The 228,415-nt window shown below is 65.0% G+C and carries 191 protein-coding genes, 2 tRNA genes and 4 riboswitches (2 of these 197 running past the window's edge); of the genes, 103 read left to right on the forward strand and 90 right to left on the reverse strand.

Going from position 1 to position 228,415, the window contains the following annotated elements; all coding sequences use genetic code 11:
• Positions 1-74, reverse strand: a tRNA-Arg gene (locus QMN23_RS05170) (it extends 3 nt beyond the left edge of the window).
• A gap of 138 nt (positions 75-212) precedes the next feature.
• On the opposite strand from QMN23_RS05170, the gene QMN23_RS05175 reads away from it, so the two are divergent.
• On the forward strand, positions 213-1,058 hold the full coding sequence (locus QMN23_RS05175; RefSeq protein ID WP_282002327.1) for an MBL fold metallo-hydrolase: 846 nt from the start codon (positions 213-215) through the stop codon (positions 1,056-1,058).
• Between the two features lie 18 nt (positions 1,059-1,076).
• Here QMN23_RS05175 and QMN23_RS05180 read toward each other — a convergent pair whose 3' ends face one another.
• Positions 1,077-1,766: a DUF1573 domain-containing protein gene (locus QMN23_RS05180; protein WP_282002329.1), complete on the reverse strand. Its 690-nt coding sequence runs from the start codon at positions 1,764-1,766 to the stop codon at positions 1,077-1,079.
• Positions 1,767-1,945: 179 nt separating this feature from the next.
• On the opposite strand from QMN23_RS05180, the gene QMN23_RS05185 reads away from it, so the two are divergent.
• Positions 1,946-3,448 (forward strand): DUF3426 domain-containing protein, encoded by a 1,503-nt coding sequence (locus QMN23_RS05185; protein WP_282002331.1) that lies wholly within the window; start codon positions 1,946-1,948, stop codon positions 3,446-3,448.
• A gap of 145 nt (positions 3,449-3,593) precedes the next feature.
• Here the strand turns inward: QMN23_RS05185 and QMN23_RS05190 are convergent, their stop codons facing one another.
• Complete coding sequence (locus tag QMN23_RS05190; RefSeq protein WP_282002332.1) at positions 3,594-3,761, reverse strand: DUF362 domain-containing protein; 168 nt, start codon at positions 3,759-3,761, stop codon at positions 3,594-3,596.
• Positions 3,762-4,024: 263 nt separating this feature from the next.
• Between QMN23_RS05190 and QMN23_RS05195 the strand changes: the two genes are divergently transcribed.
• The gene (locus QMN23_RS05195) at positions 4,025-5,290 is read left to right on the forward strand and encodes an acetate kinase (protein WP_282002333.1); all 1,266 of its coding nucleotides are present in this window, start codon (positions 4,025-4,027) and stop codon (positions 5,288-5,290) included.
• 105 nt (positions 5,291-5,395) lie between these two features.
• On the opposite strand, the gene pta is transcribed toward QMN23_RS05195, so the two are convergent.
• The 11 genes from pta to QMN23_RS05250 form a co-directional block, all read right to left on the reverse strand.
• Positions 5,396-6,397, reverse strand: a complete 1,002-nt coding sequence (gene pta / locus QMN23_RS05200; RefSeq protein ID WP_282002334.1) for a phosphate acetyltransferase — start codon at positions 6,395-6,397, stop codon at positions 5,396-5,398.
• Between the two features lie 118 nt (positions 6,398-6,515).
• Positions 6,516-7,013, reverse strand: a complete 498-nt coding sequence (gene mog / locus QMN23_RS05205) for a molybdopterin adenylyltransferase (protein ID WP_282002336.1) — start codon at positions 7,011-7,013, stop codon at positions 6,516-6,518.
• Positions 7,010-7,492 carry a cyclic pyranopterin monophosphate synthase MoaC gene (moaC, locus tag QMN23_RS05210; RefSeq protein WP_282002338.1) on the reverse strand — a complete coding sequence of 161 codons (483 nt, stop codon included), beginning with the start codon at positions 7,490-7,492 and terminating at the stop codon, positions 7,010-7,012. The genes mog and moaC overlap by 4 nt, the downstream gene beginning before the upstream one ends.
• 24 nt (positions 7,493-7,516) lie before the next feature.
• The gene (locus QMN23_RS05215; RefSeq protein WP_282002340.1) at positions 7,517-8,737 is read right to left on the reverse strand and encodes a molybdopterin molybdotransferase MoeA; all 1,221 of its coding nucleotides are present in this window, start codon (positions 8,735-8,737) and stop codon (positions 7,517-7,519) included.
• Positions 8,724-9,431 (reverse strand): energy-coupling factor ABC transporter ATP-binding protein, encoded by a 708-nt coding sequence (locus QMN23_RS05220; protein ID WP_282002342.1) that lies wholly within the window; start codon positions 9,429-9,431, stop codon positions 8,724-8,726. The genes QMN23_RS05215 and QMN23_RS05220 overlap by 14 nt, the downstream gene beginning before the upstream one ends.
• 3 nt (positions 9,432-9,434) lie before the next feature.
• Complete coding sequence (locus QMN23_RS05225) at positions 9,435-10,121, reverse strand: ABC transporter permease (protein WP_282002344.1); 687 nt, start codon at positions 10,119-10,121, stop codon at positions 9,435-9,437.
• 8 nt (positions 10,122-10,129) lie between these two features.
• On the reverse strand, positions 10,130-10,939 hold the full coding sequence (locus tag QMN23_RS05230; protein ID WP_282002345.1) for a substrate-binding domain-containing protein: 810 nt from the start codon (positions 10,937-10,939) through the stop codon (positions 10,130-10,132).
• 47 nt (positions 10,940-10,986) lie between these two features.
• On the reverse strand, positions 10,987-11,367 hold the full coding sequence (locus tag QMN23_RS05235; RefSeq protein ID WP_282002347.1) for a molybdenum cofactor biosynthesis protein MoaE: 381 nt from the start codon (positions 11,365-11,367) through the stop codon (positions 10,987-10,989).
• A gap of 139 nt (positions 11,368-11,506) precedes the next feature.
• Entirely contained in the window at positions 11,507-12,751 is a 1,245-nt protein-coding gene (locus QMN23_RS05240; RefSeq protein WP_282002349.1) for an OprO/OprP family phosphate-selective porin, read from the reverse strand.
• A gap of 123 nt (positions 12,752-12,874) precedes the next feature.
• Positions 12,875-12,993: riboswitch (molybdenum cofactor riboswitch) on the reverse strand.
• 197 nt (positions 12,994-13,190) lie between these two features.
• On the reverse strand, positions 13,191-15,200 hold the full coding sequence (locus QMN23_RS05245) for a cache domain-containing protein (RefSeq protein WP_282002351.1): 2,010 nt from the start codon (positions 15,198-15,200) through the stop codon (positions 13,191-13,193).
• Positions 15,201-16,589: a sigma-54-dependent transcriptional regulator gene (locus QMN23_RS05250; RefSeq protein ID WP_282002353.1), complete on the reverse strand. Its 1,389-nt coding sequence runs from the start codon at positions 16,587-16,589 to the stop codon at positions 15,201-15,203. It lies immediately after the preceding gene.
• Between the two features lie 282 nt (positions 16,590-16,871).
• Between QMN23_RS05250 and fdnG the strand changes: the two genes are divergently transcribed.
• The 4 genes from fdnG (at position 16,872) to fdhD (ending at position 23,586) form a co-directional block, all read left to right on the forward strand.
• Positions 16,872-19,904: a formate dehydrogenase-N subunit alpha gene (gene fdnG / locus QMN23_RS05255; protein ID WP_282002355.1), complete on the forward strand. Its 3,033-nt coding sequence runs from the start codon at positions 16,872-16,874 to the stop codon at positions 19,902-19,904.
• The gene (locus QMN23_RS05260; protein ID WP_282002357.1) at positions 19,901-20,725 is read left to right on the forward strand and encodes a 4Fe-4S dicluster domain-containing protein; all 825 of its coding nucleotides are present in this window, start codon (positions 19,901-19,903) and stop codon (positions 20,723-20,725) included. The genes fdnG and QMN23_RS05260 overlap by 4 nt, the downstream gene beginning before the upstream one ends.
• 57 nt (positions 20,726-20,782) lie before the next feature.
• Positions 20,783-21,994 carry an NrfD/PsrC family molybdoenzyme membrane anchor subunit gene (gene nrfD, locus QMN23_RS05265; protein ID WP_282002358.1) on the forward strand — a complete coding sequence of 404 codons (1,212 nt, stop codon included), beginning with the start codon at positions 20,783-20,785 and terminating at the stop codon, positions 21,992-21,994.
• Between the two features lie 131 nt (positions 21,995-22,125).
• Positions 22,126-23,586, forward strand: coding sequence for a formate dehydrogenase accessory sulfurtransferase FdhD (gene fdhD, locus QMN23_RS05270; protein WP_282002359.1), 1,461 nt, complete (start codon positions 22,126-22,128; stop codon positions 23,584-23,586).
• Here fdhD and QMN23_RS05275 read toward each other — a convergent pair.
• Positions 23,583-23,732 (reverse strand): hypothetical protein, encoded by a 150-nt coding sequence (locus QMN23_RS05275; RefSeq protein WP_282002361.1) that lies wholly within the window; start codon positions 23,730-23,732, stop codon positions 23,583-23,585. The two genes, fdhD and QMN23_RS05275, sit on opposite strands and share 4 nt — an antisense overlap.
• Before the next feature lie 599 nt (positions 23,733-24,331).
• On the opposite strand from QMN23_RS05275, the gene QMN23_RS05280 reads away from it, so the two are divergent.
• The 7 genes from QMN23_RS05280 to QMN23_RS05310 all read left to right on the forward strand — a co-directional run bounded on the left by QMN23_RS05280 (position 24,332) and on the right by QMN23_RS05310 (position 30,436).
• On the forward strand, positions 24,332-25,438 hold the full coding sequence (locus QMN23_RS05280; protein ID WP_282002363.1) for a hydrogenase small subunit: 1,107 nt from the start codon (positions 24,332-24,334) through the stop codon (positions 25,436-25,438).
• Positions 25,422-26,336, forward strand: a complete 915-nt coding sequence (gene hybA / locus QMN23_RS05285) for a hydrogenase 2 operon protein HybA (RefSeq protein WP_282002365.1) — start codon at positions 25,422-25,424, stop codon at positions 26,334-26,336. The genes QMN23_RS05280 and hybA overlap by 17 nt, the downstream gene beginning before the upstream one ends.
• A 1-nt stretch (position 26,337) precedes the next feature.
• Positions 26,338-27,663: a Ni/Fe-hydrogenase cytochrome b subunit gene (gene hybB, locus QMN23_RS05290; protein WP_282002367.1), complete on the forward strand. Its 1,326-nt coding sequence runs from the start codon at positions 26,338-26,340 to the stop codon at positions 27,661-27,663.
• 82 nt (positions 27,664-27,745) lie between these two features.
• Entirely contained in the window at positions 27,746-29,428 is a 1,683-nt protein-coding gene (locus tag QMN23_RS05295; RefSeq protein WP_282002368.1) for a nickel-dependent hydrogenase large subunit, read from the forward strand.
• A 53-nt stretch (positions 29,429-29,481) separates the two neighbouring features.
• Positions 29,482-29,979: a HyaD/HybD family hydrogenase maturation endopeptidase gene (locus QMN23_RS05300; RefSeq protein ID WP_282002369.1), complete on the forward strand. Its 498-nt coding sequence runs from the start codon at positions 29,482-29,484 to the stop codon at positions 29,977-29,979.
• Between the two features lie 45 nt (positions 29,980-30,024).
• A complete protein-coding gene (tatA, locus tag QMN23_RS05305) occupies positions 30,025-30,198 on the forward strand; it encodes a twin-arginine translocase TatA/TatE family subunit (RefSeq protein ID WP_282002371.1) in 174 nt (57 codons plus the stop codon).
• Between the two features lie 40 nt (positions 30,199-30,238).
• Positions 30,239-30,436, forward strand: coding sequence for a hypothetical protein (locus QMN23_RS05310; RefSeq protein ID WP_282002372.1), 198 nt, complete (start codon positions 30,239-30,241; stop codon positions 30,434-30,436).
• Between the two features lie 170 nt (positions 30,437-30,606).
• On the opposite strand, the gene QMN23_RS05315 is transcribed toward QMN23_RS05310, so the two are convergent.
• The 3 genes from QMN23_RS05315 to QMN23_RS05325 all read right to left on the reverse strand — a co-directional run bounded on the left by QMN23_RS05315 (position 30,607) and on the right by QMN23_RS05325 (position 32,788).
• The gene (locus QMN23_RS05315; RefSeq protein WP_282002373.1) at positions 30,607-30,990 is read right to left on the reverse strand and encodes a response regulator; all 384 of its coding nucleotides are present in this window, start codon (positions 30,988-30,990) and stop codon (positions 30,607-30,609) included.
• Positions 30,991-31,260: 270 nt separating this feature from the next.
• Positions 31,261-31,941, reverse strand: coding sequence for an OmpH family outer membrane protein (locus QMN23_RS05320; RefSeq protein ID WP_282002375.1), 681 nt, complete (start codon positions 31,939-31,941; stop codon positions 31,261-31,263).
• A 103-nt stretch (positions 31,942-32,044) separates the two neighbouring features.
• Positions 32,045-32,788, reverse strand: a complete 744-nt coding sequence (locus QMN23_RS05325) for a hypothetical protein (protein WP_282002377.1) — start codon at positions 32,786-32,788, stop codon at positions 32,045-32,047.
• 190 nt (positions 32,789-32,978) lie between these two features.
• Between QMN23_RS05325 and QMN23_RS05330 the strand changes: the two genes are divergently transcribed.
• The gene (locus tag QMN23_RS05330) at positions 32,979-33,611 is read left to right on the forward strand and encodes a TetR/AcrR family transcriptional regulator (RefSeq protein WP_282002379.1); all 633 of its coding nucleotides are present in this window, start codon (positions 32,979-32,981) and stop codon (positions 33,609-33,611) included.
• A gap of 25 nt (positions 33,612-33,636) precedes the next feature.
• Positions 33,637-33,759 (forward strand): hypothetical protein, encoded by a 123-nt coding sequence (locus tag QMN23_RS05335; protein WP_282002381.1) that lies wholly within the window; start codon positions 33,637-33,639, stop codon positions 33,757-33,759.
• Here the strand turns inward: QMN23_RS05335 and QMN23_RS05340 are convergent.
• The 4 genes from QMN23_RS05340 to QMN23_RS05355 all read right to left on the reverse strand — a co-directional run bounded on the left by QMN23_RS05340 (position 33,750) and on the right by QMN23_RS05355 (position 40,776).
• A complete protein-coding gene (locus QMN23_RS05340; protein WP_282002382.1) occupies positions 33,750-36,386 on the reverse strand; it encodes an EAL domain-containing protein in 2,637 nt (878 codons plus the stop codon). The two genes, QMN23_RS05335 and QMN23_RS05340, sit on opposite strands and share 10 nt — an antisense overlap.
• A 139-nt stretch (positions 36,387-36,525) precedes the next feature.
• Complete coding sequence (locus tag QMN23_RS05345; RefSeq protein ID WP_282002383.1) at positions 36,526-38,358, reverse strand: chloride channel protein; 1,833 nt, start codon at positions 38,356-38,358, stop codon at positions 36,526-36,528.
• A gap of 112 nt (positions 38,359-38,470) precedes the next feature.
• Positions 38,471-39,610 carry a trans-sulfuration enzyme family protein gene (locus tag QMN23_RS05350; protein WP_282002385.1) on the reverse strand — a complete coding sequence of 380 codons (1,140 nt, stop codon included), beginning with the start codon at positions 39,608-39,610 and terminating at the stop codon, positions 38,471-38,473.
• On the reverse strand, positions 39,607-40,776 hold the full coding sequence (locus tag QMN23_RS05355; RefSeq protein WP_282002386.1) for a trans-sulfuration enzyme family protein: 1,170 nt from the start codon (positions 40,774-40,776) through the stop codon (positions 39,607-39,609). The genes QMN23_RS05350 and QMN23_RS05355 overlap by 4 nt, the downstream gene beginning before the upstream one ends.
• Positions 40,777-40,844: 68 nt before the next feature.
• Positions 40,845-40,950, reverse strand: a riboswitch (SAM riboswitch).
• A 210-nt stretch (positions 40,951-41,160) separates the two neighbouring features.
• On the opposite strand from QMN23_RS05355, the gene cysK reads away from it, so the two are divergent.
• The 18 genes from cysK to QMN23_RS05445 all read left to right on the forward strand — a co-directional run bounded on the left by cysK (position 41,161) and on the right by QMN23_RS05445 (position 61,555).
• Positions 41,161-42,114 carry a cysteine synthase A gene (gene cysK, locus QMN23_RS05360; RefSeq protein ID WP_282002387.1) on the forward strand — a complete coding sequence of 318 codons (954 nt, stop codon included), beginning with the start codon at positions 41,161-41,163 and terminating at the stop codon, positions 42,112-42,114.
• 2 nt (positions 42,115-42,116) lie between these two features.
• The gene (locus QMN23_RS05365) at positions 42,117-43,472 is read left to right on the forward strand and encodes a nitrite/sulfite reductase (RefSeq protein ID WP_282002389.1); all 1,356 of its coding nucleotides are present in this window, start codon (positions 42,117-42,119) and stop codon (positions 43,470-43,472) included.
• Complete coding sequence (locus tag QMN23_RS05370) at positions 43,429-44,199, forward strand: hypothetical protein (RefSeq protein WP_282002391.1); 771 nt, start codon at positions 43,429-43,431, stop codon at positions 44,197-44,199. Before QMN23_RS05365 ends, QMN23_RS05370 begins: the two co-directional genes overlap by 44 nt.
• Entirely contained in the window at positions 44,199-45,647 is a 1,449-nt protein-coding gene (locus QMN23_RS05375; protein WP_282002392.1) for an SLC13 family permease, read from the forward strand. Before QMN23_RS05370 ends, QMN23_RS05375 begins: the two co-directional genes overlap by 1 nt.
• Before the next feature lie 61 nt (positions 45,648-45,708).
• Positions 45,709-46,446: a phosphoadenylyl-sulfate reductase gene (locus QMN23_RS05380; protein WP_282003817.1), complete on the forward strand. Its 738-nt coding sequence runs from the start codon at positions 45,709-45,711 to the stop codon at positions 46,444-46,446.
• Between the two features lie 497 nt (positions 46,447-46,943).
• Complete coding sequence (gene cysD / locus QMN23_RS05385; protein WP_282002393.1) at positions 46,944-47,747, forward strand: sulfate adenylyltransferase subunit CysD; 804 nt, start codon at positions 46,944-46,946, stop codon at positions 47,745-47,747.
• Positions 47,748-48,016: 269 nt separating this feature from the next.
• The gene (locus tag QMN23_RS05390; RefSeq protein WP_282002395.1) at positions 48,017-49,576 is read left to right on the forward strand and encodes a sulfate adenylyltransferase subunit 1; all 1,560 of its coding nucleotides are present in this window, start codon (positions 48,017-48,019) and stop codon (positions 49,574-49,576) included.
• Positions 49,577-49,799: 223 nt separating this feature from the next.
• On the forward strand, positions 49,800-50,900 hold the full coding sequence (gene mnmA / locus QMN23_RS05395; RefSeq protein WP_282002397.1) for a tRNA 2-thiouridine(34) synthase MnmA: 1,101 nt from the start codon (positions 49,800-49,802) through the stop codon (positions 50,898-50,900).
• Complete coding sequence (thiF, locus tag QMN23_RS05400) at positions 50,881-51,687, forward strand: sulfur carrier protein ThiS adenylyltransferase ThiF (RefSeq protein WP_282002398.1); 807 nt, start codon at positions 50,881-50,883, stop codon at positions 51,685-51,687. The genes mnmA and thiF overlap by 20 nt, the downstream gene beginning before the upstream one ends.
• A 235-nt stretch (positions 51,688-51,922) precedes the next feature.
• Positions 51,923-53,053, forward strand: coding sequence for a two-component system sensor histidine kinase NtrB (locus tag QMN23_RS05405; RefSeq protein WP_282002399.1), 1,131 nt, complete (start codon positions 51,923-51,925; stop codon positions 53,051-53,053).
• Positions 53,050-54,408, forward strand: a complete 1,359-nt coding sequence (locus tag QMN23_RS05410) for a sigma-54-dependent transcriptional regulator (protein WP_282002400.1) — start codon at positions 53,050-53,052, stop codon at positions 54,406-54,408. The genes QMN23_RS05405 and QMN23_RS05410 overlap by 4 nt, the downstream gene beginning before the upstream one ends.
• 289 nt (positions 54,409-54,697) lie before the next feature.
• On the forward strand, positions 54,698-55,027 hold the full coding sequence (locus QMN23_RS05415; RefSeq protein ID WP_282002401.1) for a type II toxin-antitoxin system RelE/ParE family toxin: 330 nt from the start codon (positions 54,698-54,700) through the stop codon (positions 55,025-55,027).
• A complete protein-coding gene (locus QMN23_RS05420) occupies positions 55,020-56,117 on the forward strand; it encodes a helix-turn-helix domain-containing protein (protein WP_282002403.1) in 1,098 nt (365 codons plus the stop codon). The genes QMN23_RS05415 and QMN23_RS05420 overlap by 8 nt, the downstream gene beginning before the upstream one ends.
• A 345-nt stretch (positions 56,118-56,462) precedes the next feature.
• A complete protein-coding gene (locus QMN23_RS05425) occupies positions 56,463-57,608 on the forward strand; it encodes a DNA cytosine methyltransferase (protein WP_282002405.1) in 1,146 nt (381 codons plus the stop codon).
• On the forward strand, positions 57,605-59,488 hold the full coding sequence (locus tag QMN23_RS05430) for an ATP-binding protein (RefSeq protein ID WP_282002407.1): 1,884 nt from the start codon (positions 57,605-57,607) through the stop codon (positions 59,486-59,488). The genes QMN23_RS05425 and QMN23_RS05430 overlap by 4 nt, the downstream gene beginning before the upstream one ends.
• A 26-nt stretch (positions 59,489-59,514) precedes the next feature.
• Positions 59,515-59,982 carry a very short patch repair endonuclease gene (locus QMN23_RS05435; RefSeq protein WP_282002409.1) on the forward strand — a complete coding sequence of 156 codons (468 nt, stop codon included), beginning with the start codon at positions 59,515-59,517 and terminating at the stop codon, positions 59,980-59,982.
• A 188-nt stretch (positions 59,983-60,170) separates the two neighbouring features.
• Positions 60,171-61,013, forward strand: a complete 843-nt coding sequence (locus QMN23_RS05440; protein ID WP_282002411.1) for a hypothetical protein — start codon at positions 60,171-60,173, stop codon at positions 61,011-61,013.
• A 77-nt stretch (positions 61,014-61,090) separates the two neighbouring features.
• Positions 61,091-61,555: a hypothetical protein gene (locus QMN23_RS05445; RefSeq protein ID WP_282002412.1), complete on the forward strand. Its 465-nt coding sequence runs from the start codon at positions 61,091-61,093 to the stop codon at positions 61,553-61,555.
• A gap of 134 nt (positions 61,556-61,689) precedes the next feature.
• On the opposite strand, the gene QMN23_RS05450 is transcribed toward QMN23_RS05445, so the two are convergent.
• The gene (locus QMN23_RS05450) at positions 61,690-61,968 is read right to left on the reverse strand and encodes a hypothetical protein (RefSeq protein WP_282002413.1); all 279 of its coding nucleotides are present in this window, start codon (positions 61,966-61,968) and stop codon (positions 61,690-61,692) included.
• 56 nt (positions 61,969-62,024) lie between these two features.
• Positions 62,025-62,840, reverse strand: a complete 816-nt coding sequence (locus QMN23_RS05455) for a mechanosensitive ion channel family protein (protein WP_282002414.1) — start codon at positions 62,838-62,840, stop codon at positions 62,025-62,027.
• 382 nt (positions 62,841-63,222) lie between these two features.
• Between QMN23_RS05455 and QMN23_RS05460 the strand changes: the two genes are divergently transcribed.
• The 7 genes from QMN23_RS05460 to QMN23_RS05490 all read left to right on the forward strand — a co-directional run bounded on the left by QMN23_RS05460 (position 63,223) and on the right by QMN23_RS05490 (position 71,970).
• Positions 63,223-66,153: a beta-propeller fold lactonase family protein gene (locus QMN23_RS05460; protein ID WP_282002415.1), complete on the forward strand. Its 2,931-nt coding sequence runs from the start codon at positions 63,223-63,225 to the stop codon at positions 66,151-66,153.
• 61 nt (positions 66,154-66,214) lie between these two features.
• On the forward strand, positions 66,215-67,717 hold the full coding sequence (locus QMN23_RS05465; protein ID WP_282002417.1) for a metallophosphoesterase: 1,503 nt from the start codon (positions 66,215-66,217) through the stop codon (positions 67,715-67,717).
• A gap of 158 nt (positions 67,718-67,875) precedes the next feature.
• Positions 67,876-67,952, forward strand: a riboswitch (cyclic di-GMP riboswitch).
• A gap of 117 nt (positions 67,953-68,069) precedes the next feature.
• Positions 68,070-68,146: riboswitch (cyclic di-GMP riboswitch) on the forward strand.
• An 82-nt stretch (positions 68,147-68,228) separates the two neighbouring features.
• Positions 68,229-69,542 carry a L,D-transpeptidase family protein gene (locus tag QMN23_RS05470; protein WP_282002418.1) on the forward strand — a complete coding sequence of 438 codons (1,314 nt, stop codon included), beginning with the start codon at positions 68,229-68,231 and terminating at the stop codon, positions 69,540-69,542.
• A 68-nt stretch (positions 69,543-69,610) separates the two neighbouring features.
• Positions 69,611-69,913 (forward strand): Lpp/OprI family alanine-zipper lipoprotein, encoded by a 303-nt coding sequence (locus QMN23_RS05475; protein ID WP_282002421.1) that lies wholly within the window; start codon positions 69,611-69,613, stop codon positions 69,911-69,913.
• A 135-nt stretch (positions 69,914-70,048) separates the two neighbouring features.
• The gene (locus QMN23_RS05480) at positions 70,049-70,999 is read left to right on the forward strand and encodes a L,D-transpeptidase family protein (RefSeq protein ID WP_282002422.1); all 951 of its coding nucleotides are present in this window, start codon (positions 70,049-70,051) and stop codon (positions 70,997-70,999) included.
• A 241-nt stretch (positions 71,000-71,240) separates the two neighbouring features.
• A complete protein-coding gene (locus QMN23_RS05485) occupies positions 71,241-71,387 on the forward strand; it encodes a hypothetical protein (RefSeq protein ID WP_282002423.1) in 147 nt (48 codons plus the stop codon).
• A 178-nt stretch (positions 71,388-71,565) separates the two neighbouring features.
• Positions 71,566-71,970: a PaaI family thioesterase gene (locus QMN23_RS05490; RefSeq protein ID WP_282002425.1), complete on the forward strand. Its 405-nt coding sequence runs from the start codon at positions 71,566-71,568 to the stop codon at positions 71,968-71,970.
• A 40-nt stretch (positions 71,971-72,010) separates the two neighbouring features.
• On the opposite strand, the gene QMN23_RS05495 is transcribed toward QMN23_RS05490, so the two are convergent.
• The 4 genes from QMN23_RS05495 to QMN23_RS05510 all read right to left on the reverse strand — a co-directional run bounded on the left by QMN23_RS05495 (position 72,011) and on the right by QMN23_RS05510 (position 74,662).
• On the reverse strand, positions 72,011-72,217 hold the full coding sequence (locus tag QMN23_RS05495; RefSeq protein WP_282002427.1) for a hypothetical protein: 207 nt from the start codon (positions 72,215-72,217) through the stop codon (positions 72,011-72,013).
• A gap of 48 nt (positions 72,218-72,265) precedes the next feature.
• On the reverse strand, positions 72,266-72,787 hold the full coding sequence (locus QMN23_RS05500; RefSeq protein ID WP_282002428.1) for a nitroreductase family protein: 522 nt from the start codon (positions 72,785-72,787) through the stop codon (positions 72,266-72,268).
• 320 nt (positions 72,788-73,107) lie between these two features.
• Positions 73,108-74,112, reverse strand: coding sequence for an aldo/keto reductase (locus tag QMN23_RS05505; RefSeq protein ID WP_282002429.1), 1,005 nt, complete (start codon positions 74,110-74,112; stop codon positions 73,108-73,110).
• Positions 74,113-74,152: 40 nt separating this feature from the next.
• The gene (locus QMN23_RS05510; protein WP_282002431.1) at positions 74,153-74,662 is read right to left on the reverse strand and encodes a flavodoxin; all 510 of its coding nucleotides are present in this window, start codon (positions 74,660-74,662) and stop codon (positions 74,153-74,155) included.
• A gap of 190 nt (positions 74,663-74,852) precedes the next feature.
• Between QMN23_RS05510 and QMN23_RS05515 the strand changes: the two genes are divergently transcribed.
• Positions 74,853-75,794, forward strand: coding sequence for an AraC family transcriptional regulator (locus tag QMN23_RS05515; RefSeq protein ID WP_282002433.1), 942 nt, complete (start codon positions 74,853-74,855; stop codon positions 75,792-75,794).
• 1 nt (position 75,795) lies between these two features.
• Here the strand turns inward: QMN23_RS05515 and QMN23_RS05520 are convergent, their stop codons facing one another.
• Entirely contained in the window at positions 75,796-76,818 is a 1,023-nt protein-coding gene (locus QMN23_RS05520; protein WP_282002435.1) for a metalloregulator ArsR/SmtB family transcription factor, read from the reverse strand.
• 29 nt (positions 76,819-76,847) lie between these two features.
• On the reverse strand, positions 76,848-77,135 hold the full coding sequence (locus QMN23_RS05525; RefSeq protein ID WP_282002437.1) for a hypothetical protein: 288 nt from the start codon (positions 77,133-77,135) through the stop codon (positions 76,848-76,850).
• A 131-nt stretch (positions 77,136-77,266) separates the two neighbouring features.
• On the opposite strand from QMN23_RS05525, the gene QMN23_RS05530 reads away from it, so the two are divergent.
• Both QMN23_RS05530 and QMN23_RS05535 read left to right on the forward strand, forming a co-directional pair.
• A complete protein-coding gene (locus QMN23_RS05530; protein WP_282002439.1) occupies positions 77,267-77,497 on the forward strand; it encodes a GSU3473 family protein in 231 nt (76 codons plus the stop codon).
• A 52-nt stretch (positions 77,498-77,549) separates the two neighbouring features.
• A complete protein-coding gene (locus QMN23_RS05535) occupies positions 77,550-78,083 on the forward strand; it encodes a DUF1269 domain-containing protein (protein ID WP_282002441.1) in 534 nt (177 codons plus the stop codon).
• A gap of 145 nt (positions 78,084-78,228) precedes the next feature.
• On the opposite strand, the gene QMN23_RS05540 is transcribed toward QMN23_RS05535, so the two are convergent.
• Positions 78,229-79,461 (reverse strand): metallophosphoesterase family protein, encoded by a 1,233-nt coding sequence (locus QMN23_RS05540; RefSeq protein WP_282002442.1) that lies wholly within the window; start codon positions 79,459-79,461, stop codon positions 78,229-78,231.
• A 301-nt stretch (positions 79,462-79,762) separates the two neighbouring features.
• On the opposite strand from QMN23_RS05540, the gene QMN23_RS05545 reads away from it, so the two are divergent.
• The 4 genes from QMN23_RS05545 to QMN23_RS05560 are packed head-to-tail and all read left to right on the forward strand — an operon-like array spanning position 79,763 to position 84,527.
• Positions 79,763-80,380, forward strand: a complete 618-nt coding sequence (locus QMN23_RS05545) for a methyltransferase family protein (RefSeq protein ID WP_282002443.1) — start codon at positions 79,763-79,765, stop codon at positions 80,378-80,380.
• A 26-nt stretch (positions 80,381-80,406) separates the two neighbouring features.
• A complete protein-coding gene (locus tag QMN23_RS05550; RefSeq protein WP_282002445.1) occupies positions 80,407-81,069 on the forward strand; it encodes a response regulator in 663 nt (220 codons plus the stop codon).
• On the forward strand, positions 81,066-82,382 hold the full coding sequence (locus QMN23_RS05555; protein ID WP_282002447.1) for a sensor histidine kinase: 1,317 nt from the start codon (positions 81,066-81,068) through the stop codon (positions 82,380-82,382). The genes QMN23_RS05550 and QMN23_RS05555 overlap by 4 nt, the downstream gene beginning before the upstream one ends.
• A gap of 24 nt (positions 82,383-82,406) precedes the next feature.
• On the forward strand, positions 82,407-84,527 hold the full coding sequence (locus QMN23_RS05560; RefSeq protein WP_282002449.1) for a bifunctional DedA family/phosphatase PAP2 family protein: 2,121 nt from the start codon (positions 82,407-82,409) through the stop codon (positions 84,525-84,527).
• A 3-nt stretch (positions 84,528-84,530) separates the two neighbouring features.
• Here the strand turns inward: QMN23_RS05560 and QMN23_RS05565 are convergent, their stop codons facing one another.
• From QMN23_RS05565 to QMN23_RS05645, 17 genes are all read right to left on the reverse strand, one after another.
• Positions 84,531-85,790 (reverse strand): pentapeptide repeat-containing protein, encoded by a 1,260-nt coding sequence (locus tag QMN23_RS05565; RefSeq protein WP_282002451.1) that lies wholly within the window; start codon positions 85,788-85,790, stop codon positions 84,531-84,533.
• A gap of 13 nt (positions 85,791-85,803) precedes the next feature.
• Entirely contained in the window at positions 85,804-86,853 is a 1,050-nt protein-coding gene (locus QMN23_RS05570; RefSeq protein WP_282002453.1) for a hypothetical protein, read from the reverse strand.
• 48 nt (positions 86,854-86,901) lie between these two features.
• The gene (locus QMN23_RS05575) at positions 86,902-88,848 is read right to left on the reverse strand and encodes a SpoIIE family protein phosphatase (RefSeq protein ID WP_282002455.1); all 1,947 of its coding nucleotides are present in this window, start codon (positions 88,846-88,848) and stop codon (positions 86,902-86,904) included.
• Positions 88,835-89,821, reverse strand: a complete 987-nt coding sequence (locus QMN23_RS05580; RefSeq protein WP_282002457.1) for an ABC transporter substrate-binding protein — start codon at positions 89,819-89,821, stop codon at positions 88,835-88,837. Before QMN23_RS05580 ends, QMN23_RS05575 begins: the two co-directional genes overlap by 14 nt.
• 3 nt (positions 89,822-89,824) lie before the next feature.
• Positions 89,825-90,262, reverse strand: coding sequence for an ATP-binding protein (locus QMN23_RS05585; protein ID WP_282002459.1), 438 nt, complete (start codon positions 90,260-90,262; stop codon positions 89,825-89,827).
• A gap of 33 nt (positions 90,263-90,295) precedes the next feature.
• Positions 90,296-90,619 carry an STAS domain-containing protein gene (locus tag QMN23_RS05590; RefSeq protein ID WP_282002461.1) on the reverse strand — a complete coding sequence of 108 codons (324 nt, stop codon included), beginning with the start codon at positions 90,617-90,619 and terminating at the stop codon, positions 90,296-90,298.
• Positions 90,620-90,648: 29 nt separating this feature from the next.
• Entirely contained in the window at positions 90,649-92,811 is a 2,163-nt protein-coding gene (gene glgX, locus QMN23_RS05595) for a glycogen debranching protein GlgX (protein ID WP_282002463.1), read from the reverse strand.
• 9 nt (positions 92,812-92,820) lie between these two features.
• Positions 92,821-93,153, reverse strand: coding sequence for an anti-sigma factor antagonist (locus QMN23_RS05600; protein WP_282002465.1), 333 nt, complete (start codon positions 93,151-93,153; stop codon positions 92,821-92,823).
• A 16-nt stretch (positions 93,154-93,169) separates the two neighbouring features.
• Entirely contained in the window at positions 93,170-94,999 is a 1,830-nt protein-coding gene (locus tag QMN23_RS05605) for an AGE family epimerase/isomerase (protein ID WP_282002467.1), read from the reverse strand.
• 77 nt (positions 95,000-95,076) lie between these two features.
• Positions 95,077-95,502 carry a VOC family protein gene (locus QMN23_RS05610; RefSeq protein WP_282002469.1) on the reverse strand — a complete coding sequence of 142 codons (426 nt, stop codon included), beginning with the start codon at positions 95,500-95,502 and terminating at the stop codon, positions 95,077-95,079.
• On the reverse strand, positions 95,499-96,071 hold the full coding sequence (locus QMN23_RS05615) for a DJ-1/PfpI family protein (protein ID WP_282002471.1): 573 nt from the start codon (positions 96,069-96,071) through the stop codon (positions 95,499-95,501). The genes QMN23_RS05610 and QMN23_RS05615 overlap by 4 nt, the downstream gene beginning before the upstream one ends.
• 33 nt (positions 96,072-96,104) lie before the next feature.
• Complete coding sequence (locus QMN23_RS05620; protein ID WP_282002473.1) at positions 96,105-96,437, reverse strand: cupin domain-containing protein; 333 nt, start codon at positions 96,435-96,437, stop codon at positions 96,105-96,107.
• A gap of 27 nt (positions 96,438-96,464) precedes the next feature.
• Positions 96,465-97,580, reverse strand: a complete 1,116-nt coding sequence (locus QMN23_RS05625) for a formylglycine-generating enzyme family protein (RefSeq protein WP_282002475.1) — start codon at positions 97,578-97,580, stop codon at positions 96,465-96,467.
• Complete coding sequence (locus QMN23_RS05630) at positions 97,561-98,118, reverse strand: DUF2878 domain-containing protein (RefSeq protein WP_282002477.1); 558 nt, start codon at positions 98,116-98,118, stop codon at positions 97,561-97,563. Before QMN23_RS05630 ends, QMN23_RS05625 begins: the two co-directional genes overlap by 20 nt.
• A gap of 79 nt (positions 98,119-98,197) precedes the next feature.
• Complete coding sequence (locus tag QMN23_RS05635; protein ID WP_282002478.1) at positions 98,198-99,853, reverse strand: thiamine pyrophosphate-binding protein; 1,656 nt, start codon at positions 99,851-99,853, stop codon at positions 98,198-98,200.
• Positions 99,854-99,893: 40 nt separating this feature from the next.
• The gene (locus QMN23_RS05640; protein ID WP_282002479.1) at positions 99,894-100,655 is read right to left on the reverse strand and encodes a DJ-1/PfpI family protein; all 762 of its coding nucleotides are present in this window, start codon (positions 100,653-100,655) and stop codon (positions 99,894-99,896) included.
• Positions 100,656-100,731: 76 nt separating this feature from the next.
• On the reverse strand, positions 100,732-101,067 hold the full coding sequence (locus tag QMN23_RS05645) for a cupin domain-containing protein (protein ID WP_282002481.1): 336 nt from the start codon (positions 101,065-101,067) through the stop codon (positions 100,732-100,734).
• Between the two features lie 1,047 nt (positions 101,068-102,114).
• On the opposite strand from QMN23_RS05645, the gene QMN23_RS05650 reads away from it, so the two are divergent.
• The 24 genes from QMN23_RS05650 (at position 102,115) to QMN23_RS05765 (ending at position 132,383) form a co-directional block, all read left to right on the forward strand.
• A complete protein-coding gene (locus QMN23_RS05650) occupies positions 102,115-102,801 on the forward strand; it encodes a GTP-binding protein (RefSeq protein ID WP_282002482.1) in 687 nt (228 codons plus the stop codon).
• A complete protein-coding gene (locus QMN23_RS05655) occupies positions 102,801-103,808 on the forward strand; it encodes an ATP-binding cassette domain-containing protein (RefSeq protein ID WP_282002483.1) in 1,008 nt (335 codons plus the stop codon). Before QMN23_RS05650 ends, QMN23_RS05655 begins: the two co-directional genes overlap by 1 nt.
• A gap of 148 nt (positions 103,809-103,956) precedes the next feature.
• Positions 103,957-104,580 (forward strand): class I SAM-dependent methyltransferase, encoded by a 624-nt coding sequence (locus QMN23_RS05660; protein WP_282002485.1) that lies wholly within the window; start codon positions 103,957-103,959, stop codon positions 104,578-104,580.
• Positions 104,577-105,653 carry an ABC transporter substrate-binding protein gene (locus QMN23_RS05665; RefSeq protein WP_282002487.1) on the forward strand — a complete coding sequence of 359 codons (1,077 nt, stop codon included), beginning with the start codon at positions 104,577-104,579 and terminating at the stop codon, positions 105,651-105,653. Before QMN23_RS05660 ends, QMN23_RS05665 begins: the two co-directional genes overlap by 4 nt.
• A 71-nt stretch (positions 105,654-105,724) precedes the next feature.
• A complete protein-coding gene (locus QMN23_RS05670; protein ID WP_282002488.1) occupies positions 105,725-107,704 on the forward strand; it encodes a TonB-dependent receptor plug domain-containing protein in 1,980 nt (659 codons plus the stop codon).
• A 6-nt stretch (positions 107,705-107,710) separates the two neighbouring features.
• On the forward strand, positions 107,711-108,517 hold the full coding sequence (locus tag QMN23_RS05675; protein WP_282002489.1) for an energy transducer TonB: 807 nt from the start codon (positions 107,711-107,713) through the stop codon (positions 108,515-108,517).
• A gap of 25 nt (positions 108,518-108,542) precedes the next feature.
• Positions 108,543-109,553 (forward strand): FecCD family ABC transporter permease, encoded by a 1,011-nt coding sequence (locus QMN23_RS05680; protein ID WP_282002490.1) that lies wholly within the window; start codon positions 108,543-108,545, stop codon positions 109,551-109,553.
• Positions 109,553-110,320, forward strand: coding sequence for an ABC transporter ATP-binding protein (locus QMN23_RS05685; protein WP_282002492.1), 768 nt, complete (start codon positions 109,553-109,555; stop codon positions 110,318-110,320). Before QMN23_RS05680 ends, QMN23_RS05685 begins: the two co-directional genes overlap by 1 nt.
• Positions 110,308-111,327 carry an ABC transporter substrate-binding protein gene (locus QMN23_RS05690; protein ID WP_282002494.1) on the forward strand — a complete coding sequence of 340 codons (1,020 nt, stop codon included), beginning with the start codon at positions 110,308-110,310 and terminating at the stop codon, positions 111,325-111,327. Before QMN23_RS05685 ends, QMN23_RS05690 begins: the two co-directional genes overlap by 13 nt.
• Positions 111,328-111,351: 24 nt before the next feature.
• Entirely contained in the window at positions 111,352-113,622 is a 2,271-nt protein-coding gene (locus QMN23_RS05695; protein ID WP_282002496.1) for a TonB-dependent receptor, read from the forward strand.
• 75 nt (positions 113,623-113,697) lie between these two features.
• Complete coding sequence (locus QMN23_RS05700; protein WP_282002498.1) at positions 113,698-114,993, forward strand: SAM-dependent methyltransferase; 1,296 nt, start codon at positions 113,698-113,700, stop codon at positions 114,991-114,993.
• 201 nt (positions 114,994-115,194) lie between these two features.
• Positions 115,195-115,488 (forward strand): hypothetical protein, encoded by a 294-nt coding sequence (locus QMN23_RS05705; RefSeq protein WP_282002500.1) that lies wholly within the window; start codon positions 115,195-115,197, stop codon positions 115,486-115,488.
• Positions 115,489-115,763: 275 nt separating this feature from the next.
• Entirely contained in the window at positions 115,764-118,370 is a 2,607-nt protein-coding gene (locus QMN23_RS05710; protein WP_282002502.1) for an InlB B-repeat-containing protein, read from the forward strand.
• 188 nt (positions 118,371-118,558) lie between these two features.
• Positions 118,559-120,640: a transketolase gene (gene tkt, locus QMN23_RS05715; RefSeq protein ID WP_282002504.1), complete on the forward strand. Its 2,082-nt coding sequence runs from the start codon at positions 118,559-118,561 to the stop codon at positions 120,638-120,640.
• 4 nt (positions 120,641-120,644) lie between these two features.
• Positions 120,645-121,121: an RpiB/LacA/LacB family sugar-phosphate isomerase gene (locus QMN23_RS05720; protein ID WP_282002506.1), complete on the forward strand. Its 477-nt coding sequence runs from the start codon at positions 120,645-120,647 to the stop codon at positions 121,119-121,121.
• Position 121,122: 1 nt separating this feature from the next.
• Positions 121,123-122,133, forward strand: coding sequence for a phosphogluconate dehydrogenase (NAD(+)-dependent, decarboxylating) (gene gnd, locus QMN23_RS05725; RefSeq protein WP_282002508.1), 1,011 nt, complete (start codon positions 121,123-121,125; stop codon positions 122,131-122,133).
• Positions 122,134-122,197: 64 nt separating this feature from the next.
• Complete coding sequence (gene zwf / locus QMN23_RS05730; protein WP_282002509.1) at positions 122,198-123,706, forward strand: glucose-6-phosphate dehydrogenase; 1,509 nt, start codon at positions 122,198-122,200, stop codon at positions 123,704-123,706.
• Positions 123,707-123,708: 2 nt separating this feature from the next.
• Positions 123,709-124,437, forward strand: coding sequence for a 6-phosphogluconolactonase (gene pgl / locus QMN23_RS05735; protein ID WP_282002511.1), 729 nt, complete (start codon positions 123,709-123,711; stop codon positions 124,435-124,437).
• Positions 124,438-124,495: 58 nt separating this feature from the next.
• Entirely contained in the window at positions 124,496-126,130 is a 1,635-nt protein-coding gene (gene pgi, locus QMN23_RS05740; protein ID WP_282002513.1) for a glucose-6-phosphate isomerase, read from the forward strand.
• Positions 126,131-126,194: 64 nt separating this feature from the next.
• Entirely contained in the window at positions 126,195-127,844 is a 1,650-nt protein-coding gene (pgm, locus tag QMN23_RS05745; protein WP_282002515.1) for a phosphoglucomutase (alpha-D-glucose-1,6-bisphosphate-dependent), read from the forward strand.
• Positions 127,845-127,855: 11 nt separating this feature from the next.
• On the forward strand, positions 127,856-130,399 hold the full coding sequence (gene glgP / locus QMN23_RS05750) for an alpha-glucan family phosphorylase (RefSeq protein ID WP_282002517.1): 2,544 nt from the start codon (positions 127,856-127,858) through the stop codon (positions 130,397-130,399).
• An 87-nt stretch (positions 130,400-130,486) separates the two neighbouring features.
• Complete coding sequence (locus tag QMN23_RS05755) at positions 130,487-131,233, forward strand: GntR family transcriptional regulator (protein WP_282002519.1); 747 nt, start codon at positions 130,487-130,489, stop codon at positions 131,231-131,233.
• A gap of 14 nt (positions 131,234-131,247) precedes the next feature.
• On the forward strand, positions 131,248-132,072 hold the full coding sequence (locus QMN23_RS05760) for a sulfite exporter TauE/SafE family protein (protein WP_282002520.1): 825 nt from the start codon (positions 131,248-131,250) through the stop codon (positions 132,070-132,072).
• Positions 132,063-132,383 carry a DUF1634 domain-containing protein gene (locus tag QMN23_RS05765; RefSeq protein ID WP_282002522.1) on the forward strand — a complete coding sequence of 107 codons (321 nt, stop codon included), beginning with the start codon at positions 132,063-132,065 and terminating at the stop codon, positions 132,381-132,383. Before QMN23_RS05760 ends, QMN23_RS05765 begins: the two co-directional genes overlap by 10 nt.
• Positions 132,384-132,392: 9 nt before the next feature.
• On the opposite strand, the gene QMN23_RS05770 is transcribed toward QMN23_RS05765, so the two are convergent.
• Genes QMN23_RS05770 through QMN23_RS05805 form a run of 8 tightly spaced genes read right to left on the reverse strand, consistent with a single transcriptional unit; the run spans position 132,393 to position 153,224 of the window.
• Positions 132,393-133,103 carry a 4'-phosphopantetheinyl transferase family protein gene (locus QMN23_RS05770; protein WP_282002523.1) on the reverse strand — a complete coding sequence of 237 codons (711 nt, stop codon included), beginning with the start codon at positions 133,101-133,103 and terminating at the stop codon, positions 132,393-132,395.
• A complete protein-coding gene (locus QMN23_RS05775) occupies positions 133,100-134,095 on the reverse strand; it encodes an NAD-dependent epimerase/dehydratase family protein (protein ID WP_282002525.1) in 996 nt (331 codons plus the stop codon). Before QMN23_RS05775 ends, QMN23_RS05770 begins: the two co-directional genes overlap by 4 nt.
• Complete coding sequence (locus tag QMN23_RS05780; RefSeq protein ID WP_282002527.1) at positions 134,092-135,732, reverse strand: fatty acid CoA ligase family protein; 1,641 nt, start codon at positions 135,730-135,732, stop codon at positions 134,092-134,094. Before QMN23_RS05780 ends, QMN23_RS05775 begins: the two co-directional genes overlap by 4 nt.
• Positions 135,729-136,670, reverse strand: a complete 942-nt coding sequence (locus QMN23_RS05785; protein WP_282002529.1) for an alpha/beta fold hydrolase — start codon at positions 136,668-136,670, stop codon at positions 135,729-135,731. The genes QMN23_RS05780 and QMN23_RS05785 overlap by 4 nt, the downstream gene beginning before the upstream one ends.
• Entirely contained in the window at positions 136,670-137,716 is a 1,047-nt protein-coding gene (locus tag QMN23_RS05790; protein ID WP_282002530.1) for a 3-oxoacyl-ACP synthase III, read from the reverse strand. The genes QMN23_RS05785 and QMN23_RS05790 overlap by 1 nt, the downstream gene beginning before the upstream one ends.
• Positions 137,717-137,752: 36 nt before the next feature.
• Positions 137,753-144,769 carry a type I polyketide synthase gene (locus QMN23_RS05795; RefSeq protein ID WP_282002531.1) on the reverse strand — a complete coding sequence of 2,339 codons (7,017 nt, stop codon included), beginning with the start codon at positions 144,767-144,769 and terminating at the stop codon, positions 137,753-137,755.
• Between the two features lie 2 nt (positions 144,770-144,771).
• On the reverse strand, positions 144,772-151,584 hold the full coding sequence (locus QMN23_RS05800; protein ID WP_282002532.1) for a type I polyketide synthase: 6,813 nt from the start codon (positions 151,582-151,584) through the stop codon (positions 144,772-144,774).
• On the reverse strand, positions 151,581-153,224 hold the full coding sequence (locus QMN23_RS05805) for a PfaD family polyunsaturated fatty acid/polyketide biosynthesis protein (RefSeq protein ID WP_282002534.1): 1,644 nt from the start codon (positions 153,222-153,224) through the stop codon (positions 151,581-151,583). The genes QMN23_RS05800 and QMN23_RS05805 overlap by 4 nt, the downstream gene beginning before the upstream one ends.
• Positions 153,225-154,053: 829 nt before the next feature.
• Between QMN23_RS05805 and QMN23_RS05810 the strand changes: the two genes are divergently transcribed.
• Both QMN23_RS05810 and QMN23_RS05815 read left to right on the forward strand, forming a co-directional pair.
• Positions 154,054-154,473 carry an SseB family protein gene (locus QMN23_RS05810; RefSeq protein WP_282002536.1) on the forward strand — a complete coding sequence of 140 codons (420 nt, stop codon included), beginning with the start codon at positions 154,054-154,056 and terminating at the stop codon, positions 154,471-154,473.
• A 249-nt stretch (positions 154,474-154,722) separates the two neighbouring features.
• Positions 154,723-157,740 carry a GAF domain-containing protein gene (locus QMN23_RS05815; protein WP_282002538.1) on the forward strand — a complete coding sequence of 1,006 codons (3,018 nt, stop codon included), beginning with the start codon at positions 154,723-154,725 and terminating at the stop codon, positions 157,738-157,740.
• 24 nt (positions 157,741-157,764) lie between these two features.
• Here the strand turns inward: QMN23_RS05815 and QMN23_RS05820 are convergent, their stop codons facing one another.
• Complete coding sequence (locus tag QMN23_RS05820; RefSeq protein ID WP_282002539.1) at positions 157,765-160,344, reverse strand: ATP-binding protein; 2,580 nt, start codon at positions 160,342-160,344, stop codon at positions 157,765-157,767.
• Positions 160,345-160,772: 428 nt separating this feature from the next.
• Between QMN23_RS05820 and QMN23_RS05825 the strand changes: the two genes are divergently transcribed.
• A complete protein-coding gene (locus QMN23_RS05825) occupies positions 160,773-161,378 on the forward strand; it encodes a methyltransferase family protein (RefSeq protein WP_282002541.1) in 606 nt (201 codons plus the stop codon).
• 29 nt (positions 161,379-161,407) lie between these two features.
• Here QMN23_RS05825 and QMN23_RS05830 read toward each other — a convergent pair whose 3' ends face one another.
• From QMN23_RS05830 to QMN23_RS05850, 5 genes are all read right to left on the reverse strand, one after another.
• Positions 161,408-162,316 carry a pirin family protein gene (locus QMN23_RS05830; protein WP_282002542.1) on the reverse strand — a complete coding sequence of 303 codons (909 nt, stop codon included), beginning with the start codon at positions 162,314-162,316 and terminating at the stop codon, positions 161,408-161,410.
• 113 nt (positions 162,317-162,429) lie between these two features.
• Positions 162,430-163,851, reverse strand: coding sequence for an alginate export family protein (locus tag QMN23_RS05835; protein WP_282002543.1), 1,422 nt, complete (start codon positions 163,849-163,851; stop codon positions 162,430-162,432).
• Between the two features lie 247 nt (positions 163,852-164,098).
• The gene (locus QMN23_RS05840; protein WP_282002545.1) at positions 164,099-165,907 is read right to left on the reverse strand and encodes an amidohydrolase; all 1,809 of its coding nucleotides are present in this window, start codon (positions 165,905-165,907) and stop codon (positions 164,099-164,101) included.
• On the reverse strand, positions 165,904-166,473 hold the full coding sequence (locus QMN23_RS05845; RefSeq protein ID WP_282002547.1) for an antibiotic biosynthesis monooxygenase: 570 nt from the start codon (positions 166,471-166,473) through the stop codon (positions 165,904-165,906). Before QMN23_RS05845 ends, QMN23_RS05840 begins: the two co-directional genes overlap by 4 nt.
• A 5-nt stretch (positions 166,474-166,478) precedes the next feature.
• On the reverse strand, positions 166,479-167,132 hold the full coding sequence (locus QMN23_RS05850; protein WP_282002548.1) for a hydrolase: 654 nt from the start codon (positions 167,130-167,132) through the stop codon (positions 166,479-166,481).
• Between the two features lie 116 nt (positions 167,133-167,248).
• Between QMN23_RS05850 and QMN23_RS05855 the strand changes: the two genes are divergently transcribed.
• Both QMN23_RS05855 and QMN23_RS05860 read left to right on the forward strand, forming a co-directional pair.
• On the forward strand, positions 167,249-168,124 hold the full coding sequence (locus QMN23_RS05855; protein WP_282002550.1) for a LysR family transcriptional regulator: 876 nt from the start codon (positions 167,249-167,251) through the stop codon (positions 168,122-168,124).
• Between the two features lie 204 nt (positions 168,125-168,328).
• Positions 168,329-168,493: a hypothetical protein gene (locus QMN23_RS05860; RefSeq protein WP_282002551.1), complete on the forward strand. Its 165-nt coding sequence runs from the start codon at positions 168,329-168,331 to the stop codon at positions 168,491-168,493.
• Positions 168,494-168,583: 90 nt separating this feature from the next.
• On the opposite strand, the gene QMN23_RS05865 is transcribed toward QMN23_RS05860, so the two are convergent.
• Positions 168,584-168,681: transfer RNA gene (locus tag QMN23_RS05865), tRNA-Sec, on the reverse strand.
• A 202-nt stretch (positions 168,682-168,883) separates the two neighbouring features.
• Here QMN23_RS05865 and QMN23_RS05870 point away from each other — a divergent pair.
• From QMN23_RS05870 to QMN23_RS05880, 3 genes are all read left to right on the forward strand, one after another.
• A complete protein-coding gene (locus tag QMN23_RS05870; RefSeq protein WP_282002552.1) occupies positions 168,884-169,672 on the forward strand; it encodes a DsbC family protein in 789 nt (262 codons plus the stop codon).
• 14 nt (positions 169,673-169,686) lie between these two features.
• Positions 169,687-170,409 carry a rhomboid family intramembrane serine protease gene (locus QMN23_RS05875; protein ID WP_282002554.1) on the forward strand — a complete coding sequence of 241 codons (723 nt, stop codon included), beginning with the start codon at positions 169,687-169,689 and terminating at the stop codon, positions 170,407-170,409.
• A 138-nt stretch (positions 170,410-170,547) separates the two neighbouring features.
• The gene (locus QMN23_RS05880) at positions 170,548-171,894 is read left to right on the forward strand and encodes a hemolysin family protein (RefSeq protein ID WP_282002556.1); all 1,347 of its coding nucleotides are present in this window, start codon (positions 170,548-170,550) and stop codon (positions 171,892-171,894) included.
• 105 nt (positions 171,895-171,999) lie between these two features.
• Here the strand turns inward: QMN23_RS05880 and QMN23_RS05885 are convergent, their stop codons facing one another.
• Together QMN23_RS05885 and htpX are read right to left on the reverse strand one after the other, a co-directional pair.
• Entirely contained in the window at positions 172,000-172,935 is a 936-nt protein-coding gene (locus QMN23_RS05885; RefSeq protein ID WP_282002557.1) for a TerC family protein, read from the reverse strand.
• 16 nt (positions 172,936-172,951) lie between these two features.
• On the reverse strand, positions 172,952-173,809 hold the full coding sequence (gene htpX / locus QMN23_RS05890; protein ID WP_282003818.1) for a zinc metalloprotease HtpX: 858 nt from the start codon (positions 173,807-173,809) through the stop codon (positions 172,952-172,954).
• Positions 173,810-174,161: 352 nt separating this feature from the next.
• Between htpX and QMN23_RS05895 the strand changes: the two genes are divergently transcribed.
• On the forward strand, positions 174,162-174,737 hold the full coding sequence (locus QMN23_RS05895; protein ID WP_282002558.1) for a TMEM165/GDT1 family protein: 576 nt from the start codon (positions 174,162-174,164) through the stop codon (positions 174,735-174,737).
• A 65-nt stretch (positions 174,738-174,802) separates the two neighbouring features.
• Positions 174,803-175,699 carry an energy transducer TonB gene (locus QMN23_RS05900; protein ID WP_282002559.1) on the forward strand — a complete coding sequence of 299 codons (897 nt, stop codon included), beginning with the start codon at positions 174,803-174,805 and terminating at the stop codon, positions 175,697-175,699.
• 4 nt (positions 175,700-175,703) lie between these two features.
• Here QMN23_RS05900 and galU read toward each other — a convergent pair whose 3' ends face one another.
• From galU to ubiE, 9 genes are all read right to left on the reverse strand, one after another.
• Positions 175,704-176,579 (reverse strand): UTP--glucose-1-phosphate uridylyltransferase GalU, encoded by an 876-nt coding sequence (gene galU / locus QMN23_RS05905; RefSeq protein WP_282002560.1) that lies wholly within the window; start codon positions 176,577-176,579, stop codon positions 175,704-175,706.
• Positions 176,580-176,619: 40 nt separating this feature from the next.
• Positions 176,620-177,492, reverse strand: a complete 873-nt coding sequence (locus QMN23_RS05910; protein WP_282002562.1) for a methylenetetrahydrofolate reductase — start codon at positions 177,490-177,492, stop codon at positions 176,620-176,622.
• Between the two features lie 10 nt (positions 177,493-177,502).
• Entirely contained in the window at positions 177,503-178,150 is a 648-nt protein-coding gene (locus QMN23_RS05915) for a methylenetetrahydrofolate reductase C-terminal domain-containing protein (RefSeq protein WP_282002564.1), read from the reverse strand.
• 25 nt (positions 178,151-178,175) lie between these two features.
• Entirely contained in the window at positions 178,176-179,036 is an 861-nt protein-coding gene (gene folD / locus QMN23_RS05920; RefSeq protein WP_282002565.1) for a bifunctional methylenetetrahydrofolate dehydrogenase/methenyltetrahydrofolate cyclohydrolase FolD, read from the reverse strand.
• Positions 179,037-179,146: 110 nt separating this feature from the next.
• Positions 179,147-179,395 (reverse strand): FmdB family zinc ribbon protein, encoded by a 249-nt coding sequence (locus QMN23_RS05925; RefSeq protein WP_282002566.1) that lies wholly within the window; start codon positions 179,393-179,395, stop codon positions 179,147-179,149.
• Positions 179,396-179,483: 88 nt separating this feature from the next.
• On the reverse strand, positions 179,484-179,795 hold the full coding sequence (locus tag QMN23_RS05930) for a DUF167 domain-containing protein (protein ID WP_432613097.1): 312 nt from the start codon (positions 179,793-179,795) through the stop codon (positions 179,484-179,486).
• The gene (locus QMN23_RS05935) at positions 179,785-180,234 is read right to left on the reverse strand and encodes a DivIVA domain-containing protein (protein ID WP_282002568.1); all 450 of its coding nucleotides are present in this window, start codon (positions 180,232-180,234) and stop codon (positions 179,785-179,787) included. Before QMN23_RS05935 ends, QMN23_RS05930 begins: the two co-directional genes overlap by 11 nt.
• Positions 180,231-180,548 (reverse strand): YggT family protein, encoded by a 318-nt coding sequence (locus QMN23_RS05940; RefSeq protein ID WP_282002569.1) that lies wholly within the window; start codon positions 180,546-180,548, stop codon positions 180,231-180,233. The genes QMN23_RS05935 and QMN23_RS05940 overlap by 4 nt, the downstream gene beginning before the upstream one ends.
• Positions 180,549-180,626: 78 nt before the next feature.
• Positions 180,627-181,340 carry a bifunctional demethylmenaquinone methyltransferase/2-methoxy-6-polyprenyl-1,4-benzoquinol methylase UbiE gene (ubiE, locus tag QMN23_RS05945; protein WP_282002571.1) on the reverse strand — a complete coding sequence of 238 codons (714 nt, stop codon included), beginning with the start codon at positions 181,338-181,340 and terminating at the stop codon, positions 180,627-180,629.
• 166 nt (positions 181,341-181,506) lie between these two features.
• On the opposite strand from ubiE, the gene QMN23_RS05950 reads away from it, so the two are divergent.
• The 5 genes from QMN23_RS05950 to QMN23_RS05970 all read left to right on the forward strand — a co-directional run bounded on the left by QMN23_RS05950 (position 181,507) and on the right by QMN23_RS05970 (position 187,526).
• On the forward strand, positions 181,507-182,796 hold the full coding sequence (locus QMN23_RS05950; RefSeq protein ID WP_282002572.1) for a putative glycoside hydrolase: 1,290 nt from the start codon (positions 181,507-181,509) through the stop codon (positions 182,794-182,796).
• Positions 182,797-182,871: 75 nt separating this feature from the next.
• Positions 182,872-184,296 carry a diadenylate cyclase CdaA gene (gene cdaA / locus QMN23_RS05955; protein WP_282002574.1) on the forward strand — a complete coding sequence of 475 codons (1,425 nt, stop codon included), beginning with the start codon at positions 182,872-182,874 and terminating at the stop codon, positions 184,294-184,296.
• Positions 184,297-184,373: 77 nt separating this feature from the next.
• A complete protein-coding gene (locus tag QMN23_RS05960) occupies positions 184,374-185,405 on the forward strand; it encodes a C40 family peptidase (protein ID WP_282002575.1) in 1,032 nt (343 codons plus the stop codon).
• A 62-nt stretch (positions 185,406-185,467) separates the two neighbouring features.
• Positions 185,468-185,881 carry a (deoxy)nucleoside triphosphate pyrophosphohydrolase gene (locus QMN23_RS05965; RefSeq protein ID WP_282002576.1) on the forward strand — a complete coding sequence of 138 codons (414 nt, stop codon included), beginning with the start codon at positions 185,468-185,470 and terminating at the stop codon, positions 185,879-185,881.
• Positions 185,859-187,526, forward strand: coding sequence for a B12-binding domain-containing radical SAM protein (locus QMN23_RS05970; RefSeq protein WP_282002577.1), 1,668 nt, complete (start codon positions 185,859-185,861; stop codon positions 187,524-187,526). Before QMN23_RS05965 ends, QMN23_RS05970 begins: the two co-directional genes overlap by 23 nt.
• 57 nt (positions 187,527-187,583) lie before the next feature.
• On the opposite strand, the gene QMN23_RS05975 is transcribed toward QMN23_RS05970, so the two are convergent.
• The 3 genes from QMN23_RS05975 to QMN23_RS05985 form a co-directional block, all read right to left on the reverse strand.
• Positions 187,584-188,021 (reverse strand): hypothetical protein, encoded by a 438-nt coding sequence (locus QMN23_RS05975; protein WP_282002578.1) that lies wholly within the window; start codon positions 188,019-188,021, stop codon positions 187,584-187,586.
• Between the two features lie 81 nt (positions 188,022-188,102).
• Positions 188,103-191,345, reverse strand: coding sequence for an AsmA family protein (locus QMN23_RS05980; RefSeq protein ID WP_282002579.1), 3,243 nt, complete (start codon positions 191,343-191,345; stop codon positions 188,103-188,105).
• A gap of 168 nt (positions 191,346-191,513) precedes the next feature.
• The gene (locus tag QMN23_RS05985; protein WP_282002581.1) at positions 191,514-191,951 is read right to left on the reverse strand and encodes a hypothetical protein; all 438 of its coding nucleotides are present in this window, start codon (positions 191,949-191,951) and stop codon (positions 191,514-191,516) included.
• 211 nt (positions 191,952-192,162) lie between these two features.
• Between QMN23_RS05985 and QMN23_RS05990 the strand changes: the two genes are divergently transcribed.
• Both QMN23_RS05990 and QMN23_RS05995 read left to right on the forward strand, forming a co-directional pair.
• Entirely contained in the window at positions 192,163-193,035 is an 873-nt protein-coding gene (locus QMN23_RS05990; protein ID WP_282002582.1) for a diacylglycerol/lipid kinase family protein, read from the forward strand.
• A 109-nt stretch (positions 193,036-193,144) separates the two neighbouring features.
• A complete protein-coding gene (locus tag QMN23_RS05995) occupies positions 193,145-193,873 on the forward strand; it encodes a response regulator (RefSeq protein WP_282002584.1) in 729 nt (242 codons plus the stop codon).
• An 82-nt stretch (positions 193,874-193,955) separates the two neighbouring features.
• Here the strand turns inward: QMN23_RS05995 and QMN23_RS06000 are convergent, their stop codons facing one another.
• The 3 genes from QMN23_RS06000 to QMN23_RS06010 form a co-directional block, all read right to left on the reverse strand.
• Complete coding sequence (locus tag QMN23_RS06000; RefSeq protein ID WP_282002585.1) at positions 193,956-195,047, reverse strand: TIGR04283 family arsenosugar biosynthesis glycosyltransferase; 1,092 nt, start codon at positions 195,045-195,047, stop codon at positions 193,956-193,958.
• Positions 195,048-195,314: 267 nt separating this feature from the next.
• A complete protein-coding gene (locus QMN23_RS06005) occupies positions 195,315-196,250 on the reverse strand; it encodes a chemotaxis protein (protein ID WP_282002587.1) in 936 nt (311 codons plus the stop codon).
• Positions 196,251-196,344: 94 nt separating this feature from the next.
• The gene (locus QMN23_RS06010) at positions 196,345-198,366 is read right to left on the reverse strand and encodes a molybdopterin oxidoreductase family protein (protein ID WP_282002589.1); all 2,022 of its coding nucleotides are present in this window, start codon (positions 198,364-198,366) and stop codon (positions 196,345-196,347) included.
• 398 nt (positions 198,367-198,764) lie between these two features.
• Between QMN23_RS06010 and QMN23_RS06015 the strand changes: the two genes are divergently transcribed.
• The 7 genes from QMN23_RS06015 to QMN23_RS06045 all read left to right on the forward strand — a co-directional run bounded on the left by QMN23_RS06015 (position 198,765) and on the right by QMN23_RS06045 (position 207,109).
• Positions 198,765-199,523: a tetratricopeptide repeat protein gene (locus QMN23_RS06015; protein WP_282002591.1), complete on the forward strand. Its 759-nt coding sequence runs from the start codon at positions 198,765-198,767 to the stop codon at positions 199,521-199,523.
• A gap of 25 nt (positions 199,524-199,548) precedes the next feature.
• A complete protein-coding gene (gene lepB, locus QMN23_RS06020; RefSeq protein WP_282002593.1) occupies positions 199,549-200,397 on the forward strand; it encodes a signal peptidase I in 849 nt (282 codons plus the stop codon).
• Between the two features lie 166 nt (positions 200,398-200,563).
• Positions 200,564-201,565, forward strand: a complete 1,002-nt coding sequence (gene rfaD / locus QMN23_RS06025; RefSeq protein WP_282002594.1) for an ADP-glyceromanno-heptose 6-epimerase — start codon at positions 200,564-200,566, stop codon at positions 201,563-201,565.
• Positions 201,566-201,703: 138 nt separating this feature from the next.
• Complete coding sequence (locus QMN23_RS06030) at positions 201,704-203,683, forward strand: APC family permease (protein ID WP_282002596.1); 1,980 nt, start codon at positions 201,704-201,706, stop codon at positions 203,681-203,683.
• A gap of 358 nt (positions 203,684-204,041) precedes the next feature.
• Positions 204,042-204,965 carry a tRNA (adenosine(37)-N6)-dimethylallyltransferase MiaA gene (miaA, locus tag QMN23_RS06035; protein ID WP_282002598.1) on the forward strand — a complete coding sequence of 308 codons (924 nt, stop codon included), beginning with the start codon at positions 204,042-204,044 and terminating at the stop codon, positions 204,963-204,965.
• A complete protein-coding gene (locus QMN23_RS06040; RefSeq protein ID WP_282002600.1) occupies positions 204,962-206,224 on the forward strand; it encodes a glycosyltransferase family 2 protein in 1,263 nt (420 codons plus the stop codon). Before miaA ends, QMN23_RS06040 begins: the two co-directional genes overlap by 4 nt.
• 114 nt (positions 206,225-206,338) lie before the next feature.
• Positions 206,339-207,109, forward strand: a complete 771-nt coding sequence (locus tag QMN23_RS06045) for a C-GCAxxG-C-C family protein (protein ID WP_282002602.1) — start codon at positions 206,339-206,341, stop codon at positions 207,107-207,109.
• 79 nt (positions 207,110-207,188) lie between these two features.
• Here the strand turns inward: QMN23_RS06045 and QMN23_RS06050 are convergent, their stop codons facing one another.
• Complete coding sequence (locus tag QMN23_RS06050; RefSeq protein ID WP_282002603.1) at positions 207,189-208,283, reverse strand: phosphotransacetylase family protein; 1,095 nt, start codon at positions 208,281-208,283, stop codon at positions 207,189-207,191.
• A 208-nt stretch (positions 208,284-208,491) separates the two neighbouring features.
• Between QMN23_RS06050 and QMN23_RS06055 the strand changes: the two genes are divergently transcribed.
• Entirely contained in the window at positions 208,492-208,953 is a 462-nt protein-coding gene (locus QMN23_RS06055) for a universal stress protein (RefSeq protein WP_282002605.1), read from the forward strand.
• On the opposite strand, the gene QMN23_RS06060 is transcribed toward QMN23_RS06055, so the two are convergent.
• On the reverse strand, positions 208,922-210,667 hold the full coding sequence (locus QMN23_RS06060) for a B12-binding domain-containing radical SAM protein (RefSeq protein WP_282002607.1): 1,746 nt from the start codon (positions 210,665-210,667) through the stop codon (positions 208,922-208,924). The genes QMN23_RS06055 and QMN23_RS06060 overlap by 32 nt on opposite strands.
• A 96-nt stretch (positions 210,668-210,763) precedes the next feature.
• Here QMN23_RS06060 and QMN23_RS06065 point away from each other — a divergent pair, with 96 nt between their 5' ends.
• Positions 210,764-212,098 (forward strand): radical SAM protein, encoded by a 1,335-nt coding sequence (locus QMN23_RS06065; RefSeq protein WP_282002609.1) that lies wholly within the window; start codon positions 210,764-210,766, stop codon positions 212,096-212,098.
• Here QMN23_RS06065 and QMN23_RS06070 read toward each other — a convergent pair.
• Both QMN23_RS06070 and ligA read right to left on the reverse strand, forming a co-directional pair.
• Positions 212,088-212,363 carry an acylphosphatase gene (locus QMN23_RS06070; RefSeq protein WP_282002611.1) on the reverse strand — a complete coding sequence of 92 codons (276 nt, stop codon included), beginning with the start codon at positions 212,361-212,363 and terminating at the stop codon, positions 212,088-212,090. The two genes, QMN23_RS06065 and QMN23_RS06070, sit on opposite strands and share 11 nt — an antisense overlap.
• A complete protein-coding gene (gene ligA / locus QMN23_RS06075; RefSeq protein ID WP_282002613.1) occupies positions 212,360-214,384 on the reverse strand; it encodes an NAD-dependent DNA ligase LigA in 2,025 nt (674 codons plus the stop codon). Before ligA ends, QMN23_RS06070 begins: the two co-directional genes overlap by 4 nt.
• Positions 214,385-214,570: 186 nt before the next feature.
• Between ligA and QMN23_RS06080 the strand changes: the two genes are divergently transcribed.
• Entirely contained in the window at positions 214,571-216,916 is a 2,346-nt protein-coding gene (locus QMN23_RS06080) for a S8 family serine peptidase (protein ID WP_282002614.1), read from the forward strand.
• 246 nt (positions 216,917-217,162) lie between these two features.
• Positions 217,163-219,196 (forward strand): ATP-dependent helicase, encoded by a 2,034-nt coding sequence (locus QMN23_RS06085; protein ID WP_282002616.1) that lies wholly within the window; start codon positions 217,163-217,165, stop codon positions 219,194-219,196.
• A 13-nt stretch (positions 219,197-219,209) separates the two neighbouring features.
• On the opposite strand, the gene QMN23_RS06090 is transcribed toward QMN23_RS06085, so the two are convergent.
• Both QMN23_RS06090 and phnD read right to left on the reverse strand, forming a co-directional pair.
• Positions 219,210-220,778, reverse strand: coding sequence for a sensor histidine kinase (locus QMN23_RS06090; protein WP_282002617.1), 1,569 nt, complete (start codon positions 220,776-220,778; stop codon positions 219,210-219,212).
• A gap of 9 nt (positions 220,779-220,787) precedes the next feature.
• Positions 220,788-221,720 carry a phosphate/phosphite/phosphonate ABC transporter substrate-binding protein gene (gene phnD, locus QMN23_RS06095; protein WP_282002618.1) on the reverse strand — a complete coding sequence of 311 codons (933 nt, stop codon included), beginning with the start codon at positions 221,718-221,720 and terminating at the stop codon, positions 220,788-220,790.
• A gap of 289 nt (positions 221,721-222,009) precedes the next feature.
• On the opposite strand from phnD, the gene QMN23_RS06100 reads away from it, so the two are divergent.
• A complete protein-coding gene (locus tag QMN23_RS06100) occupies positions 222,010-222,573 on the forward strand; it encodes a hypothetical protein (RefSeq protein ID WP_282002619.1) in 564 nt (187 codons plus the stop codon).
• Positions 222,574-222,644: 71 nt separating this feature from the next.
• Here the strand turns inward: QMN23_RS06100 and QMN23_RS06105 are convergent, their stop codons facing one another.
• The gene (locus QMN23_RS06105; protein WP_432613103.1) at positions 222,645-223,202 is read right to left on the reverse strand and encodes a peroxiredoxin; all 558 of its coding nucleotides are present in this window, start codon (positions 223,200-223,202) and stop codon (positions 222,645-222,647) included.
• A gap of 265 nt (positions 223,203-223,467) precedes the next feature.
• Between QMN23_RS06105 and QMN23_RS06110 the strand changes: the two genes are divergently transcribed.
• On the forward strand, positions 223,468-223,983 hold the full coding sequence (locus QMN23_RS06110) for a peptidylprolyl isomerase (protein ID WP_282002621.1): 516 nt from the start codon (positions 223,468-223,470) through the stop codon (positions 223,981-223,983).
• 124 nt (positions 223,984-224,107) lie between these two features.
• Here the strand turns inward: QMN23_RS06110 and QMN23_RS06115 are convergent, their stop codons facing one another.
• From QMN23_RS06115 to QMN23_RS06125, 3 genes are all read right to left on the reverse strand, one after another.
• The gene (locus tag QMN23_RS06115; protein ID WP_282002622.1) at positions 224,108-226,198 is read right to left on the reverse strand and encodes a diguanylate cyclase; all 2,091 of its coding nucleotides are present in this window, start codon (positions 226,196-226,198) and stop codon (positions 224,108-224,110) included.
• Between the two features lie 137 nt (positions 226,199-226,335).
• Positions 226,336-227,718 carry a TldD/PmbA family protein gene (locus QMN23_RS06120; protein ID WP_282002623.1) on the reverse strand — a complete coding sequence of 461 codons (1,383 nt, stop codon included), beginning with the start codon at positions 227,716-227,718 and terminating at the stop codon, positions 226,336-226,338.
• Positions 227,708-227,992, reverse strand: coding sequence for a DUF4911 domain-containing protein (locus QMN23_RS06125; RefSeq protein WP_282002626.1), 285 nt, complete (start codon positions 227,990-227,992; stop codon positions 227,708-227,710). Before QMN23_RS06125 ends, QMN23_RS06120 begins: the two co-directional genes overlap by 11 nt.
• A 414-nt stretch (positions 227,993-228,406) precedes the next feature.
• Between QMN23_RS06125 and QMN23_RS06130 the strand changes: the two genes are divergently transcribed.
• Positions 228,407-228,415 carry the start of a formylglycine-generating enzyme family protein gene (locus tag QMN23_RS06130; protein ID WP_282002627.1) on the forward strand. Its footprint extends 882 nt past the window's final position, so 9 of the gene's 891 nt are visible here — the first part of the coding sequence; it begins with the start codon at positions 228,407-228,409; its stop codon lies beyond the right edge, outside the window.

Below are 228,415 nucleotides of genomic sequence, written 5' to 3' on the forward strand. Positions count from 1 at the left end.
CGGGCGGCAGGGGATTCGAACCCCCGACCCCAGGCTTCGGAGGCCTGTACTCTATCCAGCTGAGCTAACCGCCCGCGAATTTCTAGCTATACACTATTATGGATATTATCTCAAGCGTAAAGTTGTTGCAATCGCCTGGATAACGATGATGGCAGCTACTGTTAATTTAGCCTCGATTTTGCTACACTGGCAAAAAAACGGTGCGAGTTCCCATGCGAAAATATCTGCTTCTGCTGTTGATGGTTCTTGCCTTTGCGGTACCTAGCCGTGCACTGGCTGCCAACTACCGGATCGAAAAAATTGAAGAGGGTGTGTATGCCGCGATTGCCCTGCCGGAAGGGAAGGCGGCCAGCAATGCCTTGATCATCGTTACCCCGTACCAGGTGATTCTGGCTGGTGCCCACTTTGTCAAAGAGGGCATTGCGGAGCTCGTCGCCGACATTGCCGACATTACGCCGATCCCTCTTCGCTACGTCATCCTCACCCATCATCATCCTGGATACAATTATGTCGATTTCGACTTTCCCGCCAACGTGGAGGTGATCACTTCCTGGCAAACGTGGCGGGCGCTCAAGGGAGAGACCCGCGAGTTAAAAAATCATGTCTCTTTTTTCGACAAGGGGCTGACCCTGATCCGTGGTGATAAGGTCATCGTCCTGACCAACACGGAGTACGGTCATAGTGAAGGCGATGTTTTTGTCTTCCTGCCGAACGAGGGGGTCATGTTCGCTTCGGATCTGTTTTTCAATGATGTGGTGGGATATATGGGCGAGGGGCATTTGCGGGACTGGATCATCAATGTGGAGACGATGGAGGCGGTCGGTGCAAAGTACGTGGTGCCGGGGCTTGGTGAAGTGTCCGACCGGTCGGGTTTGCGGCGGTTCCGCACGTTCCTCAAGGATTTCTCGACAGAGGTGCTCCGCAATATCGAGGCCGGCAAGAGCCTTGAAGAAACGAAAAAACACTTCAGTCTGCCCCGCTATGAAAACCTCCCCGGTTATAAGGCATTTTTCAACGTGAATGTGGAGCGGGCCTACCGGCAGCTGAAGGATGAATAACCGCAAAAAATGTCGGGATTACCTGGTGACCGAACCGTAGAGGGGGACGGTTACTTCCGATTTGCCCGGGCTGTCGGTGGCAATGACGATGAACCCGCTCAGGAAGCGATCGCCTTCTTTCGGTCGGACGATCACATTGACCCGCGCGCTTTCATTTGGCTTCAGGAATTGTTTGGAAAGAGTGATTTTCACTTGAGGGAGGGGACTGGTGACCGAGATGAGTCGAACAGTCCTCTCCCCCTTGTTTTCCAAGGTGAGAGCGAGTTCTTTGTCGGCTCCCGCTTTGAGTTGCCCGAGGTTGAGCTGTCGGGGGGCGATGACGAGTTGTTCCTTGACGATCCCCTTGAGCGTTAAGGTATAGGCTGGGGTTCTGGGATCGTTGCTGTCGATGGTGATCGTCTTGGCGATTGTCCCGCCGAAATTGGCCGAGTCGAAAGCGGTTCTGAGTTCAGCACTTCTTCCTGGGGCGATGGTTTTGGTCGACATATTGGCCACCGTACAGCCACATGAGGTCTTGGTTCTGGTTACCGTGAGGGGAGTGTCGCCCCTGTTTTTCAGGATGAAAACGTGCTCAACTCTTTTCCCCTGGATGATCGTGCCGAAATCGTAAACCGGCTGGTCTACCGACAGTTCCGGGGCAGCAAAGGCGGTTCCGGAAACGACCAGTAGCGCAACGACGGAAAATGTCAGGCAAATGCGACGGTACATGATGGCTATTCCTCCCTTCGGCGAGACATTGGCGCCTGTATTTCTATATCACAATGCCAGTGCTGAAACCATAATGAATTGACACTATGTCCCTTCTTCTGCTATAGAAAATGTGCCTAAGCGTCAGCTACCACGATGTTTTTTTCGCTTGCCGTAAACTCCGACTGGTGGAGAAGAGAATGATAATCCAATGCGCGCAATGCAGCAGCAAGTTCAGACTCGACGATGCCAAAGTCACCGAGGCCGGGATCAAGGTTCGGTGCTCGAAATGCAAGCATATCTTTGTCGTAAAAAAGGAAACCCCGGCGGAAGAGCCTGATCTTGACCTGCTGCTCCAAGGGTTGCAGCCTTCTGGCGGTGGAGCGGGGACGGTGGGGCACGAGCCTGGCGCATTATTGCCCGGTCCGGCCGAGGAGTCGGCACCATCTTTCTCGGCGGTGGACGAAGAAGGAAACCACGAAGAAGAACAGCACGAAGAAGGCCCGTTCACCGAAGAATCCGCTGCCGCCGAAGTGCCGGCCGAACCGTTTTCGCTGTCTGCGGGGCAGGACTTTCCCTTTGCCGCCCCCGAAGAGAGCTCCTTTTCTGCTGTTGAAGAGCCGGTTGGTAGTGATCGGGAAATTTCCGCCGCTGACGAGTTCGATTTCGGCTCCGTTGCTGCGGATGAATCTCCTGCTGACGGAGAACCGTTTCCCCAGGCAGCTGAAGCGTCTGCCGAGCCTGCCAAACAGCCAATGCCGGATGCTGGGGCCGAAGAGTTTTCTTTTGGTGATGTCACACCGGAAGCGTTTGCTGCCGTTACCGATACTGCCCCGGCTGAAAACCGGCCGACGCCGGATTTGACGTTCGAGTTTGAAGCCGAAGAAACATCCGAAGAGGTGCCGTCGCTGGTGTCGAATGCGGTAGAGGACGAGCCGCTCGACTTTGGGGATATCGATTTCGGTATTGACGAGGGCGAGGCATCGCAGTCTGGCGCCAAGGAAGAGGGGCCAGCGGAGACGGGGCCGGAGAGTGCCGCTGCTGTGCCGCCGCCGGCAGAAGTCCCGGCCGGGAAAGACGACGAAGTTCCTCCCGTCGCCGTGCCGTTTGGCGACGACGAGCTCCCACCGCTCACGATCAGCTCGCGGCGCAAGGGACAGTCACTGGTGCCGGCCGTGGTCATTTCCGTTTCCGTGCTGATCATCGTGCTATTAGCCGGTGCCGGGTTCTATTTCGTCAAGGAAGGGCCTGAAGCGCTGAACAAGCTCGGCATCGGTTTCGTCGGTGGCTGGCTCGGGATGGACAACAAGGAGGAGGGGCAGATCGGTCTTGAGAAGGTGCGCGGTTGTTATTTCACGAATACCGAAGCGGGCGAGGTCTTTGTCATCAGGGGTGAGGCGATCAACAATTTCCGCAAGGCACGGGCATCGATCCAGGTGAAAGGGGCACTGCTCGGGGCCAACGCCCAGATTCTTGCCCAGAAGGTTGCTTTTTGCGGCAACAATCTGACCGATGAGCAGATCAAGAGCCTGCCGATGGTAAAGATCGATGCCGCCATGAATAACCAGTTCGGTGATTCGCTGGCCAATCTCGGCGTCCAGCCGGGCAAGCGGATACCGTTTGTGATCGTGCTGGCGAACATCCCGAAGGAGGCGGTGGATTACAGCGTGGAGGTGGTTGGCTCGACAGTGGCCAGCCAGTAATTCGGCAGCCGACGTTGGGTGCAGGAAATGAGAAAGGGACCGGAAGTCGGTCCCTTTTTTGTTTGGATAATGGCTGTTGCCGGCAAAAAAAGAGCGCCGGGTTTCCCCGGCGCCGGTACTTCATTCACGGTAAACCTGCTGCCAACTAGGCGTGGATTGCGCTTACGGGACAGGTGTCCACGCAGGCACCGCAGTCGATGCAGGTATCGGCGTCGATAACCCGTTTGGCGCCCTGCTCGCTGATAGCGTTCACGGGGCAGGAGTCTTCACAGGCGCCGCAGTTGGTGCAATCATCGGTAATAGTGTGAGCCACGGTTCTACCTCCTTGTAATGATTAGTCGTTAGACTATTTTTTTCGTAAACATATCACATGGATTTTTTAAAGTCTAGCAGAAAGGTGGCGCGGCGATTAACCCCCGGGTGGAAAAATGCTTGAATTCGCCTACCCTGTATTGTATATATAAAAAACAGTTTTATTTTCTTTTGTGTCTCGCGGTGTTGCTTACAAGAATATATTGAAATTGCTGTTTTATTGTCGTTTAACAATTTTTATTTTTACTCAAGCAGGAGGTTGGGATGCTTATACTTGCCCTGAATTGCGGCAGTTCTTCGGTCAAATATCAGCTGTTTGATTGGGCGAAGAAAGAGGTGGTGGCCAAGGGAATGGTTGAGCGGGTCATCATCGGTGACTCTTTCATCATGCACGAGGTGCCGAGCCGCGAAACCTACCGTCGGGAGTACGAGTGTCCAGACCATCAGGTGGCCATCGACCTGATCATCAAAACCCTTGTCGATCCGGAACATGGTGTGGTTAAGGAGATTAATGAGATCTCCGCGGTCGGGCATCGCGTCGTCCATGGCGGCGAAAAGTTCACCCGTTCCGTGCTGATCGACGAACAGGTCCTCGAAGCGGTGAAGGAGGTGCAGCATCTGGCGCCGCTGCACAACCCGCCGAACATTGCCGGTATCGAAGCGGCCCAGGCTATTCTTCCCCAAGTTCCCCACGTGGCAATTTTCGATACGGCCTTTCACCAGACGATGCCCGAATTTGCCTATCTCTATCCGCTTCCCTACGAGTGGTACGAGAAATACGGCGTACGGCGCTACGGCTTCCATGGAACGTCGCACCTGTACGTTTCCAAGCGGGCATCGGTGCTGCTCGGCAAAAAGCCGGCGGAATGCAACATTATCACCATGCATATTGGCAACGGTGTCTCCCACTGTGCGATCAGGGGGGGCGTTTCCGTCGATACGAGCATGGGACTGACGCCGCTCGAGGGGGCGGTGATGGGGACCCGTTGCGGGGATATCGATCCGGCCATTCCGGCCTTCATGATGCAGAAAGAGAACCTGTCTGCCAAGGAAATCGACAGCATTCTCAACAAAAAGAGCGGCGTGCTGGGGATTACTGGCCGGTTCACCGATCGGCGCGACGTCATCGAACAGGCACAGAATGGCGATAGCCGTTGCGCTGTTGCCCTCGATATCGAGGCCTATCGGCTGAAGAAGTATATCGGCACCTATATGGCTGCGCTCGGCCGGCTTGATGCGGTGGTCTTTACGGCGGGGGTCGGCGAGATGGGGTGGCCGATCAGGGAGAGAACGCTCGAAGGGTTGGAAGGGATCGGTATCAAACTCGACCGGGAGCGGAACAAGGGGGCAATGACCCGGAAGCGGGAGACACTCATCACGAGCGACGATTCGCCGATCAAGGTCTTCGTTATCCCGACCGACGAAGAGTTGGTCTTCACCGAGGACGTGGTGGCGATTCTTGATGGCACCTATACGGACCACATGAATTTCGATTACTCGTTTGCCCGGGCGGATTTCGTGAGAAAGTAGCAGCGACAGCCGGCAGCGATGACTGACGGTAGGCCCAATAATGAAAAAGGCCGTCAGGGGGTGACCCTGGCGGCCTTTTTTGTTTTTACGTCTGACAGCGGGCGGTCAGCCCTGGGCCTGAACAGCGGTGATTGCCGCCACGTTGACGATGTCGTCGATCGAGCAGCCGCGGGAGAGGTCGTTCACCGGCTTGGCCAGACCCTGGATGATCGGTCCGACGGCTTCGGCGCCGGCGACCCGTTCGACAAGCTTATAGGCGATGTTGCCGGCGTCGAGGTCGGGGAAGACCAGGACGTTGGCTTTACCGGCCACCGGGCTCCCCGGGGCCTTCCGCTCGCCGACCTTCGGCAGCAGTGCGGCATCGGCCTGCAACTCGCCGTCGACCTGCAGGGTCGGCTCGATCTCCTTGGCGATTTCCATCGCTTTGAGCACCTTGTCGACGTCGGGGTGGCTGGCGCTTCCCTTGGTGGAGAACGACAGCATGGCGACCCGGGCGTCGACATCGAGAAACGCCTTGCAGTTCCGGGCGGTGGCGACGGCGATGTCGGCCAGCGCCTGGGCGTCGGGGTTTGGATTTACGGCGCAGTCGGCGAAGAAGACGATGCCGTTTTCACCGAAGGAGGGGGTCTTGGTAATCATAAAGAAGAACGAAGAGACCGTCTTGATCCCGGCGGCCGGGCCGACCGTCTGGAAGGCGGCCCGCAGGACGTCGCCGGTGGTGCTGGTGGCGCCGGCGACTTCACCGCCGGCGTCGCCGCTACGGACCATCATTCCGGCGAAATAGAGATTGTCCGGGGCGGTCAGCAGTTTGATCGCCTCATCCCTGGTCAGTCCCTTGCTCTTGCGCAGCTCGACGAGGGCGTCGGCGTAGGCCCCCAGCTGCGGGGCCGCGGCGGGGTCGAGCAGCTCGACGCCGGCAATGTTCACCCCGAGAGCGGCGGCCTTCTGTTGGCAGGCGGCGGTGTTGCCAAGCATCACTACTTTAGCCAAACCCTGTTCGACAAGTTGCTGAGCGGCATGGTACATCCGGTCGTCATAGCTCTCCGGAAAAACGATCGTCTGTAAATTTTTCCGTGCTTTGGCTTTAATTTGGTCCATAAGATGCATGGCGGCCCTCCTTGCAGAGTATTAAAACAAGATTATATTTTATAGCGCAAGCGCCGCCGACGGTCAATAAAAAAAGCCCGGCGGCAGGCCGGGCTGACAGGTAGGACGGGGATGACGATCAACGGTGGGGTGGAGCGGCGCACTCGGCGGGATCGCCCTGGATCTTGGCCACCGCGTGGGGAACGGCCGCCCAGACCGCTTCGAGGTTTTCGACGGCCCCCCTCGGACTCCCCGGCAGGTTGATAATCAGTGTGGTGCCGCGAATGCCGGCAACGGCGCGGGAGATCATGGCGTGGGGCGTCTTGGTCAGGCTGTGCAGCCGCATCGCTTCGCCGAAACCGGGAACGACCCGGTCGAGGATCGCCAGCGTCGCCTCGGGGGTGACGTCCCGGGGGGAAACGCCGGTGCCGCCGGTGGTCAGGATCAGCTCGAAGGCCCCCTCGTCGGCCCAGTTGCGGAGCGTTTCCTCGATCTGTTCCGCCTCGTCGGGAATGACGGCCGTCCGGGCGATGGTGGCGCCCCGCTCGGTCAGCCAGGCGGCGAGCGCCGGCCCGCTGGCATCGGCCCGTTCGCCGCGTGAGCCTTTGTCGCTCAGGGTGAGGATGGCTACGTTCATGGTCGTTCCTCCCGTTGCCAGGTGCCGCTCTTCCCCCCTTCCTTGAAGAGGAGGCGGATTTCGCCGATGGTGATCCCCTTGTCGGCACCCTTGCACATGTCGTAGATGGTCAGCGCTGCCACCGCGGCGGCGGTCATCGCCTCCATCTCCACGCCGGTCCGCTCGACGGCCCGCACCGTCGCCTTGACGGTGACGATCCCGGTCCCGGGGTCGGGTTCAAAATCGACCGCCACGTGATGGATGGCCAGCGGATGAGAGAGCGGGATCAGCTCGGGGGTCTTCTTGGCGGCGGCAATCCCGGCGAGGCGGGCGACGCCGAGGACGTCTCCCTTGGTGGTCCGGCCGGCGAGGAGGTCGGCGAGGGTAGCTGGTCGCATCGCCACCGTCGCTGCCGCGGTGGCGGTCCGTCGCGTCGGCTCCTTGCCGCTGACGTCGACCATGATCGCCTGGCCCTGGTCGTTAAAATGGTTGAAAGACATGGCTGCTCCTCTCTCCGGCGGGTGCTAATCCGGTTCGACCATCTCCAGATCGCTGTCCAGAAGGTGGATTGCCACCTCGCTACCGGCCGGGATGAGGGAGTCCTCCTTGGGAAGAAGGGCCATCCCGTTGGCCCGGACCATGGTCCGGAGGATGCCGGTATGCTGGTCGCCGGAAGTGGAGGCCAGGTAGCGGCCGTTTTCCCTGACCACCCGCACCCGGAGAAAATTGACCTTGCCCGGCTTTTTTCGGGCGTCCTCCTGGAGAATGCCGGTGACGAACGGTTTGATGAGTCGGCGATGGCCCATCATCTTCAACAGGGCCGGCCGGACGAACAGTTCGAAGGTGACCATGGTGGAAACCGGATTGCCGGGGAGGGAAAAGACCGGCTTTGCGCCGTACATGCCGAAGGCGGTTGGTCCGCCCGGCTTGATCTCCACCTTCCAGAAGAGTTGTTCGACGCCGAGATCGGCCAGTACGTCCCGCACCAGATCGCGATCTCCGGCCGAGACGCCGGCCGAAGTGATCAGGACATCGGCCTTGAGCCCCTCGATCATCTTCTCCTGGTGGCTCTCCCGGGTGTCGCGGGCTATGCCGAGGATCAGCGGCTCACCACCGCATTCCCGGACCGCGGCGGCAAGCGACAGGGCGTTGGAGTTGACGATCTTGCCTGGCCGGAGCTGCTCGCCGAGCTCGATCAGCTCGTCGCCGGTGGAGAGAATCGCCACCCGCACCCGGCGATGGACCGGCACCAGCGCCTTGCCGAAGGAAGCGAGCATGCTGATCTCCGGCGGGCGGATCAGGGTGCCGGCCGGGATGACCAGTTCACCGGTGGCCACGTCTTCGCCACGAAAGCGGATATGCTGGCGGGGCGCTACCGGCGACAACACCGTCACGCGTTCGTCGCTCCCCTCGGTTTCTTCGATCGGCACGATGGCGTCGCAGCCCGGGGGGAGGGGCGCGCCGGTCATGATCCTGATGGCGCATCCCGGCGTCACCGCGCCGGAAACTTCCCCACCGGCCGGCAGATAGCCGGTTACCGCCAGGGATGCCGGGACGGTAGCGCAGTCCGCGGCGCGGACGGCGAAACCGTCCATGGCCGAATTGTCGCACAGGGGCATGTCCCAGGGGGCAATGACATCCTCGGCGATGATCCGGCCGAGGGCGTCGGGGAGCGGCACCCGTTCGGTCCCGAGGGGGGCGAGACGGCCGAGGATAATCCGCCGGGCTTCTTCAAAGGTCGGCATGTTGGCAGTTCTCCTGAACGAAAGAATGGGGTGCCTCCGGGACGGCGGCGAGCCGTCCCGCCACCAGGTGAATCCGTTCACCGCCGAGGCGAATGGGCTGTTCCGGGTCGTGGGTTGTCATGACGACCGAGGTCCCCCGGGCCGGCAAGCCGCCGATCAGCTCTTCGAGGAAGGCGGCCGATTGTCGGTCGACATTGGCCAACGGTTCGTCGAGCAACAGCACTTCCGGGGCGATGGCCAGTGCCCGGGCCATTGCCACTCGCTGGGCTTCGCCGCCGGAAAGCTCCCGGGCCCGGCGTTTCTGGAAGCCGCTTAATCCTACCATGTCCAGCGCTTCGTCGACAAGCTGGCGTAGCCGGCCGCCGGCAATGCCCCGGGCCCGCAGGCCGAAGGCGACATTGCCGGCGACGCTTTCGTTGAACAGATAGGGCACCTGGTGGAGCAGGGTGACCCGGCGGCGAATTTCCAGCAGGCCGGCACTGCGCCAGTCGATTGGCCGGCCGTGGAAGCTGACCGTCCCCGCGGTGGGGGGCATCAGCAGCGCGAGGATCTGTAGCAGGGTGCTCTTGCCGGAACCGTTGGCGCCGGTCAGCAGGTACAATCCTCCCTGCCGGATGGCCAGCTCGGGAATCTCCAGGGCGAGCCGGTCGCCGTAACGGTGCCGGACGCCAGTGAGGTGGTAGAGAATCGTCATCGGTTATCTCTGCTGCAGGGCGTTGAGGCCGAGGTTGACCGCCAGGGCGGCCGCCATCAGGATGATCCCCAGGGCAAGGCCGAAGGCGAATTCCCCCTTACTGGTTTCCAGGGCGATGGCGGTGGTCATGGTGCGGGTGTAGCCGCGGATGTTGCCGCCGAGCATCATAGCCACGCCGACTTCGGCGATTACCCGGCCGAAACCGGCGATGATCGCCGCCATGATGCCGAACCGGACCTCTTTTACCAGCTGGCCCAGGCAGTGGACCGGTCCGGCGCCGAGGGTGCGGGCGGTGGCGATGATCCGCGCATCGGCCCCGGCAATGGCACCGACCGTGTAGTTGGCGACGATCGGGATCGCCAGTGCGGTTTGGCCGATCACCATTGCCGTCGGCGTGAAAAGGAGGCCGAAGCCGCCGAGGGGACCCTGGCGGCTGAGCATCCCGTAACCGAGCAGGCCGATGACCACCGTCGGCAGCGCCATCAAGGTGTTGAGCAGGGTGACGACCACCCGCTTTCCCGGAAAGGTGGCGATTCCGACGCCGATGCCGAGGGGGACCCCCAGCAGGGCAGCCAGCAAGGTCGACCAGAGCGAGACCGCCAGCGAGGTCCCCACGGCGGTGAAGACGTCCCGGTTCAGGGCGATGATCAGCGCCAGGGCGGTCCGCCACGATTCGGCGATGAAATCCATGCCGCCTCTTACTTCCTGTAGATGAAGAAGACCGGCTCGCCGTGGGCCTTGTAGCCGGCGATGATCTTCTGCCCCTCGGGGCCGGTGACGAAGTCGATCAGTTTCATGGCCAGATCATACTTCACGTAGGGGAAACGCTTCGGATTGACGGCGATGATCCCGTATGGGTTGAAGAGCCCCTTTTCCCCCTGGAAGAGGATGGTGAGGTCGGTCTTCTGCCCCTTGTAGGCGTTATAGGTCCCCCGGTCGGCCAGGGTGTATGCCTGGCGTTCGGTCGCCATGGTGATCACCGGTCCCATCCCCTGGCCCGCTTCCACGTACCAGGAGCCTTTCGGTTCAATGCCGGCGGCCTTCCAGAGCTCCTTCTCCTTGATGTTGGTTCCCGAACGATCGCCGCGGGAGATGAAGGTCGCCTGCCGCGCCGCGATCAGCTTCAGTGCCTCGGCGGCCGTTTTTGCCCGGGCGATGCCGGCCGGGTCGTTTGTCGGGCCAATGATGACGAAGTCGTTGTACATCACATCCCGGCGATTGACACCAAAGCCGTCGGCGACGAATTTGTCCTCCAGTTTCCGGGCGTGGACGAAGACCACGTCGACGTCGCCCGCTTCGCCGAGCTTCAGCGCCTGGCCGGTGCCGACGGCGATGACGTCGACCTTGCAGTTGCATTTCTTTTCGAAGGCCGGCAGCAACACCGGCAGGAGTCCCGAGTCCTGGGTCGAGGTGGTGGTGGACATCTTGAGGTGTTCGGTGGCGGTCGCCGGACCGGTGAACAGCAGCAGGCCGGCGAGAACCAGCAGCAGAGGGCGTAGCGATTTCATATAACCTCCGGTAAGTAATGGGTTGTTGATTGGCAAGCTGCAGACGGTCAGCCGCGCTGTTCGTCTTTGGCGATCGTTGTCATTTTCTTCAGCCGGGCAATCCCCTCCTGGCAGGCGGTGAAGGCGTCGGCGCTGTTGGGCGAGCTGGCCGCCACCAGGGAAATGATGTCCCCGACGTAGAGACGGCCGGTCCGCCGGATCAGCAGCACGTCTTCGAGGAGCCACTGTTCCCTCAGCCCGGCGGCGATCTGCGTCAGTTCTCCCTTGGTGTCGCCGGTCGAGCGGTAGTCGATGCAGGTTGTCGGCCGGTCGCCGTCAGTGGCTTCCTTGACTACGGCATAATGGAAGACGACTGAGCCGGAGCGGTGCTTGCCGATGGCGTCGTAGAGTTCCGACGGGTTGATGGGGTTCGACGTTACGTGGACCATGATGTTACCTCCCGTGCTGGGTACTATACCATGTTTTTCGCCGCGTGAACCCCCGGATTGGCGTGTCGGGTGAAGCGCCGGCGACTTTCGCCGGGGCGTGCCGGGGGACAGCTCCTGTCCCCCGGTTGGCCGCTGCCGGTTAAAAGATGATCTGGGCCTGGAGCCGGTACTGCATGTCGTCGGTGCTCGCCTTGCCGCCGTTCTGCTTGTGGCTGTCGGTCACGTCGCCCTGGAGCTTCAGGTTGTGCTTGTTGATGTACCAGGAAATTGCCCCCTGGGTATCGGTCTGCAGGTCGCCGCTTGCATCCCGGTTGGGGTCTACGTATGAGTAACGGAATGCCACTTCGACGGTTTTGGGGACGATACAGTAGCCGGCCTGGGCGTAGAAGCCGTGCGCGCGGAGCGTTTTTCCGCTGGACTGGCCGTCGGCCTGGCCGAGCAGGTATTCGGCCTGGGCGGAGGCGCCGAGCCATTTGAAGGCGGCGTCGAGGCCGAAGGTGTCGACGTCGATCTTTTCGCTGGTGGCGAAGGTGCCGAGTCCCTTGCCGAGCCAGCCGGTGGAGCCGGCCAGGGTGATGGCGTTGGTCTCCAGGGTAGTGGCCGCCGTCTTGTTGAGCGTATTGCGGTAGTAGTTGCCGCCGAGCGAGAGGAGCGGTTTTGCGCTGCGGTCCAGATCGCCTTCGGAATAGCTCAGCGGTCCGAAGGGGTTGACCGTCAGCCGGGCGGCAATCGCGTTGTCGTTCGAACTGCGGACGGTGCTCTGGCCGGCGCCGCCATAGACACCGAATTCGTAGGTGGCAGCCCCTTTGAACAGATCGCCGTGGAGTTTGACACCGGTGTCGTAGCCGGGGCGGAACATGTCGGAAGCGGTGGAGCGGTCGACGAACTGCTGGGCGCCGGAAGAGTTCAGCCATTGGCGGCCGAAGGGGACTTTGGTCTGCCCGGCCAGCAGCTGGATTTCGTCGAGCAGTCGGTAGTTCAGGTAGGCGTGCTCCAGCATCTTCGAGGAGCCGCTGTTGGCGAAGTCAACCTGGAACAGGTAGCTGAGGTCCTTGGTGTAGGCATACCCCTTCAGCCAGAGCTTGATCCGCTTGGCTTCCCACTTGCTCGAATCGCTGCTGGCGGAGTTGTCTTCCAGGTCGGTGAAGGAGTAGCGGGCCTGCAGGCGGCCGCCGATGGAGAGGAGGAACCGCTCGTCCGGCGAGGTAAGGGTGAAGCCGCTCCCCGGCTTGTAGGTGAAAGGCTTGCTCTTGGTCACTTCTTTGTAGTCCGCTTCGGTAATGACCCCCTTTTCCTTGAGGATATCCTCCAGGGTCTTGGCCGACGCACCCTGGGCGGTCAGCAGGACCGCCAGGCCGACGGTCAACAACAGTTCCTTCTTCATTACAGCTCCTCCTTGGATAATAGTACGGCCCGGGGCCGCCATTTCCGTTCCTGCCGTTGCAGTTGCCGGAATCCATAACAAAAGGTCTCCCCCTGGCGGAAAAGACCTCTGGACGCAGCAATAGCCGGTAGTGGAGGTTCTCCTTTCCAAAGGGGAGGCGCCGCCGTTTCCCGCGACACCCGTTGGCCGGCCGTCATGAGGGTACCCCTGGTAGACGGTGCGGCTCGGAGAAAGCTGATGTTTACGCAATAAGCGAACCAATTCGCTGATGTCGAACAAAAGTCAGTGTAAACGGAATGTTGGCGGACGGCTGGCGAGGGGCGGGGCGGGTGGCGGCTGGGAATAATGACCCATTGTGCAGACGCAGATTGTGTCGTTTTGTTACAATCGGCGGGGGCGATACGGCGGCCAGCGAACGCGGTGGGCGGAGGTGGGCGGATCAGTCGGCGGGCCGGGGCGCCGGTTCCTCCTGGCTGCGCGGGAGGATCACCCGGAAAGTACTGCCGTGTCCGGCTTCGCTCGTCGCCGTGATATTGCCGCCATGGTCCTTGACGATGCCGTAGGAGACCGACAGGCCGAGACCGGTCCCTTCTCCCTTGGTGGTGAAAAAGGGGCTGAAAATCCGCTTCAGGTTTTCCGGGGCGATGCCGCAGCCGGTATCGCTGATCGAGACGGTGCAGGTTCCCTCTGCTTCGGCGAAAGAGGTTTCCACCGTCAGCACCCCTCCCTGCTGCATCGCCTGAATGGCGTTCAGCAGCAGGTTGGTGAAAACCTGGCGCAGCTGATCGGCATCGCCGTCGATGGCCGGCACGGCGTCGTAGTCCCGCCGGATATCGATGCCGGTGAGGGAAACCTGATGCCCAAGCTGGCTGAGGATGTCGTCGAGCAACTCGGCGATCGCCACCCTGCCGAGGCGCTTCTGCTGTTGCCGGGCGAATTTGAGCAGGCTGCCGACGATCCGTTCCACCCGGTTCACCTGCTGGGCGATGATGTCCACCTCTTCCCGATTCGGATCGTCGGCGGCCAGGGCCATCTGCAGCAGTTCGGCATTGCCGCGGATGATCGCCATCGGGTTGTTGATCTCGTGCGCAACGCCGGCCGCCAGCATGCCGATGTCGGCCAGTTTGGCCGCCCGCACCAGATCTTCCTGGGTCTTGACCAGAAGCAGGTTTTTTTCTTCCAGTTCGGCGGTCCGCTCCTGGACTTTCCGTTCGAGATTGCGGTTGAGCTTGCCGATGTCTTCCTCGCGCTGGGTGAGGGTCCGGGTCATCTGGGCGAATTCGCCGGCCAGTTCGCCGATTTCGTCGCGGCTGTCGATCTCGATCTGCAGGTTGCGTTCGCCGGCCGAGATCCGCCGGGCCACCGTCTCCAGCTCCTTGATCGGCCGGGCCAGCCGCGAACTGATAAAGCTGGAGAAGGCGATGCCGATCAGCGAGCCGCAGAAGAGGACAACGCCGAAGATGAGGGAGATCTCCCGCTTCATTTCCAGATACGGTTTTTCCAGCATGCCGACGTACAGGGAGCCGATCGGCACCCCGTCGAGGCTGAGGATCGGCTCGTAGGAGGCGAAGTACCAGTCGTTGACGACGAAGGCGCGCCCCACCCACTTCTCCCGGTTGAGCATCACCCGCCGGTAGACCTCCTCGGAAAGCCGGGTGCCGATTGCCCGGACCCCGGGGCGGGAATAGACGTTGGTGGCGATCCGCAGATCGCCGAGGAAGATGGTGGCGGTGCCGACATCCTGGCCGCGAAACTCCACCGCCTCGAAGACGATCTTCTTGATCCGATCGACCAGCCGGTTGTTGTCGTTAAGCAACTGGCCGCCGTAGAGGGCGCCGACGATCCGGCCCTGCCGGTCACGGATCGGTGCCGCGGCCACCATTACCATCCCGGAGCGTTCCACCAGTTCGTCGCGCTGCCGCGCATGAGGGGTGGGGACGATGGCGACGGTTGCCTTGTCGGCCAGTTCGCGCCCCTCTTTCACCAGTTCGTCGGCGGGAATCACCTTGGTTCCGGCGACCAGTTCGCCGTGCAGCGCCCGCGCGACCAGCGGGTCGCCGCCCTTGCCGTCGCCGAAGGCGGCCGGGTTGCGGGCCCGGAAAACGACTTCGCCGCCGGCATTGACCGCCGTCAGGATGTCCAGTCTCTCGGAGGCGAGGAGCGGGGTGAGGATGGTGTGGAGCATCCGCCGGTCCCCCTTTTCAACGACTGCCGAAGTGAAAGGGTTGTTGGCGGTGAATTTCACCACGTCGCGGATGTGGTCGACTTCTCCCTGGTAGACGGCTTGGGCGGCGTTGAGATCGGTCCGGACCTTTTCTTGGGCCTGGTTGAGGATGCGGGAGTCGATGACGTAGAGACCGATCAGCCAGCAGACGCCGGTGGCGACGAAGAGCGGAATAAGGGTCGCGGCGGTGAGCTTGAGCTTGATCGGGAAACGGACGTGGCTCATTCAGGAATCCAGCGCCGTGCCCCGGGCGTGGCCCGCCAGCGCGATGGCATATTCGGCGATCTTCCGGTCGAGGGTCTTGCGCGAGATGCCGAGGATCTCCGCAGTCCGGCTCTTGTGGTAGCCGGTCTGGCGCAGTACCCGCTCGATATGCTCCCGCTCGACGGTTTCCAGGGGGATCAGCCGGTTGTCCCGGGGCGGGGGAGGGGACTCCTTGCCGCGGAGCGGCAGGACCGCGGGAAGAACCTGGTCGCCGCGGGAAAGGATCACCGCCCGTTCCATGACGTTCTCCAGTTCCCGGACGTTGCCCGGCCAGCGGTAGCTGCGCAACAGCTGCAGTGCCTCCGGGCTGATCCCCCGCAGCTCCTTCTTGATCCGTCGGGCGTATTTCCTCATGAAGTGCTCGGCCAGCGGCTCGATATCCTCGGGCCGTTCGCGGAGCGGCGGCAGGTCGATGGTGATGACATTGAGGCGGTAGTAGAGGTCTTCGCGGAACCGTCCCTCCTGGACCTCTTTTGCCAGGTTCTTGTTGGTGGCGGCAACGAAGCGGATGTCGACGCTCTTGGCTTTGGTCGCCCCCACCGGGATGAAGTCGCGCTCCTGAATGACCCGGAGCAGCTTGGCCTGGACTGCGGCGCTGACGTCGCCGATCTCGTCGAGGAACAGTGTCCCGCCGTCCGCCTCCTCCAGGAGCCCCTTCTGGGTGGTGATCGCCCCGGTGAAGGCGCCGCGGACATGGCCGAACAGCTGGCTTTCGAGGAGGGTGTCGGAAAGGGCGGCGCAGTTGATCGAGAGGAAGCGCCGGCTCCGGCGGGGGCTGTTGTAGTGCACCGCCCCGGCGATCAGCTCCTTGCCGGTGCCCGATTCGCCGAGGACCAGGATGTTGGCGTCGCTCTGGGCCACCTGGAGGGTCAGTTCGTACACCTCGCGGAACTTGTCGCTGACGAAGATGATGTTGTCCGGCGAGTCGGGGCGGTTCAGCTCTTCCTTGAGCACCCGGTTCTCCTTCAGCAGCAAATCCAGTTCGAGGGCGTTTTCGATGACGCCGAGGATCTTCTCCTTGGGGAAGGGCTTGGTCACGTAATCGTAGGCGCCGAACTTGATCGCTTCCACCGCCGAGTCGATGGTGCCGAAGGCGGTCATCACCACCACCGGCAGGGTGGGGCGGAGTTTCTTGGCCCGTTTGAGCACCTCGATGCCGTCCATGTCCGGCATCCGCACGTCGAGGACCAGGATGTCGGCATCGCCGTCGCTCCCCCCTTCGAGCCGCTGGAGCAGGCTGGTTCCCTCGGCAAACGTTTCGACCTCGAATTCGCTCGCCTGGAACATCTTCTGGAGATAGCGGCGGATCCCCTCCTCGTCGTCACAGATCAATATGCGTGCCTTCAGCATGGTTCCGTCCCGTGCCGGTCGTCGGACCGGCTTTCCCGACCAGATTAAAGGTTTCTCAATGGACAAAATGATACACAGCCGGCCACATTTCTGCAAGAGCGGAATGTGTGTCGGGTAATCAGTTAAAAAACGCCAATACAACAATGTAGTAATTGTAAGATATTACATGCACTAGTGGCGGTGAATTTTGCTGTAAACAACTTGGCACGAAGGTTGCCCTATAGCTGCGAAATGTTTACAACACGGGTCCGCAGCGGCCCGATAGGCAAGGGGGAGAATTTTATGGGTATTTCGCGCAGGCAGTTTTTGCAAGGGGGGGCACTGGCCGGTGCGGCGCTGGCCCTCTCCGGCAAACCGGGGGAAGCGAGCGTCGATGCTCCCGAACTCCGGACGAGCGGAACGAAGATGACGACCACCATCTGTCCGTTCTGTTCGGTCGGCTGCGGCCTGATCGTCCATACCCGGGACGGCAAGGTCGTCAACGCCGAGGGAGACCCGCAGCATCCGATCAACCAAGGGGCGCTCTGCCCCAAAGGGAGCGCCCTGTTCCAGATCGCCAACAACGAGCGGCGGCTGCAGAAGGTGAAGTACCGCGCCCCCGGCTCGGACCGGTGGGAGGAGAAGTCGTGGGACTGGGCGCTGGAGCGGATCGCCCGGCGGATGAAGGATACCCGCGATGCATCGTTCAAGAAGACCGAGCTGAACAAGAAGGACAACAAGGAATATGTCGTCAACCGGACCGATGGGATGGCCTTCTTCGGCGGCGCCGGCCTCGACAACGAAGAGTGCTACCTCTGGGTGAAGTTCGGCCGGGCGATGGGCCTGGGGCAGATCGAGCACCAGGCCCGACTTTGACACTCGTCGACAGTCGCCGGTCTGGCGGCTTCATTCGGTCGTGGTGCCATGACCAACCATTGGATTGACCTGAAGAATGCCGACGTCATCATGGCCATCGGCTGCAATCCGGCCGAGAACCATCCGATCTCCTTCAAGTGGATCGAAAAGGCGCTCGACAACGGGGCGACGCTGATCTCGGTCGACCCGCGCTACACCCGGACCTCCTCCAAGGCGGACATCTATGCCCAGATTCGCCCCGGGACCGACATCGCCTTCCTCGGCGGGCTGATGAACTATGCCCTGCAGAACCACCTCATCCACGAGGAGTATGTCCGGGAATATACCAACGCCACCTTCATCATCTCCGAGAAGTTCGACTTTCAGGACGGGATGTTCTGCTCCTTCGACGACCAGGAAAAGACCTACGACCCGAAATCGTGGGCATACGCCACCGCTGCCGACGGCAAGCCGAAGCGCGATATGAGCATGAAGGACCCGAAGTGCGTCTACCAGCTGCTGAAAAAGCATTACAGCCGCTATGACGCCGACACCGTCTGCGCCATCACCGGGACGAAGAAGGACGATTACCTGAAGGTGGCGAAGGCCTTCTGCGGCACCGGCCGCCCCGACCGGGCGGGGACCCTCCTCTACGCCATGGGGATCACCCAGTCGACCCACGGCAGCCAGAACGTCCGGGCAGTGGCGATGCTCCAGCTGCTGTTGGGGAACATCGGCATCGCCGGCGGCGGGGTGAATGCGCTGCGCGGCGAGAGCAACGTCCAGGGTTCCACCGACTATGCGCTCCTCTTCCATATCCTCCCCGGTTACCTCAAGTCGCCGGAGTTCGACAACGTGGATTTGAAGGCGTACACCGAGAAGTGGACGCCGAAGACCAAGGACCCGAAAAGCGCCAACTGGTGGGGGAATACCCCCAAGTACATGACCAGCCTCCTCAAGGCTTGGTACGGCGATAGCGCCACCAGCGAGAACGACTTCTGCTACGACTACCTTCCCAAGCGGATGGGGAACTACTCCTACGTGAAGATTATGGAGAAGATGGGCAGGGGTGAGCTGGAAGGACTGGTCTGCATGGGGATGAACCCGGCGGTCGGCGGTCCTGACTCCGGCCATGCCCGGGAGGCGCTCGGCAAGCTGAAGTGGCTTGTCACCGTCGACCTTTGGGAGACCGAGACCTCGATCTTCTGGAAACGTCCCGGGGTCAATCCGAAGGATATCCAGACCGAAGTCTTCATGCTTCCGGCCGCCTCCTCCGTCGAGAAGGAAGGGTCCATCTCCAACTCGGGCCGCTGGGTCCAGTGGCGTTACCGGGCCATCGAGCCGGTGGGGGAGGCGCGCAGCGACCTCCATATCATCGACGAGTTCTGCAAACGGGTGAAGGCGCTCTACCAGAAGGAAGGGGGCGCGTTCCCCGAGCCGATCACCACGCTTGCCTGGAACTATGGCCCCGGCCATGAGCCGGACGTTCATCAGGTGGCCAAGGAGATCAACGGCTACTTCACCCGCGACGTGACCGTCAAGGAGAAGGACAAGGTTCTCGAATTCAAGGCCGGCGAGCAGGTGCCGGGCTTCAAGTATCTGATGGACGACGGCTCCACCGTTTCCGGCAATTGGATCTACTCCGGTTCCTATCCCAAGGAGGGGAACCTGATGGCTCGCCGCGATCCTGCCGACCCGACCGGTCTCGGCATGTTCCCCAAGTGGTCCTGGGCCTGGCCGGTGAACCGTCGGATCATTTACAACCGGGCCTCCGTCAATCCGAAGGGGGAGCCGTTCAATCCGCAACGGACGGTCATTGCCTGGAACCCCTTGGAGAAGAAGTGGCAGGGGGATGTCCCCGACGGTCCCTGGCCGCCGATGGCCGACGACAAGGAGGGGCGCTACCCGTTCATCATGTTCCCCGAGGGGCACGGCCGTCTCTACGCGCTCGACATGAAGGACGGCCCCTTCCCCGAGCATTACGAACCGGTGGAGAGTCCGGCCCGCAACCTGCTTTCCCGGGTCCAGAACAACCCGGTGGTCAAGGTGCCGAAGAACGTCTCCAGCGACACCGCCAAATTCCCCTATGTCGGCACCACCTACCGGGTAACCGAGCACTGGCAGGCGGGGGCGATGACCCGGAGCCTGCCATGGCTGGTGGAGCTGGTTCCCGACATGTTCGTCGAGATCAGCGAAACCCTGGCGGGACGGAAAGGGATCGCCAACGGCGATCGGGTGACGGTGACCACCGAGCGGGGGAGCATCCAGGCCCGGGCGCTGGTCACTGCCCGGCTCAAGCCGTTCCTAGTCCAGGGGCGGGAAATCGAGCAGGTCGGCATGCCGTGGCATTTCGGCTATGCCGGGCTGGCTACCGGCGATAGCGGCAATGTCCTGACGCCGACCGTCGGCTGCGCCAATACCGGAATACCGGAATTCAAGGCGTTCCTCTGCAATATCGAGAAAGGGGGTAAGGCCGCATGAGTGCCGGAACCGTCAACTATGCCCAAACCAGGTCGTTTCTGATCGACACGACCAAATGCACCGGCTGCCGCGGTTGCCAGGTGGCCTGCAAACAGTGGAACCAGCTCAAGGCGGAAAAGACCACCTTCTTCAGCGGCGAAGGGTACCAGAATCCGCCGCAGATGTCCGAGTACACCTTCACCCGGGTGAAGTTCAAGGACTATGAGAAGCACGGCCAGAACGAGTTCGCCTTCTACAAAGAGATGTGCATGCACTGCAACGAGCCGGCCTGCGCCTCGGTCTGCCCGGTCGGCGCCTTTCACAAGACGCCGGAAGGGCCGGTGGTCTACGACTCCAAGAAGTGCATCGGCTGCCGGTTCTGCATGGTCGCCTGTCCCTTCGGCGTCCCGAAGTACGAATGGAGCAAGGCCTTCCCGCTGGTGAAGAAGTGCACTGGCTGCTACAGCCGGGTGAAGGCCGGGCTGGAACCGGCCTGCGCCACCGCCTGCCCAACCGCCATCACCTACGGCAGCCGCGACGAGATGCTCAAGGAAGCCAGCCGGCGGATCGCCGCCAAGCCGGAGCGCTACTACAAAACCATCTACGGCAAGGAAGAGGCGGGGGGGACCGGCGTCCTCTACCTCACCCAGCAGCCGCTCGACGAACTCGGCTTCAAGAAGATCACCAAACGGCCGCTCCCTTCCTACACCTGGCAGGCGCTACGGCTGGTCCCGGGAATCTTCCTGACCGTTGGCGGCACCCTTTCGGCCATCTCCTGGTTCCAGCACCGCAAGGACCGGATCAGGAAGGAAGAGGAAGGGATGCAGGAAAAGGATAAATAAAATGTAGGGGCGGGTCCCGGACCCGCCCCTACGGACCTGTCTCTACGGGAGGATTTAATGACCGCAGCACGAATCATCATGAATGAGATAAAGGGGTACCATCGCTTCATCAAGCTGATGATGGTCCTCGTCGGGATGGGGGCGCTGTCCGCCATGATCCGTTTCATCTTCGGCCTCGGGGTGACCACCAACCTGAACGACACCTACCCGTGGGGGCTCTGGATCTCTTTCGACGTCGTCACCGCCGTGCCGCTGGCGGCGGGGGCCTTCACCATCGGTGTCGTCGCCCATGTTTGCCACATCAAGAAGCTAGAGCCGCTGGTCCGGCCGGCTATCGTCACCGGTTTCCTCGGCTATTCGCTGGTCTGCATCGGTTTGCTGCTCGACCTGGGGCAGCCGCAACGGGGGATCAACGTCCTCCGTTACTGGAACGTCCACTCGCCGATGTTCGAAGTCTCGATGTGCGTCATGGCGTATACCACCGTCCTGACCCTCGAATTCCTTCACCCGGTTTCCGAGAAGTTCGGTTGGCACATTCCGCTGCGGCTGCTGCGGACCCTGGAGATCCCCTTCGCCATCCTGGCGGCGATGATCTCCACCCTCCACCAGTCGACCCTCGGCACCTTCTTCCTGATCGCCGTCGACAAGTTGCACAACCTCTGGTACAATCCGCTCCTGCCGCTCCAGTTCTGGCTTTCGGCGATTTTTACCGGCTTGTCGATCGTTATCTTCGAGGCGAGCCTGGTCCATAAGTATATGGGGCAGCCCGACGAGTCCGAGCTGCTGGCGACGCTGACCCGGATCATCCCCTGGGTGATGGGGGTCTACATCGTGGTGAAGCTCTACGCGCTGCTCTTTCTCCGGCACGGGCCGCTGTTCGACCGGCCGGTACTGACGGCGCTCTTCGCCACCGAAATGATCGTCGGGGTCTTCATGCCGTTTTCCCTCTACCTCGGCAAGCGGATCAAGACCGACAAGCGGTTGCAGCTGCGGGCGGCAAGCATGGTGATCTTCGGCCTGGTCCTCAACCGCTTCAACGTCTCGATGTTCGGCATGGAACAGGCCAACCAGCAGATCTACGTCCCGTCGCTCCTCGAATCGCTGGTGACGATCGGCATCATTGCCGCCCATATCCTTTTCTTCGTCCTGATCGCCAAGTACTTCCCGATCTTCGAGCACCATCCCGAGGCGACCGACTACACGATTCCCGACCGGTTCCGCAAGGTCGGCCGGCCTGGCGAGGGGCACGGTTCGCCGAGCGAAGCATAACATAACCGTACAACCGTCTGCCGCAGAGGGGACGGCGCGTGCCGGGAAAGGCTGTAAGACTACCCCCCCCCTTACCGCCCCGATTCCCGCGTCATCGCGATCTTCCCCTCTGCGGCTAAAGTGAGACTTGCATGAATACTCTCTATACCTATAGCAATGGCCGGCTCGAAGAAAAACGGGTCGCCATCGTCCGGGAGTTTCCCCTTGTCCTGCGGGTCAACGATCGGGAGCTGGCGACCCTGATCGCCTCCCCCCACGATCTCCGCTATCTGGTGGCCGGGTTCCTGCGGCTGCAGGGGTTCGTGGCATCGGTCGACGACTTCGACCTGCTGGCGGTCTGCGAGGAATTCGGCATCGCCAATGTCCGGATTCGGGGGGAGCTGCCGGAGCGGCTCCGGCCGATCCTCACCTCGGGGTGCGGCACCGGGATCACTTTTGCCCTGCCGCAGCCGGCCGCCGCCGTGCCGGGGGGGAGCGGGGAGCGGTTCGCCCCGGCGGCGCTGTTCCGGTTGATGGACGAGCTGGCCGGCCGGGCAGAGAATTATCGCAGCCATGGTGGCAGCCATTCGGCAGCGGTGGGGGATGCCGACGGGGCGCTCCTCTTCTATGCCGAGGACCTGGGGCGGCACAACACCCTCGACCGGATCGCCGGCGAAGCACTGTTCAAGCGGGTTGACCTGGCCGGGAAGATGCTGGTCACTTCGGGGCGGGTTTCCACCGAGATGGTCGCCAAGGCGGCCCGGCTCGGTATCGGCCTGATCGCCTCGCGCACTTCGCCGACGGACCTGGCGGCCGCCGGCTGCGAACAGGCCGGCATCGTGCTGGTCGGCTACCTGCGGGGGGGGAAATTTACCGTCTACAGTCATCATGAGCGGCTGGCGGGCGTTGCGGGCGGCGAAACCGTCCCCTTCGGCCGGCCGCCGGTCGAGCTGTCCCGCCGGGCGGCGGCCGGGCAGATCCCCGGCGTCACCGGGGTGATCCTTGCTGGCGGTGAGTCGAGCCGGATGGGGAGCAACAAGGCGCTGCTGCCATACCGCGGTGGCCGCTTCATCGAGGCGATCTATCGCCAGCTGGCCGAAATTTTCACCGAGGTGCTGATCGTCACCAATACCCCGGAGCAGTACGATTTCCTCCCCTGTGCCAAGGTTGCCGACGTCTATCCCGGGATGGGGGCGCTGGCGGGCATCCATGCCGGGCTTTTCCACAGCGCCAACCCGGCAATCTTTGCCGTAGCCTGCGATATGCCCTATCTCAACAGCGCGCTGATCCGGCAGCTGGCTTCCCAGGCCGACCCTGGCTGCGTACTGATCCCCGAAAGCCCGCACGGCCTGGAACCGCTCCACGCGGTCTACGGCAAGGGCTGTCTGGCGGCCATCGAAACGACGTTGCTCGCCGGCGAGCGGCGGATCGTTTCCTTCTTCGGCCGGGCGAACGTCAACCGCTTCAACCGGGAGCAGATTGCCGCCCTCGACCCCGGGTTCGACTCGTTCCGGAACATCAATACGCCGGCGGACTATTACCAGCTGCGGGAGGGAGAGCGGTCCGACCGGGAGAGCGATCTGCCCGGCCTCGACCGGGCCTGCCCCCGCTAAATCACGCCCGGCGGGTTTGCGGCGCCGGCGTCGCTTACCACCCGCCCGCCGCCGTCGTCGACCCGCCGCTTGCCGCTTTTCCCCGCCACGTTCACCCCTGCCGGGAAATTGACTTCTCCGGCCTGCCCCACCGCATTCTCTCTCATTCGTTACCGCAAGAATATGGCGATCCGGTAAAATTCGGTCGCTAGATCAGTCTGTTGCGCGCTGCGGAATGTGCCCGTTGCGCCGCTTTGACCGTCAGCAGTCGGAACGCCTGCCATGCCAGCCAAGCCGTTCTAATCATAATTTTACTTAATAGATATAAAAACGTTACCGGGTAAAATTGCCGGTAATTACGGTGATTATCGTAATATTTCCGTGCGATTATTGTACACTGTTACCATATTGTAATTTATTATGAGAAGTTGCGGGTAGAAATGCGCTGCATTTTCTGTTGACAGTTTGGCCAAAATGTCACATCTTGCGAGACAGAATGATACATAGATGGGCAAAATGCGCCGAAAATATTGGTGTAAACGTCAGGTTCTATTTTGTAATGTAGAAAAAATGTAAACAAAAACAGCATCTTGTGTGCTAATAAAAAATGATTAACGGTTGTTGCGCGGTTGGCATACAAGTTGATGTTTACGAAATCGACAAGGCAAATAGAATTAAAATAAATTAATCAAAAGCGCGGAAATTGGCCTCGGTAATAGCGCAAAGCGCTACGAACATATCGCGCATCACAAAAATAGGGGGGGTTATGGGAAAAGAAGCTGCACTTCGTGACGGGGTATCACGAAGGGATTTCATGAAGACCTGTATTGCGGCTACGGCCATCATGGGATTGCCGTACAGCATGCACACCAAAGTGGCCGAAGCGGCCCAGAGGGCCGGCCGGCCGCCGGTCATCTGGCTCCATTTCCAGGAGTGCACCGGTTGTTCCGAGTCGCTGCTCCGATCCGGCCATCCGACGATTTCCGAACTGATCCTCGACATGATTTCGCTCGACTACCATGAGACGCTGATGATCGGTTCGGGCCATCAGGCCGAAAAATCGCTCCATGACTCGATGAAGGCCAATCATGGCAAGTACATCTTGGTGGTTGAAGGGGCGATCCCGACCAAGGAAAACGGCATCTACTGCAAAGTCGGCGGCAAGACCGCCCTCGAATCGCTGACCACCGCCGCCGACGGCGCCGCCGCGATCATTGCCATCGGCACCTGCGCCGCCTACGGCGGCATCCAGTCCTCTCCGCCCAACCCGACCGGGGCCGTCGGCGTCCGCGACATCATCAAGGGGAAACCGATCATCAACATTCCCGGCTGTCCGCCGAACCCTTACAACTTCCTCTCCACCGTCCTCTACTACCTGACCTTCAACAAGATTCCCGATCTCGACGCCCTCGGCCGGCCGAAATTCGCCTACGGCCGGAAGATTCACGAGCACTGCGAGCGGCGGCCCCATTTCGACGCTGGCCGCTTTGCCTTGGCCTATGGCGACAAGACCCACGCCGAAGGGTATTGCCTGTACAAGCTCGGCTGTAAGGGGCCGGCAACCTTTGCCAACTGCTCCGTCACCCGCTTCAACGATGTCGGGGTCTGGCCGGTTTCCGTCGGCCATCCCTGTATCGGCTGCACCGAGCCGGACATCCTCTTCAAGAAGCCGATCGCCGAAAAGCTGCAGATTCATCTGCCGACTCCGCCCGATACCTACGCCCCGGCCGACCTGGCCCAGAAAGGTCCCGGCGTGAGCCCGCTGGCCACCGGCGTGGTGGGGCTTGCCGGCGGCGCAGCCCTCGGTGCCGGCGCGATGCTGGCGAAGAAATTGCCGAACGGCGAGGAGGAGCACCATGAGAAGTCAGAGTAGGCGTGATTTCCTCAAGCTGCTGGGGCTGACCGGTGCCGCCTGCCTGGCGGGGACCGGCACCCTCAGTGCGGCCGAAGGGCCGGCCGGCAGCGAGACCGCCATCGCCATGCTTTACGACGCCACCAAGTGCGTCGGCTGCAAGGCATGCATGACCGCCTGCAAGCGGGTGAACTTCGACCAGAACAATCTCTCCTACGAGCATCTCGGCTCCGACAAGGATCAGCTCTGGGACGCGCCGCTCGATCTCTCCGGCAATACCCGGACGGTGATCAAGCTCTACAAGGAGTCGCCTACCCGCTGGTCCTACGTCAAGCATTCGTGCATGCACTGCACCAAGCCGGGCTGCGTCTCGGCCTGCCCGGTCAAGGCGATGACCAAGGATTCGGTGACCGGCGTCGTCTCGTACAACAAGAATGCCTGCATCGGCTGCCGCTACTGTCAGGTGGCCTGCCCGTACGGTATCCCCCGCTTCCAGTGGGACAAGGCAATTCCACAGATCGTCAAGTGCGATTTCTGCAAGGAGACGAACCTCAAGGAGAAGGGGGTCCCGGCCTGCGCCGAAACCTGCCCGGCCGGAGCCATCACCTACGGCAAACGGAAAGATCTGCTCGTCGAAGCCCACCGGCGGATCGAGGAAAGCCCCGACCGCTATATCCCCAAGGTTTACGGCGAGAAGGAAGTCGGCGGCGCCAACCATCTCTACCTGGCGGCCTTTCCTTTCAACAAGCTCGGCTTGCCGGATTTGAAGGAAGCTTCGCCGGCGGAGTTTTCCGAGCATATCCAGCACACCATCTACAAGGGGTTTATCGCCCCGGTCGCCCTCTACGGGGCACTGGCGGTCATCGCCATGAAGAACAAGAAGGGCCAGGAAAAACTCGGCCATGGGGAGGACGATTAATATGGGATCCCATCATGACGAATATCAGGTCCAGCGCGGGAAGATCCTGACCAAGCCGTTTTTCGTCCTGCTCGCCCTGGTGGTGATCGGCTTCTCGCTGATCGCCTACCGCTTCTTCGCCGGCGTCGGGGCGGTAACCGGCCTCTCCGACGGCTACCCGTGGGGGATCTGGATCGCCTACGACGTTGCCACCGGCACCGCCTTCGCCTGCGGCGGCTATGCCCTGGCGCTGCTCATCTACATCATGAACCGCTGGAAGTACCATCCGCTGATCCGTTCCGCCATCCTGACCAGCGTCTTCGGTTACTGCCTGGCCGGCTTCTCGGTCATGGTCGACCTCGGCCGCTACTGGAACGCCTACGGCTTCTTCCTGCCGCAGCGCTGGCAGGGGAATTCGGTGATGTTCGAGGTCGCCCTCTGCGTCATGTCCTATTCGATGGTGCTGATCATCGAGTTCCTGCCGGCGGTGCTCTACACTCTGGAACACAGCAAGTGGCGGCGGGTGCGGGAATGGGCCAACTGGCTCCATCCCCGGCTGATCCCGGATACCGAGACCCTGCAAAGCGGGCTGAACGCCGTTAGCAAGGTCGCCGGCCATGTCCAGATTCGCCTCGACAAGATACTGATTTTCTTCATCGTCCTGGGGATGACCCTGCCGTCCATGCACCAGTCCTCGCTCGGCTCGATGATGATCATTGCCGGCGACAAGCTCTCGCCGCTTTGGCGGACCGGCTTCCTGCCGCTCTTGTTCCTGCTCAACTGCATTTTCATCGGCTACGCCACGGTTATGTTCGAGTCGATCCTCTCGTCCTACGGCTTCAAGCGCAAGTTCGAGGTCCACGAGCTGGCCGGGATCGCCCGGATCGTCCCCTGGATCGCCGGCATCTGGATGACCGTCCGTTTCGGCGATCTCCTCTGGCGGCAGCAGCTGCCGAACATCTTCGCCTTCGATCTCAACTCCTGCTTCTTCCTTCTGGAAGTGGCGCTGATCGGTGGCGGCGGGTTCCTCCTCCTCTCGAACAAGAACCGCCATTCGCCGCGGCTGCTCTTCGTCTCGGCGGCGCTCCTGATGCTCGGCGGCGGGCTTTACCGGTTCAACGTCTACCTGATCGGTTTCAACCCGGGCCCCGGCTGGTCCTACTTCCCGTCGACCGCCGAGTTCCTGATCACCGCCGGCATCATCGCCCTGGAAATCCTCGGCTACATGGTGCTGGTGAAGATCTTCCCGGTCATGCCGAATCCGAAGAAACATTACGAAGTCGAAGAGCAGGAAGCGCTGCATCCCGTCGGCGATGCCGTCCCCGGCAACGTGTATGCCGGCAAGTAACGATAACCGGGCGCCGGCCGGCAGGGGGCTCCCCGCCTTGCCGGCGCCACGAGCCAATTGCCTATAATTTACGGAGGATTGAATGTCTAAGAGAATAACCCTGGACCCTATTACCCGTATCGAGGGTCACCTGAGAGTCGATGTCGAAGTCAACGGCGGCCAGGTCAGCAAGGCCTGGTCATCGGCCCAGATGTGGCGCGGGATCGAAGTGATCCTCAAAGGGCGCGATCCGCAGGACGCCTGGTCCTATGCCCAGCGGTTCTGCGGCGTTTGCACCACCGTTCATGCCATCTCCTCGATCCGCTCGGTGGAGAACGCCCTCAACGTGGAAGTGCCGCTCAACGCCCAGTACATCCGCAACATCATGATCGCCCAGCACTCGGTACAGGACCACATCGTCCACTTCTATCACCTCTCCGCCCTCGACTGGGTCGACATCGTCTCGGCGCTGAAGGCCGACCCGAAGAAGACCGCCTCGATCGCTCAGAGCATCTCCGATTGGCCGGGGAACAGCGAGAAGGAGTTCAAGGCGGTGCAGGACAAGCTGAAGAAGTTCGTCGAAGGGGGCCAGCTCGGCATCTTCGCCTCCGGCTACTGGGGGCACCCGGCGATGAAACTGCCGCCCGAAGTCAACCTGCTGGCGGTGGCCCACTACCTGAAGGCCCTCGACTACCAGCGGAAGGCGGCCCAGGCGGTGGCCATCCTCGGCGGCAAGAACCCGCACATCCAGAACCTGGTGGTCGGCGGCGTCGCTACTGCGGTCAACATGGATAACCTCGCCACTCTCAACATGGAGCGGATCGCCTACCTGAAGGAGCTGATGACCGAAACCCGCGACTTCGTCCAGAAGGTCTACTACCCCGACCTGGTCGCCATCGGCTCTTTCTACCGCGACTGGTTCCGCCACGGCGCCGGGGTCACCAACTACCTGGCGGTGCCGGAATTCGCCGAGGATACCCGGAACACCAAGTTCGCCCTGAACGGCGGGATCATCTACAACGGCGACCTTGCCACCTTCAAGCCGATCAACGACCACCAGGACCAGGCCCTGATCCAGGGGATCACCGAAGGGGTCGCCCACGCCTGGTACGAAGGGGCGGACTCGCTCCACCCGTGGGACGGCGAGACCAAGCCCGAGTACACCGATTTCCAGGAGAACGGCAAATACAGCTGGTGCAAGTCGCCGCGCTTCAACGGCAAGGCGATGCAGGTCGGCCCGCCGGCCCAGATTCTCGCCTCCTACGCCGCCGGCAACCCGCTGGTCAAGAAGGTGGTCGACGCCACCAACGCCAAGCTCGGCATCGGCCTCAAGGAGTACCACTCCACCATGGGCCGGCTCGTGGCCCGCGGCCTGCGTGCCCACGTCATGGCCGACCTGTCGCTGACCTACCTCGACAAGCTGGTCGACAACATCGGCAAGGGGGACACCGCCTACGCCAACAACACCGAGATCCCGAGCGGCGAGTACAAGGGGGTCGGCTTCCATGAGGCGCCCCGCGGCACCCTGTCCCACTGGATGGTGATCGACAAGAAGAAGATCAAGAACTACCAGGCGGTGGTCCCCTCCACCTGGAATGCGTCGCCGCGCGACGAACATGGCCAGCCCGGTCCCTACGAGGCGAGCCTGGTCGGCAACCCGGTGGCGATGGCCGACCAGCCCCTCGAAGTGCTCCGGACGGTCCACTCCTTCGACCCGTGCATCGCCTGCGCCGTCCATACCATCGATCCGGCCGGCAAGGAAATCACCAAGGTGAAGGTCCTGTAGGATAACCGAAATGCCGGGGCGGGTCCCAGACCCGCCCCGACGAGGAAGATAACATGAAAACCCTGATTTTCGGCGCCGGCAACCTGATCCTCTCCGACGAGGGGTTCGGCGTCCACTGCATCAACTATCTGGCCGAGCGGTACCAGTTCCCCGAGGAGATCGAGCTGTACGACGGCGGCACCCTGGGCATCATGGTCACCCACAAGATCGAGGAGGCCGAGCGGGTCTTCATCGTCGATACCGTCGATACCGCCGGCGAACCGGGCGATATCTTCCGCTACGAGAAAGACGACATCATGCTCAACCGGCTGCCGGTCAAACTGTCGCCGCACCAGATCGGCATCCAGGAGATGCTCTTCATCAGCGAGTTGCGGGGCGGTTGCCCGGCCAACGTCAGCCTGGTCGGGGTGATCCCGGCGACCCTCGATCCGGGGAACGAACTCTCGCCGCCGTTGTGCGACAAGCTGCCCCGGGTGGCCGGGCTGATCGTCGACGAGTTGCGGGGGCTGGGTTACGAGATCCGCGAGAAACAGCAGAACGTGCTCCACTGAACGGAGCACCAACCGCCGGGGCGACCCGGTTAAGGAGTGAACGTAATGTTTGGATTTGGCATGCCTGAAATGATAATCGTCCTGGTGATTGCCCTGGTGGTGGTCGGACCGTCCAAGCTTCCCCAGCTCGGCCAGTCCCTTGGCACCAGCATCAAGAACTTCAAGAAGGGGATGAACGAGGACGACGTCAAAATCATCGAGAAGACCAAGGAAGCGTAAGACGGGCGGCCGGCCTCCGGTGCCGGCGGGGAGGTGGCAGATGGTAACGATCTTTGGCGGCGGGATGGCGTTGTTGCTGCTCGGGCTGGTGCGGATAACGGTGCCGCTGGCATCGGTCGACTGCTTCGATATCCTTTGGCCGGCGGCGGTTGCGGTCTACGGGCTGGTTTACCTGGAGCGGCTGCGGGCCGGACTGCGGTACCGGAAACTCCGCCTGCGGGTGTCCGGCGAAGTCTGAACCGGCCTCCTCTCACCTGCCGGCGGGCAACAGGGAAGCGCGGGTACCATTCTCCACTCGGGAGACGGTGATCCGCGCTTTCGTTTATGCGCCGACCCGATTATTGCGCATTTCCTATCTTCTCCCGTTCCATCCTCTTCCCAGCCCTCTCCCATCGAGGGCGAGGGCGTTCAGTGATCGGCGTCGCCGATGGTCGTCCGGATCACCCCGACGATCGTTTCGCGGCTGAACGGCTTTGGCAGGAAGTGACTGGCGCCGCCGTCGTAAGCGGCGCAGGCGACGTCGTTGCAGGCGTAGGCGGTCATCATCACCACCGGCAGGGCGGGGCGCAGCTCCTTGACCCGGCGGAGGAACTGCAGCCCGTCACCGTCGGGCAGCCGCATATCCTGGAGGAGCAGGCTGGCATCGCCCGGCTCGCCGCCGGCGAGCCGCCGCAGCAGGCTGGTCCCGTCGGCAAAGGTCTCGACCGCCAGGCCGAGCGCTTCAAGCATCTTTTTCAGGTAGCGGAGCATTCCTTCCTCATCGTCGCAGATCAGGACGATCTTCCGTGGCATGGCTATCCTCCTTGACTCGTGCCGTAACGATACAATCGGGACAAAACGCTACACCCGGGGTTGGCGGCCACCGGCGCGGCGCCGCCTGCCGCGGCCGCATGGCAGCGGCGATTGCGCGGCGGTACCGCTCGATTTCGGTTGCTGCCGGTTAAAAAATATCAATAATTATGCCAAGATGAGTATACGGTGGGCCGGGCGGCGCTTGCCGCACAGGGCGCAAAAAAGCCCCGCCGGTCGAACCGGCGGGGCTGGACAACGCCCGGGGAGGGGCTATTTGGCGGGCGCGGTTTCGTTAAGTTTCTTCAGGACCGCGTCGGTAATGTCCTTGAGTTCCACCCCGTCGCCGAGGTAGAGCAGTTCCTGTTTCGGCAGGACCACCGCCAGGCCGTTGGCTTTGCCATAGGCTTCGACAATCTTTTCCACCGACTTGAGGATGGCGGCGGTCAACTCCCGGTCTTTGGCCCGCATCTCTTTTTCGGCATTCTGGACGAATTTCTGGTACTCCTCGATCTTCTTCTGGAAACCGCGCGCCTTGGCTTCCCGCTCCTTCGGCGACAGGGACGGAAGTTGGGCCCTGATCTCTTCCTTGAGTTTTTCCAGCTTCTTCTCCCGGCCGGTGATCTGGGCGCGGATTTTCTCGGTCTTATCTTTCATCTGCTGCATCGCAGCCTTGCCGGGCTTGGATTCGCCGCCGATCTTCGCCATGTCGACGTAGCCGACGATGACGGCGTGACCGGCCGGCGGCACGGTCGCCGGCGTGGCGGTCGCGGCCGGCGCGACGGCGGGGGCGGTCGGTGTGGCGCTAGGCGGGGCCGGCTTGGCGGCTTCCGGCGCCGGGGTCGCGGCCGGTGCCGGCGGAGCGGCGGACTGGTCGGCGGCCAGCACCGGCGCGGCGGTGATGAGCGCCAGGGCGCAAACGGTTGGCAACAAAGCGGTGCGGATGTTTTTCATGGGTGGTCTCGTCCTTTCGGCAGGGTAACCCTGCGGGGGGAGATTGCTGAACTGGCAGGATACCCCTTTTACCCTGATTGCGCAACCCGGCAGTCGTTCACCGCTACGGCGCCGGGGCAAAGAGTGCCGCCGGCAGCCCGGGATTGACTTCCAGGCTGCTGAGGGTGATTTCCGACAGTTTCAGCGTGCCGGCGTAATTGGTCAGCCGCCGGGGAAAGAGGACCCCGGCGGCCGGGCGGTAGTCGCCGTACTCGGTGGCCAGCTCGCTGCTTCCCATCATCCCCATGGCGAAATCGGCGCTCACCCGGGCGATCAGGAAGGTGGCCGGGTCGACGTAGACCCTGATCTGCGGCGATCCCGGCGGATCGACCAGTAGCAGCGCCAGCTCCCGCTCGCCCAGCGTGACCCGGCCGCCGTAGCTGACCGGGAACGAGTGGTGGGCAAAGGCCATCGGCAGGTCGAGGTAGCTGTACTGGTAGACCATCGACTGGAGGAGGACCGGTTGGGCCTTCACCAGCTGCCGGCCCGTCCCCTGCCAGCCGCGGCTGCCGTCGAGCAGGCGCACCTCGCCCCCCTGGTCGGGCATGATCTCGATCCGCAGCCGGCGCTGCCGGGCAAAATAGCGGCCGTAGGCGCCGCGGTTGCCGTTGAGGAAATCGACGATCTCTCCCCGGGCGGCCACCGCCTCGACCCGGGCCACTGCCGCTTCGCCGCCGTAAGCCTTGAGCATCCCGGCAATCAGGTCGGCCAGCTGCCGGTCGTTCCCCTCCGCCGCCCGGCCCGGCGCGGCCGTCAGTAGCAGGGCGATCATCACCAGTACCGTGCGGATCATTGCGGTCAGTCGCATTGTCAAACCTCCTCGTGCCGGTTGTCGTTCCCCTAGAGGATACCACAGCTCGGGGCATTTGCCTTGCCGGCCCGCTCCGCCGGTCCGATTCCGGCGGGAGGGAAAAACCGGTTGACGGTGGCGGCGGAAAGACGTTATAAGGAAACTTATAACTACGAAAATAGTTTCCAAAGTATTTGGAGGTAGGGACATGAAAGGTGATGAAGCCGTGGCCCGCGAGCGGATCGTCGGCCGGGCCAGCGAGGAGTTTTTCAGCCGCGGCTTTGCCCGGGTCAGCATGGACGAACTGGCCCGGCAGCTGCGGATGAGCAAGAAGACGATCTACCGGTATTTCCCGACCAAGGATGACCTGATCCGGGCGGTGTTCCGGGCGAAGACGGCGCGGATTCACCAGCTGTTCCAGGAGACGGTGGCCAGCCGGGCCGATTTCGCCGACAAGCTCTACCGGCTCTGGATTGCCGCGGGGAAGGAGCTGACGGAGCTCGGGCAGCAGTTCCAGGCCGATCTGCGCGCCTTCACTCCTGCCCTCGCCCGCGAGCTGGAAACGTTCCGCCGGGAGGAGATCAACCGGAACTTTCACCTGCTGATCGAACACGGCATCGCCGAGGGGGCGTTGCGCCGGGACATCAACGTCGAGGTGCTGGTGCAGATCTACATCAGCGCCATCATGGGGGTCATCACCCCCGAAACACTCGCCACCCTGTCGGTGAGCATCGATCAGGCGTTCCGGACGATCCTCGACGTAATCTTCGACGGCATCCTGGCCGACGGCGCGCGGCCCGGCTTCCGGACGCAGCTGCGGGACGCCGCGCCCCGTGCCTAGCAATTCCCTCTTCAGTCAAGGAGCGGTGCCGATACTGCCCATGGCCGCCGGCTACCACGCCCGGCGGAAGCAGATCATCGACCGTACGGTCAACCGGCGGCTGCCGGAGCTGTCGCCCAACACCGCCCTGCCTGCCTGTCAACCCTGACCATCCCACTCTTCATTGCCCGCAGCCAGCCGGCCGTCGGCGAAGGCCTGCAGGACGGCGAGGGCCGTCGCCGCGCTGTCGCACCTGCCGTGGATGAAGGTTACCAGTTCATCCACCGGCAGCGGCGGGGAGAACAGGTACCCCTGGCCGAGAATGCAGCCGTTGCGCATCAGGAAGTCGAGCTGTGCCGCGTTTTCGACCCCCTCGGCGATTACTTCCAGCCCCATGGTTCGGGCGAGGAAGATCACCGCGCCGGTGATCGCCGCGTCGTTGGCGTTGGTCGCCACGTCCCGGACGAAGGAGCGGTCGATCTTTAGCCGGGAGATCGGCAGGTGCTTGAGGTGGCTGAGCGACGAATAGCCGGTGCCGAAGTCGTCGATGGCGATCCGCACCCCCATCCGCCGCAGCTCGCTGAGGATCGCCAGGGCGGCGTCGAGATCGTGCATGATCATGCTTTCGGTGATCTCGATCTCCAGCAGCCGGGGGGGGAGGCCGGTCTCGTGAAGAGTCCGGGCGATGGTGTCGACTAGGTCGGTCTTGACGAACTGGCGGCTCGAAACGTTCACCGCTACCGGCACTGCCGTCCCGCAGTGCTGCTGCAGCTCTTTCAGCTGGCGGCAGGCGGTGCGCAGCACCCATTCGCCGATCGGCACGATCAGGCCGCAGTCCTCGGCGATCGGGATGATTTCGCCGGGAAGGACCAACCCCCGTGTCGGGTGCTGCCAGCGGAGCAGCGCCTCCATGCCGATCAGCTCACCGGTGGCCAGGTCGACCTGGGGCTGGTAGAAGAGCCGCAGTTCGCCCGCCCTGAGCGATTTGTGCAACGAGCTCTCCATCACCAGCAGTTCGTGGGCCCGGGCGTTCATCCGGTGCTCGTAGAGCTGGTAACAGTTTCCGCCCAGCCCCTTGGCCCGGTACATGGCGGTGTCGGCGCACTTGAGGAGCGTCTCGGCGTCGCTGCCGTCCACCGGATAGACGCTGATGCCGATGCTGGCGGTAACGAACAGCTGCTGGCCGTCGAGCTGGGTTTCGGCCGCCAGGCTTTCGAGCGTCTTCCGCGCCATCACGGCGATGAAACGGAAATCCTCGATCTGTTCGAGGACCAGGATGAACTCGTCGCCGCCGAACCGGCCGAGGGTGTCGGAACGGCGGACGAACGACTTCAGTCGCCTGGCCATTTCCCGGAGCAGCCGGTCGCCGGCCTCGTGGCCGAGCGTTTCGTTGATCTTCTTGAAACGGTCCAGGTCCATGAAGAGGAGGGCGACGGTCTTGCCGGAGCGGCTGCTCCGCTCGATGGCGTGTTCCAGCCGGTCTCTGAGCAACAGCCGGTTCGGCAGGCCGGTCAACGGGTCGTATTGGGAGAGACGGGTCAGCCGCTTCTCGTTCTGCAGCAGCTTGGCCTTGATCTGGCGCCGTTCGCTGATTGCGTTGACCAGTTCCTCGCTCTTCTCCATCAACGCGTTGGTTCGCTCTTCGACCAGTTCCTCCAGGTGGTTGCGGTAGCGGGCCAGCTCGTCTTCCGCCCGCCGTCGTTCCCCCACCTCCCGGGCCAGTCGTTTGTTGGTCACCAGCATCACCAGGGCGGCGGAGAGGACCAGCACGCAGATCGATGCCGCCAGCCGGACCCCCCAGTGGTTCCAGGAAAAGCGGGGCGGGTTGGGGTCGTAGAGGAAGCCGGTCAGCGAATGGTCGGGCGAGATCATGCCGAGGCTCGCGTAGGTGTCGCCGATGTGCCGCCAACGGTCCGGGTTGTTGTGCCCGAGCTCGACGATGTCATGGAGTGTCAGCTGCTTGATAATCATGGCCTGGCGGGCGAGGTACGCCCGGTCCCGGCCCCGTTCGGTGCTGGCTCGCCGGACCAGCCGTTCGATCAGTTCGTCGGGGTGGTTGAGGGCGTATTCCCAACCGGCGATGCTTGCCCGGCGAAAGGCGGCGACCCGCTCCGGATGCTCTTTCAGCTCCTGGTGGGAGGTGAAGATGACGTTGCCGTAGAAGTCGATCCCGTAGTGGCCGGGGGTGATGATGTTGAAGCGGCTTCGCTCCCGGTCGATGGCGGGGAGTTCATTGACCTGGCAGGCGACAATGGCGTCGGCCCGGCCGCTGGTCAGGTCGTCGATGGTGCCGGGACGGGGGATGCGCCGGACCAGTACCGGGGAGATTCCTTCATTATGGAGCATGGCCAGGGCTTCGGCGGAAGTTTCCGGGGTGCCGGTCATGATCCGCCGTCCCGCCAGGTCGTGCGGTTTGGTGATGCCTGACTCGCGCAGGGAGACGATGACGAAGGGGGATTTCTGGAAGAGCGGGGCAACCACCACCAGCGGCTTGCCGGTGACCCGGTAATAGAGGAGCGCCGAGGTGGAGACGCCGTATTGGGCGTGGCCGGCCATTACCTGGCTCACCGGCCGGCCGGGCAGCCCTTCGCGGATGACGACGTTCAGCCCCTCCCGGGCGTAGAACCCCTTCTCCGCGGCGGCGACGAAGCCGGCGGCGCTGAACTGGTACGGCCACGGCAGCTGGAGGACGACCGTCTCGCCGGCCGGGGTTGGCCGGGCGGCCGACCGGGGCGGAAAAGCCCAGCTTCCGGCCAGGAGGACGAGGACGATAATGAGAATGGGGCGGCGCAGCATAGGCATCACAGTGCGAATCGAGAGAAAATTGCAGAGCCTATCGGAACGAAGCCGTTATTCTAGCATTATTTTGTGTTAATTACAGCTGTTTTATTGACCGGATTGGCGAACAAGAAAAGGCGTCAATGGTTGCGGCCGGTTAGCGGGGCGGCCGGCCGGGAAGTTCGATCCGGCACTCGTCGCTCTCCTCCTCGGAGAAGAACTCGAAGGTGCCGGCTACGACGTCGGCAATCCGCTGCTTGCCGATGATCCCTCGCACCCGGTCCACGGTCAGCGGCGTTCCCGGGTCGGTCACCAGCGCCACCGAGGCGCCGGCGGCGCGCATCCGGGCCATCACGTCGAAGAGGGTCGCCTGGCCGCCGATGACGATATAGTCCTGCTGGACCAGGTCGGCCATGGTCGTCCGCAGCCCGGCCCGGCAGAGCACTTCGAGGGCCGATTCCTTGGCGACGATGCCGGTCACCGTCTCGCCGTCGGTCACCAGGTACCAGTCGACCGCCGGATGCTCGGCGGTGAGGCGGGCGAACTGGACCAGGTTGGCGGCGGCGGCGACGGGGAGCAGCCGCCGCTCCATCACTTCCCGGGCGCGCTGCAGGCGGTGGACGTTGGTGTGGAACGCTTCCGGCATGAAGTGGCCGCGGCGGGCCAGTTTGAGGGTGTAAATGCTCTCCCGGCAGAGTATCGTCCGGACCGCGTAGCTGATGGCGACGGTGAGGGTGATCGGGATGGCGACGCTGTAGTCGAGGGTCATTTCCAGCACCATGACGATCGCGGCGATGGCGGCGCCGGTGGAGCCGCCGACCATCCCCGCCATGCCGGCGACGGCGAAGGCGGGCGGGCTGATCTCCAGTCCCGGTAGGAAGTAGTGCAGGATCACCCCGTAGGCGCCCCCCATCGTTGCGCCGAGAAACAGGGCCGGCGAGAAGATCCCGCCGGAGGCCCCCGAGCCGAGGGCCAGGGCGGTGGCGAGGAGCTTGAGCACGAAGAGTATCACCAGCAGCCCCGGGCGGTTGAGGTCGCCGATCAGGATCGACTGGACCGTCGAGTAGCCGACCCCTTCGACGTAGTAGTGGCCGGTGGTGAGGAGCAGCAGGTAGAGGAGGATGCCGACCGGCAGCATGCCGAGCATGTGCCGGAGGTAGTAGTTGTTGGGGACCAGCCGGGCGAAAAGGTCCTCGCAGTCGTAGATCGAACGGATGTAGACGGCGGACATCGCCCCCGCCAGCAGTCCCAGCCCGAGATAGGTCAGGAGCACCAGCGGGTTGGTGAGGTGGAAATAGGGGACCTCGAAGGCCGGGATGACGAAGGAGGGGTGGACGCCGAAGAAGAGCCGGCCGACATAGGTGGCGGTGGCGGTGGCGATGGCGACCGGCACCAGCGTCTTGACGCTCACCTCGTGGAGCAGTATTTCCATGGCGAACAGCACCCCGCCGAGCGGGGTGTTGAAGGTGGCGGCGATCCCGCCGCCGGCGCCGGCGGCGATCATGGTGATCCGCTGCCAGACCGGCAGTTCGAGCAGCTGGGCGATGGTCGAGCCGAAGGCCGAGCCGATCTGGATGATCGGCCCTTCGCGTCCTACCGAGCCGCCGCTGCCGATCGACAGCGCCGAGGCGAGCGACTTGATCACCGCCACCACCGGCCGGATGAACCCTTTGTTGTAGTAGATGGCGTCCATCACCTCCGGGACGCCGTGCCCGCGTGTTTCCGGGGCGAAGCGGCTGACCAGGAAGGCGACGCAGGCGGCGCCGATCACCGGGACGAGGATCACCAGCGGTCCCCAGGGGCTGGCCGGGGTGTGGATGTTGGCATCGTAACTGAAGGAGAAGCTGCCGAGGAACAGCAGATTGTGGAACAGGGCGATCAGCGCCCGGAAAAGGACCGCGCCGAGGCTGGCGATCACGCCGACCAGCACCGACAGGGCGATCAGGCCCAGGGTGCTGAGCGGTTTGCAGGGCTTGGCGGCAGGGGGCATGGGTTCCGCTCCGTGAGGGGTGAATTCATGCCGGCGCGGCATCAGGTCCAAGCTTAGCACAGTTTCTCGCCGGCGGCAGCACTTTTGCCGGCCGCCGGCGTCGTCCGTTCCGTCAGGCGCCGTTGAGCACCCGCTCGAAGTCGGCCACCAGGTCGTCCAGGTCCTCCAGCCCCACCGACAGCCGGACCAGGGTGTCGGTGATCCCCCGTGCCGCCCGCTCCGCCGGCGGCATGGCGGCGTGGGACATCTTCGCCGGGTAGGAGATGATGCTCTCGACGCCGCCGAGGCTGACGGCGAAGGCGGCAAGCTCCAGCCGCTCCAGGAGGGTCCGGGTCAGTTCCGGGGTAGCGAGGGTGAAGGAGAGGACCGCCCCCGGCCCGGCGCTCTGTTCGCTGTGGACCCGGTGCCCCGGATGGTCCGCCAGCCCCGGGTAGTGGACGGCGGTCACCGCCGGCTGCCGCTGCAGCCATTCCGCCAGCGCCCGGGCGTTCTTCTGGCTCTCCTCCAGCCGCACCTTGAGGGTCTTCAGACCGCGCAGCACCAGCCAGGAGTCCTGGGGGCCGAGTACCGCGCCGAAGGCGTTCTGGACGAACTTGAGCCGCTTGCCGAGCTCCTCGTCGCGGGTGACGGCGAAACCGCAGAGGACGTCGCTGTGGCCGTTGAGGAACTTGGTGCCGCTGTGGAGAACGATGTCGCAGCCGAGCTCCAGCGGCCGCTGCAGGTAGGGGGTCATGAAGGTGTTGTCCACCAGGGTCAGCAGGCCGTGCTCCCGGGCCAGCGCCGCCGCCCCCCGCAGGTCGGTGACCTTGAGGAGCGGGTTGGACGGCGTTTCCAGGTAGAGCCCCCGGCTGCTCGGCCGGATGGCGGCGCGGATGGCGGCGAGATCGGTGGTGTCGACGAAGGTCGTCTCGATGCCGAGCCGCTGGAAGAGGGTGGTCAGCACCCGGAAGGCGCCGCCGTAGACATCCTCGCAGACGACCAGGTGGTCGCCGGAGGAGAAGAGAAGCAGCGCCGAGGAGATTGCTGCCATCCCCGAGGCGAAGGCAAAGCCGCGGCTCCCCCCCTCCAGGGCGGCGATGGTTTCTTCCAGTGCCTCGCGGGTCGGGTTGCCGGAGCGGGAGTAGTCGTACCGGCCGAAGTGGTCGACCGACTCTTGGCGGAAGGTCGACGCCTGGTAGATCGGGATGCTGAGCGCCCCGGTGGTCGGGTCGACGGCGTGGCCGGAATGGATCAGCCGGGTGGCGATTTTCATGGCTGGGTCTCCTTGTGTTGGGTGGTCGGTGCGTCGCCGAAGGCCTGGGCCAGGTCGTCGAGCAGGTCGTCGACAGCCTCGATTCCCACCGACAGGCGGAGGAGGCGGTCGTCGATGCCGAGCCGCCGCCGGGTGGCCGGTTCGAGGTCGGCGTGGGTCTGGACCTCCGGGAAGGTGATCAGGCTCTCCACGCCGCCGAGGCTCTCGGCAAATGATATCAGGCGGGTCTTGAGGAGCAACTGTTCGACGAGCGCCGGCTCGCGGACGGTGAAAGCAATCATCGCTCCGAACCCCCTCGCCTGACGCCGGAGCAGCTCGTGGCCGGGGTGATCGGCCAGCCCCGGGTAGTAGACCCGCTCCACCTGCGGGTGGCGGGCGAGCCAGCGGGCGATGGCCAGGGCGTTCTCCTGCTGGCGGTCGAGGCGGACCGACAGGGTCTTCAGGCCGCGGATGGTCAGCCAGCAGTCCTGGGGGCCGAGCACCGCGCCGACGGCGTTCTGGTGGAACTTCAGCCGTTCGGCGAGCGCCGGGTCGCGGACTACCGCCAGGCCGCAGACCGTGTCGTTGTGGCCGGCGAGGTACTTGGTGCCGCTGTAGACGGCGATGTCCGCCCCGAGCGCCAGCGGCCGGAGCAGGTAGGGGGTGAGGAAGGTGTTGTCGACGATACAGAGCAGCCTCTGTTCCCGGCAGAGGCCGGCCAGGGCGGCGATGTCGGCCACCTTGAGCAGCGGGTTGGTCAGCGATTCGACGAACAGGCCGCGGGTGGTGGGGCGAAGCGCCGCCCGCACCGCCGCCGGGTCGCTGGTGTCGACGTAGCTGAATTCGAGGCCGTACTGGGGGAGAATCTGCTCGAACAGTCGGTAAGTGCCGCCGTAGAGGTCTTCGGTGACGATCAGGTGGTCCCCCTGGCTAAACAGCAGGAGCAGGGCGGCGATGGCCGCCATCCCCGAGGCGTAGGCAAAGCCGGCGGTGCCGCCGTCGAGGCGGGCGATCCCCTCCTCCAGCGCCTGGCGGGTCGGGTTCCCCGAGCGGCTGTAGTCGTAGCCGGTGCTCTGGCCGAGCCCTGGGTGGCGAAAGGTGGCGGTCTGGTAGATCGGCACGGTCACCGCGCCGGTGCGGGTGTCCCAGTCGAGGCCGATGTGGGCGGCCGTGGTTGCTGCATGCATGATGCACCTCCAAAAAAAAGTCCCCTGCCGGGGGTAATCGGAAGGGGACTCCTCTGGGGGTCCGTGCTTCCTTATCTCCCGGAACCCGCTGGTTCCGCAGGACTTGGCACCTTCCCCTGGCGGGGGGTTGCCGCGACGTCATCGGGCCTGTCCCTCGGTCGCTCTCGATAAGAAAATCGGTTTTGGTTGTGGTACTGCAGGTACTGCCGATGATTATTGTTTACCGCCACACTAATAAAAAGTCAACACCAAAAATTATTAACATGAACAGTATGTGCAGCTATTAAATAAATATATAGTTGACACATATGTTCGGTTAATGTTAATTGGTTACCATAGTAAATAGCTAAACAACTATCGCCGGCAAGGGAAAGGGCACACGTCATGGCACACATTTACGGGGACAATTCGCGATCGATCGGCAACACGCCGCTGATCCGGCTCAACCGGGTCACGGAGGGGGCGCGGGCGACGGTGCTCGCCAAGGTGGAGGGACGCAACCCCTCCTCTTCGGTGAAGTGCCGGATCGGCGCCAGCATGATCTGGGCCGCCGAAGCGCGCGGCGTGCTCCGGCCGGGAGTGGAGATCATTGAGCCGACCAGCGGCAACACCGGCATCGCCCTCGCCTACGTGGCCGCCGCCCGCGGCTACCGGCTGACCCTGACCATGCCGGAAACGATGAGCATCGAGCGGCGCCGGCTCCTGGCGGCCCTCGGCGCCAATCTGATCCTCACTCCCGGGGCGGAGGGGATGAAGGGGGCGGTGGCCCGGGCGGAGGCGCTCGCCGCCGCCGAGCCGGCGCGCTATTTTCTCCCCCAGCAGTTCCGCAATCCGGCTAATCCGGCGATCCACGAGCAGACCACCGGCCCGGAGATCTGGCAGGATACCGACGGCGCCATCGACGTGCTGGTGGCGGGGGTCGGCACCGGCGGGACGATCAGCGGCATCTCCCGCTACCTGAAGCGGACCCGGGGGAAACAGATCCTCTCGGTGGCGGTGGAGCCCAGGGAGAGCCCGGTGATCGGCCAGCGCCTTGCCGGCCGGGAGCTGCAGCCGGCGGCACACCGCATCCAGGGGATCGGTGCCGGCTTCATCCCGGAGAACCTCGACCTGACGCTGCTCGACCGGGTCGAGCCGGTGGAGAGCGGCGAAGCGATCGAGTTCGCCCGGCGGCTGGCGCGGGAAGAGGGGCTTTTGGTCGGCATCTCCAGCGGCGCTGCCGCGGCGGCGGCGGTCCGGCTGGCCCGGCGGGAGGAGTTCGCCGGCAAGACCATTGTCGTCATCCTGCCGGACGGGGCGGAGCGCTACCTCTCCACCCCTTTGTTCGAGGGGCTCTAGCCATGGCGACCACGGGAACGGCCTATCGGCTGGACGGCGTCTATCCCCAGCGGCAGGAGGGGTTTTTCATGCAGCGGATCAAGCTGCCGGCGGGGGTCCTCTCGGCCGAGCAGGCCCGGGCGGTGGCCGGGATCGCCGAGCGGTTCGGCCGCGGCGAGCTGCACCTCACCAGCCGCGGCAGCATCGAGATCCACTGGGTACGGGAACCGGCGCTGCCGGAGCTGAAACAGGCGCTGGCGGCGGTCGGCCTCACCTCGCGGGGGGCCTGCGGCGGGGCGGTGCGCGGGGTGAGCTGCGGCAGTCCGGCCGGGTATCCGCTGCTGGAGACCCTGGCGCGGCGGCTGCAGCGGCACTTTGCCGGCAATCCCCGCTTCGAGCGGCTGCCGAAGAAATTCAAGATCGGCCTCGAAGCCGACGAGCGGAGCGGGCGGCACCTGATCCAGGACGTGGGGCTGGTGCTGGCGCAGCAGGATGAGGGGGAGGGCCGCTACGACGTCTGGGTGGCCGGCGGGCTGGGGCGGGAGCCGCAGCCGGGCTTCCTCCTGGTGCCGGCGCTCACCGGGACGCGGCTGATCCCGCTCCTCGAAGCGATCATCCGGGTCTACGCCGCCCACACCCCGGCCGGCAAGCGGCTCAAGCACCTGGCCCGGGAACTGGGGCGGGAGGAGCTGGCGCGGCGGATCTTCGCCGAGCCGACGGCGACGGAGGAGTTGCCGCCGGTCGGCGGCCTGCCGGAGTACCTCCTGGCGCCCGGCGAGCGGTTGGAAGCCACCTGCTTCGCCGGCCGGCTCACTGCCGGCGAACTGCGCCGGCTGGCCGACTTTGCCGTCCGCTGGGCCGGCGGGGTGCTGACGGTGACCGGCGGCCAGAATATCGCCTTCGCCCTGGCGGCCGGCGTCGATGCCGCCGCGGCGCGGCAGGCGCTGGCCGGGGCCGGCTTTGCCGGCAGCGCGCCGGAAGAGCGGATCGCCTGCCGGGTCTGCCCCGGCAGCCACGAATGCCTGATGGGGCTCGCCCCGACCCGCGACCTGGCCCGGAGCATCCTGGCTGCGCTCGGCCCGGTCGCCGCCACCCTCGACTACGCGCTTTCCGGCTGCCCCAACTCCTGCAGCCAGCCCCAGCTGGCGGCGGTCGGCATCGTCACCGCCCGGCTGGCGGCGGGGGACGACGGCCGGCGCGTCCCGCGCTTCGATCTCTACCGGCGCACCGACGGCGGTCTCGGCCGGCGGGTCGCCGAACAGCTGTCGCTGGCGGAACTGGTGACGGCGCTGCGCCGGCTCGACCGGCACGACAGCGACCCCGAGGGAGAACCCGATGAAGCTGCACCTCGATCAGCACAAACTGCAGCGGCTGCTTGACCGGCCGCGGCCGGAAACCGCGGTCGACCGGCTGTACCGGGAGGGGAGTGTCTTCTTCGTCGGCGGGGCCCTGCCGGTCTACCAGACCCTGGAGACGATGCTGGCCAGCTTCTGCCTGGCGGCGACCGGTCTCTTCCACGTAAGCTTCGCCGGCGGAGACGGCTTCCGCCAGGGGGAGGAACTGGCCCGGCAGCTGAAGAAGAATTTTTCCGTCCGGCTGCTGGGGCGGCTCGCCGGGCCGCTGCCGGCGGAGGCCGGCCTGCGGGCCTACGCCGCCGGGGTCGACCTGCTCGACATTCCCTCCGGCGCCGCCGACACCGAGCCGGCGGTGTGGGAGGCGCTGCTCACGGCCCGGGAGGTCTTCCCCCGCTGGGGGGTGGCCTCGACCCTCCGGGGCGGGGCGCCGCCGGCGACGACCCGCCGCGCCATCGACCGGCTGCTGGCCGGGGGGATCGTGCCGCTCTTGACGCTCGACGCCGCCCCACCGGCGGAGCTGGCGCTCCTCTTCCGCCACCTCCTCACGGGCTGGGAACGGCACGGGGTGGCGCTGCCGCCGTACCTGCCGCTCCTCGACCTGACCACCCCGCTGGTCGCCGCGGCGCCGGCCGGCCGCTGGCGCGGGCTCCTCGAACGGCTCCGCGACCGGCAGCTCCTGGCGGCGGCGGATTGGCGCCGGCGGCTGCGGGTCAGCGGCGGCGACGCCTCCTTCGATTCGGCGGGGCTCTGATGGAGCGGCTCGCCATCGACAAACCGCTGAAGATCGACACCCGGCCCCTCTGGCTGATCGTCGTCGACCGGACCGCCCGCTACCAGGTGCTGACCCTCTTGGCGCTGGCGGAGGCGCTGCTGTTCCGCCTGGCGCCGCCGGCCGGGCTGAGCGTCGCCGGCTACCACGCGCTGCTTCTGTTCGGCGGGGCGGTTTTCCTCTGGGTCACCGGGCTGCTGCCGCTGGCGGTCACCGCCCTGCTGATCCTGGCGCTGCTGCCGCTCACCGGGGTGCTGGCGGCCCGGCAGACCTATGCCCTCTTCGGCAACGAGGCGCTCTTCTTCATCCTCGGCGCCTTCATCCTGGCGGCGGCCATGACCGGCACCGGCCTGGCGGCCCGGCTGGCCCGGGCGATGCTGCTCCGCTTCGGCCGCACGCCGCGGCGGCTGGCGCTGACCGTCTTCCTGCTCGCCGCCGGGCTCTCCTTCTGCATGAGCGAGCACGCGGTGGCGGCGATGCTCTTCCCGGTGGTGGCCGAGATCGCCGACAGCCTCGGCCTCAAGCCGGGGCGAAGCAGCTACGCCCGGCTCCTCTTCCTGGCCATTGCCTGGGGGTGCATCATCGGCGGCATCGCCACCTTCCTCGGCGGAGCGCGGGCGCCGCTGGCGGTGGGGCTCCTCCGGGAGAACAGCGGCCTCGACTTCACCTTTTTCGAGTGGACCGCCGCCGCGGCGCCGATCGTCGGGCCGCTGCTGGTCAGCGGCTTCCTGCTCCTGACGCGCTTCTTCCCGGTCGACGTCGCCAGCGTCGCCCCGGGGCTGCAGCAGCTCAATCGGAAACGGCTGGAGATGGGGAAGCTCGGCGGCAACGAACTCCTCACCGGCCTGGTGATGCTGGCGACCATCGGCGGCTGGGTGGTTTTCGGCCGGCGGTTCGGGCTGGCGAACATCGCCCTCCTGGCGGCGGCGCTCCTCTTCGCCTTCCGGGTCGTCTCCTGGCAGAAGATCGAGGAGTACGTCAACTGGGGGATCGTCCTGATGTACGGCGGTTCCATCGCCCTGGCGAGCGCCCTGCAACAGAGCGGTGCCGCCCTCTGGCTGGTCCGGAAGGGGCTGGCCGCCTTCACCCCGTCGCCGTTCGCGCTGGTGGCAGTCGTCTCGCTGGTGGCGATGCTCCTCACCGAGTGCATCAGCCATGCGGCGGTGGTGGCGATCCTGATGCCGATCGGCCTCGGCCTCGCCAAGGGGCTGGGGATCGACCCGCGGGTGCTCACCCTGGCCATCGCCCTGCCGGCGGGGCTCGCCTACTGCCTGCCGATGGGGACCCCGGCCACCGCCATCGTCTACGGTTCGGGCTACCTGAAGAGCCGGGACATCGTGATCCCCGGGGCCGCGATCATGGCGCTCTCCTGGCTCCTCTTCCTCGCCACGGCGTGGCTGGTCTGGCCGCTGCTCGGGCTCACCATCTGACGGGAAAGGGCCTGGTTCGCCCCGGCGGGGCCAAGCTTCGGCCGTGCCTGCCGGGACAAATATCCCTCTTTCCCGGGAGAAACGAACTGACAAGGAGTTACCGATGACCGACATCCTCGAACTTTCCGCCACCGCCACCCCTGCGGAGATCCTCCGCGCCGGGCTCGCCGCCGCCGGCGGGCCGGTGAAGCTGGCCTGCTCCTTCTCGGTGGAGGACGTGGTCCTGGTCGACCTGATCGCCGAACTGGGGCTGCCGATCGGCACCTTCGCCCTCGACACCGGTCGGCTCAACGAAGAGACCTACGAGGTGGCCGAGGCGCTGGCCGACCGCTACCGGCTCGCCATCGACTGGTACTTCCCCCGCCACGAGGCGGTGGAGGCGCTGGAGCGGGAGCGGGGGCCGTTCTCCTTCCGCCGGTCGCTGGCCGAGCGCCACCACTGCTGTCAGATCCGCAAGGTGGAACCGCTCGGCCGGGCGCTCCACGGCCTGGCCGGCTGGGTCACCGGGATGCGCCGCGAGCAGAGCGTTACCCGGAGCGGGCTGCGGGCGATCGAAATCGACACCGTCAATGGCGGCATCGTCAAGATCAACCCGCTCCTCGCCTGGGACGAGGCGCAGGTCTGGGCCTACGCCGAGAGCCGGCGGCTGCCGGTCAACCGCCTCCACCGTCAGGGGTACCGCTCCATCGGCTGCGCCCCCTGCACCCGGCCGGTCGCCCCCGGTGAGCATCCGCGGGCGGGGCGCTGGTGGTGGGAGGCGGCGGAGCATAAGGAATGCGGCCTCCACCGGCGGAGGTGAACCGCGCCTTTTCCGCCAGCTCGACGGAAGGCTTCGGGGCTCCGTGTGCGGCGTAGCGCTGCTACGCCTCCGTGTCGCTCCTCGACAGCCTTGATCTGACGAAAAAACGCGGTTCAGCCACCATCGGCTAACCCCCCTCCATGCCGACATGCCGCCCCCGTAGGGGCACCCCCCCGTGGATGCCCTGCAGGTGCGGGTGTCCTCGGCAATCACGGCGCCGGTTCCAACCGGGGCAGGCACGAGGGCCAGGGCAGGCACGGGGGCCTGCCCCTACGGATGAAATGCCGATGGGGCGGGCGGGACCGTAGGGGCGAAAAATTTTTCGCCCTTACGGCGTCAGAAGAAAGCCTCCCCTGACAAGGAGGTTTGGAAGGGGTTGAGGTTCGACGGCAGAAAATCCGACTAACAATGAAAGCACCACAAAAAACACCGCAAACATACCGGCCGTGGCGTGTGCGTCAGCTCAAGGCGCACACGCCGCGGCCGCAGGAGGCCCCATGTACGACCATCTCGACGAATTGGAAGCCCAATCCATCTACATCTTCCGCGAAGCGTACCGGAAGTTCGACAACCTCGCCATGCTCTACTCCATCGGCAAGGACTCGACCACCATGATCCACCTGGCGCGGAAGGCGTTCTTCGGCCGGATCCCCTTTCCGCTGGTCCACATCGATACCACCTACAAATACCCGGAGATGATCGCCTACCGGGACCGGATGGTTAGGGAGTGGGGGGCGGAGCTGATCGTCGGCCGGAACGAGGCGGCGCTGGCCGCCGGGACGGGGCCGGAGCAGGGACGGCTGGCCTGCTGCGCGAAGCTCAAGACCGAGGGGCTGGCCCAGCTGATCGACCGGCACGGTTTCCACGGCCTCTTCCTCGGCATCCGCCGCGACGAGGAGGGGAGCCGGGCCAAGGAGCGGGTCTTCTCCCCCCGCGACAAGAATTTCGAGTGGAGCTACAAGGACCAGCCCCCCGAGCTGTGGGACCAGTTCAACACCAGCTTCGCTCCCGGCACCCACGTCCGCGTCCACCCGATCCTCGGCTGGACCGAGCTGAACATCTGGGAGTACATCCGCCGCGAGGGGATCGAGCTCTGCCCGCTCTACTTCGCCCGGGACGGCAAGCGCTTCCGCTCTCTCGGCTGCATGCCGTGCACCCGGCCGATCGACTCCACCGCCGCCACGGTGGACGAGATCATCGCCGAGCTCAAGACGATCAAGGCGCCGGAGCGGGCCGGCCGGGCGCAGGATCAGGAGAATGCGTATGGGATGCAGAGGTTGCGCGCCAAAGGCTACATGTAGGGGGGAAACGTCCCCTTTTCCGCCCTGGCTGCGTAAGTCTTCGGGACCGCTTGTGCGACGTAGCGCTGCTACGTCTCCGCGCCGTCCCTTCGACAGCCTTGCCAGGACGAAAAATTGAACGTTTCCCCGGTCGGTGGTTGTTTGGAAAACCGGGTAACCCCCTACGCAGATGCTGGCGTCGATGGTGTTGGGGCTGGCCTTGCGTCTGCCCTGGTTTCACCGCCCTACGCCGACCAGGGGGCTTCGAAAATAATAGTAAAGGAACCCTTATGAACCAGCCCGAAACGTTGAAAATTGTGATCGTCGGCCATGTGGACCACGGCAAGTCGACCCTGATCGGCCGGCTCTTCTACGATACCGGGGCGATCCCCGAGAGCCGCTATGCGGAGATCGCTGCCACCTGCAAGGCGCAGGGGCGGGAGTTCGAGTTCGCCTACCTGATGGACGCCCTGGAGGAGGAGCGGGAACAGAATATCACCATCGATACCGCCGCCACCTTCTTCAGGACGGCCACACGCCCCTACGTGATCATCGATGCCCCGGGGCACAAGCAGTTCCTGAAGAATATGATCACTGGCGCCTCCTCGGCCGACGCGGCGATTCTTCTGGTGGACGGCGTCGAGGGGGTACGGGAGCAGACCCGCCGCCACGCCTACGTCCTCTCGCTCCTCGGCATCCGCCAGGTGGTGGTGGCGGTCAACAAGCTCGATATGGTCGGCTACGACCGGCAGCGCTTCCAGCAGGTGGAGAACGACATCCGCGCCTTCCTCCATTCGGTGGCCATCGTCCCCGCCCACGTCATCCCGATCTCCGCCCGGGCCGGGGAGAACATGGCCCGACGGCTCGGCGGTACCCCCTGGTACGACGGCCCGACGGTGCTGGAGGCCCTCGACACCTTCGAGAACGTCCGCGCCGACCGGAGCCTGCCGCTGCGGCTGCCGGTGCAGGACGTCTACACGTGGGACGGCAGGCGGATCTATGCCGGCCGGGTGGAAACCGGCGAAGTCCGCCGCGGCGACGAGGTGATCTTCCTCCCCTCCGGCAAGATCACCCGGATCAGGAGCGTCGAGAAGTGGGGCGCGCCGGCGCTGGAGGCTGCCGGCGCCGGCGAGTGCATCGGCGTCACCACCGAGGACGAGCTGTTCGTCGAGCGGGGGGAGGTGATCGCCCGCCGCGGCAGCGCCCCGGTGAAGAGCCGCGAGCTGCTGGCGAGCATCTTCTGGCTGGCGGACCGGCCATTCCGCACCGGGCAGAGTTACCTGCTCAAGCTGGCCACCGCCGAGGTGATTGCCACCGCCGTGGCGATCGAGGAGCGGCTTGATTCCTCGACCCTGGAGGTGACCGAGCGGCAGGCCGCCGAACTTCTCCCCACCGAGGTCGGGAACGTCCGCTTCCTGCTGAAGAGCGACTGGGCCTGCGATCTTTACGGCGACAACATCCGGCTGGGGCGGTTCGTCATCGAGGCCGGCCCGCAGATCGGCGGCGGCGGGATCATCCGCAGCGTCGTCGACGAGGCCGGCAGCGCCGTCCAGCGAATCAACCTCGACGAGCAGTTCATTGCCGGCGACGAGGGGAACCTGGTCGACCTGACCCGGGCCCGGAGCGCCGTCGAATTCGACGTCACCCCGGCGTTTCTCGACGCCCTGGCCCGGGGGGACCGGGTGCTCTTCCGGCTCCGCGACCCGGGGCAGCTGGCGCCGCTGGCGCTGCTCGCCTTCGAGCATCGCCTCGCCTTCAGCTTCAGCCGGGAGGGCGACCGGGCGCTGGTGGTGCTGTACCGCGAGCCGCCGCTGGCAGCGCCGGAGGAGCCGCCGGCGGTGGTCTTCTGAGCGGCAACGGATTATGCTTCACCGGACGTGCGTTTTCCCCTATTATTACCCATTGCGCGCGCCACCGTTCCGTATCGTCCCCTCCACCCATCGAGGGGGGATAATCGGCGGTAGGGGCAGGCCCCCGTGCCTGCCCTGGTTTTGAGGCGCGCCGTCCGGGTTTTGAGGCGCGGCGCCATGATTGCCGAGGGCACCCGCACGGGCGCCCCACCGCAGGGAGACCATGAACCAGACAACCAAACCCATGAAGATCGCCGTGGCGATGAGCGGCGGGGTCGATTCCTCCACCGTCGCCGCCCTGCTCAAGGAGCAGGGGTACGAGGTGCTCGGCATTACCATGACCCTCTTCGACCGGGGATCCGGCGAGGAACGGCCGAACGACGCCCGGCTGGTCGCCGATTTCCTCGGCATCCCTCACCACCAGGTCGATTTTTCCGCCGAGTTCGCCCGGCTGATCGTCGCCGATTTCCGCAGCCAGTACGATCGCGGCGAGACGCCGAACCCCTGCGTCCGCTGCAACCGCTTCGTCAAGTTCGGCCTGCTGCTCGACGCCGCCCAAAGGCTGGGGGCCGACTTTCTCGCCACCGGTCACTACGTCCGGACGACCACCGACGCTGCCGGCGTCCATCACCTGCGGAAGGCGGCCTGCGCCGCCAAGGACCAGTCCTATTTCCTCTACACCCTGACCCAGCCGCAGCTCGCCCGGGTGCTCTTCCCCCTCGGCGACCTGGCGAGCAAGGACGAGGTGCGGCGGCTGGCGACGGAGTTCGGCCTGCCGGTGGCGGCGAAGGGGGACAGTCAGGAGATCTGCTTCGTCCCCGGCGACGACTACATCGCCTTCCTCGAAGAGGCGCCCGGCTTCGCCCCCCGCCCCGGCGAGATCATCCACGTCGACGGTACGGTGGTCGGCCGTCACCACGGCATTCACCGCTACACCGTCGGCCAGCGGCGGGGGCTCGGCATCGCTTGGCGGGCGCCGCTCTACGTGGTGGCCCTCGATCCGCGGCGCAACGCGGTGATCGTCGGCGAGCAGGAGCTGCTCTTCGCCGCCGGGCTGGTCGCCGCCGAGGCGAGCTGGACCGTCGCCCCGCCGGCGGCGGAGTTTGCCGCCGACTGCAAGATCCGCTACCGCCACCAGCCGGTGCCGTGCCGGGTCCGCCTCCTGGCCGGCGACCGGCTGGCGGTCCGTTTCGCCACCCCGCAGAAGTCGGTCACCCCCGGCCAGGCGGTGGTCTTCTACCGTGACGACGAGGTGCTCGGCGGCGGGCGGATCGTCGCGCCGCTCCGGGGAGAGGAGGGGGCCGATGCAGCTGCGGATCAATGAGCGGCTGGTCGATGTCCCGGCCGGCGCCACCATCGCGGTCATCCGCGACCGCTGCAAGCCCGGCGCCGACGTGCTGATCCGCAACGGCTTCCCGGCGCCGCCGGAGACGCCGCTGGTCGAGGGGGACGAGCTGTTCCTGATCCGCCGCGGCGAGCTTCCGACGCAGGAGGAGCTCGAATACCAGCTGGTCGCCCGCCACACGCCGCGGGTCTACGAGCGGCTCAAGGAGGCCCGGGTCGGCATCGCCGGGGTCGGCGGCCTCGGCTCCACCGTCGCCATCGCCCTGGCCCGGGTCGGGGTCGGCCGGCTGGTGCTCGCCGACTTCGACATCGTCGAGCCGTCCAATCTCAACCGCCAGCAGTACTTCGTCGACCAGCTCGGCGAGTACAAGGTCGACGCCCTGACCGCCACCCTGCGGCGGATCAACCCCTACGTCGCGGTGACCCCCCACCGGGTGCTGCTCGGCCCGGAGAACGTCGCGCCGCTCTTCGCCGGCTGCACGGTGGTCGTCGAGGCCTTCGACCGGGCAGAGATGAAGAGCATGCTGGTCGACGCGGTCATGACCGGGCTGCCGGCGACGACGGTGGTGGCCGCCTCCGGGCTGGCCGGCTACGGCCCGAACAACGACATCCGCACCGTCCGGGTCTCCCGCCGCCTCTACCTGGTCGGCGACCTTACCTCCGAGGCCCGCCCCGGCTGCGGGCTGATGGCCCCGCGGGTCGGCATCGCCGCCTCCCAGCAGGCCAACACGGTGATCCGGCTGCTCCTCGACGAAACCGAACCGTAGCGGCGGCTGGAGAATATTCTTCAGCCGGCGGCGATTATCCTCCACCCCTGGCCGGTCCGCTCGGTAGATTGCCGCGTTATTTCGCCGGCTTGCGGCCGCTACGGTCGTGGCACGCTCCTTGATTGATTACCCGGAGAAGTCGGCCGGCGTTGCATTCCGTCGCTGGTCGCGTATAGTGTGCAGCATAGCCGGCGGGCGCCGTCCCGCCGCGCCATCCCGGCCAGCGAAGGTGATCATGGAGAAACCGGCCCTGCCGCGCCCCTTCATCCTGACGGCGTTCATCGTCGTCATCAGCCTGTTCCACTACCTGACGCCGCTCCGGCTGCCGATGCTCCATGACATCTTCCAGCGGCTCTACTACCTGCCGATCATCCTCGCCGCCTTCTGGTACGGCCTGCGCGGCGGCCTCGCCTGCTCGCTGGCGGTCAGCCTCGTCTATGTCCCGCACCTCTTTTTCCAATGGGGCGGGCACGTCGGGATGGAGCTGGAAAAGTACCTGGAAATCGTTCTCTACAACGTCGTCGGCGGGGTGACCGGCTTCCTCTCCCAGAAGGAGCGGGAGCGGAGCGCCGAGCTGCGCCGGACCGCCGCCGGGCTTGAAGAGTCCTACCGCCAGCTGCGGCTCCAGTCGGAGAAGATCCTCGCCATCGAAGAACAGCTCCGCCGGGCGGAAAAGCTCTCCACCATGGGGGAACTGGCGGCGGTGCTCGCCCACGAGATCCGCAACCCGCTCGGTTCGATCCGCGGCACCGCCGAGATTCTCCGCGACGACTACCGGCCGGGGGACCGGAAGTACGAATTCCTCGAAATCCAGATCAAGGAGACCGAGCGGCTCAACCGGGTGGTGGAGGACTTCCTGCGGATGGCCCGGCCGCAGCCGCCGGCGCTGGGGCGCTGCGCCGTCCAGGAGGAGCTGGAGACCATCGTCACCCTGGTGGCCAACGACGCCCGGGAGCGGCAGATCGCCCTGGAGCTGGCGCCGCCGCCGCGACCGCCGATCATCCGCGGCGACGGCGAAAAGCTCCGCCAGGCCTTCCTCAACATCATCATCAACGCCCTCCAGGCGACCCCGGCCGGCGGCCGGGTGACGATCGCCACCACCCTCGTCCCGGCCGGCGACCATCCGACCGGCTGCGAGATCAGCATCCGCGACAGCGGCGCCGGCATGGACGCCGCCACCCGGATGCGGATCTTCGAGCCGTTTTTCACTACCAAGCCCAACGGCACCGGTCTCGGGCTCGCCATCACCCGCAAGATCGTCGAGAGCCACGGCGGCACCTTGGCGGTAGCCAGTGAGCCGGGCCGGGGGACCACCGTCACGATCAGCCTGCCGCTCAGCCGGGGGGCGGAAGAGGAGCGTCCATGAAAGCGAAAATCCTGGTCATCGACGACGACGTCTCGCTGCGCCGGGTCCTCGAATACAACCTCCAGGAAGAGGGGTACGACGTCTTCGCCGCCGCCTCCGGCGAGGCCGGCCTGGAGCTGTTCGCAGCCGAGGGGGCGGCGCTGGTGATCACCGACGTCAAGATGCCCGGCATTGACGGCCTCCAGGTGCTGAAAGAGATCAAGGCCCGCGCGCCGGAGACCCTGGTGCTCGTCATCACCGCCTTCGGCGCCGTCGACATGGCGGTCGAGGCGATGAAGCTCGGCGCCTACGACTACATCACCAAGCCGTTCAACCGCGACGAGCTGCGGCTGACCGTCCGCAAGGCGCTCCAGTTCACCGGCCTCGCCGCCGAGAACCGCCGCCTGAAGGACGAGCTGGCCGAGCGGCGCGACTACCGGACCATCGTCGGCACCTCCCGCGAGATGGAGCAGGTCTTCGCCGTCGTCGGCAAGGTTGCCGCCACCGAGGCGGCGGTCTTGATCACCGGCGAATCGGGCACCGGCAAAGAACTGGTCGCCCGGGCGATCCACGCCCAGAGCGCCCGCCGCGACGGGCCGTTCGTCGCCATCAACTGCGCCGCCATCCCCCGCGACCTCCTGGAGAGCGAACTGTTCGGCCATCTCAAGGGGGCGTTCACCGGCGCGGTCAAGGACAAGACCGGCAAGTTTCAGCTGGCCGAGGGGGGGACGCTCTTCCTCGACGAGGTCGGCGATCTGCCGGTCGAACTGCAGCCGAAGCTCCTCCGGGCGCTCCAGGAAAAAGAAGTCGAGCCGGTCGGCGGCACCCGTCCCTACCGGCTCGACGCCCGGGTCGTCGCCGCCACCAACGTCGACATCGAGGCGGCGATCGCCGCCGGCACCTTCCGCGAAGACCTCTACTACCGGCTGGCGGTGATCCCCATCGCCCTGCCGCCGCTCCGCCGCCGCCGCGACGACATCCCGCTGCTCCTCCGCTACTTCTGCGCCAAGCACGGCAGCGAGCAGGTCGTCTTCGACCGCGAGGCGCTGGCGCTCCTCACCGCCTACGGCTGGCCGGGGAACGTCCGCGAACTGGAGAACACCGTCGAGCGGCTGCTGATCATGCGCAACGGCGACACCATCACCGCCGCCGAGCTGCCGGAAAAAATCCGCCTCGGCGGCGTCGCCGGCAGCCCCGTCGTCCGCCTCCCCGACGACGGTTATCCCCTCGAACAGCTCGAGCAGGAAGTAGTCACCGAAGCGCTTGAGCGGAACGGCTGGAACCAGACCGCCGCCGCCCGCTTCCTGCGGATTCCCCGCCATACCCTCATCTACCGGATGGAGAAGTACGGGATCGTCCCGCCCGAGAAACGCTGATTCCCCCCTGCGGCCGGGGCAACCGCCCCGGCCGGTTTTTCCCTGCCGCTCATTTACCGCGAAGGTGTCTTGCCGAGTCGTTCTGCTAAGCTGGTTTCCTGTATTATTTTCGGAAAAGTTACTATATATGCCAACCTGCTAAAATTATGTGGGATTTTGGTGCGTTTTTGCTTTATTTGGCGGGGGGGATTTGGTATGAGAAAGTCGGTTTGAGAATATTACCAGATCTTGTTGTGTTGCTGAAAAGTGTTTACCTTTTTGGTAAACTATATTATAAGAGGATATCCGAATGGATATTGAGTTTTCCTCCCCTGACATTCAAGCCCTCTGTGAACAACAACGGCTCATGACAAAACAGCTTGGTGACAACTGTAGTCGCAAGCTCCGAACCCGGTTGGCTGATCTGCGTGCCGCGGCCAATGTGGCCGAGCTGACTTCCGGTCGCCCTCATCCGTTAAAGGGGGACCGCGCCAACCAGTTTGCTCTCAATCTGCAGGGGGGCAAGCGTCTCGTCTTTGAACCGGCAAACAATCCCATTCCCACACGTGATGATGACTCCATTGCGTGGGACCTTGTCACAAAGGTCCGCATCGTTTTTATAGGTGACTATCATGACTAAATCTGTAGCGACATTCTCTCCCGACTGGATCTCTCCGCCGGGTGACACGATTCTCGATCGGCTTGAAGAGCACGGTTGGAAACAGACCGAGCTGGCCAAACGTACCGGCTATACCACCAAGCACATCAGTCTGTTGATCAACGGGAAGGCGCCGATAACGGAAGATACAGCGATCAAGCTGGAACGGGTTGTCGGCAGTACCGCTCACTTTTGGCTTACCCGTGAGGCTCAATATCGGGAAGGGCTGGTGCGCATGGCTGAAAGGGATTCGTTAAAGGTCGTAGCGGACTGGCTCAAGGAACTTCCCCTAAAAGAGATGATCAATTTTGGCTGGATTCGGGCTTTTGCCGACAAGGGGGAGCAGGTTGCCGAATGCTTGCGGTTCTTTGGCGTTGCAACTGTTGAACTGTGGAGAAAGGAATATGGAGAGCCTTTAGCGGCTTTCCGTGCTTCCAACAAGTTTGACAAGCATGCCGGTTCGGTAGCGGCATGGCTCCGGCAGGGGGAGCGGAGCGCCGCAACCCTGAAAACAGAACCGTATGATCGAGCGGCATTCAAAGAAGCACTTGGGGCTTTGCGGGCATTGACCAGAGAACCTGACCCTGAACTATTCATTCCAAAATTAATCGAAGCATGTGCGAAAACCGGTGTTGCCGTGATCATCGAACCGGCGCCGAAGGGATGCCCCGCCAGCGGGGCCACCCTGTGGCTCTCGCAGGACAAGGCTCTGTTGATGCTGAGCCTGCGGCATAAGACCAATGACCATTTTTGGTTCTCGTTCTTCCATGAGGCGGGACACTTGCTGCACCATGGCAAGCGGCTGCGCTTCATAGAGGTGGAAGGTGCGCTCAGTAACGAGCATGAGGAGGAAGCCAATGAATTCGCCAGGGATTGGCTAGTCCCGCCCCAGTACTCCAAGGCCTTGGCATCAATGCAGAAATCGGAGGTGGCAATAAGGGCATTGGCCGATGAATTGCGGGTAGCACCTGGCATCATCGTCGGCAGGCTGCAGAATGAAGGGTTGCTGAGATGGGATTCGCGTTTGAACAAAACTCTCAAAGTGCGGTACGAGTGGTGTCACGAGAGATGAAGGGACTGCAACGGACGTTGTTTAATTGTTTAGTAAGTGTCGAGCTAATTAGCAAATAAACAGCGTCCCCCTGAGCCCTGAACCCACCTTATTTATGCCAACCTGTTAAGATTATGTAGGAATTTGCTGGGTTTTTGCTTTGTTTGGCGGGAGGGATTTTGTCTGAGGGGAATACGTCGGATGCGGAGTAATACCAGGGACAGTTCGTACATTGAGGCTGCCAGCGTTGGAAAGCCGGAGAGCAAGTTAACTGGCTAACAACATCCCCTTTGGGGGCCATATAAATGATTGTCAGCTAAACGTCTGACGAGTGACTAAGGGATATTTAGGTAGGGACTCAGAAAAATGAAAAACGTGGCACAACCAAAAAAAAGAGCTACTCCGAGACGCAAAGTGTATGCCGTCGACTTGTTTTGCGGAGCAGGGGGGTTGACACATGGCCTAGTGAGGGCTGGTGTCGATGTCCGTCTGGGCGTGGACATTGATCCGGTTTGTGAGTATCCCTATACTGCCAACAACAAAGCAAAGTTCCTGCTCAAATCCGTGGAGAAACTTGCTGTCTGTGATCTGGAGCGTCATTACAGAAAGAACGGAATCAAGCTTTTGGCCGGTTGTGCTCCGTGCCAGACCTTTTCCACCTACAATCATAAAGCGACGGAATCCGACAAACGCTGGTGGCTTCTGTTGCAGTTTTCGAGACTCGTGGATGAGTTGTCGCCGGAACTGGTGACGATGGAGAATGTTCCACGACTCATCGAACAGAACGTTTTCGACAAGTTCGTGGCCAACCTTGAATTCAAGGGGTATTCGGTCGCGTACCAGGTAATCAATTGCGCCGAATACGGCATTCCCCAACAACGCAACCGCTTGGTATTGCTGGCTTCCAAACTCGGCCCGATCTCACTTCTTACCCCACAGGAATTCGGCAGGAGGCCAAGAACCGTCAAAGAGGCCATCGGTGACTTGCCTCCGCTCAAGGCCGGGACGAGCCATCCGAATGACCCTTTGCATCAGTGCTCGGCTCTTTCCGAAATCAATATGCGCCGTATAAAGGCTTCCAAACCCGGAGGGACTTGGCGTGACTGGCCCAGAGAGTTGGTGGCCAACTGTCACAAAAAATCATCGGGAAAGACCTACCCCAGTGTTTATGGCCGCATGACTTGGGAAGATCCCGCCCCCACGATGACGACCCAATTCTTCGGGTTCGGCAATGGTCGCTTCGGGCACCCGCAGCAAGACAGGGCGATTTCGCTTAGAGAAGGAGCGATTCTGCAGAGCTTCCCAGCGGATTACGAGTTTACTCGGCCGGGTGAACAGGTCTGCCAGAAGTCCATCGGCAGACTGATCGGCAATGCCGTTCCTGTCACGCTCGGAGAGATCATTGGTACCAGCTTGCTGTCGCACGTTTCGGATGCTACCAAGAGAGCGTATCGATCGAAACAGAGGGAAAGACGCGAGGTACGTTCATTCCCTTCTAGGGGGATGACATGAAAGAGTACCGATTGAGCGTGGATCCGCGCATTCTGGAATTGCTCGGGCCGAATCTCTACACAAACATCTATTACGTCTTGGCGGAGTTGATCGCCAATGCATATGACGCGGACGCGAAGAACGTCTACATCATCTCCAATAAAGACGACATCCGTGTCGAGGACGATGGTCACGGAATGTCTTATGAGGCCGGTGATATCGCCAAGTACTTGAATGTCGCAGGTGTCTCTAGAACCACGGAAGACGAATCTAAGACGAAGTCCGGTAGTCGCCGTAAGATGGGGCGAAAGGGTGTTGGTAAGCTGGCAGCGCTCTCCGTTTCGGAAAACGTCGATATCCTGACGGTTGCCGATGGGGAGAAATCCGGATTCGTGTTGTCCCGCCGCCCGGAGAACGGTGACGAACTGAAGGCGATAGAGGACGAGAAGATCGTTTTCGAGCGCATTGAAGATCATGGTTCTGCCATCATCATGCGAAACCCGCAATACCGTCTCCACCAGACTCTGGCCCCGGTCAAACGGAATCTGCTCAAAATATTTCCTCTGGTGGATGCAAACTTCCGGATACACATCATTCGCGGAAACAAGACGGTGACGATCGACGCTTTCGATCGGAGCATCATGGGTGAACTGAGCACCCTGATTACGCTTGGCGACAAGTTTGCGCCACTGTGTGATCTCGTCCCTGACAGTTATCCAGCCAGGCGTCCCGACCTGGTCGCAGCAGAAGCGAAGAAGGTCATGTCGATCACCATGAAGGCCAACGATGGGAAAGAGCACGAATACACACTGGAGGTCTTGGGGTGGATAGGCACCTACAAGACTACTAGAGGACGGAAGGCGGAGTTGACCGACTTCCCGGACAACTTCATTTCGCTTTTCGCCAACGAAAAAATGGGTGAGTTCAACATCCTCCCCGTCGTTGGTCAGAACAAGTTGACCGAGGTGTATGTCGTCGGACAGTTGCATGTCGATCTGTTCGAGTTGACGGAACTGCCGGATATGGCGTTGAGCAACCGGCAGGGATACAAGTCAGACGATCCGCGCTATGAGGCCGTGCGCGAGTTCGTTAGAAATGAGTTGCTTGCCGAAATCCTCAGGAAGCGTAAAACCTACACGGACATAGTCAATGCCGATAAGAAACGACTGAAGGAAGAGGCTCAAAGGAATGATGAAGCGAAATTGAGGGCCGCCGTAGATGGTTTTCGCAAGAATGCTAGCGAAGAAGCGGCTAATGCGTTGGCGGTGCTGGGGGTGAATGCTTCTCGTGAGGCGGTGAAGGACGTCATCTCAAGGTCCATCAATGTTCATAGCCCTGACCTCGGCCTGAAAGCGAAAGTCGATTCGCAAAAGAAGAAGATTCTCATCAGCCAGACTTATCCGGACAAGGCTTTCGCCGACATTATTTATCAGATGCTGGTGTTCAACAACGTTCCGCCCGATGACATCCTATACACCAACTGTGACGACGAAGTTTGCCGTGTGCCGGAAGATCGAGCCGTCTATGACTATCTCCGCGAATTTTTCGTCGAAAGTTATTCGACCCAAAAGATATTCGTGCTATTCGTGACCAGTGAGAACACGAAAGCCTCGTGGGGAGCGATCACGGAGGTCGGGGCATCCTGGATCACCAAGATCGATCACAAGATTTTCAACATCCATCCTTTTCGTCCAGAGCATCCTCTTAACGACGAGATGCAGTGGCAGAGCACCAATCGTACGGAGCCGACGAATGGCGATCTGTGGATGATCAAGCTGAATGCCGACATTTTCTGCCAGAAGATAGAAGCCGTCTGTGACTCACTTGACTACAAGAAAAAAAACCGCACCCAAAACATGGATCACTTGGGAACGCTCGTCTCCATCAGGGACAGGATATGAACATCGGTTGCTGAAGGTAAGCGGAAGTGGACACCGTTGACAAACAAGCGCGTTCAAGAATCATGTCCAGGGTCGGTCAAAAGAATACCGGTCCGGAGATGAGACTTCGAAGGTCGTTGCACAAAATTGGGTTGCGATATCGGCTTCACGACAAGAAGTTGCCGGGAACTCCGGACATTGTCTTCCCTCGCTTCAAGGCGGTTGTATTCGTACATGGTTGTTTTTGGCACCGACACGGTTGTAAGGCAACCACGCCGCCCGGAACCAATGTAGATTTCTGGCGCAAGAAATTCGATGAGAATATCGCCAGAGATCGACGGAACACTGAGTCCCTTCGGAACGCGGGGTGGAGGGTTGCCGTAATATGGGAGTGTGCTCTCAAGAAGAAATGTGCTGACCCCGATGTGATTGCGAGATTGGTGTGCGAATGGTTGGCTTCTGGGGAAGAATATAATAAAAATCTAACCATACCTGATTCCCGGGGAACCCCCTAGGGGACGTTGTTAGTTTGTTAAGTATCAACCCGCCTAGTTAGACAATACTCCTCAAGTTGCGCACATATTTGACGATATAACATGTAAAAAAAGGACGACCGCTTGGTTGCTGAGAATGGTCGTCTTTTTGTTTTCTTGGAAGAATTACGTGGAATTACGCCCTTGGGGCCACTACATGGGAGGGAACAATGAACGTTTTGAAAATGATGAAAACAGGGATGCTCGCCGCGGTTGTCGCACTGGCGGGTTGCGCCTCCCAGAACGCCTACCGGTCTGCTTTCTCCGAGAAAACCGCCATTGTCGGCAACAGCCACACCGTCGAGGCCCCTGCCGACCGGACCCTCAAGATTGTTAAACAGGCCCTGGTGAAGCAGAATTTCAACGTGGAGCGTGCTGACGCGGCCTCCGGCCTGGTCAAGGCTACCCGCAGCCTGCAGGACCCGAACGACAAGGAGGTGTCGTATGACGTGAATGTCTCTGCTGACATCGCCGAAGGAGCCACCCCCGATCAGAGCGTCATTACACTGGCCGCAAGTGAAAAAACGGTGCTCCACACGTCCCATCACACCTGGTGGCACCTGCTCTGGATCTTCCCCCTTTTCCCCACCGGCACGGAATACACCACCGTAGTGACCAAGGAGGGGGACATAACGGATGCCTCCTTCTACAAGGATTTCTTCGGCAAAATCGAGCAGGCGGTTACTATCGCGAAGGCTGCGGAGAAAGCTGCCGCCGAAGCCAAGGCCGCAGCCGAGGCAAAGGCGGCGGCAGAGAAAGCCGCTGCGGAGAAGGCTGCTGCGGAGAAGGCTGCTGCGGAGAAGGCTGCTGCTGAAGCCAAGGCCGCCGCTGAAGCGAAGGCCGCCGCTGAAGCCAAGGCAGCGGCAGACGCGAAGGCAGCGGCAGAGGCGAAGGCGGCGGCAGAAAAGGCGGCTCTCGCCGCGAAGGTTGCGGAGATCGCCAAAGCGGCCAGCGATGAAACCGCACCGGCAGTTGCTCCCGCCTCTGCAACCGCTGCGGTTGCCAATCCCTGACGTTCTTCAGGAGACCAGGAGGGGGATGGGGTTGTTATAGTTCACGTTTGGCGTATTCTCTCTGTTGGGGGGGCACCATGAACATTCCCGTAGACAAGAACCGAAGCTGGGTGGCGGGGCTGCACGAAGGAATCCAGCTGCTCGATCGGGACCGGCAACGCGCCATCATGCAGCCGGCCGGGGCGGCGTGCGCTACGGACCTGATATCGCTCTGCGCCAAGTACCTGGGCAAAGAGGTGCGCTCCCTGGAGGACCTGGTGACGGGGTGGAATGCCCTCCGGGAAAAGCGCAACCTGCAAGGGCGGTGGGTCTTCGAAGGGGGTGGCATCCGGGGCATTTTCGGCGAATGCGGCTGTCCGCTCGTCCGTTCCGGGCTGATCGAGCTCCATCCGGTCCAATGCTATTGCTCTCAGGGGATGATGGAAACGATCTTCTCGCGCGTGACCGGCAGGGCGGTCGAGGTGGAGATCGGGCGGGCGATCGGCAGGGGGGATGAGGTGTGCGATTTCTTTGTGAACTTCGAGAGCCCTCGCCCCGACTAAGGCAAGCGAAACTCTTTCCCTGCCACACAAAACAAACCCCGCTTCAGCCCCCCCTGTCTGCAGGTCACTCCCCTGGCTTGCCGCAAGCGCTTTTTGCGCGAGGGCAAGGCAGGGGAGGCTTTGATGGCGTGGCGCTACTTGCCGCCCAGAGCAGTTTGTACCTTCTTCAATACCTCAATATTTTTTTGCAGAGCGGAGACGTTTTTCTGCATGTCGGTGATGGTCGTGCCGAGTTCGGCGACGCTGCCGAGCATCCCGCCGCTTTCCGTTGCCTGCTGGAGCAATTGGTTGCCGAGATCTCCCATCTGGGCGTTTGCGCTGCGCCCGGTTACCGACCCGCAGAGGTAGCCGCCGGCAAAGATTGCCGCAACGATTCCGACGCGAACAGTGTGCAGGATCATTTTACGTGACATGGTAACTCTCCTTTTTTGGTTGGGGTGACTGGCGACTGACGTGGCTCCTGGTCGGCTTACTGATTCTGCACCATCACCAGCTGGGCTGGCATGGGCGCGGGGAAGCCGGCCGCAGCAAGGCTTTCCCGGATGGCGCGATTGCCGTCGAAGTAGACCTGCCAGTAATTGTCGTTATGGCAGAATGGCCGCACGGCCAGTACCGGGCCGACCAGGGTGAACTCGAGAATTTCAACCTGAACCGACGGGTCCGCCAGCACGTTGGGTATCGCGGCCAGTTTTTCCGTCAGCAGCTTCATGGCGGCAACGTGATCCGCGCCGCCCGCCAACTGGCATTTCAACTCGACCCTGCGGTACGGATTGGTGGTGAAATTCTGGATGGTATCGCTGAAGACCTTGCTGTTACCGACCATCGTCATGATGTTGTCCGGGGTGTTGATTGACGTGACGAACAGCCCGATCTCCTTGACGGTCCCCGTCACTCCGGCCGCCGTGACGAAATCGCCGACCTTGAAAGGATGAAGCACGACGAGAAATATCCCGGCGGCGAGGTTGGAGAGCAACCCGCCCCAGGCGGCACCGATGGCGATACCGACACCGGCGACCAAGGCGGCAAAGGTGGTGGTCTGGATGCCGCAGTAGCCGAGGATGGCGACAACCAGGATGATGTTCAGGGTCACGGCAACGAAGTTGCCGATATAACGCATCAAGGTGGGATCGACCTTCTGTCGCTCCAGAGCCCCCTGCAGCATCCGGCCCGCAAGGCCGATCAGCCATCGGCCGATCAGCCAAAAGAGAATCACCGAAACGAGTTTCGTGCCGTACTCTGTGGCGTAGGTTACCGCAAGCTGTTGGTATTGCCCCATCTGATCCATACGCACCTCCGCTGACTCGTGTTGTTGACGATGCTATTGCCCTAATTTTTAACCTGTTTTGCAGCATTCCCCCGGATGTGTGATTAGTTTACTGTAATCTGCCGGCTTTGCTACTGTTGCTGGAGTGCCGTTCGAAAACCTCCCGGGGCAAACCCCTCTGCTGCGCCCTTATTGAGTACTCTCCACCAAACCATCCAATCAGCCCGTATAGTTAGCCAATCCTCCTAAAGTTGCGCACATATTTGACGATATGATGCTGAGTGGATGCGTATATGGCCGTTTCCGGCCGCCGGAGCGTTGCTTCACCGTCGATTCGTTCTTTGACTGTTCGTCTCAATTCAGGCTTTACGGAAAACCATGTGGCAGGATGAAAGGAGATTTCATGGGACCTGGTCGATTGCTTGTTATGCTTATTTTTGCTGTGGCAGTCTTTGCGCTCGCCGGATGCGAGGGCGGGGGCGGCACCACCACTTCCGTTCAGTTCCTGCCGAATATGGATCAGTACCTTACCCCGCTGGCCCCTCCGGGGGCCCGTTTCGAAACATTGAACCCCGGTCTGGCCGACAAGCCGGACTGGCTGGCCGGCCAAGCGGTCACGAGCGTGAAAAGTCCGGACAACAAGACCCTCCTGGTGCTGACGAGCGGCTATAACCGCGTCTATACCTCTACCCCCAGCACCCCCTATCCGTGGTACTCGCCGGATTCCAACGAATACGTATTCATTTACGACATTTCAACGAACACGCCGATCAAAAAACAGGTGGTGACGATTCCCAACAGCTACAACGGGATTGTCTTCGACCCGTCGGGTAAGGCTTTCTACGTGAGCGGGGGGGTGAGCGACAACGTTCATGTCTTTTCTCAGGGCGCCGACGGCATCTGGGCGGAGGTCAACGCGCCGCTGGCCCTGGGCCACAACAACATGGGGAACGGCCTTCCCTGGAGCGCCGACTTCGGGAACGGTTCCATCAACCTCCAGATCGGCGTGAAACCGTGCGCCGCGGGGCTGGCCATCTCCCGCGACGGCAAGACCCTGGTGGTCGCCAATTACTACAACGACTCGATTTCGGTCTTCAGGGGCGGGCTCAACAACTGGGGGCCGGCAACGGAGCTGGACATGCGCCCGGGCAAGAGCGGCGGGACCGTGGGGGAACCGGGCGGCGAATACCCGTTCTGGGTGGCCGTTAAAGGGACGGAGGCCGACGGGACCGCAACCGCCTATGTGTCGAGCATCCGCGATCGGGAGGTCGTCGTCGTCGATCTGAACGGCGCTTTAGGCGTGAAGGCCCGGGTCAAGGTGGTGGGCCAGCCGAACAAGATGACGCTCAACCGCGACCAATCGCTTTTGTATGTGGTCGAAGACCAATCGGATAGGATCGACATCGTGCGCACCAGCGACAACACGCTCGTCGGCACCATCCCCGTCATCGCCCCGGCGGCGGCCTTGCCCGCCTCGCTGGCCGGCTTTACCGGCGCAAACCCCAACAGCGTCACGCTCTCGCCCGACGAGAAACGCCTCTACGTGACGAACGGGAACCTGAACTGCGTCGCGGTGGTGAACCTGGATGCCGCCCGCACGGGCGGGCAGGTCGCCGGGCTCATTCCCACCGGCTGGTATCCGAACTCCGCCAGCATCAGTGCGGACGGCACCTGGATGTACGTGATCAACGGGAAATCGGCGACCGGGCCGAATCCCGATTTCCGCTACAGTTACGGGCCGCCTTCGCGCCCGAATGGCTTCCTGACGAACCATTACAATCCCCAGTTGACCAAGGCCGGGCTCCAGAGTCTGCCGCTTCCCGCTGCTACGCAACTCTGGCGGCTGACGGCGCAGGTCGCCGCCAACAACCGCTTCTCCTATGCCGATGGCGCCAGGGACCAGGAGGTCATGAAGGTGCTTCAGGCCAACATCAAGCACGTCATCTTCATCATCAAGGAGAACCGGACCTACGACCAGATCCTGGGCGACCTGGAAAAAGGCAACGGCGATCCCGCCCTGGCCGAATTCGGCGAGCCCTATACTCCGAATATGCACGCCATGGCGCGCGCCTTCGTCACCCTCGACAATTTCTACGATACGGCCGAAGTGAGCAACGACGGATGGGCGTGGACCACGTCGGCCCGCGCCCCGGACGTGGTCGAGCGTCAGTATGCGGTCGCCTACGCCAGCCGGGGCCTCAGCCTGGATACCGAGGGGACCAACCGCAGCGTGAACGTTGCCTACAAGACCCTTGCCGAACGCAAGGCGGCCAATCCGCTCACTCCGGACGACGACGATCTGCTGCCGGGACAGACCGACGTGGCGGCGCCGGATGGGCCGAACAACGAAGTGAACAAGGGGTATTTGTGGGATGCAGCGCTGCGCCGGGGGCTCTCGGTCCGCAACTATGGCTTTTTCGTCGACCAGACCCGCTACAATGTTCCCCTGGCCGCCGGCGGCATTCCTCTCGTGAAGGCGCCGGCTTCCACCGGCACCCAGGTCGCCTACCCCGCCAGTGCCGCCCTGGCCCCTTACACCGACATCTATTTCCGCGGGTTCGACAACTCGTTCCCCGATTATTACCGCTATAAGGAGTGGGAGCGGGAGTTCGATGCCTATGAAACCGCCGGCAACCTGCCGACGCTCAGCCTCGTCCGCTTCATGCACGATCACACCGGCAACTTCAACACGGCGATCGACGGCGTGAACACTCCGGAATTGCAGCAGGCCGATAACGACTATGCGGTCGGCCTGCTCCTGGAGAAGATTGCGAACAGTCCCCGCTACAAGGACAACACGCTGGTCTTCGTCATCGAAGACGATTCCCAGGACGGCGGCGACCACGTCGATTCCCACCGCAGCATCGCGTTTGTGGCCGGCGCGTACGTGAAGCGGGGCGCGCTCGTCTCTTCCCACTACAACACCATCAACTTCCTGCGCACCATCGAGGAGGTCCTGGGGCTCCCGCCGATGAACCTGAACGACGCCCTTGCCCGGCCGATGACCGATATTTTCACCACAACCCCGGCCCCCTGGAGCTTTGTCGCCAAGCCGGCGCCGATTCTTGCCGGGACGACCCTGCCGCCGTTCGCCGCCCTCTCCCCCGTCAGCAGGGCGCGGGCGCCGAAATCGACCCATGACGCGCGGTACTGGGCACAGGCGACCAGGGGGATGGACTTCTCGTCCGAGGACAAGTTCAATTTCGCGCAGTACAACCGCGTGCTGTGGAAAGGGCTGATGGGGAACAAGCCGTATCCCGCAGCCCCGAGCGGCAAGGACCTGCGCCGGAACCGCAAGGAGCTGCTGGCTCGTTACCATCTGGCGCTGAAATAGCTCGCCCCTCCCCGGCTTCACCGGGCAGGGGCGCAGGTATTCCCGACAAAAGGAGCAGCTCGTGGCGAGTAATTCGAAGCACCACGGCAGTAATCAGGACAGCACGTCAACGACACGTTCTCCCGGCATAACCCGGCGGGATTTCGTGAAATATTCGACGGGGACCGTCGCCTGTATCTATCTGGGGGGATTGACCACGGCCTGTGGCAGCAAGAGCGGCTCCTCCGGCAGCGATTTTCCGGTGGTCGTCTTCTCGGACGTGCACTTCAACCCGCTGTACGACCCTTCGCTGTTCCCGGCCCTGAACGCGGCAGCGGCGAGCGACTGGGATGCCGTTTTCAGGACATCGGCTCTTACGGCGCCTTCGGCCTGGGGCAAGGATTCCAACTACCCCTTGCTCACGCTGGCCCTCGCCGGCATCACGCAGAATCTGGGCGCGAGTCCCTTCGTTATTTACACCGGCGACATTCTTGGCCATGGTCTCCCGCAAATGTTTTATTTCAACCTTAACGGGACCACGGCCCCGCGCGACGCCGCGGATGTTGCCGCCATGCAGGCCTTCACCGACAAGGCGGTCGCCTTTTTCATGGCCAAGGTGCGGGCGGCGGTCGGTACCGTCCCGGTCCTGTTCGCGGTCGGGAATGGCGACTCCTACACCGGCTACGGGCCGGACAGCGCCTTTCTCGCCAATACGGCCGAGCTGTTTTACACCTCGTTCCTGAACGGTATTGGCGACCACCAGGCCTTTCTGACAACCTTCACCCGTGGCGGTTATTATGCCGTGGAGCCGCCGGGAACGAACCTGATGGTGATCGGGCTGAATACCATCATTTTTTCCCCGCTGGTCGCGCCCACTCCCGGCGCCAACGACAGTGCGGTGGCGGCGCAACTGGACTGGCTGGACTCACGGCTTGCCGCGGCCACCGTTGCCGGTAAAAAGGTCTGGCTGCTGATGCACGCGCCTCCCGGCGCCGATATCGGCACCACCGCCAAGCCTGCCAATGTCGACGCCAATGGCCATATCGCCACGGCCACCATGATGTGGGTCTCCGAGTACCAGACGAGGTTTTTGCAGATCGTCGCCAACTACCCGGGGAGCATCTCCCTGACCCTTGCCGGCCATACCCACATGGATGAATACCGGGTCCTGCCGTCTTCCGATACGGTCGAAATAACGCCCGCCATCGCGCCATACTTCGGCAACAACCCGGCATTCAAGCGCTTCGCCATTTCCGGCGCCACGCTTAAACCACTCGATTACAGCGCGCTGAACTACGACCTCGCCACCGCGCCGGCGCAGTTCTCCGCCTATTACACCTTCTCGGCGGCCTATGCTCTGCCGGGCCCACTGGACACTGCCCTTGCGCGGCTCACCCCAGCGCTGGTAACCAACAGTGCCCAGCAGGCGCTTTACCGCGGCTACTACTATTCCGGCCACAATGCACCCCATTCGGTCAGCGACACGCTCTTCAATCCGATTACCGATACAAACTGGCGGATCTACTGGAGCGGTATCGCCACTATGGAGCAACAGGCATTTATTGACAGCATCAACGCCTCTTGATCTCCCCGGGCAGTCAGGGGGGGCGCTGACCGTAGCACAGGCTACCCCGTTTCGCAGGGACTGCGGGAAGAGGGGGACCTTCATTGAGCCGCCTTCGCAGAGAAAAGTATTGACAAATCCTCATATTACTGTATCATTACACAAAAATTTTGACGGATAGACGACAATACTAAACCATCCGCAAGGATGGGGCGGAAAGCCTACAGGGTCTCACCGAGACAGCCGGGTTGCCGAAATATCACACGATATCGGCCCCGGCTTTTTTGTTGGCACAACCACGAAAGAACAGTCGGGTCAACAAGGGGTGTGCAGCGTCCGCAGTAGTTTGGCAATAGCTTCATCAGTTAGTGGTAGACGATAATACTAAACCATTCGCGAGAATGGGGCGGAAAGCCTACAGGGTCTCCCCGAGACAGCCGGGTTGCCGAAATATCACAGGATATTCGGTCCCGGCTGTTTTGTTTTCGGGGCCGGGAATGCCGCATCGTCAAGAAAGGTACCGTGTCGAACCATGAGTAGAATTGCCGACCTCTCTATCTCCGCCGCCTCTTTTCGCCTGCTCGCCTGCGGGCTCTGCCTGCTGGCGCTCCAGGGCTGTGCGGCGCTCAAGTTCCGGGAAGAACCGGCCGTGCCGCAGGGCCGGCTGGCCGACAGCGTTGAAGCGCATGATTTTACCGTCGCCAGCGGCGATGACGTCATCGGCCGGCTGGCCGTCGTGACCCTCGAAAAGGGGGATACCCTGCCGGATATCGCCCGGCATTTCGGCCTCGGGATCAATGCGATCAGCGCCGCCAACCCGAAAGTGGATGTCTGGGTTCCCGCCGGGGGCGAACGGGTCATCCTGCCGCTCAGCTTCATCCTGCCGGACGCGCCGCGCAAGGGGATCGTCGTCAACGTCGCGACGATGCGGCTCTTCCAGTACAAGGCCAACGGGGCGACGGTGGCGGTGGCGACCTACCCGGTCGGCGTCGGGACCCGGGAACGGCCCACCCCCACCGGCCCGACGCGGGTCTATCGCAAGACCGCCCGGCCGACCTGGCACGTGCCGGCGTCGATTGCCGCGGATCACCTGAAGAAGGGCGATCCCCTGCCGGCGGAGGTCCCGCCGGGGCCGGAGAACCCGCTGGGGGAATACGCCCTCTACCTGAGCCGCTCGGGCTACCTGATCCACGGCACCAACAAGCCGGCCAGTATCGGCCTCAAGGCGACCAACGGCTGCATGCGGCTCTACCCGGAAAACATCCGGGAGCTGTTCAACGACACTCCGGTCAACACCCCGGTGGCGATCGTCAACCAGCCCTATCTCGTCGGCCAGCGCGACGGCGTGCTCTACCTGGAGGCCCACACCCCGCTGGAAGACTCGGGCGCCGCCGAGCTGGCGCGGATCGACGACAAGCTGCGCGCCATCGAAAAGAAGGCCGGTCGGCCGCTCGACTGGCAGAAGATCAAGGAGGTGCAGAGCGCGGCCCGGGGGGTTCCGATTCCGATCTTCGCGCTCCGCCCGGGGGTCGGCGAGCTGATACCGAAAGGGATCGTTGTCGCGCACCCGGCCAAGCTGTTCGGCCAGCCGCAGGTCCCGGCGCTGAAGCTCGACGCCTGGTATGTGCTGGCGGCCGACCTGTCCAACGAACTCGATGCCCGGCGGCTGGCCGCCATCATCAACCACCAGGGGCCGCCGATCCCGGCCCGGGTGCTGGCGAAGAGCGACGACTACCGGGTCCTCGCCGGCCCGTTTGCCGATGGCGAAGCGGCGCGCGAGGCGGTCAAGCGGTTGAAGATCGACTTGGAACTCGACGGCATCGTAATCGACCCGGCCGGGAAGTAGCCCGCTCATCCCGGGTGAGACAGGCGCCCGTCCCGGCGGCATCCTCAATGGAAAGGAGGTGATACCCGATGAAAAAAACTCTCGTACTGTTCTCGATGATGCTTGTTCTTCCTGCCACGCTGATTGGCTGTGCGACCTCCGGCGAACTGGAGAAAGTGCAGGCGGATCAGAGACTCCTTGATGCGAAAGTTCAGCAGGCAGTGCAGGACGCACAAGCAGCCAAGGCCGCCGCCGATGCGGCCAAAGTCAAGGCGGATGACGCCACAGCCCGCGCCGACAACGCCATCAAGGCGGCGGAGGAGCGGGAACGGATCGCCGATGAAAAGGCGAAACAGGCTGACCTGGCTTTTCAGAAATCGATGCGGAAGTAAGTTGTCTCCACGGGGGCTGCCGGCGTGACCGGCGGCCCCCGGTCAACGATGCTTCTCCCTCAGCGGTGAAGGGGAGGCGGGACGAAAGACCGGCAGCACGCGGCAGAGGATGAGGCAACGATGAGCGAAGTGGGAATGGCAGACAGATGGAATGGCTGGGGCGGGCGCCGTGCGCCGTTGGCGATCGGCATCGTTGCCGCGCTGCTCCTGCTGGCCGGCTGCGGGCACTTCAACGAAACCCGGCAGGCCAAGCCGACCTTTGCCGAGGCGGATCGCCTCTTTAACCAGGGGAGCTACCAGGAGTCGCTGGACAAATACCGGCAGATTGTCGGCGCCTGGCCGATGACCGGCGACCGGGCGCTGTTCGAGATGGGCATCGTCTACTCCTACCCGAAGAACGAGCGGAAGGATTACGAGCAGGCGCTCGCCTGCTTCCGGAAAGTCGTCGCCGAGTACCCGGCGAGCGATTACCGGGCGAACAGCGAGACGATGATCTTCTACCTCACCAACGCCCCGCTCAAGGATCGGACGATTGCCGCCCAGCAGACGCAGCTCGACACCCTCCGGCGCGAACTTGCCGGCAAGGATGACGAGCTTGCCGCCCTGCGGCAGAAGATCGCGGAACTCGAAAAGAACGTCTTTGCCTACGCGATCGAGAAGCCGGCGATCGACAAGATCGTGATCGAAAAGGGTGCCCGGCGGTTGATGCTCCTCTGTCGCGGGGAGGTGCTGAAGAGCTACCGGATCGCCCTGGGGGGGAACCCGGTCGGCCCAAAAGAGCGGCGGGGGGACAACAAGACTCCGGAAGGGACCTACGTCATCGACTCGCGCAACCACGACAGCCGCTATCACTGTGCGCTGCACATCTCCTACCCGAACGAGCGGGACAAAAAACGGGCCCGGGAACTCGGCGTCTCTCCCGGCGGCGACATCATGATCCACGGCGTCAAGAACGGCTACGAGTGGGTCGGCGACGCCCAGGCCGCCGCCGACTGGACGAAGGGGTGCATTGCCGTCACCGACCGGGAGATCGACGAGATCGACAAGCTGGTCGCCAATGGCACCGCGGTCGAGATCCGGCCGTAGCGGCCGGGCGAACCGCACCGCTTTTTCCTTTCCCCTGCCTGTCAGACCCTGCCCCTTCACTCCCCAGTCATATCTTATTGTTCATCGCTGCGCGCACAGCGGAAAAATTCATTTCCGACCGTTCACTGCGCCGTTGCCGGGAAGCCGGAATCTTCCTTAATGTCATGCAAATGATTTTCATTTTCATTTTCATTTTATATGGTATACTGGACGCAGCAGAGAAAGGAAGGAGGGAACGATCATGTTAGACAGAACGGGTGAATGGTGCTTTGAAGGCGGCTGCACCTACCTGAATATGACGGAACGGAGCGACATGAGAGAGGATGAAACGGCTAGCGAGGAACTGGCAGCGCTGTACCGCGAACCGTGCCTCGGGATGTACGACTAGCGTGTCCGAAAGGGAGATGAGTGAGTTGGAAAAGCCCGCCTGGCGCGGGCTTTCTCATTGGCGGCATCGGGAGGGACACCGCGGAAAAGCTTGCAATTCCCGACACCGCCACCTACAGTTGATTCCGTATCCCGGCGGCGTCGCGGGAGACGCTCACCCCACCGCGAAAGGAATCCTCATGCACAAGATCGAACCGGCGACCCTGGAATCGGGGAACGATATTTCCATGCTGCGGACCCTGGGGATCAGTCTCCGGGAGATCGGCGACCGCTACGCCCTCATGGAGGTGACGGTCGACGCCAGCCACCGGAACTACTTCGGCGGCGCCCACGGCGGGCTGATCGCCACGCTGATGGACACCGTTTCCTTCTTCCCCCGGCCGCTTCTCCCCTCCGGCAAATCCTGCACCACGACCAACCTCGCCATCACCTACGTCCGCCCGGCCGCTCTCGGCGACGTCCTGACCGCCCGCGCCGAGCTGCAGCACCTCGGGCGCCGGCTGGCGAGCATCGCCGTCACGGTGACCAATCAGCAGCACAAGCTGGTTGCCCACGGCACGACGACTCTGATGGTCTCATCGTAGGCGGCGCGGCAACGGCGCTATCGTGCCCTGCCGCACCCGTTCACCGTGCCGGCTGCCGCTTCTCGTGGGCCTTCCGGCCGTGCACCCGTTCGTAGGCCTTGCAGAACGGGCAGATGTCCCCTTCGATGTTTTTGACGAAGTTGAAGACGACCCCCTGCTGGTAATGGCGGGCATGGAGGCAGACCGGGCAGCACTCGCAGACCTTGGCGAGCGCCCGATCCAGCGGGGTGACGGTTGTGGTGGGCATTGCCGGAACTCCTTCCGCGGAAATATCTTCTCGCCGGGTTCGGTTCGCTTACTCCCAGCGGTTCCAGTGAATCTTCTCCTGCTGCAGGGCCTCTGCTGCCAAGGGCGGTTTTTGTTCGGCCGGATGGCCGATGCCGAGGATGCAGGTCACCTTGAGCTGCTCCGGCAGCCCGAGCAGTTCCTGGACGTAGCGCTCGGCCGACGTTTCGCCGTCATGGGGCCGGTTGCGGATCTGCGCCCAGCAGCTGCCGAGCCCGAGCGATGCCGCGGTCAGCTGGATGATGATGGCGGCGATGGCCGTGTCTTCCACCCAGACGTCGGATCGGCTGCTGTCGGCGCAGACGACGATTGCCAGCGGGGCGTGTCGCAGGAACTGCGAGCCGTGCTGCTTGGCCTGCGCCAGCTTTTCGAGCGTTGCCGGATTGTCCACCAGGATGAAATGCCACGGGTTGTTCCCCCGCGAGGAGGGGGCCCGCAGGGCTGCTTCGACGAGGGTTGCCACGGTGTGCCGGTCGATTTTTTCGGCGGTGAAGGCACGGATGCTGCGGCGGTGACGGAGTAGTTCGATCATGGGACCTCCCTGACAACAGTGCCCCGGGCCAGTCTGGCGGCTGGCGAGGGGGCCGGCGGCACGAAGCGGCCGGCGGCGAACCTGTGCCCGAGGATAGCGCATTTTACTGCCGGACGAAAGGCCCTTCTGGCGTTCGCCTCAATCGGCATACCACCGGGCGGATAGCGCGGTGCTCCTTGGGGCGCCGGCAGACCGCAGGGGCTGGGCCCGCTGCGGTCTGCCGGCGCTTCGTTGACCTTCGTTTTTCGCCGCGTTTCTCTGCGGCAAATGCTTTAGTGCGAAGAACCTGCTTTGCTCCGGTCAGTCCCCACCCGCTCGACTCACCGCCCGGTCAGTTCCTCCAGCTTTTCCGGGTAGCGGTTTCCCTGCACGGTGATCTGCGCGGCGGCGCTGTCGATCTCGGCCAGGTCGCCGACGGTGAGCTCGACGCTCACGGCACCGATATTTTCCTCCAGCCGCGCCAGCTTCGTGGTGCCGGGAATCGGCACGATCCACGGCTTTTGGGCCAGGAGCCAGGCAAGGGCGATCTGGGCCGGCGTGGCGTTCTTCTGCGCGGCGATCCTCGCCAACAGTTCGACCATGGCCCGGTTCGCCTGCAGCGCCTCCGGCGTGAACCGGGGGAGGCTGGAGCGGAAGTCGCTGCTGGCGAAGGTGGTCTTCTCGTCCATCTTCCCGGTGAGGTACCCCTTGCCGAGCGGGCTGTAGGGAACGAGGCCGATCCCCAGCTCTTCGAGGGTTGGGATGATTTCCGCCTCCGGCCGGCGCCACCAGAGCGAGTATTCGCTCTGCAGCGCCGCCACCGGCTGGACGGAGTGGGCGCGGCGGATCGTCCGGGCACTGGCCTCGGAGAGGCCGAAGTGCCTGACTTTCCCTGCCGCGATCAACTCCTTGACGGCGCCGGCCACCTCTTCGATGGGGACGTCCGGATCGACCCGGTGCTGATAGAAGAGGTCGATCACCTCGGTCCGAAGGCGCTTCAGCGATGCTTCGGCCACCGCCTTGATGTGCGCCGGCCGGCTGTTGAGGACCGGCGTGCCCCCCTTCATCGCCCGGGGATCGACGCTGGTGTCGAAGCCGAACTTGGTGGCGATCACCACCCGGTCGCGCAGCGGGGCGAGCGCCTCGCCGACCAGTTCCTCATTGATGAACGGACCGTAGACCTCGGCGGTATCGAAGAAGGTGATTCCCCGCTCCACGGCGGCTCGCAGCAGGGCGATCATCTCCTGTTTGTCTTTCGGCGGGCCGTAGGAAAAACTCATCCCCATGCAGCCGAGGCCGAGGGCCGAAACTTCCAGCCCGCTCTTTCCCAAGGTACGTTTGTGCATTGTTTCTCTCCTTTCTCCGGTTGAAGGTTAACGTTTGTTCTTACATGTCGAGCTTGCGCAGCCATTTGGCCAACTGCGGTTGCGCTGCCTTGACGGCCTCGCCCCGCACCGCCAGCCCCTCAAGGACGGTTGACTGCGGGCAGAGCCGGGCGATCTCCGTGACGCTTCGCCCCAGGCCGCCTCCGCCGTGGGTGATGAACGGCACGATCGCTTTTCCCGCCAGATCGTAGGTGCTCAGAAAGGTCATCACCGGCGGCGCGATCGTGTTCCACCAGTTGGGCGAGCCGACGAAGATGACATCGTAGGCCTCGATCCCGGCCACGCTTGTTTGCAGCGCCGGTTTATAGCCTGCCTGCAGCTCCCGCTTTGCCTGGTTGACGACCGCGGTGTAATCCCCGGGGTAAGGCGTTGCCGGGATCAGCTCGGCGAAATCGCCGCCGACCGCTGCGTGGACCAGCCTGGCGCACTCCCGGGTATTGCCGGAATGGGAGTAGCAGACGGTCAAGACGTTCCAGATCACCCTCTCTGCCGTGTTTCGTTCGTTGTTCATCACACCCTCTCTTCTTTTGCGCCGGGCGGTGCCCGCTCGATGGGTATACCGTACCGCCGATGGGACAACAGGCGGTAGATCAATCCTGTTGATATCTTGCCTGATCATCCGATGAGCCGGATATTGTGTTGCAAAAAGTAAGGCGGCGCGGCTAGAATCTAAGGAGTCAACTAGGGGAAATGAGGTGGTTATGCTGAAAATAAGCGATACAGCGTTCGACGTTGCGGTGACGGCGTTACGGGACTGCATTGCCCGATGGACCGAGGGGGGCGAGCAGTATGTAACCGCCGTCCCGGGGTTGTCACTGTTCCGGCGGATCGAGCCGACCGAGCCGGTCAGCGGCATGTATGAACCGAGCATCTGCCTGGTCGTTCAAGGGGCCAAGCGGGTTCTTTTGGGAGATGACACCTATGTCTACGACCCGCGCCACTACCTGATTACCTCCGTCCATCTCCCGACAGTGGTGCAGATTATCGAAGCGAGCCCGGAGAGGCCGTACCTGGGGCTCAGGTTGCTGCTGGACCAGCGGGAGATTGCGCAGCTGATGGCGGACAGCAACCTGCCGCCGCCGCAGCCGCAGCAATCGAGCCGCGGCATGGCAACCGGCGAGATCACGCTGCCGCTCGTCACCGCTTTTCAACGCCTGCTCGATCTGCTGGCCGACGAACAGGACATCCCCATTCTGTCGCCGGTCATCCAGCGGGAGATCATCTACCGGCTGCTGGTGGGTGAGCAGGGGGAGCGGCTGCGCCAGATCGCCTCGGCGGGGAGCCAGAGCCAGCGGATAGCGCGGGCGATCGAATGGCTGAAATGCAATTTCGCCCTACCGTTCCGGATCGACGACCTCGCGGCCGAGGCCCGGATGAGCGCCTCGACCTTCCATCATCACTTCCGGTCGATGACCGCCCTGAGCCCGCTGCAGTACCAGAAACAGCTGCGGTTGCAGGAAGCGCGGCGTTTGATGCTGGCCGAACACCTGGATGCGGCGACGGCGGCGTTCCAGGTCGGCTACGAGAGCCCGTCCCAGTTCAGTCGCGAGTACAACCGCCTGTTCGGAGCGCCGCCGCTGCGCGATATCTCGAAACTGCGCCAGATGGCCAGCGCTGCCGGGGCGGTCCGCCTGCCGGGGTAGGTCAGTTCTCCCCGTTCCGGGTTCGGAGTCGCTCCCGGTCCCGCTGGTACTTCCGGGCGTTGTTGTAGCCGCGTTCGTCGAACGGCTGCAGCTTCTCCAGCCACTGCAGCTCCAGCGCGGCGAGCAGCCGTTCGGGGTCTTCGCCGGCCGCCGGCTTCTCCAGGACTTCGAGGACGGAAAACTCGAAGCTGTCGGCGCCGTCGCGCCGCACATCCTCCTGCAGTTCCCGGTTGAAGACGGCCGTTCCCATCCGGAGCTGGAACAGCCGGCTGTTGCGCGTCCCTTCCAGGTTCGGGCTGCTTTCGACGAAGATCTTGCCATTCGCCCGGTTTCGGAGCTGGTAAATCCCCATCTCCGGCCGGTTCTGTTTGTAGACCCGCTTGATTTCGGTCCGTTTGCTCTCCTTGCCCATCGCTGCCGCCCCTTTCTGCCGTTGCGGCGGCAGCGCCGCCGGTTCCGCCCGGTCGCCCGACGCGCTTTCCCGCCAGTAGGCGCTGCCGTCGCGGCGGATCATTCCTTCGTCCACCAGCAGCCGCCGGATAGTGCAGTAGTCGTCGAACAGCGGCATGATCAGCCCGGTGACTTCCGCTTCGCTGTAGCGCCGCCCGGGCTCGAAATTGCGGGCGAACTGTTCCAGGACGATGAGCCGTTTCTTCTGCTGTGTCGGCAGCTTCTCCAGCCGGCCATGACGGAAGAAGGACTCCAGCACCTTGCGCCGGTACTCGGCCATCCGCCCATCCTGCAGTTCGTCGCCGCCCGGCAGCGCCGCGACGATCTCCCGCAGGGTGGTGTCGAAGATGGCCTCGTTCGCCTCGACGATGACGTAGTACTGTTCCTTGCGGCTGCGAATGAGGCCCGCCTGTTCCAGCTTGCGCAGGTGGAAGGAGACGGTCGACGGCGCGAGGGCGTGCCGCCTGGCAAGCTCCTCCACGTACTGGGACCGTTCGAGAAGCGATTTGACGATGGCCAGCCGGGACTGGTCCGCCAGGGCCTTCATGATGGCGATGCCTTGTTCGGGATTCATCGGTCTCTCCTGATTCGATATTTGTCGAATTAAAAAATAGCCAGTCGAGCGATGGATGTCAATCTGTTTTTATGGATATCGAAATGTTTCTGTTCTGCCGGCGATGAAGCGGCGGAGATCGCGGTCGCCGCTTGCAGCCCCAGGCGATGAAATACGTTGATAAATATCAAAAAAATCGTCGTCGCCTGGCGTCTTCGGGAAATTGGGGTATTATTATCGACACGGCTGCCGGTACCGTTCCCGCGACCGACGCTGACTTTTCCCCGCCACCACCGTTTCCTGGCTTTGCCTGCCGTCACCGCCACGGCAGGATGCAATCGAATCGGCACTCCCTCACGCCGCCGCAGCCGCCATTGGCCGTTCCCGCATTTTCCGACACAGTTGCCGGTTCCCGCTCGCAACGGAGCGCTCCGCGACCACTGACTCTTTGCTGGTGACGAGGTGCCCCATGTTTATCAACGTGATTTACACCGACAAGACCGTTGGCAAGGTGCCGACGGAGCAGCTGGAGCAGCTGATCCAGGCGGGGAGAATCTGCGCCTTCCGGCGGGAAAGCGGCTGGGTCGATGTCAGCCAGGACCGGATCAGGGGGCGCGGGACGGTGGCCGGCTACCGCGGTCCGGAACGACGGCGGGCACCGGACGCTCCGGCGCCGGTCACCGGCGCGGCCGGCAGATGAATCGGCCCGCAGGATGCTCGCGGGCAGGGCCGATCAGTAAGGAGGCGGACAGATGAGCGAATTGATCGTAGCGGGATTCAAAGGCGAATTTGCGGCGGAAGAGGTCCTTCTCAATCTGTTCAAGCTGGAACAGGTCCATCTGGTCGATCTCGAGGATGCCGCCGTGGCAGCGCGGAAGCCGGACGGCACGGTGAGGATCCGGCACAGCAATGTCCTGGTCGGGGCCGACGCCTCGGTCGGCAGCGAGGTGGGGCTGTTGATCGGCACCCTGCTGCTGAACCCGCTGATGTGCACGCTGATCGGCGGCCTGGTCGGCGCCGCCATGGGGGGGGCGACCAGGACGCTTGAGCATATCGGCGTCCAGGAAGAGTTCATCAACGATATCGCCGAAACGCTCAAGCCGAACAGTTCGGCCCTCTTCATCCTGATCCGCAGGTCGCTCCCCGACAAGGTGATCGAAGAGCTGGCCCGCTTCAAGGGGAAGATCGTGCGGACCTCCCTGTCGCCGAAAAAGGAAGCGGAATTGAAGAACATCCTCCTGGAGAACGTTTCGCTGAAGAAGGGGCCGGTGCCCCCCTCGTCCTGAAGGTCGCCGGGCGAAGGCGGGGCTGCCGAATCCCTTCTAACCGGCGGTGGTCTGAACGGCAGAGAGCCCGTGATGTCTCACGGGCTCTCTGTTTTGGTGCGCCGTTACGGCCGGTCCGGGCGCTGCCACCGGCGCGGCGGGCAAGCTAATTGCTGCGGGGTGTCAGGTCGATGGTGGTGGAGGCGCCCCACCGTTTCATGTTCCACAGGTAATCGCGCACCGTCATTTTCTTCGCCGCCGCATCCACCGAAACCACCTTGTAGATCAGCTGCGACGGATCGGTTTTCGAGACCGTCCCTTTCATCGGCGAATCGACGCTGAAGACTTTCAGGGCGATGTCGTTGTCCGGGCCGGTATAGGTGAAGGCGCCATTGATGTGGTCGTTGCCGTGGAAATAGGCGACGATGTTCCGGTGGGTTTTGAGCCAGGCCACCAGGGCGCGCTGCTCGGTCGTGCTCGGGGCATCGACGGTCATGTTACCGTTGGTGTCGGTATCCTGCGACTGATCGGTGACGAGATTCTCGAACTGGTCGGTGGCATTGATATCGTGGCTGCCATTCGGGTTGGTGAGGTGCTTGGTCTCGATATCCGGCTGATCGTGGGTAAAGAGCACCACCGGCGTGTCGGCGCCGACCCTGGCGAGGTCGCTGTCCATCCAGGCGCGGGCGGTGCTGTCCGGCCACATGGTGATGAAGATGAAGTGCACGCCGTTGATATCCTTCGAGTAGAAGATCCGGTCCTGCGCATAGCTTGCCGCGGCGGTCGCAAAGCTGGGGGTGGCGCCGGCAAAGGCGGCGTTCGTCAGCTCGCTGGCCGGCTTCATCATCAGGTTGTAGATCTGGACGTATGACGTTGCATCGAGGCCGGCGGCCGTATCGAGCGGCGCTTTGTAAAAGCCGATCGCGTTGCTGACGTCGTGGTTGCCGGGGACGATGAAGAGCGGCGACTGTTGGCCGTTTTTGTTTTTCAGGGTCAGGCCGTCGATGTAGTCTGCCTTGAACTGCGCCCATGAAACCGCCGCGGTCTGGTGGTTAGTTGCCCCTTCGGAGCGGTTGGCGATATCGCCCCCCTCGACGACGAAATCGACCGGGCCGACCTGCTGGCAGGCGGAGACACCGCCGTCGGTGCAGGGGAAGGTCACGTCCGACATGGTGTTCATCGCCCCGATCATCGCCCCGTTAACCTGGAAGCCGCTGCTGTAGCCGTTGAAGGCCGGTCGTTTGATGCCGTAATGGGCATCGGAGGTGAAGACGAACTGGGTGGTGGCGGGGGTGGTGGCGGTGGACGAATCGGAGCTGCCGCAGCCGGCCAGGGACAAGCCGGCGAGGGTCAGGGCGGCGACGAGTGCTTTCGCTGTGGCGGGACGAGAAGTCATCATCTGCTCTCCTTTTAGGGGTTAGAGATAGTGCTGCGCCAAGGGGATGAGCTACGGGCGGGACCGGGTGCTCGGGTTGTTTTAATTAAAATAACTATTCCATACGCAGGTTGCGGCTCCGTTACAGGAAAGATTGGATTGTGCAAATAATGAGAAATCAGCGAGGGCGTTGCCCGGAATGCGCCCTCTTAATGTTCCCTTAAGCAAACCCATCCATGATGGCTGCCGCATACCAACCGGCCGGGCGCTCCGGCGCCGGCCGGTACCATCAGGCGTGTCCCGTGGGGGGCGGAAGGAGTGACGGATGAAGTCGATCGGCGAATCGTTTGCGTTTAGAAACAGGGGGAAGGTGGGATTCGTGCTGGCGGCGCCGCTGGTGCTGCTGCTGCTGGTGAGTTATCCGACGGTGGGCGAGAACACCACCGCCGGCATCGCCCTCAATGTGGCCGGCTGGCTGGTCTTTGGCCTCTACGTCACCTTCCGTCTCTGGGCGACGCTGTTCATCGGCTCGCGCAAGGATACCGAGCTGCAGTCGGAGGGGCCGTACTCGATCACCAGAAACCCGTTGTACTTCGGCACCTTTTGCTTTGCCCTCTCTACCGTGCTATTATTGAAAAGCCTTACCCTGGCGTTCGTTGTGCTGGTCGGCTTCTTTTTCTACTCCCGTTTCGTCGTCCGGGCCGAAGAGCGGTTCCTGGCCGGCAAGTTCGGCGAGCAGTTCGCCCGTTACTGCCACGGGACGCCGCGCTTCGTCCCCGCACTTTCCCGCTTTCGTTCGCCGGAGACGGTGACGGTCAGCCTGCGCGCCTGCCGGGCCGAGGCGAAGCGGCTCTGGACCGCCTTCCTCTTTCCCGTTGCCGTGGAGATCATGCTGCAGTTGCGGATGTCCGCCCACTGGCCCCACTGGTTCCGGCTGCCGTAGGCGGCAATCTCCCGATAAGGAACGGCATGCGCATTTTACTCGTAGAAGACGATCCGATGCTCGGCGACGCCCTGCGCCACTCGCTCCGCCAGGAGGGGTTCACCACCGACTGGGCGCGTGACGCCGAAGAGGCCGAACTGGCGCTCGCCACCGGCGAGTACGGACTTCTCCTCCTCGACCTTGGCCTCCCCGGCAAGGGGGGGCTCGAACTGCTGGCGGAGTTGCGGAAAAAAGAGAGCCCGCTGCCGGTGATCATCCTTACTGCCCGGGACGCCGTCGCCGACCGGATCAGGGGGCTCGACGGCGGCGCCGACGACTACCTGGTGAAACCGTTCGATGCCGACGAGTTGGCGGCCCGGATTCGGGCGCTGCAGCGGCGGCAGGCGGGGCGCGCCGCGCCGCTTGTCAGCCACGGTCCGCTGCTGCTCAATCCCGCCACCCGCGAGCTCTTCTGCGACGGCGAGCGGGTGACCCTCTCCGCCCGGGAGTATGTCATCCTGGCCGCCCTCATGGAGCGCCCCGGGGCACTTCTTTCCCGGACCGCCCTGGAAGAGCGCCTTTACGGCTGGGGCGAGGAGGTGGAGAGCAACGCCGTGGAGGTCCACATCCATAACCTGCGGAAGAAGATCGGCGCCGGGCAGATCCGCACCGTCCGCGGCGTCGGCTACATGCTGGCGGGTGCGCCGTGACCTCAATCAACCGCCGGCTCCTGGTCCTGCTGCTCGGCGGCCTGCTGGTCGCCGGTCTGCTGGCCGGCGCCGCCACCTATCTCAAGGCCCGGGAAGAGCTGGACGAGCTGTTCGATTACCAGCTCGAACAGGTAGCCCGGGCGTTCTCCCGCCAGGAAAGCATCGCGCCGCTCCCCTCCTCCGGCATCAACTACGAAGAGGAGTCCGAGATCGCGGTGCAGGTCTGGAAGGGGGGGACCCAGCTGTTCTCCTCCCATCGGGGGCGGACCATCCCCCCCCAGCCGCCGGGGATCAAGACCGTCTATTTCCGGCATCATCACTGGCGGGTCTTCGTCCTCCGCGATGCCGGCCGCGACATCCAGGTGTCCCAGCCGATCGAGGCGCGGCGGGAACTGAGCGTTATCTTCGCCGCCCGGACCATCGTCCCGCTGCTGTTGACCGTCCCCGTGCTGGCTCTGCTGATCTGGCTGGCGGTCCGCTATGCCCTCCGGCCACTGACCGGGATTGCCGACGAACTGGGCCGGCGCTCGGCCGCCTCCCTCGACCCGCTCCCCGACCGCGAGCTGCCCGACGAGATCCGCCCGCTGGTAGAGCGGCTCAATGACCTTTTGCAGCGCCTTACCCACGCCTTCGACGCCCAGCAGCGCTTTGTCGCCGACGCCGCCCACGAGCTGCGCACGCCGCTGACTGCCGTCGGCCTGCAGCTGCGGGTCCTGGAGCGGAGCGCCGGCGAGGCGGAACGGCAGGAAGCCCTGGCCCGGCTGAAGGAAGGGGTCGACCGGGCGGCCCGGCTGGTCGGCCAGCTGCTCGCCCTGGCCCGGCTTGGCCCCGAGGCGCCTTCGGCCGTTGCGCCGGTCGACCTGGCCGGACTGGTCGGCGAGGTGGTCGCCGAGCGGGCGCGCCTCGCCCTGGAAAAAGGGGTCGACCTGGGGATTACCGCCAGCGAGTCGCTGACCGTCACCGGCGAAGAGGAGGCGCTCCGGGCGCTGGTCGGCAACCTGGTCGACAATGCAGTCCGCCATACCCCGCCCGGGGGGACGGTGGACGTGGCGGTGCGCCGGGCCGGAAACGAGGCGGTCATCCAGGTAACCGATACTGGTCCCGGGATTCCGCCGGCCGAGCGGGAGCGGGTGTTCGACCGCTTTTACCGGCGCGGGAAGGACGGGACCGGCAGCGGCCTCGGCCTGGCGATCGTCAAGTCGGCTGTCGAACGGCACGGCGGCAGCATCCGCCTCGATGCCGGGGCGGCCGGCCACGGCCTGCAGGTGACGGTCGAATTCCCCCTGGCCGCCGCGGCGCCGGCTGAGCACTAGCCCGGCGAGGCGGCGGGAGGCGCTATGGGGACGATAAACGAGCTGCTGGTGAACATCGAACAGTATCGCCTCCTCGGCTACGCGGCGGTATTCCTCCTCTCCTTTCTCGAATCGCTCGCATTTGTCGGCACGGTGGTCCCCGGGGCGCTCTTCGTCGTTTTTGCCGGCTCGCTGGCGGCCAAGGGTTTCTTCGATCTCGGCGACCTGTTCTGGTTCGCCGCCGCCGGAGCCATCCTGGGGGACGGCGTCAGTTTCCGCCTTGGTCGGCGGAGCACCATCTACTTCAGCGAGACGAACCGGCTCTTCAAACCGAGCCGCTTGGCGCGGGGACAGGAGTTCTTCGCCCGCTACGGCGGTGCCAGCGTGCTGTTCGGCCGGTTCAACGGCCTGATCCGGGCCGTCGTACCGTTTGTCGCCGGCGTGGCCGGGATGGCGGCCGGCCGGTTTTACCTCTGGAACGTCAGTGGGGCCGTCGCCTGGGCTGCGTCGCATCTGGTGGCCGGTTACCTGCTCGGGACGGCCTGGCGGACCGTCGAGGTCTGGACCACCCGCTTCGGCGCCCTCCTGGCGGCGCTAGTGCTCGTGATACTCGGCGTCTACCTGCTGAAGCGCTTTTTCGTGCGCCGGGGCCGGCTGCTCCTCGCCTTTGCCGGTTCGTTGCTCGGCTCCGTCGGCGAGGCGATTATTACCAATCCGGACGTGCGCACGTTCGTCGCCGCCCATCCCCGGCTCTGTGCCTTCCTGGCCCAGCGGTTCGACCGGCAGCGCTTTGCCGGCCTCCCCCTCACCCTGCTCGGCGTCTCCTTCCTTTATGTCCTGCTGCTCCTTGGCGGGGTCATCGAAGACCTGCTGGCCAGCGATCCGATCGTCGCCGTGGACACCCGGCTCGACAATCTCCTCTTCGCCTTCCGCGAGCCGACGATGGTCAAGCTGTTCCTCTGGGTGAGCCAGCTGGGCCGGGGGACCATCGTCGTGGCGGTGGCGCTGACGGTCTGCGGCATCCTGGCGCTCTGGCGGCGCCAGCGTTACATCCTGCCGTTTCTGGTGACTCTCGGTGGCAGCACTGCCACGGCGCTGCTCGGCAAGGTCGCCTTCCAGCGCCCCCGGCCGGCGGGGGTTGCCGTCTACCGTGAATGGTCCTACTCCTTCCCGAGCGGGCATGCCGTCATTGCCACCGCCCTCTATGGCTTCGTCGTCTACCTGCTCTGGCGGCGGACGGCGCAGTGGGGACAACGACTCAACATCTTCTTCGCCGGTCTCGTGCTGATGCTGGCGCTCGGTTTCAGTCGGCTCTACCTGGGGGTTCACTTCCTGAGCGACGTGCTGGGGGGATACCTGCTTGGGCTGCTCTGGTTGATTATTGGCGTCTCGTTTGCCGAGTGGCGCCGCGCCGAATGGGGGCCGGTCTCCGCCGCCGTTCCGTTCCGCTCGCGGGCGGCGGGCGCCGTACTGTTAGTCGGGCTGCTGGCGTTCTTCATCCGGACCGGCATGCGTGCCCTGCCGGCAATCCTTCCCGCCAACGGCGCCGCAGCCGCCACGGTTACCGTCCCGGCGGCGGCGATCGCCGAAGGCCTCAGCCGCAATCGGCTGCCGCCTTACACCGAGAGCATTGCCGGGGACAAACAACAACCGCTCAGCCTTGTCGTCGCTGCCGGCAACGAAGGGGCGCTGACGGCGGCGCTCCGGAGCGGCGGCTGGTTGCCGGTCGAGCCGGTCTCGTTCACCACCGTGGCCCGGGCGGCCTGGCAGGCGCTTGGCGGCGGTTTTCCCCCGGTCGCTCCCGTTGCGCCGGCTTTCTGGGCCGGCCGGCCGAACGACTTCGGCTTTGCCCGCCCGCTGGCGCTCGCCGGGGGAAAGCCGGGGCGCGAGGAGGCGCGGTTCTGGCGGACTCCCCTCCGGACGAATGGCGCGGCGGTCTACGTGGGGGTGGCGGAGCGGATCGTTGGCTACGAGTGGGGGCTGTTCCCGCGCCTGGGGGCTGACCTCGACCGGGCCCGGGACGATCTGGTCCGGAGCCTGGCCGGCTCCGGAGTGGTGGCTGTCTCCCGCAAGATCGCCCTGTCGCCGCCGATGACGGGGGAGACGCTGGCCGGCACCCCGTTTTTCAGCGACGGTGCGGCCTGGTTCGTCGAGATCCGGCCGTAGGGTTCAGTCCTGGAGGATCTTCCGGGCGTAGGCCAGCAGGAAGATCGGCATCAGGATCGTCCCGAGGAGCGCTTCCGAGCAGATGAGGAATTTGGGCCAGAAGCCGGTCAGCTCCTGGGCGTTGCCGAGTCCCAGGGTGGTGAAGGAGATGACCGAGTAGTAGAAGCCGTTGCCGAGGCTGCTGGCGAGGGGGGTGCCGCTGCCGTAGAAGTGGAGGAAGAAGCCGATCCCCCAGAGGGTGATAATGACGAGGAGGGTGATGAAGGGGCGCTTCCATTTCAGGCCGTAGCCGAAGATCAGGTCCTTGAAGAACCAGTCGTAGAAGCGGAAGAGCCGGCTCGCCTGGAGGAGATGGCGGCGGCAGACCATCTCCTGGTACTGGTATTCGTCGGCCTCGATGAAATAGCCGTGCCCCTTGAGCAGCTGGCGGATCGCGGCATTCACTTCGGCGGCCTTGAGCCAGAGCGGCAGCAGCTCGACGATGTACCAGTCGTCACCCTCCTGCCGGGCGTTGGCCGGCGGCTGCTTCGAACTTTTGGCCGCCAGTTGCTCGCCGGGGGTGCCGAAGGTGGTGAAGTGGTTAATCCGCATCCCCGCCAGTTCGGCGTTGGCCAGCAAGGCGCCATGGAAGGCGGTCGCATAGCATTTGGCGTCGCCGAAGCCGGCCTGTTTCAGCCGGGCCCGGTCGAAGCGGACCATCGAACAGTCCGTCCCGGCAAAGCTGGCATTATCCAGCTGCGCCCCGTCGAAGCGGGCGAACTGGCACTCCGCTCCGGCGAAGGTGGCCTCCCGGCAGTTCGCCTGGGCAAAGCGGGTCTCCAGGCAGCGGGCGGCGCGAAAGTCGGCACCGCTCAGCTCGGCGCCGGTAAAATCGGCGTTTTCCAGGTGCGCACCGAGGAAGCTGGCCCCGCGGCAGTCGGCCCCGCGCAGATCGACCGGCTCGCGGATCGAGTACTGCGCCGGCGGGAGAGGAAGCACCGCTTCCAGGCCGGCGGCGGCCAGCTCCGCCATGGTCCGGCGGAAGAGCGGCTCGGCGCTCTTCTCCCAGGCCGCCCGCAGCCGGGGGCGCTTTTTCTCCCAGTCGACCGGCGGCTCGGACTGATCCGCTGGCCTGGCGAGCAGGGCCGCGACTTCGGCGAGCCGTTGCCGGAGGAACTCCCCGAAGCTGGGGCACCCATCAAGGGCCGCCGGGTCGTGCGGGGGGGCAAGCCACCGCTCCCGGAGTCTCTCCAGCTCTGCTGCGCTGTATTGCGCCATGGCCATTCGTCTTTCCCGTTCAGAATTTCGCGTCGAAGAGGATGCTCGGGACAATCCGCTCGTAATCGAAATAGCTGATGTTCGACTTGTTGCGATAGTAGAGGACTCGCAGGCTCAGGCCGTACTGCTCGGCAAAATAGGTCGCCGCGGTCACGGCGACGGTGTAGGTGGTGTCGGCGCGGCGGGTGCTGATCGGATAGGGGAAATCGGCGGCGTAATCCTTGTCCTGGATCTCTCCGTAGACGTCGAAGAGCGAGTCGTGGGGGAGGATCAGGCTCAGCTCGGAAAACCACTTGTTGCCGCTGTAGGTCAGATACTCCCGCCGGGTATCGTCTTCGTCGTGGGTGTAGCCGACCCTGAGGAGGGCGGCGGCCCCGAGGGGGATGTTCTGGCTGATTCCCACCAGGTTGTTGCCGCTGCTCCGGTCGGCGTTGGTGGTGTAGATGGAGACATTACGGTAGACGGTGTCGCGGTAGCGGTAATCGATGGCGGTTGAAAAGCCGCTCCCCTCCTGGATGATCAGCGACGGCCCGACGATGTGGAAGGTGTCGAAGGTATCCCCCCCCACCAGCAGATGATGGAAGGCGTAATATCCGCGCAAGGAGAGTCGCGGCGTCAGGCGGTAGCCTCCGGACAGCTCGACGAAATTCTGGGTCATGTTGAAATCGTCGAGTTCGAAATGGCAGCTCTGGAAGAAGGAGTAGGTGAGGGCGGCGTCGGCCCGCTCGTCCTTCAGCAGGGCGAGGTTGGCCCGGAGGCCGGCCACCCAGCGGCCGTCCTTCGTCTTTTCCGCCCCCTGGATGGCGACCCCCTCGGCTACCAGCGGGACATTGGTGTCGTACTGAAAGCCGGTGGTCACCTTGCCGCTCAACCGTTTCCCCGTCGGTTCACCCTTGGTCAGCTCCGGGAGCGGGTAGAAGGCGAACTGGGTCAGGTTGAGCAGCCAGGGGCGCTCCTCCACCCCGTTCCGGGCGCCGGCCGGTGCTGCCGCCGGTGCTTCGCCGGCCGCGCGCAGCGGGCGAGGAAAAAGCAGGAGGATCAGGAGCAGGGCGGCGCAGAACTGTTTCATGACGGGCTCCTTGGCGAGGTGATCTCCATGGTCGGCCGCCGCGGCCGCTCAGGCGTCGTTCTTCTTCGGCAGCGGGCAGGCCCCGGTGAAGCGAAGGGCCAGCACCGTGATATCGTCGGACTGGGGCGTCTCGTTGGCGAAACGCCGGACCTCCTCGCGGATGGCGTGGACAATGGTGGTAGTGCTTTCCCCCGCCCGGCCGGCAAAGGCTTCGCGTAGCCGCTCTTCGCCGAACATCGCCGCCTCTCGGTTCTTTGCTTCGGTGACCCCGTCGGTGTAGAGGAGTATCACGTCGTGGGGGCGGAGAGCCAGGGAGCGCGCTTCGTACTTCATGTCGGCCATCGGCACGAGGACGAAGCCGGGCGGCAGCGCCATGAACTCCACTCCGCGCTCGGCGGTACAGAGCAGGGGCGGATTATGCCCGGCGTTGGCGATCGTCAGCTCGCCGCTCACCGTGTCGAGGACGGCGCAGAAGACGGTGACGAACATGCAGTTCTCGTTGTCCGGAGCGAGCAGGTCGTTCACCCGGGTGAGAATTTCGTCGGGGGGGATGCCGCGCAGCGCCTCGGTCTTGAGCAGGGTCTTGGCCACCATCATGTAGAGGGCCGCCGGCACCCCCTTGTCCGAGACGTCGGCGATCAGGAAGCAGAGGTGGCGGTCGTCGACGAAGAAGAAATCGTAGAAGTCGCCGCCTACCTCCTTGGCCGGGTCCATCACCGCGAAAATGTCCACCTCGGGGCGGTTGGGGAAGGCGGGGAAGGTCCGGGGGAGCAGGCTCGCCTGGATGTCGGTGGCCACCTTCAGCTCGCTCTGGATCCGCTCTTTGGCCGCGGTGGTTTCGGTCAGCTGGCGGATGTATTCCTTGAGGGAATCCCGCATGGTGAAGAAGGCCTGGGCCAGCATCCCTACCTCGTCCCTGGTTCGCACCGGCGGCAGCTCGGCGTCGAAGTCGCCGGAAGCGATCACTTCGGTCGCTGCGGCCAGCCCCCGCAGCGGCGTGGTGATCGAGCGGGCGATGAAGACCACCGCCACCGTGAGCAGCAGGATTCCCGCCAGTCCCATGGCGGCCATGGTGATGCTCAGGGAGCGCACTTCAGCCAGGAACTCCGCCTTGGGGAAGACCACCGCCAGGGTCCAGCCGGTGGAGGGGACCGGCGCGTAATACATCCAGCTCTCCACTCCCTGCAGGTCGGTATAGGGGATGAACCCTTCTTCGCCCCGGATCATCCGCCGGCCGATCTCCCGGAGGCGGGGATTGTGGTTGGTCTCAGCGAGGCTGAAGATCGACTCGTTCATGATCATCGCCGCGTTCGGGTGGGTCAGGATCGCACCGTTGCGCGAGAGGAGGAAGGCATAGCCGGTCTTGAGTACCTTGATGGAGCCGACGAGTTGGGTCAGCCACTGCAGGGAGACGTCGACCGTCACCACTCCCCGCAGCCGCCGGTTTTTGTCGACCCCCGAGTAGAAAGGAGTCGAGCAGCTGGTCATGAGGATGTTCCCCCCGCCGACGTCGAAGTAGGGCTCGGTCCATTCCTGGCGGCCCAGTTCCCGGGCGATCTGGTACCAGTCCTGGCGCAGATAATCGTAGGAATCTTCCGGGACGTAGACGATCCGTCCCCGGTTCTTGTAAAAATAGGGGGCAAAGGGGGGCCGGGCCGGCGGGTTGCCGTTGGGTTCGAAGGCGGCGCAAGCGCCGTACACCTCGGAGTTTCTCTCCACCGTCGAGCGGAGCAGGGCGAAGATCTCCTCTTCCCGGTAGCTGCCGGTTTCCAGGGCGAGGGCCGTCCCTTCGTTAACCTTGGCGACCGATGCCAGCACCGTCTCCACCCGGTTCACCGAAGAGCGGACGACGTCACGGGCGCTTTCCTGCAACCCCTTTTCCAACAGCAGCCGGGAACGGTAATAGTTGTATCCCAGGGTGACGGCAAAGATCAGGGTGCTGCAGACGGAAAAGACGAGGATCAGCTTGAAGGCAATGCTCCTAGTGACTGGCATCGGACCTCCAGACAAACTCCCGGTAGCCGGGAGCGGAGCGGACGATCCGGTCGCGCTGCAGTTCCCGGGTCACCGTCGCATAGTCGGCCGGTTGCAGCCGGCCGATCGGGCCGTTCCCGCCACAGGGAAGGATCAGATCGCGCATCCGGGCGAGCATCCACTGTTGCTGCGCCCGGTTGGCCGGGACGCCGGCTTCGCGCATCTGGCGCATGACGAGGTCGATCGCCTCGTCCGGGTGGGCAAAGGCATACGCCCACCCTTCCAGAGAGGCCTGGACGAAGCCGCTCACCAGCTGCGGGTCGCGGCGGCAGGTCGCCTCCAGCGTGTAGAGTCCGTCCTCGGGGTAGTTGATGCCGTAATCCTGGAGGAAAAAGACCCGCAGTTCGTCCGGGTCGACCCCCGAGTCGAGGATGGTGTGGTACTCGTTGTACCACATGGCCGAGGCCACATCGACGCCGCCACGCAGGAAGAGGTTGACGGTATAGGATTGGGGGACTTCCTTGACCTTCAGGTGGTACTTTTCGAAGAAGGCCCGGGGAGGGATGGCGAAATCGCCCCCCCAGAGCCCTACCTTCTTGCCGTTCATCTCTGCCGGGGCCTTGATGCCGCTCGATTTTTTGGTCACCAGGAGCATGGACGAGCGCTGGACGATCTGCGCCACGTTTACCAGCGGCACTCCCTTGGCGCGCTGCTGGAGGGCGGTGGTCAGCCAGAGCAGGGCGAAGTCGGCCCGGCCGCTGCGCAGGTAGTCGGTGGCACAGACATCTGGCCCGCCTGCGAGGATGGTGAGATCAATGCCGTGCCGGCGATAGAACCCCTTGTCCAGGGCTACGTAGTAGCCGGCGAACTGGGCCTGGGGACTCCAGAGAGGGACGAAGGAGGCCTTCTTGAGTGCGGCGGCCCCGGCTGCGCCCGGCAACACCAGGGCGGCCAGGAGCACTGCGCATACGTGCCTCCTCCAGAGCGTCCCCATGGCTTACCCCTCTGCTCCGGCGCCTTTCCGGCGCATGACGAAGATGTTCCGATTGCGGTCCCCGTCCCGTTCGTAATTGAAATCATCGACCCCGTTCAGTGCCAGGAAGATGCCGAGCCCGCCCGGCTCCCGTTCCTCGATGGGGCGCGCCAGCTCTTCGGCCTCCGGCAGCTTCAGACTGCGCGGATCGAAGGCGGCTCCGGTATCTTCGATGATGATGGTGAGGGCGTTGTCCGCCATCTCCCCCCGGATGACTACCTCGCCGGACAGGCCGGCCTCCTGGTAACCGTGGAGGATGATGTTGGTGGCGAATTCATCCACGGCGAGCCGCAGGTTGTAGGCGGCCTTGCTGTCGAGGCCGGCGGCGGCTGCCGCCCGCTTCACATAGTCGCCGATCTTGGCCAGCGAGTCGAGGGTGTCGGGTACGATCAAGGTTTCCATGGTGCTCCCTTGTTGGGCCGGAATGTACCCGGGCTAGCCTTCCTGGTAACTGTCCTGGATGTACACGCTCTGGTGAAAGCCGCTCATCTCCAGGGTGCTGAGGACCGGACCCTGGCTGCCGATGACGTAGATCGGCACTCCGCTCCCCATCTTCTGCTTGGCGAAGATGAGGACCCGTAATCCGGCGCTGGCGAGGAACTCCAGCTCGTGCATGTTGAGAACCAGCCGCTGGGCGTTCTGGGCGGCCGCCTGCTCGATGGTTTCCTTGAAGATGCCGGCGACGCTGGCGTCCAGCTCTCCCTTGAGAGTGATGTTGGCGACGCCGTTGACGACTTCCATGGTCGATTGAAAGGCCATTACCTTCCTCCTTGTCCGATGTGGGTATGCTATCTGCCGATCAGCACCGCGCAGGCCCGCGAGGCGAGCTGGAAGCTGTGCTGGTCGGCCAGAACCGGTTCCTCGCCCGGGGCGAACGAATCTTCGGGCGCCGTCATGCCGGTGTTGACCGCCACGTGCCAACGCCGGTCGCCGGGGGGGAGGGGGAGCCCGAAGGTGAGCGGTTCCCAGTAGGCGTTCAGAGCCACGTAGATACAGTCTTCCCACTGCTGGTCGGCGCCGCTGTGCTGGCCGCAGAGCATGAAGGCGATGACCCGGCTCCCCTCGGACCAGTCGGCCTGCCAGGGGGTGACGCCGTGCCAGCTGATGTCGGCATGGGGGCCGGGCTCATGGTAGCCGTCGCAGATGTGGCGGTTGAGCCGCAGCACCGGGTGGTTCCGGCGCAGGGCGATCAGCTGCCGGGCGAAGCGGAACAGCTCGCCGTGCTTCTCCACCAGCCCCCAGTCGAGCCAGTTGAGCTCGCTGTCGTGACAGTAGGCATTGTTGTTCCCCCCCTGGCTTCGGCCGATCTCGTCTCCCATCAGGATCATCGGGACCCCGTGGCTGACCAGCAGCAGGGTCAAGGCGTTCTTGATCAGCCGCCGGCGGAGGGCGTTTACCCCTGGGTCGGCGGTTTCCCCCTCCCAGCCGCAGTTCCAGCTCCGGTTTTCGCTCTCGCCGTCCCGGTTTCCTTCGCCGTTGGCCTCGTTGTGCTTGCCGTCATAGGCGAAGAGGTCATAGAGGGTGAAGCCGTCGTGGCAGGTGATGAAGTTGATCGAGGCGGTGGGGCCCCGGCCGTTCCAGCCGTAGAGGTCCGGGGAACCCTGGAGGCGCTGGGCGATGGCGCCGACCATCCCTGCGTCGGAGCGGAGGAAGCGGCGCACGTCGTCGCGGAACTTGCCGTTCCACTCCGCCCAGCGGCCATAGGCGGGGAAGGAGCCCACCTGGTAAAGTCCGCCGGCATCCCACGCCTCGGCGATCAGCTTGCATTTGCCGAGCACCGGATCGAAGGCGAGAGTTTCCAGCAGCGGCGGGTTGGGGAGAGGCGCGCCCCACGGGTCGCGGCCGAGGATTGCCGCCAGATCGAAGCGGAAACCGTCGATATGGTACTCGGCGGCCCAGTAGCGGAGGCAATCCAGGACGATGTTGCGGACGATCGGATTGTTGCAGTTGAGGGTGTTGCCGCAGCCGGAGAAGTTGAAATAATACCCCTGGGGGGTGAGCATGTAATAGGTCCGGTTATCGATGCCGCGGAAAGAGATGGTCGGGCCGTGCTCATTCCCCTCGGCGGTATGGTTGAACACCACGTCGAGGATCACCTCGATGCCGTTTTTGTGCAGCTCCTTCACCATGGTCTTGAATTCGTCCACCTGCATGCCGAACCGGCCGGTAGCGGCGAAACCGGCCTTCGGGGCAAAGAAGCCCACCGTGCTGTAACCCCAGTAATTGTAAAGGGTCTGGCCGGTCTCCCCGTTGGTCCGGCTGTTCTCGAATTCGTCGAACTCGAACACCGGCATCAGCTCCAGGCAGTTGATGCCCAGTTCCTTCAGGTAGGGGATCTTCTCCCGGATCGCCGCGTAGGTCCCCGGATACTTGGAGCCGGAAGAGGGGTGGCGGGTGAAGCTGCGGACATGCGCCTCGTAGATCACCAGCTCTTCCATCGGGATTTCGAGGGGGCGGTCATCCTCCCAGTCGAAGTCCTCGAAAACCAGCCGCCCCCGGTGGGGGAACGGTTCGTCCCAATCGGGCGCCGCGCCCCAGACATCCCGGCCGCCGATCGCCTTGGCATAGGGGTCGAGGAGGATTTTGCTCCTGTCGAAACGGTGTCCGGCAGCCGGATCGAACGGTCCATCCATCCGGAACCCGTACTCGATCCGCTCGCAATCCAGGTCGAAGACGATCATGCTCCAGACGTGGCCGATGCGGAAGGAGTCGGGAAAGGGAATTTCCACCAACGGTTCCCGCTCCCCCTTTTCGAACAGCACCAGGGTGCAGGAAACGGCATGGCTGGAAAAGACCGAGAAGTTCACCCCGCCGGGCACCAGGGTGGCGCCGAAGGGGAACGACTTCCCCGGCCGGACCCGGAACCCGGCGAGGGTGTGGGTCGGGTAGAAATCGATCCGCCGGTCGAGGCCGCCGGCAGGTTCCGCGGAGAGTGGGGTCGGCTGCGTCATCTCCCCTCCTCAGTCAAGGGCCTTCAGCCCTGCTTCCAGGGAGTCGGCGGTTATGAAGAAGTTGAGGAAGCCGGTCATGGCCATGGTATCCCGAATCTCCTCCGAGAGCCCCACCAGCGCAACCTTGCCGCTCCGGGCGGTGGCCTGCCGGTAGAGCAAAAGTAGGGTCCGCAACCCGGCGCTCGACAGGTACGAGACTCCGCTCATCTCCAGCAGCAGCTTGCCGGTCCGCTCGAATACCGGCAGGAGCTGCGCCTGGGCCTGGGGCGCGGTTTTGCCGTCGATTTCGCCGCAGATGACTGCCACCGCCCGTCCGTCTTTCATGTCAATCTCGATATTCATCGCAACTACCTTCCTTTCAGCGTGCCGGGCTGATGGTCGCCTTGACCCGGAGCGCCGATGCCGAGGCGGGGAGCCGGACGGTGAGCGCCTCCGGATCGAAGTGGGGATAGGGGGCGCCGTCGATTTCCACCGCGGTGAGCCGTACGCTTCCCGGCGGCAGGATATCGGGGGCCACCCGCAGAATCCGGTCGCGGAAGCCGTCGGCTTTCGGTTTGAAATAGAACGCCATCGGCTCTTTGGCGATGAGCAGATTGGAGTAAACCGCAGCCAGGTAGCAGAGCTCCATGGAATGGTAGCCGCTCATCGAATGGCTCCCCTTGAAGCGTTCGTTCCCCAGCAGATAGGGGGTCCCGCTCGCCAGGACGTTGAAGTAGACCCCGCCGTCGTCGCGATCGAGGAAGAAGGCGTTATAGAACGCCGCCGCCTCCCGGGCATGCCGCAGGTACTCTGCGTCGCCCTGCACGCCGCGGAGGATCAGGTAGGCGAGGATCGCCTGTTCCTGTTGCCACCATGCCTTGCGGTCGTGCCAGACGAAGCGGTGCTGCTCCTCGCCGGGACCGCGGAGCCGTTCCACGACATCGTACCAGCCGCCCCGCTGCTGGTCGCTCCCCACCGCCGGCATCAGCTCGGCGATCTTTCGCGCCAGGTTCAGGTAGCTCTCCTTGGCCCGGAGCGAATGCATCCGCATCAGGTTCCAGGCGATCTTCAGGTTGTGGCCGACCACCGCCCGGTTCTGCTGCCATCCCCAGGTGGTGTCCGGCCGCCAGTCCTCGTAAAAGCGCTCCTGGACGAAGGGGCTCCGCTCGTAGTCCGGGAAATGCTCGGCGATGGTGTCGAAGGTATACTCCAGGAAGTCGGCGTACTTCTCCTCGCCGGTGGCCAGCCAGAGATTGACCAGGTAGGCGGGGGCGTGGTCCCCCACGGAGTTCCAGTTCTTCTTTGCCCGGTTATTCCCCTTGTCGAGGGTCGACGAGCGGGGATCGAGGGTGATCGGATCGATGTGGGAAAAATAGCCTCCCCGGTCGTTATCCTTGTAGTACTTCTCGAAGAGGTCGATGGTCTTTTCGATGTCGAAGAGGATGCGCGGGTCGCCGGTGATGCGGAAGGTCTGGGTTGGCCCGGCCAGGGCGTAAATCTGTTCGTACATCGGGATGGAGTCGTAGTCGTCGCCAAACTCGGAAGTGAGGAGTTTCAGTTCCCGGTCCCCTTCCACCTTGATGCCGTGATACCAGTAGATCAGGTCTTCGTCCCGGTCGTAGAAGCGCATATGGTCGCGCAGGTATTCGGTGCCCCGCTCGGCCCCCTCCAGGAAACGCTCCTCGCCGGTCAGCAGATAGGCCGAGGCAAAGCCGTAGACCAGCCGGGAGATGGTATCGGTTTCCTGGAGGTAGTCCCCTTTCTTCTCTCCGGCCAGGTGGAGGAACGTCCGGTATTCCCGGTAGTCGATGGGGGATTCCGGGTAGGAAAATTGCCAGTTGAGGTAACTGTCGGCGATGGAGTGGACCTGGGAAACCCACCAGTCGGGCTCTTCGTGGCGGTAGCGGTCGGGGGCGTCGCCGGGAAAGATCATCGATTTGACCTCGAACCGGTGTTGCTCCCCCTCGGGGTAGAAGATGCCGTAGGCGAAGACCAGTTCTCCCGGGGTGAGCAGTTCACCGAGCCGACCGGTGGCGTCGATATACCCCTCGCCGAGATTCTGCACCATCCGGGCGTAGGCGTTTTCCGTCAGGTGGGCGATGAATTCCCGGCCGTCGGACGTCTTGAGGGTAAAGGACCGCTCGGCACGGTTGAATGCGGTGACGTAGCCGGCGATGGTGTCGGAAAAGGTGAATCGGATGTCGTTCATGGCTGCCTTCCCTCCTGTAGCAGACTGTCAGTGCTGGATTGTTCAGTGGCCATCTGTCGACCGGCGACTGGCCGCCATTATTCCGGGCCACCCCCGGCAAGTTCCACGATCCGGCCGTCCGGGTCGCGAATCCAGGCCACCCGCCACTTCCCCGGCTGCTCGCCCAGTTCCAGCGGACCGAGGGTGAGCGCTGCGGCCGGGCCGATGGCAGCCAGGGTCGCGTCGAGATCGGCGACCCGGAAGGCGAGATGGCGAAAGCCGGGATAGTTCGGGCCGTCCGCCTCGGGGAAGGGCGCCGGCGCCGGCGCCCCGGCGGGAAAGAGCTCCAGGGTGAGCCCGCCGTGGCGCAGAAAAATAATCTCCCGCTCGCCGAGCCGCAGGCTTCGCTCCCGGCGGAAGCCGAAGTGGGTGACGTAGAAATGCTCGGTGGCCAGCGGCTCGCGGCAGGTGAGGCCGAGATGGTCGAACTGGGGAGTCGTCACGGTGCCGGTCTTCTCCGTCATTGCCGGTCGCGGAGCAGCTCGATGATCCGGCGGGCGAAGAGATGGCAGTGCCCGCCGCTGCGGGCGGTCACCAGATCGCCGTCGACCACCACGTCCTCATCCACGTACTCGGCACCCATGTTCCGGGCATCGCCCAGCAGGTTGTTATGGACCACCAGGCGTCGGCCCCGCACCAGTTCGGGGGCCGGGGCGGCCAGCCACAACCCGTGGCAGATGATCCCCTTGATGATCGATTCCTCGGCGAAGGCCCGTTTCAGGAACTCCACCGCCGGCGGCAGCCGGGCAATATCCTCGGTGTAGCGCAGCCGGTCGGCCACCATCCCGGCCGGGACGATGACCGCCGCGTACTCTCTGAGTGCCGCGTCGTCCATCCCCTCGAAGGAACCGTTCACTTCGAGGGGAATCTGGTACTCGTGCCCCCGGAAGGTGAGCGACGGCTGTCCCCAGAGCCGGGTGAGGAGCCGCACTTCCGCCCCCTCTTCGGGAAAGCGGCGCTGGTAGTAGAAGATCTCCGGCTCGTAGAAATCGCTCTCCATCAGGACGGCGATCTTTTTTCCCTGCAGGGTCATCGTTTCCCTCCTGCGGCGCGTGGCGCCCGGTGCTTATTCCCCCATCGGCTCTGGTACCGGCCGGCGGGGGCTGAAAACGTCGATGGCTATCGAATCCTCCATCATCCTGAAGCGGTGGGGGACATTGGCCGGGATGAAATAGCAGTCGCCGGCCCTGAGCAACTGCGTCTCGTTGCCGATGGTCACTTCGAACGACCCCTTGAGAATGTAGCCGAACTGTTCCTCGGGATGGTCGTGGACCGGCGAGATGGTTCCCGCCGGGGTCTGCCAGTGCAGGGCGTTCATCGCTCCCGAGCCTTGCAGGTCGGTCAGGCGGATGCCGTAGCCAAAGGCGATTTCCGCGAGCTTTTCATGAAAAACGAACATCGGTCGCTACCTCTCTCCCGGGCTTTCTTACCGGAGCACCCGGACGATGCGGAAGCCCAGGTCGCAGTAATAGGTGTAGGGCCAGTTGGTGTTGGTGTGATAGGTGGTCCAGGGGAAGTTGTTGGCGTAGACGAGCCAGGAACCGCCCCGGCGCTGCCGGTAGACCCCGGAGGTGTCGTTGACCGGATTGATCCGCTTGGCGGCGCTGGTGTAGTCCTTGAAGTAGGTGTACGGGGCGTAGTAGTCCTGGACCCAGTCGGAGGTGTTCCCTCCCATGTCGTAGAACCCCAGGTAGCTCTTCCCCAGTTCGTAACTTCCCACATCCATCGTTCCCAGCCCGCTCCGGTAGTTCATGTAGGTGCTGAGCAGCGGATCGTTCAGATACTCCTGGATCGCCGTCGCATAATCGCTTTCCCAGGCGAGGGGGCGCCGTTTCGCACTCATGTTGTCGGCGTCGAACCGGGCGGCATATTCCCATTCGGCCTCGGTCGGCAGGCGATAGCCGGGATAGCCGTAGAAACGCTTGACGCCGTTGAAGGTGCACGACCAGTCCTGGAGGTTATAGAGCTGGGTGAGTCCCATCCATTCGCTGAGGATGTTGCAGTAGAAGGCGGCGCCGTACCAGGTGACGTACACGGCGGGGCGCTTCTCCATGCCTGGCTTGACGATGAACCTGTTGTCGGAGAATGCGATCTCGGCGGGCTTCCCTTCGTAGTTGGCGTCGAGCATGTACAGATTCTGGGAGTCCCCCTCGCGGTTCTTGACGGAAACGTTGCCGGCATATTCCCCGGTCAGGTAGCCCTTGTTGAGGGCGTAGTTGAGCATGGCGCAGAATTGGGCGTTGGTCACCTGGTACTTGCCCATCTGGAAGTCGTCGGTCAGGGTAATGGTGTGGATCGGGCCGGCCGGTCCCGGGACGTAATTGTTCCCGGCGGGGAGTTCGCCGGGGTAGGGGGGGAGTCCGGTATAGGTGTCGAAGCCGATTTTGGCACTGCCGGCCGGAACGGTGATCATGGCCGGCAGCTCGGTGATGCTGCCGCTTCCCTGGACGGTGGTCGAGCTATCTGAGCCGCACCCCGCCACCAAGAGGGTTACGGCGGTTATCAGCAGCAGCGTCAGAAAGCTATTCCTTGCTTCCGACATGGGGACCTCCTGCGAATCGCCACACGGCGCAGCGGGTAAAAAGCGGAATCAGGATTGCCCAGAGCACCGCAATGGTCCCCAGGCTGGCCACGGTCGGCGGGCGCAGGGCCAACAGCCCCATCCGCGCGGCGTTGCCGTAGATGAGAAACGAAAAGCACACGCCGACGGTGACCGCCGTGAGTACGTTCCGGTTCAAGAGCCGCCAGAAGAAATAGAGCATGAAGCCGAAGTTGAGCCAGAGCGCGAGAATCCATTCCGGGCAAAAGGGGGCCGGAAGCAGCCAGCGGGCCTCCTCCCGGACGCGATAGACCTGGAAGAACCCCAAGGCGGAATCGGTGCCGAAGCCGACTGCCGCCACCGCCAGGGCAACGAACAGTCGTGCCGATTTTTGCTCGGTCATTGGCAGGAGCACGGCGACCAGCAGGCCGAAGAAGATGAGACCGAGCCACGGTATTCCCCGCAGGGCGCCCTGGTAGGACGCGAGGGCGGTGACGAAGAACAACAGGGTGTTCAGTTTCTGGAAGGTTGCCTGTTTCATGGAGCCTCGGGGGGCGGCGCGGCGGTTTGCCGCTCCGCCCGATGCCGCGGAACGATGGGGCGGTTCCGTCCAGCCGGCGTTATTCCTGATCGTAGAGCTTGAACGGCATGACGCACTCTTCGTCGATGACCACGTTGATGACCGACGGTCGGTCCGACGCCAGCGCTTCCTTGAAGGCGGGCTCGAACTGGCCGATGTTTTCGACCAGGAAGCCGTTGGCGCCGCACAGCCTGGCGTATTCGGCAAAGTCCGGGCCGAGGAGGTGGTTGAAGACCTCTTTGCCGTGAGCCACCAGGTTGAACAGCTTGATGATGTTGAATTCGCTGTTATTGAAGATGATCCAGATGATCGGTATCCGGTTCTGCACCGCGGTCATCAGCTCGAAGCCGGCCATCTGGTAGCAGCCGTCGCCGCAGCCGACGATCACCCGCCGGTCGGGAGCCGCCAGTTGAGCGCCGATGGCCGCGTTGGTGTGGGATGCCATCGGCCCGAAGCTGCCCGGGTTCTTGTAGGTCTGCCCGCCGTTCAGCTGCATGTGGGCGGCAAGCCAGATCATGTGGGCGCCGGCGTCGCCGAGAACGATGGCCCGGTCGGGCACCAGGCGGCCGATTTCCCGCGCCAGCTGGCCGGGATGGACCTTGTTCCCTTCGTAAGGGATGGGCTGCAGGCAGTGGCGATCGATGACCGGCCGAGCCTGTTCCCGGACGGTGATCCGGGAGGCGAGGGCGGCGGTGAGCTTGGTGATCGCCGGCTTGACGTCGGCGACCATGGAAAAGTCGTTCTTGAACACCTTGCCGATCTCGTGGGGGTCGATGTTGATCTGCATGAGGACTTTATTGTCGAAGATGTCCTCCTGGAATTTCCAGGCCTGCCACTTGGCGAAGGAGTTGCCGACGGCCAGGACGACGTCGGCTTCCTTCAACGCCTGGCGCGCGCCCGGATCGCCACAGGTGCCCGGCATCCCGACCGATAGCGGGTGATTGTCGGGGATGATCCCCTTGGCGTCCATGGTGGTGATGAAGGGGAGCTGGAACCGTTCGACGAAGGCGCGCAGTTCAGGGCCGGCATTGCTCAGCACGCAGCCGAAGCCGAAGTAGGCGACGACCTTCTTTTTTGCCGCCAGGGCTTGGGCGAGGTATTCGGCGAACAGCTCCACGTCCTTGTCCAGCGGGGTGACCGGCTTGACGTTGAGCGAGATGTCGCGGTGCCATGTCGTCTCCATGGCCGCCACGTCGTAGGGAATGTCAATGTGGACCGGTCCCGGTCTCCCCTCGCAGGCGAGGTTCACCGCTTCCTCGAAGAGATCGCAGACCTGTTCGGGCCGCTCGATGAGATAGGTCTTCTTGGTGGTGGCACTGAACATCGCCTGGGAGTTCGGGGTGCGGTTCAACCCCGTCACTTCCCCCAGATCCCCCTTACCCCGCCATTTTCGGGGGGCGTAAGAGGCGATGGAGAGCATCGGGTAGGCGCCCGAATAGGCCATGCCGACCCCGGAGAAGAAGTTGAAGGAGCCCGGCCCCCCCTGGGCATTGCAGACACCGAGCTTGCCGGAAAACATCGCATAGCCGTAAGCCATGAAAGAGGCGGCCTGTTCGTGCCGGACCATTATCGTCCTGATCTTTTCGGATTCCGCAAAGGCGAAGAGCATGTCCCCCGAGCCCTGCCCCGAGCCGGAGAAGACTGCATCGACGCCGATGGATTCGAGCATTTTCACCATTGACTGCGCAACGTTCATGTAATCGCTCCTTTTTCCGGAACTGCCGGATCGGCCGCTTTTAGCGCTCGGCGAGGATGCTCACCAGTTTCTGGCCGTAGGCGATGGACGATTCCACCGAAAGGGCGGTGACGAACGGCCAGTCGAAGACCACGCAGGGGTTTTCCCGGTTGGCCTGCTCGTCGGCGACGCAGGCGCCGGCGGGGCCGACCGCATCGGTGACCACATCCTGCAGCGGCAGCAGGAAGCCGGGGGTAACCACGTCGGTCCCCTGGTTATCGGGGGACGTCTCCGCCAGGGTGTAGCTCAGCTCGAAGTCGAAGTCCCAGGCCCGCGGATGGGCGGTCGATTTCTTGCCGTAGAGGACGCTCCGGAAAGCGTTGGCCGGATTGCGGGTGAAGGCGAGGGCGCCGACGGAATAGCAGATGGCGCCGATCAACTTGTTGCTGTTGAAGGCGTCGAGGATAAGTTTGTGGACCTTGGGATTGTTGGTGATATCGAGGCAGACGCCGGGGCCGCCGGTGAGGACGATGGCGTCATAATCGGCCATCTTGGCGTCGGCGATTTTGATCGGGGCGTTCCATTCTGGGCCGGCGAGGATTTCCCGGACCCGGCTGCAGACTTCGGGAGGATTGACCTTGTAGTGCTGGAGGGGATCGTCGAAGTCGGGGTCGACGCTCAGGGCAAAGGGGAGCGGCTTCTTGCCGAGGGGGGTTGCCATGGTGACGGTGTAACCCGCCTTTTTCAGGGCGTCCCAGGGAGCCTGCAGCTCTTCGGCCCATGCACCATAATTCGTTGCCACCACGAGAACTTTCTTAGCCATGTCTTCCTCCTTTTGTTAGGTACGGATCGGAACTTCGATCAAGGCTTATTGTCGAGGCGCTGCCGGGGAGCAGGGGCTATTCGGCCTTTTCTCCGGGGAGCCCGTGACGAACGGGGCTGAAGACGTCAATTGCTTCGGTGGCGCCGATGGCCGTGAAGCAGTGGGGGACGTCCGCCGGGATGAAGTAGCAGTCGCCGGCCGTGAGGGTTGCCGTCTCCGTGCCGATGGTCATTTCGAACCCGCCGCGGATGACGTAGCCGAACTGCTCCTGGGGATGGTGATGGCTCGGCACCGTGCTGCGGTCGGCCATGTCCCAGTGCAGAACATTCATGTTGGCGCCGGCGCCGAGCGACTTCAACCGGACGCCGTTGCCGAGGTCCGTTTCCACCAGTTTCTCATGGAAACAAAACATGGGGTTCCTCCTTGGTTGCGATTGCCTGGTCCGGCCGGAAGCAACGGCACCTTTCCCGATGGCAGATTTCCGGGATCACGGCGCCGGAACGATGCCGATGGGGAACAGCGCCGGTGGATGAAACAGGCATTTGCAGGAATTTACTGCGACATTTCGCTGGAGACTGGCGGCCGTCACTGGCCTCTTGCTCGCGAAGCCCAGCATGCTTCGGCAAGGAAACTGCAGTCTATGGTTAAATATTATCGACATATAATTTTTAAATTTTAACAAAAAGTGCCGCGCTGGCGCTTTAGGGCGGCTGCGACGCATTATGGCGATACCGGGCCGCCCGCTGTCTGCTGCCGATTTTTGTAACCCGGCCCGCTGCCACGGCAGTGCATTTTATGGCCGCGGCAATGTTACGTGGCCGAAACAAAAGACATAAATGAGCCGATGATGCTGTCGGGCCCTTGTGCCCCGGCAATCTCCATCGGTGGGAAGTATGGTCGTCGGGGCAATGAGCTGCCCACTGCAGCCACAGCATGGATCGGCGTAAAATATAAATGTCGATAATTAAGTTTAACGCATCATGTATACCCTACCGAAGCGAGGTGTCAACCGGAAGTCCCGAATTCTCCGGGACGAACTGATCTTTTTTCGTCCCTCCGTCCCTGTGACCAATTGCCCGTTTTGCCGGAACCGTCCGGTTCCCGGGCGGCCGATCCCCGCCGGGCCATGTTCAGTTGCCCGGTTTTCCGGCGACCTGCCACTGATTTAGGCAATCGTTATGTTTTTATGTATATAACAGATAGGCGCCGCAAAGCTATTGTAGCGATATTACGATATTTTTTTGCGGTGGCACGCTTGGCACGATGTATGAACCATCAGCTGCTCAGGGGGACCTCTCGTCCCGGGAGACCCGATTCGCCTCAGTCTTCCGCCAGACAGTTGCCTCTCCTTTGCGAAGGGGGGCCTGGCCTCGCGAAAGATCTCCAGTAAGGAGGGACCTGTCATGACCGATCACCGTGCCGTTGTCCGCTTGCGGCATCCGGCGGGAGGAGGCCAGGGATGCGCCTGATTACCGTGGCCGGTCCGCCGTCGTCGGGGAAGACCGCCATCATCTGCAAGGCCGCCGAGGCGCTGCGGGCGGAGGGGGTGTCGGTCGGGGTGGTCAAGTTCGACTGCCTCTCCTCCGGCGACCAGGCACTCTACGAGCGGCGCGGCATTCCGGCCCGCACCGGCCTGTCGGGCAACCTCTGTCCCGACCATTTTTTCGTCAGCAATATCGAGGAGTGTCTCGCCTGGGGGGTGCGGAGCGGCTTCGACCTGTTGATCAGCGAGAGCGCTGGCCTCTGCAACCGCTGCGCCCCTCACATCAAGGACGTCTGCGCCGTCTGCGTCATCGACAACCTGAGCGGGGTGGAGACGCCGCGCAAGATCGGGCCGATGCTGAAAATGGCCGACATCGTGGTGGTCACCAAGGGTGACATCGTCTCCCAGGCCGAACGGGAGGTGTTTGCCCATCGGGTCCGCCAGGTCAATGCCGGGGCGGTGATCATCCACGTCAACGGTCTGACCGGCCAGGGGGGGCACGAATTGGGGCGGTTGTTGCGAGGCGCGGCGCCGGTGGTCGCGGTGGAGGGGCGGTTGCTCCGCTTTTCGATGCCGGCGGCCCTCTGTTCCTACTGTCTCGGCCAGCGCCGGATCGGCGCCGACTTCCAGATGGGGAACGTCAAGAAAATGGAGCTGGAATAATGCCGATGAAGACGCCGTACGCCGATCTGCCGCTCGAGCGGCTGTTCCACGAGCATCCCCACGTCCGGGACTTCCTCGCCGCGCTGGGACTGGCGGAACTTCCCGCCGGGCCGACCTTGGCGAGCTGTCTGGCGGCCCTGGACGAGGAGCGGTTGGAGGACGTGGGGCTGGAGCGGCAGGAACTGCTGGCGAGGTTTGCCGCTTACATGGAAGGGGTGGAGCGGCTGCTCCGGCCCCAGCGGGCGACGATCGGTTCGGTGACGGTGATCGGCGGCCGCGACAAGAGCGGCGCCGCGGAAAACTTCACCCTGGAGCTTCGCCCCGGCGAAGTGACCTGCATCGTCGGCCCGACCGGTTCGGGGAAGAGCCGCTTCCTTGCCGACATCGAATGGCTTGCCCAGGGGGACAGTCCCACCGGTCGGCGGGTGCTGATCAACGGGGCGGTTCCCGACCCGGGACGCCGCTACGCCGTCGACCAGAAGCTGGTTGCCCAGCTCTCCCAGAACATGAACTTCGTCATGGACCTCTCCGCCGAAGAGTTCATCAGCCTCCACGCCGAAAGCCGGATGGTGGCCGAGCCGGCGGCTGTCACCCGGACGATCCTCGACTTGGCCAACAGTCTGGCCGGCGAGCAGTTCACCCCGGCCACCCCGGTCACCGCCCTCTCCGGCGGCCAGTCCCGGGCGCTGATGATCGCCGACGTCGCCTGCCTGAGCAGCTCGCCGATCGTCCTGATCGACGAGATCGAGAACGCCGGCATCGACCGGAAACGGGCGCTGGCCCTGTTGGCCGACCGGGACAAGATCATCCTGATGGCCACCCACGACCCGATCCTCGCCCTGATGGGGGAGCGGCGGCTGGTCTTCAAAAACGGCGGCGTGGCCCGGATCATCGCTACCAGCGCGGCGGAGCGGGCCAATCTCGCCCGCTTCGAGGAGATGGACGCCCGGCTTACCGCCGTGCGGCACGCCCTGCGTAACGGCGAGGAGATCGCCGGGGAGTTCTGAGCCATTCCCCCTTCGATCTCCCCCGATGACTCGGCCTGCGTCCGCTCCCCGCATGGGCGGCAGGCCTTGCGTGCAGAAGAATTTGGCAGTGCATTTTTTTTGTTTATCGTTGTGTTGCTAATTATATAACGCCAAAGGAGCGTCCGTCATGCCGATCGATGCCCACAAATTCGACGTCATCGCCCGCACCGTCTTTGCCCCGGTCTATCCGCTGCTGGCCAGCCAGATGTTGGCCCGGAGCGGCATCGACCGCGGCGTCTGCCTCGACCTGGGGAGCGGCGGCGGCTATCTGGGGCTGGCGGTGGCCAGGCTCAGCACCCTCTCGGTCTATCTGCTCGACGAATCGCCGGAGATGCGGACGATCGCCGAGCGCAACATCGCCGAGCAGGGGGCGACCGGCCGGGTCACGGCGCTCTGCGGCGACGTCCATGCCATCCCGCTGCCGGACGGCAGCGTCGATCTGGTGGTCAGCCGCGGTTCGGTCTACTTCTGGCACGATCTGGCCCGGGTGCTCGGGGAGGTCCGGCGGGTGCTGGCCCCCGGCGGGGCGGTCTGCATCGGCGGCGGTTTCGGCTCGTGGGAGCAGCGCGAGGCGATCATCGGCCGGATGCGGGAGAAGGAGCCGGACTGGCAGCCCAAATGCCGCGGTTTTGCTGATGCGGTCTTCCTGCAGGCCGTCGACCGAGCGGGGATTACCGGCGCGACCCTCGTCAAGGATGAGAGCGGCACCTGGCTGACGTTCCGCCGTGCCGCCAGCGGGGAGGGGGTATGAAGCGTCCGGCGCTCCTTCCGCACTCCTGTCGTTACCGGCTGCGGCGCTGGCCGCCGGTTGTCCTGGCGCTGGCGCTTTGGCTGGCGACGGCCGTGGCCGCCGAGGCGCGGCTGATTACCGACATGACCGGCCGCGCGGTGCGGGTTCCGGACCGAATCACCCGGGTCTACGCCACGTCGCCACCGGCGACCTACCTGCTCTATGCCATCGATCCGAGGCTGCTCGTCGGCCTCAATAACCCGCCGGGCGGCCCGGAACGGCCGTTCCTCGCCCCGGCGGTCCGCACCCTGCCGGTGATCGGCAGCTCGGTCGGCCAGGGGAAGAACCTCAACAGCGAACTGTTGTTGAAGGCCCGGCCCGACATCATCCTGGTCTGGTCGTGGCCGCAGCCGGAGATCAATGCCCGCTACGAGCGGTTGTTCCGCCAACTCGGCATCCCGGTCGTCGAGGTGCGGATCGATACGCTACGTGATTATCCGGCCGCCTTCACCTTTCTCGGCGAGCTGCTCGGTCGCCGCGAGCGGGCCGCCAGCCTGCGCCGCTATGCCGAAGAAACGCTCCGGGCGGTTGACCGGGCGGTAGGGGGGATCGCGCCAGGGGAGCGGCCGGCGGTCTACTATGCCGAGGGGGCGGACGGGCTGGCGACGGAGCGGGAGGGCTCCTTCCATGCCGAGCTGATCGGGCTGGCCGGCGGCCGGAACGTCCACCGCGGCGAGGCGCTGGACCATTACGGCATGGAGAAGGTTGCTCTGGAACAGGTGCTGCTCTACAACCCGCAGGTCATCCTTGCCCAGGACGGACAGTTCCTGGCGACGGCCGCTCGCGACCGGCGCTGGCAGGCGATCCGGGCGGTCCGCGAAGGGCGGGTCTACCGGATTCCGCGGCTGCCGTTCAACTGGTTCGACCGGCCCCCCTCGTTCATGCGGCTGCTCGGCCTCCGCTGGCTGGCGAACCGGCTCCATCCCGAGCGGTTCCACTTCGCCCCGGTTGCTGAAACCAGGCGGTTTTACCGGCTCTTCCTCGGCGTCGAACCGACGGACCGCCAGCTGGCCGAGATCCTGCGCGGCAGCTGACGACGGCCGAATCGCGCTATGCGTTATATAAAATGAAATATACCGGTTGCTACCGGAAGAGGAGGAAGGGTATGCGGAAACGGATGGTCTGGGGAATGGCCCTGTTGGCACTCGCGGCGGCGGTCCCGGCGGGTGCCGGCGAAGAGCCACTCGAGGTGGAGGGCGTCGGGGTCGTCGGCCGGCGGGAGCACCAGCCGGCCTACAGCGCGACGACGGTGCCGGCCAGCGCGGCGGCGACGGTGGAGGAGTTCGACCGGGAGGATATCCGCGCGGCGGCGCCGGCCAGCGTTTACGACCTGGCGGCCCTGTCGCCCGGCGCCCGGGTGGAGTTCCAGGGGCGCAAGGGGATGAACTCGCTGCAGCTGCGGGGAGGGGATACGGTCGGGGTGATCCTCGACGGCGTCTACCTCCCCTGGTCCCAGGCCTCGCGCATCCTCGCCCAGTTTCCGGTGGACGCCATCGAGTCGGTCCGGATCGTCCGGGACAGCACCGCCGTCACCCTCGGCCCCTTTACCCCCTTTTCTCCGGCGATGAGTCACGACAATGTCCCGTCTGCCGGCCTCGGCAGCTCCAACCAGGGGTTCATGGTGATCACCACCCGGCGGGGGGAACGGCCCGAGCTGGGGGCGATCGCCCAGTACGGCAGCTTCGACGACCGCACCTTCCAGCTCTATCACGGCAACCGGCGGGGGCCCTTCGCCTACCGGGTGGCCGGCACCGCTGCCGGCACCAGCGGCCGGGACGGCTGGAACAACTCCGCCAATAACCTCTCCCTGCTGCTGAACGGCAATTACGACGGCGCCGCCCTCAAGGGCGATTTCATGCTCTATTACGCCAACGGCCGGCGGGAAATGCAGCGCGCCACCGCCGACAGCACCGCCTACAGCTCACTCTGGTACTACGATCCGCTGGAAACGCTCCAGCTGTCCCTCAATCTGCACAAGCCGTGGAATGCCGTGCATACCACTTCGCTCTCTTACGCCCGTGGCCAGGTCACCGACGACGAGGTGCTGAAGACCGCCACCAGTGTCAATACCCCGCAGCCGATCCACCAGGAGGACCAGGTGGAGAGCTGGCACCTCTGGCACGTCGCCGCCACGGCGACCAACCGGCTGGCCGGCGGCTTCCAGTCGTTCCGCTGGAAGAGCCCTACCGGCCAGTTCTTTTACGAAGGGGTGCCGCGCAAGGAAGACCTCTTCTCCGGCTACCTCCAGGACGAGTATCGGCCGACCGACCGGCTGACCCTCGATGGTGGTGCCCGGGTGGACGCCAAGCTGATCGAACAGGGGTCTGACAAGTATTCGCCGCTGCAGGCGAGCAACAAGAAGATCAGCGACGAGTGGCAGCAGCCGGCGGTCAGCCTCTCCTTGGGGGGTGCCTACCGGCTGGACGAGCAGTACCGGCTGCTTGCCCGCTTCGGCTACTCGCGCCAGGAGGCTGACAGCTTCCTGGCGACGGTGGACGACAAAGAGCTGGGGACGGAGAACCGCTACAAGTACGAACTGGGGGTCGAGGCCGCTTATCACCCCTTCTTCAATCCGGCGGTGACGCTCTTCCTCTACGACATCCGCAACTTCGCCTATGCCGCCGCCACCGGCGGCAGCGGCGCCACCGCCTACAACATCTACGATACCGCCGACGTGGTTCGGGCAGGGGCGGAGGCCAGCGTCAAGGGGAGCCTTCCCTGGGGCTTCGGCTACCAGACGTCCTACTCCTACTTCACCACCGACCGCGGCGAAACCAACCGGGTGATGCTCCACCATCTGGTCAACCTGCGGCTGTCCCACCGCTACGGCGGCCTGGAGAGCAACCTGATCCTCAACTACGTCGGCCCGTACGAGAACAATTTTCTCTCGGTGAACAACATCTACCGGCCGGCTGGCGAGTATACCCGCCTGGACCTGAACGTCAGCTACGCCTTCACCCTGGCAAAAGCCCGTGCCTGGGCCACCGTCTACGGTCGCAACCTGCTGGACGACCGCTACGTGACCATCGCCGGCTGGCAGGACCAGGGGCTGGCCTACGGCGGCCGGCTGGAAGTGTCGTTTTGAGCGGCCATGGGGCTCGACGGCGCGGCAGAGCTCCGGGGAGGGGCGGAGGGGGGGCGGGGAAAACGGGGATTCGGCAGTGCCCTGCTCGGTTCGCTGTTGCTCCATTGCACCTTCGGCGGCGTGGTCTGCGCGGTTGCCCCCCGGCTTCCGGCAGTGCCGGCACCGCTGGTGGTCGATCTGACCGCCCTGTCGTTGCCGACGGCCGAACGGGAAATGCGGGCGGCGGCCCCGGCCGGGCAGCCGCGGCAGAGAAAGGGCCAACGGCGGCCCCGGCCGGCAGCGCCGCCGGCTCAGCCGCTGCCGGCGCCGGTGCCCATGCCGGTCGTATCTCCGCCGGTGCCGGTGCCGGCAGCTCCCCCGACCCCTGCGCCGGCGGCGGTTCCGCCCGCGGTGGTGGCCGTGGCCGGCGGGAGTCCGGCGACAACCGGCGTCGTTGCCGGCGCCGGGGGGAGTACCGCCTCCGGCGGCAACGGCACGGCGGCGGGGGGGCACGACGCCGGCGGGTCGGCGGCGGTGTCGACGACCACCTTGCAGCAGCGCTACCTGCGCGAACACTTCGCCTATATCCGCGAGCTGATCGGCCGGGAGTTGCGCTACCCCCGCCGGGCGCTCCGCATGGGGTGGAGCGGTCGGGTCGCGGTCACCTTCCTGGTGCTGGTGGACGGCAGCGTGACCGAGCTGCGGGTGGCCCGGAGCAGCGGTTGTCCGCTCTTGGACGGCGATGCCCTGGCAACGGTGCGGCGGGCGGCCCCCTTTCCCCGGCCGCCGGTCAGCGCCCGACTGTTGATCCCGGTCGACTACGTCCTGGAATGAACGGGGCACAGGAGTACGGTCACCGATGAAACCGCTGCCCCTCGTCACGGCCGTGGTCGGCCTGCTGATCGTAATTTTCGCCTCTCTCTGCCTGGGGAAGTATCCGCTGCCGCCGGGAGAGATCGGCGCTTTCCTGCGGGCCGAATGGTTCGGCGGGGCCGCGTTGCCGCCGGACCGGACGGAACTCTTGCGCAACCTGCTGCTCGAAATCAGGCTCCCCCGCATCCTGGCCGCCGCCCTGATCGGGGCGGCGCTGGCGGTTTCCGGCGCCGCCTACCAGGCGATGTTCGTCAATCCGCTGGTCTCGCCCGCCCTGCTGGGAGTGTTGGCTGGCGCCTCATGCGGGGCGGCCCTGGGGATGGTCTTGTTCAAAAGCTGGTATGCGGTCCAGTGCGCCACCTTCCTCGGCGGGATCGCGGCGGTGGCGCTGGCGGTCGGCCTGGCGCGCATCTACCGGATCGGCGGCACCATCATGCTGGTTTTGGGCGGGGTGATCAGCGGGGCGCTCTTTTCGGCGCTGCTCTCGCTGGTCAAGTACCTGGCCGATCCCTATAACCAGCTGCCGGCAATCGTCTACTGGCTGATGGGGAACCTTTCCCTCGCCGACCGGGCGATGGTCTTCCGGACCGGCGTGCCGATGCTGGCGGGGGTGGCGGTGCTGATCCTGTCGGCGCGCTATCTCAACATCCTCAGTATGGGGGACGAAGAGGCCGCGGCGCTCGGCGTCAATGTGGCCCGGGTCCGCCTGACGGTCATTACCGCCGCCACCCTGGTCAGCGCCCTGACGGTGGTGGTCGCCGGGGCGGTGGGCTGGGTCGGGCTGATTATCCCCCATATCGCCCGGATGGTGGCGGGGCCGGACAACGAAACCCTGCTGCCGGTGGCGGCGCTGCTCGGGGCCGGCTACCTGGTGGCGGTGGACGACGTCGCCCGGCTCGCCTTCGCCTTCGAGCTGCCGATCGGCATTGTCACGGCGCTGGTGGGAATCCCCTTTTTCATGCTGGTGCTCGGGAATGCCCGGAAAGGATGGCGCTGATGGCCCCGGTCTCCCTGGAAGACGTCTCGTTCCGCTATCGCCGCCAGCCGGTGATCGAACGGCTCAACCTCGCCTGCGGGGATGGCGGGGTGCTGGCGCTGCTCGGTCCCAACGGCAGCGGCAAGACTACCCTGCTCAAACTGCTGCTCGGTATCCTGGAGCCGAGCAGCGGCCGGGTCCGGCTCGACGGCCGCGACCTCCGCCGCATCCCGGCACGGGAGCGGGCCCGGCGACTGGCCTACGTCCCCCAGGTGCACCGCGAGGCGTTCGGTTACCGGGTGTTCGACGTGGTGCTGATGGGCCGGATGCCCCACAGCGGCTTCCTGGGGCGCTACGGCGTTACGGACCGGCGCCTGGCCGGCGAAGCCCTGGAGCGGCTCGGGATCGGCCACCTTGCCGAGCGCCCCTACACTGAGGTCAGCGGCGGCGAACGCCAGCTGGCGCTGATCGCCCGGGCGCTGGCCCAGGGGGCGCGAACGCTGGTGCTGGACGAGCCGACCAACGGCCTGGATTACGGCAACCAGCAGCGGCTTTTGGACCGGCTTGCCCGACTTCGGCGGGACGGCTACAGCTGCATTTTCACCACTCACCATCCGGACCACGCCCGGCGGGTCGCCGACCGGGTGGTCATGCTGCGGCGGGGGGAGATCGTCCGGGACGGAGCCCCCGGCGAGATCGTTACCGCCGCCGGCGTGGCCGCCCTGTACGGCCTGGAGCCCGACCCGGCGGCCGACCATGCACAAGGAGACGCGCGATGCTTTCCGTAACGACCGCAGCCGACAACTACGATGACGATTTTGGCGCCCTGGACCTCTTTGCCGGTTTCCCTTGCCCGCTTAAGGTCCCGCTGGAAACCGAGCTGGCCGGCCTGCTGGCGAGCCGGCGGGAACGGGGCGCGGCGCTGACCAGCACCCTCGACGCCTGCGATCAGCTCTCGCTGGTCGACCGGGCGGACGGTATCGAGCTGCTCGACGAGCTGCCCGACCTGATCGTCACTTCCGGGTTGAACGGCTTTCTCTCCCACCCCTTCCGTCGCCGCTTCCTTGATCCCGGGCTGTTCCACTGCTGGGCCGAGTACCCGGTCCATCCGCGGCTGGCGGCGCTCGGACTCCCCGACCCGGGCAGCCTGTTCCGGATGATTGCGGTCAATCTGTACGTGCTGGCGGTCGACAAGTCCCGGCTCGGCTCGCTGCCGATGCCGCGCCGCTGGGCGGACCTGCTGGAGCCGTGCTACGGCGGTACCACCGCCATCTGCGCCCATGGCGGCTCGTTCAACGAGAGCGCCATCCTCTCGCTCCATGCGCTGTTCGGCGATGCCGGCCTGCGCACCCTGGCGCGGACTATCGGCTACGGCCTCCACCCGTCCCAGTTCGTCAAGCGGCTCGGCCTTGGCAAGCCGGATACGCCGGCCATCGCCATGCTGCCGCTCTTCTTCGCCCGGACGGCCAAGGACCAGGAAAACCTGGCGATCGTCTGGCCCGAGGAGGGGGCCCTGGCCACGCCGCTGTTCATGCTCGTCAAGGAGACGAGCCGCGACCGGCTGGCTGATGTCGTCGACTTCTTCACCGGCCCGCGGGTGGCCGAAATCTGCGCCGGAGCGCTGTTCCCGGCTGTCCATCCCGCCGCCCGGCAGGTCATCCCCGAGGATGCGCCGCTGCGCTGGCCCGGCTGGCCGTATCTTCTGGCACACGATCTCGCGCGGCTGCGGCGCGCCACCCAAAGTACCTTCGTCGCGGCTTGGCAGGCGGCCCACCGCGATCGGGCCATCCCATAACGTTCATCCGAGGAGGATTATGCCATGCGATTGACTGGACGAGCACTCATCCCGCTGTTGCTGTTGGGCGGCGGGTTCGCCTATGCCGGCGACGAGCCGGCGGGGCTGACCATGGAAGGGCTGACGGTGAAGGGGAACCGGGAGGCGGAACTCGTCGACGTTCCCGCCGGCGAACCGGCCACCGTCAGCGTGATGCCCCGCCGGACGGTGGAACTGCTGACCGGTCCGGCGCGGACCAACCCGTACCGGGCGCTGGACCTGCTCCCGTCGGTGCACAGCGAGCAGGCCGACGCCTTCGGCCTGACGGTGGACCAGAATCCGCTGCGGATCAGGGGGCAGATCGGCGACACCTTTACCCGCCTTTCCCGCACCGTCGAGGGAGTGCCGCTCGGCGTCAACGTCGGCCAGGGGGCGATGGGCAACCTGATCGACCTCGACAACCTGGCCGGGCTGTCGCTGGTGCGGGGGGCGGTCCCGGTGGACCGCGGCTTCGGCTTCGGCAATACCGCCGGCGCCCTGGAGCAGTCGCTCCGCTGGGGGAGCGCCCTGCCGTGGCTGACCCTTTTGCGCAGTGACGGTGCGGAGCACTTCAACCGGACCTTTGTCCGGCTCGATTCGGGCGAGCTGTCGACCGGGACCCGGCTGTTCGCCTCGGCCAGCCGCAGCAGCGCCGACAAGTGGCGGGGCGCCGGCGACGGCGAGCGGAGCAACGTCAGTACCGGCCTCAGCCAGCCGCTGCCGGGGAATACTTCTTTTTCGCTCTTCGGGGTCTTCAACACCTTCCGCCAGCACGTCTACCGGCCCCTGACCTACGCCCAGACCCAATCGGACGGTTTCTACCGGGACTACGACTACAACGGTTCCCTGGCCACGCCGATCGGCACGGCCACGGCGTTGCAGAATATCAACTACTACGATTACAACCGCCAGCGCTTCAACGAGTACGCGATCCTCTCGGTGATTGAGTTCCGGCCGACCTCCGACAGCACCCTGACCTTCAAACCCTACTACGCAGGGAGCGAGGGGTACCGCTACTTCGGCAACGGTACCAGCAGCAACAACGCTGTGGTGAACCGGGTGGACATCACCCAGGCGCAGCTGGGCTTTACCGCCGAGTACGCCCTGACGCTCGGCCCGAGCCGGGTCAAGGTGGGCTACTGGTACCAGGATGCCGATACCATGCCGCCCCCCACCAGCCAGAAATCGTACAACATCGCCGCCAACGGTTTGGCTTTCAAGGGGTGGGGGCTGTTGACCAAGGTGGAGGATCGCATTTTCCACGAACCGTACCTGGCGGTGAGCAACCGTTTCGGCAAGCTGCGGCTCGATGCCGGGGTCAAATACGTCCGGATCGAGCTGCCGGAGGTGACCGGCTACCAGACCACCGGTCTCGGCGACATCTCCTACGACGATGCCCTTGCGGCCAGCAGCGGACCGGCGGCGGGGCTGCATGCCGCCGGCTCCACCCAGGATGCCTGGCTCCCCAACGTTGGTGTCAGCTATGAATTTGACGACCGGACCAGCATCCGCCTGACCTATGGCCGCAACTACGCCGAGGGGTGGCTCGGGCCGCTTTATTCGACCTTCAAGAGCAATCAATCGGCATTCACGGCCGCCGGGATCTCCCTGCAGGATCTCTGGGACGGCGTCAAGCTGGAGCTGTCCGACAACGTCGACCTGGGGGCACGGTTCGGCGGCGACGGCTGGTATGTGGCGCCCACCCTGTTTTACGGCGCCTTCCACGACAAACAGGTGCTGGCTTACGATCCGCGGGTCAATGCCAGCTACTATCAGAGCAGCGCTGCCGCTCAATCGATGGGCGCCGAGCTGGAAGTGGGGCTGACGCCGCTTCCCTGGCTGACCTTCTTCGGCTCCGCCTCCTACAACCGTTTTCGCTTCGACGACGACCTGCGTACCGCCGCCGGCAGCACCGTCCAGTCCGCCGGCAAGCAGGTGGCCGATGCCCCCGAGTGGCTCGGCAAGGCCGGCCTGACCGCCCGGTTGGCCGATTTTTCGGTCACCCCGGTGGTGCGCTACATTGGCGAGCGCTACGGCGACATCGAAAACAAGGAGGCGATTGCCGCTTACGAGGTTGTCGATTTGACCCTCGAATATCGTCGGCGCAAGGTCTGGGAGTTCGACGAACTGACCGTCAGCCTGAATCTGCTCAACCTGTTCGACAAGCGGTACATCGGCATCATCAAGAACGATCAGGATATCTCGGAATCGCTGGCGACCAGTTACTATCCCGGCGCCCCGTTCACGGTGGTCGGCAGTGTCGGCATCAAATTCTAGGCGGGGCGATCCGGTTGCGTATCCGGGAAAAGTAACTACACTTGGAAAGGGGATCAACGCGACGGAGGGGATGCAATGACCGACCTCGCCGGGGAAAAGGCCGATCGGGTCAGGGACAAGAGTCTCGAACTGCTGAAATATCTGCTCGGCAGCTGCCATCTGCGGAATTTCGCCGTCCGCCTCTGGGACGAAACCCTCTGGGAAGCGGAGCCGGGCAAGCCGCCCCGCTTCACCCTGATCATCCGCAGTCCCGGTGCCCTGCGCCGGATGCTCCGTCATCCCGACGAACTGTCGCTCGGCGAGGCGTACATCTATGACGACATTGATGTCGAAGGCGAAATCCAGGACGTATTCCCCCTTGCCGACCATCTGTTCGTTACCCGCCATACCCTCGCCGACCTGATCCGCCTGCGGACCCAGTTCCTGGCGCTCCCCGACGACGAGCGGCGGCGCGACCGGGAGCGGCTGGCACAACTTCACGGGCCGGTCCATTCCGCCACTCGCGACCGGCAGGCGGTCAGCTACCACTACAACATTTCGAACGATTTCTACCGGCTTTGGCTCGACGAGCGGATGATCTACTCCTGCGCCTACTTCAAGCGCCCCGACGATTCTCTCGACACCGCCCAGGAGCAGAAACTCGACTATCTCTGCCGCAAGCTGCGCCTCCAGGAGGGGGAGCGGCTCTTGGACATCGGCTGCGGCTGGGGGGGGCTGCTGCTCCATGCGGTGCGGCATTACGGGGTCACCGCCTATGGCATCACCCTCAGCCAGCTGCAGGCGGAGCTGGCTAGCGAGCGGATAAGGGCGGCCGGCCTGGAAGGGCGCTGCCGGGTGGCGGTCCAGGATTATCGCGAGCTGGACGAGAAGGAGACCTACGACAAGATCGTCAGTGTCGGGATGGTCGAGCATGTGGGGAAGGCGCGCCTGGCCGAATATTTCGACAAAGCCTGGCGGCTGCTCCGCCGGGGCGGCGTGTTCCTCAATCACGGCATTGCCGTCAACAGCGGCCAGCCGTTCCCGAAGGGGCCGTCGTTCGTCGACCGGTACGTCTTTCCCGACGGCGAGCTCCTGCCGATTAGCACCACCATCGAAACCGCCGAGCGCTGCGGCTTCGACCTGCGCGACCTGGAAAATCTCCGCGAACATTACGCCCGGACCCTCGAAGAGTGGGTCCGGCGCCTGGAAGCACACCATGAGGAGGCCCGCGCCGTGGCCGGTGAAGCGATCTACCGGATCTGGCGGCTCTACATGGCCGGCTCGGCCTACAATTTCCGCCTCGGCCGGCTCAACCTCTTTCAGACCGTTCTCGTCAGATGCGACCGGGGACGCTGCTGTCTCCCCCTCACCCGCGACGACTGGTATGCGTGAGCCGCCGTTCGCCGGCGGCTGGGGAATATTCGACAATGCCTCCGGAATATTCTCCTGCCTGCGGCGCGGCGTTTTGGGTATTTTGCGTAAAAACAACAGGTTGCGTGTTGGCACGGGAGATGAAATATCATGGTCAAAGGGTGCGGTTCCCCGGGGTGATGAGGAGCCCGCGCGAAAAGCTCTACAAAGGAGACTATGACCATGAAAAGAACAATCGTGCTGATGACTGCAGTTTCCCTCATTTCGGCCGTCCCGGCTTTCGCCACGGTGCACGGCTCTTCCCATGCCGGCATGGACGACCAGTGCGCCAAGGACTGCGCCATGCTCGTGAAAGACTGCGCCCGGCAAACAGATAGCATCCAGCAGCGGATTTCCCGTCTTCAGACGGAGCTCGGCAAAGGGACTGCCGTCTATACCACGGCTGAGCTGCAGCGGCTCCAGGGAAAGCTGAAAGAGGCGAAAGCCACCCTGCGGATTCTGGAGGAGAACAAGTAAGCACTGTCTGACCGTCGCCATCCCCGCCAGCCGGTTGTCGCTTCGCGCCGCCGGTGATGGCCCCGCGCGGGAGGAGGGCACGAGAGCCCGCAGCCGAGTCGGTTGCGGGCTCTCGGCGTCTGTGGTGCCCGGCGGCAGTGAGGGTAAAAGATTAAAGTGGTCTTACGATTGTTCTTCCAGTATAATGCCTTCCCATCATCTGCCGGGGTGGGAGTTGCCCCCGCCGGCGGGGGACCGACGAATTTGACGGGCTCGGCCTGATGAGGGAGGAGAAGATGAAGGACGTAAAACTGTTTCATGGCTGTCGCGCCTTGGTGCTGGCGATGTTGACCGGGATGCTGCTGGCGGCCGGCGCGGCCGAGGCCGCGGTGTTGACGGTGAATGGCGGCAAGATGTTTACCAATTATCCGACCGTCCAGCTGTCGATCAACGCCGCCGACTATCCCAACCCGGTGCAGTCGATGCGCTTCAGTGCCGACGATGCCACCTGGAGCGCCTGGGAACCGGTGGCGGCCACCAAGTCCTGGACGGTTGCCACGCCGCTCAATCTCGATGTCTATAGTGTCTTTCTCCAGTTTCTCGAACAGGGGGGGGCGACCTCCGCTTCCTACGGCGCCAGCACGGTTTACGACGACCTGATCGATACCACGTTCTCCGACAACCAGGGGGTGGCGTTGCTCGGCGGTGACGGCAACGACACCGGCGACGGCATTGCCGTGCAGCCCGACGGCAAGCTGCTGGTGGTCAGCACCCTGGCCCAGCCGGCCAGCGGCACCTCCCTGATCACCCTCTGGCGGCTTACCACCGGCGGGCTCCTTGACGGCACCTTCAACGCCGCCGGTACACCGGGGGCCATTTCGTTCACGGGGAGCAGTGCCGGCACCGGCCTCGACAAGGGGGCCGCGGTGGCGCTGCAGTCTGACGGCAAGATCGTCGTCCTCGGCACCGTCGACCTGGGGAACGGCAACTACGCCTGGCAGGTCCGGCGCTTCAACACGGACGGCACCGTCGACGGCACCTTCAACGGCAATACCGGCTATTACCAGGAGGGAGCCACCGGCGCCAACGAGGCGGCGGGGCTGGCCATCCAGACCGACGACCGGATCATGGTGATCGGCAGCCGCGATCTCGGTACCGGGGTTACCAAAATCGAAGTGCTGCGGCTCAATGCCGACGGGACGCTCGATAGCGCTTTCAATGGCGGGACCGGCGTCTACCGGACGGGGAGCGAAACGAGCGGCAACCGGGGGCGGGGCGTGGCATTGCAGAGCGATGGCAAGATCCTGCTGGTCGGCACCTATGCCTATGCCGGCGGCACGTCCGACCTCTACGTCGAGCGGCTGCTGAGCGACGGGACCCGCGACAGCTTCAACGGCCTGAACGGCGCCTTTTTCGGCGGGGGGGGCAACCTGAGCGAAGGGCGGGCGATTGCCGTTCAGTCCGACGGCAAAATCGTCGTTGCCGGCGATGTCGACTGGGGGGGCGGCGATACCGATCTCTGGGTACTGCGGCTCAATGACGACGGGACGAAGGATACCACCTTCGATTCCTCGATCGGCGATTACGTCGACGGGGGCACCGGTGCCGACCGGGCCAGCGCCCTGGTTGTTCAACCGGACGACCGGATTGTTGTCGTCGGTACTTTCGACTTCATCGACGATACCGACATCTGGGTGCTGCGGCTCAACGCCGACGGGACGGGCGATCCGACCATTTACAACTTCTACGGCTACTATTACCCCAATGCCAGCGGTAACGACGAGGGGCACGGGGTGGCGCTCCAGGCGGACGGCAACATCGTCCTGGCCGGGACTTTCACCAACCCTCTCGGGGACACCGACATCCATGTCAACCGCATCTTCGCCAATAAACAGACCCTGACGACGGCCGCGATCGGCAGCGGCAGCATCGCCGACAATCTCGGCGCCCTGGCCTGGAGCGGGAGCAGCGGCGACGGCGACTATATCCGGGGCGACTCGGTGACGATCACCGCGACCCCGGCCGCCGGTTCGGTCTTCACCGGCTGGTCCGGCGCCTGTTCCGGCACCACTCCCACCTGTACCCTGACGATGGCCGCCGACCAGACAGCCATCGCCACCTTCGCGCTTGAACCGCCCGCCGCGCCGACCGGCCTGGCCGGCACACCGGGGAACGGGGCGGTCGCCCTCACCTGGAATGCCAACAGCGAAACCGGCATCACCGGCTATACCATCCATTACGGCACCGCTTCGGGCTCCCTCGGCTCTACGGTGACCGTCGGCACCGTCACCAGCTATACGCTCGGCAGCCTCAACAACGGCACCACCTACTACGTGGCGATCGCCGCCCTGAAGAGCGGGGTGGAGGGGCCGCTGTCGGACGAGATTGTCGTCACTCCCGGGCTGAATCTCGCCGTGACCTTCGCCGGCAGCGGGAGCGGCACCGTCACCAGCACCCCGGCGGGGATCTCCTGTACCGGCGACTGCCAGGCGGTCTTTACCGAGCTGCCGGTCACCCTGCTGGCGACCCCGAGCGCCGGCTCGCTCTTTAGCGGCTGGTCGGGCGGCTGCACGGGGACCGGCGACTGCACGGTGAATCAGTACGGGCCGGTCGCGGTTACTGCCACCTTCACCGCCACCCCGCCGGTCCGGCTCACCACCGGCACCACCGCCTATTACGGCTCGATCGCCGAGGCCCTGGCCGCCGCCAGCGGGATCAGCTCCTGCACCATCGATGTGCAGGCCACCGCCGCCGCCGAAAGCCTGGTGCTGCAGTCGGCGCTCGCCGTGCTGCTGCGCGGGGGATACGACGCTTCGTTTACCCCCACTGCCGACACCAGTGTCTTGCTCGGTCTGACGATCAGCGCCGGCTCGCTCACCCTCGACAATATCGTCATCCGCTAGGCCTCCCGGCCGCCATGATTTGCCACGCCCCGTCGCGACACCGTCCGACGGGGCTTTTTCTTTGCCGGTGCCACCGGTCGCGGTTTTTTGTCGGCGGCACCGCCGGGGAACTGTGCAAGGCGGGAAATCTGCGCTACACTTAAGAACCGTCGTCTGCCACCATCAACCGCCTGCCAAGGAGTGACGCCGTGACCGAAGAACGTAGCGCGAACCCTGCCGAGCTCGACAACCTCTGTATCAATACCATCCGCTTCCTGGCGGTTGATGCCATCCAGCAGGCCAACAGCGGCCACCCGGGACTGCCGCTCGGCGCCGCGCCGATGGCCTACCTGCTCTGGGACCGCTTTCTCCGCCACAATCCGGCCGATCCCGGCTGGTTCGACCGCGACCGCTTCGTCCTCTCCGCCGGCCACGGCTCGATGCTCCTCTATGCCCTGCTGCACCTGACCGGCTACGAGCTGCCGCTGGCGGAGCTCCGGCGGTTCCGCCAGTGGGGGAGCAAGACTCCCGGCCACCCGGAGCGCGGCCATACCGTCGGCGTCGAGACGACCACCGGTCCCCTCGGCCAGGGGCTCGGCAACGCCGTCGGCATGGCCATCGCCGCCGCCCACCTGGCGGCCCGTTTCAACCGGCCCGCATTCCCCCTCGTCGACCATTACGTCTACTGCCTGGCCGGCGACGGCGATCTGATGGAAGGGGTAGCGGCGGAAGCGGCGTCGCTGGCCGGCCACCTGGGACTGGGGCGGCTGATCGTCCTCTACGACGACAATCGAATCTCGCTGGCGGCTGCCACCGACCTCACCTTTACCGAGGACCGCGGCGCCCGTTTCGCCGCCTACGGCTGGCAGGTGCAGGAAGTGACGGACGGTACCGACCTTGCTGCCCTGGAGCGGGCGATCGTTGCGGCTCGGGCGGAAACGGCCCGGCCGTCGCTGATCCTGGTCCGGAATCATATCGGTTACGGCTCGCCGCACAAGCAGGACAGCTTCGAGGCCCACGGCTCGCCGCTTGGCGCCGACGAGGTGCGGTTAACCAAGGAGGCGCTTGGCTGGCCGGCGGAACCGCCATTCCTGGTCCCGGAGGAGGCGCTCCGCCATTGCCGGGAGGCGCTGGCCAGGGGGAGGGCGGCGGAAAGCATGTGGCAGGGGCTCTTGGACGGCTACCGGCAGCACTTTCCCGAGTTTGCCGCCGAATTCGAGCGGACGGTGGCGGGCGAGCTACCGGCCGGTTGGCAGGAGGCGCTGCCGGAGTTTCCCGTCGATCCGAAAGGGCTGGCGAGCCGGGTGGCGGGGGGGAAGGTCCTCAATGCGCTGGCCGGCCGCATTCCGGAACTGGTCGGCGGTTCGGCCGATCTCAATCCGTCGACCCACACCGCTCTGACCGGCGGCGGCGATTTCCAGGATGCGGCGCTACCGGTCGACGACCGCCAGGGGGCGGTAGGGGGCGACTGGGGGTTTGCCGGCCGGAACATCCACTTCGGGGTCCGGGAGCACGGTATGGCCGCCATCCTCAACGGCATGGCGGCCCACGGCGGCACCATCCCCTTCGGGGCCACCTTCCTCACCTTCGCCGATTATCTCCGGCCGTCGCTCCGCCTGGCAGCGCTGATGGGGCTGCCGGTGATCCATATTTTTACCCACGACAGCATCGCCCTCGGCGAGGACGGCCCGACCCACCAGCCGGTGGAGCAGCTCGCCTCGCTGCGGGCGATCCCCAATCTGGTGGTGATCCGGCCCGGCGACGCCAACGAAACCGCTGTCGCCTGGCAGACGGCGCTGGAGGAAAAGCGCCGGCCGGTGGCGCTGGTCCTGTCGCGGCAGAACCTGCCGACCATTGACCGGAGCTGCTATGCCCCGGCGGCCGGAGCCCGGCGCGGCGGCTACGTGATCGCCGAAGCGGCGGGGGGCGAGCCCGAGCTGATCCTGATCGCCACCGGTTCGGAACTGGCGCTGGCGCTGGCGGCCCGCGAACGGCTGCAGGAACAGGGGCGTCGGGTCCGGCTGGTGTCGCTGCCAAGCTGGGAGCTGTTCGACGACCAGCCCCGGGCTTACCGGGAGGCAGTCCTGCCGTCCGAAGTGACGAAACGGCTGGCCGTCGAGGCGGGATCGCCCTTCGGCTGGGAACGCTACGTCGGTGTCGGCGGGGCGGTGCTCGGTGTGGACCGCTTCGGCGCCTCGGCCCCCGGCGAGGTGCTGCTCCGGGAATACGGCTTTACCGTCGACGAAGTCTGCCGCCGGGCACAGGCCCTGCTGGCCGGCACGGAGGCCTGAGGGGATGCGGCTCGGGCTCGCCGCCGACCATGGCGGCTTTACGATGAAAGAGCGCCTTGCGGCCGACCTCCGGGCCGCCGGCCACGAGGTGATCGATTACGGTGCCCGCCAGCTCGATCCGGGGGACGACTACCCCGACTTCGTCGTGCCGCTGGCCCGCGGCGTGGCCGCCGGGGAGGTGGAACGGGGGGTTGCCCTCTGCAGCAGCGGCGTCGGCGCGTCGATCGCCGCCAACAAGATCGCCGGCGTCCGGGCGGCCCTGATCCACGACAGCTTCTCCGCTCACCAGGGGGTGGAGGACGACGATCTGAACGTACTCTGCCTGGGGAGCCAGGTGGTCGGCTATGCCGAGGCCTGGGAACTGGTGCGGGTCTTTCTTGCCGCCCGGTTCAGCGGCGCCGAGCGCCATTGCCGCCGGCTGGCCAAGGTGGCGGCCTTGGAATTGCCGGCCGGGACGGCGGGCGGCATAAAGGAGGGATGAGATGCAACTGGGGATGATCGGCCTGGGGCGGATGGGCGCGGACATGGTGCGGCGGCTGCTACAGGGGGGGCACGACTGCGTGGTTTACGACCGGAACGCGGCGGCGGTGGCGGCCCTGGCCGGCGAGGGGGCGACCGGAACGGCATCGCCGGCGGAGTTCGTCGCCCGGCTGGCAAAACCGTGCGCGGTCTGGCTGATGGTTCCCGCCGCGGCGGTGGACGAAACGATCGCCAGCGTGGCGCCGCTCCTGGCGCCGGGCGATATCCTGATCGACGGCGGCAACTCCCACTACCACGACGATCTCCGCCGCAGCCGGGAACTTTCGACGCAGGGGCTTCATTATCTCGACGTCGGGACGAGTGGCGGGGTCTGGGGGCGCGAGCGGGGCTACTGCCTGATGATCGGCGGCGAGCCGGCGGCGGTACGGCGGATCGAACCGCTCTTCGCCACCCTGGCTCCCGGCCGGGACGCTGCTTCCGTCACCCCGGGCCGCGAAGCGCGGGGCGGCACGGCGGAGCTAGGCTATCTGCACTGTGGGCCGAGCGGTGCCGGCCATTTCGTCAAGATGGTCCATAACGGCATCGAGTACGGGCTGATGGCGGCCTATGCCGAGGGGTTCAACATCCTCCATCACGCCAACGCCGGGGCGGAAAACCGGGCGGTGGACGCCGAAACGACGCCGCTCCGCCATCCCGAACAGTACCGCTATGAACTGAACCTGGCCGATATCGCCGAGCTGTGGCGCCGCGGCAGCGTGATCTCCTCCTGGCTGCTCGACCTCTCGGCGGCCGCGCTCCTCGGCAGTCCCAATCTGGCGGAGTTCGCCGGCCGGGTTGCCGATTCGGGGGAGGGGCGGTGGACGGTGGCGGCCGCCATCGACGAAGGGGTGCCGGCCCCGGTCCTCTCCGCCGCCCTCTACGAGCGGTTCAGTTCCCGCGATGCCGCCGACTTCGCCGACCGGCTCCTCTCCGCGATGCGCTACCAGTTCGGCGGCCACCGCGAGAAGCGCTGAACCTTGACGGATCAATGAAATGTGCGGCGCGGCAATCTCTGCCGGCGCCGGGAGGAGGGAACCCATGCCGACGACTGCGCAACTCGAACCGACGGTGCTGGTGATTTTCGGGGCCGGCGGCGACCTCGCCTGGCGCAAACTGGTGCCGGCGCTCTACGATCTGTATCTCGACCACCGGCTGCCGGAGCGCTTTACCATTGTCGGGATCGCCCGCCGCCAGCAGGACGACGAAACCTTCCGCAGCCATCTCCGCCAGGGGGTGGACTCTTTCTCCAGGCGGGGGAAGAGCGCCGACGAACCGTGGCGGGAGTTCGCCGACCGCATCTCCTATCTGGCGGAGGATTTCACCCAGCCGGACGCCGGGGCGCTGCTCGGCCGGCGGTTGCAGGAGCTGGACGAAGGGACGGAACGCCCCAACCGGATCTTCTACCTGGCGATCCCGCCGGGGCTTCTGGAGGCGGCGGCCGGGATGCTGCAGCGGCTCGGCCTCTGCCGGGACTGCCAGCGGGACCGGATCGTCGTCGAAAAGCCCTTCGGCCGCGATCTCGACTCGGCCCGGGCGCTGAACCGGCTGCTCGGCGAGATGTTCGTCGAATCGCAGATCTACCGGATCGACCACTATCTCGGCAAGGAGACCGTGCAGAACATCCTCGCCTTCCGCTTTGCCAATTCCCTGTTCGAGCCGATCTGGAACCGGCGCTATATCGACCATGTCCAGATCACCGTGGCGGAAAAGGTCGGGGTGGAGGAGCGGGGCGGCTACTACGAGCGGGCCGGCGCACTGCGCGACATGGTGCAGAACCACCTGCTGCAGATCCTCTGCCTGGTGGCGATGGAGCCGCCGGTCTCCTTCGACGCCGACGAGGTGCGCAACAAGAAGGTCGACGTGCTGCGGGCGATCCGGCCGATCCGCCCCGAGGAGGTCCATCAGCTGGCGGTGCGCGGCCAGTACGGGGCCGGGCAGTACGGGGCCGGGGCGGTGCCCGGCTACCGCAACGAGCCGGCGGTGGCCGGCGAATCGGTCACCGAGACCTTCGCCGCCCTCAAGCTGAATATCGGCAACTGGCGCTGGCAGGGGGTGCCGTTTTATCTCCGGACCGGCAAGCGGCTCTCCGCCAAGGTTTCCGAGGTTTCGATCGTCTTTCGCCCCGCTCCCCACCAGCCGTTCCCGGCCGCCGCGGCGGAGGGGTGGCAGCCGAACCGGCTGGTGATCCGCATCCAGCCCGAAGAGGGGATCGTCACCAGGATCCAGGTCAAGCAGCCGGGGACCCGTTTCCTGCTCGGCGCCGCCGATATGCAGTTCCGCTACCGGGAAGCGTTCCGCGGAACTCCGCCCGAGGCGTACGAGACGCTCTTGTTGGACGTGATGCGGGGCGATGCCACCCTTTTCATGCGTGCCGATCAGGTGGAATGTGCCTGGTCGGTGGTCTCGCCGGTGCTGGAGGTCTGGGAGACGGTACCGCCGACCGATTTTCCCGATTACCGGGCCGGCAGCTGGGGGCCGGAGGCGGCCGACCTGCTGATCGCCAAGGAAGGGCACAGCTGGCTGCAGCCGGTCGTAACGGAGGAGTGACCATGATCGAGGTCTTTCCCGATCAGGAGAGTCTGAGCCGGGCGACTGCCGAGCTGTTTGCCGCCGAGGCCGGCCGGGCGGAGGCGGCCCACGGCCGCTTCGCCGTTCTTTTGGCCGGCGGCGAGACGCCGCGCCGGACCTATGAGCTGTTGGCCGAAGAGCCGCTCCGCCACCGGGTCCCCTGGGGGCGGGTGCATATCTTCTGGGGCGACGAACGCTGCGTTCCCCCCGAGGACCCCCGGAGCAATGTCCGGATGGCCCGCCGGGCGCTCCTCGACCGGGTACCGGTACCGGCGGGCCAGATCCACCCGATTGCCGGCGACCTCCCGCCCCGGCAGGCGGCAGCGGCCTACGAAGCGGCACTGCGGGCCTTCTTCGGCCCGGAACTCCCCCGTTTCGACCTGGTGCTGCTCGGCCTCGGCGCCGACGGCCACACCGCCTCGCTCTTCCCCTGCTCGCTGGCCCTCGACGAGCGGGAGCGCTGGACGGCGGTCACCCAGCGCGCCAACGAAGAGATCAAGCGGATCACCGTCACCGCTCCGCTGCTCAACCGGGCGGCGCTGGTGGTCTTCCTGGTGACCGGGGCGGAGAAGGCGGCGGTTCTCCAGGAGGTGCTGGAGTCCTCCCCGGAGCCGCATCGCCACCCTGCCCAGCTGGTAAAGCCGGCACATGGCGCCGTCCGCTGGCTGGTGGACCGGGCAGCGGCCCGGCTGCTGCGGCCGGGGTTGTAATCCGGCGCCATTGCTGGCAAGATAGATAAACTTTAATGTTCTTCAAGGAGAGACCCCGATGAGCGCGACCACTCCTTCGACCCCCCTGGTGGAACTTCCCGCCTGGCAGGCGCTGCAGGCCCATTATCCGACTGTCCGTGATCTGCAGCTGCGGCAGCTCTTCGCCGACGACCCGCAGCGCGGCGAACGGCTTACCGCCGAGGCCGCCGGACTCTTTCTCGATTATTCCAAACAGCGGGTGACCGACGAAACGCTCCGGCTGCTGCTCCGGCTGGCCGGCGAGACGGGGCTGCGGCAGCGGATCGATGCCATGTTCAGCGGCGAGCGGATCAATGTCACCGAGCAGCGTGCCGTCCTCCACGTGGCGCTGCGGGCACCCCGCGGCGCGACCATCACGGTCGACGGCGAGAACGTCGTCCCCCTGGTCCACGAGGTGCTCGACCGGATGTCCGCCTTTGCCGACGAGGTGCGAAGCGGCGCCTGGACCGGCCATACCGGCCGACCGGTCAGGAACGTGATCAATATCGGTATCGGCGGTTCCGACCTCGGGCCGGTGATGGCCTACGAGGCGCTCCGCCACTACAGCCGGCGCGAGCTGACCTGCCGGTTCGTCTCCAACGTCGACGGCACCGATTTCGCCGAGGCGACCGCCGACCTCGACCCGGCCGAAACCCTGTTCATCATCTCCTCCAAGACCTTCACCACCCTGGAAACGATGACCAATGCCCGCACCGCCCGTGCCTGGCTGGTCAACGCCCTCGGGGACGAGAAGGCGGTGGCCCGGCACTTCGTGGCTGTCTCCACCAACGCCGCCGAAGTGGCGAAATTCGGCATCGACACCGGGCGGATGTTCGGTTTCTGGGACTGGGTCGGCGGCCGCTACTCCCTCGATTCGGCGATCGGCCTGTCGACGATGATCGCCATCGGCCCGGAGCGCTTCCGCGAGCTTTTGGCCGGCTTCCACGCCATGGACGAGCATTTCCGCACCGCCCCCTTCGAGCGGAACCTGCCGGTGCTGATGGGGCTTCTGACCGTCTGGTACGCCAGCTTCTTCGGTGCCCAGACCGTGGCGGTCCTCCCCTACGACCAGTACCTGAAGCGCTTTCCGGCCTACCTGCAGCAGCTGACCATGGAGAGCAACGGCAAGGGGGTCACCCTGAGCGGCGCGCCGGTCGGCTGGGAAACCGGGCCGATCTTCTGGGGCGAGCCGGGAACCAACGGCCAGCATTCGTTCTATCAGCTGCTTCACCAGGGGACACGTCTTATCCCCTGCGATTTCATTGGCTTCTGCCATTCCCTCAACCCGCTCGGCAACCACCACGACCTGCTGATGGCCAATGTCTTCGCCCAGGGGGAGGCTCTCGCCTTCGGCAAGAGCGCCGCCCAAGTCCGGAGCGAGGGGACACCGGAGTGGCTCGTGCCGCACCGCACCTTCCCGGGCAACCGTCCCTCCAGCACCATTCTCGCCGAGCGGCTCACCCCGACGGTGCTCGGCGCCCTGGTGGCCCTCTACGAGCACAGCGTCTTCACCCAGGGGGCGGTCTGGCAGATCAACTCCTTCGACCAGTGGGGGGTCGAGCTGGGGAAGGTGCTGGCCCAGCGGATCGTCCCCGAACTGGCTGCCGGCACCGAACCGCCGCTGGCCCACGACAGTTCCACCAACGCGCTGATCCGCCGCTACCGCCGCCGCTGAGCCGGCGGCCGGCCGCGCTCCGGTGCGGCGCCGCACCATACCGCCAATCTGCCAAGGAGTCACCATGAGCATCAGCCCCCGGGCGGGAAAAACCGCCGACCCTGCCACCCTGGTCAACATCCCGCGGCTCATCACCGCTTACTACGCCGAGCTCCCCGACCCGGCCGTCGCCGGCGAGCGGGTGCAGTTCGGCACCTCGGGCCACCGCGGCTCGTCGCTGGAGCGGAGCTTCAACGAACGGCACATCCTGGCGGTCAGTCAGGCGATCTGCCGTTACCGGGCCGGCCAGGGGATCAGCGGTCCGCTCTTTCTCGGCATCGACAGCCATGCCCTCTCCGAGCCGGCTGCCGCCAGCGCCCTCGAAGTGCTGGCCGCCAACGGCGTCGAGGTGATGCTGGCGACCAACGACGACTACACCCCGACCCCGGCCGTCTCCCGGGCGATCCTCGCCTACAACCGGGGGCGGACCGCCGGGCTGGCCGACGGCATCGTCATCACCCCGTCCCACAATCCGCCCGCCGACGGCGGCTTCAAGTACAACCCCCCCAACGGCGGCCCGGCGGAGCCGGCGGTCACCGGCGTCATCGAGGGGTGGGCCAACGAGTATCTGGCCAACGGCCTCGCCGGGGTGCGGCGCATGCCGTACGGACAGGCGCTGCGTGCGGCCACCACCCACCGCTTCGACTACCTCGACGCCTATGTTACCGACCTGGCAAACGTCGTCGATATGGCGGCGGTGCGGAGCGCAGGCCTCAGTCTCGGCGTCGATCCGCTCGGCGGGGCGAGCGTCCGTTACTGGGGGGCAATTGCCGACCGCTACGGCTTCGACCTGACCGTCGTCAGCGACGAGGTCGATCCGACCTTCCGCTTCATGACCGTGGACTGGGACGGCAAGATCCGGATGGACCCGTCGTCCCCCTACGCGATGCAGCGGCTGCTCGGGCTGAAGGATCGCTTCGACATCGCCTTCGCCTGTGATACCGATGCGGACCGGCACGGCATCGTCACCCGGAGCGCCGGGCTGCTGCCGCCGAACCATTACCTGGCCGTCGCCATCTCCTACCTGTTCCGCCATCGTCCCCAGTGGCGTGCCGATGCCGCCGTCGGCAAGACGGTGGTGAGCAGCCGGATGATCGACCTGGTGACGGCCCAGCTCGGCCGCCGCCTCCACGAGGTACCGGTCGGCTTCAAGTGGTTCGTCGACGGCCTGGTCTCCGGCGAACTCGGCTTCGGCGGCGAGGAGAGCGCCGGGGCGTCGTTCCTCCGGCTGGACGGCAGCGTCTGGACCACCGACAAGGACGGCATCGCGCCGACCCTGCTGGCGGCCGAGATCACCGCCCGCCTCGGCCGCGACCCGGGGGAGGTCTACCGGGAGCTGACCCGGCAATTGGGCGAACCGTGCTACGACCGGGTGGAGGCGCCGGCGACCCCGGCGGAAAAGGCGGCGCTGAAGAAGCTGTCGCCGCAGCAGGTCCATTCCACCGAGCTGGCCGGCGAGCCGATCGAGAGCATCCTGACCGAGGCGCCGGGGAACGGTGCTGCCATCGGCGGCCTGAAGGTGATCGCCCCGAGCGGCTGGTTCGCCGCCCGGCCGTCGGGGACCGAGGACATCTACAAAATCTACGCCGAGAGCTTCCGCGGCGCCGAGCACCTGCAGCGCATCCTCGGCGAGGCCCGGGAGATCGTCGCCGGCGCCCTGGCGCCCGGCAGCTAAAGGAGGGAACGATGGCCCGCCGCCGTGGTGACAACCCGGTCTATGCCCTGCTCCCCGTCGAACTCGACGGCTTCGATGAACTGGCCGAACTGGCCCTCGATATCCGCTGGTCCTGGGATCACGGGACCGATGAACTCTGGCGGGAGCTTGATCCGGTACTCTGGGAACTGACCCGGAACCCGTGGGTGGTGCTCCAGACCGTGGCGCGGGATCGGTTGCAGCAGGTGCTGGCCGATCCGGGCTTCCGCCGGCGGGTGGACGGTTTCGTCAAGAACGGCCGGCGGGAACTGGCGGGTACCAGCTGGTTCCGGCACCGGCATGGCGACGGGCCGCTCGGCACCGTCGCCTACTTCAGCATGGAATTCATGCTCAGCGAAGCGCTGCCGATTTACTCGGGCGGGCTCGGCAACGTGGCGGGCGACCAGCTCAAGGCGGCCAGCGACCTGGGCGTGCCGGTGATCGGCATCGGTCTTCTCTACCAGCAGGGGTACTTCCGCCAGGCCATCGACAGCAGCGGCATGCAGCAGGCGCTCTTCCCCTACAACGACCCCGGGCAGCTGCCGATCACCCCGCTTCGCGAACCGAACGGCGAGTGGCTGCGCCTCGAACTCCGCCTGCCCGGCTATTCGGTCTGGCTGCGGGCCTGGCAGGTGACCATCGGCCGGGTGCGGCTCTACCTGCTCGATTCCAACGACCCGGCGAATCTTCCCGCCCACCGCGGCATCACCAGCGAACTGTATGGCGGCGGCGCGGAGCTGCGGCTGATGCAGGAGCTGGTGCTCGGCATCGGCGGCTGGCGGCTGCTCCGGGCGCTTGGCATCAACCCGGAGGTTTGCCACCTGAACGAGGGGCATGCCGCCTTTGCCGTCCTTGAACGGGCCCGCTCGTTCATGAAGGAGACCGGCCAGCCGTTCGAAGTGGCACTGGCCGTCATCCGGGCCGGCAATCTCTTCACTACCCACACCCCGGTCCCGGCCGGCTTCGACCGGTTCAGCCCCGCCCTGATCGAGCAGTATCTCGGCACCTATGCCCGGGAGCGGCTCGGCATCCCCTTTGCCGAGCTGCTGGCCCTCGGCCGGGTCCGGGCCGACGACCCCGCCGAGCCGTTCAATATGGCCTGTCTGGCGATTCGCGGCAGCGGGGCGGTCAACGGGGTGAGCCGGTTGCACGGGGCGGTCAGCCGGCGGATTTTCACGCCGCTCTTCCCCCGCTGGCCGGTCGCCGAAGTTCCGGTGGGACATGTTACCAACGGCATCCATGTCCCCACCTGGCATTCGCCGGCGGCGGACGCGCTCTGGACCGACGTCTGCGGCAAGGAGCGCTGGCTGCAGGCGACGGAGTCGCTGGAAGAGACGATGCGGCCGATCAGCGATGCGGCCTTCTGGCAGCTGCGCGCCACCGCCCGGACCGCCCTGGTCGAGCTGATCCGCTCCCGGCAGGTGCGCCAGCTGGCCTCCACCGGCGCGGCCGTTGCCGAGATCGACGCGGCGCGCAACCTGTTCGACGCCAACATCCTGACCCTCGGCTTCGCCCGCCGCTTTGCCACCTACAAGCGGCCGAACCTGCTGCTTCACGACCCAGAGCGGCTGCTTCGCCTGCTGACTGATCCGCAGCGGCCGGTGCAGCTGGTGGTCGCCGGCAAGGCCCATCCGGCGGACCGGGCTGGCCAGGAGATGATCCGCCAATGGGTGGAGTTCGTCCGGCGGCCCGAAGCGCGCCGGCGGGTGGTTTTCCTGAGCGACTACGACATGTTCCTGACCCAGCGGCTGGTGCAGGGGGTGGACGTCTGGCTCAATACACCCCGTCGCCCCTGGGAGGCCTGCGGCACCAGCGGCATGAAGGTGCTGGCCAACGGCGGGCTCAACCTGTCGGAACTGGACGGCTGGTGGGCTGAGGCTTACTGCCCGGAGGTCGGCTGGGCGCTGGGCGACGGCCGCGAACACGGCGACGACCCGGCCTGGGATGCCGCCGAGGCCGAGGAGCTGTACCGGCTGCTGGAAGAAGAGGTGGTCCCCGCCTTTTACCGCCGTGACCGGGATGGCATTCCGACCGACTGGGTGGCGCGGGTCCGCGAGAGTATCGCCCGGCTGACCCCGCAGTTCTCCGCCAACCGGACCGTCCGGGAATACACCGACCGCTACTATCTGCCGGCGGCTGCCGAATACCGGCGGCGGGCCGCCGACGGGGGGGCGGCCGGCGCGGCACAGGTCGACTGGCGGCGGGCCCTGGAGCGCGACTGGGCGAAGCTCCGTTTCGGCGAGTTGCAGATCACTACCACCGACGGGGAACACGAGTTCACCCTCCAGGTCTACCTCGACGGCCTCGCTCCGGAAGGGGTGACGGTCGAGCTGTATGCCGACGGGGTGGACGGCGGGGCGCCCGAACGGCTGGCAATGACCCGGGGACCGCAGCTGGTCGGCGCGGCCAACGGCTATCTCTACGCGATTCGCCTGCCGGCGGCGCGGCCGGCTGCCGACTATACCCCCCGGGTCGTTCCCGCCTTGCCGGGGGTGGCGGTGCCGCTGGAAGTCGGGGCGGTCTGCTGGCAGCGCTGAGTGAGCTGCCATTTTTCCGGTTGCCCCGGCGGCTTTTCCGGTGTAGAGTGGTTATGACAACATTACCACTTCGGAAGGATCTGGACGATGAACAAGCTGGACGGGGACAGCCGCCTGCCGCTCTACTGCCGGCTGGAGCTGGAGCTGCGGCGCGCCATTGCCGCCGGAACCTGGCGGGTCGATGAGGCGATCCCGCCGGAGCGGGTGCTGGTGGAACAGTACGGGGTGAGCCGGATCACCGTTCGCCAGGCATTGGCCAATCTGGTGGCCGAGGGGCTTCTCTACCGGAAACATGGCACCGGCACCTTCGTGGCGGCAGCGCGGAGCGGGGCGATTGCCGAATCGCTCAGCGAACTGACCGGTCATCTCGAAGAGCTGCAGTTACGGGGGCTGGCGCCGCAGGTGCGGGTGTTGACCCTGGAGCGCCGGGAACTGCCGGCGAAAGTGGCGGCGGCCCTGGAGCGGCCGGCCGGCGCCGCGGGGTGGTATCTGTACCGGATCGTTACCGTCGGCCGGCAGCCGCTGATGCTCTCGACGGTCTGGCTGCCGGCGGATCTGGGGATCGAACTGACCGGGGCGATGGTGGCGCGGGAAGGGATGGCGCGGCTGTTGACCGCCCACGGCCACTTGCCGGAAAAAGGGGTGCAACGGATCGGTGCGGTGGCCGCCGGCCCGGAAGAAGCCCGGCTGCTGGGGGTCCGCAAGGGCGACCCGGCGCTGCGGGTCTGCCGGGTCATCGTCGGTGCCGGCGGCCGGCCGCTGGTCTGGTTCCGGACCCTGTACCGGGCCGACCGCTACGAATATGAAGTGGAGTTGAAGAGGAGGAGGGCCTAATCGTGGATTATGCCATGATCGAAATCTTTCTGATCGCCATCGGTGCCGGGATCGTCGGTTCCATTCTCGGGCTCGGCGGCGGCATCATCATCGTCCCGACCCTGACCCTGCTCTTCGGGCTGCCGATCCGGACCGCCGTGGCCGCTTCGACGGTGTCGATCATCGCCACCTCGACCGGGGCGGCGGTGGCCTATCTCCAGGACCGGCTGACCAATACCCGGGTGGCGATGTGGCTGGAGATGGGGACTGCCACCGGGGCACTGACCGGGGCGCTGCTCGCCGGGGTGGTCAACCAGCGCTTCCTCTTCGTCCTCTTCGGCCTGCTGCTCGGCTATTCGGGGTACAACATGTTCCGGGCCCGGAAAAGCGAACTGCCGACCGGGGTCGTCCCCGACCGGCTGTCGCAGAAACTGAACCTTGGCGGCTCCTACTACGACCATCTGCAGCATCGTCAGATCGACTACCAGGTGACCGGCACGATCCCCGGGCTGATCATCATGTACTTCTCCGGGGCCGCTGCCGGCCTGCTCGGTATCGGCGCCGGGATCTTCAAGGTTTCCGCGATGGACCAGGTGATGCGGATGCCGTTCAAGGCTTCGACCGCCACCTCCAACTTCATGATCGGCGTGACGGCGGCGTCCGGGGCAGTGGTCTACTTCGCCCGGGGCGACGTCAAGCCGCTGGTGGCGGGGCCGGTGGTGCTTGGGGTGCTGCTCGGCGCCCTGGTCGGCACCCGGCTGATGATCCGGATGCGCACCACCACCATCCGCAAGCTGTTCATCCCGCTAATTGCCTATACCGCCGTCGAAATGATCTACAAGGGGGTGAAGTGGTGGTGAGTGAATCGATGCCGCAAACCGAATCGAAGCTGTTGTCGATCGAGCTGATCCTGGCCCGGCTGCTCCGCGTCGGCTCGATTATCGCCGCCCTGCTGGTCGGCGCGGGGATCGCCGCCTCGGCGACGGGGGGGGCGGCCCTTGCGCAGCGGCTGATCACTGCCGGACTGCTGGTCCTTTTGGCGACGCCGATCATGCGGGTGCTGGTGGCGGCGCTGGTCTTCGTCCGGCAGCGGGAGTGGCACTTTGCCCTCTTCTGCTTCGTCGTCCTCTGTGCCCTGGCGGCCGGAATCATCCTCGGCCGCGGCATCTGACCCCGGCCGCTACGGCGTGCGCCAGCTGAGCAGCCGCTCGCCCGGGCAGGCCAGCGCCGCGCAGTAGCCCGACGGGACCGGCAGATCGACCAGTCGCCAGCGGCCCGTTTCGCCGGCATCGCCCCGGTGGGCGACGAGCGCCGGCGGCTCGCCGGGGCAAAGCGTTACGTCGAAGCGGTCGGCCGGCTGGGCGAAGCCGCTGCCGCATCCCTTCAGATAGGCCTCCTTGCGGGTCCAGCAGCGGTAGAAAGCTGCCAGCTGGTCGGCGGGCGGCAGCGCAAACAGCTCCTCCCGCTCCCGGGCGGAAAAAAACCGCCGGGCCATCTCCCGAAACGCTATCCCCTCCTCCAGCCGTTCCAGATCGATTCCCAGTTCGTCATTTACCGCCACCGCCACCAGCAGCAGCTCCCCGGCATGGGAGAGGCTGAAGCGGAGCCCGTGCGGCCCCTCTTCGCCGACCAGAAACGGCTTGCCGTGCGTGCCGTAACCGAAGCGGAGCTGCGCCGGTTCCTGCTCCAGGTAGCCGGCCAAGGTGCGACGGAGGAGCGCCCGTCCCGTCCGCCAGCGGTCGCGGCGCCGCCGGTCGAGCAGTCGGTCGGCCCGGGCGGTTTCGTCGGCGCTGAGCAATGGGGCCAGTCGGGCCAGTTCGGCGGGGTCGTCGGGGAGGGGGAGGGCGTAGAGGTGGATTTCGTCGGCGTCGGGCCTGGGGCGGCGGTTCACGGGGCGGTCCCGGCAAGCCACTCCCGCAGCCGGCGGAGCCCCTCGTCGATGGAGACGGTCGGCGCGAAGCCGAGATCGCGACGGGCGGCGCCGATGTCGAACCAGTGGGCGGTGGCCAGTTCCTTGGCGACGAAGCGGGTCAGCGGCGGTTCGTCCGCGCGGCGGAAGAGGTGCCAGAGCCCTTCGCAGAGGGCGCCGGCGGCGTAGGCGACCCCGGCCGGGATGCGGCGTCTCACCGGCGGCAGCCCGGCGGCGGCGAGGATCCGGTCGATCATTTCCCAGAGGGGGAGCGGCTCGCCGTTGGAGATGAAATAAGCCCGGCCGGCCAGCGGGGCGCCGGGGGCGAGCCGGTCGGCGGCGAGAAGGTGGGCCTGGGCGGCATTGTCGATGTAGACGGTGTCCACCGGGCAGGGACGGCTGCCGATCCGCCGCAGCCGGCCGGCCCGGGCCTTGGCAATGATCCGCGGCACCAGGTGGTTGTCCCCCGGCCCCCAGATCAGGTGGGGGCGGAGAGAGACGGTGGCCAGCGAGGGGGCGTTGGCGGCGAGGACCAGCTGTTCGGCCAGCGCCTTGGTCCGGGGATAGGGAGCGGTGAAACGGCGCGGATAGGGGAGCGATTCGTCGCCGCCGGCCACGTCCCGGCCGTCGAAGACCACGCTCGGCGAGCCGGTGTAGACCAGCCGGCCGATGCCGTGGGCCCGGCAGGCGGCGATGACGTTCGCGGTGCCGGTGACGTTGGCCGCGTAGTAGGCGCCCTCGGCCCCCCAGACGCCGGCCTTGGCCGCTACGTGGAAGACGATGTCGCAGCCGGCCGCTGCCCGGAAGAGCGCCTCCCGGTCGGCCAGGTCGCCGCGGCACTGTTCGACGCCGAGGCGCGCCAACTCCGGGTAGTCGCCGCGGGAGAAACTGCGCACCGTGTCGCCGCGGGCCACCAGCTGCCGGACTACCGCCCCGCCGAGGAAACCGCCGCCGCCGGTAACGAGCGCCTTCACCGCAGTCTCCGCGCTGCCCAGCGGGCGAGCTTCTCGCGGAAAATCTTGGCGTTGTGGCGGATATCGACCGGGAAGGCCGGATGGAAGAGGATGGTCTCGATCCCCTGGGTATGGAGATGGGCGGCACCGATCGCCAGCAGTTCCCGGCGGATCGTCTCCCGGTCGCCAGGTGCCCCTTTTTCCAGTTCCACGCAGAGGACCGGCTGCTGCCGTCCCGGCTCGCCGACGCCGACCAGCGCGGTGCGGAAGACAGCTGGATGGGTGTTGAAGACCGCCTCGCAGGGGATGGTGAAGAGGGGCCCTTCCGCCGTTTCCACCCGGTGGGCCTTCCGGCCGCAGAACCAGAGCCGCCCCTCTTCGTCCCGCCCCCCCAAGTCGCCCATCCGGTGGAAAAAGCCGCCGTCCGCCGGATCGGCGATCTTGGCCAGCCGGTCGGCCGCGGGGCGGTTATAGTAGCCGGCGGTTACCTGCTCCCCCTTGACCGCCAGTTCGCCGATCTTCCCGGTCGGCAGGCGGAGGCTGTCGTCCCAGACCGGGATCGGCCCGTCGCTGATCTCGATCACCTCCAGCCGGATGCCTGGCACCGGCCGGCCGATGCAGACGCCGCCGCCGGCCTCGGTGATTGCACGGGTTTCGCCGAGGATCTCGCCGCTGCCGATCGAGCAGACCGGCAGCGCCTCGGTGGCGCCGTAGGGGGTGAAGATCTCCACCCCTGGGTTGAGCAGCGAGCCGAACCGTTCCATGACCGCCGCCCCGACCGGCGCGCCGGCGGAGATGACCCGCCGCAGGGTCGGGAGCTTGATCCCGTGGCCGGCGCCATAGCGGCCGACCCGGTCGATCAGTGCCGGCGAGCCGAACATGGTGGTGACGCCGTAAGTCTGGATCGCCGCGACGATCTTCCGCGGGTTCACCGCCCCGGGGCGGGTGAAGTCCATCTCCGGGATCACCGCGGTCATGCCAAGGGCCGGGGCGAAGAGGGCGAACAGCGGGAAGGTGGGGAGGTCGATCTCGCCCGGCTCGATGCCGTAAATCTGGCGGAGCGCCTCCACCTGGGCGAGGAAGTTGCCGTGGCGGTAGACCGCCCCCTTCGGCGGGCCGGTGCTGCCGCTGGTGAAGAGGATGGCTGCCACCTCGTCGCGCTCCGTCGGCGCCGGGGTGAAGGAGAAATCGCGCTCGGCGGTGTTCCCCAGGGCGGCGAGGGTCGTGCCGCCCCAGCCGCAGCGCCGGCCGACGGTGACCACCGTCCGGAGCGTCCCCTTGCCCCAGCCGAAGAGGAGCCGGGCGAGCTGGGCCTTGTGGATGCCGATGAAGGCGTGGGGTTCGGCCTCGGCGAGGCAGGCCTTCAGGTTGCGGATGCCGAGTCCCGGATCGACCAGCACCGGCACCGCGCCAACCTTGAACAGGGCGAAGGTGAGGGCGAAAAATTCCGGGCCGGGGGTGACCATCAGCACCGTCCGGACGCCGCGGCCGATGCCGTTGGCCGCCAGGCCGTGGGCATAGCGGTCGCTCAGGGCGTCCAGCTCGCGGAAGGAGAGCCGGCGGTTCCCCCGGGGAAAGATGATCGCCGGGGTGTCGGGCTGGCGGTGGGCCATTTCCGGGAGGTGGGCGGCGATGTTGACCAGTTCGGCGCGGCTCATGGCGTTGTCCCCGTCCCCGGCCGGGTCCGGTCGAGGAAGGCGCCGATCAGCGGGACTATCTCCTCCCCCAGGTCTTCGAGGATGTAATGGCCGCCATCGGGATAGCGGTGGAGCTCCGCCGCCGGAAAGCGCCGCTGCCACTCGGCGAGGAAGTGGCGGTCGAAAACGAAGTCCCGCTCGCCCCAGAAGATGGCGGTCGGCAGGGGACGGAACCGTTCCAGTCCCGCCGCCACGGCACTGACCAGTTCGTAGCCGCGGTCGCCGGGGGCCAGCGGGATGTCCTGGACGAAGCGGAGGGTGGCGATCCGGTTGCGCCACGAGTCGTAGGGGCGCCGGTAGGCCCGGCGGAGCGCGGCCGGCATCGGGTGGCGCTTGCAGCCGACGAAGGATGCGGCGAGGCTGAAGGCGTTGCCGCCGCGGACCAGCAGGGTGCCGAGCGCGGTCTCCCGGCAGATCTTCAGCGCCAGCGGCAGCCGTTTGGCTGGCGGCAGGGGGAAGGCGGCGGTGTTGAGGATCACCAGCCGGCCGATCCGCTCCGGATGGCGGTGGGCGTAGGCCATGCCGATCATTCCCCCCCAGTCGTGGAGGACCAGGGTCAGCGGGCCGGCGGGGGCTACCCGGTCGAGCAGCCGCTCCAGATCGTCGACCCGGCGGGCAAGGGTATAGTCGTAGCGGTCGTCACCCGGCTTGTCCGACAGGCCGCAGCCGATGTGGTCGGGGACGATGCAGCGGTAGCGGTCGCGCAGCGCCAGCACCAGGTTGCGGTAGTAGAACGACCAGGAGGGATTGCCGTGGAGCATCACCACCGGCGGGCCGTTCCCCTCGTCCAGATAGTGGTAGCGGAGGCCGTCCAGGTCGAGGTAGTGGCCGGCAAAGGGGTAGAGCCGGGCGAAGGCGGGGTCCGTGGCGAAGGCGGCGGTTTCGTTATCGGTGCGCATTACCACTCCACCCCGAGCATCAGGCAGTTCAGGCCGCTGCCGATGCCGAGGAAGGCCACCCGCTCGCCGGGGAGGAGCATCTCCCGCTCGTCGGCCAGGGCGGCGGTGAGCGGCAGCGAGACGGTCCCCATGTTGCCGAGGAATTCGTAGGTGGTGAAATCCTTGTCGAGCGGGATTTCCAGGGTCTTGAGGATGGCGCTCTGGTGGGCGGAGCCGACCTGGTGGCAGATCACCCGGTCCACTTCACCCGCCTGCCAGCCTACCGCCGGGAGGAATGCCTCCCAGGTCCGCCGGCCGAGCTCGACGCCGTAGTTCATGACGTTCACTGCGTCGGTGGTCATAGTCTGGCGGAACTTCCCGCTGCCGTCCGGGGTGATCCCCCAGAGGCAGAGCCGGTGATGCTCGGGGGCCGCCCGGGTCACCCCGCCAACGAGGCGGTGCCCGGCGCCGGCCGCCGGGAAAGAGCCGTCGGTCAGCAGTACCGCCACCGCCCCGGAGCCGCCGGTAAGGGTGGCCAGGGAGCCGGCGAACTGCTCCATGTCGCACCGTTCCAGCATCGCGGCGATCGTCAGCTCGTTGATTTCCCGGGCGCTTTCGCAGGAAACCACCAGCCCGGCGCGGATCTGCCCCAGCTCGATCCGGTTCGCCACGTCGAGGATACCGTTCAGCACCCCGAGGCAGGCGTTGGAGAGGTCGTAGACAACGGCGTCGCCGCCGATGCCGAGGCCGGCGGCGACCCGGCAGGCGGTGGCCGGCTCGAACTGCTCCCGGCAGACCCCGGCGTAGACCAGGGCGCCGAGCTCGGCGGCGGCGATGCCGGCGGCGGCGAGGGCCTTCTGGCCGGCGGCGATCGCCCCGCGGGAGAGGGGATACTCCGGCTCCCACCAGCGGCGCTCGCGGATGCCGGTCAGTGCCTGCAACTGGCCGGGAACGAAGCGGAGTTTCCGGTAAAGCGGCTCCAGCCGTGCCTCCAGCTCGGCCGAGGTGACGACCACCGGCGCCAGTTCGTAGCCAAAGGCGGCGAGGTTCACGGTACGGTAATTCATGGTTCTCCTGCAGGGGGCGGCAGCGCCGCCCCGAAGTTATTCTTCCCCCAGGCGGAGAGAAAAGTCGTTCATCTGGTAGATCGGCCGGCCGTCGACGCAGAGGAAGCCGTCGGCGGTCAGCAGCCGCTGCCGGTCGTCGACGCCGGTGATCCAGGCTGCCACCGTCACCTCGCCGCTGGTCGGGACGATCTGGCCGCGGTAGGTCCAGCGGTGACGCCGCTTTTCGGGGACGACGGCAAAGAGTTCGCCGTCCCGCCAGCCCCACCGCTCGACGGCGGCGAACTTGAGGAGCTGGAGGAACGCTTCGAGGCCGAGCGAACCGGGGGTCACCGGGTCCTGGTAGAAGTGGGCCTTGAAGAACCACTCGTCCGGGTCGACCCGCTTGCTGCCGAGGAGATAGCCGAGTCCGGCGGGGCCGCCGTCCGGGACGAACAGCTCGATCCGGTCGAGCATCTGCAGCTGCCGGTCCGGGAAGGGGGCCGTCGCCGGGTAGGCGCACGCGCGGCCCCGGGCGGCTTCGGCCGCCGGCGGCACGTAGGGGGCGGCGTCGCGGATGCCGACCTGGTTGGCGAGGGCCTCCCGGGAGAAGAAGCCGAACATCGTCTCCCCCTCGTAGAGGAGGCCGTGCCGGTCCGCCACCGTGAAGTCGAACTCCTGGATGATCATCCCGCCGCTGGTCGCCACCTTGGTCATGGTGGCGGTGGCGGTGAGGGTGCCGCTCGCCGGGGTGACCGGCCGGTGCAGCCGGGCGTTCCCCCCCAGGTTGCGGAAGGCGAGATCGACCGGGCTGGTGAGGGCCGAGCCGACGTAGGCCGCCAGCCAGCCGCAGGGCTGGAGGGCCGCTTCGAGGAGGACGGCGAACGGCAGGCGTGGCTGGCGGTCGGCGGCGAAATACCAGGCGTCGGTTGGGACGTCGTACTCGGTCTCGGCCATGGCGCCGGCGACCATCCGCCACGGCTCGCCCCGCACGGCAGTCACCCGGTCGAGGAACTGGAACGGCGGTCCCGGGAGCCGGGCAATCACCCGCCCCTCGTCGAAGATCCGGTACGGCTCGCCGAAGCCGGCCGACGGCTTGCCGTTGCTGTAGGCGAGGATCTGTTCCTTGGTGTAGAGGACGGGCTTGGCGGTGGTTGCTCCCTCTCCCCGGCCCTCTCCCACCGGGGGAGAGGGGGCGGCAGTTGCCGGTGCGGCAAGCGTGTCCGCGCGACGGTCCCACAGTGCCGCGAGCAGATCTTCGCTGGTGCCGTTCAGGCGGACCGACATGCTGGTGATCTCGACGATCGGCCGGCCGTCGGCGTACATCAGCGCGTCGACGATCGCGTAGGGCTCGGGGCGATAGCCGAGTTCGCGGATTTGGACCTCGTAGGCGACGACCCGGGTCGTTTCCAGCACCTGGCCCCGGCAGCAGAGCCGGCTGGCGACTCCCGGCACCGGTTCCCAGACCGCCGTCGCCGCCTCGGCGACCCAGCCGAGCCGGAGCAGGAAAATGCGCAGGGTGTGCAGGCAGCATTCGTACATCAGCGTGCCGGGCATCACCCGGTCGTCGACGAAGTGGCAGGTGAGGAACCAGTCGTCGGGGCGGATGTCGGCTTCGGCACGGATCAGCCCGAGACCGTAGCGGCCGCCGTCGCCGCTCAGCTCCACCACTCGGTGGACGAGCCGCATCCGGTCGCCGGGGATGGTCAGCGGCCGCTCCAGCGGCAGGCCGGCGAAGAGCGGGCCGAAGCAGCCGGCCAGGTCTCCCGCCCGGAGCCGGTCCAGCTGGCCGGCGTCGTAGGTTGCCGGCGTAAGCGGCACCAGCTGCCGCCAGCCGGCGGGACGACTGCCGTGGCGCGGCCGGAGGTCGAGGGCGCCGCGGACGATCCCCTTGCCGGCAGCCAGTTCGGCGGCGGAAAAAAAGCCGGCGCAACCGTCGCGCATGGTGAGGAGCGGCTCGCCGTTCACCGTGGCGTCGAAGCGGAAACGGAACAGGTAGGTGCTTCCCTGGCGGAAGAAGCGTTCGATCCGGATGTCGTAGTGGATCGTCTCCCCCGGCCCGGGGAGCGGGCGATGGAAGGTGACCTCGGCGTCGAGCAGCCGGTAGACCGCCAGCCCGCGGCCGATAAAGTCGATCCCCAGGTAGCCGGAGAGAAAGAGGTCCGCCTGGCCCGCCTCGACGGCGATGCAGGTTGGAATCCGGCCGCCGTCCAGGTACCAGGCGCCGGGGAGGATGTCGTGCTCGGTCGCCACCCGGCCGTGGGTCATCGACTTCGCCTCCCCTTCCAGGGCGACGATCCGGTCGACCAGCATCAGTGGCTCGTCGGGGAGCCGGACGCGGGTCGGGAAGGTGTCGACCTCGGCGAATTCCGGGCCGAGCATCCGCCCCACCGAGCCGCGGGCGAATTCGAGACACTGTACGCGATCGAAGACGGCCGGTGTATCCCCCGTCCCCTTGCCCTCTCCCACCGGGGGAGGGGGGAGCGCGGCGAGGCCGGCGTAAGCATCGTCCGCCGCCGGGCTCTCCTCTGCCAGGGACGGGGCGGCCGGGCCGAGCGCCTCCCGGAGCGACAGCTCGAAGGCGAGGGCCGTTGCCACCGAGCGGCCGAGCGACTCCGCCGTCCGCAGAAAGGCGTCGTGGGCCTGGCGGCGGGCCTCCTGGGCGGCGGCAAACTGCTGGAAGAGCGGGGTGAGGAGTTCCGCCGCGGCCGGTGGCGTTGCCGGTGCTACCGATGCTGCCGGTGCCGCCGGTGCGCTGGGCGACGGTTCTGTTAATGCCGGTGTCGTGACCGGTGGCGGCGGGGCGCTCGCCGCGATCGGCGCTTTCGTCGACTGCGTGGCCGGCGGCGCGGTGGCGGCCGGCGGCTGGGGCGGTCGGAAGGGGGCGCCGCCGACCGGTATCCGCAGCGGCGGCCGGCGGGACGGCTCGCCGGTGGCGGCCACTGCCGGCGCCGACTGCGGATAGAGGGGCGCCAGGTCCACGGCGAGCCCCTCGGCGACCAGCTGGCCGAGGAGCCGGAGCAGGGCCGAGTGGGCCTCCTGCGGGGGAGCGGCGGAGCGGGCCAAGTGGGGGCGGTCGGCGAGAATTCGGTCGATCATCCGGCTGCAGGAGCTCCCCGGTCCCATCTCCAGGAAGTAGCGGACCCCGTCGGCGTAGGCGGCGTCGATGGTTGCCGGGTAGTCGATCCCGCCGATGGCCTGGGCGAGGATCGAGTCGGCGGCGCTCTCCCGGTCGACGGCGTAGGCCCGGCCGCGGGCACCGCTGTAAAAGGTGACCCCCGGCGGCGGGGTGGTCGCGAAGAGGTGCAGCTCGCGGTACGATTCGGCCACCTGCGCGGCCACCTCGCAATGGACGGTGGTCACCCCGTGCAGCGGGAAGAAGCGGCAGCCGAGCATCGCCACCAGCCGCTTCACCGCCTTGGCGTCGCCACCGATGACGCATTCGTCGGGGGTGTTGACGATCAGCAGGTAGACCCGGGCGGTGGTGCGGAGTGCCCGGCGGACCTCGCGGGCCGGTGCTTCTACCACGCCGATGCTCCATTCCACCGGCCGGTCGTCGGCCAATCCCCACGCGCGGGCCGCTGCCCGGCAGTCGCCGGCCAGTTCACGGGTGAAGAGGGTCGAGGCGCGCATCCGGGCCAGCATCTCGTCCCGGGCGCGCCAGGCGCCGAGGGCGAACAGGCCGGCCGTCTCGCCGAGGCTGTAGCCGATCACCGCCGCCGGCTCGATGCCGAAGGAGCGGACGACGTCGCTGACTGCGCAGCCGGTGGCGACCTGACCGAAGATCACCGCCTGGTGGTCGTCGTCGAGCTCCGCCGCCGGGGCGCCGTTCCAGAAGAGCTCCGGCTGGAACTGGCTGCGCAGGTAGCGGTTATCCCGGTCCTGGCGGCGGAACACCTCGGGCCAGCGGCCGGCGAACTCCACCCCCATGCCGGGATGGTGATTCCCCGAGCCGGGGAAGACGAAGGCGATGGTGCCGGCCCGGCCGAGGGGGGCCGGGGCGTAGAAGAGCCGGTCGCGGAGCGACGGGTGGAGGGTGGTATCGTCGGGGGCGCGGTTGCTGGCGACGAGCCGCTCCCCTTCGTCGAGCAGGGCGGTCAGTTCTTCTCGGCTGCGGGCAACGACGGCCAGGGCGCGTGGCGCGGCTTCTCCGGCACGGTGCCATTCCCGGGCCAGCGGTGCCAAGTCGTCGGCTGCGGCAACGGCGTGGCGTAGCCGGCCGATGTTGCGGTCCAGTGCCGCCGGGTCCTCGCCGCCGACGACGAACAGGAATTCACCGTCGCTGACCGGGGTAAAGCGGGCGGCACCTTCCCCGGCGGCGGGGTGCTCGACCCCCTCGAGGACGACGTGGCTGCAGGTGCCATCGACGCCGAAGACGCTGACCCCGGCCCGGCGCGGTCCGGCAGCCCGGTCACGGAGCCAGTAGCGCGGTGTCGGCGGCAGGTAGAACGGGCCGGCGGCGGCGAATTCCGCCAGCGGCGGCTCGGCGCCGTGGCAGGGGGGGATGATCTCGTGGTAGAGCGCCAGACAGCCGCGCACCAGCGAGGCGAGCCCGGCGGCGGCGCCGCTGTGGCCGATCTCCCCCTTGACGCCGGCCACGGCGCAGTGCCGCTTGGTCGGGCCGAAGAAGTCGGCCAGCGCCGTTGCCTCCATCCGGTCTTCGGCGGGGTGACCGCTGCCGTTGGCCTCCAGGTAGTCGACCGTCTCGGGGGCGACTCCGGCGTCGGCGTAAGCCCGTTCCAGGGCCCGGCGATAGGCGGCAGCGCCGGGGAGGACCGTTGTCCCGCCGGCAGTGCCGATCCCCTTGATCACCGCATAGATCCGGTCGCCGTCCCGCCGCGCGTCGGCGAGTCGCTTCAGGACTACCGTTGCTGCCCCTTCACCGACGATGCTGCCGTCGGCCGCGGCGGCGAAGGGCCTCCCCCGGCCGGTGGCGGAGAGGGGGCGGAGGGCGTGGTGGCCGAGGACGGCGCGCAGGTCGCCGGCCAGATCGACGGCGCCAACCAGCGCCCGGTCGATCTCCCCGCTCTGCAACAGCCGGGCGGCCGCTTCCAGGGCGCGGATGCCGGAGCCGTCTTCGTTGGCAAGGGTGAAACTGGGGCCGCCGACCCGGAATTCCCGGGCGATCCGGCTGGCGACGACACTGCCGAGGGCCCCCATCGTCCGGTTGGCGGTCAGCGGCGGGCCGGCCGCTTCGCGGAGGGCGGCGGTCCAGGCGGCCAGCTCGGCGGCGGTGGCCGGGTGCCCCTGCTCCTGCTGCCAGGCGGCGGCCAGCTCGGCCAAGCGCCAGCGGTAGCTGAAGTTTGTAGCATTGAGGTCGAGGGCGATGCCGACGAAGACGCCGGTGCGGAGGTTCTCCTCCCGGCCGAGGCCGGCATCGGTCATGGCGGCGGCGGCGCTCTGCAGCATCAACAGCTGCTGCGGGAGCATCTCCGCCATCTCCAGCGGCGGGATGCGAAACTCATCCGGGGCGACGGTGACCTCGTCGAGGTAGAAGCCGGCGAAGGGGGTTCGGTCGAGTCCCGCGTCGCGGAACCAGGCGCTTTCCCGTGCCCCCCACCAGCGGCGGGGTGGCGTGGGTGTGTCGGCCGACCCGTTGCCCAGCACCCGTTCCCGGTAGGCGGCCAACGATTGCCAGGGGCCGAAGCGGGCGTCGAGGCCGACTACCGCCAGCGGCTCCGGGCGCGGCGGCGCCGGCCGGGTGGTGCGGGCGGGGCGGCGGGGTGATTCGCCGAGCCACTCCTCCACTAGCAGGTGGCCGTTGATCCCGCCGAAGCCGAAGGCGCTTACCGCCGCCCGTCGGGGGATGCCGGCGCCGCGGCGCTCCCACGGCTGCGGGGCGGTCAGCACCCGGAACGGGCTCCCGGCCAGGTCGATGCTGGCCGGCGGGGCGGTGAAGTTGGCGGTGGGGGGGAGTTCGCCGCGGCCCATGGCGAGCAGCACCTTGGTCAGGGCGGCGGCGCCGGCGGCGGTCAAAAGGTGGCCGATGTTAGATTTCACCGAGCCGATGACGCAGGGGGCGCTGACCGGGCGGGTCTCGCCCCAGAGTTCGCGGAGACTGGCGAATTCGGTGGCGTCCCCCACCGGGGTGCCGGTGGCGTGGCATTCGATCAGGTCGACCGTTTCCGGCTGCCAGCCGGCGCGGGCGTACGCGGCGCGCATGGCGCGGAGCTGCCCTTCGCTCATCGGGGCGAGCAGGCTCCCCCCCACGTCGTTGGCGAGGCCGATGCCGCGGATGATCCCGTAGATCCGGTCGCCGTGGGCGATGGCGTCGGCGGTCCGCTTGAGCAGGAACAGCCCGGCCCCTTCGCCGACCACCAGGCCGTCGCCGGCGGCGTCGAACGGGGCGCAGATCCCCTGCCGCGACAGGGCGCGCAGCTGGGAGAAGCCCATCTGGGTGTAAAGGGGGTCGGGGCGGGACAGCCCGCCGGTGAGCATGGCGTCGGCCCGGCCGGCGAGTAGTTCGTCGGCGGCCAGCTTAATGGCGTAGAGGGATGAGGCGCAGGCGGCATCGAGGGTGCAGCTGCCGCCGCCGAGTCCGAGGGCCTCGGCGAGCAGGCCGGCGGGGAGGCCGGCAACGTAGCGGTTCAGCGGGTCGACGGCCGGTGCGGCGGCGCTCCGGCCAAACAGTCGCTCTTCGAAGGTCCGGCCGAGCCACTGCCGGGTCAGTCCGGCCGACGTTTCGCTCGGCAGGGCGAGGTTGCCGATGATCACCCCGATCCGCGCGCGGTCGAGCGGCGCGGTGATCCCGTCGGCGAAGGCCCGTTTCCCGGCGTGGAGGAGCAGCTGGAACAGCGGGTCGAGCCCGGCCAGCCGTTCGGGCGCGACCGCCAGGCCGGCCAGTTCATCAAGGGGAGGGAGGTGGTCGATGAAGCAGCCGCGCCGGGAGTAGACCCGGTCCGCGGCGCCGGTTTCCGGGGCGTAGGCGGCGTCGGCCGGCAGCAGCCAGCGGCCGGCCGGCACTTCCCGGGCGGCGCTCCGGCCGTGGCGGATGTTGTCCCAGAACCGTTCCAGGTCGGGAGCGTCGGGAAAGATCCCGCCGATCCCGACGATCGCTACCGAGGGCGTCTGCTCCATCCTCAGGCGGCCCCCAGCTGGACGTCGCCCGGTTCGGGCAGGCGATTGCGCCGGAACGCCTGCTGCAGCGAGGGATCGATAACGCACTCGTACCCTTCGAGGCGGGCCACCAGCTTGCCGTTATGCCGGTCGAGGAATTCCATGTCGGCGGTGGCGCTGTGGGCGCTTTCCCCGGTCACCCGGATCACCACCTGCACCCCGTCGCGGGGGAAGGTTTCCTGGAACTGGCGGTAGCGGGCGCCGAAGCAGGGGAGGGAGCCGGCGCCGAATCGCTCGAATGACCAGAGGATCATCAGTTGGAAGGCGCTGTCGATCACCAGCGGATCGGTGATCCAGACACTGCGCAGTGGCCGGTTGATCCAGGCGGTCGGGACCGGCGCCCCTTTCACCCGGGCGGCGATCCCCTTGGCGGAACAGCCGTCCACCTGCTCGATGCCGTGCAACTCCGGGCCGTGGAAGAGGTGTTCCCGGTCGTAGAGCTCGCCGTTGCGGGGCTCGTAGGGAGTGGTGGGGATTTCGCTGATCGAGCGGATCCCTTCGGGGAGCCGGTTGGCCAGGACGATCTCGGCCCGGGCGTGGAGCACCGGCCGGTCGTCGGCGGTGCTGACGAGTTCCACCGGCACCAGGTAGAAGGAGTCGCGCTTTTCGGCCCGGCCGGCCAGCACCCGGAGCGGGCAGGGGGTCTCGCGGTCGAAGACCACCCCTTTGCAAATCCGCAGGTCGTTGAAGCCGTGGAAGCGGAAGCCGGGGTTGCCGTGAAGGGCGCCGTGGGCGAGCCATTCGACGATGACCGCCATCGGCAGGACCGCCTTGCCGTCAATGACGTGGGAGCGGAGGAACGGGTAGTCGGCCACGGTGAGGGTCAGGGCGAAGGCCTCGGCCAGCGGCCGGCCGGCGGCGGCCGGGCTTGGCGCCGGGGCGGTTGCTGCCGCCCCGCCGACCATGGCGACGATCTCTACCGGCGCGCCGGCGGCGGCGATCTCGTGGATGAGGAATTCGCCGCCGGCGGTCAGGTCGATCAGGCCGATCCCCTCGTTGGCAAAGACCTTCTTCAGCGCCGGGGTAACCATGCCGCCGTCCCAGGGGCCCCAGTTGATGCTGACGGTCCGGCAGCCGGCGCGGCGGCGCGCCTCCGCCTGGGCCAGCTTGTTGAGCACCTCGTTAGCCACCGCGTAGTCGACCTGGCCCACCCGGCCGAAGCGGCCGGTGGTGGAGGAGAAGAGGGCGATGAAGCGGAGGTCGTCGGCAGCGGTGGCGGCCAGCAGGGCGCGCAGCCCGGCCACCTTGGTGCCGTAGACGCGGGCGAACTGCTCGCGGGTCTTGTCGGCGATCAGCCGGTCGGCAAGTACTCCGGCACCGTGGACCAGGCCGCGGATCGGGCCGTGCTCTCGGCGGATTTCATCGACCAGGGCGGTCACGGCCGCGGCGTCGCGGATGTCGACGGCACGGTAGATGGCCTTGCCGCCGGCGGCGGCGATCTGTTCGAGGGTGGCGCGGAGTTCGCGGCCGGCGACCACTTCCCGGTAGCGTTCCTCGATCTCCCGCGGGTGGAGCTTTTCTGCAGCGTGGTCGATGATCGTCCGCTTGATCGCTCCTTCGTCGGCGAGGCCGTGGAGCCAGGCCGGTTCCGGCGCCGGTTCGGGGCTCCTGCCGAGCAGGACGAGCAGCGGCCGGCAGGCGCGGGCCAGGGCGATGGCGGTGGCTGCCGTCACCCCCCGGCCGCCGCCGGTGACGATGACTACCTCGCCGGCGGCCAGCGGTGGGGTGGCGGGAAGGTCGGCCGGCGGCAGCCCCGCCAGTTCCAGAGTGATCCGCCGGCCGGGGGTAAGGCCCACTTCCAGCGGCCCGCTGCGGAGCAGCTCGTCAGTGAGGGCCGCGGCCATGGCGTCGGGGGCGGCGAAGTCGCCCAGATCGATTGCCTTGCAGTGCAGCTCCGGGTGCTCCCGGGCGGCCGTCTTGGCTAGGCCGGCCAACCCGCCGGAAAGCGGGTCGAGCAGCTCGGTGGTGCTGCCGCAGCCGAAGGCGCCGTCGAGTCGGGAGACGGTGGCGCAGAGGGCACCGCCGGCGGTGGCGCCCCGGCGGAGGGCCGGCAGGGCGTGCTGGAGGAGCAGGAACGCCTGTTCGTGGAAGAGATCGGTACAGCCCGTCTGCGGCGCAACGATCACCAGCCCGGCCAGCGCTTCGCTCGGCGCGAGGCCGGGGAGCGCGTCGCCGGCCAGCAGCCGGACGGCGGTGCCCCGTTCGCGGAACTGCGCGGCGAGGGCGGCGACGAAGGGCGAGCCGTCGTCGGTCAGCCAGAATTCGCCGGCGGCGAGGGCCAGCGGTGCGGCGGCCGCTTCGAGGGCGACCGGGAGCACCGCCTGGCGGTCGATGGGGGCGGGCGCCGGCTCGGCCGGGATCGGCGTTGCCGCCGGGGTGGCTGCCGCCATGGGCGCCGTCACCGCAGTCGCCGGGGCGCCGGCGGCCAGGTGGGCGGCGATCTCGCCGAGGGTGCGGAGGGTGCCGAGATGCTCGGGGCCGATGGCCGGGGCGTTGGGGAGCCGTTCGGCGATGGCGGAGAGGATTTCGACCCGCTTGATCGAGTCGATGCCGAGGTCGGAGTCGAGCCCCATCTCCAATTCGAGCATCTCCACCGGGTAGCCGGTCTTCTCACTGACCACCGCCAAGAGGGTTTCGGTGACGGCGCTGGCCGATGCGGCCACCGCCGGTGCCGCCGTTACCGCCGCGGCAAGCGGGGCGCCGGCGGCCAGGTGGGCGGCGATCTCGCCGAGGGTGCGGAGGGTGCCGAGATGCTCGGGGCCGATGGCCGGGGCGTTGGGGAGCCGTTCGGCGATGGCGGAGAGGATTTCGACCCGCTTGATCGAGTCGATGCCGAGGTCGGAGTCGAGCCCCATCTCCAATTCGAGCATCTCCACCGGGTAGCCGGTCTTCTCACTGACCACCGCCAAGAGGGTTTCGGTGACGGCGCTGGCCGATGCGGCCACCGCCGGTGCCGCCGTTACCGCCGCGGCAAGCGGGGCGCCGGCGGCCAGGTGGGCGGCGATCTCGCCGAGGGTGCGGAGGGTGCCGAGATGCTCGGGGCCGATGGCCGGGGCGTTGGGGAGCCGTTCGGCGATGGCGGAGAGGATTTCGACCCGCTTGATCGAGTCGATGCCGAGGTCGGAGTCGAGCCCCATCTCCAGTTCGAGCATCTCCACCGGGTAGCCGGTCTTCTCACTGACCACCGCCAAGAGGGTTTCGGTGACGGCGCTGGCCGATGCGGCCACCGCCGGTGCCGCCGTTACCGCCGCGGCAAGCGGGGCGCCGGCGGCCAGGTGGGCGGCGATCTCGCCGAGGGTGCGGAGGGTGCCGAGATGCTCGGGGCCGATGGCCGGGGCGTTGGGGAGCCGTTCGGCGATGGCGGAGAGGATTTCGACCCGCTTGATCGAGTCGATGCCGAGGTCGGAGTCGAGCCCCATCTCCAGTTCGAGCATCTCCACCGGGTAGCCGGTCTTCTCGCTGACCACCGCCAAGAGGGTTTCGGTGACGGCGCTCGTCGGCGCGGTTACCGCCGGAGCAACTGTCGTGGCCGGCGTTGCCATGGCGGGCACCGGCGCAGTGGCGGGGGCGGTGACTGCCGGCGGAGGCGGCTGAACGGCGGCCGGGAGCGAGGTGGTTATCGCCCCCGTGGCGGTCGCTGCCGGGATGGTACCGCCGAGGAGCAGGCGTTGCTGCTGTTCGAGCAGGGTCTGGAAGGTCTTGGCCGCCTCCTCCTGGCCGTCGAGGAAGCGGCGGTGGAGCTGAGCGGTCTCTTCCTGCATCTTCTGTAGCAGCGCCAGGCTGTCGCGGGTCGTCCGGAGCGCCTCGGCCAAGGGGGCAGCCGGTGCCGGCCCGGCCGGAGCGGTGACCGCCGGCAGCGGCGGGACGGTGTTCGCCGGCGCCGAAGCGGCAGGGAGGACGGCTGCGGGAATGGCAGTCGTCGCCGGCCGGGCCGGGCTCGCTGCCGGTCGTGGCGGCCGTGGCTGGACGTAATTGGCGCCGCTGATCGGCACCGTCATTGCCGGTTTCTTGGCCGGCGGCGCCGGCCGGTAGCCGTCGTCCCAGGCGGTCAGTCGGGTATCGTAGCCGAGGACCGTCAGTTGGGCGAGGAGCCGGCCGAGGTCGGCGACGCCGGAACGCTTGCCGGCGGAGGAGTCAAGTGCCTGGGCCAGATGCTCCCGCTCGCCGAGGATCGCCTTGACCAGGCCGGTGAGGCGGCTGCCGGGGCCGACTTCGATGAAGGTCCGGACGCCGGCGGCGTACAGCGCCTCGATCTCGGCGACGAATTCGACTGGTTTGGCCAGTTGATTGGCTAAGAGCGCCCGGGCCGCTTCGCCGTCGTCCGGGTAGACGGCGGCGGTGCTGTTGGCGTAGACCGGCAGCTCCCCCGCCGGCAGTTCGACGTCGGCGAGGGCGGCGAGGAACGGGGCGGCGGCGTCGGCCACCAGCGGACTGTGGAAGGCGGCGGCTACCGGCAGCCGCTTGGCCGGGATGTCCCGGGCGGCGAAGACGGCGGCGGCCCGCTCGATCTCGGCGCTGCTGCCGGAGAGGACCGCCTGGGTCGGGGCGTTGCGGTTGGCGATCACCAGGTCGAGCCGCTCGTCGGCGAGGATCTTCTCGACGCTGGCCAGCGAGGCGGCCACCGCCAGCATCCCCCCCTTGTCGCCGTTGCCGGCGCCCATCAGCCGGCCGCGCAGCCGCGACAGGCGGTGGAAGGCCGGTTCATCGAGCCGGCCGGCGGCGCAGAGGGCGGTCAGTTCGCCGTAGCTGTGGCCGGCCACCGCTTCCGGGACGACGGCGAACGCCTGCAGGATCTTGAGGGCGCCGAGGCTGGTGGCGCCGATGGCCGGCTGGGCCGCTTCGGTGGCGCGCAGCGCTTCTTCCCGGGCCGCCGCGGAGTCGGTGAAGGGGGAGAGGGGGTAGATGAGTTCGGAGAGCTGGCGGTCGTGTTCGGCGGCAAAGCCGGCGTCGGCGGTCGCCAGGGTGTCGAACAGCCCGGGGAAACGGCAGGCGAGATCCCGGAGCATCCCGGGGTACTGGGACCCCTGGCCGGGGAAGAGCATGCCGAGCTTGCCCGGCCGGGGGCCGGTGGCGAAGAATGACCCGTCGGGGGTGCTCCACGGCCCGGCGGAATTTTTCTCCAGGAGCGCCCGGGCGTTGGCCAGCAGCGGGCCGAGCTTGGTCCGGTTCCGCTCGACGACCAGCACGAGCCGGCAGGGAGCGGCGGCATCGAACGTCGCCCGGGAGGCGGCGGCCGCAGCGCGCAGCTCGCTCCACGGGGCGTCGGTCGGGATGCCGGCCAGGGCGGTCGCCAGCTCGCCGGCAGTGGCGCCGGAGAAGGCGAGCAGCTGGACGGTGCCGTCCCAGTCGATGGCCGGCTTGGTGGGCCGGTACTCTTCGAGGACGACGTGGAAATTGGAGCCGCCGAAGCCGAAGGCGCTCACCCCGGCTCGCCGGGGGGCCGGGCCGGCGGTCAGCCAGGGGCGCTTGTCGGTCGGCAGGTAGAAGGGGGTGTCGGCCGCGGTCACTTCGACCAGCGGCTGCTGCACCTTGATGGTCGGGGGGATCACCTTGTGGTGAAGCGCCAGGGCCGCCTTGATCAGCCCCGCCGCGCCGGCCGCCGCCTTGGTGTGGCCGATCTGCGACTTCACCGAGCCGAGGGCGCACCAGGGGGCCGGTGCCGTGCCGTACACCTCGCGCAGCGCCTTGACTTCCACTGCGTCGCCCACCTTGGTGCCGGTGCCGTGGGCTTCCACCAGACCGATGGTCGCCGGGGAGACGCCGGTCCGCTGGTAGGCGTCGTGCAACGCCTTCCGCTGCCCGGTGGCGCTCGGGGCGTAGATCGCGTCCCCCTTGCCGTCGCTCGAGGAGCCGATGCCGCGGATGACCGCGTAGATCCGGTCGCCGTCCCGCTCGGCATCGGCCAGCCGCTTGATGACGACGATGCCGAGCCCTTCGCCGAGGATGGTTCCGTCCCCGGCGGCGTCGAACGGCTTGGCGTCGCCGCTCGGCGAGAGGGCCGGCGTCTTGCTGAAGCACATGTACATGAAGATGTCGTTGAAGGTATCGATGCCGCCGGTCACCACCATGTCGGACTTGCCGGTGGCGAGTTCCAGGGCGGCGAGGTGAAGGGCGCTCAGCGAACTGGCGCAGGCGGCGTCGACGACGCAGTTGGTGCCGCCGAGGTCGTACTGCTTGCTGATCCGGCCGGCGACCACGTTGCCGAGCAGGCCGGGGAAGGAGTTTTCCTGCCAGGGGACGTAGGAGTCGGCGATCCGCTGCACGACGTCTTCGGCCACCGCCTCGTCCACCCCTGCTTCCCGGAGCGCCTTGCGCCAGAGCGGATGGCCGAGCCGCGCCCCGAGGGGGATCACCAGTTCGAGGGTGCCGGTGACGCCGAGGATGACGCTGGTCCGGCTCCGGTCGTACTGCCGCTCGGCGCCGTAGCCCGCATCCCGCAGCGCCTGGCCGGCAGTGACCAGCCCGAGCAGCTGCGACGAATCGACCGCTTCGAGGATCGCCGGCGGGATGTTGAACTCCAGCGGATTGAAGGGGACCGGATCGATGAATCCCCCCCGCCGGCCGTAAGTCCGGTCGGCGGCCTTCGGGTCCCGGTCGTAGTAGTCGGCGACCTGCCAGTGGCTGGCCGGGATATCGGTAATGGCGTCGATCCCTGCGGTGATGTTCGCCCAGTAGTCGTCCTTGTCGTGCGCCTGCGGAAAGAGGCAGCCGATGCCGATGATGGCCAGCGGGCTTCCGCCGGGGGAAAGGTCCGGTTTCACTTCGTGCTGTTTCACCTCGGGTACTCCTTAATCGATGCGGTTTCAAACGGTTCGACGCGCAGTTCTTCCGGCGGCAGCCGGATTCCCTGGCTGCGCAGGACGGCGGCGCGGCTGAGTACCGCGGCGCCGTGGAGGATGTTGTGGGCCACCGTGACGACCTCGCGCCGGGCGGGGGAGGCCAGGAAGCTGCCGGCGACCCATTCGTTGAAGGCGCCCATGGCCGGACCACACCAGACCTGGTAGTCGACCTTGCGGCCCGGTTCGCCGTTCTTCGCCCAGTGGGCGGCCTGGCCCAGGTACCAGCGGAAGACGAGCGCCATCCGGTGTTTCGGGTCCCGGTCGCCCCGTTCCGCCTGGCGCGGGTCGCGGCGGAGGAAATAGGTCCGGGTCTGCTGCCAGATCTCGTCCAGCGGCGCATGGAAGAGGGTCTTCTCCAGTTTTTCCCGCTCGGCGGCCGGGAGCTCGTCGTAACTGCCGTGGGTACGGTAGAACTCGTACAGCTTTGCCGCCCGCATCGGGAACATCGTTCCCCGCTTCAGCACCTGGACGGTCACCCCCATCTCGAACATGTCGGCGGCCGGCGCCATGGCCACGTCCGCCTGGCGGGTCTCGGCGAGCATCGCCCGCACTTCGTTGCAGGTGCCGGATTCGACGCAGGCCTGGTTGACCGAGCCGGTCATGATGTAGGCGGCTCCCATGGCGAAGGCGGCAGCCGCGGCAGCCGGGGTGGAGATACCGCCGGCCAGGCCGACCCGCAGCGGCCGGTCATAGCCGTGGCTGGCGCGGAGCCGGGAAGCAAGCGACAGGATCGTCGGGAAAAGGGCGATCGCCGGCCGGTTGTCGGTATGGCCGCCGGAATCGGCTTCGGCGGTCACGTCGCCGGCCATTGGCACCTGCGCGGCCAACTGCGCCTGCTCTTCGCTCAACTCGCCGCTGGCGACCAGTTCGCGGAGAAACGCTTCCGGCGGCGGGGCGAAGAATCTGGCTGCCAGCTCTTCCCGGGAAACCTTGGCGATGAGCCGGTTCGGGGTGACGATGGTACCGTCGGCGGCGCGATGGATGCCGTGGAGGCGATAGCGGACCAGCGGCAGGGTCAGGGCGAGGAAGGCCGACGCCTCGACGAGCCGGATTCCCCGGGCGATGTAGAGCCGCGCCAGGGCATCCTCCAGATCCGGCTCGTGGGGGGAATGGATCAGGTTGAAGCCGTAGGGGACGGTGCCGAGGGAGCGGGCGAGCCGGTCGGCGGCGGCTTCCACCTCGGCGAACGGCAGCCCGGCCGCGCCGAAAAAGCCGAGCATCCCGGCCCGGCCGAGCGCCTCGGCCATCGCCGCGGAGCTGATCCCCTTGGCCATCGAGCCCCCCAGGTAGGGGAAACGGAGTCCCAGTTCGCGGCAGAACTCCCGGTCGCCCAGCTGCTCCGGATGGCAGGGGGGGGCGTACCCGTGCAGCGGCAGGCTGTCGGCCGGGACCGCGCCGAAACCGGCCGTACCGGCCGTCTCGGGGACGAGCGTGCCGTTGCGTTCCACCAGGTAGAGCGGCCGGTCGAGCAGCTGCAGCGCTGCTGCGATGCTGTTGCCTTCGGCTGCTGCGACCGCGGTCTCCGGGCGCCACCAGCCGAAGGTGGCTGATCGGTCGGTTGCAGAAGAATGGTTCAAGCTGAAACTCCTGAGAAGCGTGCAAAACTGTTGCGGGGGCGGTCTGCGGCGGGGCCGCTCGTTCGAATGCTCAGCGGACAACGGCTACGCTTCGCGCTTTCACGATCGTGTGCCGTGCCTCCCGGCCTCCTCATGATGTTTTGCAAGAGCCTCTCCTGTTAGCTGTTTTGCCTGCATGCGGAATTACGATGGCCTAAACGGTGAGACCCGGCGGAAGAACAGCGGTGAGGCGGGGCAGGATCAATTCGCGCATTTCATTTGAAAATAACCGGCCGGTTCACCGCCGGCTGCTCCGGGCGGGCGGCGGCCGGATTCTCCCGGAAGCCGGGACGGCTGCGGCCACGTCAAGCCCATACTATCTACCGGAAATTGGGCAAAAAAGCAAGGAAAGACATGGCTTCGGCGGAGAATTCACTCCCCGCTCCCCCTGCTTTGCGGAGAGCCCGGTGTGGTCGCTTTCCGATTCAGCCCCGCCTGGACATGTTTTTTAGCGCTCCGCCGATCCAGCTGGGTGCGGCGGGCGGCCTCTTCGTCTGTACCGAAACGGCGATAGAGCAGGCTGCAGTAATCGGCAAGGAGTGTTTCCGTGGTGACGGCGGCGTCAATCGCCGGTCTTGCCTGTGCTGCATGCCGCGATACGCCTTTGCGCAGGCCCCCGATTTCCTTGCCGGGACGAAAATCTCCCTTGCCGAAGGGAACCCCTCTTTTTCTCGGGAGGGGGCGCATGCAACAAGCTATCGCTTTACCTTGGCGGCGGCTTCCCCTATACTGGACGGCAACGGCCCGCATCTGCGGTGCCGCCCCATTTACCGGCTGAAAGGACGGCCCGATGACCGAACTCGACAAGGCACTGGAGCTGCTGCGCCAGGATGCGAACGACGCCAGGAACCAATCGAAGTATTACGATCTCTTTCTCAACTCGACCTTCTTCGTCCCGGCTCGCGACGAGCCGGTGGCCGGCGAGGATGCGGGCCCGGCGGAGGGGCAGGCTTTGCCACTGATCATGGAAGCGGAGGGGAACGACTATCTGATGCTCTTCGACACCCGGGAGCGCCTGCAGGATTGGGCCGCCAGAGAGGTCCGCTTCGTCGAGGTGCCGGGGCACGTCCTGGCTGCCATCACCATGCCGCCGCTGCACTGGGCGCTGAATGTCGGAACCGGCTATTCGAAACAGTTCCTTCCCGACGAGATCGCCTGGCTGCGGGGGGTGGTCGAGCGTTGCAACGCTGCCGCCGCCACGCCCGAGTAAACCACGCCTGCATTATTCCGTGCTGCCGCCACCGGCCGCCCCGACTACGGGGCGGCTTTTTTTTGTTAGCGATGGCGGGCGATTGCAGTTAATGTTTAGCGACGAGCTGTGTTATATGGAAAAGTGGTTTACATTTTGCCGCTAAAGAACTGTTCATTGATGACGATAAATGTAGGTAACGGGATGGTTTCTGACTGACATCACCGACCGCACTGCGGAGCGAAGCTGTAACTGGAAGGGACATACCGCGTGGAAGAAATCGGGGATCTGAAACGGCGCATCCGGATTTTCGTCGGGCTTGTCCTGGCGGCAATGGTGGCGATCTCCACCTGGAGCATCGTGGTCGAGTATCGTCATATCATTGCCACGGCAGAGCGCCAGACGGCGGGCTACGCCCAGGCGCTCAGCGAGCATGCTGAAAGCTCCTTTGCCGAGGCCGACCGGGTGGCGAGGGATGTCGTCTACAACGTTGGGCTGCTGGGAGGAGTCGAGCGGCTCGGCCGGCGCCAGCTGTTCGATCTGCTGCACCGGCAGGGGGGGGGCTCGCCCCAGATCGGCACGCTGTTCATGGTCGATCAGCACGGCCTGATGTTCATCAATTCCCAGGAACCCTCCCGGCAGATCCGGGTGGCTGATCGGGAGTATTTCCGTTATTACCTGAACAATCCCGGCACGGACCTTTACCTGAGCAAGCCGGTAATGAGCCGGCTGGTCCACCGCTGGCGCTTCAATCTGATCAGGCCGCTCGATCCGCCCGATAGGCAATTTGCCGGTTTTCTGGCAGTCGCCTTCGAGGTCAATTACTTCAAGCGGTTCTTCAGCGCTTCGAGCCTCGGTCCCCGCGGCCGGGTGATGCTGATCCGCGATGATGGCGCTCCGCTGGTCTTCGAGCCGGAGGTGGCGGGGATCTACCAGAAGGATTTCCGCGACTCGCGCCTGTTCCGGACATGGCTCCCCAAGGCCCCGTCGGGAACTTTCAGCGTCGACAGCAGCGTCGTTGACCGCGGCCCGCGGATCATTTCCTACAAGCGGCTGTCGCGCTTCCCGGTAGTTGCGGTAGTCTCCCTCAATCGGGACGACGTTCTTGCCCCCTGGGCCCACAAATCGCTGCTGCAGGCGGCAGTAACGGTGGCCCTCTGCATCGTTATCCTCTTCCTGACCCGGCTGATGTTCCGTCACCTGGACCGGCTGGAAACGGCGCGGAGCAGCTTTCGCGAACAGCAGGAACTGGTCAGGGTGAAGGCGGCGCAGATCGATGCAGCCAACGACGCGATTCTCCAGTGCGACCTTGCCGGCCGGCTGGTGCATTTCAATCAGGCGCTCTGCAAGATTACCGGTTTCCCGGCGGCCAAGCTGGCGGCAATGAATCTCCACGACCTGGCGCCGCCGGAGGCGCGGAACCAGCTGTGCCTCGCTCTGCAACGGGTGGAGAGCCTGGGCGAGGCAACCTTCGAATCTGCCTATCTGACCCGCGACGGCAGCGTTGTGCCGATGGAGGTCCATGCCCATCGGATGGAGAGCGACGGTACCCCTTACATTCTCAGCATCGCCCGGGACGTCCACGAGCGGAAGCAGGCCGAGCGACGCGAGCAGGGTCGGCTGGCGATCCTGGAAGAGATGGCGACCGGGGCCGCCCTGGATGGGTTGCTTCAGCATATCGTCAATTTTGCCGAACAGCAGAGTCACGGGGCGATCTGTTCGGTGCTGCTGGCCGACGAGACGGGCAGCCGACTCCGGCACGGTGCGGCGCCGAACCTGCCGGAAGCGTACAACCGGGCTGTCGACGGCCTGCCGATCCGCGAGGGAATGGGATCGTGCGGTACGGCGGCCCATCTGAAACAGCGGGTGATTGTCGAGGATATCGAGAGCCATCCCTACTGGAAGGGCTTCAAGCCGGCCTGCGAGGCCGGGCTGCGCGCTTGCTGGTCGACGCCGATCCTGCTTTCGGACGGCGAGCTGCTCGGCACCTTTGCCGTCTATTACCGGGAGCCACGGGCGCCGAGCGAGGAGGAGATCGCCCTGATCGAGTCGGCGGCCCATCTGGCGAGCATCGCCATCGGCCGGGTTCGCGAGGAGGAGCGGCGCAAACTTCTGGAAGACCAGCTCCGTCATGTGCAGAAGATCGAGGCGATCGGCCAGTTGACCGGGGGGATTGCCCACGACTTCAACAACCTGCTGACCCCGGTTCTCGTCTATGCCGACATGATCAAGAGCGACTCTCCCGCCGAAAGTACGGCGCGGATGATGGCGGAGCGCATTCTGAAGGCCGCCCAGAAGGCTCGCGAACTGACCCAGAAGCTGCTCTCCTTCGGGCGGCGCCAGATCCTCAAGATGCAGCTGCTCGACCTGAACGAGGTGATCCGTTCGTTTCATGACATCCTGCGGAGCACGATCCGGGAAAATATCGCCATCCGGCTGGTTCTGGCGACCGGCGGCGTTGCCGTCCTGGCGGACCGCGGGCAGGTAGAGCAGATTCTGCTGAACCTGGCAGTCAACGCCCAGGATGCCATCAGCGGCAACGGCGCCATCACCATCGAAACCGGCCACGTGCTGCTCGACGACGAATACGTCCGCCTCCATCCCGGAATGCGCCCGGGTCCCCATGTGATGCTTTCTTTTGTCGATGACGGCTGCGGGATGGACGATCGGACGCTGCAGCACATTTTCGAGCCCTTTTTTACCACCAAGCAGGTCGGCCACGGGACGGGGCTCGGCCTGGCAACGGTCTACGGAGTGGTGAAGCAGCATAACGGTTATATCGCCGTTACCAGCAGGGTCGACAGCGGCACGACTTTTACCATCTATCTGCCGGCCAATGACGCTGTCGCCCCGGCGGCGGGGGGAGAGTCGGCAAACGCCGATCCGCTTGCCGGGGTCATGCGGAACAAGACCATCCTGGTGGTGGAAGACAACGAAATGGTGCGGGAGATGGCGGTCGAGCTCCTGGCGGCCACCGGCTGCCGGGTGCTGGTGGCCGCCACGCCGGGCGAGGCGTGCGAGCTGGCGCAAGATCGTCGGCAGGTCATCGATCTGCTGGTGACGGATGTGGTGATGCCGGAGATGGATGGCCACGAGCTTTACGACCGACTGGCGGGGGAGCGGCCCGGGCTGCCCGTGCTCTTTATCTCCGGCTATACGAATGACGTGGTGGTCCACAACGGGACGCTGGAAGAAGGAGTCAACTTCCTGCAAAAGCCGTTTACCCGCGAGCAGTTCATCGGCGAAGTCGGGCGGATGCTGCTGGAGGCGCCACTGGCCACGGGGTGATGCAAACGGTGTCGCCGCCGGCGGTCAGGTTGTTGTCGGCCGGCGGCCGGGCCGCCTTTTCCCGTCGGGGAGGGTGAAGAAGAAGGTCGCTCCCTGACCGGGCGCCCCCTCGACCCAGACCTCTCCGCCGTGCCGCTGGACGATCCGCCGGACGGTTGCCAGCCCGATGCCGGTCCCGGAAAAGTCGGCCGAGCTGTGCAGCCGCTGGAAGGGACGGAACAGCTTGTCGACGTACTGCATGTCCAATCCCACCCCGTTGTCGCGCACGAAATAAACGTGACCCGTCTCCCCGGCGAGCATGCCGAATCCGATGACCGCCGCCGGCTCTTTTCCGGTATATTTCCAGGCGTTGCCGAGCAGGTTCTCCATGACGAGGCGCAACAGCCGCGGATCGCCGGTGGCGGTGACTCCGCCGGCAATGTCGAAGGAGACGGCACGTTCCGGCTGCATCTGCCGCAACTCCGGGACGATCGCCCGGGCCAGTTCGCTCAGATCCACGGAGCCACGCTGCACCTCCTGGCGGCTGACGTCGGCCAGCTGGAGCAGGTCGTCGATCAACTGCCCCATCCGCTGGGCGCCGGCCCGAATCCGGTCGAGAAAGTGACACCCTTCCGCATCGAGCTTCTCCAGGTAGTCCTCCAGAAGCAGCTTGCTGTAGCCGTCGATATGGCGCAGCGGCGCCCGCAGGTCGTGGGAAACCGAGTAGCTGAACGCCTCCAGTTCCCGGTTGGCCGCTTCCAGTTCGGCGGTCCGGAGTCGCACCCGCTCTTCGAGGTCGGTATTGAGCCGGAGAATCTCCTCCTTGGCCCTGCGCCGTTCGGTCACATCCTGGAAGTAGATCAGCGCCCCGTTGCGCCCTTCGTAAACGAACGGCGTCGCGGAGACCTCGACGGGAAACGGCGTGTCGTCGAGTCTCAGGTAGAGCTGTTCAAGCGGCGGCACGTCCCGGCGCTCGTCGTTCAAAGAGCGGATTCGCTGGCAGACTGTCTCGTGGAAATCGGGATGGAAGCGCTCCATCACCGGTCGACCGAGCAGTTGGTCGGCGGAATCGGCGCCGAACAGCCGGAGGGCCATCGGATTGATGAAGGCGAACCGCCAGTCGGTCTGGACGAAGATCGCCACCGGCGCATGCTGCACCAGCAGCCGGAACCGCTCCTCGCTCTTCCGCAGGGCGTCCTCGGCCAGCCGGCGGTCGGTGATGTCCTGGACGGTGCCGGCGGAGCGGGCCGGTTGGCCGTCGTCACCGTAGAGGGTTTCCCGCTGCTCGTAGACGTACCTGATCCGGCCGTCGGGGAGGAGGAGCCGGTAGGTCAGCGCCTCCGGCGAAGGCGGGCGGGTCGGGCCGCCGGCCCCTGCCATCACCCGGGCGCGATCGTCCGGGTGGACCCTGGCGACGAAGTCCTGGAATGACGGATCCCCGGCCGGGTCGATATCGAAAATCCGGCCAAGTTCTTCGGACTGGAGCAGCCGGCCGGCGCGATGGTCGTAATCCCAGCTGCCAAGATGGGCGATCCGCTGGGCTTCCCGGAGCTGAAGGTTCTTGACCTCCAGCTCGGTGGTCCGGGCGGCGACCAGTTCCTGCAACTGTTCGCGATGGCGGACCAGCTCGGCCTGTGCCTGCTGTTCCCGCCGCCAGTGGCGGTAGATCAGCCGGGTCGTCACCGCCGAACCGATGACGAAGAGCGCCACCAGCCCGACAACCTTGGCCGCCTCGCCCCGCCATTCGCTCCGGTAGTCGCTGCAGGCCCGGCCGACGACAACGTACAGAGGGTAGGCGGCGAGCTTGCGGAACGAGTAGGCGCAGGTTCCGCCGTCCGGGCAGGGGGACTGGTAGAGCCCGCCGGCCACCCCGCCCCTGATTGCCTGGCGTAGCTCCCGTGGTGCCGTCTTGCTGCCGATGCCTGCGCTGTCTTTCTTCGGATAGGGATACTGGGCGATGAGGCTCAGGTCGGCGCGGCGGAGGGCGATGACTCCGTGGTCGCCGAGATCGAAGTTGGCAAAGCTCCGGCTCAGATCGTTGACCGAGAAGGTGGCGAAGGCGATCCCGGCAAAGGTTCCATCGGGGCGGTTGAGCCGGCGGCTGACGTTGAAGATCCATTTGTGGGTGAAACGGCCGAAGATCGGTTGGGAGATGAACAGCCCGGCGTTGCGGTCCTGCCGGGCGTTGGCGAAGTAGTCGCGGTCGGCAATGCTGGGGAGGGGCCCGCTGGTCGTGCCGGTGCCGTAGCGGGGAATCCCCCGGGCGTCGGTCAGGCGGATGCCGTCGAGTTGGGCGATGCGCGCCTGTTGCCGGTTCGCGAAGGCGGTCATGCTCGCCTCGTCGATGCCGCCGGTCGCCAGCTGTTTCTCTGCTTCATCGACCACCGCGCGGAGTGCCACGTCCGCCTTGTCGATCATGTTGGTGATGATCAGTTCCAGGGAGTGGCTCAGATTCTCGGTGGTGGCGATGACCCGCTGCTCGTGTTGCCGCCAGGTCTGGTAGATGGAGAATCCCGCCAGGCCGATGACGAACAGATTGAGGAGCACCATGCCGATCACCAGCCGGGCGATAAACGTCCGGGGCGCGGCGGGCGGCGACGATCTGTCGGTATCGATTTCGGTCATTGGCCTGTTCATGCTCGACAAGCGCTCCCGGCGCGGCGGGGTGTGGCGGAGCGGATCGTTCGGCGGTCAAGGAGGCGCGGTTCGGGAACGGTAGGGAACGGGAAACGTCCGGATGCTTCGCTATCTCGCAGCTTAACAAAATTTTATTTGGATTTTCAAGGTTTAAGCGTGCTTGAAATGAATTTTGGTTGCCTGGCGGAGCCTGCCGGGGGTGCGTGCCGAAAAGCGGATAGGGGGCCGAACCGGCAGCAGCGGGCATCTATAGTAACGCTTCGGGAAATCGTCCTTTTGGGTGAAGAGCCATTTGCCCAAGCCCGATTGTGTGGTATGAGGGTACGAGATGGTCGGCGCTGGTTGTCACCCTGCTCGGCGGGGCGGGCGACTGCCCATGACCCGGGGGGGAGGGGGCGGCGGCTGAAGGGGGCGGCGTGGGCGAAGGAACCCTGATGGACGTGGTGCGTTACTGGCTGGCGGTAATGCTCTTGGTGGCGATCCCGACGGCCATTCTCTACTGGCTGCTGATCCATCCGTTCGCCCGTTTCTGGCGGCGGCTCGGGGTGGCGCGGGCCTATGGAGCGGTGGGGGCGATGCTCGTGCCGGTGATGGCAGGACTGTTTCTCTGCCGTGACCGGCTGCTGGGCCATTCCTGGGGGACGAACCGGCTGCTGGCGGCGCTCGGCATCGTCTGCCTCGCTGGGGCGGGGTGGCTGCACCGCTGGCTTTTCCGCGACCTGCCGCTCCGGGTGCTGGTCGGCATCCCGGAACTGAGCGCCGCGCCGGGGAAAGGCACCCTGATCACCACCGGCATTTACGGCACGATCCGCCATCCCCGCTATCTGCAGATGGATCTGGCGCTGCTCGGCTATGTCCTGATCGCCAATTACCCCGCCGCTTACCTGCTCTATCTCCTCTGGCTCGCCGGCATCCGGCTGGTGGTCGCCGTGGAAGAGCGCGAGCTGGCGGCGCGCTTCGGCGAGGAGTACCGCCGCTACCGCGAGCGGGTGCCCCGCTTCATCCCCCGCCGCCGGCGCTGACGGCGGTCCGCTCCGCCGGCGTTTGCTGTTCAGCGCCGCTTGATGAAGGTCCCCTTTTCGTACTCCTCAAAGGCGATCCGCAGTTCTTCCTGGGTATTCATGACGATCGGGCCGTACCAGGCGACCGGCTCGCGGAGCGGTCTCCCGGCGAGGAAGAGAAAGCGCACTCCCCCCTCGCCGGCGGTCACCCGGATTTCGCTGCCGGTCCGCTCGTAGAGGATCACCGTCTCCGGCCCGCAGCTGCAGCGCCGGGCGACGTCCATCCACCCCCTGCCCACCATTTCGAAGGCGAACGGGTCGCGCCGCTCGTCGAAATGCCCTTCGCCGGCCAGCACATAGGCGATGGCCGTGTGGCCTTCCTGCACCGGGTGACGGAATTCCGTGCCGGCCGGCACGCTGACGTCGAGCATCTCCGGTTCGATGACGATGTCCTGCACCGGCCCGCGGGTACCGTTCACCTGGCCGGAGACGACCTTGATCGTCACCCCGGAAGCGAGGGTGAGCTGGGGAATGGTGGCCGCCGCCACGTCCCAGTAGCGCGGTTCCATCATTTTCTGCGCCGCCGGCAGGTTCGCCCAGAACTGGAATCCCCACATCGTGCCGGTAGGGCTCAGCCGGGGCATTTCCTGGTGGATGATGCCGCTGCCGGCGGTCATCCACTGCACGTCACCGGCGCCGATCGCCCCCTTGTTCCCCATGCTGTCGCCGTGTTCGACCACCCCTTCGAGCACGTAGGTGATGGTTTCGATCCCCCGGTGGGGATGCCAGGGGAAGCCGGGGAGGTATTCCGCCGGGTTGGCGGTGTGGAAGTCGTCCAGCATCAGGAACGGGTCGAACAGCGGTACCTGGGAATAGCCGAACGCCCGTTTGAGATGGACGCCGGCCCCTTCGATGGTCGGGCGGCTCTTGAGAATCCGGTCGATCTTGCGGCTGGTCATGGTTTTTCCCCTCCCGGCGGCTGATGGTGTATCTGTTAGCGTAATTTACTGCCCGTCTGACTGAGCCTGTTGTGGCGGCATCCCCCGCTACGGCTGCATCACCGGCGGTTACGTCAAAATTTGTAGGACAGCCAGGTCGTCAGGTAGTCCACATCATTACCCGGGCCGGCCTCCTTGAGGAAGCGCCCGGCAAAAAAATGACCGTAAATGGCGACGAACGACAGGTGCCGGTCGATATTCCAGAACAGCTGCGTCTGCGCCATGCTGCCGATATAGCGGGCATTGCTGGTCTCGCCGGACCGGACCAGGGCCACGGCGTTGTTGTACAGCCCGTCGCGGGTACTCTCCCGCCAGAAGAAATCCCAGTCGAAGGTGATGGTTGCCTTGTCGGTGAGGTGGAGGTCGAGACAGGGGTTGAGGTCGATGAAGTTGGCCGGGCCGATCAGCCCCGCCTCGCTGAAATACGCCCCCTTCGGGAACAGCGGGTTGAACGTCTGCAAGTCGGGATTGGCCGGATCTTCGTCGCCGCTGGCGATGTCCGCCCGCAGGCCGATCCGCGGACGCAGCGGCAGCGAAACCAGCGTGTAGCCGGTGTCGGAAGCGACGGTCCATGCCCGGATGTCGCCATTCCCGAAGCTCCCCCACTGGTAGAGGGCTTCGAAATTGTAGTCGACGGGCAGCGCGGTACGCCAGAGCCTGGCTCCCGCCGAATGCCGTGTCTCGCGGGCGGTTCCCTGGTCGAAACCCGCCGTGCGGCGAAACAGGCCGATATAGTAGAGGTCGAGGTGCGCCTCGGCGAGAGGCGGGCAGGGAAGCACGGCGTAGGCTCCCCAGAGTGCCCTGGTATTGTCCGGCCCGTCGTCGAAAACGTGGCGGTTGGTCAGCGCCGGCTTGGCGGCAAAACCGTCGATCCGGATGTCCCCCTTTCGGTAGATGAGCCGGAAGCCGTCGAAGCTCTGGCGGACGTTCGGCCCTTCCCGCACCGAAATGAGACGCTGCGAGCCGTAGGCCAGTTCCTGGCGGCCCGACCGCAGGGTGAGCGAGCTGTCGCCGGGTAGATTTGCCGCCAGGTCCAAAAACAGCTGGTGCACGTCGAGTTGATCCTCGTCGATCGCGGGCCGCGGACCGCCTCTCCGGCCGTCTTCAAGGCTGCTCTGGAACTGGGTGAAGAAGCGGGCATGATCGCCGAGGTGGAGATCGCCGTGGAGGAAGTAGCGCTGCAGGAAATAGCCGTGGTCCTCTGCCCCCTGTCCCCAGTTGGGCCGGTTGAAATATTCGTAGCGCTCCCGGGCTTCGCCGCCGATGGAGAGGAACCAGCTGCCGTTCCCGTCGAGCGGCAGGTACTTGAGCGGATCCCAGAAGTCGAGCCGGTTGGCCGGGTTGCGCAGATAACGGTAATCCTCGTCGGCGCGGTTCAAGGCATACGGCGGCGCGTCCGCCGTCGCTCCGGTTGCGGCAGGGGAGTGCGCCGGGCGGCAGACCAGTATCACGAGGGCAATGCCAAGGATTGCGCCAAGTCCGGGCGGAAGTCTCATTGGCTCGGGCACTCCTTGTCTCTTCCCCTCTCGCCGGCCGATGGCCGGCTGCCGGTTATCGGTCGACTGCACGTTCCGGGTGAATACCGGGGCCATCGCTGGTCGGTGTGCCTTGCCGGCTTTGCCGGTTGTCCGCTCTGAGCCATCCCCCCTCCATAATGCCGCGTTCAAGAGATTATAACGCGGCTTCCGCCGATTTCTGCGCTGCGGGCCATAAAAGCGCCGCCGCGACTACCCCGGGGAATGTTCAGAAGGCGAAGCAGTCGCAGCCGATTCCCCAGAACCGCGATTCTTGCGGCGACCAAACCCGCTGATGGCCGTGGCAGGCGCATTCCTTGTGCATCACCCCGGCAGCTGCTGCGCCGCGATGGTAGCCGCCATACCTGCCGACCGGCGACCAATCGGGGCTGACCGGCAACGGCGGCGGCGCCAGGCTGCCGAATTCCCCGGCGCCGTAGACCACCTTGCCGTCGACCACGGTGAGAAGCGACTCGATTCCTCTGATCTCTTCCTCCGGAACGGTGAGGTAGTCGGCGGTAAGGACCACCAGGTCGGCGAGCTGCCCCGGCGTCAGTATCCCCTTTCGCTCCTCGTCGCCCGAGAACCAGCTGCTTCCGACGGTGTAGAGGCGCAGTGCCTCTTCGCGCCCCAGACGATTTGCCGCCGGATAAAGCTGCATGCCGCCGACTGTCCGCCCGGTGACGAGCCAGTAGAGGGAAATCCACGGGTTGTAGCTCGCCACCCGGGTTGCGTCGGTGCCGGCGCCGACCGGTATCCCCATCGCCAGCATCTGCCGGATGGGCGGGGTATGTTCCGCGGCTTCCCGTCCGTACCGTCCCCGGAAATATTCTCCCTGGAAGGCCATCCGGTCCTGGATGGCGATGCCGCCGCCGAGCGCTTTGACCCGTTCGAGATTGCGCGGCGTGATGGTTTCGGCATGGTCGAAGAACCAGCGCAGTCCATTGAACGGGACCTCGCGGTCGACCGCTTCGAAGACGTCGAGGAAGCGGGAGATCGACTCGTCGTAGGTGGCATGCAGCCGAAACGGCCAACGCTGCTCGGCGAGGAGGCGAACCACCTGGGTCAGTTCCTGCTCCATCACCGGCAGCAGGTCGGGCCTCGGTTCGAGGAAATCCTCGAAGTCGGCGGCGGAGAAGACCAGCATTTCGCCGGCGCCGTTCATCCGGTAGAAATCGTTTCCCTTTCGCGGTGCGGTCATGGTGACCCACTGGGAGAAGTCCGCCAGTTCACCCTGCGGATGTTGGGTGAAGAGGTTGTAGGCGATCCGGAGGGTGAGTTCTCCTCTCTCCGCCAACTCCTCGATTACCCGGTAATCGTCCGGGTAGTTCTGGAAGCCGCCTCCCGCGTCGATGACGCTGGTGAGCCCGAGCCGGTTCAGTTCGCGCATGAACTGGCGCGTCGAGTTGACCTGGTCGGCAAAGGGGAGTTTAGGCCCCATGGCGAGGCTCGCATAGAGGAGCATGGCGTTGGGCCGGGCAATCAGGAGCCCGGTCGGGGTGCCGGCCTTGTCGCGCTGGATCTCCCCGCCCGGCGGGTCGGGCGTTTCACGGGTGTAGCCGAGCGCCCGGAGCGCCGCCCGGTTGACAATGGCGCGGTCGTAAAGATGCAGGATGAAGACCGGGGTGTCGGGTGCGGCGGCGTTAATCTCCTCCACCGTCGGCAGGCGTTTTTCCGCAAACTGGAACTCGGTCCAGCCGCCAATCACCCGCACCCACTGGGGAGGCTGGGTGCGCCGTGCCTGTTCACGAAGCATTGCCAGGGCATCGGCCAAAGAAGGGACGCCGTCCCAGCGAAGTTCCATGTTGAAATTGAGTCCACCTCTGATGACGTGGATGTGGGAATCGTTGAGCCTCGGGATGACCCGGTGACCGTTCAGGTCGATTCGTCGCGTCTTCGCGTCGGCGGTCGCGAGGAGTTCATTGCCGCCGGTGGCGGAAATACGGCCGCCGCTTATGGCGATGGCCGAAACCTCCGGCCGGGCGGCATCGAGAGTGGTGATCCTGCCGTTATATAAGATCAATTCGGGTGCATTCATGTGTTACCTCCCTTCCGGGCGGGCTGTAGCCACAGCCGGAGGACCCGCACCAGCACCGGCATCACCGCCCAGGTAAGAAGAATAACGATGCCCACCGCCACCAGCAGTGCCTGCAGGGGCATCGCTAGGTTGTGCATCAAAGGATTGAGCAGCCACGGTACCACGATGCTGACCGGCCAGACGGCCAGGACTGTCACGACGGCCATTTTCCAGGTTGCCGGCGCGGCGGTGGGACTTGCCGGTGTAAACCAGTACTCCAGACCGCTCTCCAGTCGGTATGACGGTTCGTGTTCCACCAGCTTTTCTGCGTTCTGTAACAACTGTTGCCGCAGAGCTGATTTCTGCCAATCACGCAGGTGTTCGTAGGTGTCGAACCGGAAGATGACGGCATACTCCCGGCTCTCGTTGCCGGGCCGGATCACATTCACTCCCATGTGGCCCGGAAACGTGAGGGCGGCAGCGGAGATTTCCCGTCGCCATGCCTCAAATTCCCTTTCGGCTCCCCGGCGGACACGCCACGTCGCGACGACCGTCAATGGGCCGTTTTCAGCCGTCGTTTCGTCCATGATCTTTAATGTCCTGCCCCGCTTCGGCTCGGCGGGGCACCGTGCACCATGGTGTAAGCGTATTCAACGCCTTGTCCGTAAGCGCCACAGTGTTCCTTCACCACGGCCATGACGTCATTGTAGGTTTCCTTGTGTGCCCAGTCGCGCTGGTATTCAAGGAGAACCTGCAGGGCGGTCATTGGCACCGCTCCCGCCTGCTCGATGCGCCGCATGGCCGCATTGTGAGCGGTCACGCTGGTCCCCCCCGAGGCATCCTCGACAGCGTAAACTTCATAACCCGCCTTCAGTGCCTCCAGGGTCGGAAACGCAAGGCAAACCTCGGTCCATAGGGCGGCCATGACCAGTTTTTCCCGGCCGGTCGCCTTGACCGCCGCCACGAACTTTGCATCTTCCCAGGAATTCATGGAACTCCGTTCAATCGGTTCCTGACCCGGAAAGATGTCGAGCAGCTGGGGCCACATGTTGCCGGAAAAACTCTTCGTCTCGACCGTGGTGAGAATAGTCGGTACGTTGAAGATCTTTGCTGCCTTGGCCAGCAGGAGCACGTTGTTGAAGAGGGCCTGCCGGTCGATGTTGGCTACGCCGAATGTCATCTGCGGCTGGAAATCGATGAAGATGACAGCGGAGTTCTGCGGATTGAGAAGATCCAGTTTATTCATGTCATTCACCTCGTCACGGTAATTGAGTGCTTCTAGTGATATTGTAGTCCGCCGGTTAATGAATGCATTACGGTATTTTCCTTGACCAGCCATAACAAAATGTAATACTTGGGGCCATGGAGCTTCGCCATATCAGATATTTTGTCGCCGCTGCCAAGCACCGCAATTTCAGCAAGGCGGCACACGTCCTGAACCTGTCCCAACCGGCCGTCAGCCGGCTGATACGGGAGCTGGAATGCGAACTGGGCACGGCCCTGTTTATCCGGCAACGGTCCGGCCTGGACCTCACCCCCGCCGGAGAGACGTTTTTCCGCCATGCCCTAGACATCCTCACCGCCTGCGACGAAGCGGTCAAGGCGGCACAAGAGGCCAGCCCCCTCCCGGGCAAGCTCTCCATCGGTTTCATTACCACCGCTCTAGGCTCTTTTCTGGGGGACGCCCTGACGCGGTTCACCCATGAGCAGCCGGAAATCGAGCTCGTCATCCACGAAATGCCGCCGGGCGATCAGATTGTCGCGTTGCGGAACAGGCAGATCGATGTGGCGTTCATCGGCAATCCCTGCAATGATCTGCACAGTGAAATTCGCATGCTGGCGGTAAAGGAATTGACCTTGGAAGCAGCCGTTTCAGGCCAGCATCGCCTGGCAGGACGGAAGGCGATTCAGTTGCGGGAGCTTGCGGCGGAAAAGTTCATCGGCTACGACGAAGAAAAGTTTCCCGGCCGCAACCAGGCAATCGTAAAAGCGTGCGTCGCGGCAGGGTTTCAGCCGGCCTTGACGGGCCAAGCCAGGAGTCTGCTCGAAGTGTTGGGGATGATCGGGGCGGATGCCGGGGTCTGTCTCATGCCAAGCGACGTCATGAATCTGCCGCATCCAAATGTCGTCTTCCTTCGCCTGGACGACATCCTCGAACCGATCAGCCTTGCCGCAGCCTGGCTGCGCGACAACAAAAATCCCGCTATCGGCTCTCTGCTGGCCTATCTGAAAAACTAGCCCGTGCTTCTGTGCGAATATTGCGGTAATGAGGCGAGGAAAACGTGTCATTGCCGGCGGGGCCCACGGCCACCCATACTTTCAGGCTAGCAGCTGCGAGCGGGGGCATCCGTGGCGGTCTTGCTCCGCTGCCGAATAAAAGGCCGTATCTACGCTATACTTCATCTGTAGGTGCAGCGCATTTGCCAGCTTGGGAGCGACGTTATGAAAAAATCGATCATGATGCGGGCGATTCTGCTGTTTGTCACGGCAACAACCCTCTCCGGCTGTATCATCTGGCCCTGGTGGGACGAGGATGGCAGGCGGCACCATGGAGAACGCGAGCGGGAATATCACCACGGAGAATATGAAGAGCACGAGCGCCGCTAGGGATCAACGGCACTGAAACGGGCAAAACTGCTTCGGAGCGAAGCGGTTTTCGTACTCTGTCGGGGGAATGCCCGGAGGCCTGGGAGTTGTTGGCGGAAGCACATGGGAATCGAACCCACCGGGGAGTTTTCTCAACCCCCCCACCGGTTTTGAAGACCGGGCGGCCCACCAGCGACCGACGTGCTTCCGGAGAGGATATGACCGCTGATTCTGGGGCGAATGGCGGGAGTTAATCGTCAGGCTTGCCAAACTAGCCTATTTTACGCGATAATTCAATAGCATTTTGCCGGCAGTCGGCATGCCCGCGAAGGCCCTTGCGCCCACCGGGATAACATGCTATCTCTGCCAGCGTCGGGAGCGGTTCCCGCTATAACAGCCCGTGGAGGTATTATGAAGGTTCAGTGGTACAAAAGGGTCGGTATTTTCCTGATGGCCGGTGCTCTTTTCGCGGCGGTCGCCCATGCCGAGACGCCGCAAGACAGTCCGGAAAGCGAACTCAAAAAGCTTTTTCCCGCCATGCCGGTGACCAGCATCAAGAAAACCCCTGTCGATGGCGTTTACGAGGTCGTCACCGGCAACAACGTAATTTATGTCCACCTCAAGACCGGCCATGTTTTCGTCGGCGATCTCTATACCAAGGAAGGGAAAAACCTGACGGCGGAAACCCGCAACATGTTGATCGCCGATCGTTTCAAGCTTCTCACCAAGGCGGATATGGAGAAGGCACTAAAGATCGGCAACGGCAAACATACGGTCATCGAGATCACCGATCCCGATTGTCCCTTCTGCCGCAAGATGCATGAGTACTGGGGGCGTCGGCCGGATGTGACCCGCTACGTCTTCTTCCTGCCGCTCCCCATGCACCCCACGGCGGAGAAAAAAGCCCGCTACATCCTTGCCGCCAAGGACAAAGAGCTGGCGTTCTGGGAGGTCTATTCGGGCGAGTTGGACAAGCGGCCGGATCTCTTCGACAAACCCAATGACGACAAGGGGCTGCTTGCCGCCCAGCGGGCGATCGTCGAGAAGCTCGGTGTCCATTCTACCCCCGCGTTCTGGGTTGACGGTAACTATGTCAGCGGCGCCAATATCCCGCTGATCGAAAAGATCATCGGGGTCTGCAAAACGGCACCCGGTGCTGCGCCCGGCACCCCCGCGACCTGCGAGGGGGAAGGGAAGTGAGTCGCTAGCCGGCCGTGATTCCGCTCAAGGATTATAATCCGACTCGGCGTTTTCCCGTAGTGACGGTGCTCCTCATCGTCCTCAACGCGCTGGTCTTTCTTGACGACCGGCTCTCGGGCCATTACGAGTCCTTCCTCGTCGAGACGGCCCGAGGGCTGGTCCAGACCAAACAATTCGTCGGCGGGCTGAGCAGCCACTACGCGCTGGTGCCGGCGGCGCTGCACGGTGCACCGCTCCTCGCCTGGCCGACGATCTTCACCTCGATGTTTCTCCATGGCAACTGGCTGCACATCGGCTCGAACATGCTCTTCCTCTGGATATTCGGCAACAACGTGGAGGATGTGCTCGGGCGGCCGCGCTATCTTTTCTTCTACTTCCTCTGCGGGCTGGTCGCCGCCCTGGCCCAGGTCGCCAGCGCCCCCGTCTCGACGATCCCGATGGTTGGCGCCAGCGGGGCGGTGGCGGGCGTGATGGGGGCGTACCTGCTCCTGTTCCCCCGGGCGCGGATTCTCACCCTCGTGCCGATCTTCTTTTTCTTTACCTTCCTGGAGGTCCCCGCCTTTCTGATCATCGGCTGGTGGGCGCTGATCCAGTTCCTCAACGCCTCGTGGCTCGGCGGCGGTGAGCTGCTGCGCGGCGGCGTCGCCTATTTCGCCCACGTCGGCGGCTTTGCGACCGGGATACTCTTCGTCCTCTTGACGGGAGTAAAACGGCGGCCGCAGATTTACCGGCGCTGACCGCCGGGTGGCTTCTTGCCGTCTCCCTGCCCGCTTCGATAATCGGGATTCCCCTCGGCGAAAAATGTGATACTATTCACACGGTGCCCGGCACCCATGTAATGTCCATGTTTTATGCTGATCTGATGGAGGTAGCGCTTGGAGTCCGTTTTAGGCGAGTTTGCCGTGATCTTTCTTCTCATCCTCGGGAATGGGTTCTTCGCCGGGTCCGAGCTTGCCATCATCTCCGCCCGCCGGAGCCGTATCGCCCACCTGGCGGCGGAGGGTAATGCCAAGGCGAAAATCGTCGAACGGCTGCAGGACGATCCCCACCGCTTCCTTGCGACGGTGCAGGTCGGCGTGACGTTGGTCGGTTCCCTTGCTTCGGCGGTGGGTGGTGCCGCGGCCATCCGCTACGTCACCCCGCTTCTCCATTCCGTCCCGAACGAATTTGTCCAGCATGCCGCCGACCCCCTGGCGATCGGCATCGTCGTCGTGCTCATCTCCTATCTTTCGCTCGTCTTCGGCGAGCTGGTGCCGAAAACGATCGCCCTTCAGTATGCCGATACCATGGCCCTCCGGGTGGCGAAGTCGATCAATTTCATGGCCCGGGCGGGCGGGGTGCTCGTCGGTTTCCTGACCATTTCCAGCAAAACCGTCCTGGCGATATTGCGGGTCAAGGCGGAGGGGGGGCAGGATTTCATTACCCGGGAAGACGTCAAGCATATCGTCACCGAGGGGCATGAAGCGGGGGTGGTCAGCGCCGCTGAGGAAGAATTCATCCGCAATATCTTCGATTTTACCCGGACCTGCGTCCGCGAGGTGATGGTGCCGCGGACCCGGGTCGTTGCTCTCGACCTGGAACATCCGCGCCAGGAACTGGTCCAGACCGTCCTCGACAACATGTACTCCCGCTATCCGGTTTACCGCGGCAGCATCGAGAACGTCGCCGGGTTCATCCACGGCAAGGACCTGCTCGGCCGGATGGTCACCGAGCCGGATTTCGCCCTTGAGTCGATAGTCCGTCCCCCTTTCTATGTACCGGAAGGGAAGAAGGTGAACGAACTGCTCAAGGAGATGCAGCGGAAGCGGATTCACATGGCGTTGGTGGTCGACGAGTACGGCGGGATCAGCGGCCTCGTCACCACCGAGGACCTGCTGGAGGAACTGGTCGGCGAGATCGAGGACGAGCACGACATCGGCGAACCGCGCACCGTCCAGCGGCTTCCCGACGGTAGTCTGCTGGTCGATGCGCTGATTTCGATCGGCGATCTGGCTGAATTGCTCAAAATCAAGCTTGAAGGGGATATCCCCTACGACACCCTGGCGGGACTGATTCTTGACCGGCTCGGCCGTTTCCCCGAAAAGGGCGAGACGATCGAATGGGATCGTTTTCTTCTCGTCTGCGAAGAAGTGAAGACCACCGCCGTCGTCAGGGTACGGATCATCGAAAAGGAACCGCACGGCAACGGCGACGAAGAACCGCCGGTCGAAGAAGAGGCCTAGCCCCCGCTGTCACCGGCGGAGCTCCCCGGGAGCCCTCCGTCGGCACGCCGCCATCCCACTCCCCCGCCCGGATCTCATCCCTGCCACAACCGTCGCTTACCCTGCCTACCGCCCCTTGGCCGCCCGCTGTCGGCGATTGCCGATGGTGATCGAGGCGAGCACCGAGATTACCAGCACGCCGATGATCGTCCCGAGGGAAAAGACGATGGGGATGGGGTAGAGGTCGGCGAGAAGCATCTTGACTCCCACGTAGGCGAGAATGAAGGAGACCCCCAGCTTGAGATAGACGAACATTTCCATGACGTTCGCCAGCAGGTAGTAGAGCGAGCGGAGGCCCATGATGGCGAAGACGTTGGACGTGTAAACGATGAACGGATCGTGGGTCACCGCCAGCACCGCCGGGATCGAATCGGCGGCAAAGATCACGTCGCTCGATTCGACGACGACCAGGGTGAGGAAGAGGGGGGTCGCCGCCAGGATCCCCCCTTTGTTGATGAAAAAGCGGTCGTCGCGGACCCGCTTGGTGATCGGCACGAACTTGCGGACCAGCCGCACCAGCAGGTTCTTCTCCGGCTCGATCTGCTCGTCGCCGCCGAACGCCATCTTGCCGCCGGTAAAGATCAGGATGCCGCCGAAAACGTAGATCATCCAGTGGAAGCGCTCGATCAGCTCGATGCCGGTGATGATGAACAGCCCCCGCATCGCCAGTGCGCCGAGGATCCCCCATTTGAGGATCTTCGGCTGATGGGCCTTGCTGATGTGGAAGTAGGCGAAGATCATGATGAAGACGAAGAGGTTGTCCACCGACAGCGACTGCTCGATCAGGTAGCCGGTGAAGAACTCCATTGCCTTGACCTGTCCCATCTCCCGGTAGATCCAGACGTTGAAGATGAGGGCCAGGGAGACCCAGACGAGGGTCCAGGTCAGCGCTTCGCGAAATTTGATCTCGTGGCTCCTGCGGCTGAAAATCCCCAGGTCGACGACGAACATCACCAGGATGATTGCGGCAAAGCCGAGCCACATGCCGGATTGCACGGTCATGGTCTGTTGCTCCGATCTAGCGCGGCCGGTGCGCTATTGCCTCGAGACGGGCGATGCGCTCTTCCATCGGCGGGTGGGTGGAGAAGAGCTGCCGCAGCGTGCCGCCGGTCAGTGGGTTAACGATGAACAGGTGGGCCGAAGCCGGCGAGGCCCCCTGCAGCGGGATCATCCGGGAGGCGCTGTGCAGTTTTCGCAGGGCGCCGGCCAGGGCCAGCGGATTGCCGCAGATAGCCGCTCCCGACTCGTCCGCCAGGTACTCGCGCGAGCGGGAAACCGCCAGCTGGATCAGCATTGCGACCAGCGGCGCAACGATTGCCATGGCGAGGCCGCCGATCAGGCCACCGGCCCCCTCGTCGTCGTCACGGCGCCCGGTGCCGAAAATGGCTGCCCACTGGAGCATGTTGCCGAGCATCGAAATGGCGCCGGCGAAGGTGGCGGCGATGGTGGAGACGAGGATGTCGCGGTTCTTGACGTGGGCGAGTTCGTGAGCCATCACCCCTTCCAGTTCGTCCGGGGAGAGCAGCCGCAGGATGCCCTCGGTGGCGGCAACTGCGGCGTGGGCCGGATTGCGGCCGGTGGCGAAGGCGTTGGGGCTGTCGGTGGGGATGATGTAGACCCGGGGCATTGGCAGCCCGGCCTGGAGGGCCAGCCGACGGACCAGGCCGTAGAAGGCGGGGTTGGCCGCTTCGTCGATCTCCCGGGCACCGTACATCGCCAGGACGATCTTGTCCGAGAACCAGTAGGAGAAAAAGTTCATCGCACAGGCCATGAAGAAGGCGAAGACCATGCCGGTCCTGCCGCCGATGGCGCTGCCCATCGTCACCAGCAGCAGGGTGAGAAGGGTGAGGAGCAAAGTGGTTTTAAAACGGTTGATCATGATGCGTTACCTCCGGTTGAGTGCCGCGCCGTTGCGGCGCGGGCTGATCTGCCGCCGGGGCAAATAAAAAGACCTTTACCCGCGGCAGCCTGGATGCTGTCTTGGATAAAGGTCTTGCATGCTTCGAAGCGTTCGTAAGCCCCTGGCCCGGGTGTTGCCACCGTCTTGACGGGCCGAGGGTCGGCCATGTCGCCGGCCGATTGCTACTCCCCTTTAATCGAGAACAATAGTAATCGAAGCGCTGCCTTCCGTCAACAGCTTTTCGCCGCGGTGCGTGGGAGGGGGCACTCCCTTGCTTTTTGCCGGCGAATCTTTTACCATCAGCCGATAGTTATCTCCCGGAGGTTCCATGGATTCGGCGGTTTTTGCTACGACATTCGGCATTATCTTCCTGGCGGAGCTGGGCGACAAGACCCAGTTGACCGCCATGGCCCTGGCGACCCGCTACCCCTGGAAAAAGGTCTTCTTTGGCATTGCCGCCGCTTTTGCCCTGCTGAACGTCGCGGCAGTCCTGCTCGGTTCCCTGCTGTTTGCCGTCATTCCGCTCTTTTGGATCAAGATCGTGTCGGGGCTGCTCTTTCTCTTTTTCGGCATCTCCTCGCTCCGGGCGAAGGGGGACGACGGGGAAGAGACGGCGAGAAGGGCTTCGGCCCGCGGCCCGGTCCTTACCTCGTTTCTGATGATCCTCCTGGCCGAGCTGGGCGACAAGACCCAACTGGTCACCACCAGCCTGGCGGCCCAGCACGATGCCCCGCTGGCAGTGTTTTCCGCCTCGACCCTGGCGCTCTGGTCGGTGTCGCTCGTCGGCATCTTTGTCGGCCGGCAGCTGACCCGTTTCGTTTCCCTGACCACCATGAACCGGCTGGCCGGCGGGCTCTTCCTGTTGTTTGGCGCCGCGGTGCTTTTCCAGGCTCTGGCGGCCTGAGCGATTGCTTTTTCCGTCGCCCCGCCGTACAATGATCCCGATGATCGATCCCGGCAGAGAGCCTGATGTCCGATAATTACGTCGAAAAAAACTTTCTCTATCTTCTTGCCCTGTCGCTGCTGCTCCATGTCGGACTGTTCGCCTTGATCGCTTCCCTGCCGGAAAAGAAGCCGGTCACCCAGCCGGCGCCGATCATGGTCGACCTGGAAAACCTTCCCGAGCTGCAGCACGCTCCGCAACCTCCGCACAACGAAACCGAAGCGAAACGCCAGGCCGCCCGCTACCAGCGGGTGCCGCGCGAAATGGCGCCGAAAGGGACGGCAGAGCGGGATCGGCTCGCCTCGCTGCCGCCCGTGGCGCGCCCCGCACCCCGGCCGACCGCCCCGACGACGCCGCGGCCGGCGCCGCAGTCAGCGTCCCGGGCGGAGCAGGGGGGAAAACCTTCGGCGCCCGCCGTCCCCGGGGAAATCCCGGTCCGGGAGGCGCCGGAAGGCGGCGGAGTACTCCGGCCGCGGGCCCAGCGCGGCCCGGACCTCGCCCAGTTGATGCCCGGGGCGGAGCGGATGGCGAAGCTTGAGGACAGTTATCGCAAAAAGTACAGTTCCGAAGTGGCGGAAGGGGAAACCAAGTTTCTCGATACCGACGACATCCAGTTCGGCTCGTTCCTGCGCCGGTTCGAGAATTCGGTGTACGGCATCTGGCGCTATCCTGCCGAGGCCGCCCAGTTGGGGATCGAAGGGGTGGTGCCGGTGAAGATTACCTTCAACAGCAAGGGTGAGATAAAAAAGTACGAGATCCTCCAGGGGTCGGGAAGCAGGATTCTAGATAGCGAAGTGGAGCGGACGCTCCGTCTCGTCGGTCCGGTCGGTCCTTTTCCCCGCGGTTACCGCAAAGATACGTTCAACCTGATCGCCTTCTTCCAGTACGGGATTGTCCGCGGCGCCAGCCGCTCCCTCCACTGAGCGGCTAGGGCTGCTCCATGCCGAGCCGCTGCCGGAGATAGGCCGCAAACTCGCCGTTGAACTCCTCCCGCTTCAGTGCCATATCCACCGTCGCCTTGAGAAAGCCGAGCTTGTCGCCGCAGTCGTGGCGCTGGCCGGCGAACAGACAGCCATAGATCGCTTCTTCCCGGGAAAGCTTGAGCAGGGCATCGGTAAGCTGGATTTCCCCCCCCTTGCCCGGCTGTTGCCGTTCCAGGATCGGAAAGATGTCCGGCGTCAGGACATAGCGGCCGATGATCGCCATATCGGACGGCGCTTCTTCGGGCGCCGGCTTTTCCACCAGATCGGTGACTTCGAAGACCCTGTCGGTGATCATGTTCGCCTTGACGCAGCCGTAGGAGGAGATGTTTTCCCGCGGGACCTTCTCCAGGGCGAGGACCGACCCCCGGTATTTGCGATGGACGTCGAGGAGTTGGGCCAGACAGGGCTGGGGGGCATCGATGATGTCATCGCCGAGGAGGACGGCGAACGGTTCGTCGCCGATAAACTCGCGGGCGCAGAGAATTGCGTGGCCGAGCCCCATCGCCTGTTTCTGCCGGACATAGAAGATGTTTACCATTTCGGCGATGTCCCGCACTTCCCGCAGTACATCGTCTTTCCCTTTCTCCTGCAGGAGCGCCTCCAGCTCGAAGGAGATGTCGAAGTGGTCTTCGATCGCCCGTTTCCCCCGGCCGGTGACGAAGAGGATCTGCTCGATGCCGGCGGCGACCGCCTCTTCGACGACGTACTGGACGAGCGGCTTGTCGATCAGCGGCAGCATCTCCTTGGGAGAGGCCTTGGTGGCGGGGAGAAACCGGGTGCCGAGCCCGGCGACCGGGAAAACCGCTTTCTTTACCTGCATGTTCAGACTCCTTTCCGAACGGATCGTCGGTGATGATTGGTCAACGGTCGAGGCCGGCAAGCATCTCGGGCAACAGTTCTTCTTTCCCCATCGCCATCAGGTGAATCCCGTCGCAGAGGGGGCGAAGCGCGGCAATCTGCCGTCGGGCGATCGCCACGCCCTGGCGGAGCTGGTCCGGCGAGCCTTCCAGCTCGGCGATCAGTTCCGGCGGGACTTTGAGACCGGGAATATTGGCGGTGACGTAGCGGGCCATGCCGGCCGACTTGAGGAGGAGCACGCCGGCAATCACCTTGACGCCGAGCGGCCGGACAGCCTCAGCAAAGCGGGCGAACCGTTCCGGGGAGAAGACCGCCTGTGTCTGGAAAAAACGGGCTCCGGCCGTGGCCTTGCGGGAAAGCTTGTTCATGGTCAGCTCGAAGGGTTCCGCCTCCGGAGCGGCGGCCGCGCCGGCAAAAAAGGCCGGGACGCCGCTCAAGGTGGCGCCGCCGAGATCGTGGCCGCCGTTCAGGGTGGCAAGTGCCTCCAGCAGCTGTACCGAGTCGAGATCGAAAACCGGCTTTGCCCCCGGGTGGTCGCCGAACGAGATGTAGTCGCCGCTCAAGGCGAGGATATTCGAGATGCCGAGGGCGGCTGCCGCCAGCAGCTCGCTCTGCAGTGCCAGCCGGTTCCGGTCCCGGCAGGTGAGCTGGAGGATTGGCTCGATCCCCTCCCGGACCAGCAGTGCTGCCGGAGCGAGGGGGGAAATGCGCATGTTGGCCCCCTGGTTGTCGGTGACGTTGATGGCGTCGATCGTCCCTCGTAAATCGTTGGCGGTGGCGAGAAAGGCGGTGCAATCGCTCCCTTTCGGGGGGCTGATTTCGGCGGTGACTACGAAGCGGCCGGCATCGAGCAGGGTTTGCAGGTGAGTCGGCATGACGGTGTGCTCACCTTTCCAGTTTGAGGCTTCCCGGCTTACGCATCTTCGAGAAGTCCTTGGCGGGAGTTGTGCGGATCAGGGGGGCGAATTCACCGCGGGCTTTGAGCCGGCTGTAAATCTGGGACCAGACGCATTCGGCCTCGGCGTTCACTTCGCATTTCCCCTCGTCCATCCCGCCGCAGGGACCGTTGAGCATCCCTTTCGGGCAGACGGTGACCGGGCAGATGCCGGCGGTTTCGTTGAGGAGACATTCGCCGCAGAGCGAGCAGCGCTGTTCGAAATGGCCGAAACGGCGGATGTTACCGAGAAACAGGGTGTCGAGGCCGGCCACCGTCCGCTGCTCAACGGCAGCCGATACCGACTGGACCCCGGCGCCGCAGGCGAGCACCAGCAGTGCTTCGGCATGCCGTACTGGCTCTCCCTTGCCGCGCAGGTCACGCTGGACGCGGAGCAGGTGGCAGGCCTCGTCGATGACGATGGAGCCGGTTACCTCTTTGCCGGCGGCGGCGAGAAGTTCCTGCATCTGCCAGATCTGTTCTTCGCCGCCAGCCTTGCAGACGGTGGCGCATTTGGCGCAACCGACCAGGAAGATCCGGCCGGCCTCGCCCAGTGCGGCAAGGATTTCGGCGAACGGTTTCTGCTTGCTGACGATCATTGGCGCTCCCGACCCCAGCGACGGATCAAGCCGTGGCCCGGCTCGCGAACCGCTTCGCCGCTTCGAGGGTGTTGTAGAGGAGCATGGTGATGGTCATCGGGCCGACCCCCCCGGGAACCGGGGTGATGGCGGCGGCCCGTTCGGCGGCGGCGGCGAACTCCACGTCGCCGACCAGTTTCTTCTCGCCGACCCGGTTGACGCCGACATCGATGACGACTGCCCCCTCCTTGATCCAGTCGCCTTTGATCATTTCCGGCCGGCCGACGGCGGCGATCACCACGTCGGCTGCCCTGACCTTGGCGGCCAGGTCGCGGGTCTTCGAGTGGCAAATGGTTACCGTGGCATTCTGCTGCAGGCACATCAGGGCCACCGGCTTGCCGACGATGTTGGAGCGGCCGACCACGACCACCTCTTTGCCGGCCAGGTCGAGCCCTGTTTCCTGGAGCATGACCATTACGCCGTAGGGGGTGCAGGGGCGAAAGGTCGGTTTGCCGATTGCCAGCCGGCCGACGTTGTAGGGATGAAAGCCATCGGCGTCCTTCAGCGGCGAAATTGCTTCCAGGACCTTGTCGGCGTCGATCTGCTTCGGAAGGGGGAGCTGGACGAGGATACCGTGGATTTTCGGATCGTGATTGAGCTGGTCGATGAGGGCCAGGAGCTCCGCTTCGCTCGTCTCGGCCGGGAGTTTGTACTCGTCGGAGAATATGCCGACGTCGCGGCAGGCCTTCTCTTTCATGCTGACATAGACCTGGCTGGCGGGATCATCGCCGACCAGTACCACGGCGAGGCCGGGCGTTACTCCGGTAGCGCGTAACGTTGTCACCCCGGCGGCAATCTCCGCCCGAATCTTGGCGGCAATGGCCTTTCCGTCGATAAGCTTCGACATGCTGCGGCTCCTTTGCGTCGTGCCGCAGCCCGTGGCGCGGCTCGGTTGGATAGGTTCCGGAATGGTACGGAAGGAGACGGTTACGGTAAAGGCTTGCCGTCGCGGCCGGACTATGCCGCGGACGGGCAGCCGGCGCACTTGCCGCCGGAAGGGCAAGCCGGCGCATCGGACTTCTTGCTGTTGCCGTTGTAGCCTTCGGCGTACCAACCGCCTCCCTTGAGGGCAAAACCGCTCTGGGAGATGAGCTTCGTTACCGGGCCACCGCAGGCGGGGCACTCCTTGGCCGGCTCGTCGGAAAACTTCTGGCGCAACTCGAAACGGTTACCGCACTTCTCGCACTGATACTCGTAGAGTGGCATCTGATTCTACCTCCTGCACTTGCTGTTCATCCAGACATAATAGTGAGTAGGAAGCGGGTTTGTCAACCCCTGCGCCGCCGGGCGACGGTCACTTTGCAAGCAGAGGAAGCAGGTCGGCGGGGGAAATGCCCGAGATAGCCAGGAGCTTGTGCCGGGATTTTTCACCGCCGATAATGTTGATGCAGGATTTGGCGATACGGAGTTTCTTGGCGAGGAATTCGATACAGAGCTTGTTCGCCTCTCCCTCGACCGGCGGGGAGGTCAGCCGCAGCTTCAGTTCGTTGCCCTGGACGCCGCAGATTTCGTTCTTCGCGGCCCGGGGCTGGACATGGACGGGAAGGATCACTCCGTCGGCAGTGGCCGAAACGTTCAGCCCCTGGAATGCCGGGTCACTCATCATCGAGGGCGAGCATTTTGTAGTGGGTGTCGAGCAGCGACTTGAAGGAGCTCTCGAACTGAAGCTTCTGCCGGCGCAGTTCCTGAATCTGGTCGTTCAGCTGGGCGAGCCGCCGCTCGGCGTCGGCCAGAATCTTCTCGCCCTTCATCTCGGCCTCGGAAATGAGCAGCGATGCTTCCTTCTGGGCGTTGGCCTTCATCTCTTCGGTAATCCGCTGGGCGGCGAGCATCGTTTCGCGGAGGTTTTTCTCCTGCTGGGCCAGTTGTTCGAGATCGGCGGTCGCCTTCTTCGCCTGTTCTTTCAGCTCGGTGTTTTCCCGGACCAGATTTTCCATCTCCTGGGCGACCATCTGGAGAAAGGCGTCGACGTCTTCCGGGTCGAGGCCGCCGAGCATCTTGCCCTTGAACTGCTGCTGCTGGATATCGAGCGGGGTGATTTTCATTGGAGGACTCCGGCGCCGAGTTTCATCTTGAAGGCCAGATCATAGATGGTTCTGACGATGAAGCTCTGCAGAAAGTAGATGGCAACCAGGACGATGATCGGCGACAGATCGAGGCCGCCGAGATCCGGCAGGATGCGGCGCACTCGCGACAGCAACGGTTCGGTGCTCCGGTAGAGGAAGTTGACGATCGGGTTGTAGGGGTCCGGATTGACCCAGGAGAGGATGGCCCGGGCGATGATGATGTACATGTAGATGGTCAGCAGGATGTCGGCGATCTTGGCTACCGCCAGGAGGAAATTGGCCAACACGAACATGGGATGTCCTTTCAGGGGGGATGGACAACGGCCGTGTTATACCGAAACGCCGGCGTCATGTCAAGGAAAGTGCCCCGGTTACGGTGCCTTTTCGCCGATATAGATGGTGGCGATGCCGAACGTCAGATCGCGGTGAGTGGTGTTGCTGAAGCCGGCCGCCGTCATTAGTTCCTTGAACTGCTCCTGGGAGGGGAATTCGAGCACCGAGTCGGGGAGATACTTGTAGGCGCTGAACTGGGAAAAAAGGCCGCCGATTACCGGCAGGACCCGGAGAAAATAGAAGGAATAGATCGCCTTGAACAGCCGGGAACGGGGATTGGAGAACTCGAGGATCACCGCCCGGCCTCCCGGCCGCAGGATCCGCTGCATTTCACGCAGCCCCTGCTGCCGGTCGACCACGTTCCTGATGCCGAAGGCGATAGTGACGGAGTCAAAGGTACCGTCGGGGAACGGGATCGCTTCGCAGGGAGCGATGTCGAGGCTGATCCGCTCGGCGTAGGGGGACTGGGCGACCTTCTGCCGGCCGAGGGTTACCATCCCTTCCGAAAAGTCGAGCCCGACGATCTTGACCGATGCCGGGGTCTGGCGGGCGATCTCCAGCGCCACGTCGCCGGTACCGGTGGCGACGTCAAGAACCCGTCCCCCGGCAGACCATTTGACGCAGTTTACGGCGATGCGGCGCCAGCGGCGATCGATACCGAAGCTGAGCAGCCGGTTGAGGAAGTCGTAGCGGGGGGCGATGTCGCTGAACATCTCCCGAATTCGCTCTCCTTTGGCCGTAAGCTTATACATTTATTTTCTGTCCTTTTATCGGGTAAAATGGTATAAATCTTGATTCTCATTCGGTGAAGCCAGTCGGTTGTACCATAGAACCGGTTGCCGTTGCCAGTACTTTTGTCGGACCCCGGGAGTGCCGTCGGCAGGCCTGTCGATGATAACCTCTCGGGCGGAGGAATTTGTGAAAAACGTTATTGTCATTCTCGCTGTCGCCCTGGTCCTGGTGGCTGCCGGCGCCGGCGCCTACTACTACTCTTCTTCGCGGGGCGGCGCGCCGGTGCCGGCGCCCGCATCGCGTGCCGCGCTTGTCCAGCCTGCCCCGGTGCCGCTCCAGCAACCGCAGCAACCGGCGAAGCGAGCTCTCCTGAACCAGGAAGTGCAGGGCATCTATCTCTCCTCCTGGACCGCCGGGGTCAAGCGCTTTTACACTCTGGCCGACCTGGTGGCCACGTCGCAACTGAATGCGCTCGTCATCGACGTCAAGGATAGTACCGGCAAGGTGGGATACAAATCGGCGGTTCCGCTGGTGGCGGAGATCGGTGCCTACGAGCCCCGCATCCGCGATCTTGACGCGATTCTCAAGTACTGTCGTGACAAGCATATCCATACGATCGCCCGGATCGCCGTATTCCAGGACCCGGTACTGGCGAAAGCCCGGCCGCGGCTGGCGGTAGGGAGCGCCGGCGGTGGCATCTGGAAGGATCGCAAGGGGCTTTCCTGGGTCGACCCGGCTGCCCGCGAGGTCTGGGCATACAATGTCGCCATCGCCAAGGAGGTGGCGGCCCGCGGTTTCGACGAAGTCCAGTTCGACTACGTCCGGTTCCCGACCGACGGCAAGCTCCGGGCGCTGAATTATCCGGTCTATCGGCGGAACGTGCCGAAACACGAAGTGATCAAGAGCTTCTTCCAGTACGTGGATCGGGAGCTGAAGCCGGTGAACGTCCTGGTCTCCGCCGATATCTTCGGCCTGACGGTGATGGCCGAGGACGATCTCAATATCGGCCAGCGGATCGAAGATATCGCCGACTATGTCGACTTCATTTGCCCGATGATCTACCCGTCCCATTTCCCCCGTGGCCACCTGGGGCTGAAAAATCCGGCGGATCATCCCTACCTGATCATTTACGACAGCTGCATGCGCGGACTGAAGCGGCTGGAAGGGAAACGGGCCAAGATGCGTCCCTGGTTGCAGGATTTCAAGCTCGGCGCCGTCTACGACAAGGGGATGATTCTCGATCAGATCCGGGCGGCCCGTGATGCCCGTGTTGCCGGCTTTTGCATGTGGAATGCCCGCAACGTTTACACCGACACGGCGTATCGGGCGCCGTTCCCGGCCCCCAATCCCCATCCCCCCCTCTATGACCATCTCCAGGCCGAGCTGAACCGGCCCCGGAAGGCGAAGGGTGGGAGCCAGGCAAATGCCGCCGAGCCGGGCAAGGCACTACCGATCGCCCGAAAAAAGAATATCTGACCGTTTCCGTTCGACCCGAGCACTCCCAACCTGCTGTATGCCCGGCCGCCTGGCGGCCGGGCCGAGGGGTAACCGTTGCTACCGATCATCCGCTGGCAGGATATTGCCGACATCATCATCATGAGCTTCCTGGCGTATCAGCTCTACAGCTGGTTCAAGCACACCCGGGCCATGCAGGTGCTGATCGGCATGATTTTTCTCGTCGGCGTCTATTTTGTGACCAAGAACCTGGGGCTCTTCATGACGAGTTGGATTCTCCAGGAACTCGGCACAGCCCTCTTTGTGCTGATCATCGTCATTTTTCAGGCGGAAATTCGTCAGGCCCTTTACCGGATCAGCCTGTTGCGGCATTTCTTCGGCAGTCAGGGGGGCGGGAGCCACCTTGACCTTCAGGACCTGGTGCTGACGATTTTTGCCCTGGCCAAGGAACGAACCGGGGCCATCCTCGTTTTTCAGCGCCAGGAGACGCTGGATGACTATCTGCTTCACGGCGTCAGGCTCGACAGCCTGCCGAGCGGCCAGTTGCTCAAGAGCATTTTCCAGGATGGCACGCCGCTCCACGATGGGGCCGTAGTCATCAAGGACGGCCGGATTTCCCAGGCTTCCTGCCACCTCCCGCTGTCGAGCAAAACCGAGCTCCCCCAGTATCTGGGTACCCGCCACCGGGCCGGCATCGGCCTGAGCGAGCGTTCGGACGCCATCGTCGTGATCGTTTCCGAGGAGCGTGGCGAGGTGGGGCTCGCCCTTGGCGGCGAGCTGGAGAAGGTCGGCACCGCCGAGCTGCTGATCGAACGGTTGCAAGGGCTCCTCTATCCGCAGAAGCTCAGCCAGCCGGTCATCACTATTCGCCAACGGCTGTTTCGCAATCTGATCCCCAAGTTGGTGACCACGCTGATCGTCATTGTTTGCTGGCTGATCATCACCAACCGGCAGGGGGGTATTTTCACCGTTACTGTCCCGATCAAGTTCCATAATCTGCCGAGCCGGGCCGTGCTGCTGAAAAGTTCGCCGGATAATCTCGACGTGCAGCTGAAAGTCATTTCCAGTCTGATCCCGTCGCCACGGCAGCTCGATGTCGTTGCCGACCTGGATCTTTCCAATGTGCGGGAAGGGGTGAACAGTATCCCGATCCGGGATACCGACCTGAATCTCCCTCTTGGCGTGATGGTTACGGGAATGAACCCTGCTGTCGCCAAGGTCACCATCGGCCGGAAGGCCCAGAAGGAACTGCGGATCAAGGTCACGACGGTCGGCAGACTGCACGGCGGGTTGCGGTTACAGGCGCTCAAGGTCGAGCCGGCAACGGTGATGGTCGAGGGGCCCGAGCATCTGCTCAACCAGTTCGAGACTATTTCGACCGAACCGGTCAATCTGGACAAGATAAAACAGGGCACGATTCTTGAATTGGATTTGATACCCCCATCACCTCAACTTCGGGTTCTGCGCGACGAGCCGGTCCTGGTCAGGGTCAGCGCCTCGGTCAGGCATCGTCCGGAATAAAACTTGACAGCAGGGTGTCAATTTGTTATAAATTTCCATCTTTTTGTGTCATTTAATAAAACAAAGAAGGAGGAAGCATGATTAAACGAATACGCCTTATCGCCCTATTCGCCACCCTCTGCGCCTTCCCTTCATTGGCCCACGCGGCCAAAACCCATAAAGTAAGAAAGAACGAAACCCTCTCCGCCATCGCCAAGAAATATCACGTCTCCGTGCGTGAGCTTAAATCTGCCAACGACCTGGCCAAAAATCGCATCGCCCCGGGGACCGTCTTGGTCCTTCCCCCTTCCTCTGCGGCAGATAACTCCGAACAACTCAAGACCGCGGCAACGTATAAGGTGAAAAAAGGGGATACAATCACCCGTATTGCCCGGAAAACCGGCGTTTCGGTAGCCGAGCTGCGCCACCTGAACGGCTTGCGCAAAAAACGGTTAAAAGTTGGGCAGGTGCTTGCTTTGCGGGCAGCCGAGCCCGAGACTGCGCCTGCGGCGGCCAAACTTTCCCTGAAAAAGCCGCTGAACAATCTCGACCTGTATAACGAGAAAGAATACGAGCAGAGCTTGGCTGATCTGGTGGAGAGCGATGCGGACGGCAAGCCGGCCGACTTTACCAAGAATGTCCAGCTCAAGGTCGACAACCTGACCGAGCTGAAGAAGACCGCCTACAGTTTCATCGGTACCCGTTACCGCTTCGGCGGCACCTCGCGAAGCGGCCTCGACTGTTCGAGTTTCGTGCAGCATGTGTTCCGCGAGTTGGATGTCGATCTGCCCCGCACCGCCCGCGAGCAATACCAAGTAGGGAACTCTGTCGCTCCCGGAGACTTGCAGAAGGGCGATCTGATCTTCTTCCACACCTACGCCCGCTTTCCCTCCCATGTCGGTATCTACCTCGGCAATAACAAGATGATCCACGCCTCGTCCCGCGACCGGCGGGTGGTCATTTCCTCCATCGATACGCCTTATTACCGATCGCGGTATATCGGCGCAAAGCGGATCGCTCAGGTCAATCCGGCGGTACTGAAGCTTGATGATCTGGTGGCCGGTGCCGAAGAGGAAGGGCTGGAGGATATCCTGAAAAACGACACGATGGATGTTGGCCTGCTGAAGTAGGCAGGATCGTTCACCGCTATGCGAAATCCGGCCGGAAGGCCGGATTTTTTTTTGAGGTCGAAATGCACCCCTTGCTGGTCACCGCGGCGATCATCGTTCATGAAGGCAAGATTCTGCTGACAAAGCGGAAGCCCGACGCCCCGTATCCTTTACTGTGGGAATTCCCCGGCGGCAAGCTCGAAGCCGACGAACATCCGGAGCAATGCATCGTGCGTGAGGTGCGGGAAGAGCTGGGGATGGAGGTCGCCGTGGAAGGGATCTACGAGGTGATCTATCATCGCTATCCCGAGCGGCCGGTACTGGTGCTCGCCTACCGATGCCGCTGGCTGGCGGGGGAGCTGCAGGAGCTCGATGTTGCCGGACACTGCTGGACACCTCCCGAGCTGGTGACGTCCTTCGCGTTGTTGCCGGCGGATCTCCCGCTGGCGGAACGGCTTGCCCGGGAGTTTGGCAATGCGCATTCTTCTTGCGTATAAGGCAGATCGTCGCGGTGCCGCCGATCCCCACACATCGCTGCTCCCGACAGGCCTCGGTTATCTGAACGCACTGCTTTGCCAGGAGGGGTTCGCTTCCCGGCTGGTCAATTTTTCCCGGGCTTCATGGGCGGAAATCGAGGCGCTGCTGCGACAGGAGCGGCCGGACCTGCTCGGCATCTCCCAATTTACCCACAACCGGTTCGATTCGCTCAAGCTCGCTGCCCTGGCGAAACAGTGTAATCGCGATTGTGTGACAATTCTCGGCGGGCCCCATGCCACCCACCGGGCGGTGCCGATCCTCGGCCAGCACCCGGCGGTCGATGCCATTGTTCTTGGTGAAGGGGAGGAGACCGTTCTGGAGCTGGCACGGCGGCTGGCTGCCGGCGACCGGCGCTTTGCCGGCATTGCCGGCTTGGCTTGGCGCGACGGTGACGAAATTCGACAGTCGCTGCGGCCGCCGATCGATGATCTGGACCGGCTCCCCTGTCCGGCAACCGCCATGGCAGATGCCTGGGAAACCGATATCCACCGGCAACTGGAGTTCATCATCACCTCCCGCGGCTGCCCGGCCGCCTGCCGCTTCTGTTCGTCACCGCAGTTCTGGGGCCGCGCGCTCCGCTTTCGTTCTCCCCGCTCGATTGTCGACGAGATCCGTTATATCCGGGATCACTATGGGCTCATCTATTTTTCGCTGCGCGACGATACCTTCACCGCCCGCAAAGAGCGGGTAATCGAATTCTGCCAGCTGCTGCTGGCGGAGCGGCTCTACATTCTCTGGAACTGCCAGTCGCGGGTCAATTGCGTCGATGAGGAAATGCTCGGCTGGATGCGGCGGGCCGGCTGCGAGTGTGTTCAGTATGGCGTTGAGTCGGGTTCCGAGGCCGTGCTTGCTCGCCTCGGCAAGGGGATTACCCCCGAGCAGGTGCGGCGGGCGGCCCGGGCGACCCGCCGTGCCGGCATCGAATTTTCAATCTACCTGATCACCGGCGTGCCCGGCGAAGGAGAAGCCGATCTGCGGGCGACCGAACAGCTGATCCGCGAGGTTCGTCCCCATGACGGCCAGGTCGCGCCGCTGGCCTACTTTCCGGGGACGTCGCTCTTTGCCGAGGCGGCAATGCGGGGAGAGGTGGCCGGAGACCTGTTCGAACGGGAGCAGGGGGCGGCGTTTTACGTCCGGCACGACCCATTCGTCGGGCGGGCTACGGAGGAGTTGCTCCGTACTGTGGCACGGACCGGTCGCCGCGCCCGTTTTATCGGAACTGATTTTGCGGCCCAGAGACGATTGCTCGGTTTTTGCCATGGCACCAACCTGGCGGCAGGGCTGTGGCGCGCCGACCAGGGCGATATTGCGGGGGCGGAAGCAGAGTACCGGGAACTCATCAAGCGACAGCCGGAAAACCCGTGGGGACACCTCGCCCTGGGCGAGCTGCTGGCGATGACCGGCGAGATTGGCCGGGCGGAGCGGGAATTCCGGCGGGTACTGGCGATTGTTCCGAGTTATTTCCCCGGCTTCCTGGCCCTCGGCGAGCTGCGGCTGATGGCCGGCGATGCCGGCGGCGCACGCCATTTTTTCGAGCGGGCGCGGGAACTCAATCCCCGTGACTCGGAAGTGCTGGAACGGTTTCGGACGCTTGGCGGGCGGTGAAACAAAAGAGGCGACACCGAATGGTGCCGCCTCTTTTTACGCTAATGCGGGGAGCTGCTACTTGCCGGCGATCCGGATGCCGGGGGCAAAAATAATCTTGTCGAAGGTGCGGTTCAGGGTCTTGCTGTGGAAGTTCTGCATCGGCGGAGAATCGGGGAATTCTACCACGTCGCCCTTGTTTACCTTGGTCTGCATAACGGCAACCCACAGTTTCTGGCCGTTTTCTTCGACTTCAAGGTAGGTATAACCGGCGGCATCCATCGTGGAGATTACTTTCCCTTTGTGACCGGCACCGGCGGGGATTTCCTGGGGCTTCATGCCGGCATGGGGGTTGGCGCCGCTGTGGACTGCGTCATTGGGCATTTGGCCCTGTGGCATCTGGGCCGGCATGCCGGCCTGGGGCGCCGGAGTAGCTTCGGGAGTCTTGGGTTTTTCCTTGCATCCGGCTGCGGTGAGGGATGCGACTGCAAGAGCAATCAGTACTGTCTTTTTCACCTCTATCCTCCTGTGTGGGTTGATTACCAAAACGGTAGCCTATCATAGGTGGTTAACGATTTACAATAGCAAAAAATGCCCCTATTTCCCGATAATTACCTCGCCCGTGTCGGTAATTAGTTTCGCCGGCAGTTGAAATACCCGTTTGAAAATGTCGAATACACCGCGGGCGATCGAGGAGACCGGAATAGCGGTAACGGTCGGGTCGGTCAGTTTCCCCTTCGCCTCGAAATAGGTGGTGATGAAATGCTTCTCCCTGCCGGTCAGAATCCAGCCGACGATCGGGATGCGGTTGACCACCTTGTCGACGGTTTGCAGTGGCTGGACACCGATGGTGGCGTCGATCTCCTCCCGGGGCAGATCGATTTTGCCGACAGCCGAGATGTTCATGGCGTTGCTGTCGATGAAGAAATCGTTGCTGGAGACGATTCCGTCCCGGACAGCCAGGGTTCCGGTAACTTTGTTGTACGGCATGCCGTCGGCGACCATGTCGGGCAGCTGGAACTTGAGCAGCTGCGAGACGTTGAGAATGGAGAAGATTTTCGACAAGGTCGAGAATTTGCGCAGTTTACCTCGTTCCATCTGCAGTTTGACGTTGCCGAGGAGTGATTTCTTCAGCTCGGCCATGGTCCCCCCCTTGGCAGTCACGTCAGCCTGCAGGGAGAGAGTGCCGGTAACGATCTCGTTGTGGATTTTCAGACCGAGGGACTGAATTAGCTGTTCGGCGTCGACCTTGTCCGCCTTGAGGCTCGTTTGGTAGCGGGGGTGGCCGTTCGAGCCGAAGTCGGCCCGGACCCGCCCGGCAATCGTCCCGCCGTAGGCGGTGAATTCGAGGGGTTCCAGATAGAGGATATGCTCCTCGTACATTGCCACGGTGTGCAGTTTTTTGAAATCCAGCTTGGCGAAGCGGCCGCTTTCGGCATTGATTGTCGCTCTCAGGCTGGTGACGGCCGGCGCCTTGCCGTTAGTTCCGCTCCGTTCAAGTTCGGTCAGCAGCAGGATGTCGCCGATGTCGAGGTGGGGTGAGTTAACCGTCAGGTCAAGACGCGGGGTCCGGGGGTCGGTCACCGTCCCTTTCAGGTTCAGCACCGTGTCATTGATTTTGCCGGAAAGCGCCCGAATCTGCAGGGTATCGTCACGGTAGGCGAGATGCCCCTGCAGCCGCTGGACCCGGACCGGTCCTTTGGCGCTGACGATGCCCAGATCGGCCAGGTCGAGGAGCGGTGAGGAAAAGTCGGCGTTGAAGGAGGGATGGTCGAAATCGGTGACGCTGCCCCGACCGTAGATAAGCGACTGCCCCAGGTGCATCGCCAGCCGGGGGGTTTCCAGTGATTTCCCCTTGAAGCGGACGGTGCCGGTGATATTGCTCAGCGGTTTCATCTGTTCGGTGAACCGCACCGCGGCGCCGTTCAACAGGAGCGAGCCGGTCCAGCTGAGGTCGGTAGGGGTGGCCGTCGCTCCTTCACCGTGGGCCGTGATCTGCATGATTCCCTGCGGCGCATACGGTTTGGCCCGGGGGAGGAGCGGGGCGATAGCCGCCATCTGGAACGGATTCGAGCGCAGATCGAGCTGGAACGGCACCTTGCCGCCGGGACGCCGGTGGGCGGCGACTGCCAGTGCCAGGGGGGGGAGATTGTACTGGCAGGAGACGTCGGTCGGTTTCTCTTTGCCCAGTGAAAGTTTGAAGGAGAGAGTATTGGCCATTTGGGCCGGCTTGGCAATGGTATCGGTAAGGCTGTAGCCGGCCTCCTTCAGGTCCCAGTCGCCGGCCAGGGCATAGGCGGCGGTGGTCCCCTGGCCGGTGAGGTGAAGCACCGATTTGCCGGAGAAATGGAGTTTGCTCCCCTGCGCCTTGCCGAGCAGCCAGACCAGTTCGGACTGCTGCGGAGTAAAGACGGCGCTGAAGGGATAGCCGGACGGGGTGTCGAGGGGATAGTCGGAAATCATGCCGTTCAGGGTGAAAGGAGTGTTGCCGCATTTGCCGCTCATCTCTTTGAGAACGAAGTTTTTCCCCTCCAGCAGCAGCTCGCCTTTGATGCCGTTGAACGGCGGCACCCCGCCGCCGATGTCGACGATGGCGCCGCCAAGGGCGTGGGCATGGACGGAGAGAACGTTGTAATTCTGGTCCCGCTCCATGTGGAGAATCTGGCTCACCCGGCCGTCGAGCCGGCCGTCGTCAACCCGGAAGAGTCCTCCCTTGATGTTCCGTTCGATGAATTGCGAGGCGTCGGTGGCGATGATGCCGAAGGGGATGTAATGGAAGAACTCTTCCAGCCGGAACGGCGCAATCGTTGTCCGGGCGACGATGCGCGGATCGCCGGAACCGATGTCTTTGATGGCGCAGCTCCCCTTGATATGGAGGCCATCCATCTGGTAGTCGAGGGCGGTGACCGCCACCTCGCGGGCGCTGCGGCTCAGTTCATAGGTGGCGCGAATCTCCCGCGGGGCGAGGGTGGCGTGAAAAACCTCGGGGTAGGCGAACCGGAGGCCGACGAGCCGGAGGGCGCCGTGGGAGGTGAATTCGGCGCCGGTGCCGTTGAACGAGGCATCGAGGTCGAGCCGGCCTGCCGGCCGCTGAAAAGGTACGTACCGGGCGTAGTAGGGCCAGTAGTACGGGGTATCGATCCCCCGGGCGAGGACCTTGACCGCGAAGTGGGTCCCCGTGAGTGGCTTGTCGGCCCGCGGCAGCGTTACCGTTCCCCGCAGGGCGACACTGCTGCGGGTCTTCCCTTCGAGCACCGTGGTGGAGAGTTCGACGTCAGACTCACGGCCTCGAACCAGCCGGCTGATGGTCAGGTTGGTCCGGTCGAAGATCGTCGTCAGCCCGGTGGTGACGGCGGCGTGGTCGGTGACGACGATGCGCCCGTCAATGAGGCGAATCCCTTTCAGGCGGAACTTGAGTGCCGGTGGCTGTTGCTGTTCCTCCAGGAGATCGCTGATGTTGAACCGGCCGTCCCGGTCGCGGCTCAGGCGGATGGTCGGCTGCTCTACCACCAGTTGCTTGATGATCACCCGCTTGTCGAGCAGCGGCAGCAGGGCGATCCGGAAACTGAGCCGGTCGGCGGTGGCGAAATCGGCCCGGCCGTCCCGTTCCTTGATCGTTACCTTGGTAAACGTGAAGGCCGGACCGAAACTGAAGGAGAGATTCCCTTTTTCGTAGGTCACCCGTCGATGGAGGGTCTGCTCAACCTCGGCGAGGATCTGCTCCTTGTACGTGTCGATCTCGTGCAGCCGGCTGAAAAGGATAACGGCCACAGAACCGGCAATTACCACGACAATCAGCAGAATGGCGATGAGCAGGACTTTCCCGGTTTTCGCAAGCATGACGACAATCCTTGGCGGGAGGGTGTTCACCCGGGGTGAAGTGGGAGAATTATACTCCGCCGGCGGACGGTGCCGCAACAGTTCTTTGCCGGCCGGCGGGCGACGGGGTGAGGCGAGGGGGTGACACGCGGAAGCCCTGCCGATCAGGCTCCCGCGTGCGGCGCAGGGCTACTGTTGAGGAGGGGCCGGCTGTTTCCGCCGTTCCCACCGTTCCCTGGCCTGCTGGCGCATGGCGTCGGCCTGCTGTTGCTGGGCGGGGGTGAGCAGCTCCTTGACCCGGTTGTGGTACCGGTCGCGCAGCTCCTGCATCTTCTGCTGGCGCTGCTGGCGGGTCAGGGTGGTGTCGTTGCGCATCGTTTTGATCTCATTGTATTCTTCCTGGAGAATCGGCAGGATCTTTTCCTTCTGCTCCGCCGTAAGGTTGAGGCGGACCGCCATCCGCTCGAGCCGGCTTTCGGGGATGTTCTTCTGTACCTGTCCCTGGCGGGCTCCCGCCCCCGCACCCGGTCCCATCCCCATTCCCTGCTGGGCCGCCGCGGGTAGCGCCGTCGCCGCCAGGGTGGCTGCCGCCGCAATCAGTACTGCCAGTCGCTTCAGATTGCTCATGATGTTTCTCCTTTCATTCCTGGTCCGGGCGTGGCATGGCCAATCCCCCGGGACATGATGATGTAATGATTCTAACGTGGCAGGAGCCGATCGGTTGACCGGCCGGCGGCGCCGATTGACAAAAAATGTGGCCGCCCGTCGATGGGGGATGGTATACTCCCCGTCCACCACGACAGTCTATCCCACGCCCGGTCAATTGCAAGGAGTCCCCATGTCCCGCCACTGCTCGCTCATCATCAACCCGGTTTCGGGCAGTTATTCGGCCCGCCGGGCCGAGCGGATCGTCGCCGCCTTGCGTCGTGGCGGGCTGGAACCGGAGATTCTCCTGACCACCGGCCCCGACGATGCCGCTGCCTTTGCCGCGGCCGTCTGCGCCCGCGAGGAAGAGCCGCTGCTGGTGGCCAGCGGCGGTGACGGGACGGTGAACGGCGTCCTGAACGGCATGACGCCGGGGAAAGGGACCATCGCCGTGCTGCCGCTCGGCACGGCTAATGTCCTGGCGCTTGAATTGGGCCTTCGTTCCGTCGACGATGCCGTAGCGCGGATCGTCCGGGGCGAAAGCCGTCCGCTGACGGTCGGTCTGCTGGAAGGATTCGGCCTGCGCCGGTATTTCTCGCTGATGGTCGGCTCCGGCTTCGACGCCCAGGTGGTGGAGGGGGTGCGCGGCGAGGAAAAGCGGCGCTTCGGCAAGGGGGCTTACTTCCTTGCGGCGTTCCGTACCCTGGCTGCCTGGGATGGCCAGTTGCTGGAGGTGGCCACGGCCGGTGCATCCCACCAATGTCACAGCGTGGTGATCTGCAACGCTGCCCGTTACGGTGGCCGGCCGGTGCTGGCGCCTGGGGCGTCCGTCTTTGCCGACGGCTTTCAGGTGGTCTGCATTCGGGGCGCCCGCCGCCGCAATTACCTGCAACTGGCCTGGGACGTTCTGCGAGGGAATGGGCCGGCCGGGACGAACGTTTCCGTCTTTGCCGCCGATGCCGTTACCATTGGTGGCAACAAACCGGTCCAGGCCGATGGCGATTTCATCTGCTACGGCCCGGTGACTGTCCGGTCTGTGCCCGACTTCGCCCGGATCATTGCCTGAACAGATTCCGGTACAGAAATTTTCCATTCTGCCGATACATGTAGGGAATGTTTCCCCGTGCCTGACGACGGCACCGGTTGTCCCGTCCGGGACAAAGGAAAGGTGCATTATGCCGAAACCGAAAATCCTCCTGGTGGATGATGTGAATCTGATGCTCGAACTGGAGAAAAGCTACCTCCGCTTCTCGCCGGTCCGGCTTTTCACCGCCCGGGATGGAGCAGAGGCCCTCGAAGTAGTGCGGGCGGAACGGCCCGACCTGGTGTTCATGGACCTCAACATGCCGAAGATGAGTGGTGCCGAATGCTGTGCCGCCATCAAGGCCGATCCCGAACTGGCGGCTACGCCGGTTGTGATGGTGACCACTGCCGGCAATCCCGAGGACGAGGCGCTCTGCCGCCGCTCGGGCTGCGACGGTTACATCACCAAGCCGATCGACCGGCGGCTGTTCCTGGAGGCCGGCCGGCGCTACCTCCCCGACATCGACCGCCGTGAGCCGCGCTATGTCTTCTCCACCCGGATCAGCTGCCAGAGCGGCGAGGAGGAATTGACCGGCACCACTGCCGACATCAGCATCGGTGGACTGTACATGGCGGTCAACGGCCAACTGGGTCAGGACGAACGGATCGAGATGGTCTTCAGCCTGCCGGGCTGCCAGCAGAAGATCAAGGTCCAGGGGCGGGTCGCCTGGCTGAACAACGACGAGGCGCGGCGCAAACCGCGGCTGCCGGCCGGTTTCGGCGTGGAGTTTATGGCGATTGATCCGGACGATCTGGACAAGGTGAAGCGCTACGTGGAGTCGCTTCGTCCGGCTGTGCCGCCGTTGCGACGGTTGGGCTGAACCGGTCGGGTCCCTGAACAACGCGCCGCTCGGCGCGGCACGTCACCGACAGGCGGGATACACTCCCGCCTGTTTTTTTGTCTCAGCCGGCGCGGCGGGGGCGACGCCGTTCCCGGGCGAGCGTGAGGCGAAACCACCCCCAGGTCAGGAGCGCTGCGGCGAGGTGGCCGACGGGATGGTCGGTGAGGCGGTCAAAGGTGCGGTCGTGGCGGGCGAGGCGGGGGAGCGGCGCCCCTTCCAGTGGCACGCCGCGCCGATGATGACGGCGGATGTCGGCGAAGAATGCCAGCTGCCAGGCGTTGCCGCGGACGAAACAGCCGGTTTCGTACCAGAGACGGAGTCGGGACCGAAGCGGGAGATCCCGTACCAGGCCGGCGACCCGCTCCAGCGCCTCGGCAAGGTCAAGGCGACCGCTCCGGTCGTGGCTGCGGTAGAGGCCCGGCAGCTCGCCCATGAACGGCAGCCAGCCGAGGGCGGCGAAATCGGCGACGATGGCATTGAGGGTCTGCCGCTCGCGGAGCCCTTCCGTCGCGAAGCGGCGGGCGGAGGTGACGATCTCGTCCGGCAAGAGCAGCCAGCCGCCGGCCGCGGCGATCCGGGCGACCAGCCGGACATCTTCGAGAAAGGGGAGCGACGGGTCGAACCGCCCCAGTTCGGCGAAGAAGCGTCTGCCGAGAAGGAGCCCCTGGTCGCCGCGGATGCACTCCGGCCGCGGTAAACGCGCCTTCCATTCGTAGAAATAATAGGGGAGGTTCGGGGTGGCCGCCGGGCGGGCGAAGCGGAGCCGGAAACGGCCGGCCAGCCGGTCGTCGCCGCGGGCCGCCGTGGCCGCCGCCAGCGCCGCGAGGGCGTTGCGGAGTGCGGCAGGTGCGGGGAGCAGACAGTCGGCATGGAGGAAGAGCAGGGTCGCCCCGCTGGCCGCGCCGACGCCGGCGTTCATCTGTCGCCCCCGGCCGGCGGGTGAATCGACCACGATCAACGGGTAGGGGACGGTTGTCGCCAGGGCGGCGAGGCGGGCCCGGGTGTCGTCGGTGGAGCCGCCGTCGGCGACGATCAGCTCGAAGGCGCAATCCCGCTGGGCGGCCAGACTGGCACAGAGGTCGCCGATGATGGTCGCCTCGTTCAGCGTTGGCACGATGATCGACAGCTCGGGGGTGGAGTCGCGGCCTGGCATAAACGGATATCCTGGGCGGAATGGCCGGGAGTCCCGGCCGGTCGATGGTAGCCGATCGGCCGCCGGGACGGAAGCGCTTTTTTCCTGCCGGGCTTTGATAACCCGTGGGAGAGTCGTTTGCTGCCGATCGTCGCGGAAGAATTTCCTCCCCTTTGGGAAAAGGGGGCCGGCGGCGGGGCTGGCGGTCCCTTCCCGGGCATCGGCAGTCGGCAATAAAAAAGCCGCCGGAGTAATCCGGCGGCTTTGCCGCATTGGGGTGGAGAATCCTCAGTGCATGACGCTGTCGGCGATCTTCACCAAGTTCGGCAGGTCGGGTTTGGTGATGATGTCGACGGCCCCCAGGTCCTTCCACTTGCGCTTGTTGTCGTCGGTAGCCAGCGACGAGAAGATCAGGACCGGCAAATCCTTCAGCTGTTCGTCCTTCTTGACCAGCGAGGTGAGATGCAGGCCGTCCATCTTCGGCATCTCCACGTCGGTGATCAACAGGTCGACCTCGCTCTTCAGCGGCACCCCCGCCGCCCTGCTCTGCGCGAGCTTGGCGTTGAGCATGTTCCACGCCTCTTCGCCGTTCTCCGCCTCGTCGACCTGGTAGCCGGCGGCTCGCAGCGAGCTGCAGATGCTGCTGCGGATGAAGTTGGAATCGTCGGCAACCAGGATGCGGCGCTGGCTCCGGTCGAGGATGTGCTCTTCCAGGAGCTGCTCGTTGCTCATGTGGTGGAGAATGTCCTCGGAGCAGATCTCGCCGACGATCTTCTCGAAGTCGAGGACGAGGATTATCCGGTTGTCCATCTTGACCACCCCGGTGACGTAGGCCGATTCGATGGCCCGCACCGGCGGCTCCACCTGGTTCCAGGAGATCCGGTAGATCCGGGAGACGTCGTTCACCAGCACCCCGACCACCATCCGGTTGAACTCCAATACCACCACCCGCTCCGGCGCCAGGCAGTTTCCCTTGCCGAGGATGCTGGCCAGGTCCACGACGGTAATCACCTTGTCGCGCAGCTTCATCATCCCGGCAATGGCGTGGTGGGCATTGAAGACCTTCCACATCTGCGGCTTGCGGATGATTTCCCGTACTTTGGCGACGTTGACGCCGAAGTAGGAGGGGACCGGTTCTCCCCGCTCATTGCATTCGTTAAGCATGAACTCGACGATTTCGAGTTCGTTGGTGTCGCTTTCGAGAAGGATCTTGTGCTCCGCCATGGTGTTCCCCTTGCCGGTAGAATCTGTCGGTGCGGCCGACATCGGGCCCCGCTGCCGGGGCATACTAGGCGTATCGGTCCGCCGGAGCAAAACTTTAGCTGATTTCCACCCCTTTGACCTCGACCCGGGTGTCGTAGAAGGTGCTGCCGTTCCCCCGGTCGGTCAGTCGCTGGGAGGTGAGGGCGTTGACGGTCCGTTCCCCCGGGGCGAAGACTTGCCACCAGACCCCTTCGGCCACCGCCACGCCGGTCGGCACCCGCTCGGTGACCGTGAGGATGAACGGCACCTCACCGAGCCGGTTCCAGGCGAGCACCCGCTGGCCGTCGGCCAGCCCCCGCGCCCGGGCTTCGGCGGGGTGGAGCTGCAGGCACATCCCCCCCTGCCGGGCCCGCAGCTCCTCCTGCTCGTAAAAAGAGGCGTTGAGGGCGTAGAGGCTCGGGGCGGTCATCAGTCGCAGCGGCAGCTCACCGTCTTCCTCGTGGGTCGGCAGATAGCGGGGGAGCGGCTCCGGCTCGCGGGGATTGAAGAGCTCGATCTTCCCCGAGGGGGTGCGGAAGCGGCCGGGCGCCGCACCGGCCAGGTTCAGCTCTACCGCCAGCCCGGCGGCCAGCCGCTCCAGGTCGATCCCGTCGCGGAACGGCGCCGGCAGGGCCAGCAGGTGATCGATCAGTTGCTCGGCGCTCTGGCGGAAAAACGGTTCGCTGAAACCCATCGCCGCGGCGAGCAGGGCGAAGGTATCCCAGTTGCTCCGGCTCTCCCCCACCGGTGGGATCGCCGGGTAGGCCCGCTGGATGCAGTAAGTGCCGTAGGCGCGGTAGATATCGCTCTGTTCCAGCGAAGAGGTGGCCGGCAGGACGAGGTCGGCGTAGCGGGCGGTGTCGGTGAGGAACCGCTCGTGGACCACGGTGAAGAGGTCGTCCCGGGCCAGTCCCCGCAACACCGCGTTCTGGTCCGGGGTGACCGCCGCCGGATTCGAGTGGTAGACATAGAGCCCCATCACCGGCGGGTCGGCCAGCTCGGTCAGGGCGTGACCGAGCTGGTTCATGTTGACCAGCCGGGTCGGCCGGGGCTGGAAATCCTCCCGGGTCACTTCCTTGATGGCAAAAGCCGCGCCGGTGCTGGTGCTGGCGAAACAGCCGCCCCCCTCCCGGGCGTAGGCGCCGGTCAGGGCCGGCAGGGCGACGATGCAGCGGACCGTCATCGCGCCGTTGCCGTAGCGGGAGAGCCCGCTGCCGAGCCGGATGAACGGGGCGTGGGCACGGCCGTAGACCCCGGCCAGCTCCTCGATCAGCGGCGCCGGCAGCCCGGTGATGGCCGCCACCCGCTCCGGCGGATAGGCGGGGAGGATCGAAGCGCGGAACTCGGCGTATCCCTGCACCCGCTCGGCGACGAACTCCTCGTCCACCAAGCCGTCCCGGGCGATGACGTGCATCATTCCCAGCGCCAGCGCGCCGTCGCTCCCCGGCCGGACCAGGATCGTCCGGTCTGTGGCTGCCGCCGTCGGCGTCCGGTAGGTGTCGATCAGCCAGACTGTCGCCCCCCGCTTCCTCGCCTCGCGGACCCCATGGAGGAAATGGATGTTGGTTGCCGCGGCGTTGATCCCCCAGAGGATGACCAGGTCGCTGGCCGCCACCGCATCCGGATGGGGCGCGGCGGTTTCCCCCATCACCGTCTGCCAGCCAACCTCCTTGGCCGGGGAACAGATGGTCCGTTCAAGGCGGGAAGCGCCGAGGCGGTGGAAGAAGGGGTGGCCGCTGTTCCGCTGCACCAGCCCCATCGTCCCGGCGTAGGAGTAGGGGAGGATCGCCTCGGCGCCGTAGTCGGCGATGATCTGTCGCCAACGGTCGGCGATCTGCGCCACCGCCTCGTCCCAGCCGATCGACCGGAATTCGCCGCTCCCCTTCGGTCCGCTGCGCAAGAGCGGCGTCGTCAGCCGGAGCGGTGAATGGACGGTCTTTTCGTAATGGAGCATCTTCGGGCAGAGGGTGCCGCGGGTGAAGGGGTGCTCCGGGTCGCCGCTCACCTTGACCGCCCGGCCATTCGTCACGGTCACCAGCAGGCCGCAGGTGTCGGGGCAGTCGTAGGGGCAGACGGAACGCTTGAGTTCGCTGTTCATGGGGGACTCCTTGCCGGAGCCGGGGTGGCTCCTCCCGGGGATCAGGCAGCTTCCATCCGCAGCTTCCGAATGGAAACCAGGGAAGATATTCTACCGGCATTTGCGAAAAAAGCCACCGTCTTTGCCGTATCCGGCGTTACGCACCGAATGTAAAATTTTTTTACTGTAAAGAATTTTTACGATCGGGTAACGACTATATATCATTGGTGTTTTGCCGCGGACGTAAAAAAAATTTACGCTGTCAGCGGGCATTGCATCCTCGCCGTTGTTCTAACCTGCCGAAAATACACGACCAGTCCGCTGGCATACAATTTGTTTACATTAAGTGTTTCTTCCCGTTGTCTGCATGGAGTCGGCCCTGCCGGGACAACGATCCGAAATTTTACAGGAGGGTATCAATGCTGCGGAAAACTGTACGGAAGCTGGTTCTGCCGGTCTGTCTCATCTCCCTTGCCGGGTGTGCCACCATTGTCACCGGTGGCCCGAAAGCCCTGCCGATCATGTCGCAGCCGGACGGCGCGAAGATCGAAATCATCGATATCCGGAATGACAATGCCCGCGTTATCAAGGCCACCACCCCCTACACCGCCTCCCTGGAGCGTTCGGCCGGTTTCTTCCGTTCCGCCCGCTACAAGGTGCGAATCGCCAAGGAAGGGTACCTTCCCTACGAGACGGAACTCCAGGCGGAACTCAACGGCTGGTATTTCGGCAATATCGCCTTGGGCGGGGCGCTGGGGATGCTGATCATCGACCCGGGGACCGGCGCGATGTGGAGCATCAACGAGAAGAACATCAACGTCAAACTCTACGCCGATTCGCCGGAAGGGAAGATGGCGATGGCCCGGGAGCGGTACAATGGCCTTGCGCCGTTCCGGGATGGCGATTACGATCAGGCGATTGCCGATCTGGACCAGGCGCTCACGCTCGATCCGGAATATGCCGAAGGATACTGTACCCGCGCCGAGTGCCGCCTGGAGAAGGGTGAAATTGACGCCGCCCTCAGTGACGTCGACCGGGCCATCGCGCTGAAGCCCGACTACGCTGACGCCTATGCCACGCGGGGCAAGCTCTTGCAGAAAAAAGGGGATATGGCCTCCGCCAAGGTGGACCTGCAGAAGGCGGCGGAATTGCGGCGCGGGGCGGCGAAGCGACTGTAGTTTTGTGGGAAAGGATGTTACTTCCATGGAGAACAAACTGAGGAAATGGTGGCTCGCCGGGCTGTTGAGCCTGGTGGAGCCGGGGCTGGGGCAGGTGTATAACGGTCAGTTCCGCAAGGGGGTGCTGCTCTTCCTGCTGCCGCTCGTACTCCTCCCCTGTTACGTCCTCTGCCTCAATAGCCGCCATCTGTTCGCCTACCTGGCGGCGTACCTGCTGCTGGCGCTTTTCTATTACCTGTTCGTGGTGGGGGATGCCATTGTGCAGGCCCGCCGGCAGGGTGGCGCGTATGGGCTGAAGAATTACAACCGCTTGTCCGTCTATGTTGCCGTCGTCGTGGTCGCGACCCTGGTCAGCACGGGGATGAACCTGGCGCTCAAGTACAATTTCGTCCAGGCGTTCAGGATTCCGGCCGCCAGCATGGAGCCGACGCTGCTGGTCGGTGACCGGATCCTCGTCGATCGGAGCGTCTATGCGCGCGAGCCGAAACGGGGCGCGGTGATCGTCTTCGCATACCCGGAAGACCCGCGCAAGGATTTCGTCAAGCGGGTGGTGGCGGTCGGTGGTGATACGGTCGCGGTCCGGGACAAGCAGCTTTACGTGAACGGCCGGCCCCTGCTCGAACCGTACATCGAGCACCGGGAAAGCGAGCTCTTTCCGGCGACGGTGAATCCCCGGGACAATTTCGGCCCGGTCACCATTCCGACCGGCGCCTGTTTCGTGCTGGGCGACAACCGGGACCGCAGCTACGACAGCCGGTTCTGGGGCGTTGTCGGCAAAGAGCGGATCAAGGGGACGGTGAAAAATATCTACTGGTCGTGGGATCGCGAGCGCAATGCCGTCCGCTGGGCCAGAATCGGGACAATGATCCTGTAATCGCCGTTCACCGCTCAAAACTCTCTCCGACCCGGGGGGGGCGCCCGCCGCCTCCGGGGTTGACGCCTTCCTCCAGAGCTGTTATCTAGTTTCCATCCGGAAACGGTTCTTTTTCGCCCTGCCGGTGTCAATCTTCGGCCGGCGACCATTCACGAGGAGTGCATCCATGATCATCATTACCGGCGGCGCCGGGCTGATCGGCAGCGCCGTGGCCTGGCTGCTCAATCGGCAGGGGCGGGACGATCTCGTTATCGTCGATCACCTGGGGAGCGGCGACAAGTGGCGCAACCTGGCGCCGCTCCGCTTTCGCGACTATCTGGAGAAGGACAAGCTGCTGGCGCTTCTGGAAGGGGCGCCGGCGGCGCCGTTCGGCGGCCGGCCGGTGGAGGCGGTGATCCACCTCGGCGCCTGCTCGTCGACCACCGAGCGGGATGCCAGCTATCTGGCGGAGAACAACTTCGCCTACTCGAAGCGGCTTGCCGGCTATGCCCTGGCGACGGGGGCCCGCTTCATCTACGCCTCCAGCGCTGCCACCTACGGCGACGGCAGCCTCGGCTTCGGCGACGACGAGGCGTTGCTCCACCGCCTCCGCCCGCTCAATGCCTACGGCTACTCCAAACAGCTCTTCGATCTCTGGCTGCTGCAAAACGGCCTGCTCGACCGGGTAGCCGGCCTCAAGTACTTCAATGTCTTCGGCCCCAACGAGCACCACAAGGGGGAGATGCGCTCGGTGGTGCTCAAGGCGTTCCAGCAGGTGGTCGAGACCGGCGCGATGACGCTGTTCCGCTCCCACCGTCCCGACTACGCCGACGGCGAGCAGCTGCGGGATTTCGTCTACGTCAAGGACGCCGCGGCGATGACCCTCTTCTTCCTGGAACAGCGGCAGGCGAACGGCCTTTTCAATATCGGCACCGGTACCGCCCGCTCCTGGAACGACCTGGCCCGGGCGCTCTTCGCCGCCCTCGACCGCCCGCCGCAGATCACCTACTGCGACATGCCGGAGCAGCTCCGTGCCCGCTACCAGTACTACACCTGCGCCGATCCGGGCAAAATCCGGGCCGCCGGCTATACCGGCCCCACGACGCCGCTGGAGGAGGCGATTGGCGACTACGTGCGGAATTACCTCGTGCCGGAACGTTTCCTCGGCGACGAAACCGACCTCTCCTGACGACCGGGGGGCGGCGGTCGCTGCTCCCTGCTTCTTGATACTTTCTTGATCCTCCGCTGCCGCATCTTGATGCCGCTTTGATCCGCAACGGGCTACGATGGGCTATTCAACAGCCTGCCCACGGCAGCGGAGGATTTCATGCACCCACACCAGACTGACAACGGCGGCCTGCTGCAGCGGGGCCGGCGACTGCTGTTCGGCGCCCCGAAGCAACTGCAGGACCCGCATCTATTCCACCGGATGGCCCTGATCCCGATCCTCGCCTGGGTTGGGCTCGGCGCCGACGGCCTCTCCTCGTCGGCCTACGGTCCGGAGGAGGCGTTCCGGGCGCTCGGCGGTCACGCCTACCTGGCGCTTCTCCTGGCGGCGGTAATGGCGCTGACGGTCTTCATCATCTCCTACGCCTATTCGCGGATCATTGAGCATTTCCCCCACGGCGGCGGTGGTTACATCGTTGCTACCCATCTGCTTGGCGAGGGGGCCGGGGTCGTCTCCGGCAGCGCCCTGTTGGTCGACTACGTGATGACCATCACGATCTCCATCGCCTCCTGCTGCGACGCGATCTTCAGTTTCCTGCCGGTCGCCTGGCTCCACTACAAGGTGCCGGTCGCCGGTGTCCTGACCGTTCTGCTGATCATTCTCAACATCCGTGGGGTGAAGGAGTCGGTGACGGTGCTGGCGCCGATCTTCATGACCTTTGTCGCCACCCACATCCTGATGCTGATCTACGGAGTCTTCAGCCACAGCGACCGCTTCGCCCCGGTGGTGCGCGACTTCGGCGCCGGTCTCCACCGCGACGTCTCGTCGATCGGCCTCCTCGGGATGTTTCTCCTCTTCCTCCGCGCCTACTCCCTCGGCGGCGGGACCTACACCGGGATCGAGGCGGTCTCCAACGGGCTGCAGATCATGCGCGAACCGCGGGTGCAGACCGGCAAGCGGACCATGCTCTACATGGCCACGTCGCTCGCCTTTACCGCTTCGCTGATCCTCCTCTGCTACCTCCTGGTCGCGGTGACGCCGGTGGAGGGGAAGACCCTCAACGCGGTGCTGGCCGACGCGCTGTTCAGCCACTGGCCGTTGGGCCGGGCGCTCGCCTTTGTCACCATCTTCTCCGAAGGGGCGTTGCTCTTGGTGGCCGCCCAGGCCGGTTTCGTCGACGGCCCACGGGTGATGGCGAACATGGCGATCGATTCCTGGTTCCCCCACCGCTTCGCCGCCCTCTCCGAACGGCTGACCATGCGCAACGGCATCGTGCTGATGGGGATCGCCGCCCTGGCCCTGCTGTTTTACACCGGCGGTTCGGTGTCGGCGCTGGTAGTGATGTACTCGATCAACGTCTTCATCACCTTTTCCCTCTCCCAGCTGGGGATGTCGCGGTTCTTCATCCAGCGGCGCCGCGAGGACCCGCAGTGGCGGCGGCACCTGGCGGTCCACCTGGTCGGCCTCTTGCTCTGCGTGACCATCCTGGTAATCACCACCTTCGAGAAATTCGCCGAAGGGGGGTGGATGACCCTGCTGATCACCGCGGTGGTGATCGCCCTCTGCTACCTGATCAAGAATCATTACCGGCGGGTCCGGCGGGGGATCGCCCAGCTCGACGAGACCCTGCTCGATTTCCCTACCGCCGGGCCGGTCAACCATGCGCCGGTCAACCGCCAGGAGCCGACCGCCATCCAACTGGTCTCCGGTTACAGCGGTTTCGGCGTCCATACCCTGCTGTCGATCCTCACCACCTTTCCCCATACTTACAAGAACATCATCTTCACGTCGGTGGCGGTAATGGACTCGGGCTCGTTCAAGGGGGCGGAGGAGGTGGCGGCGCTGGAGCGGGCGGTGATCGCCGACCTGGAGAAATTCGTCGACCTGGCCCGCCGGCTCGGCCTGGCCGCCGATTACCGGATGGCGGTCGGCACCGATGTGGTCGAAACCGCCAGCGGGCTCTGCCAGCAACTGGCCGAGGTCTTCCCCCGGACGACGGTTTTCACCGGCCAGCTGACCTTCCGGCTGGAGAAGTTCTACCACAAGATGCTCCACAACGAGACCGCCTTCGCCATCCAGCGCCGCCTCCAGTGGAGCGGGGTGACTACGGTGATCCTGCCGATCCGGGTCAAGACCTGACCGCCGGAAAAAACTTGTCGCCGGGCGCCGCACCCCGTACAATCGGCTGGTTGTTTCCAGAACAGAAAACCGATTGGTAGCGATCTCCCCCGCCATGCTCTCCCCTCCCTTGACGGGAGGGGGCGAGGGGGTGGGTGAGCCGTCAGCCGGCCATGCGCGAGGCGCACCCTCTCCCCGACCCTCCCCCCTCGAGGGGGAGGGAGCTCTTTTGGCAGTGGGATCAAGCGAATCCGGGCGCCTGCAAGGGCTGCCGTATTATTTTCTCTCCCCTCCCTTGATGGGAGGGGCAGGGGGAGGGCGTGCATATGATTAGGTCGGCCGGCGGAGCGCTCCCCAACGGCTTGCGGGAGGCGTGGCGATGATGGCGATTACAGATTACCGGCTGCTGGTGGTGCTCGGCCCCACCGCTTCGGGGAAGACCCGGCTCGGCGTCGGGCTGGCCCGCGCCCTCGGCGGCGAGGTGATCTCGGCCGATTCGCGCCAGGTCTACCGGGGGATGGATATCGGCACCGGCAAGGACCGGGAGGAGTACGGCGAGATCCCCTGTCACCTGATCGATATTGCCGATCCCGGCTACGAGTTCAGCGTCTTCGAGTTCCAGCGGCGCTTCCTCGACGTCTGGGCGGAGGTGCGGGGGCGGGGGCGGCTGCCGGTGCTGGTGGGGGGGACCGGTCTTTACCTCGATGCGGTGCTCCGCGGCTACCGGCTGGTGGCGGTGCCGGCAAACGGGCCGCTGCGCGCCGAACTGGCTGCGCTCGTCCCGGAAGAGCTGCAGGAGCGGCTTTGCCGCGCCAATCCCCGGCTGCACAACACCACCGACCTCCTCGATCGGGAGCGGCTGGTGCGGGCCATCGAGATCGCCGAATACGAAGCGGAGCACCCGCCGGAACCGTTGCCGGCGCTGGCGCCGCTGGTCTTCGGGATTCGCTGGGAACGGAGCGAATTGCGCCGGCGGATCACCGAACGGCTCAAGGCGCGGCTGGCCGGCGGGATGATCGAGGAGGTGGAACGGCTCCATGCCGCCGGGGTGCCGTGGGCCACCCTCGACTACTTCGGCCTCGAATATCGCTTCGTCGCCAGCTATCTGCGCGGCGAGCTGAACCGCAACGATCTCTTCCAGAAGCTGAACAGCGCCATTCACGACTTTGCCAAGCGGCAGGAAACCTGGTTCCGGCGGATGGAGCGCCACGGCGTGCCGATTCACTGGCTCGACGGGGCGGCCGAGCCGCTGACGGCGGCCCTTGCCCTGCTCGGCCGGACCGGCGCGAGGGCTGGACGATGACCCCGGAGCGTTATCTGGCGAGCCGGGGGGTGACCGGTCCCTGGCAGGTGGCCGGCGACACGGCCGGCGGCGCGGCCGGGGCGGTGATCATCCCGGCCCTGGCGGAGAGCGCCGAACTCTTTGCCACCCTCCGCTCGCTGGCGGCCAATCCGCCGGAGCTTATGCCCCGCTTCCTCGTCCTGGTGGTGGTCAATCAGCGGGAGGATGTACCGGCGGCGGACCGGGCCGACAATCTCCGCACCCTGGAACTCCTGGCCGCTGCGGCGCCGGCGTTGGCGCCGCTTCGCCTCGCCTGGGTCGATGCCACGACCGCCGGCCGTGAGCTGCCGGCCAAAGGGGGTGGGGTCGGGCTGGCGCGGAAGATCGGCCACGACCTGGCGTTGCCGCTTCTCGACTGGCGCGCCGACCCGCTGTTGATCTCCCTCGACGCCGACACCCTCGTCGAGCCGTCCTATCTGCCGGCGCTGGTCGCCCACTTCGCCGCGCCCCATCCCGGCGGGGCGGTGCTCCCCTTTTGCCACCGGCCGGGCGCTACCCCGGCGGAAGCGGCGGCCATCGAGCGCTACGAACTGTTTCTCCGCCTCTACGTTTACGGCCTCGCCCTGGCCGGCTCTCCCTACGCCTTCCACACCGTCGGCAGCGCCATGGCCTGCCGCGGTTCGGCCTATCTGCGGATGGGGGGGATGAACAGCCGCCGCGCCGGCGAGGATTTCTATTTCCTCCAGCAGCTCTACAAGACCGCCGGCCTAGCGCCGCTGGCCGGCACGCTGCTCCATCCGTCGCCGCGCCGTTCCCACCGGGTGCCGTTCGGCACCGGGCGGAGCGTTTCCCGGCTCCTGGACGGCGACGGCGAGGCGGTGCTCTTCTACGATCCGGCCTGCTTCCGGGTCCTGGGCGCCTGGCTGCGGCTGGCGGCCGAGCGGTGGGAGGGTGCCGGTGAGGAACTGCTCGCCGGGGCCGGGGCGCTCGCGCCGGCGCTGGCCGACTACCTGGCGGCACTGGAGCTGCCGCTCGTCTGGGACCGGCTGCGGCGGCACCACCCCGGCCGGGAGCGTTTTCTGACCGCTTTCCACGGCTGGTTCGACGGCCTCAGGACGATGAAGCTGATCCACCATCTCTCCGCCGATCTCCATCCCCGCCGGCCGCCGACGGTGGAGCTTCTGGCCGGCTACTGCCGCTGGGGGGGCCTCGGCGCGGCCCCTGAACCGGTAGCGCTGCTCGACGAACTCCGCACCCGCCAGAATGGCCTAGCGGCCTGATTTCTCCGTGCTCATTGAATATTTATCAATATCAATTAAAATATATTCAAGAAAAGTTATCGTCTGCCGATATGCTAACTAGTTGCCAACCGGAAAGCGACAAGGAGGCATGTTATGGAGAGTTCGCGGCGGGAGATGCTGGGGTTGTTGGGGGTGGCGATCGGGACGGCGGCGGTGGCGCCGCTGCTGGGGCAGCAGGCCCTGGCGGTGCCGGTTCGGGCGAAGGCCGGCGATGCTCCCTGGCCCTATGTCCCCCTCGATCCGAAGGCGGTGGCGGAGCGGGCCTATGAGGCATACCTGGACGGGCACTGCATGTACGGCACCTTTGCCGGGATCGTCGGCGAGCTGGCGGCGCTGAAAGGCGCCCCCTACAATACCTTCCCGCTGGCAATGATGAAGTACGGCGCCGGCGGTGGCGCCGAGTGGGGGACCCTCTGCGGTACCCTCAACGGCAGCGCGGCGGCAATTGCCCTGCTGTCGAAGAATCCGACGCCGCTGATCGATGAACTGTTCGGCTGGTACCAAACGGCCAAGCTCCCCGACTACCGGCCGGGCGATGCCATTTACGAGATCGCGCCGTCGGTGGCCCGCTCGCCGCTCTGCCACGTCTCGGTCTCCCGCTGGTGCAAGGCGACCGGGCTCCACTCGCTTTCCAAGGAGCGCTACGAACGGTGCGGCTGGCTGGCGGCCTGTTGCGCCAAAAAGGCCGTCGAACTGCTCAACAGCCAGGCGGCGGGAAAATTCCAGGCGAGCTATCCGCTGCCGGCGCGGGTCCAGGAGTGCCGGGGCTGTCACGACCGGGGCGGGGTGGTGGAGAATACCCGCGGCAAGATGGAGTGCGGCGTCTGTCACTTCAGCCTTGGCACCGGGCACACGAAAATCTGACGCCGCGTGCCGTAGTGTTCCTTTCCGCAACGAAAAACGCCCGCAACATGCGGGCGTTTTTGTCGGTGCCGGGTGCCGGTCAGCCGAGCAGGGCGTCGATGGCGTCGAAGTCGATGACCTCTTCCGCCTGGCTCTTCACCAGGTCGATCTTCTCGGTATCTTCGGCGCTGATCTTGGAAACGTGGTAGTTCATCGCCGAAAAGACCTCGGCGGTCGATTCGTGGATCCGGATGTAGGGGATGTCGCTGCCGTCGAGGATCTGCTGGGTGATCGCCGAAACCGGGGCGTGGCCCGGAATGATCAGCCCGGCGATCTTCTCCCGGTAGGCCGGGATATGGTAGAGGGACGAGGTGGTGACGATCAGCTCGTCGCGGGAGCTGGTGACGACCAGGAGCGTCGATTCGAGCAGCCCGTCGATCACCCGTTGGGATGAGGCGGCACCGAGCTGGATGTTGTGGACGATCCGCGTCCCCTGACTGACGTCCCCCTTGAGCGGATGGGCGAGGAGCCGGGAGAGACTGTTGAGGGTCGGGTTGGCCAGCACCGGCGAGAAGTCGAAGGCGCCGATCACCGCGATGTCATGGGGGGCAAAGGCCCGTTGCAGATAGGCCAGGGAGGTCTGGCGCTTTTCCGGGATCAGCTTGTTGACCAGCAGCGCCTTCATGTCGGCCCCTTCGAGCCGGTAGAGCGGCAGGTTGAGCTGGACCGAATCGATGACGTTGCCGATGCCGCCGCCGGAAACCATCAGCACCGGGGCACCGAGCATCTTGGCCACCCGGGCGTTGTTGAGGCCGATGACCGAGCCGACGCCGCCGTGGCCCGCCCCCTCGATGATCAGGAAATCGTTCTTCTTTTCCAGCTCCCGGCAGGCCTCGGTGATCCGCTCGATGGGGTAGAGGGCGGGGATTTCGCCGTCGATGAACTTCTTGGTGGAGCCGCGGCCGAGCACCACCGGCGACATCCGGGCGATGTCCTCCTCCAGGCCGAAGAGCCGGGCCATCAGCGCCGCATCCTTGTCGACGGTGACGCCGTTGAAGACCTGGCATTTGGGGCCGATCGCCTTGATGAAGCCGACCCGGCCGTACTTCTTCCGCGCCAGGTGCATCAGCGAGACGCTGATGGTCGTTTTGCCCGAATTCTGCCCGGTTGCGGCAATGAATATTTTCCGGCACATAGCGTGATTCAACCTCATGCGCGTTGGTAAGGTATCAATATTCAATTATACTTGGTTTGGCGGAGCTGTCGCAAGAGCGTATACGAAAGGGTCGGTATACGGGGCTATCGCCCGCGGGGCTTCCCTTGGCGCCGATCGGTGCTACAATTTAATTAGAAAAGATGCTGCCGGCTGCAACGATGCAGCCCATGCCCTGAAGGAGGAATGTATGGAAAACGTCAAAAAGATTCTCGTCGTCAGCAGAATGACCTCGGATTGCCGCGATGCGGTCCATTACGGTGTCTCCCTGGCCCGGCAGTGCGGGGCCGAGTTGTACATCCTGCACGTCGTTCACAACCCGTTCGGCCTCGAAGGATGGAGCCTGCCGACCGTCACGCTGGAGCAGGATTTCGCCAAGATCATGGAGGACGCCAAGAAGGACATCGACGCCATCCTCAAGAAGGAGCAGAAGGACGGCTTGACGATCACCGAGCTGGTGAAAAAAGGGGAGCCGACCGAGGAAATCCTGAAGACCGTCAAGGAACTGAAGATCGACCTCTTGGTCATGCTGGCCCACCAGGAGTGGCGGATCGAGCATTTCCTCTTCGGCCGGAGCAACGAGGAAATCGTCCGCAAGATGCCCTGCTCGGTGCTTTTGGTCAAGAAAGAGCCGGAACCGGTCCGCTGGTAGCCGGCGCCAGGATTGCCACCCGCAGTTTCTCCCCCGGGGTGGCGGTATAGACGAAGAGCAGTTCCACCGGCCCGGCCGCCGATGCGGCGTGCCGGTAGTCCCGGGCGAAGGTGCGGGTGAAGGTGCGGACCCGGCTGCCGGGCGGCGCTGCCGGCAGTTCCGGGGCCGGCGTTTTGGGTCGTGACGGCGGCTGGGGAGAGGCGGCGTCGAAGAAAGGAGGGAGTTTGGCTCCGCCCGGGTATTCGATCCGGCAGAAGTCGAAAGCGAGAGCGTCGGCGAAGCCGGGCCGTTCGGCGGCGGCGAGGATGGAGCCGCCGAACTCCCAGAACGTGGTGAACACCCCCCCGAGCGAGAGGTTCGCCGGCACCTCCCGTTGCTCCCAGTAAGCGGCCGCCAGCCGGAATACCTCGGCAAGCGGCCGTTCGGCGGCCAGGGAAGCCAGGCTGGCGGCGAAGCGGCCGCTGTTGTACAGCAGGTCGAGCAGCCGGCTGATGGTGCCGATGGCGCCGATTTCGGCAAAGGAAAGCCAGGGGGTCTGCAGGATGGTGTAGGGCGGGCTGTCGGAGAAGGCGTACTCCTCGTCGACGGCGATCCGGCGCATCGGCGCCCCCTTCAGTACCTTGAGCGGTTCCACCTGGATGTGGTGCGGGGCGACGGCAAAGAGCCGCTCCAGGGAGGCGAGGAAGCCGGTGAAGTCCTCCTGCGGCAGCCCCGCCACCAGGTCCAGGTGGAGAATCACCCCCGTCTCCCGCCGCAGCCGGGCGACGGCCTCGAACAGCCGGGCCAGGTCCGACTTGCGGCCGACCCGTTCCAGTGTTGCTTCCCCCCCCGATTGCACCCCGATCTCGAAACGGAACATCCCCGCCGGCACCCGGGCGAGCAGCCGGATATTCTCCTCAGTCAGCAGGTCGGCGGCGATCTCGAAATGGCAGCGGCTCTGCCGGTTGCGGCGGAGGATGAACTCCCAGATGGCGTTGGCCCGGGCCGCGTCATAGTTGAAGGTCCGGTCGACGAACTTGATCGTCTGCACCCCGGCCGCCAGGAGCAGTTCCAGGTCGGCTTCGATCCGCGCCGGCGAATAGGTGCGGACCCCCTTTTCCAGGGAAGACATGCAGAAGGCGCAGGAGAACGGGCAACCGCGGGACGATTCGTAGTAGACCAGCGGCTTGCCGAGGTCGACCAGCCCGGCGGCGAAGGGGGAGGGGAGGCTGTCCAGCTCGGCGACCGGCAGCCGGGGGGGATTGGCGACGATGTCCTCGCCGGAGCGGAAGACGAGGCCAGGGACGGTGGCCAGGAGCGGTTCGACGGCGGTCCGTCCCCAGGCCGCCGCCAGCACCTCCAGGCAATCGCGGAAGGTCGCCTCCCCTTCGTCGCGGACGATGCAGTCGACGGCCGGCTGGCGGCCGAGCAACTCGAAGATGCCGTAACTCGACTCTGGCCCGCCGAGGATGACGAAGCAGCCGGGGCGGATTTTTTTCAGGTCGGCGACGAGGGCCAGGGTTTCGGCGATGTTCCAGATATAGCAGGAAAAGGCGACCACGTCGGCCCCGGCGGCGACCAGCCGGCGCAAAACCTGTTCGCGCGGCTCGTTGACCGTGTACTCGCCAAGAGCGATCTCGACCCCGGCGATGTCGCCGCCGGCGGCGGCGAGAGAGGGGAGGGCGAGGGAGGCGTGGACGTATTTGGCGTGGAGGGTGGCGAGCAACAGTTTCATGGGGGGATTGTAACGGAAGCACTGCGGGATGACCAGTGAAAGTTAAGGCGAATCCGCCTGTTGGCGTGAGGGGTCGGTTTGTGCTATGGTGGCAGGATGAAACGAGCGAACCTTCCCAAACTCCTCTATGCCGACCGGCAGGGGAACATCTTCGATCATCCCTATTACGACATGGCCGGCATGAACGGCAGTGAAACGGTCCTCCCCGAGTCGGTCGAGCTGATTCCGCTCCCCGAGGGGAGCCGACTGTTCACCATCCCCGATACCCCGCCGCTGGCCTGGGATGCCAAACAGCGGCGCTTTGTCACCGTCGACACGGTCCGCGAGGGGCGGCGGGAAAGCCGGGTCCAGGCGGTCTCGGCCTTCATGGCCCCCGGCTACGTCCGGACCCTCCTCCCGGCCTGCGACTACCGGCGGAAGAAGGTCCATCTGCCGCTCTGGTCCTACACGGCCGTCGGCTGGGACGAGGAACACGAGCGATTCGTGGTCGCGGCCAGCCGGGTCGACACCAACGACAACTGGAATCCGTGCAACTACGACGACCGCCAGCTCGATCCGCTGGTCCGGGCACGGCTGGCGGAACTGCCGGGGAACCGGCTCCTCGAACAGCTGGCCCGCTGCGCCGTCGACTACCACTGCTTTGCCGCCAAGAACCTCTTCTTCCGCCGCTGGGAGGCGCCGCTGCCGACGTCGCCCGCCTGCAACTCTCGCTGCCTCGGTTGCATCAGCCTCCAGCCGTCCGACTGCTGTCCGTCCAACCACGACCGGATCGGCTTTGTGCCGACGCCGGAGGAGATCGTCGAGCTGGCGCTGCCGCACCTGCAGGAGGCGCCGGAGCCGATCGTCTCCTACGGCCAGGGGTGCGAGGGGGACCCGATCATGCAGGCCGACACGGTGGCCGAGGCGACCCGGCGGCTCAAGGCGGCCACGCCGCGGGGGACCGTCAACTTCAATTCCAACGGCTCTTTTCCCGAGCGGATCAGGATGCTCTGCGATGCCGGGATGGATTCGATGCGGATTTCGCTGAACTCGGTGCGGGAGGAGTGCTACAACCGCTATTACCGGCCGGTGGGGTACCGCTTTGCCGACGTGGTGGAATCGGTGGCCATCGCCAAGAGTCGCGGGCTGTTCACGATGATCAATTACCTGGTGTCGCCGGGGGTGAGCGATGACCCGGCGGAGGTGGAGGCGCTACTCCGCTTCATCGGTGAAACCGGGGTCGACATGATCCAGCTGCGCAATCTCTCCATCGATCCCGATTTCTACAACCAGCGGCTGGAGGTCAAAGGGCGGGGGATTGGCATGTACCGGCTGCTGGAGCGGTTGAAACGGGAATTTCCGCGCCTCCAGTACGGTTACTACAACCGGACGAAGGAGAACTTCTTTCCGCCGGGGTACGAAAAGGGGTGGCCGATCCCGCTCAGTACCTGATCTCGAAATCCGCGAATTCGTCGCGGTACTGGTCCTGCTCGACAATCACCTGGTCGACCCGCGCCCGGGCCGGGCCGATCCGGCACCAGGCGATCATCTTTTTCACTGCCTCCTCGTCCCCTTCGAAGCAGCCGAGGACGTCGCCGTTGGCCAGGTTCTTCACCCAGCCGTTGACCCGGTAGCGCAGGGCGGTTTCCCGGGTGTGGTGGCGGAACGCCACCCCCTGGACGAACCCTTTGACGGTTATCACGACCCGCATTTTCATGATTTCCCCTCCGCTTCTTCAAGCAGCTGCAGGAATTCGTCCTCGGTGAGTACCGGCACGCCGAGTTCCCGGGCCTTGGCCAGCTTGCTCCCCGCTTCGGCGCCGGCCACCACGTAATCGGTCTTCTTTGACACCGAGCCGGCGGCGTGCCCTCCCTCGGCCTCGACGAGCCGCTTGGCGTCGTCGCGGGTGAAGCGGGTCAGGGCGCCGGTGAAGACGAAGGTCTTGCCGGTAAATTTTCCCCCCAGCCGCTTCTCCTCCACCGCCGGCCGCACCCCGGCGGCGAACAGCCGCTCGATGGTCGCCTGATTCTCCCGGTTGTGGAAGAAGGTGCGGATGCTCTGGGCCACCTGCGGCCCGATCTCCCGGATCGACAACAGCTCCTCTTCGGTGGCCGCCGCCAGGTTGGCGACGCTGCCGAAGGCGGTGGCCAGCAGTTTGGCGGTATGCTCGCCGACGTGGCGGATGCCGAGGGCGTAGATGAAGCGGGGGAGTTCCCGCTCCTTGCTGGCGGCAATGGCGGTGAGCAGGTTCTCCGCCAGCTTCTCCCCCATCCGCTCGAACTGCATGAAATGGTCCCGGGTCAGGTAATAGAGGTCGGCGATGTTCCGGACCAGGCCGAGGCGGAGCAACTGCTCGATGTATTTCTCTCCCAGGCCGTCGATATCCATGGCGTCGCGGGCGGCGAAATGGATGATCGACTCGCGGATCTGCGCCGGGCAGGAGAGTCCGAGGCAGCGGACCGCCACCTCATCGGGGATCTTCACTACCTCCGAGCCGCATTCGGGACAGGTCGCCGGGATCGGCAGCGGCCGTTCGGCGCCGGTCCGTTTCTCGGTCAGCACCCTGACCACCGCCGGGATGACGTCGCCGGCCCGCTCGATTACCACCGTATCGCCGATCCGAATATCCTTCCGCTCCATCTCCTCCCAGTTGTGCAGGGTCGCCCGGGAGACGGTGACCCCGGAAACCTCCACCGGCCGGAGATGGGCCGTGGGGGTGATCACCCCGGTCCGGCCGACCGACGGGACGATGTCTTCCACCACGGTGACCGCCTGGCGGGGGGGGAACTTCACCGCCACCGCCCAGCGGGGAGAGCGGCTCTTCTCCCCCAGCTCCCGCTGCAGGGCGAAGGAGTCGACCTTGACCACCACCCCGTCGATCTCGTAAGGGAGCGACTCGCGTTGCGCAGTCATCTCCCGGTAGTAGGCGAGGACGGCGTCGATCCCCCGTACCCGGCGGATCAACGGATTGACCGGCAGCCCCCACTGGCGAATCGTCTCGAGAAAATCCTCCTGGGAGGTGAACTCGACGCCGCGGCATTCGCCCGGCGCATAGCAGAACAGGGAGAGCGGCCGGCGGGCGGTGATCCGCGAGTCGAGCTGGCGGATCGAGCCGGCGGCGGCGTTGCGCGGATTGGCGAACGGCGGCTCGCCGTCCTCCTCCCGCTGGGCGTTCAGCCGCTGGAAGGCGGCCAGCGGCAGGTAGACCTCCCCGCGCACCTCCACCTGTTCCGGCGCCGGGTCGACGGCCAGCCGGAGCGGGATGCTCTTCACCGTCTTCAGGTTCCGGGTCACCTCTTCGCCGACTACCCCGTCTCCCCGGGTGGAACCGACGGTGAACTGCCCCTCTTCGTAGACCAGCTCGATCGCCAGCCCATCCATCTTCGGCTCGCAGACGTAATCGAGCTCCGTCTCGGCCGGCAAGCCGAGAAAACGCTTCACCCGGTCGTCGAACTCGGTGATCTCTTCGTCGGTGAAGGCATTTTCCAGCGAGAGCATCGGCAGGCGGTGGGTTACCTGGTCGAATTTTTCCAGCGGTTCGCCGCCGACCCGCCGGGTCGGGGAGTCGGCGGTGGCCAGCTCGGGGAACTGCTCTTCAAGGGTGAGCAGTTCCCGGAACAGGGCGTCGTATTCGGCGTCGCTGATCTCGGGCCGGTCTTCCACGTAATAGAGGCGGTTGTGCCGCTCGAGCTCGCTGCGGAGCCCGGCGATGCGCTGGGCGGCGGTCTGCTTGTCCATGGCTGCTCCGTATCGGGGGATAGAGGAGCTTATAACATAGCGGCGGAGGGATGGCAATTCGTCTCCGCGACCGGGGGAGAGCCGCTTCCGTACGGTGCGTTAAATGTGATACAGTTAATGTAGCGGTGCGGACCGGTGCCGGGAGAAGGAAGCGGCAGCCGGCGCAGCGGCGTCGCCGGAGGTGTGATGATGAAGACGGACCTGATCGGTATCGTGGGTAACGCTTTCCGGCTCCTGCTGGCCGGCCTCGGGCTGGCGGCAGGGAGTGCCGTCATGCCGGCAATGGCCCCGGCGGCGCCGGTTCCCGCCGAGGTCCGGGCGGCGCTGGCGCGGGGCGAGCCGCAAGAGTTGATTGTACTCCTCGACGATACGGCAGTGGAAGGCGAGGTGGCGGGCCTGTCGTTACCGGCCGCCACCGGGGCACGGGAGGCGGCGCAGCGGCGGCTGGCGCTCAAGGTACAGCGCTACGGCGAGCTGAAGGAGCGCCTCGTTAGCGCCTTGGCCGGCGAGAAACTGGCGGTCGTCAGGGCATACAGCCATCTGCCGCTCTTCTGCGTGCGGCTCGGAGCCACGCAGGCGCTGGAGCGGCTGGCGGCGCGGCGCGAGGTGAAGGGAATCTATCCCAACGAGGCGCGGCAGCCGGCGCTCGCCGAGAGCCTGCCGCTGATCGGCCAGCCGGCGGCGGCCTGGGCCGGGTTCACCGGGGCCGGGACGGCGGTGGCAGTCCTCGATACCGGGGTCGACTACACCCGGGAGGCCTTCGGTTACTGTACCGCCCCCGGGGTCCCGGCCAGCTGCAAGGTGATTGTTTCCTTCGATACCGCCCCCGAGGATTACCTGCGCGACGACGCCATCCTGCACGGCACCAATGTCGCCGGCATCGTCCTCGGTGTCGCCCCGGAGAGCCGGATCATCGCCATCGACGTTTTCACCAACGACCTCGCCTACGATGCGGACATCCTCGAAGCCGCCAACTGGCTGCTCGTCAACCAGAGTACCTACAATATCGTCGCGGCGAACCTGAGCTTCGGCAGTGGTTATTATACTGCCCCCTGCGGCGATTCACCCTATGCTGCCGTGGTGTACCAGGCGCGGGCGGCCGGGATCATCCCCGTGGCCGCCTCGGGGAACGAGGGGCACCTCGACGGCATGCTGCTCCCGGCCTGCGTCCCCGGCGTCGTCTCGGTGGGGGCGGTCTACGACTCGTATTACGGCACCTTCCACGGGACGATATGCACGGAAACCGCCGCCCCCGACAAGGTGGCCTGCTTCTCCAACAGCGCCTCGTTCCTGACCATGCTGGCGCCGGGCTCGATCATCACCGCCGCCGGGGTGAGCATGAGCGGCACCTCCCAGGCCGCCCCCCACGTGGCCGGAGGGGTGGCGGTGCTGCGCTCGGCCTTTCCGGCGGAGACGCCCGACGCCACCCAGACCCGTCTCACCGCGAGCGGCACGCCGGTGACCGATCTCCGCAATGGCCTTGTCAAGCCGCGCCTCAGCGTTGCGGCCTCGCTCGGCTCCCCCGCCAACGATGCGTTTGCCGACGGCATTCCGTTGACCGGCGTTTCCGGGCAGGCTGCCGGGGTCAATCTCAACGCCACCAGCGAGGCGGGGGAGCCGGAGCATGCCGGGGTGGCGGGGGGCGCCTCGGTCTGGTGGACCTGGCAGGCGCCGGCCGAGGGGACCGTCACCCTCGACACCCACGGCAGCAATTTCGACACCCTGCTCGGGGTCTATACCGGCGTGAGCGTCAATGCCCTCACCCCGGTGGCGGCCAACGACAACGACGGCAGCGCCTACGGTGCCAGCGGCCTGACATTTCCAGCCCACAGCGGCGAGCTCTACCGGCTGGCCGTCGACGGCCGGGCCGGCGCCACGGGCCGGATCGACCTCACCTGGAGCTTCATCCCGGCGGCGCAGGCCGATCTGGCGATTACCGCCTCGGGAGAGCCGCCAACGCTGTTCGTCGGCCAGCTCCTCAGCTACACGGTGACGGTGGGCAACTACGGCCCGGCCGCGGCGACGGACGTGACCGTCACCAGCCCGCTGCCGGCGGGGGCCGCCTTCGTCTCCGCCTCGCCGGGGTGCGGCTACGCCGCCGGCACCGTCAGCTGCAACGCCGGCCCCCTGGCCGTCGGCGGCTCGATCAGCTTCGGGATTGTCGTCACTCCCACCGCTGCCGGCACACTCCTCACCATGTTCCAGACCGGCGGCTCCACCAACGATCCGGCGCCCGGCAACAACACAACGGTCGTCTACACGCCGGTGGGCGAGCTGCTCTACCCGGTGCTGGTCGACAACGTCCAGTATCCGACCCTGACCAACGGTTTCGGCGTCGTTACCGATGGCGGGGCGATCCTGGCCACGGCCAGCCTGTTCACCGAAGAGCTGCTTCTCAACCGGGCGGTCCGCTGCACCCTGCGGGGCGGCTACGATTCGCTGTTCAGTGCCCAGAGCGGTTACACGACCGTCCAGGGGACGCTGACGCTGGCGGCCGGCGCGCTGACCGTCGACCGGCTGGTAATCCGCTAGTCCCCGCTGCAACGCGGCTGCGGCGGCGGGCCTTGCGCTTTTACTAAGCAGTGCGTTGCTCTGACAGGAACACCCCCCCAGCAAGGGGAGGGAGTTGTCGAGTCGTCGGGTTTCGCCTTTGTAACCGGCTGCCGATGGCCGCCGCGCGACTAAGCTATTGATTTCGGCGTTGCCGATCTGCTATCACTGAAGGAAGCCGGGCACGACCGCCCGGCTGTTTTTTTTTTCGACGATTCGAGGTAGTCCATGTTCGACCTGTCCACCCTCAATCCGCCCCAGCGCGAGGCGGTCAGCCATACCGAAGGGCCGCTGCTCGTCCTGGCCGGGGCCGGCTCCGGCAAGACCCGGGTAATCACCTGCCGGATCGGCCATCTCCTCGACAAGGGGGTGCCGGCGGAGAACATCCTGGCGGTTACCTTCACCAACAAGGCGGCGGGGGAGATGAAGGAGCGGGTACGGGAGCTGGTGGGGCGGCAGCGCTGCAAGGGGATGGTCATCTCCACCTTTCACTCCCTCGGGGTGAAGATCCTCCGCCGCGACATCGAGCGGCTCGGCTTCAAGAAGAATTTCAGCATCTACACCACCTCCGACCAGCTGGGGCTGATCCGCCAGGCGCTGCGCGAGGCGAACATCGACGGCAAGAAGCATGATGCCGAGTCGATGCTCTGGAAGATCTCCGGCTGGAAGAACCGGCTGCTCCGCCCCGAGCAGGTGGTCCCCCGCTACCAGGACGAGGACGAGCTGCTCGCCTGCGGCCTCTATCCCCGCTACCAGTCGGCTCTCAAGGCCTGCAACGCCATCGACTTCGACGACATCATCATGCTGACCGTGGCACTGCTCCAGGAACAGCCTGAGGTGCTCGACCACTGGCAGGAGCGGTTCCGCTACATCATGGTCGACGAGTATCAGGACACCAACTCGTCCCAATACCTGTTTATCTCGCTCCTGGCCCGCAAGTACCGCAACCTCTGCGTGGTGGGGGACGACGACCAGTCGATCTACGGCTGGCGCGGCGCCGACGTCGGCAATATCCTCGATTTCGAGAAGGAGTATCCCGGCTGCCGGGTGGTGAAGCTGGAGCAGAACTACCGCTCCACCGGGATGATCCTCGAGGCGGCCAACCAGGTGATCAGGAACAACCGGACGCGGAAGGAGAAGCGCCTCTGGACCGATGCCGGCGACGGCCGGCCGATCGACCTCGTGGTGGCGCTGGACGACGAGGAGGAGGCAACGGCGGTGGTCGAGCGGCTGGAGATGGAGCGCTACCGGCACAACCTCTCCTACGGCGACTTCGCCATCCTCTACCGGACCAACTCCCAGAGCCGGGCCTTCGAGGAACAGCTCCGCTTCGAAAGCATCCCCTACGTGCTGATCGGCGGGATGCAGTTCTACGAGCGGAAAGAGGTCAAGGACGCCCTCTGCTACCTGAAGGTGATCGACAACCCGCTCGACGAACAGGCGCTCCTGCGGGTGGTCAACTTCCCGCGGCGGGGGATCGGCGACGGGACGATGGTCAAGCTCAACCAGTGGTCGCTGGCCAACGATTGCCCGCTCTTGGAGGCGTTCGGCCGGGTGGCGGAGATCGATGGCATTACCGAGCCGACCCGGGAGAAGGTCCTGGCTTTCCACCGGCTGATCAGCGGGGCGGCGGCGGAGTTCCGCCAGCGCGGCGAGCTGGCCGGCCGGGTCAAGGCGCTGTTCGACCGGCTCGGCATCGAGGACGAACTCTACCGGACTATCGAGGAGCCGGCCATCGCCCGGCGCAAGGTGGAGAACGTCGAGCAGATCATCAACTCGATGGCGAGTTTCGAGGAGCGGATTCCCGGCGCCACCCTCTCCGGCTTCCTGGAGAAGGTTTCGCTGATGGACGAGGACCGTTTCTCCGGCAAGGACAAGAAGGAGCACGGCCGGGACGCGGTGACCCTGATGTCGCTCCATGCCAGCAAGGGGCTGGAGTTTCCCTACGTCTTCCTGGTCGGCCTGGAGGAGGAGCTGCTGCCGCACCGGAAATCGCTCGACGAAGGGGTCTCCCTCGACGAGGAGCGGCGGCTCTGCTACGTCGGCATCACCCGCGCCCGGCAGCACCTGACCATCAGCCGCTGCGTCCATCGGAAAAAATACGGCAAGCTCCAGGAGCGGGAGCCGTCGCGCTTCCTTGCCGAGATCCCTGAACGGCTGCTGCAGCTGCATGACGGCACGGCGAAAAAGACGGTCTCGGCAGAGGAGCAGGAAAAACTGGCGGGGGATTTCTTCGCCCGGATGCGGGCGATGCTGGAGTAGCCGGCGGGCTGGCTCAGAGGGTGAAGAAGAAGGTGGCCCCTTTGCCCGGCTCCCCCTCGGCCCAGACGCGGCCGCCATGGCGGTGGATGATCCGCTGGACGGTCGCCAGGCCGATCCCGGTCCCTTCGAACTCGTCCGCCCTGACCAGCCGTTGGAAGGCGCCGAAAAGTTTGTCGGCGTGAGCCATGTCGAAGCCGATGCCGTTGTCGCGGACGAAATAGACCGGGTGGCCGCCACGTTCGGCCGTATTGAATTCGATGCGCGCTTCCGGGGCCCTCGCCGTATATTTCCAGGCGTTTTGCAGCAGGTTCTGCAGGACCAGCCGGAGCAGGCTGGGGTCGCCCACGACCCGGACCGCCGGCGCGATGGTGAACGTTACGGCCCGCTCGGGGGCCAGTTCCCGGAACTGGTCGGCGAGGGTGGTCGCCAGGATGCTGAGGTCGACCGATTCGTGATGGATGTCGGCCTGGTTGACCCGGGAGAGTTGGAGCAGGTCGTCGATCAGCACTCCCAGTTCGGTGCCGGCGTGGTCGAGCCGGTCGAGGTAGTGCATTCCCTGCCGGTCCAGGGCCGGTCCGTATTCCTCCATCAATGCCCGGCTGTAGCCGCTGATGTGGCGAAGCGGCGCCAGCAGGTCGTGGGAAACCGAATAGCAGAACGATTCCAGTTCCCGGTTGGAACTTTCCAGCTGTGCGGTCCGCTCGGCGACCCGCCGTTCCAGGTCCGCGTTGAGCCGGCGGATCTCGCCTTCCGCCTGGCGTCGCTCGGCCACCTCGTTCTGGAGGAGCCGGTTGGCGTCGGTCAGTTCCCGCGTCCGCTCCCGGACCGTCTGCTCCAGGGAGGTGTTCAGCTCCTGGACGCAGTCTCGGCTGACGGTCGTCTGCTCCAGATTTTCGGCCATCCGGTTGAACGAGGCCGCCAGCATGCCGATTTCGTCCCCGGTAACGATCCGCAGCCGCCGGGCGAGATTCCCCCGTCCCAACTCTTCGGCTCCCTGCCGCAATTCGTCGATCTGGTGCGTCATCGCGCCGGTGAAGACCAGGGTGAGCAACGTGCCGGCCGCCAGGATGGCAATCACGATCCAGCAGCTGTTCCTGGTAACCTTCGTCACCTCGCCGGCAATCGCTTCCCCCGACATGCCAAGATGGACGGTACCGAGTTCGCCGGCGAGGATCGGTGCCGCGATGTCGTAGATCAGCCCCTGCTCGGTATGCAGTTCCTGGATGCGGAATTCCTGGCCCGGCTTGGGCTGGTTGATCCCCTGGAGCGCGGGCGGGAACGTCTTGCCGAAGGTATGAGCCAGCAGACGATGGTCGGGGGTCTGGACGAACAGGTAGGCAATGTCTTCTTCGTGCTGATGGTGGTCAAGGGTCAGGAGCTGCAGGGCGATCCGGTTCTCGGTCAGGATCGGATCGACCGCCACCACGGCAAAGTGGCGGGCGATCGAGATTCCCCGCTTTTGCAATTCGGAGGTCAGGGTTTCCTGGAGCGAGCTGCGGATGTACGCCAGCACGGAGATCCCCAGCAGGATAAAAATCCCGATGGCCCCGCCGAGGAGCCTGCTACGGAACGTGGTCAGCATCTTCATGCCTCAGTCGGCTTCGCCGAACCGTGCCAGCTGCTTTTTCATGGCGCGGATCGAATCGTAGTTGCGGTCGTCGCCCCTGACGAACCGATCAATCCCCATTCCATCGAGAATTGCCTTCCCCTCCCTGTCCTGGTGCATCTGCAGGAAGATCTGGCGTAACCGCTCCTTGGTGGCCGCCGGCAGGCCCGGCCGGACCACCAGCGGCGGAATCCCGTAGGCCGGCGACCGGTAGATGATTCGGGTGGCGCCGGTAAAGGCGGGATTCCAGCGGGCGAGGTACTCCCAGATCAGGCTGTCGACGGCGGCCCCGTCGACCAGGCCGCTGGCGACGGCCCGGATCGATTTGTCGTGGCCGTATGTATAGGTATAGCTGCGGAAGAATGATTCGGCGGATTCGTGCCGTCGGTGCAGCAGGTAGATCGGGACGATTGCGCCGCTGTTGGAGTCGGGATCGGTGAAGGCGAAGGTCTTGCCGCGCAGGTCGTCCAGTTGCCGGGCCGGGCTCGTCGCCGGGACGATGATGTAGGAGCGGTAGGTGGTCGTGCCGTGGACCACCGGCATAGCCAGGATTTCCAGCTTGAAACGGTTGTGCCCGTCCACGTACGGACCGGCGCAGACAAAGGCGGCGTCGACTCCACCTTCGGCAAGGAGCCGGTTGATCGACTCATAGTTGCCGCGGTCGACCAGCAGCACCGGCCGGCCAAGTTTGCCGGCCACATATTCCTTCATCTGCAGGTAGTAGCGGTACCCTTCCTTCGGGGTGATCATCGCCCCCATGCCGAGCCGGAGCGGGTTGGCCGCCGGCGGTGGCTGGGGGAGGGGCTTGACGTCGCTGGCGCGGAGTGAAACCTCCGTTACCGATTGCCGGTCGCATCCGGCCGCAACCGCGAGCAGCAATGCGATCACAAACCCTGGGACAGCTGCTGAGCGTTTCATGGTAACCCCGCCGGCCGTCAAGCCAATTGTAAAGGGAAATCACCTGGTTACCGGTGTTTGAGCAAGAATTGTTCCACCTCCGGCATGCCGCGCGGAGCCGCTGGGCCGGTTGCCGGCGAGGGGGGCGGAAAAACGGATACTCCTGCGAATTGTGCGCAGATCTCCCGCCTGGCGGGCAGCGTGCCACCGCCGGCCGGCGGTTTGGTCGAGTCCGGCGCGGCGGCGATCCCCGGGCGATGGGTCCGTTTTTTCACCGGCATGCTGCTTTATCACGGTGCCGTTGTGTGGTATGAAAAGAGAGAAGGGGAGGGCGGGCTGGCATCGCCGCCCGTCCCGGGGGGATACCATGACGCTGCGGACCATCACCGTCAACGATCTGATGCAGACCGGTTACACCTATACCCTGGCGGAGCCGATGGGCGAGAATTTTCATCCCGACTTCACCCCCGAGCTGACGCCGCGGGAGATGCTCGAACTGGGGGTCTTCGGCGGCAAGTACCTGACCGACTGCACCGGCGAATTTCCCGCCGACTGGTTCGTCAACGCCAGGCTCTGCCACGAGCGGCACGTGCCGGAACTGAATTTCTTCGGGGTGAACGCCTCGAAGCCGCTGGCCTACTGGCGGGCCAAGGGGTGGATCTATCACGAGGACCCGCGGGGGTGGTTCCAGTGGTACTGCCGCTATTACCTGGGGCGGCGCTGCGCCGACGACGAACGGCAGATTCGGCGCTGGCGGGCGATGCGTCGCCACATCGCCCAACTGGCGAAGAATTGCCCGCCGGGCGACCTGAGCTGCCGGCGCCGGCAGCGACAGGCGCTGCTCCACTGGGCCTACGACAGCCGGCAGATCTGAGCGGTGCCGGCAACGAACAAGGCCGCCTCCGGGCGAACCGGGGCGGCCTAGGGATGTAGGATGTAATGTTGTTACTTGCCGAGGGTCTTCTGCCCCGGTTTCCAGCCGAGCGGGCAGAGTTCGCCGGTCTGCAGCGCTTCCAGGACCCGCAGCGTTTCGTCGACGCTCCGCCCCACCGACAGGCTCTGCACTACCTCGTATTGCAGGACGCCGTTCGGGTCGATGATGAACAGGCCGCGCAGGGCGACCCCCTCCTTGTCGTCGAGGATGCCGTAGGCGCGGGTGACTTCCTTCTTCGCATCGGCCAGCAGCGGGAAGGCGAGATCGCCGAGGTCGCCCCGCTTGATCCAGGCCAGGTGGGAGTACTTGCTGTCGACCGAGGCGCCGAGGACCACCGCATTCAGCTCGGTGAAGCGGCTGAGGGCCTTGTTGAAGCCGGTGATTTCGGTCGGGCAGACGAAGGTGAAGTCTGCCGGGTAGAAGAACAGCACCACCCATTTCCCCCGGTAGTCGGCCAAACTGATTGGTTTGAATTCCTTGTTGACCACGGCGTCGAGGGTGAACGGCGGGGCCGGCTCGCCGACCTTGGCCTGTTGCTGCTCCATCGCCCCCAGGTGATGTTTCATCATCATTTCCCGATAATCGGCCATCCCGGCCGGCTCACCGGCAATGGCGGCTCCCGCCAGAAGCCCGCTTACCATGACAGTCATCAGCAACGCTGTTGCCCGTTTCATGAATACCTCCTCAAAAAAAGGTCCGGATTGCGAAAACGTCACAATCATATCCCATTTGCCGGTCATTGCAAGCACCGGGACCGCCAAACGGAAAAAAGGTTCTCCATTGTCCCGCTTTATGATACAAATCATGAACTTTGTTACGAAGAAAGGAGTTGTCATGAGCGAAGAACAAAATCCCCTGGTCGTCATCGAAACCTCGATGGGCGACATCACCATCGAGCTGTTCCGGGACAAGGCGCCCATTTCGGTCCGTAACTTCCTCTCCTACGTCAAGGACGGGTACTACACCGGGCTGATCTTCCACCGGGTAATCAAGGGGTTCATGATCCAGGGGGGCGGGCTGGACGAAGCAATGCAGCCGAAAAAGACCAAGTTCGCCATCAAGAACGAGGCGACCAATGGGCTCTCCAACAAGCGCGGCACCCTGGCGATGGCCCGGACGGCGGTGGTTGACAGTGCCACTTCCCAGTTTTTCGTCAACCTGGTGGACAACACCTTCCTCGATCATCGCGGCAAGACTCCCGATCTGTTCGGCTACGCCGTCTTCGGCCAGGTGAGCGAAGGGATGGAGGTGGTCGATGCCATCGCCGCGGTAAAGACCGGTTCGCGGGCCGGCCATACCGATGTGCCGGCGGAGAACATCATGATCAACGGCGTGCGCGTCGTGGAATAACGATCGCTTCGGTTGCGCTGCGAACAAAGGCCGTCCGGATGTCCGGGCGGCCTTTGTTTTCAGGCGAGCGGAAATGTCCTGCCGGGATGGCAGGGGCGGCAATGCCGCCGGGTCGGTCAGCCAGTCAGTTGGGCGCGCCGACGGTTTTGAGATGCGTTGCCGGCTGAGTGTCGTTCGAGCCGGCGATAACCACCCGGTTCCGGCCTTCTGCCTTTGCCCGGTAGAGGGCCACGTCGGCCGCCTTGAGAAGGACGGTGTCGCTGGTGCCGTCGTCGGGATAGGAGGCGACGCCGACACTGGCGGTGAGCCGCCCCTGGGGGAGGTTTTCTTCGTAGGGGAATTCTTCGTGCTCGATCTCCCGGCGAATCCGTTCGGCGACGAAGATCGATTCTTTCTTCGAGGTGCCGGGGAGGATGATGCAGAACTCCTCGCCGCCGTAACGGGTCACGACATCCATCTGCCGCGCCGAATCGCTGAGGATCTTTGCCAGTCGCTTCAGCGCCCGGTCGCCGGCCAGGTGGCCGCAGAGATCGTTGTAGATCTTGAAATTGTCCAGGTCGATCAGGATTACCGTCAGGCTGAGATTCTGCCGGATGCTCCGGGCCAGCTCCTCCTCCATCCGCTTCTTCAGGAAGCGCCGGTTGTAGAGGCCGGTCAGCGGGTCGGTGATCGACAGCTGTTCGAGCAGGTCGGCCCGCTCGATGGAGAGCGCCCGCTCGATCATGATCGAGGCGTGGTCGGTGAAGGTGATCAGCAGCTTCAGATCGGCCTCGGTGAAGATCCCCTGGTTCTTCTTGTCGGAAAGGTTGAGCACGCCGATGATGTTGTCCCGCAGTTTGAGCGGAATGCTGACGAATGATTTGGTCTTGAAGCGGGGACGGTTGGGGATGCCGACCCGCTTGTCCTTTTCGATGTCGTTGACCAGGAGCGGGTTGCCGTTGGCCGCCACCTTGCCGGCAATCCCCGCACCGACCTGGACCACCATGCTCTGGGCGAGCCGCAGGTTCATGCCGAGCGCCGACTGGATTTTCAGCGTGCCGCCGTTGTCGTCGATGAACATCAGCGAACCGCTGGACGCTTCGACGAGATCGGCGGCCATGGCGAGAATCCGGTCGTTCAACGCCTCCTTGCCGTCGGTATGGGAGAGGGCGCTGAAAATGGTCATCAGCTTGGTTGCTTGGGCGAGTTCCCGGGCATGGCGCTCCGTTTCCTGGAGCTGGAGCAGTTTTGCCGAGGCGCGATCGGCCACCAGCTGCACCAGCAGCTCGTCGCGGGGCGTAAGGTTACTGTCGAACAGCACGAGCATGCCGAGCAGCCTGCCGGCGGCGCTGAACCGGATGCAGGTGGCCTTGGCGGCGCCGATTTCCGGGAACAGGGCCTGGAGTTCATCGGCCAGCGTAACGACACTGGCGGTGCTGTTGCGGGGGAAGAGCGTCATTACCTTGGCGGCGGGAACGGTCCCCAGCGCGGCGGGAAGCCCCCAGACCCCTTCCATCCGGTAACTGGCGCCGGTCTGGTCGGCAATCAGGACCGCGATGCGCGAAATGTCGAAGAGGATGCCGAGGGTTTCGCTGGTGATGGACATCACGTCGCAGATGGTGCCGGCATCGTCGATGCCGGCAGTGACGCCGGTGATGGCGGAAATGCGCTGCATGGTCTTTTCGAAGACAATGCTGTGGAGATTCTTTTCCAAAAGTGCCGGCAGCAGCTCGAGGGCCTTGTTCGCCGCCTCCGTCACTTCATCGTGGGAGACGACCGGCAGCCCCTCGATCCGTTCGAGCAGGGAGAGGGCGTCGATGCTTTCGCCGCCGGCCAGGGACTCGACGTGGGCGAGGTCGATCTCCCGCTCGCGGACCCCGCTGCCGATCAGGCAGGAAAAGGGGAGTTCGCCGATCCGGAGCGGCACGGCAAAGTTGAGCAACCCGGCATGGCAGCGGAAAACCACCGGCCGGTTTTCGCTGAGCGCCTGCTGGATGGCCCCTTCGGTGGTTTCACGGCAGAATTTGGCGCAGAGGGGGTTCAATTCGGCCGAGCCGCAGATGGTCGGTCCCGAGCGGTAGTTTCCCAGGCCGAGTTCCTGGTCGCAGCAGAAGGTGAGCTGGTACGAGGAGAGGAACGGAAAGCTTTTCAGCGCCTCAAGCAGTTCAACCGGCTGGATTGTCGTCAGATCGCCATTGAACACGGCTGTTTCCTCGGTGGCTGTTCGGTACGTCATGCCACAACAATCAATATCAGGAAACGGTCCTGGTGTTGCCGGCCATCCGTGGCTTCCGCTAAGAGGCAAGTCTCCCCGCTTCTACAGGTTTCGTCGTGAAATAACACCGTATCGCTTCGTTGCACGTATCCGTCGGTTCAGGCTGCGCCGCCGACGGTAATCTCGGAGATCAGCAGGGTCGGCTGGGCATCGGATACCGGTACACCCTGCCCATCTTTGCCGCAGGTACCGATGCCGAAGCCGAGGTCGCTGCCGACCTGGACAATCTTCTGCAGTACTTCCGGCCCGTTGCCGGTCAGGGTCGCGCCGCGGACCGGCTCGCCGACGGTGCCGTTTTCGATCAGGTACCCTTCGGAAACCTCGAAAACGAAATCGCCGTTCACCGTATTGACCTGACCGCCCCCCATCTTCCGCACGAACAATCCCCGTTCGACGCCGCTGACGATCTCGTTCGGCGGCGTCGTGCCCGGGGCGATCATGGTATTCGTCATCCGGACGATCGGCTTGGCATGGTACGATTCACGCCGGCCGTTGCCGGTGGAGGCGCAGCCGTCCTTCATCGCCGACAGCCGGTCGTAGAGATATCCCTTGAGAATGCCGTTTTCCACCAGGACGGTCCGCTGGGCCGGCGTTCCCTCGTCGTCGAAGGAGAACGAACCGCGGGCATTGGGGATGGTGGCATCATCGATGACCGTCACCAGCGGCGAAGCCACCTGGGTGCCGACCTTCCCCGTATAGACCGACATGCCGCTCTGGGCAAGGTCGGCCTCCAGACCGTGACCGATCGCCTCGTGGACCATCGTCCCGCCCGCTTCGGAGGAGAGGACCACCGGCATCAGCCCACCCGGCGCTTTGCGCGCCGCCAGCATCATCGTCGCCCGGCGGGCCGCCGCCAGGGCGATCTCTTCCGGGCTGCGCTCGCGGAAAATCTCGAACCCCTGGAACCGGCCGAGCGGTTCGTAACCAGTCTGGATCTGTCCGTCGTCGGCGGCGACCACTTGGGTGACCAGCAAGGTGCCGGTCCGGGCATTTTCAATGAACTCACCCAGCGAATTGGCGATCTGGGTGTTTGTTCGGCTGTCTCGGTAGACAACCATAACTTGCTTGATTTTATTGCTGAATTTTCGCGCTGCCTGATCGGCTCGGTTCACTAACGCTACTTTTTCGCCAAGGGGTACGCCATCTGGCGGTGTTTCAATGGGGAAGCCGGCGCCGGTTACCAGCGGGCCCATGGCAATGGCGCGGTCGAATGCCTTGCCGCGAACCGCCCGGCTTACCGTGTCGGCCAGTGCCAGAAGCGCCTTTTCACTGATTTCATTGGTGTAGGCGTAGGCCGTTCGCAGGTCGGAGATGACCCTGATGCCGACCCCGCGATCAGTCCCGGCAAGAACCCGCTCGATTTTGCCGTCTTCACAGACGACCGAGGTACTTGACCCCTCCTCGAAGTAAATATCCGCAAATTCCCCGCCGCCGGCGAGGGCGCGGCGGAGAATGGCGGTAACGTTCATTTCATGAAGCATGGTTTAAAAGCTCCGTCTTAGACAATTCTATTAAAGCAATTTCAGTGCCGAGAGCAGCAAGCAATTCGTCGACCGTCGCGGCGAACGCGGCCGGATAGGTAAGGCTTACCGTGCCGTGCTGCCGATCGGCGGTACTGAGAGTGGCCAGCCCCTCGTACGCCTCGATGATAAATTTGAGATAGACCATATCCTGCCGGGCGACGCGGAAATAACGGATCATCTCGTCGCTCCGGTCGGGTGCTGCCAGCGGTTGTCGGTCGAGCGATGGTGACATTGTCTGCCTTCGGTATGCTGCCTGGGGATCGGTTGTCGCCCGGCTGGGCGGCGGTCGGGGCAGATTTGGTTACTGTGCCTGACTGCTGATGAGTACTCTCTTATAGTAGATGGAATTGACCTGCTTGTCCATGAATTTTGTCGGGAAAGCCACTGTTTACATCAACCGGCGGCCGCCTGTCGCCCCCTCGCTCGCGGTCGGTCGGGAGTTGTCGAAAAGAAGGATTTTCCGCCAGTCCCCTCGTGCCGCCGGCGCGGGGAAAGGCGTGTCCCGGCGGCGCAGCATGAAGCCTGCATGGCGGGCCGCCCGCCGGCAAGGCGTTAATTTCGTTGCGTCGTGCCGCCGGCCTGCGTAGAATGGAGCCGGCACTTCCCGGCTAATATTATCCGCTCTTCATGACAGCGAGGTCACGGTATGCTGAAC

Origin of the sequence: Geotalea uraniireducens (assembly GCF_027943965.1) — a bacterium.
GTDB lineage: Bacteria > Desulfobacterota > Desulfuromonadia > Geobacterales > Geobacteraceae > Geobacter > Geobacter uraniireducens.

What these genes read in the sequence shown, in the direction of transcription:
- QMN23_RS05790 (WP_282002530.1), bottom strand. Translation starts at nt 137,716, where the DNA reads ATGAATTACCGTACCGTGAACCTCGCCGCCTTTGGCTACGAACTGGCG.
- QMN23_RS05550 (WP_282002445.1), top strand. Translation starts at nt 80,407, where the DNA reads ATGCGCATTTTACTCGTAGAAGACGATCCGATGCTCGGCGACGCCCTG.
- QMN23_RS05600 (WP_282002465.1), bottom strand. Translation starts at nt 93,153, where the DNA reads ATGAATATCGAGATTGACATGAAAGACGGACGGGCGGTGGCAGTCATC.
- QMN23_RS05470 (WP_282002418.1), top strand. Translation starts at nt 68,229, where the DNA reads ATGAGTAGAATTGCCGACCTCTCTATCTCCGCCGCCTCTTTTCGCCTG.
- QMN23_RS05330 (WP_282002379.1), top strand. Translation starts at nt 32,979, where the DNA reads ATGAAAGGTGATGAAGCCGTGGCCCGCGAGCGGATCGTCGGCCGGGCC.
- zwf (WP_282002509.1), top strand. Translation starts at nt 122,198, where the DNA reads ATGCCGACGACTGCGCAACTCGAACCGACGGTGCTGGTGATTTTCGGG.
- QMN23_RS05585 (WP_282002459.1), bottom strand. Translation starts at nt 90,262, where the DNA reads ATGGAAACCTTGATCGTACCCGACACCCTCGACTCGCTGGCCAAGATC.
- rfaD (WP_282002594.1), top strand. Translation starts at nt 200,564, where the DNA reads ATGATCATCATTACCGGCGGCGCCGGGCTGATCGGCAGCGCCGTGGCC.
- QMN23_RS05835 (WP_282002543.1), bottom strand. Translation starts at nt 163,851, where the DNA reads ATGAGACTTCCGCCCGGACTTGGCGCAATCCTTGGCATTGCCCTCGTG.
- QMN23_RS05515 (WP_282002433.1), top strand. Translation starts at nt 74,853, where the DNA reads ATGCTGAAAATAAGCGATACAGCGTTCGACGTTGCGGTGACGGCGTTA.
- QMN23_RS05935 (WP_282002568.1), bottom strand. Translation starts at nt 180,234, where the DNA reads ATGAAAATCACCCCGCTCGATATCCAGCAGCAGCAGTTCAAGGGCAAG.
- ligA (WP_282002613.1), bottom strand. Translation starts at nt 214,384, where the DNA reads ATGGACAAGCAGACCGCCGCCCAGCGCATCGCCGGGCTCCGCAGCGAG.
- QMN23_RS05645 (WP_282002481.1), bottom strand. Translation starts at nt 101,067, where the DNA reads ATGTTTTGTTTCCATGAGAAACTGGTGGAAACGGACCTCGGCAACGGC.
- QMN23_RS05320 (WP_282002375.1), bottom strand. Translation starts at nt 31,941, where the DNA reads ATGAAAAACATCCGCACCGCTTTGTTGCCAACCGTTTGCGCCCTGGCG.
- QMN23_RS05565 (WP_282002451.1), bottom strand. Translation starts at nt 85,790, where the DNA reads ATGGCCATGGCGCAATACAGCGCAGCAGAGCTGGAGAGACTCCGGGAG.
- QMN23_RS06040 (WP_282002600.1), top strand. Translation starts at nt 204,962, where the DNA reads ATGACCCCGGAGCGTTATCTGGCGAGCCGGGGGGTGACCGGTCCCTGG.
- QMN23_RS06050 (WP_282002603.1), bottom strand. Translation starts at nt 208,283, where the DNA reads ATGTGCCGGAAAATATTCATTGCCGCAACCGGGCAGAATTCGGGCAAA.
- QMN23_RS05570 (WP_282002453.1), bottom strand. Translation starts at nt 86,853, where the DNA reads ATGAAACAGTTCTGCGCCGCCCTGCTCCTGATCCTCCTGCTTTTTCCT.
- QMN23_RS05520 (WP_282002435.1), bottom strand. Translation starts at nt 76,818, where the DNA reads ATGAATCCCGAACAAGGCATCGCCATCATGAAGGCCCTGGCGGACCAG.
- mog (WP_282002336.1), bottom strand. Translation starts at nt 7,013, where the DNA reads ATGAACGTAGCCATCCTCACCCTGAGCGACAAAGGCTCACGCGGCGAA.
- QMN23_RS06010 (WP_282002589.1), bottom strand. Translation starts at nt 198,366, where the DNA reads ATGAACAGCGAACTCAAGCGTTCCGTCTGCCCCTACGACTGCCCCGAC.
- QMN23_RS05510 (WP_282002431.1), bottom strand. Translation starts at nt 74,662, where the DNA reads ATGAACAACGAACGAAACACGGCAGAGAGGGTGATCTGGAACGTCTTG.
- QMN23_RS05625 (WP_282002475.1), bottom strand. Translation starts at nt 97,580, where the DNA reads ATGTCGGAAGCAAGGAATAGCTTTCTGACGCTGCTGCTGATAACCGCC.
- QMN23_RS05660 (WP_282002485.1), top strand. Translation starts at nt 103,957, where the DNA reads ATGCCGATCGATGCCCACAAATTCGACGTCATCGCCCGCACCGTCTTT.
- QMN23_RS05635 (WP_282002478.1), bottom strand. Translation starts at nt 99,853, where the DNA reads ATGAACGTTGCGCAGTCAATGGTGAAAATGCTCGAATCCATCGGCGTC.
- QMN23_RS05495 (WP_282002427.1), bottom strand. Translation starts at nt 72,217, where the DNA reads ATGCCCACCACAACCGTCACCCCGCTGGATCGGGCGCTCGCCAAGGTC.
- fdhD (WP_282002359.1), top strand. Translation starts at nt 22,126, where the DNA reads ATGAATACTCTCTATACCTATAGCAATGGCCGGCTCGAAGAAAAACGG.
- QMN23_RS05250 (WP_282002353.1), bottom strand. Translation starts at nt 16,589, where the DNA reads ATGCTGAAGGCACGCATATTGATCTGTGACGACGAGGAGGGGATCCGC.
- QMN23_RS05370 (WP_282002391.1), top strand. Translation starts at nt 43,429, where the DNA reads ATGAAGCTGCACCTCGATCAGCACAAACTGCAGCGGCTGCTTGACCGG.
- QMN23_RS06045 (WP_282002602.1), top strand. Translation starts at nt 206,339, where the DNA reads ATGGAGAGTTCGCGGCGGGAGATGCTGGGGTTGTTGGGGGTGGCGATC.
- QMN23_RS05420 (WP_282002403.1), top strand. Translation starts at nt 55,020, where the DNA reads ATGACTAAATCTGTAGCGACATTCTCTCCCGACTGGATCTCTCCGCCG.
- QMN23_RS05440 (WP_282002411.1), top strand. Translation starts at nt 60,171, where the DNA reads ATGAACGTTTTGAAAATGATGAAAACAGGGATGCTCGCCGCGGTTGTC.
- QMN23_RS05220 (WP_282002342.1), bottom strand. Translation starts at nt 9,431, where the DNA reads ATGACGATTCTCTACCACCTCACTGGCGTCCGGCACCGTTACGGCGAC.
- QMN23_RS05355 (WP_282002386.1), bottom strand. Translation starts at nt 40,776, where the DNA reads ATGCATGCAGCAACCACGGCCGCCCACATCGGCCTCGACTGGGACACC.
- QMN23_RS05695 (WP_282002496.1), top strand. Translation starts at nt 111,352, where the DNA reads ATGCGATTGACTGGACGAGCACTCATCCCGCTGTTGCTGTTGGGCGGC.
- hybB (WP_282002367.1), top strand. Translation starts at nt 26,338, where the DNA reads ATGGGATCCCATCATGACGAATATCAGGTCCAGCGCGGGAAGATCCTG.
- QMN23_RS05430 (WP_282002407.1), top strand. Translation starts at nt 57,605, where the DNA reads ATGAAAGAGTACCGATTGAGCGTGGATCCGCGCATTCTGGAATTGCTC.
- QMN23_RS05760 (WP_282002520.1), top strand. Translation starts at nt 131,248, where the DNA reads ATGATCGAAATCTTTCTGATCGCCATCGGTGCCGGGATCGTCGGTTCC.
- QMN23_RS05755 (WP_282002519.1), top strand. Translation starts at nt 130,487, where the DNA reads ATGAACAAGCTGGACGGGGACAGCCGCCTGCCGCTCTACTGCCGGCTG.
- QMN23_RS05925 (WP_282002566.1), bottom strand. Translation starts at nt 179,395, where the DNA reads ATGCCACTCTACGAGTATCAGTGCGAGAAGTGCGGTAACCGTTTCGAG.
- mnmA (WP_282002397.1), top strand. Translation starts at nt 49,800, where the DNA reads ATGAACCAGACAACCAAACCCATGAAGATCGCCGTGGCGATGAGCGGC.
- folD (WP_282002565.1), bottom strand. Translation starts at nt 179,036, where the DNA reads ATGTCGAAGCTTATCGACGGAAAGGCCATTGCCGCCAAGATTCGGGCG.
- QMN23_RS05235 (WP_282002347.1), bottom strand. Translation starts at nt 11,367, where the DNA reads ATGGTCCACGTAACGTCGAACCCCATCAACCCGTCGGAACTCTACGAC.
- miaA (WP_282002598.1), top strand. Translation starts at nt 204,042, where the DNA reads ATGATGGCGATTACAGATTACCGGCTGCTGGTGGTGCTCGGCCCCACC.
- QMN23_RS05300 (WP_282002369.1), top strand. Translation starts at nt 29,482, where the DNA reads ATGAAAACCCTGATTTTCGGCGCCGGCAACCTGATCCTCTCCGACGAG.
- QMN23_RS06100 (WP_282002619.1), top strand. Translation starts at nt 222,010, where the DNA reads ATGAAAAGAGAGAAGGGGAGGGCGGGCTGGCATCGCCGCCCGTCCCGG.
- QMN23_RS05365 (WP_282002389.1), top strand. Translation starts at nt 42,117, where the DNA reads ATGGCGACCACGGGAACGGCCTATCGGCTGGACGGCGTCTATCCCCAG.
- QMN23_RS05185 (WP_282002331.1), top strand. Translation starts at nt 1,946, where the DNA reads ATGATAATCCAATGCGCGCAATGCAGCAGCAAGTTCAGACTCGACGAT.
- QMN23_RS05610 (WP_282002469.1), bottom strand. Translation starts at nt 95,502, where the DNA reads ATGACGGAGAAGACCGGCACCGTGACGACTCCCCAGTTCGACCATCTC.
- QMN23_RS05710 (WP_282002502.1), top strand. Translation starts at nt 115,764, where the DNA reads ATGAAGGACGTAAAACTGTTTCATGGCTGTCGCGCCTTGGTGCTGGCG.
- hybA (WP_282002365.1), top strand. Translation starts at nt 25,422, where the DNA reads ATGAGAAGTCAGAGTAGGCGTGATTTCCTCAAGCTGCTGGGGCTGACC.
- QMN23_RS05990 (WP_282002582.1), top strand. Translation starts at nt 192,163, where the DNA reads ATGTCCCGCCACTGCTCGCTCATCATCAACCCGGTTTCGGGCAGTTAT.
- galU (WP_282002560.1), bottom strand. Translation starts at nt 176,579, where the DNA reads ATGCAGGTAAAGAAAGCGGTTTTCCCGGTCGCCGGGCTCGGCACCCGG.
- QMN23_RS05505 (WP_282002429.1), bottom strand. Translation starts at nt 74,112, where the DNA reads ATGCACAAACGTACCTTGGGAAAGAGCGGGCTGGAAGTTTCGGCCCTC.
- QMN23_RS06065 (WP_282002609.1), top strand. Translation starts at nt 210,764, where the DNA reads ATGAAACGAGCGAACCTTCCCAAACTCCTCTATGCCGACCGGCAGGGG.
- QMN23_RS05455 (WP_282002414.1), bottom strand. Translation starts at nt 62,840, where the DNA reads ATGGATCAGATGGGGCAATACCAACAGCTTGCGGTAACCTACGCCACA.
- QMN23_RS05240 (WP_282002349.1), bottom strand. Translation starts at nt 12,751, where the DNA reads ATGAAGAAGGAACTGTTGTTGACCGTCGGCCTGGCGGTCCTGCTGACC.
- QMN23_RS05415 (WP_282002401.1), top strand. Translation starts at nt 54,698, where the DNA reads ATGGATATTGAGTTTTCCTCCCCTGACATTCAAGCCCTCTGTGAACAA.
- QMN23_RS05665 (WP_282002487.1), top strand. Translation starts at nt 104,577, where the DNA reads ATGAAGCGTCCGGCGCTCCTTCCGCACTCCTGTCGTTACCGGCTGCGG.
- QMN23_RS05670 (WP_282002488.1), top strand. Translation starts at nt 105,725, where the DNA reads ATGCGGAAACGGATGGTCTGGGGAATGGCCCTGTTGGCACTCGCGGCG.
- thiF (WP_282002398.1), top strand. Translation starts at nt 50,881, where the DNA reads ATGCAGCTGCGGATCAATGAGCGGCTGGTCGATGTCCCGGCCGGCGCC.
- QMN23_RS05780 (WP_282002527.1), bottom strand. Translation starts at nt 135,732, where the DNA reads ATGAGCCGCGCCGAACTGGTCAACATCGCCGCCCACCTCCCGGAAATG.
- QMN23_RS05245 (WP_282002351.1), bottom strand. Translation starts at nt 15,200, where the DNA reads ATGAGCCACGTCCGTTTCCCGATCAAGCTCAAGCTCACCGCCGCGACC.
- QMN23_RS05830 (WP_282002542.1), bottom strand. Translation starts at nt 162,316, where the DNA reads ATGACCAGCCGCAAGATCGACCGGATTCTCAAGAGCCGCCCGACCATC.
- QMN23_RS05885 (WP_282002557.1), bottom strand. Translation starts at nt 172,935, where the DNA reads ATGACCGTGCAATCCGGCATGTGGCTCGGCTTTGCCGCAATCATCCTG.
- pgm (WP_282002515.1), top strand. Translation starts at nt 126,195, where the DNA reads ATGAGCATCAGCCCCCGGGCGGGAAAAACCGCCGACCCTGCCACCCTG.
- QMN23_RS05530 (WP_282002439.1), top strand. Translation starts at nt 77,267, where the DNA reads ATGTTTATCAACGTGATTTACACCGACAAGACCGTTGGCAAGGTGCCG.
- QMN23_RS05175 (WP_282002327.1), top strand. Translation starts at nt 213, where the DNA reads ATGCGAAAATATCTGCTTCTGCTGTTGATGGTTCTTGCCTTTGCGGTA.
- pgi (WP_282002513.1), top strand. Translation starts at nt 124,496, where the DNA reads ATGAGCGCGACCACTCCTTCGACCCCCCTGGTGGAACTTCCCGCCTGG.
- QMN23_RS05350 (WP_282002385.1), bottom strand. Translation starts at nt 39,610, where the DNA reads ATGAAAATCGCCACCCGGCTGATCCATTCCGGCCACGCCGTCGACCCG.
- QMN23_RS05230 (WP_282002345.1), bottom strand. Translation starts at nt 10,939, where the DNA reads ATGAAATCGCTACGCCCTCTGCTGCTGGTTCTCGCCGGCCTGCTGCTG.
- QMN23_RS05655 (WP_282002483.1), top strand. Translation starts at nt 102,801, where the DNA reads ATGCCGATGAAGACGCCGTACGCCGATCTGCCGCTCGAGCGGCTGTTC.
- QMN23_RS05450 (WP_282002413.1), bottom strand. Translation starts at nt 61,968, where the DNA reads ATGTCACGTAAAATGATCCTGCACACTGTTCGCGTCGGAATCGTTGCG.
- QMN23_RS05910 (WP_282002562.1), bottom strand. Translation starts at nt 177,492, where the DNA reads ATGCCGACTCACCTGCAAACCCTGCTCGATGCCGGCCGCTTCGTAGTC.
- QMN23_RS05855 (WP_282002550.1), top strand. Translation starts at nt 167,249, where the DNA reads ATGGAGCTTCGCCATATCAGATATTTTGTCGCCGCTGCCAAGCACCGC.
- QMN23_RS05180 (WP_282002329.1), bottom strand. Translation starts at nt 1,766, where the DNA reads ATGTACCGTCGCATTTGCCTGACATTTTCCGTCGTTGCGCTACTGGTC.
- QMN23_RS05690 (WP_282002494.1), top strand. Translation starts at nt 110,308, where the DNA reads ATGCTTTCCGTAACGACCGCAGCCGACAACTACGATGACGATTTTGGC.
- QMN23_RS05540 (WP_282002442.1), bottom strand. Translation starts at nt 79,461, where the DNA reads ATGATGACTTCTCGTCCCGCCACAGCGAAAGCACTCGTCGCCGCCCTG.
- nrfD (WP_282002358.1), top strand. Translation starts at nt 20,783, where the DNA reads ATGACCGCAGCACGAATCATCATGAATGAGATAAAGGGGTACCATCGC.
- QMN23_RS05700 (WP_282002498.1), top strand. Translation starts at nt 113,698, where the DNA reads ATGACCGACCTCGCCGGGGAAAAGGCCGATCGGGTCAGGGACAAGAGT.
- QMN23_RS05295 (WP_282002368.1), top strand. Translation starts at nt 27,746, where the DNA reads ATGTCTAAGAGAATAACCCTGGACCCTATTACCCGTATCGAGGGTCAC.
- QMN23_RS05620 (WP_282002473.1), bottom strand. Translation starts at nt 96,437, where the DNA reads ATGTTCGTTTTTCATGAAAAGCTCGCGGAAATCGCCTTTGGCTACGGC.
- QMN23_RS06060 (WP_282002607.1), bottom strand. Translation starts at nt 210,667, where the DNA reads ATGAAACTGTTGCTCGCCACCCTCCACGCCAAATACGTCCACGCCTCC.
- phnD (WP_282002618.1), bottom strand. Translation starts at nt 221,720, where the DNA reads ATGAAACGCTCAGCAGCTGTCCCAGGGTTTGTGATCGCATTGCTGCTC.
- QMN23_RS05630 (WP_282002477.1), bottom strand. Translation starts at nt 98,118, where the DNA reads ATGAAACAGGCAACCTTCCAGAAACTGAACACCCTGTTGTTCTTCGTC.
- moaC (WP_282002338.1), bottom strand. Translation starts at nt 7,492, where the DNA reads ATGTCTTTCAACCATTTTAACGACCAGGGCCAGGCGATCATGGTCGAC.
- glgP (WP_282002517.1), top strand. Translation starts at nt 127,856, where the DNA reads ATGGCCCGCCGCCGTGGTGACAACCCGGTCTATGCCCTGCTCCCCGTC.
- QMN23_RS05980 (WP_282002579.1), bottom strand. Translation starts at nt 191,345, where the DNA reads ATGCTTGCGAAAACCGGGAAAGTCCTGCTCATCGCCATTCTGCTGATT.
- QMN23_RS05995 (WP_282002584.1), top strand. Translation starts at nt 193,145, where the DNA reads ATGCCGAAACCGAAAATCCTCCTGGTGGATGATGTGAATCTGATGCTC.
- QMN23_RS05985 (WP_282002581.1), bottom strand. Translation starts at nt 191,951, where the DNA reads ATGAGCAATCTGAAGCGACTGGCAGTACTGATTGCGGCGGCAGCCACC.
- QMN23_RS05545 (WP_282002443.1), top strand. Translation starts at nt 79,763, where the DNA reads ATGAAGTCGATCGGCGAATCGTTTGCGTTTAGAAACAGGGGGAAGGTG.
- QMN23_RS05275 (WP_282002361.1), bottom strand. Translation starts at nt 23,732, where the DNA reads ATGAGAGAGAATGCGGTGGGGCAGGCCGGAGAAGTCAATTTCCCGGCA.
- QMN23_RS05580 (WP_282002457.1), bottom strand. Translation starts at nt 89,821, where the DNA reads ATGGGGACGCTCTGGAGGAGGCACGTATGCGCAGTGCTCCTGGCCGCC.
- pgl (WP_282002511.1), top strand. Translation starts at nt 123,709, where the DNA reads ATGATCGAGGTCTTTCCCGATCAGGAGAGTCTGAGCCGGGCGACTGCC.
- QMN23_RS05930 (WP_432613097.1), bottom strand. Translation starts at nt 179,795, where the DNA reads ATGATGAGTGACCCGGCATTCCAGGGGCTGAACGTTTCGGCCACTGCC.
- glgX (WP_282002463.1), bottom strand. Translation starts at nt 92,811, where the DNA reads ATGACGCAGCCGACCCCACTCTCCGCGGAACCTGCCGGCGGCCTCGAC.
- QMN23_RS06030 (WP_282002596.1), top strand. Translation starts at nt 201,704, where the DNA reads ATGCACCCACACCAGACTGACAACGGCGGCCTGCTGCAGCGGGGCCGG.
- cysD (WP_282002393.1), top strand. Translation starts at nt 46,944, where the DNA reads ATGTACGACCATCTCGACGAATTGGAAGCCCAATCCATCTACATCTTC.
- QMN23_RS05860 (WP_282002551.1), top strand. Translation starts at nt 168,329, where the DNA reads ATGAAAAAATCGATCATGATGCGGGCGATTCTGCTGTTTGTCACGGCA.
- QMN23_RS05960 (WP_282002575.1), top strand. Translation starts at nt 184,374, where the DNA reads ATGATTAAACGAATACGCCTTATCGCCCTATTCGCCACCCTCTGCGCC.
- QMN23_RS05260 (WP_282002357.1), top strand. Translation starts at nt 19,901, where the DNA reads ATGAGTGCCGGAACCGTCAACTATGCCCAAACCAGGTCGTTTCTGATC.
- QMN23_RS05685 (WP_282002492.1), top strand. Translation starts at nt 109,553, where the DNA reads ATGGCCCCGGTCTCCCTGGAAGACGTCTCGTTCCGCTATCGCCGCCAG.
- QMN23_RS05390 (WP_282002395.1), top strand. Translation starts at nt 48,017, where the DNA reads ATGAACCAGCCCGAAACGTTGAAAATTGTGATCGTCGGCCATGTGGAC.
- QMN23_RS06005 (WP_282002587.1), bottom strand. Translation starts at nt 196,250, where the DNA reads ATGGCGGAGCACAAGATCCTTCTCGAAAGCGACACCAACGAACTCGAA.
- QMN23_RS05500 (WP_282002428.1), bottom strand. Translation starts at nt 72,787, where the DNA reads ATGATCGAACTACTCCGTCACCGCCGCAGCATCCGTGCCTTCACCGCC.
- QMN23_RS05405 (WP_282002399.1), top strand. Translation starts at nt 51,923, where the DNA reads ATGGAGAAACCGGCCCTGCCGCGCCCCTTCATCCTGACGGCGTTCATC.
- QMN23_RS05705 (WP_282002500.1), top strand. Translation starts at nt 115,195, where the DNA reads ATGAAAAGAACAATCGTGCTGATGACTGCAGTTTCCCTCATTTCGGCC.
- QMN23_RS05820 (WP_282002539.1), bottom strand. Translation starts at nt 160,344, where the DNA reads ATGACCGAAATCGATACCGACAGATCGTCGCCGCCCGCCGCGCCCCGG.
- QMN23_RS05575 (WP_282002455.1), bottom strand. Translation starts at nt 88,848, where the DNA reads ATGCCAGTCACTAGGAGCATTGCCTTCAAGCTGATCCTCGTCTTTTCC.
- QMN23_RS05480 (WP_282002422.1), top strand. Translation starts at nt 70,049, where the DNA reads ATGGCAGACAGATGGAATGGCTGGGGCGGGCGCCGTGCGCCGTTGGCG.
- QMN23_RS05845 (WP_282002547.1), bottom strand. Translation starts at nt 166,473, where the DNA reads ATGGACGAAACGACGGCTGAAAACGGCCCATTGACGGTCGTCGCGACG.
- QMN23_RS05345 (WP_282002383.1), bottom strand. Translation starts at nt 38,358, where the DNA reads ATGCCCCCTGCCGCCAAGCCCTGCAAACCGCTCAGCACCCTGGGCCTG.
- QMN23_RS05315 (WP_282002373.1), bottom strand. Translation starts at nt 30,990, where the DNA reads ATGCCACGGAAGATCGTCCTGATCTGCGACGATGAGGAAGGAATGCTC.
- QMN23_RS05485 (WP_282002423.1), top strand. Translation starts at nt 71,241, where the DNA reads ATGTTAGACAGAACGGGTGAATGGTGCTTTGAAGGCGGCTGCACCTAC.
- QMN23_RS05425 (WP_282002405.1), top strand. Translation starts at nt 56,463, where the DNA reads ATGAAAAACGTGGCACAACCAAAAAAAAGAGCTACTCCGAGACGCAAA.
- QMN23_RS05785 (WP_282002529.1), bottom strand. Translation starts at nt 136,670, where the DNA reads ATGCGCACCGATAACGAAACCGCCGCCTTCGCCACGGACCCCGCCTTC.
- QMN23_RS05560 (WP_282002449.1), top strand. Translation starts at nt 82,407, where the DNA reads ATGGGGACGATAAACGAGCTGCTGGTGAACATCGAACAGTATCGCCTC.
- QMN23_RS05615 (WP_282002471.1), bottom strand. Translation starts at nt 96,071, where the DNA reads ATGACCCTGCAGGGAAAAAAGATCGCCGTCCTGATGGAGAGCGATTTC.
- QMN23_RS05280 (WP_282002363.1), top strand. Translation starts at nt 24,332, where the DNA reads ATGGGAAAAGAAGCTGCACTTCGTGACGGGGTATCACGAAGGGATTTC.
- gnd (WP_282002508.1), top strand. Translation starts at nt 121,123, where the DNA reads ATGCAACTGGGGATGATCGGCCTGGGGCGGATGGGCGCGGACATGGTG.
- QMN23_RS05810 (WP_282002536.1), top strand. Translation starts at nt 154,054, where the DNA reads ATGACCGAACTCGACAAGGCACTGGAGCTGCTGCGCCAGGATGCGAAC.
- tatA (WP_282002371.1), top strand. Translation starts at nt 30,025, where the DNA reads ATGTTTGGATTTGGCATGCCTGAAATGATAATCGTCCTGGTGATTGCC.
- QMN23_RS05895 (WP_282002558.1), top strand. Translation starts at nt 174,162, where the DNA reads ATGGATTCGGCGGTTTTTGCTACGACATTCGGCATTATCTTCCTGGCG.
- QMN23_RS06070 (WP_282002611.1), bottom strand. Translation starts at nt 212,363, where the DNA reads ATGAAAATGCGGGTCGTGATAACCGTCAAAGGGTTCGTCCAGGGGGTG.
- QMN23_RS06000 (WP_282002585.1), bottom strand. Translation starts at nt 195,047, where the DNA reads ATGCCAGGCCGCGACTCCACCCCCGAGCTGTCGATCATCGTGCCAACG.
- QMN23_RS05535 (WP_282002441.1), top strand. Translation starts at nt 77,550, where the DNA reads ATGAGCGAATTGATCGTAGCGGGATTCAAAGGCGAATTTGCGGCGGAA.
- QMN23_RS05460 (WP_282002415.1), top strand. Translation starts at nt 63,223, where the DNA reads ATGGGACCTGGTCGATTGCTTGTTATGCTTATTTTTGCTGTGGCAGTC.
- QMN23_RS05475 (WP_282002421.1), top strand. Translation starts at nt 69,611, where the DNA reads ATGAAAAAAACTCTCGTACTGTTCTCGATGATGCTTGTTCTTCCTGCC.
- QMN23_RS05640 (WP_282002479.1), bottom strand. Translation starts at nt 100,655, where the DNA reads ATGGCTAAGAAAGTTCTCGTGGTGGCAACGAATTATGGTGCATGGGCC.
- QMN23_RS05675 (WP_282002489.1), top strand. Translation starts at nt 107,711, where the DNA reads ATGGGGCTCGACGGCGCGGCAGAGCTCCGGGGAGGGGCGGAGGGGGGG.
- QMN23_RS06110 (WP_282002621.1), top strand. Translation starts at nt 223,468, where the DNA reads ATGAGCGAAGAACAAAATCCCCTGGTCGTCATCGAAACCTCGATGGGC.
- QMN23_RS05375 (WP_282002392.1), top strand. Translation starts at nt 44,199, where the DNA reads ATGGAGCGGCTCGCCATCGACAAACCGCTGAAGATCGACACCCGGCCC.
- QMN23_RS05340 (WP_282002382.1), bottom strand. Translation starts at nt 36,386, where the DNA reads ATGCTGCGCCGCCCCATTCTCATTATCGTCCTCGTCCTCCTGGCCGGA.
- QMN23_RS05590 (WP_282002461.1), bottom strand. Translation starts at nt 90,619, where the DNA reads ATGGCCTTTCAATCGACCATGGAAGTCGTCAACGGCGTCGCCAACATC.
- lepB (WP_282002593.1), top strand. Translation starts at nt 199,549, where the DNA reads ATGGAGAACAAACTGAGGAAATGGTGGCTCGCCGGGCTGTTGAGCCTG.
- QMN23_RS06090 (WP_282002617.1), bottom strand. Translation starts at nt 220,778, where the DNA reads ATGCTGACCACGTTCCGTAGCAGGCTCCTCGGCGGGGCCATCGGGATT.
- QMN23_RS06085 (WP_282002616.1), top strand. Translation starts at nt 217,163, where the DNA reads ATGTTCGACCTGTCCACCCTCAATCCGCCCCAGCGCGAGGCGGTCAGC.
- QMN23_RS05650 (WP_282002482.1), top strand. Translation starts at nt 102,115, where the DNA reads ATGCGCCTGATTACCGTGGCCGGTCCGCCGTCGTCGGGGAAGACCGCC.
- QMN23_RS05195 (WP_282002333.1), top strand. Translation starts at nt 4,025, where the DNA reads ATGCTTATACTTGCCCTGAATTGCGGCAGTTCTTCGGTCAAATATCAG.
- QMN23_RS06120 (WP_282002623.1), bottom strand. Translation starts at nt 227,718, where the DNA reads ATGCTTCATGAAATGAACGTTACCGCCATTCTCCGCCGCGCCCTCGCC.
- QMN23_RS05795 (WP_282002531.1), bottom strand. Translation starts at nt 144,769, where the DNA reads ATGGAGCAGACGCCCTCGGTAGCGATCGTCGGGATCGGCGGGATCTTT.
- QMN23_RS05325 (WP_282002377.1), bottom strand. Translation starts at nt 32,788, where the DNA reads ATGCGACTGACCGCAATGATCCGCACGGTACTGGTGATGATCGCCCTG.
- QMN23_RS05850 (WP_282002548.1), bottom strand. Translation starts at nt 167,132, where the DNA reads ATGAATAAACTGGATCTTCTCAATCCGCAGAACTCCGCTGTCATCTTC.
- QMN23_RS05720 (WP_282002506.1), top strand. Translation starts at nt 120,645, where the DNA reads ATGCGGCTCGGGCTCGCCGCCGACCATGGCGGCTTTACGATGAAAGAG.
- QMN23_RS06105 (WP_432613103.1), bottom strand. Translation starts at nt 223,202, where the DNA reads ATGATGAAACATCACCTGGGGGCGATGGAGCAGCAACAGGCCAAGGTC.
- QMN23_RS05215 (WP_282002340.1), bottom strand. Translation starts at nt 8,737, where the DNA reads ATGCCGACCTTTGAAGAAGCCCGGCGGATTATCCTCGGCCGTCTCGCC.
- QMN23_RS06015 (WP_282002591.1), top strand. Translation starts at nt 198,765, where the DNA reads ATGCTGCGGAAAACTGTACGGAAGCTGGTTCTGCCGGTCTGTCTCATC.
- pta (WP_282002334.1), bottom strand. Translation starts at nt 6,397, where the DNA reads ATGCATCTTATGGACCAAATTAAAGCCAAAGCACGGAAAAATTTACAG.
- QMN23_RS06055 (WP_282002605.1), top strand. Translation starts at nt 208,492, where the DNA reads ATGGAAAACGTCAAAAAGATTCTCGTCGTCAGCAGAATGACCTCGGAT.
- QMN23_RS05900 (WP_282002559.1), top strand. Translation starts at nt 174,803, where the DNA reads ATGTCCGATAATTACGTCGAAAAAAACTTTCTCTATCTTCTTGCCCTG.
- QMN23_RS06125 (WP_282002626.1), bottom strand. Translation starts at nt 227,992, where the DNA reads ATGTCACCATCGCTCGACCGACAACCGCTGGCAGCACCCGACCGGAGC.
- QMN23_RS05605 (WP_282002467.1), bottom strand. Translation starts at nt 94,999, where the DNA reads ATGAACGACATCCGATTCACCTTTTCCGACACCATCGCCGGCTACGTC.
- QMN23_RS05915 (WP_282002564.1), bottom strand. Translation starts at nt 178,150, where the DNA reads ATGATCGTCAGCAAGCAGAAACCGTTCGCCGAAATCCTTGCCGCACTG.
- QMN23_RS05445 (WP_282002412.1), top strand. Translation starts at nt 61,091, where the DNA reads ATGAACATTCCCGTAGACAAGAACCGAAGCTGGGTGGCGGGGCTGCAC.
- QMN23_RS05410 (WP_282002400.1), top strand. Translation starts at nt 53,050, where the DNA reads ATGAAAGCGAAAATCCTGGTCATCGACGACGACGTCTCGCTGCGCCGG.
- QMN23_RS05965 (WP_282002576.1), top strand. Translation starts at nt 185,468, where the DNA reads ATGCACCCCTTGCTGGTCACCGCGGCGATCATCGTTCATGAAGGCAAG.
- QMN23_RS05940 (WP_282002569.1), bottom strand. Translation starts at nt 180,548, where the DNA reads ATGTTCGTGTTGGCCAATTTCCTCCTGGCGGTAGCCAAGATCGCCGAC.
- ubiE (WP_282002571.1), bottom strand. Translation starts at nt 181,340, where the DNA reads ATGTATAAGCTTACGGCCAAAGGAGAGCGAATTCGGGAGATGTTCAGC.
- QMN23_RS05970 (WP_282002577.1), top strand. Translation starts at nt 185,859, where the DNA reads ATGCGCATTCTTCTTGCGTATAAGGCAGATCGTCGCGGTGCCGCCGAT.
- QMN23_RS06080 (WP_282002614.1), top strand. Translation starts at nt 214,571, where the DNA reads ATGATGAAGACGGACCTGATCGGTATCGTGGGTAACGCTTTCCGGCTC.
- QMN23_RS05870 (WP_282002552.1), top strand. Translation starts at nt 168,884, where the DNA reads ATGAAGGTTCAGTGGTACAAAAGGGTCGGTATTTTCCTGATGGCCGGT.
- QMN23_RS06115 (WP_282002622.1), bottom strand. Translation starts at nt 226,198, where the DNA reads ATGACGTACCGAACAGCCACCGAGGAAACAGCCGTGTTCAATGGCGAT.
- QMN23_RS05225 (WP_282002344.1), bottom strand. Translation starts at nt 10,121, where the DNA reads ATGGATTTCATCGCCGAATCGTGGCGGACCGCCCTGGCGCTGATCATC.
- QMN23_RS05680 (WP_282002490.1), top strand. Translation starts at nt 108,543, where the DNA reads ATGAAACCGCTGCCCCTCGTCACGGCCGTGGTCGGCCTGCTGATCGTA.
- QMN23_RS05490 (WP_282002425.1), top strand. Translation starts at nt 71,566, where the DNA reads ATGCACAAGATCGAACCGGCGACCCTGGAATCGGGGAACGATATTTCC.
- QMN23_RS05310 (WP_282002372.1), top strand. Translation starts at nt 30,239, where the DNA reads ATGGTAACGATCTTTGGCGGCGGGATGGCGTTGTTGCTGCTCGGGCTG.
- QMN23_RS05840 (WP_282002545.1), bottom strand. Translation starts at nt 165,907, where the DNA reads ATGAATGCACCCGAATTGATCTTATATAACGGCAGGATCACCACTCTC.
- cysK (WP_282002387.1), top strand. Translation starts at nt 41,161, where the DNA reads ATGGCACACATTTACGGGGACAATTCGCGATCGATCGGCAACACGCCG.